Below are 176,683 nucleotides of genomic sequence, written 5' to 3' on the forward strand. Positions count from 1 at the left end.
TCGCAGACGCGCAACACCCTGGACATCTCGGCGGTGCCGGTCGCACAGCAACTGTCGCACCTGCCCGTGATCATCGACCCGTCGCACTCCGGCGGTCGCCGCGACCTGGTGCTGCCGCTGGCCAGGGCCGCCATCGCGGTGGGTGCGGACGGGATCATCGTCGACGTGCACGGCGCCCCCGACACGGCGTTGTGCGACGGCCCGCAGGCGCTGGTGCACGCCGACATCCCCCTGTTGGCCGCGGCGGTCGAAGACTTCGCCGCCGCGACCGGCCGCGAGGTGGCCCGGGCCGACCGGGTCGCGGTCTGACGGGGAGCGCGTGGACCACTTCGCCCTGGTGCTGCCCGAGGAACCGACCGCGGTCCGGCTGCTCAACACCCGGTGGTGGGACCGCGGTCGGCTCCGCGACGGCCTGGCGGAGCCCGAACACCTCCGGCGCTGGGTCGCCGCCGTCCGGCCGGAAGTGCCGGTCCAGGACGGCGACCTGGCGGCGTTCCGGAGCTTGCGCGACGCCCTGCACGCGCTCGTCGGCCACGCCCTGGGCGAGGACGTCGCCGCGGAGGAGCCGCTCGCGGTGGTCAACGCCGTGGTGGCGAACGCGCCGAGCCGGCCGGAGTACGTGCTGACCCCGGCCGGCGTCGCCCGCCGGACCGGCCGCGACGCCACCCCGGTCGAACGCCTGCTCGCCGACGTCGCCGAAGAACTGCTGGAACTGCTCCTCGCCGGCCGCCTGGCCCGGTGCCAAGCGCACGGCTGCGGCCACCTCTACACGCAAAAGCCCCGCCACCGCCAGTGGTGCTCGGCCAAGTGCGGCAATCGCGTCCGCGTCGCCCGGCACTACCAACGCCACCGCGAGGACGCGTGACCGCGTCGGCGGGTTCGACGATCGCCGCGCGGCGCCGCAGGACATCCGGGTCGTCCCGCCGCGTCGCGAACTACCCGCCCAATCCCTTTCGGGCGAAGTCGACGGCTTCGGCGAGCAGCGCCTGCCAGAGAGCCCGGTCGGGCTCGGGGATCGACACCCACTCCCGGAAGACCCGGCCGGCCGGCGCGAACGGTTCGCCGCGGCCGCTCTCGACCAGTTCGGCGACCCGTTCGCGAGGCAGCTTCACGACCAGGTGGCCGGTCTGGTCGTCGTAGGACGCCAGGAACCTCCCGGCCAGCCGCACGCACGGGTAGCCCATCATCGTGGCCCGGCCGATGGCGGGGTCGTAGAGCAGGTCGTCGGTGAGCGCGTCGTAGAGGTCGCGCGCGAGGTCCCCGTCGGATCGCTCCGACGGGGACGCGCGGTTGCGCTCGCGTGCCATCACGCCGCCGGCGGGCTGAAGATCCCGAACTGGTTGCCGGACGGGTCGCGCAGGTAGGCGAACGTCGGGGCGCCGGGTGCGGGGTCGAGGTGCTTGCTCACCACCGAGCCGCCGAGTTGTTCCGCGGCGGCGCACGTGGCTTCGACGTCGGCGACGAGGATGTAGAACACGGCGTGGCCGGGCTGCTGCCCGCCGGTGCCGAAGATGCCGCCCATCGGGCCGGCGGCGCCCGGTGCCGTGATGTTGCGGTAGTCCAGGCCGCCGGACGCCGCCGGGCCGTCGGCCTCGAAGGTCCAGTCGAAGAGGGCGCCGTAGAACTTCTCGGCGCCGTCCGGGTCGCTGGTGGCGACTTCGAACCAGGCGAGGGTGCCGGGAGCGGGAGCGGTCATGGGTGCCTCCTTGGTCGGGGTGGTTCACCCGCCGGAGCGGCGGGCGGCACCCACTTTCGCGGTGCTTCGCGACAGCCCTGTGTCGGTGTTTCGCGGAATGTCGGCGGGACGCAGCGCCGCCGCTGGCAGCTTCGTCTCGTGACCGTCCACGATGGGCTCGGGGACGGTGCCGCGCGGGCGTGGCGGCGTGGCGGTCCGCTCGGCCCGGGTGATGCGGTCGAGGCGGAACACCCGGTCTTCGGCGCGCAGGTGGCACCAGGCGGTGACGTACGAGCCGTGGGGGCCGACGACGATCTGGTGGGGTTCGACGTCGCGCTCGGTCTCGACACCGCCGACGTCGGTGTAGTGGATGCGCAGCACGTGGTTGTCGCGCACGGCCCGCCAGATCGTCTCGGCGACGTCTGAGTCGGGGCTCGGCGCCGGCAGCACGAGCAGCCTGACCTTGCCGGCGGTCGCGCGGGCCTCGTCGAGAGCCCGCTCGGGCATGGCGGCGACGATCTTCTGCAGGGCGCTGCGCGCGTCGCGGGCGAACAGGACGTTGTCGTCGCGGCTGAGCGCCACGGCGACGGCGGCGGCCTCGCGGGGCGTGAAGTTCAACGGCGGCAGGCTCATCGAGCGGTCCACTGTGTAGCCCCCGGTGCGTCCCTGCTTCGTCGCGATCGGGACGCCCGCCTGCCCCAGCGCGCTCAGGTCGCGCTCGATCGTCCGGACGCTGACCTCGAAGTGGGCGGCCAACTGCCGTGCCGTGCGCCCCCGCGAGCCGGCCGCCCGCAACTCCTCGACCAGGGCGTACAAGCGGTCGATGCGGTTCATGGCGGGAGCGTAGACGCGGGGTCCGACAGTCGCCGGACGTCTGGGCCGGGTGGCGGATCCGACGGTTCGGCGACGTCCGGCCACGGCGACGTCCGGCCACGGCGACGTCCGGCCACGGCGGCGGGTGCGGGCGGTGACGGGCGCCGGCGTCGGGCGGGTGCGTGTTCTGCTCAACGGCGGCTGGACGGTGTGGACGCGGTCTGCCACCAGGCGGTGGTCGTCGGGCACGGCCTGGACCCGCCCGACGCGCCCCGCTACGCCCACCACAACGACTTCGGCACCGCCGTCCTGCTCGCCGCGATGGCCGCCGCCGTGTCGCCCAGTTGGCGTTCCAGGTGGGTGATCTGGTGCGGTCAGCGACCGGTGCCGGAGGTCAGCGGTGGGTCGGTGAGAGCGGAGGGGTGGAGCACGTAGTGGCGTGGTGTCAGGGCCGCGGGGTAGCGGGGGAGTGCGGCCATGCAACGGTTGTGGGCGTCTTCCGGTGTGCGGACCTCGGGGGTGGCGGTCAGGTGGGCCACCAGGGGGGTGCCGTTCTCGGCGGGCAGGATTCGGCTGGTGGACGGTGCCAGGGCGTCGTCCAGCAGTGCCTGCACCTCGGTCAGGTCCACCCAGCAGTTGTCCACGAAGCGCCAGTTGTCGGGGCGGGTGATGGGCGGTAGGGCTATCGCTTCCCGCTGCCGCGCGGGGGTCAGGTCCGCGTGGGCCGCGGCGAGGAGCAGGCGCTCCACCGCCGAGAGCAGGGACTCGACCTCCTCCCGCGGGACCAGGCCGGTGTCGGCGGTCCAGACGTCCAGGACCAGGTGGGGCTCGACGCTGGTCAGGCCGAAGCGCAACGGGGTGCCGTTGCGGGGGGCCGGGCGCCAGCGGATCGTCGTCTCGTCGAGGGTGGGAGGTGCGGGGGCTCGGCGGGTGAAGGGGGTGTTGGGGCCGAACCACGACTCCGGCACCGTGCTGTTGAACAGCGGGTCGTAGCCGAACACCAGGCCGCGGTCGCGCTCGATCCGCTCGTCCGACGCCGCCCGTGCCGCGGCGTCGTACCGGCCGTGCCTGCTGGACTCCAGGACGGCCGTCCAGGTGTGCTTGACCAGGGCGTCGAAGTCGTGGTCCGCCACGTCCACGGCGGCCAGGCAGCCCTGGGCCAGGGTCCCCACGTACCCGGTCAGGGCGCGGTCGAAGCGGTTGCCCGACAGCAGGGGCAGGATCAGCTCCCGGTAGCCGGTGCGGTGGGACAGGACGGCGCTGATCGCCGCCAGGACGGTGCTGGAGCGGCTCGCCCTGGTCCGGGCGGCGATCCGGCGCAGCGCCCGACCCGCCGCCGGGGACGACATCTCCACCGCCACCGACTCGCCGGTGGCGCGGGCGCCGGGGAGCAGGTAGAGCGTGCGGGGGGTGCGGCGGGACATCGAGTCCAGGTAGGCGAGCGCCGCCCGCGCCCGGCGTCGTTCCAGCGGGGTGGCCTCGATCTCCGCCTGGTCCAGCGGTTGGCGACGCGGTGGGCCGACCTCGCGGAGGGACGGGGTGCCGGTCAGTTCCCGGAACTCGTGCTTGAGCACCTCGATCGCCGCCCGGTCCACGGCCATGTGGGAGAACTCGGCGGCGCAGGCCACCACCAGGTCGCCGCGCTCCGGGGCCACCGCCACCGCCAGGCGCACAGCGGGCCGCGTGCCGTCGGGGGTGTCCTTCAGCCACCGCAGGAGCGCCGACGCCGCCGCGGGCTGGTCGGATTCGTCCCACGTGCCTTCGCCCAGGGAGCAGACGACCACCGGGACCACCCCGGACGCCGCCACGGTCTGACGGGGGTCCTCACGGCCCGAGTACGAGGTGCGCAGGCCCTCGTGGCGGGCCACCAGGACGGCTACGGCCGCGGTCACGTCCGGAACGCGGACGCCTCGGGGCACCGGCATGTCCACGGCCAGGGTGGCGTGGAAGTGGTCCGGGGTCCGGATCAGCCAGCGCAGGATGTTGAGCTGCCCGAGGGCCAGCGGTCCTTCGCGGTGGCTCAGACCGGCGAACTCGACCGCCTCCGAGCGCACAGCGGTCAGTCGCACCCGTCGTTTCCGGGGCCGGGTGGGGGCGTTCATCGCGGTGCCGTGCGCAGTGCCGTGCGCAGTGCGGTCGTCAGGTCGCCCGCCTGGTGCCGGCGGACGGTCACGTCGTCGGGCCAGGTGTTCGCCGTCTCGCCGAAGACGTCGACCGGAGCGGTTGACGGCGACGGCCGCCACGCGGCGACGGCCCCGACCAACGCCGCACGCACTCGCGTCACCCGTGCCACGAACGCCGGTGTCGTGTCGGACGGGACCAGATCGCGTGCTTTCCAGTCCGCCAGCGCCTGCTCCGGGTCTGCGACGTCGGAGGTTCCCGCCTCGACCAGGCCGGGGTCGAGGTCGGCGATCAGGCGCACGTCCGGGAGCAGAGCGGCGACTTCGAAGGCGATCACCGCGCCCGCGCCCGCGCCGCCCAGGACGTAGGGGCCGGACGGGTGGGCGGCCCGGATCTCGTCGGCGTAGGCCCGGGCCAGGGCCGGCACCGAATCGACGGGCGCCGTGTCGCCGTACAGGCCGGGGGCCTGGAGGCCGTGCACCGCGCAGTCCTCGCCGATGTCCTGCGCGAGTCGGGCGTAGCGGGCCACTTGGCCGTCGTCGGGGTGGATCAGGAACAACGGGGTGCCGGCGCCGCTCTGGACGGGCACCAGAGGGCCCGCCAGGCGGCCGTTGTGCTCGCGCAGGGTCGCGGCGAGTGATTCGACCGTGGGGTGTTCCGCCATGACGTTCAGGGGTAGGCGGACGTCCAGTTCGGTGAGCACCGCGTTGATCACGCGGGCCGCGTCCAGCGAGTTGCCGCCTATGCCGAAGAAGTGCTCCCTGATGCCCACGCCGAAGCCGAGGACGTCCTGCCAGACGCGGGACAGCCAGAGCTCGACGGGGTCGCGGGGGCGGTGGTAGTCGGTGTCGACGGGTGTGTTCATCGGGGTGGTGCACCGCCCTCGGAGTCGGGAGACAGGCGCCAGCGCTGGATCTTTCCGGCCGCCGTGCGCGGGAGTTGGTCGACGAAGGTGAAGTGCTTGGGGATCTTGTAGCCCGCCAGCAGGCGTCCGCAGTGCGCGGCCAGCTCGGCTCGGCGGGCCGTCTTGTCCGGGCGCAGGACCACGTGCACGCCCACCACCGACCCGAGGCTTTCGTGGGGGACGGCCAGCGCCACGGCGTCGAGCACCGCGTGGTGGTGGCGCAGTGCCGCCTCCACCTCGTCGGGGTCCACCTTCTCGCCGCCCACGTTGATCGTGTCGTGCGCACGGGGTTCCAGGTACAGGTAGCCGTCCTCGTCGAGCCTGCCGCGGTCGCCCACGGTGGCGAAGCCGTCCGGGGTGGTGCGGACGGTCCTGCGGTCCAGGTAGTCGGCGCGGGTGATCGCGTTCGGGGTGCGCAGGTAGACGGTGCCGGGGGTGCCTGGCGGGGTCGGGCGTCCGGTGTCGTCTTGGATGCGGATCCGGGTGAGGACTCCGCGGCCCACGGTGCCGGGGCGGGACAGCCATTCGTCGCCGCGGGCCAGCGTCACGCCGATGCCCTCGGTCGCGCCGTACAGCTCGAAGACCCGCTTGGGGCCCAGTAGTTCGAGCCAGCCGCGTTTGGTGTCGTCGTCGCACTTGGCGGCGGTGTGGAGGATGGCGCGCAGGCTGTCGAAGTGGGCCGGGTCCGGGGTGGTCGTCAGGATCTCGCGCATGTGCGTGGGAGTCAGTTGCGCCCACTCGACGCCGTGTTCGCGGATAAGGTCGACAGTCCACTGCGGTGCGAAGAACCGTTGCAGCACAACGGTGTTGGCGTCGAGGATCGCGTCCACGAACGACGTGAACGGCGCGGCGTGGTAGAGGGGGCCGACGATCAGGTGCCGTTGGCCGGTGCGCCACCCCGTCTGCCGGATGGCCAACGACGGCGTTCTGCGCGGGTCGTAGCGCAGTGGGCCCGGTCGGGCGGCGATCTTGGGGATGCCCGTGCTCGCGCCGGTCGCCAGGAGGTAGGCGACGCCGTGGTCCTCCTGGTCGAAACGGGACTCCAGCTGCGACAGCAGGGCGTCTCGTTCGGCGGGTGGCGTCGCCGGGTTGAGCGGGAACACCGGCACCTCGGCCGCCAGGGCCGCGGCGATGGCGACGGCCGCGTCCACGGTGTTGGCGGCCTCCACGACGGAGTACGGGCCGGTTGTCCGGCCCGCGGTTTCCGTCACCCGGTCGGCGAACTCGCGCCACGACAGCGCCACCTCCGCCAGGTCGGCGTCGAAGCCGATCAGGGCGGGGCGGTCGGGCGCGTCGCGGGCGATGTCGGCGATCCGCCGGCGCACGGGGAGGTTCGTCGTCATCGGAGGACTTCCGCCAGGCGGCGCACGCTGGACGCGGTCATGAACTCGTAGACGTCGACGGGGCGGTCGAACTCGGCCTCGATGGCGGAGATGATGCCCAGGGCGGAGAGCGAGTCGCCGCCCAGCTCCAGGAAGTCGTCGGTCGCGCCCACGGCGCGCACGTCGAGCTGCTCGGCCCAGATGGCGGCGACGCGGCGTTCGACGTCGTCCCGCGGGTCCTCGAACAGGGTGCAGCGGCCGTCCGCCAGGGCCGCGGCGAGGTCGTCGGAGGTCACCGGCAGGGAGTCCACGACCAGCACGCCGACCGGACCGTCCACGTGCTGCCGGACGTGGTTGCGCAGCACCGTGCCGCTCAGGTATTCGGTGGACTCCACGGCGGCCACGACGACGTCGCGTCCTTCGTGGCGCACGACCGCCGCCTCCACCCGGCCGACGCCGGGGTGCGACTGCAACAGCTCGGTCACCCGGGACGGGGTCATGCCCGCACTCCTCTCAGGTGGGCGGTGACGTGGGCGCGCACCTGCTCGTCGCGCAGCAGCTCCCCGTGCTCCACGTCGAACACGGTCAGGTGAACGTCGCCGTCCACCGGCAGCGGGTGGTCCCGGGAGTGCACGAACTCGGGCTCGCCCGCCTTCAGCTCGAAGCGGCCCGCGGCGGCCAGGAGCAGGTAGTCCATGTAGGTGCGGAAGCCCTTGACCAGTTCGCCGCGGAAGTAGTCGTCGAGCGACAGGCGGGTGGCGACCGACCGCATCAGGTCGTCGTAGCGCGCGGCCAGGGCGTCGGCCACGAGGGGGAGGTCGTCGGGGTGCTCCTCGACCAGGGTGTCGGCGAGGGTCTGGGCGTCCTCCCGCTCCCGCTCGGTCAGGTGCTCGGCGGAGGCGTGGACGATGCCGCTGAACTCGCCCGCCAGGGAGCCCGCGCCGGTCCGCGCGGCGTCGAACAGCAGCACCCGCGGGGCGGGTTGCCGTTCGGCCACCGCGTCGGCCACGCAGGTGGCCAGCGACGCGCCGGCGCAGTAGCCCAGGACGGCGCGGACGGCGCCGCCGCGCGCCAGGGCCTCGTCCGCCCAGCGGGCGACCACCTCGTCCAGCGGGCCCGCGCCGATCCGCGCCACGTGGAGGAAGGAGGCGTCGACGGGCGAGGAGGCCGCCAGGTCGGGGAAGCCCGCCGACGCCCTCCCGCCGGGGAAGTCGAGGCACAGCACCAGGTCAGGTCCCCGGTCGGACAGTCGACGCCAACTGCTCAGCTCCACCGCCGGACCTCCCGATGACTTCGGCCAATGCCCGGTAGTCGACCTTCCCGCCGGGGGTGCGCGGGAGTCGGTCGACCTGCCGGAGGACAACGTGCCGGCTCGGCACGCCGAGCGAATCGGCCAATTGGCGTCGCTGCTGCTCGTGAACGGCGGCGTCGCCCGCGCCGACGAGGTAGACCACGTCGTCGTCGGCGATCACCGCGGTGGGGTGCTCCGGTCGTTCCACGGTGCGCTCCAGGTCGTCCAGGCTCGTGCGGACGCCGAGCACCTTGGCGATGCGCTTGGTGCGGCCGGTCAGGTACAGGTAGCCGTCACGCAGGTAGCCCAGGTCGCCGGTGTCCAGCACGTCCACTTCGGCGCCCCGGGCCAGGTCCTCCCGGCGGGACGCGTAGCCCAGCATCACGCCGGGCCCCCGGTAGCGCACCGCGCCCTCGCCGGGGACGGCCCGGGCGTGCGATGGGCCGGGGGCGATGGTGAAGACGCCGCCCGGCACGGCCCGTCCGACCGAACCGAGGCGCTCGGGCAGGTCCGCCGGGTCGAGCACGGCCATCCGGGACGTCGACTCGGTCTGCCCGTACATCGCGAAGAACCGGCCGCCGCGCCGCTGCATCATCCGCGCCAGCCGGGTGGTCAGCTCGTCGGCCAGCCGTGCGCCCGCCTGGGTCATCGTGCGGATCGCCGTGCGCTCCAAGAGGTTCACGTGCGACGGTCCGAACGCCGCGTAGGTGGTCGGCACGGCCGCCAACGACGTCACACCCGTGCGGGCCAGCCGGTCCCACGTCGCGAGCGCCAGCGGCGGGCTGTCGGAGAGCACGACGCTCGCCCCGGCGATCAGGTGGCTGTTGAGCACGGAAAGCCCGTAGGCGTGGGTGATCGGCAACGTCGTGGCGGCGCGCTCGGCCGCGGTGATGCCCAGGGCCTCCACGATGGCCCGGGAGTTGTCGGCGATCGCCGAGTAGGACAGCCTGACCGCCTTCGGGCTGCCCGTAGTCCCCGAAGTGGTGAGCAGGAGGGCCGTCTCGTCGGAGATCGGGGCGTGCGGGCCGGCGGAGGCGCGGCGGAAGACCGTTGTGCCGACCGGGGATTCGCCGGTCGGCCGGTAGCCGGCGGCGGTCAGGTCGTCGTGCCCGCCGGGCGCCGGGACGACGAAGTCCGGCCGGTAGGCGGACAGCACCTCGGCGGTCGCGGGAAGGAATGCGACCGTGTGGCCCAACCGCAGTGCGGCGAGATAGGCCAGCACCGTGGGCAGGTCGCGGTCGCCCGCGCACAACACGAGGGCCTTGTCGTTGTGCCGCAACGCTGTTCCGACCTGTCCCACCAGTGTGGACAGCTCGCCGTAGGTCAGCGCGCCACCGCCGGGCGGCACGACGGCGGCCGAGACCGACCGCGCGCCGGCGCCGGTCACCAGGTCCAGCGTGGTCGTCGCCATGCCGCACATTCTGTGGTCCCGAAGCGAGCGCGGTCCATAGCACCGGTTCGGCGAACGGTTGCTTGACGGCCACGACCCGATGGCAAAAAATCTCCCTTCACCGGCCGGGAAAGGGCGCGTGGACCATGACCGCTGAGATCCGCGACTTCCTGCTGGAGTCGCTCACCGAGATGAAGTACCCCACCGACGAGATCGACGAGGACACCGTGCTCGGCCCCGCGGGCGCCGACCTGGAGTCGCTGGCCCTGGCCGAACTCGCCCTGCGGGTGGAGGACCGCTACGGGGTGCGCTTCGAGGCCGACGAGGCCGATGCCTTCGCAGGCCTGACCGTCGGCGAGTTCTGCGCCGTCGTCGCCCAGCGGATCACCGCCTCGGCCGCGACGTGACCACGCGGGCAGCCGTCACCGGCATCGGGCTCGTCACGCCGGTCGGCACGGCGGTGGGCGAGGTGTTCGACGCCGTCTGCGCCGGCCGCTCGGGGCTGTCCGCACCACCGGAGGACCACGTGCTGCGCGGTGTCGTGGACGTCGCCGCGTTCGCCCCGCCGATCGCCGCGGACACCGTGATCCCGGCCAAGGAGGCCCGGTTCGTGGACCGGTCGATCGTGATGGCGCTGCGGGCTGCCGAAGACGCGTTGGCGGACGCGGGCCTCGAAGTGGGCCGCGACGTGGACCCCTACCGGGTCGCCGTCGTGGTGTCGGGCGTCGGCGGGCTGGACACGCTGGCCGACCAGGCGGTGCGGCGGTCGCGGCAGGGGCGGCTGGGCGTCAGCCCGTTCCTGCTGCCCGGCGTGCTGCCGAACATGGCCGCCGCGCGCACCGCGATCAAGTTCGGCATCCGCGGCTACACCTCGTCGGTCGGCACGGCCTGCGCGGCCGGCGGCCAGTCCATCGGGGAGGCGCTGCGCATCCTGCGCGCCGGCGAGGCGGACGTGGTGGTGTGCGGTTGCTCGGAGGCCCCGCTGTTCCCGACTCTCGTCGACGCTTTCGGCAACGCCTTGGCGCTGGCCAAGGGCTGGCCCGACCCGACGACAGCCAGCCGCCCGTTCGACCGCCGCCGCAACGGCCTGGTGCTCGGCGAGGCCGCGGGCGTGCTGGTGCTGGAACGGCCGGGGTTCGCGCGGGCGCGCGGCGCGTCCGTCCACGCCGACGTGCTGGGCTGGGGCGCGACGACCGACGCCTACCACCCCACCACGCCCCGCCCGGACGGCTCCAGCGCCGCGGCCGGCATGGAGATCGCGCTGCGCGACGCGGGCCTGACCGCCGCGGACGTCGACTACCTCAACGCGCACGGCACCGCCACCAAAGCCGGTGACGCCGCGGAGGCCAAGGCCATCACGAGCGTGTTCGGCGCCGCCATGCCGCCGGTGAGCTCGACCAAAGGGGTCACCGGGCACATGCTCGGCGCGTCCGGCGTGGTGGAGGCGGCCATCGGCATCGCCGCGCTGCGGCACGGGTTGCTGCCCCCGACGCACAACCTGGACGACCCGGACCCGTCGATCGACCTGAACCACATCCGGGACAAGGCCCTCGCCGCGCCCGCGCGCACCGTCATGTCCAACTCGTTCGGCTTCGGCGGCCACAACGTCAGCGTGATCCTCGGGCACGCCGATGCGTGAGCGCCGCGTCACCGTCCCGTTCTCCGGACCCGGCGCGGGCACCGCTCCCCTGACGTGGGGCCAGAAGGCGATCATGCGCGACATGCGCGCGACCGGCTGGCCGCACAACAACAGCGGCGCGCACCCGCTGCCCGAGGGCGTGACCGTCGCCGAGCTGGCGGCCCGGCTGGGCGAGATGATGTGCCGCCACCCCGCGCTGCGGATGAGGCTCGGCGTCGGCGACGACGGCGAGCCGTGCCAGGTGGTCGTGGAGTCCGGCGAGATCGACGTCGAGGTGACCGCTTTCGACGACGACGTGGACCCCGCCGAGGTCCTGAGGCACAGCCACAAGATCTGGTTCGAGTGGATGATGACCCCGTTCGACGGCCACACCCCGTGGCTGGTCCGCCTGGCGGTGCTGGAGCACCGCGGCCGGGCGGCGCACCTGGTGTTCGCGGTCAACCACCTCGTCGCCGACGGCACGGGCACGCTGCTGCTGATGACCGGCCTGGGCATCGGCGAACTGGCCGACCGCCGGCTGGACCCCGACGCCATCACCGCGCTGGACCTCGCGCGCCGCGAGCAGACCCCCGAGGCGCGGCGCATCAGCGACGGCGCGATGCGCTACTGGGCGGAACGGCTCCGGGACCTGCCGCGCGCGACCTTCGGGGAGCCGAGGTACCCGGAAGGACGGCTCGGGCACCGCTACTGGCACGGCCGGTTCAGCTCCTCCGCCGCCCACCTGGGGGTGCTGGCCATCGCCCGCCGCACCCGCACCGACACCGCGCGGGTGCTGCTGGCCGTGCTGGCCATCGCGATCGGCCGCGCCACCGGCGTCGACCCGCTCACCACCAACGTCATCGTCAGCAACCGGTTCCGGCCCGGCTTCGCCGACGTGATCGGCACGCTGAGCCAGAACTCGGTGCTGTCGCTGGACCTGCGCGGCACGGTGGACGAGGTGGTGGCGCGGACCCGGCACGCGGCGACGGCCGCGTGGATGCGCGCGTACTACGACCCCGACCAGCTCGACCGGCTGATCGCCTCCCTCGACGCCGAGCGCGGCCACCCGGCCGCGGTCACCTGCCGCATCAGCGACCTGAGGTTCAGCACCCGCCCGGACGCCGAGGAGCTGGCCGACGGCGACCCGGTCACCGAGGAGCAGGTGCGGGCCGAACTGCCCCGGACGTTCCTGTCCTGGGACGGCCACCTCGACGCGATGCCCGACCAGCTCTTCATCAGCGTCGAGGACCGCCCCGGCACGGTCCACCTCCAGATGGTGTTCGACATGGCCGTGCTCACCACCGACCAGGTGGAGACGATGCTCCACGCGGTCGAGGAGGTGGCGGTGGAAGCCGCGTTCGACCCGACGGCGCCCGCTATCGGTCCCACGTCACCGGCAGCTCCTCGAAGCTCCTGACCACCAGGCCGGGCTTGAGGCGCAGCTCCGACTCCGGCACGGCCAGGCGGAGGTTGGGCAGCCGGCGCAGCAGGCCGCCCAGCGCCTCCTGGAGTTCCATGCGGGCCAGGGGAGCGCCGATGCAGTGGTGCGGGCCGGCGCCGTACCCGATGTGCGGGTTGGGGGAGCGGGCCAGGTCGAGCCGGTCGGCGTCCGGGAACACCGACTCGTCGCGGTTGGCCGACACCACGGCGGGCAGCACGACCGAGCCCGCCGGCACCCGGACGCCGCCCAGGTCGACGTCTTCGAGGGTGACCCGGGGCATCAGGATGCCGCTCTCGCCGAGCTGGATGTAGCGGGTCAGCTCCTCCACGGCCACCGCGACGGCGTGCGGGTCGTCGCCGCGCAGGGCGGCGAGCTGGTCGAGGTGGCTGGACAGGACGGTGACGAACAGGTTGATCTGGTTGGTGGTCGACTCGTGGCCGCCGGCGAGCAGCCCGGCGGTGACGGAGACGAGTTCCCGCTCCGACAGCGAGTCCTCCCGGTCCCACGCGGCGACCAAGGCGCTCATCAGGTCGTCGCCGGGGTTCCCGCGCCGCTTCTCGATCAGCTCGCCGAACGCGGCCAGCGCGGCGCGCGGCGGGCCCGGGTCGGCCCGCCAGTCGCCGACCAGCGCGTCCGACCACTCCTTGACCCGGTCCTGGTCCTCGTCGGCCACGCCGAACAGCCCGCTGATCACGGCGATGGGCAGCGGCGCGGACACGTGCGCGCTCAGGTCCGCCCCGGGACCGGCCGCCACGAGGCGGTCGATCATGCCGTCCACGAGCCGGGCCACCATCGCGCGCATGTCCTCGACGCGGCGTGCGGTGAACGCGCTGCCGACCACGCGGCGGACCTTGGTGTGCAGCGGCGGGTCCATGCCCAGCAGCGAGTCGTCGGCCAGCGATCCCAGCTCCCACTCCGGGCCCTTCGGCCCGGTGGCCGCCGCGCGGCTGAACCTGGGGTCGCTGAAGACCTTGCGGACGTCCGCGTGCCGGGTCGCGAGGTAGGCGAGGGTGCCGTCGGGCAGTTCCACCCGCGGCACCGGGTCCTCGGCGCGCAGGCGCGCGTACTCCGGCGACGGGTGGTGCAGTGACGGCGAGGGCGGGAGCGGGAAGCGGATCACGGGCGGGCCCCTTCGGCGTAGGCGACGAGCTGGTCGACCACCTGGGCGGGGGTGGGCATGGCGTGGATGCGGTCGCGTAGCAGTTCCGCGGCCTCGCGCCACGGCCCGCCGTCCATCAGCGCGGCGACGCTGTCGCGCACCGACGCGATGTCGGGCTCCTCCAGCACCAGGCCCGCGCCGGACAGCAGCAGGCGTTCGGCGTTGAAGTGCTCGTCGCCGACCTGCGGCAGGACCAGTTGCGGCACACCGCAAACGAGCGCGGTCATCATCGTGCCCGCACCGCCGTGCTGGACGAACGCCGCGCTGCCGGGCAGCACCAGGCGCAGCGCGAGGGGCGTGTCGGCCACCCGCACGGTGTCGGGCAACGGGGGCAGCGCGTCGCGGTGGGCCTTGGCCACGGCGACGACCACGTCCGCGCCCAGGTCCGCCACGGCGCGGACGACGTCCGCGAGGTCGGCCCGCTCGGACAGTCCCGGCCCGGCGACCGTGCCGCCGGTGACGCACACGCGCGGGCGGCTCGGCGGTTCGTGCAGCCACGGCGGGAGGACGTGGGTGCCGTTGTAGGGCAGGTAGCGCATCGGCAGGCTCGGCACGGGCAGCGGCACCTGGAGCGGCGCGGGCACCGGGTCGATCATCAGGCCGCCCGCCACGCGCACGTCCGACGACGTGATCCCGAAGCGCCGTGCCAATGGACCGAAGACGCCCTCGTGGTCCCACGCGAGCGTGGAGCCGTGATCGGGTCCCCACAGGACCTGCGCGCCGGGCACGTCCAGCACCGCCGCCGCCACGGCCGCCGCGAGGTTGAACGGCTCCCACAGGACCAGGTCCGGCCGGAAGGACCGTCCGAACGCGACCAGGTCGTCCACCCAGGCGTCGGCCATGTGGACCACACCTCCGTCCGGGGTGATCGCCGGACCGTCCGGATCGGGCCTGCCGTCGCCGGTGCTGCCACCGATTTTGCCGATCCGGTCGGTGAACACGGCCTCGAAGTCCAGGTTCGGTCCGAGCGGCACGGCGACCAGGCCGGCCTCGTCCACGACCGGCGCGAGCCCCGGCTGCGTGGCCACCAGCACCTCGTGCCCGGCGGTCTGCAACGCCCACGCCACCGGCACCAGGCAGTAGAAGTGCGAACGCCAGCCCCACGTCGAGATCAGAATGCGCACCCGGCATGGTAACCCGCGCGGAGGGCGTGCGGAATCCGTTGACGCAGAGGGGTTTCGGGCGCAGTGTTATCCGCCGTGGCCGTCGTACCCGAACTGCGCCAGTACCCCTTCGAGCCGTTCACCGGCGAGCTGTCGCCGGAACTGCTCGGCATGATCGAGACCGACCCGGTGAGCCGGGTGCTGCTGCCCGACGGGGAGCCCGCGTGGCTCGTGCTGGACTACGCCGGGTGCGTCAAGGTGTTGGGCGACCCAAGGTTCAGCCGGGTGCTGCACCGGCCGCCGCCGGACCAGCCGCCGCTGCGCGACCTCAACCAGGACGGCGCGGCGCACGCGGCGGTGCGCCGGGTGGGCAGCCGCGCGTTCGGCGGTCGCCGCATGGCGCACTACCGGCCGCGCGTGCAGGTCCTGGTGGACGAGCTGGTGGACGCGATGATCGCCGGACCGCGGCCCGCCGACCTGATCAGCGGCCTCGTCGCGCCCCTGCCGCTGCTGGTGATCTGCGAGGTGATCGGTGTCCCGGCCGCCGACCGCGAGCAGTTCTACGGCTGGCTCGCGGGCCTGAACTCGGTGGTGGACTACAACTCCGCGGAGGCCGCGAAGTCGCTGTGGGTCTACCTGGCGGGGCAGTTGGCCGCCAAGCGGGTCGAGCCCGGCGACGACCTGCTGTCGGTGTGGCTGGAGGGCGGCGACGACCACGGCCTGTCCGACGAGGAGATCATCGTGCTGGCCATGGGATTGCTGCGCGGCGGCCTGGAGGTCGGCTCGACGGCCGCGGGCGTCCGGGTGCTGTTCCAGCACCCGGAGCAGATGGCGGAGCTGGTGCGGTCACCGGAGAAGATCCCCGCCGCGGTGGACGAGATACTGCGGTACACCGCAGTCAGCAGCATGTTCCGCGTGCAGGTCGTCACCGAGGACGTGACCGTCGGCGACGTCGCGATGCGCGCCGGGGACCGCGTCATGGCCGTGCCGTGGGTGGCCAACCGCGATCCCCGGATCTTCAGCGACCCCAACGTGTTCGACATCGACCGCGTGCCCCGCACGGCGCACCTGGCCTTCGGTTACGGGCCGCACTTCTGCCTGGGCACGGCCCTGGCCCGAATGGAGGTCGAACTGTCCATCGCGACGCTGCTGCGCCGCCTGCCGGGGCTCGCGCCCGCGATCCCGGTCGAGGAGCTGCCGTGGCGCCACGACCGGATCAACGGGGGCATCGCGGAGTTCCCGGTGGTGTGGCGGGAGGATCAGTAGCCTTCCACCGCGTTGACCCGATCGGGCCAGTACCGCTCGCCCGGCGCGGGCTGGTAGTGCTCCCAGCGCGGCGGGTTGCCCGTCGGCACGTCGCCCAGCACCGTGATGCGCTGCCCCCGGCGGCGTTCGCGGTAGTCGTTGACGGCGTAGTGCTGCGTCACCCGGTTGTCCCACATGGCCACGTCGCCGGGCTGCCAGCGGAAGCGGCAGGTGAACTGCGGACCCTCGGAGAACCGGAACAGGTACTCCAGCAGGGCATCGCTCTCGTTGCGCGACAACTGGGGGATGTGCGAGGTGAACAGGCGGTTGAGGTAGAGCGAGCGACGACCGGTCTCCGGGTGCACGCGCACCACCGGGTGCTCGGCGCGGCTGGAGAACTCGTCGCCCACGCGGATGGTGTGGATCGCGGTCAGGCCGTCCACCAGGTCGCGCAACGGGGCCGACAGCGACTCGTACACCAGGCACTGGTTGGTCCACATGGTGTCGCCGCCGCTGGGCGGCAGCTCGATCAGGTGCAGCACCGACGCGATCGGCGGACTCTCGTGGAAGGTCATGTCCGTGTGCCACACGTCGACCTTCGCGCCGTCCTCCGAGTCGATGACGACGATCTCCGGGTGGCCCTCCAGCCGCGGCAGGTACGGGTGCAGCTCCACCTCGCCGAAGCGGCGCCCGAAGTCGATGTGCGCCTGCGGCGTCAAGTTCTCCTGACCGCGCAGGAACACCACCTGGTGACGCAGCAGCCGATCACGGATCAGGTCGAACTGGTCGTCGGTCAACGTGTTCAGGTCGATGCCGCTGATCTCCGCGCCGAGGGCGCCGGACACCAGCCGGATTTCCGGGGCGGTCACACTCGTCATCGGGCCATTCTGTGCCACCGAAGGACATTGGTCCACGGGTTGACTGCGGTGGTGCGGTTCGGGACGCTGCGCCGATGGCGCCCGAGAACGCAGGGGAGCGCTTGGACGCGCTCACCGACCTGGTCACCCCGATGGCCGTGCGCACGGCGGTCACGCTCCGCGTGCCCGACCTGATCGCCGCCGGCACCACCGACTTGAACGAGCTGGCGCGGCGCTGCGGCGCCGACCGCGACGCGCTGGGCCGGTTGTTGCGCCACCTGGTCCACCGCGAGGTGTTCGCGGAGGTCTCCCCGGACGTGTTCGCGTTGACCGGATTGGGCGAACTGCTCCGCGACCGCGGCGACACCGGCTACGGCACGAGGTTCGACCTGGACGCCTTCCCGGCGCGGATGGACCTGGCCGCGCTGGGCCTGCCGCACGCGGTGCGCACGGGCGAACCGGGCTACGCGTCGGTGCACGGCCGCGACTTCTGGTCCGATCTGGACGCGACCCCGGAGTACCGCGCGCACTTCGACCGGCTGATGGCAGGCCTCCAGGCGTTCACCGCGCCGCAGGTGGCCAGGCTCTACCCGTGGCCGGAGGTGGGGCTGGTGGCCGACGTCGGCGGCGGGTCGGGCGCGCTGCTGGCCGAACTGCTGGCCGCGCACGGGCACCTGCGGGGGGTGCTGGTGGACCGGGCCGAGCCGGTGGCCACGGCGGCGGCGCGGTTCGCCGAGAACGGCCTGGGCGAACGAGTCGAGACGGTCGAGGGCGACTTCTTCCAGCCGCTGCCCGCGGGCGCGGACGTCTACGTCGTCTCGCGCGTGCTGACCGACTGGAACGACGCCTGCGCCGCGACGATCCTGCGCCGTTGCGCCGAAGCGGCCGGCCCGGACGGACGGGTGCTCGTGGTCGAGGTGCTGCCCACCGAGCCGCACGTGCCGCACCTGTCGCCGTTCGACCTCCGGATGCTGGTGGAGGTGGGCGGCCGGGAGCGCGACCGCGCGGCGCACGACGCGCTCGCCGCCTCGGTCGGACTGGCGCCCGCGCGGACGTTCGCGGGCTCAGATGGCTTGGCGCTCATGGAGTTCCGGGCGGTGTTGCGCTGATCGCCCTCTTGCCGGAGGGATTCTCCGCGCCTTACCGTCACGCTGAGCGTCAAACCTGTCGCCTGTCGAAGGGCGGACGCGCATGACCGTTTCCGACTCACCGCAGTATCGGACTTTCCTCGACGGTCTGGCCCGCAGCGAGTCGGGACGGCTCCTCCAGGAGGAGTTGCGCCGCCGTTGGCCGGAGACGACCGACGAACTGGCTTCCATGGCGCGGTTCGCCCTGGTGCCGGCGGGGAAGCTGCTGCGCCCGCTGATGGCGCTGCACGCCGCGCAGGCCGTCGGCGGCGACCCGCTGCGCGTCACCACGGCCGTGCTGGCGCTGGAGTACGTCCACACCGCGACCCTCGTGCACGACGACATCATCGACGGCGACGACCTGCGCCGCGGGCGGCCGTCGGTGCACGCCGCCTTCGGAGTCCCGAACGCGATCGTCACCGGTGACGGCCTGATCTTCAGCGCCTTCGAGTCCCTTGTGGACGAACCGTGGCCGGCCTCGCCCGCGCGCGTGGTGGCCGCGGTCGGCGAGCTGGCCGAGGTCGGCCGCGACCTGTGCCGCGGCCAGGTGCTGGAGTCGCGCCTCGTCGGCGACCCGGAGGAGGGCGCGCGCTGGTACGAGGAGATGGTGCGCCTCAAGACCGGCGCGCTGTTCCGGGCCGCCTGCTACATCGGGGCGACGCTGGGCGGCGCGGGCGCGGACACCGGCACGATGCTGGCCTCCTACGGCGAGCACGTCGGCATCGCCTTCCAGATCCGCGACGACCTGCTGGCCTTCGTCGCCACGCCCGAGCAGACCGGCAAGCCCGGTGACAGCGACCTGCTCAACGGACGGCCCACGCTGCCGGTGCTGCTGGCCTACGAGGCGGCCGACGAGGCCGATCGGCGGGCGCTGCGGGAGGTCCTGGGCCGCCGCGCCGCCGGGGAGGGTGACGTGCAGTGGGTCCGGGACCTGGTGGCGGCCTCCGGCGCGGTGGAGAGCGCACACCGGCGGATGGTGTCGCATGTGGAGTCGGCGCTGGCCGGGCTGGCGGGGTTGTCGCCGTCGCCGCACGCGACCGCGCTGGTCGACATCGCGCGCTGGACCACGAGCGGGGCGCGGTGAGCGCACCGCCGGACGGCCGGGGGTGAGGACGTGGGCTTCGGCGCGGCGGTCCGGGCGCACGTGGAGACGTGGCGCCCTTACACGCTCTGGTACGTCGGGCTGGTCGGGGTCGGTGGCGCGGTCCTGGCCGGCGCGGCCGGGCACCCGTGGCGGCTGCTCGCGGCGTGGGCCGCGCCCACCGCGGGCTGGCTGGGCGGGCACTACCTGGGCGACTACTTCGACCGGCACCTGGACGCCATCGGCAAACCGCACCGACCGATCCCGTCGGGACGGTTGAGCCCGCGCGTCGCCCGGGCGTGCGGTGTGCTGTGCATGCTGGTGGTGGCGGCGATCGCCGTGCTGGGCGGGTGGCCGACGCTGCTGGCCGCCGCGCTCGGCGTGTTCGGGATCGTCACCTACAGCCGGTGGGCCAAGGCGCGCGGCATCGCGGGCAACCTGGTGCGCGGCGCGCTCGGCGCGATCGCCCTGGTGTACGGGGTGTGCGTGGCCGGGACGTGGCCGTCCTCGGGGATCGCCGCGGTGGTGGCGCTGGCGGCGGTGTTCTGGCTGCACGACACGATGTCCAACCTGGTCGGCACGCTGCGCGACGTGGACGGCGACCGCGCGGGCGGCTACGACACGCTGCCGGTGCGCCGCGGCACGCCCTTCGCGGTGTGGACGGTCCTCGCGCTGTACCTGGCGGTGATCGGCGCGGCGGTGGCGGGCGGGCTGCTGGCCGCGGTCGGCGACCGGACGGCGTACCTGGCGACGCTGGCCGTCGTGGCCGCGCTGGGCGCGCTCGCGCTGGCGCCCCTGGTCCGGCGGCGCGCGGACGTGCCGGTGGTCGTCGCGTTGCGGAGCCACGAAGTGCTGGTGGTCGAACGGCTCGTGCTCGCCTCGGCGACCGTCGGCCTCGGCCTGGGCGTCGGCTGGCAACTGGGGCTGGCCCTGCCGCTGGCCGCGCTGACATGGTGGACGCAGTCGGCGATGCGCAGCAAGCACGAGCTGGGCACGTCCCGGCCGGTCGAGGTCCGCTCGCGCCGCCTGATCCCGTTGGAGGACAAGACATGACAGCCGTGTCGCGGGTGGACGTCGCGAAGGCGGTGGAGCGCGGCGCGGAGGCGCTGCTGGCCCGGCAGCGCCCGGATGGCGCGTTCACCGACGACCCGCCCGCCTCCGTGCTGGGCACCGCGGGCACGATCACGGCGCTGCACGCCGCCGACCCGGTCGCCCACGCCGACCTGGTCGCGGGCGGCGCGGCGTGGCTGCGCGACCGGCAGCGCGGCGACGGCGGCTGGGGCGGGGTGGACGGCGCGCCCAGCGAGGTCGTGCCCACCGCCATCGCCACCGCCGCCTTGCGCATCGTCTCCCCGGAGCGCAGCGCGACGGCCGTGACCGCCGGGCGTGCCGCGCTGGCCGCGCTGGGCGGCGTGGACGCGGTGACCGACCGCGCGGTGGCGCTGATGTGCCGCCAGTTCCTGACCCTGGCCGGGCTGACCCCCGAGGCGGGGGCGCTGCCGCGGCTGCCGCTGGAGATCGTGCTGGCCGACAAGGTGCGGCGGAGGCTGATCTCGTTCCGCACCGCGCCGTTCGTCGGCCTGGCGCTCGGTCAGGACGGCCTGCTGCCCACCGGGCCGGTGCGCCGGTTCACCCTGCGCCTGGCCCGTCCGGCGGCGCTGCGACTGGTCCGCGCGGTGTACGAGCACGAGGGCCGCACCGGGGCGCTCAGCGAGGACCCGTGGCCGGCCGCCCTGGTGCTGCTCGGCCTGGCGCGATCCGGCGAGGCCCCCGACATCGCCGCCGCCATCGCGGCCTGGCTGCGCGCCGCGGTCCGGCCCGAGGGCGCGTGGGACGCGGTGGCCAACCTCGACCTGACCCGCACCGGCTACGCCACCACCGGCCTGGTCGCCGCCGGGTACGCCGCGGACCCCCGGCTGCGCGCGGCCCGCGACTTCCTGCACGCCGCCCGCACCACCGAGCCGTTCACCGTCCTGGACGTCCCGGCGGGCGGCTGGAGCTTCTCCACCCGGCGCGGCTGGCCGGTGACGCTGGAGTCGGCCGAGATCCTCAGCGCGCTGGCCGGACTGCCCGGCGCCGCCGAGGACGCCCACCTGCGCGGCGGGTTGGAGTGGCTGATCGGGCGGCAGGACACGCGCGGCTCGTGGAGCCTGTGGGTGCGCGACACCAAGCTCGCCAACGACGGGCCGTGCCCGGCGATCACCAGCCAGGCCGTCCAGGCCCTGCTGGACGCGGGCCGCCCCGCCGACGACCCGGCCGTGGCCTCCGCCACCGCGTGGCTGCTCACCGCGCAGAACCCGGACGGCACGTTCGAGAACCTGTGGTACCGCGACCACACGTCCGGGACCGCCGTCGTGGTCGGCGCGCTGGCGCGGGCCGGGCACGGCGGGCACGAGGTCGTGCGCAAGGCGGTGGACTGGCTGCTGCGCACCCAACTGCCCGACGGCTCGTGGGGCCCGGGGGACGGGACCGAGGGCTCGGTCGAGGAGACGTCCTGGGCGGTCCAGGCGCTGCTGGCGGCGGGAACCGGCGCGGACGCGGTGGACCGGGGCGCGGCCTGGCTGGTGGCCGTCGCCAAACCCGACGGCGGGTGGGAGCCCACGCGGGTGTGCAACTACATCCGCCACCACATGCGCTACCCCAACGGCGTGATCACGCAGGCCGTGGCGCTCAAGGCGCTGGGCGAGTACCGGGCCGCCGTCCGATGACGCTCCCGGGGACCGTCGACGTCGTGGTGTCCGGCGCGGGAGCGGCCGGGCTGGCCGCCGCGCGGGCGCTGGGCGCGACCGGCCTGCGGGTGCTGGTGCTGGACCGCAGGCGCACCCCCGCACCGACCGCCAAGGGCGAGATCCTCCAGCCCGGCGCGGTGCGCGTGCTGGACGACTGGGGCGCGCTGGACGACCTGAGGGCCGCCGACGCGCGCCCGGTGGACCGGCTGGCCATCCGCGACGGCGACGGCGCCGCGCTGCTGGCCGTCGAGTACGGCACCCTGCCCGGCCCGCACCGGCAGGTGCTGTGCGCGGCCTACGAGGACCTGTGCGCGGCGATCACCCGCTCGCTGCCCGACACCGTGGAGATCGTCCGCGGCGTGCGCGTGGACGGGGTGCTGCGCGAGGGCGGACGGGTCGCGGGCGTGGCCGTCGACGGCGGCGGGGTCCGCGCGCGGTTGGTCGTGGCGGCCGACGGCATGTCCTCGGCGCTGCGCAAGGACGCCGGGATCAGCGTCGACCGGGCCGAGTACCCGCACCGCCTGCTGGCCTTCGACGTGGCCGACGCGGACGTGCCCGGCGAGGTGACCGCCTACCGCACCGCGCGCGGCCTGCGCCTGGTCTACCCGCTGCCCGGCCGCCGCTGCCGGCTCTACGTCCAGGTCGCGCCGGACGAGTTCCGCTCCACCGGGTTGGCCGAGCTGGGCCGCTGGGTCGACGGCGTGCTCGCCGAGGTGCCCGCGCTCGCGCCGCTGGCGCCCGCGCTGGAGGCGAGCCTGCACCGCCGGCAGCTCTTCGGCGTGTCCCGGCTGCGGGCGGGACGGCTGGCCGTGCCCGGCCTGGCGCTGGTCGGCGAGGCCGCGCACGCCGTGCACCCGATGGCGGCGCAGGGCGTCAACAGCTCGCTGGCCGATGCCGAGGCGCTGGCCGGGGCGCTGGCCGCGCGGTCCACGGTGGACGAGGCGCTGGCGGCGTACGAGGCGGCCCGGCGGCCGAGCCTGGACCACATCGCGAAGGTCAGCCACAACGCCGCCCGCATGATCACCGCGCTGTCCGGCGCGCCCCGGCTGCTGGGCGCGCGGATGATGCGCCGCACCGCGGCCAACCCCCGGCTGCTCAGGCGCACCGCGGGCAACATGTCCGGCACGGACGTCCGGCCGCTGACGTTCGTCGACCGGCTCTACCAGTTGGGCGTGCTCGCCGACCGGCGTGCCCACGACCCGCGCGCGGCCGACCCGAGGGGAAGCGAGGTCCGATGACCGCCGTCGACGCCGACCGCCTGCACGACCTGTCCATGAACGAGACGCCCCACCCGCCGCTGCCCGCGCTGCGGCAGGTGGTCGCCGAGGGCGCGGGGCTGCTCAACCGCTACCCCGACCGGCTGGCCGGGGCGCTCACCGCCGGGCTGGCCCGGCACCTGGGCGTCGCCCCGGAGACGGTGCTCGTCGGACCGGGCTCGGCGGGGCTGTTGCAGCACCTGGTGCAGTCGTTCGGGCCGAAACCGGAGGTCGTGCACGCGGCGCTGTCGTTCGAGGGCTACCCCCTGATCGTCGCCAACGCGGGCGCCAAGAGCGTGCCCGTGCCGATGGACGGCTACCGGCACGACCTGCGCGCGATGGCCGACGCCGTCACCGATGCCGTCCGGTGCGTGCTGATCTGCAACCCCAACAACCCCACCGGCTCCGCGCTGGGCCGCGCCGAGCTGGCCGAGTTCCTCGGCCGCGTGCCCGCCGACGTGCCGGTGGTGATCGACGAGGCGTACCGGCACTTCGTCACCGACCCGGACTTCCCCGACGCGCTGGACCTGTACCGCGACCACCCGAACGTGTGCGTGTTGCGCACCTTCTCCAAGGCCTACGGCCTGGCCGCGCTGCGCGTGGGCTACGCGGTGCTGCCCGCGGACCGGGTGATGGCCGCGCGGATGACCGCCATGGTGTTCTTCGCCAACTCCCTGGGCCAGGCCGCCGCGCTGCGCGCCCTCGACCCGGACGTCACCGAGGAGCTGTCGCGGCGGTGCGCCGACGTGGCCGCGCAGCGCGCCCGGCTGGTCGCCGGGCTGCGCGACGCCGGGTACACCGCGCCCGACAGCCAGGCCAACTTCGTGTGGCTGCCGCTGGGTGAGGACAGCGCCGCGTTCACCGCCGACGCCAAGGCCGCGGGCATCCTGGTGGCCTGCCTGGACGGGCGGGGCGTGCGGGTCACCGTCGGCACGGCCGAGGCCAACGACCGGTTCGTGGCCTTCGCGCGCTCCCGGAGGTGAACGCCGCGCCGGGGCCCGGCGCGGCGCGCGCCCCTACCAGCCCGCCTTGATGGTGGACACGATGTGCCCGCGCTCGTCCTCGGTCAGCCACCAGCCGACCGGGATGGACACCATCCGCGCGCTCACGCTGTCCAGGCCGGGCAGCAGCGCGGCGTACTCGCGCACCGTCGTGTAGACGTCGTTGCGCTCGTGCACCTGGCTGGCCATGATGCCCGCCTCCTCCATGCGGCGCATGAACCCGTCGCGGTTGTCGACCTTGATCGTGTAGATCCAGAACGACGACTCGCGGTCGGGCGCGCGTTCGGTCAGCTCCACGCCCGGCACGTCGGCCAGCTCCGCGTCGAAGTACGCGGCGTTGCGCCGGTGCCTGGCCACGACCTCGTCCACGTGCTCCAGGTTGCCCAGGCCGATGCTGGCGTTGATGTCGTTCATGTGGAACTTGAAGCCGAACTCGGGGATGTCGTTGAGGAACGAGAACCGCGCGTTGGTCTCGCGGTCGATGCCGTACCACCGCAGCAGCCGCGCCCGGCGGGCCAACTCCTTGTCCGGCAGCACGACCAGGCCGCCGTCACCGGTGGTGAGGTGCTTGATGGCCTGGAAGCTGAACACCGAGATGTTGCCGTGGTTGCCCAGGTGCTTGCCGTCGAACGTGGCGCCCCAGGCGTGCGCGCAGTCCTCGATCACCATGGGGCGCACGCCGTGCACCTTCTCCGCCTGATCCAGCACCTCGGCCAGCCGCCGCAGGTCCACCGGGTAGCCGGCCCAGTGCACCACGATGATCGCCTTGGTCTGCGGGGTGATCTTGCGGGCCAGGTCGTCCAGGTCCATGTTGAGGTTGGCGGGGTCGACGTCCACCCAGCGCGGGCGCAGGCCGTTGGCCAGCACCGGCCAGTTGGTGGCGCTGCACGTCATCGGCGTGGTCAGCACTTCGCCGCCCTCGCCGCGCACGCCGCCGGTGACCAGGTGCAGGGCCAGGTGCAGGCCCGAGGTGGCGCTGTTGACGGTGGCGAGCTTCGGGTTGCCGATCCGGGTGGCCAGGGCGGCCTCGAACTCGTCCACCTTGGCGCCCTGCCCGATGAAGCCGCTGGTCAGGACCTTCTCGACGAGGGCCGGTACGGTACCGGACATCGCGACCTTGAACAGGGGGATCATGCGTGCTCCTTCGTCGTGCGGCCGGTTTGCGGTCAGCGCACCTCGATCCCGACCAGGCAGAGGTAGCGCAGTTCGCGGTCGTACTCGCCGACCACCACCAACCCGCCCGGCTCGGCGAGCGCGTCGGCCAGCCGCCACCACACCCCGGTGAGCGGTTGACCGGCGGGCACGCGGTCGGGGTCTTCGGGCCACACCGCGGACAGCGCCTCGCCCAGCACGAGGCGCACCCGGTCGTGACCGGCGGACAGGTCGGCGATCGTCCGGGCCGCCAGCTCCGGCACGGCCTTTGGGGCCACGTCCGGGAACTGGCGGAGGTCGGTGACGCGGTGGCCCGCGTCGTCACCGCAGAGCAGGGCGACGCCGCGGTGCTCGCGCGGCGGCGTCGCCGTCGAGTCGTAGGGCAGCCCGCCCTGCTCGACGGCCACCACCAGCGCCCGCCGCGGCGCGCGGTCGCGGACCAGGCGCAGCGCGGTGAACGGCGCGGCACTGCCCTGGTCGCACACCGCGAAGGACAGCGGCGTGCCGGGGCAGACGTGGCTGAGGTACGTGGCCGTGGCGCGGCCCGGCCACATGTCGTGGATGGAGAACGCCAGCACCAGCAGGTCCACCGGCCCGTCCGCGGCGGCGGCCACCAGCGCGGCGGCCATCTCGCCGTAGGACTGGCCGGACAGCTCCGGCGCCCGCGCCGACCCGGTCAGGTCCGCGAAGTACTCCGTCACACCGGCCCGGCGCGCGTCGTCGCCCAGGAAGACCGCCGGGCCGGGGAAGACCCGGCGCTCGGCGCGCAGCACGTGCACTACGCGGGCCGGCAGTGCGCGGCGATGAACGTGGCCAGCAGGCCCACCGTCCGCAGCTCGTCGGTGCGCATCTTCTCCACGTCGATCTGCACGCCCAGCCGCTCCTCGACCTCCAGCAGCAGCTCCAGGCCCATCGACGAGCTCAGGCCCAGCTCGTCGGCCAGGTCCATGTCCTCGGTGACCGGTCCGTCCCGCTCGGACAGCCGCGCGATCACCTCGGTCATGACCTCGACCACGCGGGGCCGCAACGCGGCGTCGACCTGGGCTTCGGGTACGGTCATGGCGGGCCTCCTGGGCGGAACGGGACTCAGTGCTGGAACACCATCGCGGAGAACGTCGCCCCGGCGCCGGCGCCGACCGCGGCCACGAGGTAGCGGTCACCCTCGCGCAGCAGCCCGCGCTCGCGCGCCGTGGCGTAGTTGGCGAACGCGTCGGAGCAGAACAGGTGGCCGTTGACCGGCACGTTGGACAGCAGCACGCGCTCCACCGGGAAGTCCATCAGCAGGCAGAGCCGTTGCCAGGTCACGACGTTGACGTTGTGGGGCAGCACCAGGGCGATGTCGTCCAGCGCCAGGCCGGCCGCGCCCACCGCGTCGCGGATCACCTCGGCCAGGAACGGCCGGTACTCGCGCTGGAAGCGCTCGGCGCTCTCCCCGAACTCGGTGTCGAACTCGCCGCGCTGGGCGCAGGAGAACGACAGCAGTCGGTCGCGCGGGCCGTGCGTGCTGACCAGGGCGGCCGACGCGCCCTCGCCGAAGATCGACGTGCCGGGCAGCAGGCGCGCGTCACGGGTGAACGCCTTCTCGCCGGTGAGGACGAGCGCGAGCGCGTCGGGGTCCGGGTCGGCCTCCAGCAGCCGTCCCGCCGACTCCAGGGCGAGCAGCCCGCCGGCGCAGCTCTGGTGGGTGACGGTGAACGCGAGCGCGTGGCCCAGCCCGGCCTCCCGGCACACCTCGTGCAGCGGGTTGGCCGGGTACGGGACCACGACGGGCATGGCCCGCCCGTAGACTACGTACCGCACCAGGTGCTCGCGCCCGCGCAGCGAGCCGAGGCCGTCGATCGCCGCGCGCAGCAGGTCGGCCAGCGACCGCTCCGGGTCGAGGCTGATCTCGCCCAGCCCGTGGAACCGCCGGAAGAGCCGGACCTGGATGTCGGTCAACCCCAGCGGTTCTGCGAGACTCTCGATGGGAACGCGGACAGCCGGCGTGTACACCGACACCGCGTCGAGCGCGGTCACGATCGGGATCACACCACGCGTTCTGGCGAACGTCAACGTGTGCCATCATCGTCCGGTGTCGAGGTTCCTGCTCGTCGTGCTGCCGCTGCAAGGCCACCTGTTCCCGATGCTCGCCATCGGCCAGGAACTCGTCCACAGTGGACACGAGGTGGTGTGGTGCGGTCCGGAGGACACGCTGCGCCCACTGGTCGGTCCGGACGCGACGGTGCACCCCACCGGGGTACGCGCCTACCGCCGTTACGCCGAGACCGGCATGGCCGGCGTCCGGGCGCTGTGGGACGGCTACCTGCTGCCGTTCACCCGGTTCATCCTCGACGCGGTGGACGACGCGGTGGTGCGCCACCGGCCCGACGTCGTGGTCGCCGAGCAGTACGCGCTGGCCGGGGGCCTGGTGGCGCACCGCCGGGGCGTGCGGTGGGCCAGCCTGTGCACCGGCCTGCTGGAACTCGCGCCGCCGCCCGAGCTGGTCGGGTTCGACGACTTCGTGGCCGACCGGGTCGCGCGGGCCGTGGAGCTGGCCGGACTGCCCGCCGACGAGCCGCTGGATCCGCGGTTCTCACCGCACCTGGTGATCGCCCTGTCCAGTCCCGGCCTCACCCCGCCCGACGCGCTGCCGCCCCGGACGGTGCTGGTCGGCTCGGCGCTGGGACGGCGGCCCAACGCCCCGCGATTCCCCTGGCACGACTGGGACGACGACCGCCGGCACGTGCTGGTCACGGTCGGCACCATCGTCGGCCACATGATCGGCGACTTCTACGAGCGCGCCACCGCGGTGCTCGCGCCGCTGTCCGACGACGTGCAGGCGGTGTTCGTCACCTCCGGGGTGGACGCGAAGTCGTTCCCCGGCAACGCCATCGCCGTCGACCTGGTGCCGATGCTGGACTTGATGCCCCGTTTGGACGCCGTGGTCTGCCACGCGGGTGGTGCGGTCAACGAGGCGTTGAGCTACGGGGTCCCGATGGTCCTCGCCCCGGTTCGGGCCGAGCAGGTGGCGCTGTCGCACCGGGTCGCGGCGGCGGGCGCGGGCATCGAGGTGTCCATCCTGGACGTGACGGTGGCCGAGCTGGACGCGGCCGTGCGCGCCGTGTTGGACGAACCGGCCTACCGGGCCGGCGCCCGCCGGATAGGCGACGAGTTCACCGCCGCGGGGGGCGCGCCCGCCGCGGCGGCGCACCTCGTCGCGCTGGCGGCTGGCGGCTGACCGCCTCCAGCCGCGAGGATGGGCGCGTGGACGGGCTGAGTGCGAAGGCGTTGCCGACCGCCGACGAGTTCGCGTGGGCGCGGCAGCGGCGGGCCGACATCAGGGCCGCGGGCGGCATCCTGGACCTGGTGCTGCCGCTGCGCGAGGGCGGTGCGGGCGCGCCGCTGTTCTGCCTGCCGCCGCTGGTCGGCGCGAGCTGGTGCTACCTGGCCCTGCTGCCGCACCTGGACGCGGCGCACCCGGTGTACGGGCTGCAGTCGCGCGGGCTGCGGAGACCCGAACCGCTGCCGGTGGACCTGGCCGAGATCGCCCGCGACTGGGCCGACCTGATCCGCGCCACCCACCCCGGCCCCCACCACCTGTTCGGCTGGTCGCTGGGCGCGAACACCGCGCACGCCGTGGCCGAGGAGTTGCAGCGGCGGGGCGACGAGGTGGCGCTGCTGGTCGTCGGCGACGCCACGCCCGACCTGCCGCACGGCCTGGGCGTCGGCGACGACGACCTGTGGCTGCTGTGCGACTTCGTGCTGCGCGAGTTCGGCTACCAGCCGGTGGTCGAGCCGGACGACCCCGACCCGGTGGGCCGCCTGCTCCAGGTGGTGCGCGCACGCCCGGGACTGGGCCTGTCGGAGTGGCCCGACCGGCGGTTGCGGGCGCTGCCCCGCGTCATCCGCCACACCATCGCGGTGGCGCAACAGCACCGACCCGGCCTGGTGCGCTGCCCGGTGCTGTTCCTGTCGGCCACCCGGTCGCAGCGGAGCACCGAAGCGAAGGTCGCGTCATGGGAGGGCCACCTCGACGGTCCGGTGGAGGTGGTCGAAGTGGACTGCGAGCACGAGCACATGCTGTTGCCGCGCCCGGTGGCGGTGATCGGCGCCGCCATCGGCGCGCGGATGACCCCGCGCGGTGGTGCGCCGACGCGTCCGAAAGCGTGATTGTCGTTGCGCCGCAGCTAACTTAGCCTCAGCGGATGAGCACCCGCCCAACGCTGTCGGCGCGCGACCCCGTCGCGCCGGACCGGGCCGCCGCCGGCGAGCGGCGGGACCTGGTCATCGAGGCGAGCGGTTTGCGCAAGACCTATCGCAAGCGCGGGCGCAAGGCCGAGGCCGTGGAAGCGGTGCGGGGTGTGGGCTTCGCGGTGCGCGCGGGCGAGATCTTCGGGTTCCTCGGGCCCAACGGCGCGGGCAAGTCGACCACGCTGCGGATGCTGGCCACCCTGGTCCGCCCGGACGGCGGCAGCGCCCGCATCGGCGGCGTGGACCTGGTGCGCTCGCCCGCGCGCGTCCGCGACGTGATCGGGTACGTCGCGCAGTCCAGCGGCACCTACGACGACGCCTCGGCGCGGCAGGAACTCGTTGCCCAGGCCCGGATGCACGGCCGGGGCAAGGCCGAGGCCGAACGGCTGGCCGCCGCCGCGATCACGACCTTCGACCTGGCGGAGTTCGCCGACCGCCGCGTCCGCACCTACTCCGGCGGGCAGCGCCGGCGGCTGGACTTCGCGCTGGGCGTGATCCACCGGCCGTCGGTGATGTTCCTGGACGAGCCCACCGCGGGCCTGGACCCGCCCAGCCGGGCGCGCATGTGGCGCGAGGTGCGGCGGTTGCGCGACAACGGCATGACCATCTTCCTCACCACGCACTACCTCGACGAGGCGGACTCGTTGTGCGACCGCGTCTCCATCATCGACCGGGGCCTGATCGTCGCCGAGGGCACGCCCTCCGACCTCAAGCGGGAGATCTCCGGTGACGTCGTCACGGTCGGCCTGGCGGCCGCCGACGAGGCGGGCCGGCCCGACGCCGAGAAGCTGCGCCGCGCCGCCGCCGCGCTGACTCCGCTGCACCACGTGCGCGGCGTGGAGGCGGTCGACACGACCCTGCGCCTGTACGTGGACGGCGCGGCCACCGCCGTCCCGTTGATCATGGCCGCGTTGCTGCGCGCCGGGGTCGAGCCGAGCGCCATCGAGTCCCGCAGGCCCAGCCTGGACGACGTGTTCCTGGCCAAGACCGGCCGCACCTTGGACGACTGAAGGGGCCGACGGCGGTGAAAGTGCTCCGGGACACCTGGCTGATCTTCACCTTCGAGACCAGGATCATGGCGCGAAACCCCACCGTGGTCGCGCTGACGCTGGCCCAGCCGATCACGTTCCTGGTGCTGTTCGCGCCCTTCCTCAAGGTCGCGATGGCGGGCCGGGGCGTGGAGAGCTACGGCGACGCCTACGCCGTCTACGTGCCCGGCCTGTTCGTCGCGATGGGCCTGCTCGGCGGCCTGTACGCGGGCTACGGCCTGCTCAGCGCGTTGCGCGCGGGCATCATCGACCGCTGCCGGGTCACCCCGGTCAGCCGCACCGGCCTGCTGCTGGGCCGGGCGCTGATGCACGTGGCGCTGCTGGAGTTCCAGGCGACGGTGATCACCGTCGCGGCCCTGCCGTTCGGGCTGCGGGTGAACCCGCTGGACCTGGTGGTGTCCTACGCCCTGCTGTCGTTGGTGATCCTGCTCAGCATCTCCATCTCCTACGCCATCGCCCTGCTGGTGCGCAACGAGAACAGCCTGGGCGTGCTGATCAACACCGTCGGCCAGCCCGTGTCGCTGCTCGCCGGCGTGCTCATCCCGCTGACCCTGGCGCCGCTGTGGGTGCAGAACGTGGCGCTGTGGAACCCGTTCGCCTGGGCGACCGACGCCCTGCGCGCCCTGTTCACCGGCCACTTCACCGCGCCCGCGGTCTGGCAGGGCGGCGTCGTCATGCTCGCCGCCTGCGGCCTGGCCGTCGGCTGGTCCATCCGCCTGTTCAACCGGGAGGTCTCGTGAGTTCTGCCCAGCTGCGGACCGCGCTCGCGCGGGACATGCGCGTGGGCGCGGGCAACGTGCCGCTGATGCTCGTCGAGCACGGCGCGGACCTCGACGTGCCGCGCGTGAGCTTCGACGTGGACGTGGACGGCATCCCGGCGTGGACGCCGCTGTCGCTGCGCCAGTTGACCGAACGGGTCGCCGCGCGCGCCGAGTGGTTCGCCCGCCGCGGGATCGGGCGGCGCGACCCGATGGCGCTGTTCGTCACCTCGGCGGCGGACGTGTTGCTCAACTTCTTCGCCCTCAACCGGCTCGGCGCGATCCCGGCGCTGATGAACCCGAACATGCCGATCGACGTGGCGGCGGAGTTCATCCGCAAGCTGGGCGGCGTCGGCGTCGTCGTGGACGACGACCACGCGGCGCTGCGCGAGCACGACCTGGGCGTGCCGATCCTCGGCGACGCGGCGGAGATCGGCACGGGCGACCCGCGCCGGGCGCCCGAGCACTACCGCCACCACGGCGACGACCCGGTGGCCATCACGCACTCCTCGGGCACCACCCGCATGCCCACGGCGGTCGTCCACTCGCACCACAGCCTGTTCGCCGCCGTCCGCGCGGTGCGGCTCACCGAAGCCCGCCCGCACGGCCGGGTGCGCGAGCTGAGCGCGCTGCCCGCCGCCCACGCCGCCGGGATCATCGTGCTCAACCAGGCGCTGTGCAACGGCTACGAGATCCTGTGCCTGTCCAACCAGGGCGGCCCGTTCGAGCGCAGCGGTGAGGTCGTCCTCGACGCGATCGAGCGCTGGCGGCCCACGGGCGTCTACGGCTTCGCCGTGACGTGGTCGGAACTGGCCCGCTTCGACCTGTCCACCCGCGACCTGTCCTCGGTGCGCAACTGGTCGAGCACCGGCGACTGCGCGCACGAGGCGCACGTGCGGCGCCTGGTCGCGGTGGGCAGCCACCCGACGTGGACGCGCGAGGGCGTCGTCGACGTGCCCGGGTCGAAGTTCGTCGACACGCTGGGCTCCACCGAGATGGGGCACGGCGCGTTCGCCATCGCCCACCGCCCCGGCAGCGACCGCTACGACCGCTGTGTGGGAAAGCCGTACCCGTTCGCCGAAGTGGCGCTGCTGGACGTGACGACGGGGGAAGAGGTGCCGGTCGGGCAGGTCGGGCAGTGCGGCCTCAAGTCGCCGACGCTGGCCCTGGGCTACTGGAACGACTCCGCGGCCACCTACCGGACCCGCCTCAACGGCTACTACCTCACCGGTGACCTCATGTACCGCGACGAGGACGGCTACTACTACCACGTCGACCGGGTGAGCGACGCGGTCGACCTGGGCGGGGGGAACTGGATCTACACCGCCCTCACCGAGGAGCGCATCCTGGCCCGCAGCCCCGGGGTCCGCGACTGCACGGTCCTGGCGGCCAGGCAGCCGGACGGCTCGGTGGTGACCGACGTGCTGCTGATCCTGCGCGACGACGCCGACCCGGACGCCGACCACGAGGACGTCGTGCGCGGCGCGCTGGGGGAGGCGGGGGCCCGTACGCTGCGACGCGTGGAGGCCGTCTCCGACGACGGCGTCACCTTCGGCCCGACCGGCAAGGTGCGCAAGTTCCTGATGCGGCAGCGAATCCTGGCGGACGCGACGGGCGGGAGGTAGCGAGTGCGGTACCCGCTCTCGTTCGCGCAGCGACGTTCCCGGTCGCTGGACGGGCCCGCGGCGGTGGTGCGGCGCGCCCGCCGGCTCGACGGCCCGGTGGACCCCGATGTCCTGCGCCGGGCGGTGGACGCCGCGGTCGTCCGGCACGCCGCCCTCCGCACGTCGGTCGTCACGGTCGACGGCGAGCCGGAGCAGGTCGTGGCGGACACCGCCGAACTGCCCGTCGCGCACGAGGAGTCGGCCGAGCCGTTCGACCCGGCCACGCCGCCGCTGGTGCGCGTCGCGCTGGTCGGGCCGCCGGAACAGCCGTCGCTGGTCGTGTCCGCGCACCGGGTCGTCGCCGACGGTCCGGCGCTGGACCTCCTGCTGGACGAGTTGTCCGCGGCGTGCGGAGGCGGAGAGCTGCCTGAACTCTGGATGGACTACGGCGACTACGCCGTGTGGCAGCGCGAACGCCTGGCGGGGGAGGAGTTGGAGCGGCAACTGGCGCCCTGGCGCGAACCGCTGCGCGGCGCCCCCGCCGGCCTTTCCCTGCCCGCCGATCCGCCGTCCACCCCGTCCTGGGGTGACGTCACGGCCGAAGCCCCCGGCGACCCGGCCGCCGCGCTCGCCGCGTACGCGGTCGTGTTGTCCCGCTACGCCCGGCAGTGCGACCTGGTGATCGCCCTGCCCGTCAGCGGGCGCATCCGGCCGGAGCTGGAGCGGATCGTGGGGCCGTTCGCCGACATCGTGCCGCTGCGGGTGTGCGTCACCGGCACGTTCGCCGAACTGCGCGCGCGAGTGCGGGATTCCGCCGCGGAAGCGCTGTCGCACGGCGAACTGCCGTTCGACAAGCTCGCCGCCGAACTCGGTATCGCCCGTCCCGTGGTCGGCTTCTCCACCACGGGCCAGGAGTGCGCCGAATTCCAGGTGAACGCGGGGGAGGACGGCACCCTCACGTTGGCCTACCGCGCGGACGTGTACGAAACGCCGTTCGCTGAACGGTTTTTGCGATCGGTCGTGGCGGTGCTCGAACACGCCGGACAGCACCCGCACACTCCGGTCGTGGACCTTCCGCTGCCGCCGGCACCAGAGGCCGTCGCCGTGACCGTGCCGGGCCTGGATGTGGTGCGTGCCCTCCGCGAGTCGGAAGCCTCCATCACCGACCGCACCGGCACCGTGACCGTGTCCGAGGTGTGTCGACGCGCCGCCGTGCTGGCCCGTGCGATCGCCGAGCGGGACACCGATCACCGGGTCGGTGTGTGCGTCCGGCGCGGTGCGGGACTGCTCGTGGCCGTGCTGGGCACGTGGTGGGCGGGCCGGACGGCTGTGCTGCTGGACCCGGACTTCCCGTTGCCCGGCCTGGAGAAGCGCGTCCGGAACTGCGGGCTCAAGCTGGTCGTGGCCGACGAGGAGCGCGACGCGATCGGTGACGCGACCGTGATCACTTCTGCGGATGGCGAACCCATCGACCCCGTGGAGCCGAATCCGGTCGCCTACGTCGTCGATGGTCGTGACGTCACGCATCGTGCGGTGGCCGACGTGCTCGCGGTGCTCCGCCGTGATCTCCCGCTGGGCGCGGGAGATCGTTTCGCCGCGGTCGGCACCGCCGCCGACGTCGCCCTGATGGAATTGCTGCTGCCCCTGGTGTGCGGCGCGGACGTGGTGGTCACCGATGGCAAGGACCTGAACGGGATCACCGCCCTGCACGCGTCGGCGCACACGTGGCGGCACCTGCCGACCGTGCCGGACAGCGTGCGACTGCGGCTGTGCACGGGCCTCACACCGGATCTCGCCGAAGCGCTCGACACCCCGGGAGCGGAGCTGTGGCACGTCCACGGCGACGCGGAGTCGGCGCTGTGGCCGGTGGCCGGGCGCTGGCCCGCGACGAACCGTTCCAGGGCCAGAATCCTGGACGAGCGCGGTGTGCCCGTGCCGATCGGCGCCATCGGCGAAGTGCACGTCGGCGATCACGCGACCGGCGACCTGGCGCGGTGGCGGGAGGACGGACGCCTCGACCTCGTCGGGCGCACCGACGACAAGGTGGAGGTCCGAGGCACGTGGGTGGACCCCGGTGAGATCGCGGCGGAACTGCGAACCCACCGGGCCGTGCGGGACGCCGTCGTGATCGGTGCGCCGAAGGACGGCGAGACGGCGTTGGTCGCGTACGTGGTGTCCGACGAGAGCGGCGAAGCCCTGCGGCAGCACCTGCGCGCCACGCTGCCGGAGCGGATGGTCCCCGAGCTGTTCGTGGCGATGGACGAGCTGTCCGACACCCTGCCCGAGCCCGACTGGGGGCAGCCCCGGGACGACGTCGAGCGGACGATGGCGCGGATCTGGGCGGACCTGCTGCGCACCACCGACCGGATCGCCGTGCACGACAACCTGTTCCGGCGCGGCGCGGGGTCGTTGACGGTCATGCGGTTCGCCGCGAAGGTCGCCGAGGCGTACGGCGTGAACCTGCCGCTGCACCGGATCTTCGCCACGCCCACCATCGCCGCGCTCGCGGCCATCGTCACCGCGGAGCGGCGACCCGAACCCGACGACGGGTTGGCCGGGCTGTCCGACACCGAGCTGGACGACCTGCTGCGCTCGGTGCTCGCCGCGCGCGACCGCCGCCGCACCGCGCGCGGGGAGGCGACGTGAGCACCGTGGCGACCGCCGACCTGGCCACCGCGGAGCTGTTCGGCGGTCTGGAAGATCCCGCGGCCAACTCGATGAATTTCCTCAACGAGATCGCCGGGCGATATCCCGAAGCCATTTCCCTGGCCGCCGGGAGGCCCACCGAGGAGTTCTTCGACCTGGCCGACGTGCCGCGATATCTGCGATTGTTCGGCGAGCACCTGGAACGCGAACGGGGACTCACGCCGGCACAGGTGCGGCGCACCGTATTGCAGTACGGGCGCACCAAGGGGATCATTCACGAACTGGTCGCCGAGAACCTGTGGCGCGACGAGGGAACCGTTGTCGACCCGGAGTCGGTCGTCGTCACGGCGGGGTGCCAGGAGGCGATGTTCCTCGTCGCCCGCGCCTTCCGCGCCGACGACCGGGACGTGCTGCTCGCGGTGTCCCCGACCTACGTCGGGCTGACCGGCGCGGCGCGGCTGGCCGACCTGCCGGTGCGGCCGGTGGCGACCTCGGCGGCCGGCGTCGACCTGGACGACCTGGTGGCCGTGATCCGCCGCGAACGCGCCGCCGGACGCCGTCCGCGCGCGTGCTACGTGATGCCGGACTTCGCCAACCCGTCCGGCCTGAGCATGGACCTGGAGACCCGGCGGGCGCTGCTGGAGGTGGCGTGCGAGGAGGACGTCCTGCTGGTCGAGGACAACCCGTACGGGCTGTTCCACGGCGGTGCGCGGGTGCCGACGCTCAAGGCGCTGGACGAGCACCGCAGGGTGGTCTACCTGGGGTCGTTCGCCAAGGCGGTGCTGCCCGGGGCGCGCGTCGGGTACGTGGTGGCCGACCAGCGGGTGGCCTCGGCGTCCGGCGCGGTGGGACTGCTCGCCGACGAGCTGTCCAAGATCAAGAGCATGGTCACGGTGAACACCTCGCCCATCGCGCAGGCCGTGATCGGCGGCGCGCTGGTCGAGCACGGCGGGAGCCTTCTCGACGCCACCGCGCGTCAGCGCGAGCTGTACGCGGGCAACCTGCGCCGCGTCCTGGACGGCCTGGCGGCGCGGTTCCCCGACGACGGCGAAGTCACCTGGACCGCGCCCGCGGGAGGATTCTTCGTGGTGGTGGAGGTTCCCTTTCCGGTGGACGACGCGCTGCTGGAACGGTCCGCCCGCGACTACGGGCTGTTGTGGACGCCCATGGGTCATTTCTACGACGGCGCGCCGCCCGTGCGCGCGCTGCGGCTTTCGTTCAGCGCGGTTTCCCCGGCGTCGATCGACACCGGGCTGGACCGGCTGGCGGCATTGATCGACGACCGCCGCGACCGATTGGCCGATGGTGCCCCGGGCGAGCGGTGACGTACGCTCCACCAGGTTCATTTCCTTGCCGCGTATCAGTTCGGCATTCGTTCACCGCAGGCGCGATCGGGCGGGGGTGTTCGTGACACGTCATCTCGCGGAGGCCGGTTCCGCTCCGGTGGCGGGCCCCGAGTGGGTGGACGAGGTCCTGCTGCGCGGCCCGGACGCCCAGGTGTGCCTGCACGTCGACGGCCCGGTGAACCGCGCCGCGCTGCGCCGCATGGTCGCCGAGCGCCGCGCTCGGCTGGAAGCGGCGGGGCTGCGCGCGGGCGGCTCGCTGGTGCTGCGCCTGCCGCCGTCCCTGGCGTTCGTGGCGAACCTGTTGGCGGGCTGGCGGATCGGCGCGCAGGTCGCGCTGCTGGACCACCGGCTCACGCCGTTCGAGGTCGGTGCCGCGCTGGACCGGCTGGCGCCGCAGGTCGTGGTCGCGCCCGGCGCGGTGCGCGGCAACCCGTTGCGCGCCTTCGCCGACGTCGAGGAGACCACCACCCCGCACCCCGGCCGCCCCGCCGCCACACCGCACGCGGTGATCCAGCTCAGCTCCGGCTCCACCGGACCGTCCAAGGTGATCGGACGCACCGCGGCGGACCTGATCGCCGAGGTCGACCGCTACACGCGCATCGACGGTGTGCCGCTGCCCGGCGAGCGGATCGTCGTGCTGGCCTCGATGGTGCACGTGCTGGGCCTGGTCGGCGCGCTGCTCTACGGGCTGCACGCGGGCGTGCAGGTCAGGCCGCCGGAACGGCTCACCGGCGACAGCGTCCTGGACGCCGTGGCGGCCGAGACCAGCCCGGCGACGGTGCTCGGCGTCCCGTTCCACATCGGACTGCTCGCCTCGGTCGCCGAACCGCCGCGCCTGCCCCAGTTGAAGCGGATGACCACCGGCGGCGAGCTGGTGCCCGCCGCGACGGCCACCGCGTTCCTGGACAAGTACGGCGTGCCGCTGGGCAACATGTGGGGCATGACCGAGGTCGGCGTCATCGCCACCGACCTGTTCGGCGCGCACCGCCCCGCGCTGACCCCGGCCCCCGGCCTCGCGGTCGTCGAGCGGGCCGGCGAACTTCTGGTGAGCAGGCCGGAATCGCCCTACGTCGGCCTGTCCGACCCGACCCGCTGGTCCGACGGGTGGCTGCACACCCGGGACGCGGGCGTCGTCGACCCGGACACCGGCCTGGTCACCATCAAGGGACGGCTGGACTCGCAGGTCTCGGTGGGCGGGCTCAAGGTCGACCTGACCGAGGTCGAGGCGACGCTGACCGCGCTGCCGGGCGTCGAAGCCGCCGTCGTGCTGCACGACGAGGCGATCACCGGCTACGTGCAGCTCGCGCCGGGCGTGTCGGTCGACGCCGTCCGCGCCGGTCTCGCCGAGCGGCTGGCCGGCTACAAGCGACCGCGGCAGTTGCACGTGTTGGCGGCGATGCCGCGCACCACCACGGGAAAACTCGTGCGCGACCGGTCGGTGCTCCGCCAGGCCCCGCGACAAGGAAGGTGATCTGATGAGGACACCAGACCACCCCGCCGCGGATCGGGGAGCCCGCGCGAGCGGGCCGGCGCCGGGCCGCGACGAGATCGTGGCGATGCTCGCCGGCCTCGACGGCAGGTCGGTGCGGGACGTCTCCGAGAGCATCGAGTCGATGGAACTGGCCTGGCTGCTGCACCAGGTCGAGCAGCGCTACGGGGTGCGCGTGGAGCTGGACGAGGACCAGTACGGTCGGATGACCACCATCGATGACGCGGTCGACGTGCTGCGGGAAGCGATCGGGGCGGCTTGATGCGGATCTCCGGCATCGACCACATCGAACTGTACGTAGGCGACGCCAAGCAGGCGGCGTTCTACCTGTGCACCGCGTTCGGGTTCCAGGTGCGCGGCCAGGGCGGGCCCGAGACGGGCCTGGGCGGGCAGCGCTCGCTGCTGCTGCGCCAGGGCGACATCCAGGTGGTGCTGACCTCCGGGCTGCACGCCGAGCACCCGGCCACCGAGTACGTGCGCCGCCACGGCGACGGCGTGGCCGTCGTCGGCATCGGCGTGGACGACACGGCGGCGGCGTACCGGCTGCTGGTCGAGCGCGGCGCGCGACCCCTGTCACCGCCGAAGGTCTACGGCGAGGGCGAGCAGCGGGTCGTCGTCGCGGAGGTCTCCGGCTTCTCCGACGTGACCCACCGGCTGGTGGAGCGGCACGGCGCGCGGCGCGAGTTCCTGCCCGGCGCGCTGGTCGTCGACGAGCCCGACCCGTACAGCGACAGCAAGCTGCTGCGCGCCATCGACCACCTCGCGATCTGCGTGCCCGCCGGGCGGCTGGGCCCGACCGCGCGCTACTACGTCGACGTGTTCGGCTTCGAGCAGATCTTCGAGGACTACGTGGAGATCGGCGGGCAGGGCATGGACTCCAAGGTGGTGCAGAGCCCGTCCGGGCAGGTGACGTTCACGCTGATCGAACCCGACCCGGACCGCACCCCCGGCCAGATCGACGACTTCCTGTCCTGGCACGCGGGCGCGGGCGTCCAGCACGTCGCGTTCAGCACCGACGACATCGTGCGCGCGGTCGGCACGCTGTCCGAGCACGGCGTCCGCTTCCTGGGCACGCCCGGCGCCTACTACGACTCGCTGGAGGATCGCGTCGGCCACCTGGACGCGCCGCTGGACGAGCTGCGCCGCCTGGGCGTGCTGGTCGACCGCGACCACTGGGGCCAGCTGCTGCAGATCTTCACCGAGTCCGTGCACGTCCGCCGCACGCTGTTCCTGGAGATCATCGAACGCCGCGGCGCGCTGACCTTCGGCAGCGGCAACATCCGCGCCCTGTACGAGGCCAAGCGGGCGGAACTGTCCGGCACCACCGCTGGGGAGGACGAGTGATCGAGGTGAACGCGCTCGCGCTGACCGAGCGGGAACGGGAGCTGCTCCCGACCGACGACGAGGTCCGCTTCTTCGCCGAGCACGGCTGGTACCTGTCCAGGAAGCTGCTGTCCGACGACGAGGTGGACGAGCTGACCGCCGCGGTGGACCGCTACTACGAGGGCGAGCGCAGCCGCCGCCTGCCCTCCCGCCCGCCGCGCCTGGCCTACTGGGAGCCCGCGCACGGCGACGTGCAGCGGCACAACGACTACGTGCACTACGAGAGCGACGGCATCGCCAAGGCGCTGCTCAAGCCGATCATCGGCGCGGTGGCCGCGCGGCTGGCCGAGGCGTCGGAGATCCGGGTGTTCCAGTCGACCCTGATCTACAAGCCGCCGATCGCCGACGAGCCGTCCAACGTCGTGCCGTGGCACTTCGACAAGCACTACTGGTCGTCGTCGTCCTCCGACCGGATGCTGACCGCGTTCATCCCGCTCCACGACTGCGACGAGGAGCTGGGCACCATCACCATGGTGGACGGCAGCCACCGCTGGGAGGAGGTCGGGTTCGACGACAGCACCACCCGCCACTTCGCCGACCGCGACCCGAACCACCTGGAAGACCTGCTGTCCGCCAACGCCGCCCACAACGGCGTGCCGGTGTCCAAGATCCCGATGATCATCCCCAAGGGGCACATGAGCTTCCACCACTGCCGCACCTACCACGGCAGCGGCGCCAACCGGTCGACCCGGCCGCGCCAGGCGATCTCGCTGCACCTCCAGGACGGCGACAACGCCTTCCGCGACTTCCGGCTCTCCGACGGCACCTCGGCGTTCTACAACCACGACTCGCTGGTGCGCCGCACGCCCGACGGCAGGCCGGACTACGCGGACCCGGAGTTCTGCCCGCTGCTGTGGCGTTCCTGAGCGCGGCGGCGCACGCCGACCTGTACCGGGTGGTCCGGTTGATCCGCCGGTTCGAGGAACGGGCGGTCGAGCTGGTCCGCGCGGGCGACATCGTCGGCGGCATCCACCCCTACACCGGGCAGGAGGCCGTCGCCGCCGGGGCGTGCGCGGCGCTGCGGGCCGACGACGTGATCACCAGCACCCACCGCGGGCACGGGCACGTGCTGGCCAAGGGCGCCGACCCGAAGCGGGTGCTGGCCGAGCTGGCGGGCCGCGCCACCGGGCTCAACCGGGGGCGCGGCGGGTCCATGCACGCCGCGGACTTCCGGCTGGGCATCCTCGGCGCGAACGCCATCGTCGGCGCGAACGCCCCGATCACCGCGGGCGCGGCGTGGGCGGCCAAGCGGGCGGGCGACGGCCGGGTGGCGGTGAGCTTCTTCGGCGACGGCGCGGTCAACCAGGGCGTGCTGCTGGAGTCGCTGAACCTGGCCGCGCTGTGGCGGTTGCCGGTGCTGTTCGTGTGCGAGAACAACGGCTACGCCACGACGTTGGCCGTGGCGGACGCGGTCGCGGGCACGATCACCGGGCGGGGCGAGGCGTTCGGCATCCCGTCGGCGACGGTCGACGGCATGGACCCCGTGGCCGTGCTGGACGCCGCGCGCACCGCCGTCGACCGCGCCCGGTCCGGCGGCGGGCCGTCGTTGATCGAGTGCGTGACCTACCGGTTCGACGCGCACCACACGTGGGAACACCGTGCGCGGGTGCGGTATCGCCCTGACGACGAAGTGCTCAAAGGACGATCGCGGGACCCGTTGGACGTTCAGGGCTCTCGATTGTCCGATGCGGACCGCGAGCGGGTCGACGCCGAAGTCGAGTCCGTTGTGGACGAGGCGGTGGCGTTCGCGCTGAGCAGCCCGCACCCCGACCCGGAGGGCGCCTTGGACGACCTGTACGCCACCGGACTGCGCGGTCGACCCGGGGATGGCCGCTGATGCCGTGGCTGTCCTACCGCAAGGCCCTCAACCGGGCGCTGGGCGACGAGCTGGCCCGTGACCCGGCGGTGTTCGTGCTGGGCGAGGACGTCCGGGTCGCGGTGTCCAACGTGACCGCCGGGCTGCTCGGCCGGTTCGGGCCCGAGCGCGTGGTCGACACGCCCCTGTCCGAGCAGGCGTTCACCGGGTTCGCCACCGGGGCGGCGCTGGCCGGGATGCGGCCGGTCGTCGAGTTCCAGATCCCGGCGCTGCTGTTCCTGGCGTTCGAGCAGATCGTCAACCAGGCGCACAAGTTCTCGCTGATGACCGGCGGCCAGACCGCCGTGCCGGTGACCTACCTGGTGCCCGGCTCCGGGTCGCGCGCCGGCTGGGCCGGGCAGCACTCCGACCACCCCTACGGCCTGTTCGCGCACGCCGGTGTGAAGACCGTCGTGCCCGCGACGCCCGAGGACGCCTACGGGCTGGTGGTGTCCGCGATCCGCGACGACGACCCGGTGGTGGTGTTCGCCCCGGCCGGGGCGCTGGACGTGCGGGCGGACGTCGACTTCGCCACGCTGGCCCCGGTGGCCCTGGGCGCGGGGCGGGTGCACCGCCAAGGCTCGGACGTCACGGTCGTCGCCATCGGCCACCTGGTGCACGACGCGCTGGCGGTCGCCGACGAACTGGCCGGGGAGGCGTCCGTGGAGGTGTTCGACCCGCGCACCGTGTACCCGTTCGACTGGGACGGGCTGGCCGACTCCGTGCGACGCACCGGGCGGCTGGTCGTGGTGGACGACGCCAACCGCACGTGCGGCGTCGCCGCCGAGGTGCTGGCCACCGCCGCCGAGCGGTTCGACCTCACCGCCCCGCCCGCGCGGGTGACCCGGCCGGACGGCGCGGTGGTGCCGTTCGCGCCCGCGCTCGACCGGGCCGTGCAGCCCGACCGCGACCAGCTCGCGACCGCGATCCGCAAGGTGCTCCAGGACTGACCGAGGGAGGCCGCCGTGCCGCTCGACCCCCAGGCGGCGCGGCTGCGCGCCCGCCGCGTCGCCGACGCCGTGCCGCCGCTGTACACGCTGACCGTCGAGCAGGCCCGCGCCGCCGACCTGGCCGCCGTCCGGGCGGGCGCGGGCGCGGGCGAGCCGGTGCGGCACGTGGTGGACCGCCACGTCCCCGGACCGGGCGGCGACCTGCCGGTGCGCGTCTACCGGCCGACCGACGACACCGGTCCGCTGCCGACGCTGGTGTACCTGTTCGGCGGTGGGTGGGCGTTGGGCAGCGTCGAGACGTCCGACGGGATCTGCCGGTCGCTGGCCAACGCCGTGCCGTGCCAGGTGATCACCGTGGGCTACCGGCTCGCGCCCGAGCACCGGTTCCCGGCGGCCGTGCACGACAGCTACGCGGCCGTGGCGTGGCTCGCCGAGCACGCCGACGAGTTCGGGCTCGACCCCGGGCGGTTGGCCGTGGCCGGTGACAGCGCGGGCGGCAACCTCGCGGCGGCCGTGACGCTGCTGGCCCGCGAGCGGGGCGGCCCGTCGCTGGCCGCGCAGGTGCTCGTGTACCCCAACACCGACTACCGCGCGGACACGCAGTCGTTGCGCGACAGCGACGATCCGGCGTTGTTCAACCGGCACTCGGTGGCGTGGTACTGGTCGCACTACCTGGCCGACCCGGCCGACGGGCTCGACCCGCTGGCGTCGCCGTTGCGCGCCGACGACCTGTCGGGGCTGCCGCCGGCGCTGGTCGTGACCGCCGAGCACGACCCGTTGCGCGACGAGGGCGAGGAGTACGCGCGCAGGCTGGCGTCGTCGGGCGTGGACGTCGTCTCGACCCGCTACCCCGGCATGGCGCACGGGTTCTTCGCGATGACCGACGTCCTCGACGCGGCCCGCCGGGCGCACGCCGAGGTCGCCGCCTACCTGCGGGCGCGGTTCACGCCCTGACCGTGCGGAGCCGCCGCGCGTCCTCGACGTCCCGGCAGCCCGCCAGGCGCAGCGCGGTCTCGAACTCCTGCCGGATGACGTCGAGCACCGCGGTGACGCCCCGCCGCCCGGCCACCGCGAGGCCCCACAGCACCGGGCGGCCGAGCAGGACCGCGTCCGCGCCCAGCGCCAGCGCCCGCAGGACGTCGACCCCGGTGCGCACCCCGCTGTCCAGCAGCACCCGGCATCGGCCGCCCACGGCGTCCACCACGTCGGGCAGGGCGTCGACGGAGGGCACCGCGCCGTCGAGCTGGCGCCCGCCGTGGTTGGAGACCACGAGACCGTCCACACCGGACTCGGCGGCCTGGCGGGCGTCCTCGGGGTCCAGGATTCCCTTCAGCACCAGCGGCAGTCGTGTGCGCTCCCTGATCCAGTCGAGGTCGCGCCAGGTCAGGGAGGGGTCGAAGACGGCACTGGTGTGCCGGGCCACCGCTGAATCGCCGGCTCGGCGTTCACCGACGTCACCGCCGATGTTGACCGGCCGCACGCCGGGCGGCAGCGCGAACCCGTTTCGCAGGTCCCGGACGCGCCGCCCCATCACCGGCACGTCGACGGTGAGGACGACGGCGCGACACCCGACCCCCTCGGCCCGCCGCAGCAGGTCCGCGACGACCTGGCGGTCCTTGAGCCAGTACAGCTGGAGCCAGTGCGCGCCACCGGCCGCCGCCACGTCCTCGATCCGCTCGGCGCCGAGCATGCCCAGCACGTTCGGCACCCCCGCCGCCGCGGCCGCCCGCGCCACACCGCTCTCCCCGTCCGGGTGGACCAGGCGCTGGTACGCCATCGGCGCGATCGCCAGCGGCAGCGACGACCACGCGCCGAACAGGTCGCGGCCCGTGTCGCACCCGGACACGTCCACCAGCGACCTGGGCACCACGGACACCCTGTCGAACGCGGCGCGGTTGGCGGCGAGCGTGACCTCGTCGCCCGCTCCGCCGGAGACGAAGTCCCGGACATCGGGGGCCAGGCGTTCGGCCGCCAGGCGCTCGGCGTCGGCCACCGAGTGGATCGCCGGTGCGGTCATGAGGTCGTGTGGCGGCGGGCGCGGTCGACGTACGCGTCCGCGCAGCCCAGGTAGAGGAGGTCACCTGGGCGCGCGGCGTCGATCCGCGCCACCTCGGCGGTGAGCGCCTCCACCTGGGGCGCCACGGGGCTGCCGATCTCACGCGCGCCCAACGCGACGGCGGCGGGATCGATCCGCTCGACGGCTGCGTGCCACCGCGCCTCGTCGGCGGTCAGGTCGGCGGCCGGGGCTCCGGTCCGGACGGGGGCGAGCAGTCCACTGTCGCTGTTCATAGGTCCTCACGCGGGTCGGGGTGTGCTGCGGGCGGGCGGCGCGATGACGCGGGCGGCGGCCAGCACCGCCCACGCCATCGCGTCCACATCACCGAGGATGACGGAATCCACCGCGCACGGACGCCCGCCGCCGTCATCCAGTGGACGGATTAGGTCGGGATGCCGTAGCCGAACCGCGCCGGATGCGGGCGGCCGTGGGTGTCGACGACGCGGTAAGGGCGAGTGGTGACGGCCAGTCCGCCGGTTTCCAGTTCGTCGCGCGGGATGGTCAGGCGGCGGTAGCCGGTCAGCCAGTAGATGGCGCGTTCGACGACCCAGCGGTGGCGACCGAGCCGTTGGGACTGGCTGCTCGCTCCGGTGGACGCGGCGATCCTCGCGATCGTGTGGGGCGTGAAGGGCCGGTATCGCAGCCGCGTCGGCGGTGACCGGACGCGCCCGATCACGGCGTGGTGGATGGCCAGCGCAGTGATCACACTGGGGCTCGACGTGCTGGAAAGCGTCGTGTTCCGGCGCCGGGCCGGTTTCGAGGCGAGCACGCTGTGGTTCGACCTCGCAGTCGCGCCGCTCTACGTCGCAGCGCTCGCCATGGTGCTGGCCGCGACGTTCGACGCCGATCCCAGGGTGTTGACCAGCCGCCGGTTGCGTGCTCGCCGTCCGCAGGAGTGGGCACGGGTGCGGGCGGCGGTGCCGTTGTTGGCGGGCACGCTGGCAGCGTACTTCGCGACCACGTGGTGGGAGTTCCAACTGGTGGCCGGCGAGGGGATCGAGCCGGAGTTCTTCGCGCAGATGAGCCAGGTGATCGCGCTGCTGCTGGTTGCCCTGTGCATCGAAGTCGGCTTCTACCGCACCGCCGTGACCGATCCGACTCAGCGGCCCATGGCCGTCCTGGCGGTGTCGGTGTTGTGCGTCGGCGAGGTCATGGCGTTGTCGGCGCTGACGAAGAAGGGTGACGAGATCTACGGCTGGCACATGTACGGGTCGTTCATCGCGACCGTCGAGGCGTGCCTGGTCGCGTTCGCCACGCTGACCTGGGTGCTGATCATCCGCCGCCCGGCCGAGGCCGCCGTGGAGCCGGCACCAGCTCCCTTGGTGGCGGGGTCGGCACGCCCGGCCGGTCGCGCTCCGGTGGGCGAGGCGTCTCGGACCGTCGCCGTCGGGTGCGGCCTCGGCTTCGCGGCGGCGTTGCTCGTCTGGCGAACCTGCGGCGCAGGCGGTGACCGAACAAGCCGACTGGCGACGTGGTCAGTCCCGGCTACGCTCGACCGCAGGCCCACCGGTTCAACCGGACAACTGGTTCACGTGCCCGCTGAGGGACCGGCCCCCGGTAGGCGGAGCGCTGGCGGCGGCAAAAGGGGGCGAGCACGGCGTGGGTTGCGCCGAGCGGCATGACATGGAGATGGTCGAAGGGCAGTATTCGCCGCCGACGTAGGGACGCACCGCATGGAGGGTTTGCTCGTCGAGCCCCCGGACTCGGATCCGGGTGGCCGTGTCTTACCCAGCGACGTCACGCAGTGCCTCGACGGCGCCGGCAACTCCGCACACCTGGACGAACAGCTCGTCGGGTACATCCGCGAACGTGGCTTCGCCAACCCGGTCTGGGAGGCGTTCCGCACACGGCTTGTCGTGTACGGCCTCGGATTCGTTACACCGCTGATCGAGTCCGGTGCCATTTTCGCCTGGCGAGGGCCGCAGTCCGACGGATCCACCGGGGTAGGACGCGCAACTGGGCGACCCGGGTCGTTCACCGCCCGCCTCCGCCCGTCCGGAGGCCGTCATGGACGACGTGGCAACCCTGAACGTGCACGCCCACGCGGAGCGTGACGGGTGCCGCGCGGCCTACCAGTCGAAGACGGCAGACCGTCCAGATGAGGGCCGTCGGAGTCGAACAGCACGTAGGAACAGCCGGTGGCCTGGGCTGCTGGGATCTTCTCTGCACTGTGCAAGCCCGACACACCTGGTCGGTGTGGTGCAGATGCTGAAGGAGTCAGCGTCTCACGTCTTGGCGGTCCGGGTCTTTGGCAAGGCCGGCAGGCGCCTCGGGTCGCGGGCTTCGTTCTGCCGGTTCTCGTTCTGCGGCTGCTGCGAGCTGTTCAGCCAATGCCTTGAGGGCATGCCTCAGCTCGGTGGGGTGGTGGATGGTGAAGGGCCATTGCAGGGAGGCGAGGAGGTGGGCCATGCCGTCGAGGCGTTCGGCCCGTGCGCGCATGAGGACGCCCGTGGTGTCGGCGGTGAGGGTTGCCACCGAGCGGGGCAGTCGGCGGGCGATCTCGTCGACGGGGCCGTGGATGGTCACCTCGACTTGCCAGCGGTAGGGGACCTGCGCCAGGGCCGCGGTCAGGTGGGCGACGGCGTCGAAGTTCTCGGGGACGGTGAAGTCGCCGGCTTGGGGGGTGGCGGATTCGATGCGGTCGACGCGGAAGGTTCGCAGGGTGTTTCGGAGGTGGTCGTGGCCGACGAGGTACCACCGGCCGTTGTGGAAGACCACGCCGTAGGGGTCGACATCGCGTTCGGTGCTCTGCCGGCGCCACGACTGGTAGCCGATGTTGACCGTGGTGCGGCTGCGGGTGGCTTGGGCCAGGGCGAGCAGGATGCCGGTGCCTGGTGCCTGCCCGATCACAGTGTTGGCCGTGAAGGCGAGGGACTCGCGGATGGCGGCGAGCGGTTCGCGCAGCGCTTGCGGCAGCACCCGCTCGATCTTCGCCAGAGCGCCCGCGGTGGCCACCGTGGTGCCCATCCCGACACGTTCTGCGGCGACCAGGCCCAGGACAACGGCGAGTGCCTCGTCGTTGGTGAGGACCAGCGGTGGCATTCGGTAACCGCGGGCCAGTCGATAGCCGCCATAGCGGCCGCGTTCTGCCTCCACGGGGACACCGAGGTCGCGCAGGTGAGCGGTGTATCGGCGCACGGTGCGGACATCGGTGCCGAGGCGTTTGGCCAATTCGGCTCCGCTGAGCGTGGGGTGGGACTGGAGCAGCTCCAGCAGCGTCAAGACGCGGGTGAGGGGATGCGACACGGGTCACCCTACATTTCAGGGCCGATTCTGTCCTGTATTGAGTCTACGCTCCCGGCAGACACCACATCTCAGGGAGATCACATGGCTACGTTCGTACTGGTTCCTGGCGCCTGGCTCGGGGGGTGGGCGTGGGACGAGACCGCTCGCGCTCTGCAGGAGCGCGGCCACACCGCGATAGCGGTGACGCTGACCGGCCTGGCTGAGCGCGCCGCGCTGGGCGGTCCCCAGACGGATCTGGACACCCACGTTCGCGACATCACCGATCTTGTCGAAGGGCGGGCTCTGCGCGGCGTCACGTTGGTGGCCCACAGTTACGCGGCCGCTCCGGTCACCGTGGCCGCGGGACGTCTCGGTGACCGGCTGGAGCGCGTGGTCTACGTGGACAGCGCCCCGTTCGCGGAGGGGATGTGCATGCTCGACCTCATGCCGCCGCACGTCGCCGACCAGTTGCGTGAGCAGGTCACCGCCTTCGGGGACGGCTGGCGGCTCGCGATGCCGCCGATCGACGTTCTCGGCCTGTCCAGCAGCCTCGACGGGCTCGACGAGGCCCAGCGGGAACGACTGCTCGCGCATGCCACGCCTCAGCCGTTCGGCACCTACACCCAGCGCCTCGCCGAGGCTGTCGCCCCCGGACCCGGAGTGGACCGTGTCGTGATCGCCTGCCACGACTTCAAGGGCCTGCTCGACGCCGGGATTCCGATGCTGACCTACCTGAACGAGCCGCCGTGGCGACGCTTCGACCTGCCCACGGGGCACTGGCCGATGCTCTCGGCCCCTGCCGAACTCGCCGACGTTCTCGACGCGGCCGTCTCCTGAGCTGCCGAGCCGGCACAGCCATGCTGACCAAGAACGCGTACGCATGTCGCGAGCCAGCGCACAAGCTCTGGCGGGCGGGGTCAGGGAGGCCACAGCGGAGGCGGTGGTCCGGCGGGTCTTCGCCATCCAGGCCCAGGACACGACAGCGGCCGCCCTGGGCATCCGGATGGCGGCCCGGACCGCGGCGACCGAGTCGCGGTCGACGACGCCGAAGTGTCGCCGGCCCTGGGGTAGCCCGTGCCGGAGCCACCCCAGGGCCACAAGGAGATCAAGCCGACCACACCCGACAGGGCCACGCCCACACCGATCGCCCGCCGACCCCGCGGCCGAACCGCACCCTGACCGGTTGACGTCGTTCGTCCCCAAAAAGTTGTTGTGTGACAACGGTGTTCTCGACGCCTTCACCGACGGCCGACTGCTGACCCGGGAACAGGACACGGTCACGATCACCCACGAGGTGCTGCTGAAAGCGTGGCCCCGGTTGCGCGGCTGGATCGACGAGGACCGCGCCGGCCACCTCGTCCGGCAGCGCTTGGAGGACGACGCGGCCGGTTGGGACACCGCGCACCGCGATCCCGCGTTGCTCTACCGGGGAGTTCGTCTGGAGGCGATTCAGACCGTCACCTCCGGTACGACGGCGGTCGCGCAGGACTTCCGCGCGGCCTCGATCAGGCAGGCCACCCGGACCCGGCGCCGCCGCTGGGCGGATCGCGCTTCTGTGCGTACTCACCCTCACCGCGGGCACCGCCGCGGGTGACGCTTTCCGGCAACGCGGCCAAACCCGAGCTGCTGTCGAGCAACTCGTCGCCAGCGACCTGATCGGCAAAGCCCAGCGGCTGCGCAGCACGCCGGACGACCAGGAGGGCCACGCACTCGCCGCACAACTCGACGTCGTGGCATGGAACCTGCGGCAGAAGAACCCGTCGGCCGACAGCTCCGCCGCCCACACCGGCCTGGTCATCGACGCCGCCACCACACTGCCGCTGGCCGACGACCTGATCACGGACCCGCTGAACACGGCCATCACCGTGCTCCTGGGACCCGACAACGACACCCTGGCCGTGGCGGTCAACGGTCGTGAATCCGCGGTCCAGCTCTGGGCGGTCGGCGCTTTCCCTCCCCGGGCGCTCAGCGTTGCCCTGCGGCACGAGCCCCTGGTGACGTCGATGGCGTTCAGCCCGAGTGGTCGCGTGCTCGCGGTGGCTTTCACCGATGCCGTGACCCGCCTGTGGGACGTGTCGCACCCTGCCAGTCCCGTGCCGCTCGGAGTCGTTGACGACGACCGGGGCCTGTGCACTGTCTCCCACCTTCCTCCAGACCCGCCTTTGCCTCCGGCACCATGTGATCACTATGACGAGGTGGTGGCCTTCACCGACGACAACACGCTTGCCGTCGGACGCGTCGGTGACGGCCACGAGCGCACTCCGTCCGCTGGTCTGTGGGATGTGTCGAACCCGGTGAGACCTGAACCTCGCGCCACTCTCCGGTCTCCGGACGGCAAACCCGTGGGGACTCTCGCTGCGGACTCGCGACGCCGCCTCGTTCTCGCCGGTCGCGCACAGCGGTTCGGCCCGAAAGGCGAGGTGATCGATCCGGCCGTGGTGCAGCTGTGGACCGCAGCCGACCCGCGCGCACCAAGCCTGCTGGCACCGTTGCCGCTCTCGCTCGACCCCTACCTCCAGTCCGGGAACAAGATCAGGTTCAGCACCGGCGACTCGCTGGCGGCGATGACGAACCGCGAAGGCCGCGGCGTCATCGACCTGGTGGACTTGTCCCAGCCGGGCGAACCGCTGCGACGCGGGCACATCCCCACCACCACAGGGGTGATCAACTCCTATGGAGCCATCGATTACAGCCCCGACGGCCACGCGCTCGCCGTCGCCCACAACAACGACTGCTCGATCCGGCTGTGGGACGTCCGCCACCCAGGACTGCCGCGCAGCATCGGACAACCACTGACCGGGCACCGCACCAACATCATCTCGATCGACTACAGCGCAGACGGCGTGCTTCTCGTCAGCGCCGGCACCGCTGGAGCGAATCCGGTCGGCCTACCGGCCGTGAGCACGGTCCGGGTGTGGAACCTCGACCCGGACGAGAACGTTCGCCGGATCTGCGCCACCACCACGTCGATCACCCCGCAGCAATGGTGAGAACACGTCCCAGGGCTCGAGTACGCCCCACCGTGCCACAGATGATCACCAGGGTCCCGCCCGTGGTGGACGTGGCGTGCGCCGGCCTTCGCGCAAGACGCGGCGGGACGCGGCAGTGAGCCCGGTAGCCCTCGGTGTGGTTGAGGTCGGTGCGGGCCGACCGCAACCGCTCGCCTGCGCGAGGAACCGGGAGTCGGTGTCACTTCGGGAGGGTGCCGAGCCAGATTTCGAGTCGGCCCGAGACTTGCTGGGCCACCACCATCCGGCCGCCGAGCCGGCGCACCACGGCGGTGTGTCCGGGGTCGGGGAGCCTGGTCGGGTGTTCCAGGTCCGTTGGGCCGAGTCGCGCCACCCACGCGGCGGGCGGTTCGTCGGTGTCGTCCACCGTCCACGTGAGCAGGTCGTCCACCAGGCCGAGGCGTCCGATGTGCAGGCCCCGCAAGGGGATCTGGCGTCGGGTGTCGGTGTCGGGCGACCAGATCTCCAGACCCGGCGGACGCGCCGCGAGCACCGCGCCGGAGCCCAGGAACGAGCCGGACGGGAGCGTGCGCTCCATCCGCGTGCCCGGCGTGACGCGCAGGAACCGCGTGTGTGCCGATGTCTGGCACAGCAGGTCGAGGCCGTCCGGTGCGGCGGTGGCCTGGAGGCTGTGCACCTCGTCGGCGACCAGCAGTACGTGGTGTTCGGTGTCGGGCGTCGCGACCCGTACCGTCGTCGGCGCGTGTCCCGTGGCCAGCACCGCTCGCACCGGGTCGCCGTCCACCGGCACCGGCCACGCCGCCACCTCGTGGTGCACGGCCAGCACGATCTCGGTGTCGGCGAGCACCACGGCGGCGAGGTCGCCCAGCCGCGCGCCCGCCACCACCGGGCCGTCGGGTCCCGCCGCCGCGCCCGACACCGACGCCAGCGGCAGCGGCGGGCGGATCTCCCAGGAGTCGTCATCGGACACGACGACGTGCTCGACGCCGGCGCGGTCCGGGCGCGCGGCGAAGACGTGCACGCTGTCGCCGACCCGCGTCAGGTGCGGGCGGCCGGTCACCGGGACGGCGGTGAGCGGCACGTACCGCCACGCCACCGGGGTCACGGCCCCCACCTGTCGGACATCCGCCGGACCAGCCGGGTGTAGTGGTCCTTGCGCCCGGCCTCGATGAATGGCGCCGCCGACACGGCCATCCGCAGCAGCCGCTTGACCTGGTCGCGGGGCGAGAGCCCGAAGAAGCCCGAGGACAGGCGAACCGTCGCGCCGGGGCCGGCCGACCAGCGGTAGCCGCCCGTGGTGAACCGGAAGCCGCGGCCGGTGATCTTCTTGCGCAGCGTGTAGAGCCGGTCGAAGATGCCCGCGATCTTCTCCCGGTCGTCGGCCACCGGGACCGCCGGCGGCGCGGTGAGCCCGAAGTCGGCCACCAGGTAGGTCATCGTGTGATCGCGGTAGAACACACTGGCCGGCTGCCACGCGCCGGCCGCGATCGCCCGCCCGGCGTGGTCGTACAGCGAGCGCACCTCCAGCCTGCCCTGCACGAGCCACTGCTCCAGCCACGCCATCGCCTGCGCCGCCGCCGCGCCCTGGCCGCCGCCGGTGAGCGCGGACGTGTCGTCCACCTGGGAGGCTGGGGCCACGGCGGGGTTGTCCACCAGGGCCACCAACCTGGTGTAGCTGTCGGCGTTGTCCAGCGCGTCCGGCAGCGACAGCACGGCCATCAGCCGCTGCCACCGGTAAGCCTTGTCGCTGGTGATCAGCCCGGTCGCACCGTGCGAGCCCTCGTGGATGAGCACCAGCGCGCGTTCGGTGACATCCGGCTCGTTGAGGAACTTGGGGCCCAAGGTCATCCGGGCGGTGTTGCCCGACCCGTGGTTGCTGGCGAGGTAGTCGTCGCCCAGGCAGCTGTTGATGCAGCGGTGCCCGCCGGCCGTGGCGTCGTGCAACGGGATGGCGGGCAGCATGTTGCCCATGTGGGCTTCGATCTTGGCCAGCCCGCTGTCCACGGCGGCGGCGTTGGCCGGCCCGTGGAACAGGGCGGTCAGCGGGGCGACGGCCGGTGCGGCGTTGGGCGTGGCCAGGGCGTTGCGGGCGTTGGCCAGCAGCGCGACGGCGCGGGCGTGGGCGGTGTCGAAGGCGTTGGGCGAGGGCCCGCAGCTGATGTCCGGCGACGGCACGCACACCGGGGCGGTGGACTGCTGTCCCGCGACCAGGATCTCCACCCGTCGAGCGCTGCGGTAGTCCAGACCGCCGGGGGAGAGGTCGGGCTGGGGCGTCGGGTTGCCGGTGCCCGGCGAGCCGGCCGCCAACGGGCCGCTGACCGCCGCGATCCGGTCGTCCACCAGCGCGGCCCGGCCGGGGCCGCGCCGTTCCTCCTCGCTGGCCGTGCCCTTGAGCCGGACCGTGCTCATCGGCACGCCCGCGAACGCGGCGAACTTCGTGTCGTCCGGCGCGGTGACCGTGCTGGACTCGTAGTCGAAGTAGATGGACCGCTGGTCGGTTGCCGCCTTGGGCGACTTGCCGGTGACCCGGAAGTCGGCGGCCACCCGCTGCACCGGGGCGGCCTCCTTCGCTTCGCGTTCCTCGGGCGGGCAGTCACACGGCGTGGGCCCGCACCGCTGCACGACGAGACGGGCGACGGCACGGTTGCCGGCGGCGCTCTGGAGGCGCAGGAGCCCCGGGGGAGGCGTGGCCGTGGTGCGGTGGTGGCGGGGCGGTGCGGGCACTTCGGCGGACGACCGCCGGTAGACCGAGGAGACCACGCCGTACCACCTCCGAACGTCGGACCCAGTATGGGGTCGTGTCGCCCACACCGGACACGCCCGTCAGGGCACCACCCGCCGCCCGATCGGGCAATCCGGGCCGGGACCCGCCGGAACTGGGTTCCGGCGGAGCCGGCGTTCCGCCCCGCCTTTCGGTCGAGTTCGGGGGCCGGACGGTCACCCGGATGACGGTCCGTTGATCGCCTGGCCTTGAGGTGCGGGTGCGGTTGTCGCGGCTGGTGGTGGAGCCACGACGTGGTCCTGGTGCCGGCCGCTCAGGTCGTGATCGGGGTTCACCGGGTCGTTGTCCGGGCTCGGTGACCTGGTGGAGGTGCGGCTGGGGCCGGTGCGGGCGCTGGTGCCGTGCCACCCGGAGTTGCTGTGGCGGGTGTTGGCCGACGACCGGGTGTTCGAGGTCCGCAGCGTGGTTTCGACGCTGGCTTGTGCCGGCGTCACCGAGGACGGCGGCCAGGTCAAGCGCGCCCTGCGCCTGACCATCGGCGAGCGACGCCACGGCCGCCCTGCACTACGCCTCCGCGCTCGTGGGGATCGAACTGCCGACATCCGGCCATCGTGCCCGTAGCGGTGGCGATCGAGTGCCGGGCAGCCGCTGACAGGTCAGCAGCCGTCGACGATCCGGCACAGGTCGGCGTACCAGTCTTCCGGCTCCAGCGACAGGGTGCGGACCGACTCGGCCCCGGTCTCCCCGTCGGGACCCGGCTGGTGGTTCACGTAGCTCAAGGTGGAGTCGCGGATCTGCCACGCGTCCCGGAGATTGCCCTCGAAGCCGACCTGGGCCACCATCCGGTCGGACCGCCACACCTGCAAGCCGGACTCGACTTGCACAAGAAGCAGGTCGCCGTGGAACCCGATGAGGCGCTCGATGTTCTCCCCGGTGATCCGCTTGCCGTCGGACAGTTCGATCTCGCGCAGGCCGGGTCGGAGCACCGCGGTCCGTTCGCCGTCGGTTGCCACGCCGCCGGGGAAGGCTCCGCTGCTGTCGACGTCCCACCGTGACATCCGGCGCCACTGGCGGACGTCCCAGACCTCGACCGCCGAGGTGGCGTCGAGGACGACCTCGTCGGGCTTGCCGGGCCTGGGCAGGATGTGGCCCTTGGCCGCGACGAACCGCAACGCCTCGGGGTTGTCGGTCAGCTCCTGCTCGCCCAGCGGCTTGCCCGAGTCGATCCGCCATCGGCTCAGCGTGCCGCCGTACAGGACGACGACCTCGTCGTCCGACAACGGCACTGCCGACGGCTCCGAACCGGGCACCCGGATCCCGGGCAGGCTGATGGCGCGTTCCAGGCGCAGGTCGTCGTCCAGCACATAGAGGTTGTCGCCGATACCGATCAGAAGCCGCCGGCCGTCCGGGGTGAATGCGAGCGTGGTGCTGTTCGGGGGAGGCTCGAAGGGCCCCGGCAGGGCAGCACGGGCCAACTCGACGCCCTCCCTGTCGACCAGCCGGACACCGTCCCCGGTCAGACCTGCCCACGCCGACCCGTCTGGCCGGAACACCGCTCGACCCATGGCCTTGGGTACCAGCGGTGAGGTGAACGGGCGCGCCGCGCGGACGCGGAAGATGCTGTCCGAGCCGACTACCCAAGCGTGGAAGCCGTCGTCGTCGACCTGTCCCACCACCTCCGCTCCGAGGTTCGGCTTCACCCCGAACGTGACCGGGTAGAGCCGGCCGGATCGCCAGTGCAGGTACCAGTGAAACCGGCTCGACGCGCCGCCCATCGAGACATCAAGGAACTCGCCGGTCGCCTCAACGCCCGGGTAGCCGCGCAGGCACCCGAAGGGTCCGGTCCGGTCCTCGTCGGGCGTGTGGCCGTAGAACAGCAGGTGCCGGTCGGTTCCACACCCGCCGACCGCCTCGCCGTAGCCCAGGATCGCGGCGCCGGCGGGGTAGTCGCGGACAACCGACCAGCCCGCGACCTCCAGCAGAACAACATGGTTGTCCTTGATGGCCAACACCCGGTCGCCGGGCACGCTCACGGCCCGCTCCAACCGCAGGGTGGTCGTGGCCACGACGCGCGCACGCGCCACATCCCAGACTGTCACGGCCTCGCCGAGGCCGGCCACCCTGTCGGGGGAGCCCGTCAGCCTTCCGCCCTCGACGTCGAACCGGAGGCCGGCCGCGGTGCCGGGCAGGGACACCGGTCCCTGGCGGTCCCGCCACACCAGTACCTCGCGGGTGGTGGCGACGGCGACCTGACGGCCGTCCCGGCTCACCGCGACCGCCTGTGCGCCCTCGACCGGGGGCTGCCACCGATCGGCGCCCTGCCACACCGTGACGTGCCCTTCCGCATGGATGAAGGCGATCACGGCGCCGTCGGCGCTCGCGGCGGTGCGCACCGCGGTGCCCGGCTCGACCCGCTCGGCGTCCCACCACTCGAACCGGTGCTCCAGCAGCGCGGCGTAGGCATCGGAGTTCCCGGGGGAGCCCCGCCACGCCCTGAGCGCGAGGCGAAGCGACGCCAGCGGCTCGTCCGACACCTGCTGGAGTGATGTCCGCGCGTCGAGCGCGGCTTCTGTCTCGACGAGTTGCCGCGCGATCCGGTCCCGCTGGACCTGGGTCACCGCGAAAAGCGCGGCGGCGACGAGCGCGACGACGGCGAGCACAGCCGTCACCGCCCGCCACCTCCGCGTCTCGCGCCGCTGCCGCGCCACGCTGCGAGCCACGTAGTCGCGTTCCGCTTCGGACAACTCGTCGCCCCGGCGTGCCACCCAGTCCTGCGCACGGGCCAGAACTCCGCCGCCGAGCAGGCTTTTGGGATCGCGGCCGGAGGACGCCCACTGCTCGCGCCGCTGGTCCAGCTCCGTGCGCCACGTGACGAACTCGCGGTCCGCGTCAAGCCAGTCCCGCAGTCGCGGCCACTGGGCAGCCAGCGCCTGGTGCGTCAGCTCCACGAACTCGCCGACCACGACCAGCCGGGAGTCCGCGAGCGTCGCGAGGAGGCCGTGGTCGTCCACATCGGACAGCGGGATGCGCCTGCGAGTGTAGCCGCCCGCGCCGTCGGGTCGGGCGAGCCTGGTCAGCACCCGACGCACACGGTCCTTGTCGTCCACCCGGAACCACAGCGTGCGCTCGGCGTAGCGGGCCAGCGCGCCGGACACGCCGCCGATCTCGTCGTAGGCGGCGTGCGTGAGCCTGCCCTCGTGCCGCGACCGCCACAGCTCCGTGAGCGCGAACTCCACCAACGGCAGGCGTCCCGGCTCGGTGCCCGCGTCGCTCAGGACGCGGTCGACCAGCCCGTCCTCGAACACGACCCCGCCTACGGACTTGACCGGCTCGGTGATGGCGGCGCGCAATCCGTCCCGGTCCAGCGGGCCGACGAACACCACGGCGTGGTCCAACGCCTCGGCCGTCTCGGAAGTGAGCAGCGCGTCCAGTGAATCCGAGCGTGCGGTCAGCACGGCGCGCAGGCGTGGTTTGCGCTGCGCGCCGACGAGGTCGGTGATTCTGCCCAGCAGGGCCGCCGCCCGTGCCGGGTCCGTGTCGACCACTTCCTCGAACTGGTCGACGAACAGCACCGCGTCCCCTTCGTCGGCCTCGAAGTCGGTCAGCGCCGCCTCGACGTCCGCACCGGCCGCGTGGATGTGCGTGTCCGGCCGCAGCAGGGGCAGCAGGCCGGCCTTGACCAGCGAGGACTTGCCGCTCCCGGACGGGCCGACGACCAGCGTGAGGCTCCGGTTGCGGACGTAGCCCAGCAGTCGCTCGATGTCGGCGTCACGGCCGTGGAAGAGCGGCGCGTCGGCCTCGGCGAACGACTCCAGGCCGCGGTAGGGATCGGGCAGGACGGCCCGCCACAAGGAACCAAGCGCACTGCCGGGCAACAGGAACGCCGTGCCGGCGCCCGCCCGCGCCACCAGCATTCCGACGACACCACCGGCGGCCTCGTCCCATACCGGTGCGCCGCTGAAGCCGAACTCGACCCGCCCTGCGACCTCCAACTGGATCCAGCCCGTGGCTTGGCGGCCCCGGACCACCCCGGTCACCCAGAAGCCGTCGTCGAAGCGCTTGGGAAAGCCGCAGGCGCGGAACGGGTGGCCCCAGACACCGTCCTCGGGTGCGATCGGGACCGGCGTTGCGCCGTCGGGTGGGCTGACGCGCAGGACCGCGACGTCCCCGGTGCCGTCCGCCGCGACCGGCGTCCAGGACACGACCTCGCCCTGCGCCGTCGCCGCTCCGGGGATCAGCGGGAACTCGACGGTGATCGGCCCGGCGGGCGGGTCGGCGGCGGTCGCGTCGGCGGCGATCACATGCGCGCAGGTCACGACGAGATCCGCGGCGATGAGGAACCCCGCACCCGCCACCTGCCCGTCCGCGTCGCGAAACCGGGCCAACGCCGGGCCGATCCTTTCGGTCACGATCACGACTTCACCGTATAGCGGCATCCCGGACGGAGGAATACGGACCAAGTCTGCCGAACACGTGGGACACGTTGAGCGGATGGCGGGTTGCGACGGCGGATCTGCATCGTGCGGACGACACGCGGGGCTCGGGACTGACCGTGCTGCGGACCACCGCTCAGACATGATCCGCCGACGATGACGCACAGGACTGACGACAACCACCCGACCGTGACGGTTACCGGCGGCTCGTCACGAGGCCCCTCGACCCGTGGCCAACACCGCCCGTGAGGCCGTGGTCTCCGGCAGCGCATTCCTCGCGGGTGGCTCGCAATGACACGGCGGCGAGTTGTGGGTGATTTCGCGATCGGGGTCGCTTCTCCGCGATACCTCGTCTTCGCCGCCGTCGGCCTTCGGCACCACGCGTCAGCGGGCGTTGTCCGCGTAGTCGTGCCAGCTCGGTTCGCGCTGGGCCAGTTCGCGCCACGTCGGCCACGGCTGCCCGGTGGTCTGCCGCACCAGTTCGCCGGGCAGGCTGAACGGCGGGGCCTTGTGCGGCTTGGCCAGCGCCTGGGTGACGACCGCTTCGGCCAGCGCGGCCGTCCCGCCGAGCCTGGGGTAGGTGGCGTGGACGCGGTCGGCGTAGCCCTCGGGTAGCGGGTGCGCCGCGTCGGGGGTCAGGTCGTAGCCCGCGCCGAGGGTGACCAGGGCGATCTCCGGTCGTTTCCGGGTGGCGACGCTGAAGCTGAGGTGCAGGGCGATGGCGTCCCACACGACCTCGACCCGGTCGGCCGGCACACCCCGGTCGGTGAGGAAGGTCGCGGCGAGGTCCGCGCCGTCGACCTCGAAGGTCTGGTCGCCGTTGCCCTGCTCGCTCAGGCCGACGTCGTGCAGGACGCAGCCGAGGAACAGCAGTTCGTCGTCGTAGTCGGCGTCGGGGCGCAGGCCGTTGCGCTCGCCGAGGAAACGCCCGTACAGGTAGGTGCGGACGCTGTGGTTGAAGATCGCCGGTGTTTCCGCGGTCCGCGCGAAGCGGATCGCGGCTTGGGCGACGTCGGTCGTGGGGAGTTCGAGGTCCATCACACACCTGTTCCGAGTCGGAGGATCGCGCACAACCTTCAAGCTGCCTGAAGCTTAGCGCAGCCTTCAGGCAGCTTGAAGGTGGGGTTCCGAAGCGGGGACCTCCGCGCTTCAGCCGGTTCCGGAGTCCCGGTCCGGATCACCGCGCCAGATCCGGCTGCGCAGGTCCGCGCCGCGGATGACCTGGACGCGCCACGGCGTCAGCCGCAGCACGTGCAGCCGCGGGTCGGAGGGCGCGGTCCAGAAGTTGCCGAGGTGGTAGCCCGCGCCGCGCGGGCTGGTCCGCCGGTACAGCTCCCACACGTGCTCCTTGGTCGGCAACGCGTTGTCCCACCGGGCCTCGGCCTCGATGGCGACGGAGTTGTTGCCCGGCGCCCAGTACGAGAAGCTGGTGTGCGGGTTGCGGGCCAGGTGCGCGGCCTTGACCGGCGTGCGGTACGTGGCCAGCCACCCGAGCGGTTCGCCGTCCACGTCCTCCCACACCGGGATCAGCACCCTGGTCCGCGGGCGGTTCCGCGCGTCGACGGTCACCATCGTGGCGTACCTGATCGCCCCGACGTAGGCGTCGAACTCGGCCCGCAGGTCGGCGAAGCGCGGGACGACCTCGGTCATGCGCCACCGCCGAACGACTCGACCACGCGGGCGAGGCTCGCGGCGCCGTGGCCCTCGGCGACCTGCCGGTCGACCAGGTCCTTCAACGGCCGCAGGGTGGGCGCGGCGACGCCCAGCGACTGGCAGGCGCGCAGGATCGTGGCCAGGCCGGCCCGGTTCATGTCCAAAGAGGACTCTTCGGTCGCAAAGTCACCGCGGTCGATCTCGTCGGCGAACCCGGACAGCGCCGGGAACACGCCGGTCAGCCACGACACCAGCGCGGGCGTCAGCTCGGCCGCGTCGATCCCGGCGGCCCGGCCCATCGCCGCCGCGTGCAGGAACCCGCCCAGCGTCCCGTACATCCCCGCGAGGACGGCCACGTCGAACGCCGACGCCCGCCCCGCGTCCGCGCCCAGGAACGTCCCCTTGGCCAACAGGTCCAGCACGGCGCGCCAGTCCTCGTGGACCCGCGCGGAACCGCTGTAGCTCACCGACGCGTCGTCCGTGCCGAGCGTCTGCGGCACGGCGTAGACGGCTGCGTGCAGGTAGTCCGCGCCGTGCTCGGCCGCCCAGTGGGCATGCGCCCGCGCGTCCTCGGGGCCGCCCGAGGTCAGGTTCACCACCGCGCGGCCCCGTGCCGCCTCGCCCACGTCCGCCAGCACGTCGCGCACGACCGAGGGGTCCAGCAGGGCGACGACCACCAGTGGGCTCGCGGCGAACGCGTCGGCCGCCGTGCCCGCCTGAGTCGCACCGGCGGAGACCAGGTCCGCCGCCTTGCCCGCGGACCTGTTCCACACCGTCGTCGGGTGGCCGCCGCGCAGGAAGAGCCGGGCCGCCGCACGGCCCAGGTTGCCGAGCCCGATCACGCTCACCGGGGCGTTCACGCCGCCACCTGCGCGCGCAGGACCTCGATGACGCCCGCGAAGCTGGACGAGCCGTTCCCGGCGGCCCGCGCGCGTTCCATCGTGGACTTGAGCAGTTCGGGCAGCGCGTTGTCCAGGCCGCGTTCGGCCGCCGCGTGGAGGAGGTGCCCGATGGCGGCGATCTGCACGTCGATGGTGGCGTCGTCGCCGGGGTAGTGGCCGGCGTCCACCTGGGACGCGTACCGGGTGAGGAAGCTGTTCACGGTGGTCAGCCACCGGATCGCCACCGGCGTGAACGCCGTCGCCGCCGTCCCGTCCGCGCCGACGAGCGCGGCGCCGTGCAGCCAGCCGGTCATGGTCGACCACATCAGGCCGAGGAGCGCGGAGTCGTAGAGCGCGGCCAGACCGGGGTCGTCGCCCAGGTGCACGGGGTCGCCCAACGCCTCCAGCGCGGCGTGGTGGGCGTCGAACGCGGTGCGCGGGCCGCTGTAGAGGACCATCACCTCGCGGCTGCCGACACCCGGCGGTGTGGTCATGATCGCGCCGTCGAGGTAGTCCGCGCCGTGCCCGTCGAACCGGTCCCGAGCCGCCCGCGCCTGCTCGGCGCTGCCGGAGGTGAGGTTGACGAAAGCCTTGCCCGCCAGCAGGTCCGTGCACCCGTCGAGCGCGCCGTAGAGGGCGTCGTAGTCGAGGACGCAGGCGATGACGAGCGGGCTCGCCGCGATCGCCGCGCTGGGCGTCGGCGCGAGGAGCGCGCCCCGCTCGACCAGTGGCTGCGCCTTGGCCGGGGTGCGGTTCCACACCGTCGTCCGGTGGCCGCGGTCGAGCAGGGCGCCGGCCAGCGCCGTGCCCATCGCCCCGGTCCCGAGGACGGTCACGGGCTGGGGAACAGAGGTCATGTCGGTCTCTCCCGGATGAGTCCCGCGTCGAGGCGGGGTGATCAACTCCCCTCCACCCTCGCAACGCGGGTCCGCCTCGACCAGTGGCACTGATGACGGCCTTCACCAAATTCTTGCCATAGGATCGGTGGTATGAGCGTGGGAACCGTCGCCCTGGTCGTGCCCGACGAGATCGACCTCGTCTCCTGGGACCTGTACGAGCTGAGCATCCCCGCCACGGTGTTCGGCAAGCCCCAGCCCGACCTGGCCGACCCGTGGTACGAGCTGCGGCTGTGCGGGACCGGTGAGCGCTCCGGCCACGCGGGACCCGGCTTCGGGCTGCGCACCCCGTACGGCCTGGACGACCTCGTCGGCGCGGACACCGTCATCGTGGCGTCGGTGCCGGAGCTGTGCGTGGACGCGGCCGCCCCGGTGCCGGAACGGCTCGTCACCGCGTTGCGCCGGGCGCACGACGCCGGCGCGCGGATGGTGTCGCTGTGCACCGGCGCGTTCGCGCTCGCCGAGGCGGGGCTGCTCGACGGCCGCCGCGCGACCGCGCACTGGATGCACACCGCCGCGCTGGCCGAGCGGTACCCGAAGGTGGAAGTGGACGACTCGGTGCTGTACGTGGACGACGGCGACGTGCTCACCAGCGCGGGCATGACCGCGGGCCTCGACCTGTGCCTGCACCTCGTCCGCCGCGACCTCGGCCCGCACGTGGCCAACCAGCTGGCGCGCCGCATGGTCGTGCCGGCCCACCGGCCGGGCGGCCAGGCGCAGTTCATCGACCTGTCGGTGCCGGCCAGCGACGAACGCGGACTGGCGCCCGTGCTGGAGTGGGCGCGGGCCAACCTGGACCGGCCGCTGACCATCGAGGACCTGGCCCGCCGCGCGGCCGTGAGCCCGCGCACGTTCTACCGGCGGCTGCACGAGACCACCGGCACCACGCCCCTGCAGTGGCTGCTCAACCAGCGCCTCGGCCGGGCGCAGACGCTGCTGGAGTCCACCGACCTCCCGGTGGAGAAGGTGGCGGAGCTCAGCGGCCTCGGCACCGCGAACAACCTGCGCCACCACTTCGTCAAGCAGATCGGCGTCTCGCCCAGCGACTACCGCCGCGCCTTCCCCCGTGCCGCGGTGACACGCTGACCGCGCCGCCCGGCCGCTACCAGAAGTACACCCGCCGGCCAGTCCTCCTCCGACGGCGTATTTTGTCGCCTCCACTGTCGCTTAGATCTTCTCGGAGAAGATCCGCTGGCACCCGACGGCGGGCAGGGCGGTGATCTGGATGTCGAGGTCCTCCTGGACGCCCAATTCCAATGGTCCTCGACCAACCCTGCTTCCATGGTCGCTGTCCCGCGGATGGTCCAGCACCCCGCCCCGATGGCGGATAGCTCACGGCCGAGGCCGGGCGGGGTGCGGCGTTCCAGGGTGTGCACGCTGTCGCGGCAGACGTCGCTTGTGCAGTGGCGGCTCGGTGGTGAAGCCGAACGCGCCGATGAATCGACAGGGGTCGCAGCCCTTTGACGACGGGGCCTCGCCTGCATCGAGAACTACTCGACTTCGGCTTTCACCCAATTCCCCGACGCATAGACCGCCACCGTCCTACGCCCCGACAGCTCCTTCACGCCCACGAGAAGATGCCCGTCCTTGACCTCGACGAACTCGCCCTGCGCATGCTCATTCTCATCGATGTTGTCCGTGCCCGGCTTGAGGTACTGCACTTTCACTGCCATGCGTCGCATCCTGTCGCCAATACCGCCACAACGCCTTGCGAAACCCCTCGACACGACCCCACCGCAGGCATGTGCGGCGAACCGGTCGTGGCCCGGATGCGGCGGTGGCACGCTGCCATGACCGGCCCGCGAAGCCGGCCCCGCACCGGAGTTGAACGCCGGCCCGCTTCCGCCGGCGCAAGTCCGAGCGTGGGTCCAAGACCGGCTTCACCGGTCTTGGACCGGATGTTCGAGGTCGGGTTCAGATGGATGACCGTTGTTCCCAGCCCGGCGGCGCGCCCGCGATACCCAAGCGGTACCCGCCCGGGTCCACAGATCCGCTGATCGCCCGGTCGACCCCGGACCTCAGCGCGCGTCTTCCGCCTCGGCTTTCCACTGCCCGTTGTCGGGAATCGACTTGTCGGGTATCACGACCTGGATGATGGACGGCTTGCCCGAGCCGGCCAGTGCGCCGGTCACGGCATCCTCCAACTCCCCGTACGTGCCGGCCTTCCACCCGTGACAGTCGAACACCTCGGCCAGCTTGCTGTAGTCCCACCGGTGCAGGACGCACGACGGGTAGAACGGGGTGTTGTCGGTGAAGACAGTCGCGTCGGCGAGCCACTGCTCGACCCCGTAGACCCCGTTGTCGATCACGAAGATGATCGGGTCCAGGTGGAACCGGGTTTGCGTCGAGAGGCATTGGGCGGTCATCTGGAAACCGCCGTCACCCGAGAAGACGATCACCCTCTGGTCGCTCCCCTTGGCCAGGCAGATGCCCGTCGCGGCGGGTCCCGCGTAGCCGATGGCCGAGTACGACGACTGGGCCACGAACGCGCCCTGAGCGGGCACGTGGAGCAGCAGGCTTCCGAGGTAGTTCATGCTCGCGTCGCAGCCGACGATGGTGTTCTCGTCGACGAACTTCTGGATGAAGTCGTAGAACCCCTGGTACGTGATCTGGCCGGCCGAGTCCACGGTCGGCACGCGTTGGACCGGCTTCTCCGGCAGGTGCGGTGTCCTGGGGGCGACCTGTTGTGCCAGCAGCCCTTCGATCAGGTGCTCCAGCGCGACCTGACCACCGAAGAAGGTGCCGAACTTCACCGCGTCGAACGACGCGAACGCCGTCGTGGCGAAGTCGTGCTGCCAGCCCAGCGAGTTGATGTCGGTCAACCACACGCCGAGGGCCAGGGTGAAGTCGGAGTTCCCGACCAGGTCCGTGACGGCGGTCGAGGACGCCTTGCCGTCGAACACGCCGACGAACAGCTCGTCGTCCTCGGGAAGCACGGCTTTGCTCAGCAGTTGCGTGACGAACGGGACGTTCAGCTGGTGGATCAGCTCCAGCGCCTTGTCCTGCAGGCCGAAGCGGTCGATCTCCGGGCCGATCCAGATGAGGGGGTTCTTCGCGTTCCTGAGCTCCGCGCCGATCCGCGCGACCGACTGCTTGAGGCTTTCCGGGTCCGACAGGGTCCTGGCCCGCTTCAGCTCGCCCCGCGGTGGCTCGCACTCCAGGTCGACCATGTCCTGGAGCAGCTCGATGTAGACCGGGCGTCGTTCGCTGACGCACCGGGTCAGCGCCTGGTCGATCAGAGCCGGCGCCAGGTCCGGGTTGTCGATCCTCGCGGTCGCGACCGTGACGTGCTCGAACGACTGGAGGTCCGTTTCACTGCCGCTGATGAAGTGGTGCGCGCTGAAGCCGGTCTGTTGGAAGGTGATGGTCTTCTCGGTGCTCGGGGCCCCGTTGATCAGCACGAGCGGTACCTTTTCGACATAGGCGCCGGCGAGGGCGTTCACGGCGCACAACGCGCCCGCGGAGTAGGTGACGCACAGGGCTCCGATGCCCTTGAACCTCGCGTACCCGTCCGCCGCGTAGCCGGCGTTGACCTCGTTGACCTCCTCGATGATCTCGATGCGGCTCGGTGTGACGTACTCGTTCAACCAGTCGATCGAGTAGTCGCCCGCGATGGAGAACAGGTGTCGCAGGCCCAGCTGCTCCAGCCGGTCGACCAGGTACTGCCCGACGGTGTATCGCTCGTCCATGACTTGACCACCTCCGGGGTCAGTAGTCGCTCGCGCCGCCGAACAGGCGCGGCAGGTAGATGTCGAAGATCCCCGGGCACTTGCGCTCGGGATACCGGCGGATCAGGAAGTCCTTGAAGGCGTCGTCGGTGAGCCCGTCGCCGGCGGCCTGTCGAGCGGCCGAGAGGTACTCGATGTTGCGGGCGACCTCGTTCTTGTCGGCCGGCAGGCCGTGGCCGGGCAGGAACAGCTCGTAGTCCTCGGCCAGCAGATCCCGCAGGACCTCGATCCAGTGGCCCATGTGCTGGGTGAGGTAGAGGTGGGTGCCGCTGTAGAGCAGGTCCTGGGCGAAGCAGACGCCCAGGTCCGGGAGCTTGACGGTGAGGTGGAAGTCGATCTCGGTTTCGACCACCCGGTCGAAGGTGTACCTGACCCCGTCGATCGTCTCGTCGCCGGGGACGGCGACCTTCTGCGGGACGACCACCCGGTCCGGGAGGAGGTCGCCGAGCTTCCAGTGGTCGCTCCTGGAGTCCTCGCCGTGGTCCTGGATGAAGCCGATGGTTTCCGGCAACGCGTAGATCGTGGTGTCGGCGAACGCGGCGCCCAGGCCGAACCAGTGGTCGGGGTGCCGGTGGGAGAGGTACACCCGGTCGATCGGCTTGCCCAGGCCGTCCGCGTAGGCCCGGAAGGCCCGCGCGTACGGGGCGAGGAACTGCCCGTCGATGAGGACCAGTTGGTTCCGGGTCTCGACGATGTGCGTGGCGTTGGCGATGTTGTCGTCGGTGAAGGAGGCGACGAAGGTGTGGATGCGGACGTCGCCCGTCTGCTTCACGACCATGCTGATGGGGTCGGACAGTTGAGCGGGCATTCGGGAACTCCCTGACGTGGTGGAGGGGTGTGGCTGCCCTCGTCACGCACCTCCGCCGTGGGCGGCGGCCAGCGACGGTGCACCGGCCGGGACCTGCGCGGTGCGTGCGATCCGCTCCCGCAGCTCGGCCAGCGCGGCGAGGGCGATGTCGTAGGCGCCGGCGACGCCGGGCACCGGTCGGTCCTCGTCGCGCCGCCAGAACCGGCGGCGTGTCATGCGCATCGAGCTGTCGAACGGTGGGATCGCGTTGAACACCTCGACCAGGTACGGCCCGCGGTAGACGGGTTCGACCTCGGGCAGGATGGCGTCCCACGGGATCCAGCTGTCGTGCACCGCGCCCCGGTCGGGTGCGGAGATGTGGACGTAGTGCAGCCGATCCCGCTGCACGGCTCGGGCGACGTCGTCCTTGAAGACCGAGGGCCCCCGACTCTCCATCACGACCTGCGCCGTGTCGATCGTCACCCCGCACTGCGCGTCGCCGAGGTCGTCGAGGAAGTCCAACACCTCGGAGACCGTGTTGGGTCCGGGGGTCTCCCAGTTCTTGACGGGCTCGATGGCGAGCTTCACCCCGCGCGCCGCCGCGTACGCCGACAGCTCCTCCAGGACGGGACGCGCCGCGCGGTAGCGCGGTTCCATCCAGTCCTGGAGGGCGTCGCTCCAGATCGGCTCGCCGGCGTCGGTGACCGGGAAGGCGCCGTAGGGGTAGAGGAACGGCCCGGACATGATCGAGTCGCCGCTCAGCACCCGGGTGATGTCCACGCGGGACTTGAGGTAGGCCAGGGCTTGATCGCGCTGTTGTTCGTACGGTGATGTCGGGTCGAAGGTCTTGGTGGTCCCGACGTTGGTGGTGAACTTGACGCCGGTGAGCCCTGCCTCGTCGAACGCCTTCTTGAGGCGGGCGTAACTCTCGATCTCGGCCTGGTGCTCGACGGTCGGGGGGCGGCCGGCGATGTGCAGGTCGAAGCCGTCGTAGCCCATCTCGGTGAGGGTCTGCAGGTGGCGGACCAGGACCTTGGTGTACTCGGTGTCCTCCGGCCTCAGGTCGGCCGTGAACATGAAGAAGCTGAAGAACACGTCTCGCTTGCCTGTCGCGTTCATGCCTGGTGTCCTCTGCGTGCGGTGATCCGGTGTCGGCGGTGCTGCCGAGCCCCGCTACCAGCCCAGGAGTTCGGTGAGGTGGGCGCGGGCACTCTTGGCGTACTGGAGCGGGTCGGCCGTGCGGGGGTCCTGCTCGGCTTCCACGACCAGCCATCCCTCGTAGCCGGCGTCGGCCAGCACCTCGAGGACGGGCTTGAACTTGATCGCGCCGTCGCCGGGCACGGTGAAGACGCCGAGTTCGATGCCGTCCTGGAACGAGAGCCCGTCCGCGCGGACGCGGTCGGTGAACTCCGGCCGGATGCTCTTCATGTGGACGTGGCCGATGCGGTCGGCGTGGGCCTTGGCCACTTCCAGGGGCGCCAGCGGGTCGCCGGTGGCGAAGGCGATGTGACCGGTGTCGAGCAGCAGGTGGACCAGGGTCGGATCGGTCGAGGCCATGAGCCGGTCGACCTCGTCGGGGTACATCACGCCGGTGCCCATGTGGTGGTGGTAGCTCAGCCGCATCCCGGCCGAGTTGGCGATCTTGCCCAGCTCCTGCAAGCCCGACGTCAGGTCGTCCCACTGGGCGTCGGTGAACACGGGGCGGTTGGCGAACAGGTCGACGGGCTGCAGGTGCGACGACCCGCCGAACTCGGCCACCACCACCTCGGTCCCGCCCAGCGCCTTGATGCGGGTCAGCGTGTCCTCGAAGGCGTCGATCGTCTTCTGCCGCATGTCGTTGATCGTGAAGTACGTGCTCGTCCAGGGCTCGGACACGCGCAGGCCGCGGAGGTCGAGCGCGGCCTTGAGCACGGTGTTGTCCGTGGGGAACTTGTGCCCGATGCTGGTGCCCTGGAAGCCCGCCAGCGCGGCCTCGCTGACGGCCTGCCCGAAGGGGATGCCCGCGTCGATCGTGGGGAAGTCGTCGTTCCACCACAGGGTGCAGCAGACGCCCAGCATCACCTTGTCCGGGCTGAGGCGATCACCCAGTTCTGTCATGGCTTCGGCCTTTCAGGTACCGGTCTTCGATGGCGGGTGGTCGTGCCCAGGCGCCGTAGCCGGGGGCCTTGGCGCCCGGGGGGTTGGCCGCGATGGCACGCCACAGCAGCCCTTCCTGGTAGGAGGCTGCGGTGACGGTGGAGGTCTCGGCCGCCGGTTGGGCCCCGTAGCTGTCGGTCCACTCGGGTGGCAGGCCGTACCACGTCCCGGCGTACCAGAGCTTGATCACGTTGCGCGCCACCGGCCCGAGGCGCTCCTCGCTGAAGATCCGATGGCGCAGCGCCCGGTCGAGCCGCTGCGGGTCGGGGCGTGCGCCGTCCTCGGCCGCCTCGGTCCTGGCCGCCCGGTGGGCCTCCAGCAAAGCGGTGACGACGTCCTCGCCGCAGGCGTCCCGCACCTTGGCCAGGTACTGGCGGGCCAGGCCGGTGCCGAGCAGGTCGGTCCGCTCGAAGGCGGTGAGGTCGACCGAGAGGGAGAGGAAGTCCTCGAGCGCGTCGGGGGTCATCGCGCCACCGCCCGCGCCGCCTCGTCGGTGCCCCGAGAGGCGCCCGGGGCGGAGTCGACCGCGGTCGGCATCTCGAAGGTGGGAGCGGCGTGGAGGCCGCCGCTGCCCGGCAGGGGGTTGCGGATGATCCGGTTGATCCCGTCACGCAGCCGGAACATGTACCAGATGGCGTCCAGCAGGAGGCTGGGCTTGCCGTTGAACGCGGTGTCGAGGAGGCCGAGGAAGGCGAAGTACTCGGCGTTGAAGTCCCGGGCCACCTGGGCGAGCTCCGAGTCCACCGGGTAGTCGGCCAGCTTGGCGTTGACCTTCACCGGGTAGACGGCGTCCCAGTCGATGTCGAGCCGCGGTCCCGACGGTGCGTCGTGGGGGGAGTCGCCCTTCTGGTAGTACCTGCCGAAGTGCAGCTGACGGAACCGGTAGTAGTGGGCCAGCTCTTCCTCTTTGTCGTAGATCCCGCCATCGAGGCCCTCGCCCTGTTCGGCGATGAACTCCAGCGCCCGCAGAGCGGAGTTCAAATCGGAGACGACGATCACCTGCCCGCCGCCGGAGTAGAAGTACTCGGGCCTCACCTGCCGGGCCGGGTCACCGCAGAACAGGTCGGGTTCCTGGGCCGCCACCACCTGCAACCCCTCGATGATCTCCGCGTAGAACTCGCCGATGCTGTAGAAGCGCATCTCCTCGCGGGTCGGGCTGGTGACCAACGACGGCGTGGCGGTGCTCGACGCGGGCATCAGCCGTGCGCCGTCGGGAGCCAGGGCCGGCCGCTCGATCTTGCAGAACGTCTCCACCGCCTCGGGCGAGAAGGGCCGCAGGTCGACGACGAAGTCCCGCTCCCCGTCGGGCAGGTAGGTCGGGTAGGACGGCACGAAGTCGGGCCGGGTCAGGTCGGGCGTCCCGCCGATGGCGTTCAGGACGTTGGCGACGAGGGTCAGGTGCAGCATCTCCTCCACCGCGACGACTCGGATGATGTGGGCGGCGTCGGAGTTGGTGGTGGGGTGGATCGAGTAGTACGCGGTCAGGTAAGGGGGGATGGTCGCGTGCTCGAGCACCATCGCCTTGTGCAGGTACTTGATCAGGTCGTCGCGGTCGTTGATGGTCGTCTCGATCACAGGGTCACCTCCCGCGGCAGGCCCTGGGCACGCGCCTCCGAGGTGACGCGGATGGGCGCGGACTCCTTGGCGAGCTGGTCCAGCATCGCGCGGACGCTGCGCAGGCTCAGGGCGGCGATGGTGAGCGTCACGTTCGACGTGCTCACGGTGGGCATGCTCCCCCCACCGACCAGGTAGAGGTTCTCGTGGTCCCAGGACCGCTGGTCCTTGTCGACCACCGACATCGACCGGTCGTGGCCCATCATGTGGGTGCCCGCGAGGTGGTTGCCCCCTCGGATCTCGTAGCCTTCGCCGCCGTAGACGGCGTAACCCCAGAAGCTCGGGTCGTACTGGGTGTGGTCCTCGGCTCCGAGGCGGGCGAAGATCCGCTTCGACAGCTGCCGGGCGTACGCCACGCCGCGCATCGTGTAGTCGGGGATGTCGTAGGTCAGGATGGGCCGCATGTTCCCGAGGTGGTCGGTGTAGGCCGGGTCCACGGTGACGCGGTTGCTCGGGTTGGCGGGCACCTCGACCATGAACGCCAGCAGCAGCTGGGTCGACACCCGGTCCACCAGGCCCTGCCGGAGGGACTCGCCGTACCGGCCACCCGCGTCCACCAGGTCGGCCAGGTCGCTCATCGGCGCGCCCCTGGCCCAGCCCCAGCCGTCGTTGTGGATGTCGACGCTGAACGCCGCCTGGCGCCGGCGGAAGCGGCCACCGCGCAGCTCGGTGATGCCGCCGGTGCAGTTCGTGCCGCGGAAGGTGCCCGCGGGCTCGGGCAGCCGCGCCCACGCCAGCAGGTAGGCGTGGTCCATGAAGTTGCGCCCCATCAGGCCGTTGGAGCCGCGCAGCCCGGAGGCCAGCATCAGCCGCGGGTTCTCCACCGCGTTGGCGGCCAGGACGAACAACCTGCTGCGGGCCCGCTCGGTGGTGAAATGAGCGCTGTCGGGCTTGTCGTAACGGCGGTACTCGATCTCGGTCACCCGGCCCGTGTGCTCGTCGACGTGCACCTTGTAGGCCACCGCCTGGCCCACCAGGTGCACTTGGGGGTTCTGGAGGGCCCGGGCGAGCGTCTTGCCGGCGTGGTACTTGGCCTGCACCGGGCAGATGGGCACGCAGTTGTTGTTGCCCTGGCACCGTTCGCCGACCTCGACCTGGTAGGTGCTCACCGCACCCTCCGGCACGTAGCCCTCACCGCCGTTGTACGCCGGGTTCGGCACCCCGTTGCGGCCCTGCGGCCACGGTCGGACCCGCAGCTCCCGCTGCACCCCGTCCAACTCGACCGGCATCCCGTCGACGTCCCGGGCGACGACCTGGTCCAGGTACGACAGAGGCAGCCCCTGCATCGGGAACACGTAGTCGTCGTCGAACGTGATCCCCAGGTAGGACTGGTCGTCCACGTCGGCGGAGACGCCGATCTCGTATTCGGCCTCGTTGTAGTACGGCGCGAGGTCCTCGTAGGTGAGCGGCCAGTCCGCACCCTCGCCGTAGAGCGAGCGCATCTGGAAATCCTCGGGAAGCATCCGCGGCGTCTTGGCCTCCCAGTGCATGGTGGTGCCGCCGAGGACCCTCGTGTACGTCGTGTCGGTCGCGAACGGCCCGCTCTGGACGATGTAGGCCGACGAGTCGGGCACGCCCGGGAAGATGCGCCGCGCGTCGGTGCCGCGCGGCATCGGGGCGTTGGGGTTGACCGGGTAGGGGGATTGGTTGTCCTTGTTGGTGGCGGAGTAGAAGCGGTCGAGGTAGCTCTCGTAGCCCCTCAGCGTGAGGTCTTCGGCCGGACCCGCGTCGAGGATCAGCACGCTCTTGCCCGCAGCGCCCAGCCGTGCGGCGATCAGGGCCCCGGCGATCCCGCCGCCGACGATGACGGCGTCGTAGACGACGCCGCCCGCTGTCGTGGGGTCGGTGCGCTTCGCCTCGCCTTCGGGGAATTTCACGAACATCAGGCATTCACTCCTCCGCCGGGCCGCGGGCGCGGCCGGGCCGGTGTGGTGGTCGTTCGGGATCGGTGGGGTCGGCCACGCCGTCACACGGCCTGGGCACGGGCCCGCATGGCGGACAGGTACGCGGAGTAGCTCCACGTCAGGTTGCGCACGCTGCGCTCGTAGCCGGTGGTGCCGTCGAACTGCTCGGACAGCTCCAGGTGGTCGCTGTGGTAGACGACGGCACGCACCATGCCGTCACCGGTCGCCACGAGGGCGTCCGCCGCGTCCGCCGGGGACGTCGACGCGTCGATGCCGGACTGGACGAAGAACGGGGCGGACAACTCGTCCACGGGCACCTTGCCGCTCGACTTGATCTCGGCGGCGAGCTTGTAGTGCAGCTCGGCGACGTTGCACGTGGACAGGGCCCAGGGGTGGCCGCCGAGCATCGGGTCCGACGTGTCGCCGTCGTAGACGTCACCGGGGTAGCGGCCGAACAGCGGCCCGATGCCGAACCGCTCCCGGTCGGACTTGTTGATCGGGTAGAAGGCGATGCCGCCCTCCTCCCACTGCGCGCGCAGCTGGGCCGCGGTGGCCAGCAGCTTGGTGTCCGTGACGGGAACGGCGCCGTAGACCGCCGCCTGGACGATGTCGACGTTCGGGTCGTACCCGCTCACGACCGGGTCGTGCGGCGACGGCTGGACGCCGTTGCCCCGGTCGGCCATCACGCTGACGTACATGCTGCCGTCCCAGTGGTCCGCGAGCGCCTGGCGCAGCCAGTCGGTGGCGGGCCGCAGCCCGGCGGGCTTGTCGATGCCGGGGATGGTCGAGGCCAGGACCTCCTGGAAGCAGCGCAGCTGGGCGGACCGGGCGAAGAAGCTGTAGCCGGCGTGCTCCTCCCACAAGTTCGTGGTGGGGTTCTGGTAGACGCCGAGGAGGTAGGCCACGTTCGCGTTCACCAGGCCGACCGCCCGCTTCCGGGAGTCGGTGTCGAGCTGGTCGTAGGCGGCCAGGATGGTGATCGACTGCAGGGCCGGGCCGTCGTTCTGCTCGCTCCACGGTCGGACGTCGCCCGCGATCGTGAAGCAGGCGTGGCCCTTGGTCCACGGCGGCTGGGCGTTGGCGTGGCAGAGGTCGGCGAACGCCACGTAGTCGTTGAGCGCCTCCACGGACCCGCCCAGTCCGGTGGGCATGACGGCCTTGGCCACTTCCATGGCCGTGATGGCGCCGTCGCGCACCCAGTTGAAGACGTAGTCCTGGTCGATGCCCGGGGTCTGCGCAGGGAAGGACGGCGCGGCGATGACGCAACCCGGCTTCGAATCCCGGGAGCGGTCGCCCGGCGACTGCGGATCGCTGAAGACGAAACCGTTGCTGGCGATGTTGCGGAACATGAGGGTGTACATGATCGGCACGAGCGACGGCAGGTCGACCGCACTGGAGTTCTGGACGCTCTCCCGCGCTGGAGAAGTGCTGGCGGGTCGATTCGTGCGCGCGGGCAGGTCGAGCGGGGCAGCGGACGTGAGCATGGCTGACTCCGTATATTTGTCGAGCGTGTTCGCGCGATCGAAAAGCGGTGATACCCGCTATTCGTCCACGTTGGGCACAGGCGTGCGAAAACGAGCACGAGACTGGCGGCCGTCGCGCCGTCAGTGATCTGACCAGCGGTTATCTGCCCTGTTGACGCCTGTGGCCAACCCCGGTGGCACCGCTGTCCGCAATAATGTGGCGAATTAGGTTTCGCCGATCATGGGACCTCCACCCTCCGCCGGAATGGCGTGCCGGAACGGCCGGCGGAAGCCGTTCCCGTGTTCGCCGCAGGTATCGCCAGTGCGTCGAACATAGGGTTCGGGCGGCTACCCGGGGAAGACAATGGCGAAACGAGCACCTTCGAGTGTGGCGCGATTTCCACGAACAGCCTAAGGGCGTCACTTGCTGTGCGTTCTTCCGCGCCGGCGCCACGGGCAGTCCGTCACCGGTTGTGTGAGCCGTGGCGACGTGCCCCGCGACACCCCGTCGGACAAGGGTGTCGCACCTCGCCATCGCCGGCGGTCTGTGGTGCTGATGACGACGTGGCCGAGGTGTCGTCTGATCTGGCGGAGCGCGTGACCCGATCATGCGCAACCGAAGACCGCGGCTGCCGGCTGTGCATGTCCGGTCGAGGGACCGAGTGCTCTGGCCGGCCGTGCGCTCCCGACGTGCACGGTCCTGCGGGGGAGGTGGTGTGGAAAGGTTTCGCCGCGCGTCCAGGGTCGTTGGTGCGCTCGCCGGCACCGGGGCGTGGCTGCGGCGCCGGCCGGTCAGTCGTAGCCGCCGAACATGAACAGCGAGATCCGGTGGTCCGACGGGTTGGCCAGGCCGTGCAGGTTGCCGCCCTTCAGCAGCGCCAGGTGCCCCGCCCGCAGCAGCCGCACCTCGAAGCACCGGGTCCGCAGGTCGGTCTCGGCCCAGTCGCCGATCACCATCCAGCCCTCGCCGTCGAGCATCAGGAACGCCTCGGAGTTGTCCCGGTGCCGGTGCAGGCCGATGCCGCACCCGGCGTCCAGCACGTGCAGGTCCATGTAGTCCACGGCCAGGAAGGGCTCACGTGCGCCCGCGGCCGCCTTGCGGCCGAACGCGTCCAGGTTGTGCGGCTCCAGCGTGCGGCCCAGCTCGCCGGACCCGGTGAACCGGAAGTAGTTCGACAGCAGGTTGCGGTACTCCAGGAACCCGATGCCGCCGTGCGGGTTCGGGCTGCGGCCGACCTCCAGGAACGCGTCCCAGCCGCGGACCACCATGCCGAACGCGAGGGTCACCGGCCCGACCTCGGTGGCGCGGTCCGCGCTGCGCCACCGCAGCACGACCCGCAGCGGCCGCACCGGGTGCAGCAGGTGGTCCGGCGCGATGTCGCGGACGTCCCGGCCGTCCAGCCCCGCGCGGGCGAACGCGTCCGGCGCGCCGCGCGCCAGGTCGGGCCGCGCCTGGAGGATGCCGAGCTTGAGCGACTGCCGCCCGCGCGCGCCGACCCGGGACTCCAGGTCGGCGCCGCCGTAGCCCCACAGCTCGGCGACGTAACGGCCGCTGTCGGGGTCGTAGGGCGCCTCCACCTCGGCCTGCCCGCCGCCCTCGACCCGCACGTCCACCAGCAGCCGGTCGCCGAGCGATCCCCGGTGCGCCCGCGCGAGCGCGCTGTCCGGGCCCGCGCGGTGGGACAGGTGCAGGAACGGGCCGGTCCAGTCGCCCGCCAACGCCCAGCCGCGCACCGCCCTGGTGTCGCCGAGCCGGAAGTCGGCGACGTTCTGCTTCTGGAAGTCGGTCTTGAAATCCTGCGCGGCCGGGTCGAGGACGTCGGTGTTCGGGCTGCTCGGCCCGTACAGCGCCAGCCACTCGTGCGGCAGCAGGTACTGCAGCGACGGCGTCGCGTAGCACTCCAGCTCGGCCGCGAGCCGGGTCTCCTGCACCACCGTGAGCAAGCGCTCCAGCGGGTTGTCGGACGAGTAGTTCGGCACGGCGCCGGGCTCGACCCGGTGCACGGTGTCGCCTTGGGGTAGCCGCACGGCCCCTCCTCTCGGGCTGGTACGCCGGATCACGGCTGGTACAGGAACGCGACGAACTTCAGCGGCTCGTCGCCGTCGGCGCGGATGCCGTGGATGCCGCCGCTCTTGGTGAACAGGGTGCTGCCGGGGCCCACGGCGACCTCGCGGCACGGCTTGGGCCCGATGCCGTACACGTGGCGCTCCACGACCGGCTCGTCCGCGGCGTCCGGGTCGTCGTCCACGCCCAGGTAGGCTCGTCCGCGGCCGGACACCACGTAGTACAGCTCCTCGGAGCCGATGTGGCGGTGCGTGCCCTCCACGACACCGGGCGGGATGGTCACCTCGTGGAAGAACACCAGGTCGCCGCCCAGTTCGCGCTGCACGAGCCAGCGCATCTCCAGCACGTTGCCCTCGCCCGCGTCCGGGTTGCCCGGGTCCATCATGGCGTTGCGGTAGCGCACCGGCGGCACCCGCGCCGCGTCCGCGACGAACCACCCGCGCCGGTAGTCCAGCAGGTAGTTCAGGTCGCGCACGGTGTTGTTGTCCGAGGACGGCGCCGGGTCGCGCGGCTCCTGGTGCGAGCGCAGGAAGTTGTTGTCCCACTGGACGTCGGCCACCGGGTGGCCGGTCGGCGTGGTCATCGCCACCTCGCTGAACGCGACCTCCAGCCGCCGCAGCGCCCTGATGTCGACCAGTGCGGGCGCGAGGGCCGGCGGGCGCGTGATCGGGGCGTTCGCGCCCATCAGCGGCAGCACGCGGTAGTCGTGGTGGGTGGGCTCGGGTGGTTCCAGGGTGTCCCACATCTCCACCGCGTAGGCGTCGACGGCCTTGTCGTAGCGCAACGTCACCGTCGCGTCGGCGGTCAGCGAGCCGTCGGCGGGCAGCAGCCGCACCCAGGCGTTCAGCGAGTCGCCCAGCCGCCGGCCGCGTTCGCGGACCAGCTCGGTGAGGCGGCCCGCGCGGTACTCCAGGCGCAGCACGCTGCACAGCCGCGCGCCGTCGAGGTACACGCTGCCCTTCATCGCGGTGATGTCCGGGCCGTTGCGCACCTCGTCCACGTCGTAGCGGTAGCGGGGGCTGCGCGCGGCGTGCAGGTAGCGCGAGTGGTAGATGCGGTCCGGGTAGAACACGACCCGGAAGATCTCGTTCTCCGGCTGGGTGAAGATGTCGTCGAAGGCGGGGTCCACGGCGGTCACACCCTCGTGGTGAGCAGGTCGCCGACGCGGAAGGCGTTGGCCTGGATGGTCAGGGTCGGGTTGGCGCCGCCCGAGGTCGGCATGAACGACCCGTCGGTGACGTAGAGGTTGTCGAACCGCCACGCGCGGCAGTCCGGGTCGAGGACCGAGTCGTCCGGGTCGGTGCCGAAGCGCGCGCCGCCGAGGACGTGGTTGGCGATGCGCCGCACGTCGTTGCCGACGTGGCCGTGGCCGATCACCTGCACGCCGTCACCGCCCGCGGCGAGGATGCGGCGGCACTGCTCGGCCAGCACGTCCATGACCGCGCGGTCGTGACCGTGCCAGCCCTTGTCGATGTTGGCGACCGGGCGGTTCCACTTGTCCCGCACCGCCGGGTGCAGGGTGATCCGGTTGGTGGGCAACGGGACCTGGTTGGCCATGAACGCCACCGACAGCTGCCGGCCGAAGTTCTCGGTCAGGTAGCCGTCGAACCCGTCGCCGCGCATGTCCAGGTCGTACAGGTAGCCCTTCCACATGGTGTCCATGTCGTTGGCGGCCCACGTGCGCGCCATGCTGATCGGCAGCGCCGAGTCCGACGTGTTGTTGTAGATCGCGCCGCCCGCCCACAGGTTGTTGGCGCGCACGAACTCCGGCGCGGCGCACGCGTCGGTGGCCCAGTCGGAGTCGAGCGTGCGCGACTTGTCGTGCCGGCCGGGCACGCGCGCCGACGCGCCGCCGAAGCAGTGCGTGAGGAAGTAGCGGCCGAGCAGGTCGTTGCCGTTGATCCGGTCCGCGAAGGCCGCGTCGCGCTCGGCGGACAGCTGCAACAGCCGCACCGACTCGATCGCGCTGCACGCCACCACGACGACCGTGCCCGACACCGTCCGCTCGCGGCCGAGCGGGTCGCGGTAGTGCACGGCGGTCACGCGCGGGCCGGTCGCGGACAGGTGCGTCACGGAGCAGTTGGCGCGCAACGAGAAACCCGGCTCGGCGGAGACCGGGTGCAGCAGCGACACCCACGTGTTCGACTTCCACCCCAGCGGGTCGCCGTAGCGGTTGACGAACGCCGTCTTGATCGACTCGCGGTCGGCGGGCACCGTGCGGCCGCTGGGCGCGTGGTCCTCGGTGATGACCGCCAGCGGCGTGCGGTAGCGGCGGTAGCCCAGCGCGTCCATCCCGGCCGCGACGTGCGCGCTGATGCTGTTGGGCGCCAGCGGTTGCTGGTAGTTGTCCACGCTCGCGGGCTTGAGCTGGCCGTCGCGCGTGCCGTTGATGCCGATCAGCTCCTCGGCGCGGCAGTACCACGGCTCCAGGTCGTCGTAGCCGAACGGCCAGTCGCGGGCCTCGCGGGCGACGTCGCCGTTGGGGTCGGCGCGCAGGTCGTCCCGGTCCCGGTTCACCGTGCGCAGCCGGAAGTCGTCGGGCGCGAACCGCAGCGACACCCCGCCGTAGAGCTGCGTGCCGCCGCCGACGACCTGGGCCGTGTAGCCCTCGATGGTCGCCTTGTCGCGGCCGTCGCTGTCGCGGTAGACGTGCGGCTCGTCGTTGAGGTCGGGCTCGACGTGGCTGGAGTAGAACGACACGCCGGTGTTGGCCACGCCCTGGACCCGCAGCACCTTCTCCGCGCCGGTGGCGAACTCCTCGTCGCGCTTGAAGTCCGACAGGCCGTCGGCGCTGGTGTGCTGGGCGTGGAACAGCGGCCCCTTCTCCAGCACCAGCACGCGCTTGCCCGCACGCACCAGCGCGTGCGCGACGGGTGCCCCGCCCGCGCCGCTGCCGATGATCACCGCGTCGAACGCCTCGTCGGCCATGGTCTCTACCCCCGGTAGTCGGTGTTGCGGCCCAGCGGCGCCTCGATCGCCGCGCGCCAGTCGAACGCGAAGCGCTCGGCGAGGTAGGCCCACGCCGCCGCGCCCTGGTTGCCGCCGTGCTTGGGGTGCGCGAACGCGCCGGTCATGGCGTGGCGGCGGAGCAGGACCAGGAAGTGGCGCGGCTCGCCGTACCGGCCGGTGTCCCAGCCCGGGACGTTGTTAGCGGCCAGTTCGTCGTAGAGGTCCATGAAGGCCTGCCTGCCCAGCTCGGCGGGCTCCCGGCCGGGGAAGCGGGCGCGCAGGACGCCGTCGATCAGCAGCAGGCACGTCTTGTAGTCGTCGAGGTTGTGCCGCTCCTCGCGGGCCACCAGCTTGTCGATGAAGTTGACCACGCCGACCGACTCGTCCATGAGGAACGCCAGCGGGAACCGCCGGTCCCGCTCGGCGCGGCTCAGGCCGTGGTAGAAGTCGGCGAGGAACCGCCGATTCTCGGCGAGCTGGAACGGCAGCACCTGCGTCACCAGCCGCTCCAGCAGCCGCAGCTCCCAGCGGTCGAAGCTGATCGGCACGGCGCACCCGTGGGTGAAGAACCGCGACCACTCCTGCCCGTTGTCCGACCGGAGCCGTTGGGGGTTCACCGGGTCGAGGACGGACCGGCCGTCCACGGTGAACCGGTAGCGGTGGACCTGGCCCTTGCCGACCCGCACGGTGAGCGCCCACAGGCCGGTCGGCTCGTCCAGGAACCGGACCCGGCGCAGCGGGACCGGGGTGTGCAGGTCGCCGAACGTGCCCACCACGCCCACCTCGCCCGCCTGGTCGTCGCGGTGCACGAAGGTGACGTCGTTGAAGCGGTAGGACGTCTCCGCCGAGGTGCCGTCCCAGTGGGTGTCGACCACCGGCAGGTGGAACGGCTCGGACACCTCGCCGGTGTCGCGGGCGAGGAAGCGGGTGGTGTGGTTGAGCACGTACTGGTCGTCTCGGGCTACCTGCACGACGGGCATGGCCTTCACCCACCTGGACGGGCAGGGCGGCGGCGCCCGGCCCGGTCGTGATCGGACGGTGCGGTACACCGGGGAAGTCGCGGCCCGCCGGCACCTGGTTAGCCACCCGCCGCCGGATTCAACGCTCCGGGTGAAATCCGCCGTTCGGCGTAACGAAACTCTTTCACGTCGGAGCGGCGCGGGCGAACGCCTTCCGAGCGGTGCTCGCGTTCACCGGACTCCGCGACACCTTCCACACCGTCTGGGTGAGGCGCCTCCGACGGCGATCGGCCCAGGTCGGGACCGGTCCCTCCGCGTGGCCGGCACCGTGGCCCGGACACACGTCCGACCAGGAGGTCCACTTGAGACGAATGCAGTGCGCGGCCCTGGTGGTGGTCCTCACCGCCGGGATTGCCAGCGGGTTCCACGCGGTGGCGGCCGCGGCGGGTTCCCCGTTGACGGTCGCGGAAGTCACGGCGCTCTCCGACGACGGCAACGTGCCAGCCAACACCCTCGACAACGACCCGACGACGCGCTGGTCCGCCGAGGGTGACGGGGTGTGGATCCGGTACGACCTCGGTTCGGCGCAGACCGTGGGCTCGGTGTCGATCGCGTGGCACAAGGGGGACACCCGGCGGGCCACCTTCGACGTCGAGCTGTCCGACGACCGCACCACCTGGACCACCGTGCTGGCGCGCAAGTCCAGCAGCGGCACCACGCTCCAACCGGAGGTCTACGACTTCCCCGACCGCTCCGCCCGGTACGTCCGCGTCGTCGGCCACGGCAACACGTCCAACGACTGGACCAGCATCACCGAGACCAAGATCCTCGGGGCCGACGGCGGCGGTGGCACCTGCTCCTACCCGGCCGACGTGCTGGACCTGTCGAACTGGTACATCGGCCTGCCGATCGGCGCGGAGGAGAGCCCCACCAACGTCTACCAGCCGGCGCTGGACACCTACAAGATCGACCCGTGGTTCACCACGACCCCGGCGTGCGACGCGGTCCAGTTCCGCTCCGCCGTCAACGGGGTCACCACGAGCGGTTCCAGCTACCCGCGCTCGGAGTTGCGTGAGATGAACGGCTCCGCCAAGGCGAGCTGGTCGTCCACCTCGGGGACGCACACGATGGTGGTCGACCAGGCCATCACCGCGCTGCCCGCGGACAAGCCGCACGTCGTGGCAGGCCAGATCCACGACTCGTCCGACGACGTGTCGGTGTTCCGGCTCGAAGGCGGCAACCTCTACATCACCAACGGCGACACCAGCCGCCACAAGCTCGTGACGAGCAACTACGTGCTGGGCACCAGGTTCCAGGCCAAGTTCGTGGTGAGTGGTGGCCAGATCAAGGCCTACTACAACGGTGTGCTGCAGACGACGATCTCGAAGAGCTTCACCGGCGGCTACTTCAAGGCGGGCGCGTACACGCAGGCCAACTGCACCAACTCCTCGCCGTGCAGCGACAGCAACTACGGCGAGGTGAAGATCTACGGGCTGACGGTCAGCCACGGCCAGGCGGACTCCGACCAGACGCAGGCCGCCGTCCGGTACGGCTGGGGCACGCCGCAGCCGATCTCCGACGAGTTCGACTACACCGGTCCGGTCGACCCCGCGAAGTGGGCGGTGCCGTCCGGTGACGTCGGCGGCACGGCGGGGTGCTGGGCGGGCCACGCCGGCAACGGCCGCCGGTGCGCGAAGAACAGCACCGTCGCCAACGGCATCATGACCATGACCGGCGAGGCCAACGGCGACACCGGGTGGCTCCGGCAGAAGCTCGACACCCAGTACGGCCGCTGGGAGATCAGGTCGCGCTCCCGCAACACGGGCGCGAGCGGCGGGCCCTACCACCCGCTGCACCTGATCTGGCCCACCGCGGGCAACCGGCTGGAGAACGGCGAGTACGACTGGGTCGAGTACTCCGACCCCGACGCCCAGTGCCTGACCGCGTTCCTGCACTACCCGAAGAGCCCGACGGACAAGAAGGAACGCCGGGACCTCTGCCCGGTGGACATGACGCAGTGGCACAACTTCGCCTTCGAGTGGACGGCGCAGGGGCTGGTCGGCTACGTCGACGGTGTCGAGTGGTTCCGCCTGTCCGGCGGCGCGAACGCCGACCGCGGCGACATCCAGGCCATGCCGTCCGGACACCTCAACATCCAGCTCGACAACTTCACCGGCGCGGGTGGCCTGCGCCCGGCCGTGTTCGAGGTCGACTGGGTCCGGTTCTACCGATAACCGCACTTTCCGCGAGAAGCGCGCTCCACGCCGCCGGCGCGCTTCTCGCGGCAGGCGCGCTTCTAGTGGCAAAGCCGCAAAGCCAATGTCAGCAGTAATCCACGACCACCACAGTCCGGCGACGAAGTACGTGTCATAGGCGGTCGCGCCAGGGTGACAGGTCGAGGTTCGGGTACCGCAGTGCCATGCCGGCCAGTGTGTCCGCTGTCCAGAACCGGTGTCCGGGTGGTGGGAACCCGAACAGCGCGAGTTGGGCGGGTGTGGCGCGTTCGACGAATCGGTACCAGGCGGGTTCGTGGCTGCGGTCGGCCCACGCCTGGCGCTGCGCCCACTCGGCCTCCGCGCGCCGGTAGTTGAGGTGCATCGTGTAGCGCGCCCCGCCGGGGCGGGTCATGCCGGTGCCGCGGTGGAACGTGCTCGTCTCGAAAGCCACGACCGTGCCCGCGGGTCCCGCGGCGGAAACCTCGCGTTCGTACAACTCCGCATGACCGGACGCGCCGAACCCGCCGTCCTCCGGCGCCGTGCCGGTCGCAGCCCGGCGGGACAACCAGTTCGGCTTCGCCGCGATGTGTGCGGTGTGCTCCTTGGGGACCAGGTGCGGAGGGCCGAGGTCTTCGGGCACGTCGACCAGGTAGACGAACATCTCCAACTGTTGGAAGTCGGCCGCCTCGCTGGGCACGAGGACGGTGTGGTTGAGGTAGTCGCGGTGCAGGTCTTGGTCGTAGTCGGCGGCGCCGGTGTACTTCGCCCAGGCCTCGGCCGAGTAGATCCGGAGGTCGTCGTCGCCCAGCAGCGTCCGGGCCAGGCGGATCAGCAGGTCGTGCACGGCCAGCAGGGAGATTTCGGGGCTGGCGAAGGGAAAGCTGTCGATCCCGGCGAACTCGTCGCCGAGGTACCGCTGCCGGCGGGGGTCGCTGCCGTCGTGGAATCCCGAAGGTGACGGGAACATCGTGCCCAGTTCGGCGACCGCGGGGCGCAGCACCTCGCCGGGCAGGTAGCCGGGCAGGACGACGAACCCGTTCGTCTGCCAGTCACGCGCGGCGTCCGCGAGGTCCATCCCGGCAGTATCGGCCACGTGACGGCGCAGCCGCCAACGATTTCCCATCCGCACGTCGGCATGAGCGTATTGGCTCCGTGGTGTTCGGCTGCGGTTCGTGCTTCGGGCGCTGAACCAGTTCAGCTCTATCGGCAAGGATCGGCACTCCGGCACGCTTGGGCGGCCTCGCGCGAGGACGCCGGTGCCAGTAGCCGTTGGGCGGGGTCATGGTTGACCGGGGCACCGTCGGCGCGACGCTTGGGTCAACCGACCTGACCGCCGCAGCACGATCGGATGACCGCCGGCGTCAGGTCGACCGGCGCACTCTGGAGGAACTTGCGTACGGCGGCTGGCGGACCAGTTTCCGGAAAGTTTCGGCAGGTCGTCGACCGGGTAGCTTTTTCGTCCGCTTTGATTTTCTCGATCAGGTCGGGGTCGTGTTGGAGGTGGTCTGCGAGCAGGGGCCACCGGATGCGGATCGCGGTCCACATCGCCAGGGCGTCCAATGGCACTGTGGCACCCTCCAGTGTGCGCAGGATTCGCAGTACGCTGTAGGCGTTGACGAAGCGCTTCATGCTGCGGGGGTTGGCCAGGAGCATTGGTGCGAACCTTTGGGGGGCGTGCTCGGTGGCGGTGGTGATTTCCGGTGCGGACATCCGGGCGATGGCGTCCGTGACGACGGCTTGCCGGGCGACCGGATCCGCGTCGTTCAACGCCTCTAGGACGTCCAGCTCACTGTGTCCGCTCATGACCCGCGCGCGCAGTTCTTGGATCTCGTCGGTGGTCTTCGGCGACGAACAACTCGCCGCGCTCGAGCGCCGGCCCACCCCATTCCTCGAAGAACAGGTCAACGACCTCGCCGAACGTCGAGCCGTCCACTCACCTGGCACTGCCTACGCCGCCTTCGCCGAAGCGGCCAACGTTCTCCCGCCGGACAAGTCACCCTCAACCAGGCCCTAGCGGTCAAACGCGAAATCAGAGTCGCCTGCCACCTGATTCGCCGGCTCAGGGCCGATGGCAGCAGCCTGGCCAACTGCGACCAAGGCGATGTCGACCAATGGTTGGCAACGGGCAGCACCTACCGCTACGAAGCACGCACCTTCATCCTCTGGGCCATCCGCTGCGGCCACGCCAGCGACATCACCATCCCCTCACGCCCCCAGCAAAACCTGCGTTCGGACTTCATCGACGCCGACGAACGCTGGGACCTGGCCCGCAGACCTCCTCCACGACACCACGCTGAACACCGTCGACCGCGTCGCCGGCCTCCTGCTGCTGCTCCACGCCCAGTCCCTCAGCCGCATCGCCCGCCTCACCCTCGACCGCGTCACCCAACGGGTCACCGACAGGACCGTCGAGCTCCACCTGGGCCGTACGCCACTGGAACTGCCCACTCCTTTGGACCAACTGGTGCTCGACCTGGTCGATCGACGGCACGGCAGCGCCGTTGTCGGCCGCACCCACGACCTCACCTGGCTCCTGCCCGGAGGGGCACCCGGCCACCCCATCAGCGCAAGACAACTCATGCGCCGCTTGCAGAAACTCGGCATCCGCGCCCGCCACGTCCGCAACACCACACTCATGGACCTCGCCGCTCAACTACCCGCATCCGTGCTCGCCGACCTTCTAGGCCTGCGACCACCGCCACACGCTGGACCCAACTCGCAGGCAACACCCCGCCCACCTACGCCGCCGAGATCGTTCGTCGGAAGACTTGACCACCTCGAACCATCGTCAAGAATCAAGGGCTGTCGTCAGGGGCACCCAGTAGGGCCACCTGCTTGGCCGAATGAGGATTGGGAGCGGTCTCACTAACGTCGAGGTCATGCTGCTGGAGAACGTAACGCGGGGGCCGTGGCACCTGCGAGTCGACGGCGGCTACCTCGCCGCGCCGAGGTTGGCCGATGACCGATCCTGGCCGCTGACCACCGTGGACGCCCGGCCAGGGGTGCTGTTCGACTTCAGCGTGGAGTCGTCCCGTGGCTCGGAGGTCGACGCCTACCTGACCGACACCGCCACGCAGCGGCCCTTGCTGGTGGACTCCGATGCGCTGGCGCTCGCCCCGCCCGGCAAGACCGGCACCCTGTTCACGCTCTTCCAGCGTCGGGCCACGGCGCTGTCCATCAAGGGCGGCCATCCCGACGCGCGGTGGACGGTGGTCCACGACGAGGTGAACAAGAAACTCGTCGTGAGTCGGACGAGCGGTGTGCGGCCCGCGCTGCTGACTCTCGTCGGTGGGGTGCTGAACCGGACGCAATTCCCCGTGCCGCCGTTCTGGCGGCGCCGACTGGGCGGCGCGGCGTTCGGGGCGCCGGCGATGTTCGGCGGCTACCGGATCAGCAGCGGTCGGGACCCGTTCCTGACCTGCCTGGACGGGCTGACCGGGCATGTGGTGTGGACCTTTGACGGCGATCCGGCGACGAGTCCGGTCGCGGTGAGCTGGGTGACCCGCACCGCCGTCGCCGCGGCCGGCAAGAAGGTGCACGCGGTGTCGCTGGACTCGGCGAAGGCCATGTGGACGTTCGAGGCGGCGACCACGATCACGGCCCGGCCCCGAGCCTTCGCCGACGACGTCTACGTCACGACCACCGGCGGCGTGCTACACGCCCTGGCGGCGCGCGACGGCACGCAGCGCTGGAAGTTCGAGGCCACCGGACTGCATGGCAGTCCGGCGATCAGCGGCCGCACGGTCGTCGTGGGGTCCACCGCCGGATCGGTGTACGGCGTGGACGACCGCACCGGGACGCAGCGGTGGGTTCATGACGCGGGCTCGTCGATCAGCGAGATCCTGACCGACGAGTCGGGCATCTACTTCGGAACCACGAGCGGAAAGGTGTTCGCGCTCCATCCCGAATCGGGGCAGCACCGGTGGACCGCAGCACAGTCGGAGAACGCGACGATCACCGCGCGGCCCGTGCGGCACAACGGGATGGTCATCGCGGCCGCGGTGGGCAGCATGGTAGAGGCGTTCGACGAGCGGACCGGCGACCGGCTCTGGACGGCGCCGACCCGGTCCACGCGGCCGGTTGGTCTCGCGGTCGCCGACGACATCCTTTACCAGACCGACGATGATGTGCTCTGGGCTTCGGAAGTCACCCGGACCGGGATGTCGAGTGTCCAGGACGGCCGCCGAGTCGGCACACCGGTGAGCGTACCCACCGTGTTCTCCGGTTCGGTGCACGTCAACACGTACATGGGCTCCGGGTTCGCCTTCCCCGGCAAGTCGACCACCGCGCTGATGTCCCCGTTGGACATGGTGGTCGCGCTCGTCGCCGCCACAGCGGCCGAGCACGTCGAGAAGGACCGGCGACCACCGCTGCCGCCCGACTGGAAGGTGTTGGGCTACTGGAGCGGTGGCACCACGTTCTCCTCTGTCGTCGTCGTCCGGCTGCGGCTGCCGTCCGACGACCGCGAGGTCGGACTGGTCGCGTTCGGCACTCGGCCCGGCGCCGCGCCCGTCACGTACGACCCGGCCACGGCGAAGCTCGTCGAGCTGCCCGACACCATCCTCGGTCCGGGGCACGTCAACCGGTCCAAGGTCACCGACCACGTCCTGGCGGACTACCAGAGCAACCGGATGACGCTGCTCACGATGGTGCCCCGCGACAACACCGAACTGCTGATCACCGGGTACGGCCACGGCGGTGCGCTGGCCGCGCTCGCGGCGCTGGACTTCCGGCTCGACAAGCGGCCCGACACGGATGGGATTCGCGACGTCACGTGCGTGACCTTCGGCGCGCCGCCCACCGGGGACGCGGTGTTCGCGTCGGTGCACCGGCGCGTGGTGCTCACGTCGTACCGGGTCGTGCTGCCCGGTGACCCGGTGGTGAGCGGCTTCGGGAAGGGGTGGGCGCACGCGGGGGACCAGGTCACCGTGGGCCAACACCTGCCCACGAGTGCGGTGACCGATCCGCTCGAGCAGTACCGCTACGCCCTCACGGGGGTGGTGTGATGGCGATCGACTGGACCAAGGCCGTGGAGATGGCCCTGTACGCGAGCGAGGCGTACAAGTCGTACTACGAAGACGCTTTGTTCGTCACGGGATACCAACGGCTCGACGGCGCGTTCCGGCAGGCCGCCGACCGGGAGACATGGCTGAAGGGCAACGCGTACAAGGCCATCGAGAATCCCGCCGGGACGTCCCTGGACACCCGTTTCATGGGCATCGTCACCACGGCCGCGGACGGCTCGCTGGTGGTCGCGTTCCGGGGCTCGGCAACGCGCGGCGACTGGGCCACCAACATGAGCGGCTTGTGGCCGTTCTGGACCGACAAGGACTGGGTCGACGCCTCGGTCGCGTTCGCGGCCTGGCAGCCGATGCTCGGCAACCCGAACACGTTGTTGGTGCACAACGGGTTCCTGGCGAGGTACCTGCTGTTCCGGGACTCCGTGCGGCGCCACGTGGAGGCCGCGTTCGGGCCAGGGCCCAAGCCACCGAACCTGTACGTGACGGGGCATAGCCTCGGGGGCGCGCTGGCCACGATCTGCGCCCTGGACCTCGCGGCGTCGCCGGGTGTCCTGCTGCCGAGACCGATCCTCCACACCTTCGGCGCGCCCAGGGTGGGCGACCACGCGTTCGCGGGGGCGGTCCAGGACCGGGTGACCGGCTACCGGATCTGGAACCGGCAGGACGTGGTGACCCGCCTGCCGGCTCGTGGCTACCTGCCGGCACCGGATGCCACCAGGTGGGCGAGCTACGAGCACGCGGGGACCGAAGGGGTGCTGGGGTCCGATGGCGTCGAAGCCGGGGCGCACTACCTGGACACCTACTACGCGGAGTGCGTCCTACGCGGCCCGGAGTACCAAGTGCGGGCGGGCGTGCGGCTGGCACCGGACGACCGGATCACCAGCCTCACAGTGCGGATCAAGACGGCGAACTCGTGGGGCGCGGGGACGAACAACGACGTCTTCATCGACCTGCTCGGCACGCGGTGGGGGCCGCTGGACCGGTGGGGCAACGACTTCGAGGCCGGAGCGACGGGCGAATACGACCTGTTCGCCATGTTCCCGGACAAGGTCGCGGGGAACTCGTGGACCGGCCGCGACCTCAAGGACGTCGGTCTCTTCCTGGGCAGTGGCCCCGGTGACCACTACAACGTCTTTACCCATGCCTGGACGCCGAGTTGGATCGAGATCGAGGTGAACGGCAGGAGCCTGCCCAAGGCGTTCGTGAACGGATCTCTGAGCATCGGAAACAGGTACGCGTTCGCATCGCTCGCCGGCGACGCACCCTGAGCGGAGCACGAGCAAATTTCGTGTAAGAGCTGTGGTGAAACGACGTGTGGGCAATTCGATCGAGGCGATCATGGGCCACGCGAGCGCGTTGGCGGGGAGTACGGCGTCAGTCACCGCCTGGGCGCCCCCCAGTACCACGAGGTGGGGCAGTGGGCGGACGGCCTGGCGGGCCCGGCGGGCGGGTGCCGACTCGAATGATGCTCCTGGTCCGCTTGCGCGCGGACGTGCCACCGTACGACCAGGCAGAAGATCAGCGCCGACAGCCAGTACGCGCCCCAGGTGAAGGGCTTGTGCGTCCGGTCGGTGGCCCGCGCGGTGACGGTGGTGCGTGTGTCCGGGCGCAGTTCGGCGGACACGACCCGGTAGTCCGGTGGCGCCGTCGCGGGAGGCGGCTGGAACGGATCGCGGGCACTGTAGCTCCGACCCATCCAGCTTGGCCGACTGCCCACGGTTGCGGTGCGGACAGCCACCCGTCCGGGGCGAGCAGCGAGACCTCCCAGGCGGCGAACCGCAAGCCGAGGCGTCAACAGCCAGCCGCCACGGTCGACCGGTCGTGTCGATCTTCTCGATGCTGGTGAAGTCGGCCCAGGCGGTGGATTGGTGCTCGATGTCTGTGGTTGCCCGGTGGGCGACGTCTGTGGTCGATCGGTGGGTGACGACCACGACCCCGTCGCGCAGGACGACACCGGACGGCGAGTCCCGCACCTCGAACGGCGACCGTTCACGTCCCAGCAGGCACGCGAACGCGGTGCGGCCGTGCGCGCCCGCGGAGCCGGCGAGCAGGCTCTCCGCCCCCGGTACCGCGCGCGGCATCGTGATCCGCACGTCGCTGGTGATCCGCGGGTAGTCCAACCCGGCCACCGCCACCTGTACCCGCAGGTCCACCTCGGCCGCCCGGAACTTGCGGGGATCGCACGTCGAAGGCAATCCCTTGTCCGGACTGTGCGGTGCCGTGAACCATCCCGCGCCCACCACTGCGACCGCCGCCATGGTCAGGACGTACAGAACGGTAGGTACCCAGCGGCGCAGCCACCTCAAGGAGCGTCGCCATCGTGACAGGCAGAGGGCGACCAACACGCGCTGACGGTCCGGGACGCCGTAGATGGTGACATGACTACGGCCTGCGCCGTGTAAGGGCGACGCAGTGGAGCCAGTCTAAGCGTGGGTGGTCGTGGTGGTCAGCGAAGGACCCGTGGTGCGGTGGTGTGTTGCTTCGGGTTCCCGGCTGGCCGCTGTCACTCGTTCGTGGGATAGCGGCTTGCTCGGGCATGGGCGGTGCTGAAGATGGGGGAGTTGACGAGCAAACGGAGTGCTGGTCGTGTGAAGACTCGGGCGTGTCGTCCTGGCAGCAGGCCGTCCCGACCACCGACGGCGGGTTCGAGTTCGTCGATGTGACCTACCCATGCCTTTGTGTGCGTTCGCGTTGGTGGCGATTGCCCGCTGCCGAGCAGGGCACAGTGGTGGGTGTGGCGGCTGATGAGCAGCCGGTGGGAAACGTCGCCCAGGCGAATCTCATACACCGCACCGACTGGTCGCAGCCCTGGCGCACTGCCAGCTGATTCGTTCGCGTCGCGCAGCTGCCCGGGAGGTCCGCAGCCCGGCAGGTTGATGGCGGCAGCGGCCCGCGGAGGGCACACCCGACCTCGTCGTGCTCGACCTCGGCCTGCCCGACATGGACGGCCTCGACGTCATCGCCGGCGTCCGCGGCTGGACCACCATCCGATCATCGTCCTGTCCGCCCGCTTCGGCACGGCCGTCAAGGTCCACGCCCTCGACGCTGGTGCCGACGACTACATCACCAAGCCGTTCGCCATGGACGAGTTCCTCACGAGGCTGCGCTGTGCCTGCCGAAAACGTCGTCCGTGCAGGTCAGGTGGCGTGGTGGTACTCGTTGAGGATGCCGCCAACCGCTGTCGTTTGCGGATGTCGAGGCCGGTGAGCGCTGCTTGATTCGTGATGGGTTGCGGCAGAGCGTGTAGTGGTCGGGCGTTGGTGATGCCTTGGTGGGGTTGGTGGGTGTCGTAAAAGTGCTCGTACTCGCGTAGGGCGTGGAGTAGGTGCTTCTGGTTCCAGATTCAGGCATTCCCGCTCGGGTCGCCAGGCCGTCACGACCGTCCCGTCGGTAGGCACACGCCACCAGGTGACCACCGAACGTTCGGAGACCCCGAACACCTCCGCGGCCTTCCGATAGCCCTCGACCGTCCCAGACTTCAACGCCGCCACCACCCGCAACCGCAGCACCTCCCGCTCGGCAGGCGACAACCGGTGCGCACCCTCGACCTCGATCATGAGCGATGAACAGCAGGACGACGATCACTTTCGACTCGATACCTGACACGGAGGAGATCCTTCCCCCAGAGCGCTGTCTGGGATCAAGGCGTCCGGTTCAGAAGGACAACCTCGAACCCAGGACGGTTCATGGTCCTGTCACCTCGGTGTCCACCACTCGGAGTGAACGTCCAAAACTCAGGCTACGCCAGGTAAGCGACGTCGCTCACAAGGTTGATCTGTCGAGTGACGACGCGAGATAGCCCTGTCGGCCGAGACCAGCTGTGCGCAACGCTGCTCCGGGATGTCGCCAACAGGCCCTGGCCACGGCGCATGTTCGTTCCGAAACTCGACAACAAGCATCCCCCGCTGGATAGGAGATCCACATGCCCGAGACCACGATTCGGACCCCGGCTGCCGACGTCAAGCACCTGCGTGAGCAGGTGCAGGAGCTCATGCCGCACCTGCGCGATGTGCTCAAGATGCTCGTCGGTATCCCGTCGATCGCGACGGTGCCCCCATCATCCGACATGGACGCGTGCAGCAACGCCATCGTCTCCCAGTTCCAGCGCGCCGGACTCAACTCGGCGCGCGCCGATCGGATCCGCTACAACGGCCAGGAGACCGCACCGATCGTCTTTGTCGACGAGCCCGGCCCACCTGAGGCGCCAAGCGTGCTGTTCTTCTCGCACTACGACGTGGCCCCGGTCAAGGGTCAGCAATGGTCAAGTGATCCGTTCAAACCGACCGAGAAGAACATCAGCAACGACGTTCGGCTCGTCGGCCGCGGCGCGTGCGACGACAAGGCCAGCATCTGTGCTCACCTCGGCATGGCTCAGCTGTTCGAAGGCAAGCCGCCAGTGCACCTGAAGATGGTCATCGAAGGTGAGGAGAAGCTGGGCCGCAGGGTGCTTTCGGACTACCTAAGCGACCCCACGACCCAAGACAACCGATTCTCCGCCGACGTCATCGTCGTGGCCAACAGCGGAAAACCGAACAGCAGTTCGCCGGCCATCACTTCGACGGTCCGTGGATTCGCCGTGTACGACCTGGAAGTCGCCACCCTCGAGCGACCGATCCACAGTGGCGCGTTCGGCGGACCGGTGCCGGATGCATTCATGGCGCTGGCGCAGTTGCTCGCGACGCTGCACGATCGCAACGGTGACGTGGCTGTGCCCGGTCTTACCCAGGACCAGCACGACTGGAACGCTGTCGATGAGAGCCGCATGCGCGCCGATGCCGGCCTACTGCCCGGCGTGTCGCTGATCGGCACTGGCCCGCTGGAGCAGCGCCTCTACGGCAAGCCGTCGATCAACGTGGTCGGCCTGGACACCGCCGGAGTGCAGCCAATAGACCATGCCGCACATGTGCTTTGTGCCCGCGCAAAAGCCCGCATCAGCGTGCGGCTGGCCCCCGGCCAAGACGTTCGCGCAGTGCAGTCGGCGCTGGAGCAGCACCTGAAAGGCGCGCGTCCGTGGGGCATCGACTTCACTCTGACGCCTGTGACCAACAGTTACGGTTTCAACGCCGCACCAGGGGGGCAGTACCGTCTGCTGGCCGGGATGGCCATGGCCGAGGCACACGGCGCCGAGAGCGCTGAGGATATCGGGCAGGGTGGTGCAGGCTGGGCACCGCACGTTCTCCAGCAGCTCAACCCTGGCTCTGATGTCGTGCTGTGGGGTGTGCAGGACTCGCTGTCGAACAACCACAGCACCGATGAAAGCATCAGCTACACCGAGCTGGAACGGCTGACACTGGCCGAGGCACTGTTGGTGCGCAAGGTCTCTGAAGCTGCGGCGGCCCCCGTCCCCCAGGCCAGGAAGAGCTGACCACCACAGACTCACGTTACGGAGAGGAGTCCTTCAGCCATGCGGCCTAGGGTGGTCCTTGTCGGCCAACTGTCCTACTTTCCTCCGGTGTTCGACAGTGCATGCCGGGCTGGCATCGACCTGATCCTCGTGCCCAGATCCGACGATCCGATCACGCCGGCCCGGTTGCCCGCCCCGGTCGTGGAGTTGCTCCCGTTGCCAATCGCCACCGACCCGGATGCGGCGTTGGACCTCCTGGCCCAGCGCCACAACCGGGAGCCGTTCGACGGCGTCATGGCCGGCAACGAGAAGGTCGTGCAGTTCGTGGCTCGTGCGGCCGCTAGGCTCGGTCTGGTAGGACTCACTGATGAGGCCGCAGCCGTCGTGCGAGACAAGGCGCTCATGCGGGCACGGCTGCTGGCTGCCGGTCTGACCATTCCGGACTTCGTCGTGCTGGCCGGGCCGGACCGCTGGCGGGATGCGTTGCGGCTCCGGTTCCCGCTGGTCGTAAAGCCGACCAACGGGTACTCCAGCCTCGGTGTGGTCAGGATCGACCGTCCTGACCAGCTCGCCGCCGCGGTTGCCAGGGTGCACGCGCTGGCAACGGCGCGTCTCGCCGAAGGACGTCCGGTAGAGGTGCTCGTCGAGGAGTACCTGGACGGCGTTGAGTTGACCGCCGAATCCATAGCCCACCAAGGAACTGTGCGAGTCTGCGGGGTCAGCTACAAAAGCGATATGCCCGGCCCGTACTTCGAGGAGACGATGATGCGCGCGCCGACCCGGCTGCCAGCGGACGTGGTCACCGCCGTCGAGCACGAGGTGGTGGCCGCACACGTGGCGTTCGGGGTCACCGACGGCACAACGCACACAGAACTGCGCCTGCTAGCCGACGGGACGCCGGTCCTGCTTGAGATGGCGGCCCGTCTCGGCGGTGCTGGCGTCATGCATCACGTCATCCACGCCGCGACAGGAATCGACGTCGCCGCGGAGGCACTGCGGGTCCACATGGGGCATTCACCTGAGTACTGGACGAAGCCGCCTGCACGACGCGGGCACGGCGCGGCGTTCAGCGTTCCGGTCGGTCCCGGCGGGCGGGTCGCGCGAGTCCGCGGGCTCGACGGGCTGCGCGACGACCCCAGGGTGGACTACGTTATCGGGAACATGGTCCATCCAGGAGACGTCCTGGAGCCCTACCCGAACTGGTCTGCCTACCCCGGTATCGTGCTGTCCCACCACGACAGCGACGCCGACGCGACCGCCTTCCACCACTACCTCGCCCGCAACGTCCGCGTCGAGTATGAGCCTGCCTAGAGTCGGCCGGAGCGAACCAGACGGCACCGACTGCCTCCAGTGGGCAGAGCGGCCGTGCCTGACGGTGTTCGGCCCCATGTCGGTGATGGTGGATGGGGAGCTCGTACAGCCGGGGCCGCCCCGCCAGCGGGCGGTGTTGGCGCTGCTGCTGGTCAACGCACGTCAGGTGGTTCCTGTATCCACCCTGATCGAGTCGATCTGGGAAGGCCATCCGCCAGAGCGGGTGACGGCGACATTGCAGTCCTACGTGTCCCGACTGCGCGTGCTGCTGACCCGCTCCGGATCTGCACCTGCGCTGCACTGGCGGGCGCCTGGCTATCTGCTGGCCGTTCGGCCCGACCAAGCCGATGTCGGTCGGTTCGAGCTGGCAGTAGCGCACGGCAGAGAGTCCCTGCGCTGTGGTCGTGCGGCAGCGGCGCAGCGGTCTCTGTCGCTGGCGCTGCGGTTGTGGTCGGGCCAACCGTACGCCGAGTTGGCCGGCTACGGGTTTGCCAAGCAAGAGGCGACCCGGTTGGATCAGATACGGCTGGCGGCCGTGGAGGGCCGAGCTGACGCCTGCTTCCAACTCAGGCAGGACGACGAAGTGCTTGAGGTGCTCGGCCGGGAGGTAGAGCAGAACCCGTTGCGCGAGAGTCTGGTGCTGCGGCTGATGCGCGCGCAATACCGGGTCGGGCGGCAGGCCGACGCGTTGCAGGTGTACGAACAGGTGAGGACACGCCTGGCCGATGAACTGGGCGCCGATCCCGGCCGAGACCTACAGCACCTTCACCGGGCCATCCTCCGCCAAGACCCCTCGCTCGACCCAGCCACACGGCCGGGTCGAGCGGTGTCTCGACGGGAGTTCACGCCCGCTCCGGGCGGTCCGCTTATATCCGCAACCGGGCCGCCCGCGCCGCAGCATCCGCTTAGGCTGCCGTTCGTCGGACGGAGTCACCTGATCGAACAGCTGGCTGGCAGGCCGATAGGCGCGTCCGGCCAGCGGGGTCGTGTGGTGCTGGTGACCGGGACCGCCGGAACCGGCAAGAGCCGGCTGCTACTCGAACTGGCCGACCGGCTGACAGCCGACGGTACGGACGTGCTGTGGGCCTTCTGCCCGCCCGAGGACGCACCGCCGCTGTGGCCGTGGCGGCAGGTACTGCGCCGGCTACTCGGAGGATGGTCGCCCGCCGGACTACCAGCACCGGCGGAGCGGATCGTGCGGGCGGTGGCTGGCGGCGACGAGCACGCCCCGGCTAGCGCGCCAGCTTTCGACGTGGCCGACGCGGTGTGCCAAGCGGTGCTGGCCGCGGCCGTCGAACGGCGGCGGGCGGTGCTCGTCGAGGATGTCCAGTGGGCCGATGCCCGGTCGCTTGCCGTGCTGCGGCTGCTCACTCAGCAAGCGCACCAAGCGCCGTTGCTGCTGGTGGCCACCGCCCGTGGCTACGAAACCACCGATCCCACCGCTCACCCGGACATGCCACGGACACTGTCCGCCCTCGACGGCTCGCCCGCCGCGACCGTGATCCGGCTCTCCGAGCTACACCTGCAGAACACCGCAGCGCTGGTGCGCGCGGTAATTGGTGAGCCAGCCAGCGCCGGCATCGCAGCGGACCTGCACGAGCGGACCGGGGGGAACCCGTTGCTGCTGACGCAGTTGCTCGCCTCGCTGGAGAGTGCCCGAGGTGCTGGCGCCGCACTGGAGCGGATACCCGACGCGGTGCGTTCGACCGTCCGGCAGTGGCTGGCGCGGCTGCCTCGGTGTGTGCGGGACGAACTTGAGATGTGCGCTGTGCTGGATCGGGACGCCGACCGGGCGCTGCCACCCGATGTACCGTTGATAGGTCGGGACGGGCGCGATCCGACTCGGGTGGCGATCGGCGCGGGGCTGCTGGCGCCGTCCGGACGGCGCCTGGCGCATCCGCTGGTCGGCGAAGTGATCATGTCGGATCTGCCGCGTGTCCGGCTATCGTGGGTGCACGCCGCAGCGGCCAAGGCGTTGGTCGCGCGGGGGGCGGACGCGCAGACCACCGACGCCGAGCCGATCCTACGGCATGCAGGCGCGGTGGCCGGGCTGGCCGGTGCCGTACGGGCGGTTCGGCCGCTGCTGTACGCGGCGCACCTGGCCGAACGCGCCAGGGACACCCCGCAGGCGCTGGCCTGGGTGCGCCACGCGGTGAGCCTTATCGGCCGAAGTCACGACCGCCGAGCCGACGCCGAGATCGAGGTGGTGTTGCAATTGCACCGGGCGCGGCTCGGAGCCGCTGTGCACGGCTTCCGCAGCCAGGATGTGGATGCGGCCCACGCCAGGGCCGAGGAACTGTGCCGACGAGTGCGCCTGCCGCTGCGTGCCACGGTGCTGCGGGCCCGCTGCCTGACCCGGCTGGTGACCGGTCAGTACGAGGAAGTGAACGTGCTGGCCGCGGAGCTGGACGAAGTGGGAGTGCAGGGCGACCGGGAGGCGGCCGTCACCGCGTGCCTGAGCCGGGGTGCCGCCCGCCACGAGCAGGGTCGGCTGGACGAGGCGCTGGCCGAGTTCGACCGAGGCGCGGCGCTCGCCAGCGCCGCAGGATCACGGCCGGGCGACCCCGCCGCGGTCGCGGTCGGCTGCTACATCACTCTCACCCACTGGTTCCAAGGGGCCCGCGAGGCCGCGTCCGCGCGCAGCCGTGCCCTGCTGTCGGCGACTGCCGTGGTCGGGGTGCGGCCCGTCGCCAGAGTGTTCGCGCTCTACGTCGACAGCGTGCTCGCCGCACTGGATGGCAACGTTGAGCAGGCCTCGCGCAGCGGGCAGGCCGGAACCGTGCTGGCCTCCCGGAGCGGGCTGAGCTACTGGCGCGACATGACGGCCGTGCCGTACGGCTGGGCGCTGGTCCACCGCGGCCAGGCTGACGCAGGGCTCGGGCTCATCCGGACGGCGCTGGCCTCGGCGGCGCGGTCCGAGGTGTGGTTGCGGCGGGCGCTGCACCTGCGGCTGCTGGCCGACGCCGAGCACCGCGCTGGCCACAACCTCGACGCCTGCCGGACGCTGCGCACGATGGTTGTACACGCCAGGTGCCGCCGCGAAGAACTCTACCTGCGGCCGGGCACCCAGTTCACGTTGCCACCGCTGTAGAGCCGGGGTCAGCGGCCCACGAACGGCACTACGTCTGCCGGTCTGATCTGGGCGTCCAGCAGATGCGGATCCCGGGTGTACATCCGGTGGAGCCAGCGGTCGCGGCCGTCCCACCTGGGGTGAAACGGCGTCCGGGCGTGCGTAGTCCGGCGGTTGTCCACGACGAGCAAGTCTCCTGACCTCAACCGCACCGGCTCGGCCACCTCGGTCAAAGCGGTTGACAACGCGCCAAGCGCCCGCCGTCCCGCCGGATCGTCCGGGCACATCAGCTCGCGGTCGTAGCTCATCATCGGATCGTCCGGGTCTCCGTACAGCACTCGCACCGCCGTCACCGGCTCCGGTTGGCCCGGCGGCCGGAATGCCATGTCCACGTGGCAGGCGACGGGCTCGCCGAGCAGCCGATCGCGGTCGGAGGCAGGCAGGAGCGGCAGGGCGTTCCGCACCGAGGCCACCAGTGTCCGGGCTTTGCCGTCATGGTCAGCCCGTGAACATGCCAGCAGCACGTGGTGCGGCTGGTGGCGGTGATAGGCCATCTCGGTGTGGAACTCGAGCAGCGTCTCGGAGGTCTCGGCGGACAGGTGGTGGGCGTCGGGCGACGGGTAGATGTCTTGGAACACGCTGCCCGCGCGCAGCTCCCGATAGCCGGTTGGCTCTCCCAGCCGCAGCGCGATGATTGCCAGCCACGCCTCCATGGCCAGCAGCGGTCGCTGTTCCGGGGCGGGCGTCGTGGTCGGCGTGGCCGGCAGCTTGGCGGCGTCAACAGGGAGCCCGGTCAACAGCAGGTAGCCGTGCCGGTTACCCGCCTGGCGAAACGCACGCAAGGGCTCCAACAGCTCGCCAGGTAGGCGCTCAGCCGCGGCGCGGGCCGCGCTGAAGAACGCAGGCAGGTCGCCCCGCGGTTGCACCGGCAACGTGTCGCGCAGTGCGCCGAGCAGGTCGCGGTGTGCGTCGCAACGCAGCACCGGCTGGTCGGTGATCGCTGTGGGAGAAGTTGTCACGGTGACTCCCTGAATAGTCGTCGCGGTCGCGGCGCAGACGCCAGCTCGGCTGGTCGATACGAGGCTGGCAGGGCCTCCTTGCAGGGGACTGGACGAGTGCCTTGCAGGCGACTCTGGCCGGGATGCCAGAGCCGGATCGCACACCTAAGCTGCCCTACATGGATGTCTCGCTGCCCAATCGCACACTCGGCGATCTGACGGTGGCGGCACAGGGTTTGGGTTGTCTGAGCATGACCGGCTTCTACGGTCCCGCGGACGCCACCGAGTCGATTGCCACCATCCGACAGGGGATCGACCTCGGGGTGACCTTGTTGGACACCGCGGATGTGCAGGGCATGGGTACCGCGGAATGTTTGCTCGGCCGCGCACTGCGCGGACGGCGCGAGCAGGTCGTGGTGGCCACGAAGTTCGGGATGTTGCGCGCGGCGGACGGAACCTTCATTGGGCTGCGTGGCGACCCGGCTTATGTCCGGGAGGCCTGCACGGCATCGCTCCGCCGGTTGGGCATCGACCACATCGACCTGTATTACCAGCACTGGATGGATCCGGTCGTGCCGGTCCAGGAGACCGTCGGTGCACTGGCCGAACTAGTGGCCGAGGGCAAAGTCATCCACATCGGCCTGTCCGAGCCAGGCCCGAACAGCGTCCGGCGCGCCCACACCGTGCACCCGATCACCGCAGTGCAGAGCGAGTGGAGTGTGTGGACCCGTGAACTAGAGACCGGCGTATTGCCTGTGTGCAGGGAACTGGGCATCGGACTGGTCGCCTACGCCCCACTCGGCCGCGGCTTCCTCGCTGGCCGCATCACTTCGGTCGCGCACCTGCGCCACGACGACTTCCGTCGCACCATCCCACGGTTCAGCGCCGACAACCTGCCGCGCAACCTCGCCATCGTCCGCGTGCTGTCCACCGTCGCGACGCGGGCCGGCTGCACGCCGGCACAAGCAGCGCTGGCCTGGATAGCGCGGCGCGGGCCGGACGTGGTCGCCATCCCCGGCACTGCACGGCACGCGCACCTTCGGGAGAACCTAGCCGCTCTCGCCGTCGAGTTGTCCGAGGCGGACCTCGCGGAGCTGGATGCGGTCGGGCCAGCGCACGGCGCACGGTACGGTCCAGACATGTTGGCCATGACCGGACGGTGAGCTGATCAGGCCCGGACGAGGCTGCCGTCGGGCCGCGCCCGGCTCAGCACCGCGTGGATCCCGTCGGCCAGTTCGTCGGCCTCGGCACGGGTCAACACCAGCGGCGGATTGATCAGCAAGGCGTGTGCGTTGGTGCGCAGAAGGATTCCGGCGTCGGTGCGCAACGCGTCGGCGATGTGGCCCGTGCCGCCGGGCAGTGGATCACGGGAGTCCTTGTCCGCCACCAGTTCCACCGCCAGCATCATGCCGAGTCCTCGTACGTCGCCGACCACTGGGAGGTCGATACAGTCGCGCAGCCGGGTGGCGAGGTGGGCACCAGTGTCGACGGCGTTGGCAAGCAGGTGTTCCCGTTCGATAAGGTCCAGGTTGGCCAGTGCCACGGCGCAGGCGGTCGGGTGGCCGGTGTAGGTGAAGCCAACTGGAAACCCGCGATCACGGCACAGCGCATCAGCGACCTCACTGGTGGTGAGCACCGCCCCGTGGGGCACGTATCCCGACGTGATGCCCTTGGCCGTGACCAGGATGTCCGGGGCCATGCCGAAGTGCTCAGTGGCGAACCACCGACCAGTGCGGCCGAACGCGCTAACCACTTCGTCGAAGATCAGCAGAATGCCGTGCGAACGCAGCAGTTCAGCCATTCTCGGCCAGTAGTCCGGCGGTGGCACCACCGCTCCACCACCACTCATCACCGGCTCGCCGATCATGGCCGCGATCCGGTCACCGCCAATTCGTTCGATGACCGTTGCCAGCTCGCGCAGGCAGAACCCGGTGACATCCGTGCCGGTGTAGCGGTTGTACTGGTACGGGTGTGGTGGGCTGAGATGGTGCACGTGCGGCATTTTCGGGCCGAAACCCTCGTGGTAGAGCGGAAATCCGGAGACACTGCCGCTGCCGTATCCGATCCCGTGGTAACCAAGGCGGCGAGCCAGTACCCAGGTGCGGTTCGGTTCGCCGTTACGATGGTGGACGAACCTGGCCATCCGTAGCGCGATCTCATTGCCCTCCGCGCCGCCGCTGGTGAAGTACACATGATCCAGTCCGGTTGGTGCCAGCGCGACCAGCCGCCGCGCCAGCTCGACGGCACGGTCGTTGGTAATCGTGCCCCAGGTGTGGAAGCAGTCCAGGGTGGACATTTGAGCGGACGCCGCCTCTGCGAGCTCCCGCCGGCCATGCCCGACCTGCGACAGGCCCAGCACCGCCGAGCCATCCAGGTATCCGCGCCCGTCGCTGTCCCACACCCGGCAACCCGCGCCGCGCACCAGGACCGTGCGGTCCGATCGGTGGCCGGGCAGCGTCGGATGGATCAGCAAGGCGCGGTCGGCCGCGACGAGCACGGCGGTCGTCTCGCCGGACGCGGCGACGGGTGTCGGTGCGGTGGAGGGCGTTGCGGTGGACACAGTAGACACGGCGGGCTCCCTCGACACGTGAGGCGTCCAGGATCGCCGCGCCGGCTTGGCACCGGCTGGAGGACGGTGGGAGAACGCAGCCAGCGAATCATCCAACCGACGCCAAGGTCACCCTGGCACAGTCAGCGGCGGGTACGAGGAGGTGGTGCCGGTGAAATCGATTCTGTTCTACCTGCCCAGCGTGGGCAGCCACGGTCAGATCACCAGGGGCATGTCGGGGAGGAACCACCAAAACTACCAGAACATGCTTTGGCAGCTCGGGCATCAGGCGCAGGCCGCCGACGAGATGGGCTACTGGGGACTGTGCTTCACCGAGCACCACTTTCATATCGAGGGGTTCGAGGTCTCCAACAACCCGATCATGCTCGGGCTCTACCTCGCCATGCGTACCCGCCACATACGGGTCGGACAAATGGCGAATGTACTGCCCGTGCACAATCCGCTGCGGCTGGCCGAGGACCTCGCGATGCTCGACCACATGACCCGAGGTCGCGTCTTCGTCGGCGTGGCGCGGGGATCCCAGAAGCGCTGGGCCGAGGTGATGGGTCAGGTCTACGGCATCGGCTCGGCACTGTCGGATGCAAGTGCGGCAGACCAGCGAAACCGGGAACTGTTCGAGGAACACTGGGAGATCATCAAGAAGGCGTGGACCAGGGATACGTTCAGCCATCATGGGCCTACTTGGACGATTCCGCCAGCCGGGGTGAACTTCCCGTACGACGCAGCACGCCGGTATGGCCGGGGGCTGGCCGCCGACGGCAGCGTGACTGAGATCGGCATCGCGCCACAGCCGTACCAGAAGCCGTACCCACCGGTGTTCCAGCCGTTCAGTTTCAGTGAGGAGACGTTCCGGTTCTGCGCCCGCGAGGGCATCGTGCCGGTGGTACTCAATACCGACGACCAGATCATCGCGCGGCTCCTCGACGTGTACCAGCAGGAGGCTGAGGCGGCTGGTCACGGCCAGCTCAAGCGAGGTCAGCGCGTCGGTGTGATGCGCGATGTGCTCGTCTCGCGCGACGCTGACACTGCACATCGCTGGGCACGGTGTGGCGGTGGGTTCATCTTCGAGCACTGGTTCGGCCCGATGGGCTATAGCGAATGTCTGCGCAGGATCGGGGAGACTGGTCGGATCGAGGCGGACTACGACACGCTCGTCGAGCGCGGCCTGGAATGGGTCGGCACGCCGGACGATATCAACCGCATGATCGAGCAAATGGTAACCCTGCACGAGCCGGAATACCTGTTGCAGTGCCAGTACTCCGGACTCATTCCCCACGATGTCCAGATGCGCAGCCTTGAACTGTGGGCGACGGAAATCGCGCCCAACTGGTTGTGACCACGTCATGATGACCGACGAGGAACGCGTGGCGCTGGTAACGGCGTACCTGATGGCATTCGACAACGGCGGAACCGGGCATGATGGAATTGGCGTGTTGGACTACTTCGCCGACGATGCGCGATTCTGGTTTCCCAAGTGGGGCTTGGCCATCGGCCGGTCCAGGATCGGCGATCTGTTTGCCGATCTCAGCTCTACCGTCCACGCCGTCACCCACCACTTCTCGTCGTTCACCTGGATTCTGTCTGGCGGTGATCTGCTCGCGGTCGAGGGCACCACTCACGGCGAGCACCGCGACGGTCGGTGGCAGGTCGGCCAGCCGGAGTGGGGCGCCGGGCACTGGTGCGGCGTGTTCGAGGTACGCGACTGGCTGATCCAACGGGCATTCATCTACCTCGACCCCGACTACGCCGGCCAGGACGTGGACCGCTACCCGTGGCTGAGCCGCCGATGACGAATTGTCGTCGACCCGACTCTGAGGAGCCCCAAGTGGATGTTATGGCAACGTTGGGCGAGACCTGCAGCCTCAACCTGTTCCCGATCGAGAACCGCATGTCACCGCGGGCATTGGCGGCGCTGTCGTGCGACGCGGTGAACCGCTATCCGTACTCCGAGACCCCGGATACCGTCTACGGCGACGTAAGTGGGTTGGCAGCGGTATACGAATACTGCGCGGAACTGGGGAAGACGTACTTCGGGGCACGGCACGCCTTCGTGCAGTTCCTGTCCGGGCTCCACACGATGCACACCGTGCTGACCGCGCTGGCCGCTCCCGGAGACCGTGTCATGATCATGGATCCGTCCTGCGGCGGCCACTACGCCACCGCCGTGATCTGCCGCGGCTACGGCTACCAGTACCGTTACGTACCGTTCGACCGCACCAGCTGCCAGCTCGACATCGAGGCCCTGGCCGCCAGTTGCGCCGACGTCGACCTGATCTACCTGGATATGTCCACGCTGCTGCGGTTGCCCGACGCGCGGGCATTGCGCTGGGCCGCCCCGCACGCACGGATCTGTCTGGACGCGTCACACATCTTCGGCCTGCTGCCGGCTACCGGCCGCACCCTCGTCCTCGATGGCGGATTCGATAGCATCTCCGGCAGCACACACAAGACTCTGCCGGGCCCGCAGAAGGGGATGCTCGTCACCAACCAGGACTCAGTCGCCGACCGGCTGGCCGCACGGATTCCCTACACCGCGTCGAGCCCACACTCGGCGAGTATTGGGGCTCTGGCGATCACCCTCGAGGAGCTCATGCCGCACCGCGTCGAATACGCCACGCAGATTGTCGCCAACGCGCGTGCCTTGGCCGCGAGTCTGGTCGACCAGGGCTTCGACGTGGCTGGGTCTGCGTTCGGCTACACCGACACGCACCAGGTCTGGGTGCACCCGCCAGCCAGCGTCGGGACGCATACCTGGAGCCGGTGCCTGACCGCGGCGCGCATTCGCTCGACCACCGTAGTTCTGCCCAGTTCTGGTTTGACCGGGCTACGCATTGGGGTGCAGGAGTTGACCAGGACGGGGATGTGCGAGGAGGACATGTTGGCAGTCGCCGACCTACTCGGCCGACTGCTGTTGCGGCACGAGTCACCGGATGAAGTCATTCCGGACGTGGTCGATCTGGTCCGATCGTTCCCCGATGTGCACTTCGCAACCCAGCCCACAGCCGTCGTAGCCCACTGAGTGGTTCCGTAGCCTCCGCCTCGCCGCGGCACTGACCTGCTTCAAACGACTCACCAAACTCACCACGTGAGACGACGTCTAAGCAACCTGCCCACCATTCGGGGTGAACCTCAACTCGTCCGGGTGAGACGAGAAGCGGAGTCCGCCGATCTGGTGTGGACTTGGTTCTGGTTCGCCGATGCGGAGGAACGCGTAAGGAGCGAAACGGGCACATGACTGCACCCACTACGGCCGATCTGCTGCTGTCGCGGCTGCGGAGCCACGGCGTCGAGTACGTGTTCGGCATTGTCGGACGGGAAGCGGAGGCCATCCTGTTCGACGAGGTCGACGGAATCGAGTTCGTTCTGACGCGGCACGAGTTTACCGCCGGGGTGATGGCAGATGTGCTGGCTCGTATAACGAACCGGCCACAGGCATGCTTCGCTACGCTCGGGCCCGGTGCCACGAACCTGTCCACCGGCGTGGCCACGGCCGCGTTGGATCGGGGCGCAGTCATCGCCCTCGCCGCGCAGTCGGAGTCCTACGACCGCTTTCACAACCACACGCACCAGTGCGTGGACACCGTGGGCATGATGCGGCCGCTGACGAAGTTCGCGGAGGAATTGGCCCGGCCGGAAGACGTGGTTGACCTGATCGACTCGGCGGTGTCGGCCGCCACGGTCGAGCCGCCTGGCCCCAGCTTCCTGAGCATTCCGGTGGACCTGCTCGGTGCCCGAGTCGGGCATCAGACCTCACCCCCGGTCGATCACACGTCCGGCCTTGGCATTGTCGACCCGCACTGGCCACAGCAGGTCGCCGTCGTCGCGGACCTGCTTGCCGCTGCTGAGCAGCCGGTGCTTGTGGTGGGTAGCGCGGCGATCCGGGCCGGGGCCGTCGACACGTTGCGGTCGTTCGCGCGGCGCACCGGGACGCCGGTGATCACGACCTACACGGCCAAGGGCGTACTGCCCACGGACGACCCGCTGTGCTATGGCGCGATGAGCGGCTACATGGACGGCATCCTCGAGTTTCCCGCGTTGGACACGTTGTTCGGTCCGGTTGACCTGATCATCGCGCTGGGCTATGACTACGTTGAGGACCTACGACCGTCGATGTGGCAGCGAGGCCGTGACAAACGACTGGTCCGGGTGTCGGCAACGGTCAACCCGGTACCTCGAGTGCTGCGGCCGGACATGGACGTCGTGGTGGATCCAGCCACGTTCCTCGCCAGTCTTGATCGGGCGACAGCCGGGATGCCGGCCAAGATCCCTCACGACATCACGCCGTTGCGCGCTCGGGTCGCCGAACTGCTGTCCGACCAGACCGACTATGCCGACGGCATGCGAATGCACCAGGTCATCGACGCGATGAACTCGGTGCTGCCACGCAACGGCACCTTCGTCAGCGACATCGGCTACTTTCGTCACTACGGGGTCCTGTTCGCTAATTCGGCACGCCCGTATGGGTTTCTGACCTCCGCTGGCTGCTCCAGCTTTGGCTACGGGCTCCCGGCGGCACTTGCCGCGCAGCTCGCCAGACCGGGGGAGCCCGTCGTCTTGTTGGCTGGTGACGGTGGATTCCATTCCAACAGCGCCGAGCTGGAGACCGCCGCACGGCTGAAACTTCCCGTGGTAACAGTCGTCGTGAACAACAACAGCAACGGGCTCATTGAGCTGTACCAGCACAAGGGACATGGTCGCACCCATCGCCCGGCGACCGGGTTCACCAAGGTTGACTTCGTCCAACTGGCGCAGGCCAACGGAGTAGAGGCCGTACGCGCTACCGACCGCAAGAGCCTGGGCGGAGCCCTGAGTAAAGGGCTGGAGCTGCGTCGGCCGTTCCTGATCGAAGTACCAATCAGCTACGAGTTCGCTACGGGCGACTTCTCGGCCCTCGCGATTTGACCAATATGTTCACTGGAGACGCATCAGTTCCACCTGTGCTCGGATTCCGAGTCCGGGTAGGAACGCGCGGTGAGCCGGGGCCGATACCGCGCTGGCTCGCCGCTGGCACGGCTGTCCCGGTCGTCGACGAACGGTATGCGGGCTGGCTGCTGGCCGGGGTTGGTCCGGCGAGCCCGCGTACGGCCGATGGCGTCACCGTGCTGCTCGCTGGCGAGCTGTACCACCGCGACGCGCTGCGGGCCGCGCTCGGCGAGTCGACTGGCGTGGTCACCGATGACGCCGAACTCCTGTTGGCCTGCTGGTTGAAGTACGGTCACGCCGGGCTCCGGCTGTGCAACGGTCGGTTCGCCGCAGTCGTTGTCGACGCCGACTCGGTTGTGATCGCGACGGACCATGCCGGCAGCGTCCCGGTCTACCTGCGCCGGGAGGCTGGCGCAGTGCACGTAGCCACGGAGGCCAAGGCGCTGGCCGGGGGGCGCCCTGGCAACGCCTTGCCAGGCACGGAGCCGGTGCCCGCGACACCGGGCGTACTACGGATGCGGGCTGGTTCGGCCCTGACACTGCGACCATCGGGGCCGATCGGAGTGGCCGGGTGGGTGCGAACCTGGACGCCTCCTGTGCACCGGTTGGCGATCCTGCCCGGACAGGCCGTGCGGCAGGTGGCGGATGTGCTGGAGGCGGCGGTCCACACGCGGATGGCAGGCTCAGTCACGGTGGTGCTGTCCGGCGGAATCGACTCCAGCTCTGTGGCAGCGCTGGCGAGTCGGGCCGGTAGCCGGCTCACCACCGTCTCACTGGGCACCGACGTTGGTGACGAGTTCGCCGCCGCCCGTGTGGTCGCGGAGCATGTCGGAAGCGACCACAGAGAGTTCCGGTGCCGGGGCGAGGAACTGGTCCGGCAGTTGCCATGGGCGGTGGCAGCGGCCGAGATCGCCGATGCCAAGGTGCTGGAGTACCTGCTGCCGTTGGTGGTGCTGTACCGGATGCTGCCGCCGGAGGGGCGGTTGCTGACCGGCTACGGTGCAGATATCCCACTGGGTGGAATGCACCGGGACACGACCAGGTTGGCTTCGCTGGACGGCACCATCGCCGCCGACATGTCCGGCTTCGATGGGCTCAACGAGCTGTCCCCGGTGCTGTCCACCCTGGCCGGGCACTGGACGACGCACCCGTTCTGGGATCGCGACGTACTCGATCTGCTCACCGCACTGGAGCCGGGGCTCAAGCGGCGCGACGGGCGGGACAAGTGGGTGCTGCGCGAGGCGATACGGGACCTGCTGCCCGAGGCGACCGTGCGCCGGCCCAAGCTCGGCGTGCACGAGGGCTCGGGCACGACCGGTATCTGGACGCGGCTGCTGCTGGCGCACGGCGTGTTGGCGGCTGACGTGGCTGCTGTCAAGAGCGCGATGGTGGCCGCGATCCACCGCAGGGTCGTCGGTGCCGGGGAACATCCCGACTCAGTGTCGTTCGATGAGGTGCTGGCTGCGGTGCTCGGGTCCGTTCGTCGCTGCCGACACCGGCCATTCCAGGCATGTCTCACTAGTGTGCAAAGGGGGGAGTCGTGACCACCGAGCAGCGGATCTCAACCGGCAGCTCGCCGCGCTATGCACAAGTCGCCACGTTCATGCGGCTACCGTTGGTGCCCAACCCTCGCCAGCGCGATTTGGTCGTGGTCGGCGCACCCTATGACGGCGGGACCAGCTACCGGCCAGGTGCGCGGCTGGCGCCACGGGCGATCCGGCACGAGTCGTGCCTGATCCACGGCACCGGTATCGATCGGGGGCCCAACGTTTTCGACGTGCTGAACGTCGTTGACGCCGGTGACATCGATCTGAGTCCGTTTGCGATGGAACAGGCCATCGAGACCGCCACCGCCGCACTGACCGAGTTGGCCAACGACAACGATGCGTTCCTTCTGCTGGGTGGTGATCATTCACTGTCCCTGCCGGGTATGCGGGCCGCTCACTCACGGCACGGGCCGCTGGCGGTCTTGCACCTCGACGCGCACAGTGACACGTTCCCTCCGGTCTACGGCGGGCTGCACCACCACGGTACGCCCTTTCGGTGGGGTATCTACGAAGGGCTGATCGACCCGACCGGCATGATCCAGATCGGGATCCGCGGCCACAACCCGAGTCCGGACTCGCTGGACTACCCGCGTGATCGTGGGGTCACTGTCGTGCTGGCGCGGGACTGCATGGGCGGGGCTGCAGTCGAGCGACTGGTGGATCAGATCCGACGGGTCGTGGGGACCCGGCCGCTGTACGTGTCGGTCGATGTCGATGTGGTCGATCCGGCGTTTGCGCCGGGCACCGGAACGCCTGCGCCGGGAGGGTTGTCCTCCCGCGAACTGCTGAGCCTGCTCACGGCGGTCGGCGACCTCAAGCCGGTGGCGTTCGACGTGATGGAGGTCTGCCCGCCATACGACCCGTCCGGCATTACCGCGCTGCTGGCCGCCGAAGTCGGCGCAGAGCTCATCTACCAGTACCTGCGGGCGCATCGGCAGGCTAGTGCAGCGGTCCCAGCCGTCGAGCGTCAAGCCGACCCGCCTGAAACCCGCCGCAGGTAGCGGTGTGGCCGTCCAAGCTTCCGCAAGGGTTTTCGAGGAAGGTCGTCGATGTTCGAGCACGTTCCTGCGGGATTTCGGGTGCACACCGACAGCGCACGCATACTCGACGATGATCGGCACGACTTGACGATCATCATCTCCGAGACGCCTGCGATTGCCAGCGCGGTGTTTACCCGGTCTCGATTCGCCGGACCCAGCGTGTTGGTGAGTCGTGAGGCCATGCGCGACCAGGTGGTGCGTGGCGTGGTGGTGCTTGCCCGCAACGCCAATGTGGCAACCGGCTCGCAAGGGCTCGCCAACGCCGTCGAGGTACGCCGACTGGCCGCCGTCGCTGTGGGCGTGCCACAGGAGGAACTGCTGATAGCGTCCACCGGGGTGATTGGTGTGCAGTACCCGATGGCTAGTGTGACCGCCGCGCTAGGTAGGGTGCCGCGGCCCCTGGGCGGCTCCGACTTTGGCGCCGCGGCACGCGCGATCATGACGACCGACATCCGACCGAAGGTCTTCAGCCGCCGATGCGGCACTGCCTCGCTCGTCGGCATCGCCAAGGGGATCGGCATGATCGAACCGGATATGGCGACGATGCTGGCGTTCTTCTGCACCGACGCAGCCATTCCGGCCCCAGACCTGGATCGGATGTTCCGTGCGACGATCGCCACGACGTTCAACGCGGTGAGCATCGACACCGACACCTCGACCAGTGACACCGCCGCCATCTTCGCCAACGGCCAGGCCGGTCCTGTCGACTTCGACGACTTCGAGGCGCAACTGCATGCCGTAGCGCTGCATTTGACCCGCGAGATCGCCAGGGACGGCGAGGGCGCCAGCAAACTTATCGAGGTTCAGGTCACCGGAGCTCGCGACGACCAACAGGCCAAGCGCGTAGGCAAGGCCGTCGTCAACTCACCACTGGTGAAGACTGCCGTCCACGGCAGCGATCCCAACTGGGGCCGGATCGTCATGGCCATCGGAAAATGCCAGGACGACGAGGACATCGACCCGGACAAAGTGAGCATCGCCTTGGGCGACCTGGAAGTCTATCCTGCAACCCCTACCGCTGACGACCTCGCCGTGCTGGCCGACGAAATGCGCGGAGATACTGTCCACATCAACATCGCGCTTGGCGTAGCCACCGGCCGTTTCACCGTCTACGGCTGTGACCTGACCGAGGGCTACGTCCGTCTTAACTCCGCTTACACCACGTGATCTAAGGTCGACTCTGTCGGTGATCTTGGAATGGCTGGCGTGTCGTGGAGGGTGACTGATCGGTAACAGCGAACCTTTTCATCCTGCGGTGGTCTCGTAGTTCTGGAGGACGTGGATGGCTTTGGCAAGGCGGCTGGCGCGGTAGGGGCAGATCCGTAGTTTGCGCAGGACGCGCCAGGTCTTGAGTTGGGAGTTGGCGCGTTCGCCGGGTCTGCGGAGTCGGGCGTGGGCTCGGTTGGCGCGGTCGCGGAGTCGTTTTTCGCCACCATCAAGACCGAGCTGCTCGACCGACAGCCCTGGCCCACCAGGACCATGGCGCACAAGGCGATCTTCGAGTACATCGAGGGCTGGTTCAATACCCGTCGCCTGCACTCCAGCCTCGGCTACCTCAGCCCCGCCGCCTACGAAGCAACCCGCCACCACCAGCTGGAACAGGTAGCCTGACCACACCTCATCGACCCTGTCCGTCAAAACGGGTCTCGCCAGAGCCGGGTGCCGGTCAACTTGCCGTCGTGATCGATGTCGGGCAGCGGGCGGAAGCCTGCGGCGTGGAGGCGTCGGCTCAGCTCTTGGGCTGCTTGCGCGGGCATGGCGCTCACGGCTGGTGGGTGTGCGGGGGCCGCACACCCGCAGAGCTGATCGGCGGTTCGCGGGCGTGCGGACGCGGTGGACGGGTGGCGATGGTCAGAAGCGCAGTTCGGGGATGGTGTTGAGGTCGATGCCGTAGCGGGCGTAGATCTTGATGGTGTTTTCTCCGGTCAGGTCGGCTTCGGTGTGGCCGAGCAGTCCGGCGACCCTGATCACCTCGTCCTTGGACCCGGCTTCGATCTCCAGGTACGGGGGGATCTGGGGCCAGGTGTCGATCTCGACCTGTGCGCCGTCGAGGATGAAGCTGGTGCGCTTGGTTTCCTGGTAGGACTTCGCGGTGAAGCCGAGCACGTTCAGCAGGGCGTTGGTGGCGGTGAAGTCGTCGACGCCCACTTCGATCTCGTGGGTGCCGTCGATGGCGTCGCTGGTGATCTGCTTGACGGTCAGCGTGGTCTCGTCGCCGGTGTCGCGGAGCCTGATCCACTTGGACTGGTCGCCGGGGGTGATGTCGTAGACGTAGCGGCGCATGAACCGTTCGCCGAGCTTCTGTCCGCCCTTGTCCAGGATCAGCCGTTGCATGGTGTCGGGGTCGATGTCGAGGATCTTGGCTTCGTGCTCGATGGGCACCGCGGGGCTCCTTCCGATGGTGATCAGTGGTGGACGTTATCCGGCGAGGCGGGCGGTGAGCCGCTGGTAGTCGGCTTCGCGGAGGGCGAGGATCTCGGAGCGTTTCGGGCTGGTCACGAACTCGCCCAGCGGCATGCACGGGTCCATGCGTTGGATGCACACGCCGACCTGGTGGCGGCCGGTGCGGTCGTAGTGGAGCCGCACGCCGTAGAAGCCTTCCTGGCAGTCGGTGTCGTTGTTGAGCTGGCACCCGGCGCACGTGTCGGGCAGCCGCACGGGCCGGATCTGCTTGAAGAACACCCGCCGTCCGTCCGGCAGCCGGTAGGCGGTGCGTGCGCCGGACACACCAGCGGTGATGTAGTGGGATTCGGCGACCGCGCCGCGCTCGGAGAGGATGCGTTCGATGGCCTCGATCGAGACCGCGCCGTGGTCCAGCGAGTTGAGCAGCCGAACCGACAGGTAGGGCGAGTATTCGTCCAGCAGGCGGTGCACGCGCGGGGCGTGGCTGTGGTCGAGTACCACGATGTTGGCGCTCGCCTTGATCCCGTGGGCCTCGCATTCGGCGATCGAGCGTTTCAGGGCGTCGATCTTGCGCTGTGCGCGGTCGGGGTCGCGGTAGCGGGCGTGCTGGACCTCGGCGAGTTCGGCGGCTGTGGTGCCGAAGACGGAGAAGTTCACCCCTGTCGAGCCCGGGCGGCGGCGCAGTCGGCGAGTACCCGTTCGCCGCGCTCACCGTTGGAGGTCATCCCGACCCGGAACCCGGCGTCCACCGCGATCTTGGTCAGCCGCGCCGCGGCGGGATGGAACGTCGGCTCGCCACCGGTCAGATGTAGCCCGGCGAGGTCCAGGGCGTTGCCCAACTTGGTCAGCGCCTCGCCGAACTGCTCGTTGTCGGGGACTGCGGCGGGCAGGAATGCCGCGCCGTTGGTGGCCGCGTAGATCGACACGCGCCCGCTGGGGCCGGCGGTGGTGAAGTCGCCGAGCGGCCGGCGGCGGTTGTCCACGGGCAGCAGCCGACACAGGCGAACACCTGGGAACCGGTCACCGACCGGCCCACCGGCACATGCGGGACACGGACACGCAGGAAGTTAGCTCCACATGCCACGCAGGCCAGCCCATGGGCCTGCGACAGCGACAACCCGATGCCGAAAGTCTGCTCGTCGACATGAGCGGATGTTGGGCTACTTGCGCGCGTCGCGTCAGAGCCGGGGACGGATGCGCCTGGGCGCGTCCGTCCCCGGCGCTCGTGCGATGCCGGTTACCCCTGGGAATTCAGCGGATCGCCATCCCGACACCTGAGGTTGGCCGGATCCACTCGAACCGCACTCGGTTCAGCCAACCCGGGAGGTCGCTGAGCACGTAGAGTTCGCCGTGCACGTCGGTGCCGATCGCGGTCGGCTGGGTGGGGAAGTTGCCGATCACGGCGGAGTCGTAGCCGCCGCCGGTCTTGGGGCGCACGGCGAACACGCGGGTGGAGCAGTAGTCGCTCGCGACGTAGGTCCCCCACGCTTGGGGAGTCCGGAACCCCCGGTACACGACGCCGCCGGTCACCGAGCAGTTGCCGTTGTAGTGGTCGTACTCGAAGACCGGGTCGGTGTAGCGCCCGTCCGGTCGGCACTGCTGCGGGTCGAAGACCGGGGTGCCCTCGCGGCAGGACCAGCCGAGGTTCGCCCCGCCCTGCCACGGGCGGATGTGGTTGATCTCCTCGACCAGGCCCTGGCCGACGTCGCCGATCCACAGCGAGCCGTCGACCGGGTCGACGGAGAACCGCCACGGGTTGCGCAGTCCGTAGAGCCAGATCTCCGGCCGCGCGCCCGGCACGTTGACGAACGGGTTGGTGGAGGGCACGCAGTAGGGCTTGGGCCCGCAGGTGCGGTTGACGTCGATCCGCACGATCTTGCCGAGCAGGGTGCCGAGGTTCTGGCCGGACTTGAACGGGTCGAACGCGCCGCCGCCGTCGCCGAGGGACCAGTAGAGGTAGCCGTCGCGGCCGAACGCCACCTGCCCGCCGTTGTGGTTGCCGTACTCGGCGTGTTCCTGGGTGAGCAGCACCTGCAACCGCCCGGGAGCGCCGATGGGCACCCGCGCCAGGGTCAGCTCGCCCGCCGGCAGGCTCGTGTAGGCCACGTAGAGGATCCCGGTCCGGGCGAAGTTCGGCGCGGGCGTGATGCCGAGCAGGCCGCGCTCGTTGTCCGACGTGTCGACCCGGTCGGTCAGGTCGAGCACCGGCTCGGCCGCCAGGCCGGTGTCGGGGCGGTAGGCGCGGACGGTGCCGTCCTTCTCCGCGATCAGCATCCGGCCGTCGGGCAGCCCGGTGATCGCGACCGGACGCCGCAGACCGGACGCCACCTGTTCGGACACCACGGTCAGCTCGGTGAGCGGCACCGCGCGGGTGTGGGACGTGCCGGCCGGGGCGGCGCTGCTCGCCGATAACGGCGGTAGCAGCAACGCGGTTAAGGCCGGGACAAGCAAGCAGGCCAGCAGGGCGGCCGGGCGACTACGTCGTCGCAACATGTGTGGGCTCCTCGAGCAGGGTGTGGGGGACACGTTCTGGGAGCGCTCCCAACCTACCGCGACGCCTCAGCGACATCCAGCCGCAGTCTCGCCTCGCCCGATCACGAGCAACGTCGATCACAGACCCGGAGGCTCAGTGGGCACCCACCCCGTCCCGCTGGTCGTGAATCCCATCGCCTGGTAAGCCGTTCCACCGTCAGCAGCCTGCGGGTTGACGACACTGATCACGCTGTGCCACGCCACGACCTCCGTCAATCGCCGGAAGTCGCCTCCGGTCCTGGGCTTGCCCTCCACCCAACCCGTGAAGTTCTGCACCGCGTGGATCCAGGTGTGCCCGAGATGGCCGAGCACCGACGGACCGGGGCTGTCGTCGTAGACGACCGCGGTGTCCGTCACCCGCTGGCTCTCGGGCTGGGGGTCGTCAGGCCCGGCTCCGTTCCCGCGGGAACGCGTCTGCCACGGCGAACCCAGCGGCGGACCGGTCTTGAAGTAGACGGCTTCGGGTCCGGACCACTGCCGGGGGCGGAGGACCGAGTACCGCGACCTGGCGCCGGGTTCGAGGTCGAAAACGATCTCCACCCCGTTCACGTAGTACGGTCCTGAACTCCGAAAACCCAGGGCTCGCCCCAACAGGCTGGTTCCGGAGTTCAGGAAGCGGCCCGCCCCGACCCCGGTGCCCCGGGACGACGAACCCGCGTCCCGGTTCTGCCGCTGCACCGACGCGACGACCGCCGAATTGCCGGCCATCCGCTGGAGGCGGAGGAATCCGCTCTCCACCGGGGCAAGACGGGTGGGTGCCGGCGGGCGGTTCCTTCCCGCGTCGGCCTGAGGTGGGGTTTTGTCACGGAACATGAGCGCACACCGGATTCGCTGATCTGCTGGACGATCGGGCGGCGATCGGCCACTGCCGTCGCAGCGTACGTCGACCGGGAATCGATCGTGAACGTCCACAGGTGCTGCCGGGATTGCCCGCGTATCCGCACGCAGGGGCAAAGTGGCTGCACCGGATCTGCATCGCCGTCGCACCGGCCGGTGTGAGGGTGCTCGCCGCAGGAATCCCTCGACCTGAAGCGAGCAACCACATGGAGCACGATCCGGGGACGAAGTCATGACCGGCAAGCGGGCGACGATGCGGAAGGCAGCGCTGTACGCCGCGTCGGGCGGTTTGCTGACGTTGGCCTTCGGCGCGCTCGGGGCTCAGGAGGCGGAAGCGGCGCCGAAGTCCAAGCCCCACGGCACCTCACGTCCCGCCGCCGCGAAACCCAAACCGAACGCGAAACCCAAGCCGGCCCCGAGGAAAGCCGCCCCGAAGAAGGCTGCCCCGAAAAAGGCGGTTCCGAAGAAGGCGGTTCCGAAGAAGGCCGGGCCGAAGAAGGCGGTGGCACCGAAGAAGGCACCGGCCAAGGCGACGAAGCCCGCCGCCAAGCCGAAGCCGCGGCCGGTCGCCAAGCCCAAACCCGCGCCCAAGCCGAGGGCTGTGCCGAAGCCCGCGCCCAAGCCGAGGGCCGTCCCCAAGCCCGCGCCCAAGCCGAAAGCCGTGCCCAAGCCCAAGCTCGCGCCCACACCGAGGCCTGCGCCCAAACCGAAGGCCGGCCCCAAGGCGAAGGCCGCACCGACACCAAGGCTGGCGCCGAAGCCGAAGGCCGTGCCCAAGCCCGCACCCGGCGCCAAGCCGAGGCCGGCACCCAGGCCCAAGATGGTTCCGAAGCCGCCCGCGCCACCCCCGCGCACCGCGCACAAGCCGCCGAACACCGCCGCACTCCCCACGGGAGGCCCGCGTGACGAAGCCGTCCGTCGCCGAACGCTCAAAACCAACCCCAAACCCCTAGCGGCACAGCGACCACAGCCACCCGCGAACCCGAAGACACGCACGCCGCAGAAGCTGCCGAACACCACCGCACTCCCCACCGGCGGCCCGCGCGACGAAGCCATGCGTCGCCGAGCACTCAAAACCACACCCAAACCCCCAGCGGCACAACAAGTACCGCCTCCGCCCACCCACCCGAAGCCGCGCGCCATGCCCCAGTCGCTGAGGCTGGCGGAAGCGGCGGCGCAGAAGGAGTCGCAGACCGCTCGCGAGTACGCCAAGCGCCGCGAGGCCATGGAGGAACTCGTCCGGACCGCACCCGCCCGCCAGGCCTATGCCGAGGCACAACGCGGTGGCGCGCCGGGCACGGCCGCCCGACGGGCCGAGCGGGACCTGCAGTTGCGGATCGCCCAGGGCCAGGTCGACTACCACGACGCCATCATGGGCAAGAAGGTGGGCGAGCGGGACGCCCAGGTCGTCGAGAAGGTGGACGACAAGCGCACCCGCGTCACCAACGCGCGCACCGGCCAGTCGGCCGTCCTGGACATGCCGCTCAGCGGCTACCTGCACCCGACGTCCAAGTCGGTCGAGGCCGACATGAACACGGTGGTCAACGGCGAGCCCACCAAGGTGCGCCAGACGGTGAAGGTCGACGAGTGGCGCAAGCCCAAGGACCCCCGGTACGCCAACATGTCGGTCGGCGCGACCGCGGACGGCCGGACCGTCACCGTGTCACCCGGGAACCTCCCCAAGGAGGTCAAGGAACGCCTGCGCGACAGCCGCATGCTCGGCCCTGAGGAGGGCAAGGCGACCGGGGACGGCCGGACGGTCACCGTCTTCCAGCCCAAGCAGCGGATCGAGCACAACGCCGAAGACCTCGGCAAGCAGTGGAAGGAGTCGGTCAAGGACGGCAAGGTGCGGCCGGGTGAACTCGGCCAGGCGCTCGCCGGCACGGCCGCCATCGGCACCGACTTCTTCGTCGGGATGGGGCAGTCCAACGTCTACGGCACCGGCAAGGACTGCCTGGGCGGCGGCAAGAACTGCGGCGACTTCGCGACCGAGGCCGGGCTCGCGGCGGTCAGCGCCACGCCCCTGAAGGGAGCGGGCCTGGCGCGCAACGCCGTCTCCGGCGCGGCCCGCGGCGGGTCCGCCGTCGCCCGCGCCGAGCAGGCCGCGGAGAAGGCCGCGCGGGTGGGCAGGTCCTCCTCGCCACGACCCCGGGAAGCAGCCGGCACACCCACCCGGGCGACGGCGGAGGCCCCACGGCCGCCGGTCCGGGAAACGGCCGAAGCACCACGCGTCCCGGCGTTGGTCGGGGCACCGGCACGAGCATCGGTCGCAACGCCACGACCACCCACACGGCCGACAGTCGAAACACCGCGTCCAACGGTGGAAACACCGCGGCCGACGGTCGGATCGCCGCGGCCGACAGTCGGAACACCGCGACCGCCGGTGCGGGAGGCGCCACAAGCGTCGCGTCCCTCCGGCGGGCACCGCCCGGTCGTCCGCCGGGCCCCGGAAATCGCCGCCCTCGGAATCGCCGGCGCCACCCAGCTGCCGGGCCAACCGGAAGCCCCCCGAGCGCCCGGCGCAACCCCGGACGGGGAACCGCCCACCACCCGCGAGGGCGAGCCGAGGTTCGTCGACCCGGCCAACCCCGACACCCTGGCCGACCCCGAGGGCCCCGAAGCACCACGCCAACCACCCGCCACCGGCGACAGCCCGATCATCCCCGAACACCCCACCGGACCGGACCGGCCGGGCACCTCCCACGACTCGGCGGACGGACAACCGGACCCCGAAGCGCAACCGACGCTGGACGAGGTGATCCCCGACGGCGCGCTGGACAAGATCCCCGACCACTGGCCACCCCCGACCGACACGAGGAAGGAGGGCGAGGGGATACGGTTCTTCGGGCCCAACAGGAACCGTGAGGGAGTCAGGATCGACAACGCCGTGCCCAATTCGCCCTACCCGTCGCAGCGGGTGCCCCACGTCGTCGTCCGCGACGGTGGGCGGGTCATCGGCCGGGACGGCAAGCCGATCTCGGGTTCGATCAAGGACGACTACTGGAACGCACACATTCCCCTGAGCGAGTGGATCACGTGGTCGCAATGGAACAAGCCATGAGCGGTGTGGAGTACCCGGAGATGCGTGCCGAGGTCATCGAGGCGGTCCGGGCGCTGTCGGACCTGGAGCACCAGCGACGCGTGTGGGTGCGCCGGGAACTGCCGCACCCGGACTACCACGACGACTTCGCCCTCAACCTCAACGTCCTCTACGACGACACGAGCGTCCTGGAGGACCCGGCTGCCGCGATCGGCGACGTCCTGCGGGACGACCGCGAAGCCCGTGCGCTCGCTCCCCTCCGGGACAGCCTGGAGGACCTGCTCGCCAAGCACCCCCACCTGACCGACGAGCAGTACCTGGACACACCGGAGTGGCCGACCGTCCTGGCCACGGCCGCCGCGGCACTGGCGGTGCTCACCCGACCCGACGAAGCCTGAGCAACGCCGGCCGCCTCCTGCCGGAGGAGGCGGCCGGCGTGGTCGGCCGCGCAGCAGCTGCCCTTGCACATCGCCGCCCGCGCCGTCGTCCTCATGTCTCGGGTGCTGTATCCGCGTCCCGTCTGCGTCAGTAGGGGTTGCCGGGCACGTTGAGGCGCACCTGGTAGAGCCCGAACGCGCCGGGGGTGCCGGAGGTGATGTACAGGGTTCGCCCGTCCGGGCCGCCGAACGCCGCGTTGGTCGTGTTGCGGCCGGCGGAAATGGTGCCCAGTGGGGTGCCTGAGGGGGAGAAGACGCGGATCAACCCCTCGTCGTAGGAGGCCCAGTACACGTTGCCCGCGCAGTCGACGGTCGCACCGTCGGGTGTCCGCATGGTCGCGAACGTGGTGCGGTTGCCGGTGCTGCCGTCCGGGTTGACGGGGTACTTCATGATCGCGTTGTTGCCGGTGGCGCCGACGTACAGCGTGGTGCCGTCCGGGGAGAGGACGATGCCGTTGGGCTGGGAAAGCCCGTAGTCGACGAGGCTCACAACGCCGTCGCGGACCCGGAAGACGCCGGTTCGGCCGCCTTGTTCGTCGGCGCGGTTGCCGCGCTGGTAGGTGGGGTCGGTGAAGTAGGTGGTGCCGTCGGCGCGGATGGTGAGGTCGTTGGGGGAGTTGAACGCCCGGCCGAGGTGGTTGGCGGCGATGGTGGTGCGGCTGCGGTCGGTCGTGGAGTAGGACGAGACGGTGCGGTTGTCGTGGGTCGCGGCGAGCAGCCGGGTGCCGTCCGGGGTGATCGCGAGGCCGTTGCTGCCCGAGTTGGGGATGAACGTGTCGAATGTGGACGGTGGCGTGAACCGGACCACTGTGGACGGTTGCACGCCCTGCGGGCCGGTGGGGCTCTGCATGTTCGACAGCAGCAGGGTGCCCGTTCGCTGGTCCCAGGTCGGACCTTCGAGGAAGTTGAAGCCGCCTCGGACGAGCTGGGCGGTGACGGTGGGGGATGGCAGCGGTGGGCCGTAGGTTGCTCCTGGTGTGCACGCCGAGGCCGTCGTGGCGGCGGTGGCCGTCGGTGAGAGCGTGCCGGCGATGGCGATCGCGACGGCCGTGAGCGCCCGTGTCCTGCGGTGAGTCATGGAGACTTCCTTCCTGATCGGGACGGCCGACTCCCCGACCTTGAGGATGCGTTTCGCCATTCGACGGCGCGCAGCCGCCCGTAGGTGCCGGGGAGGTACTGCTGCACGTTCGTCAGGCTGTCACCGGACATCTCGGCCGGGTGCAGGAGTGTGCCGCGCAGGCAGACGATGTGGAGGACGTCGCGGACCACAACGACGCCGCTGCACGAGCCCCTCGGCGATGGGGAAGATGCGCTCGGGTGCGACGAAACCGCCGCAGGTCCCGGTGGTGCCCTCGCGGAGCGACCGGCCGTGGTCGCGGCCGATCAGGTTCGGTCGTCTGCTGCGCACGTGGTGCCATGCTTCGCCTCCTTGCGAGCAGGGTGCGTGGCGGCGCGGTCTCGACGACGTGGGAGCGGTCCCAGAACGGACCGTAGCGCAACCGGTTCGACCCCGACAAGGGACAACCAGCGGGACCGGCCCCACGGCCTGACCGGTGGACCGGGAGCGTCCTCTGCCTAGAGGGTGGTGTGGCGACCCGGTGCCGGTGTGGTGCGGATGCCTAAGCGAGCGGCCAGTTCGTCGTGGATCGGCGTGGTGCAGGAGGGTTCCGTCGTCGCGGTGCCGAGCGCCGAGGTCTTGGCGTCGGTGTCGTCGACGATCTCGACAGCCGCGCGTGCTTCGGCGTCCGCAGGCTGATCTGCGGAGCGGGAGTTGCCTGCCATCGTGTCGCGGTGCCCTCCGTCTGGACGATCGGATCTGGTCGGTCCGTGTCGCCGGCCATGGTGGCACTGCGGATGCGGCGTCACGTCCGCCTGCTCGGCAGCTGGTCCCGCGCTTGACTCGAAAGTGTGAACACTTCGTGGTTCGATTAGGTGATGGCCGGTCGAGGTTGGCCTGGGGCAGCGGGAACACGGTGGGCTGCTCGGCGGCTGGGCGGCGTGCTCCGGCGGTAACAGACGGCTTGCTGCGCTCGAATGACGTGACACGTCATGTCCCGTGCCGGTGCCCATGGCGGCGATCCTCGGGGTCGTCTGGGTCGTGAAGGGTCGGTATCGCAGCCGTGTCGGCGGTGACCGGACGCGCCGGACCACGACGTGGTGGATGGTTGGCGCGGTGATCAGGTTGGGGCTCGACGTGCTGGAAAGCGTCGTGTTCCGGCGCCGGTCCGGTTTCGAGGCGAGCACGCTGTGGTTCGACCTCGCTGTCGCGCCGTTCTACGTCGCGGCGCTCGCCATGGTGTTCTGCGGTCCGGTGCCGACGTCGGCCGGGGTGGCGCACCTCAAGGCGGGCCGGTCCTCATGCCTTCGAGCCTTCCGGGACAACCATCGATCTGCGGACGACGCGGCCGGCTCGCACAATGTCGTCGTGCGTGTGAACGCAGCCGTCCGCGACTCGCGACATCACGGCCGCCGATTCCCCTGGATGATCGAATCCTGCGAAGACGGCCGTTCCTGGGCCCAGCCACGCCACCCCGTTGCCCGGCTGGCGCGCAGCGGCGGGATCGAGTACGCGGCCACGGCCGAGTGCCTCGCTGTCGACGTGCTGGTCAGGTACATCGCCGCCGAACACCGCGAGAACCCCGAGCACCTGCTCCGCCGTTGGCTGCGCGCGACCGTCTGGGACCTCGACCTGGCCACCTCCACCAACCCGGCCCAGCCACCGTACGACCCGCCGGACCGGGCCGGCATCGCGCCCCACCGCTACGGCCAGTACCTCGCCGTCCACCACGCCGAACCGGTCGCCGTCGTGATCCGCACCCCGCACCAGGTCCGCGCCGTGGTTCGGCATATCGCCGAACACCCTGGTGCCACGCTGACGATCCGCGAACGGCCTGGCTAGGCGACGGCGTCTTCCAGGCCCCGGTGGATGGTGATCACCTGGTCCACCTGGGTGATTTGGAGCGGCCGCAGGACGGCGCGGTGGTCGGCGACGACGGCGAACTCGACGCCGCGGCGCTGTGCTTCGAGGTGGATCTCCAGAAGTGCCGCGATGCCCAGGGAACCCAGCAGCCGTACCCTGGTGAGGTCGGCGACGAGGACGGCCGGGCGCTCGTCCAGCCGAGCCGTCAGCTCCGCGCGCAGGGTCTCCACGCTGGTGACGTCCAGGTCGCCGGCGACGTGGGCGACCGTCGCGCCGGGCAGGTCGGTGCTCACGACCACGACGCTGGTACGGGGATCGTGGTCGGTCACGATGCGTTCCTCCTCCCGCCGGCCACCTCGCCCTGCCGCACGCACGTCGACGGGCGGTGGTGTGTGGGGTGGATCGCGTGGAATCGATTTGGCGTTACTCCGGCCGGATGTCACGGAGAACGTCGGCCGAGCCGAGCAGGTCATGGGGGAGCATCACCGGTTCGCCGTCCAGAGGGGTGTCCCGTAGCGGACCGCGTCGGCGGTGGGGACGCCCAGGTGGATCTCGACCGGTCCCTCGGCGGTCACCGGTTGCGGCGGGATCGCCATGGACGGGGTGGCGGCCCGGGTCGCGGCGGCGGTGTCGGGACCAGGGGCGCCTGGCCCCAACCGTGGTCCATGGCAACCACCTCCTGGTTTGACGGTGCAGGGGGATCCGCAGTGGGTGTCGCAGAAGTCCCACCGGACCCGGGACCCGCCGTTGCGCTAGTACGAAGTGGACAGTCCATTGAGGTCGATGGCGACGGTCGTGTCGGTGGAGGTGCCGGTTCGGCCATATCCATCTCCCGAAGACCAGGGAAGACCAGAGTCCCCACCAAAGCCAGGCCGGTTCAGCAACTGAACGTGACGCCGCCGGCCTCGTATTGATGACGTCCACTCCCCGAACAGGGATTCATGCGGCAGGCGGCCACAACGGCGGTGTAGAAGAGGTTGGGCCGGTCCTGCTCGGGGGAACCGGTGGCGCTCCGCTGGGGAAGGTGGTTGCGAAGATGGGCAGTACGGACGATCAACGTGACGGTGACCATGACGGGATGTCGGCGGAACAGGCGGCGCTGTTCCTGACCGGAGGGCCGGTGGGTCGGGAACTGCGGGAGGGGAGCCACGAGGCGGGTGGCCCGCGGGAGGGTCTGACCACGACCGCGACCGCGCCGGTGCTCGAGTTGCACGTGTGCCGGGGGTTGAACTCCTGCAAGGCGCATGACGAGTCCGGGAAGGCGAAGCTGCCCGGAGAGGGCACCTGTGCCACGGCGCTGCACGTCTGCCACGGCGACAACCAGTGCCGGGGGCAGGGCGGGTGCGGTTACGCCGGCAGTGAGTTCGAGCAGACCAAGCCGGGCGAGCAGTCGTGCAGCGCCAACGGCAGTTGCGCGAGCCCGATCAACGAGTGCCGGGTGGCGTCGGCGGGTCCGTTCAAGGGCACGAGCGTGTGGAAGTTGGCGCGCACGCGGTTCGAGGCGCGGATGTGGGATGCCGGCATCGCGTTCGGCCCGGCGCCCGGCGAGGGCTATCCGAACGACAAGGTGCCGCCGTACGAGACGGATCGCGCGCAGCTCTTCGCCCTGCTGAACGCGAGGCCGATCGTGACCCCGCGGGTCGAGGAGGGGCAGCGGGCCGAGGAGCCCGAGCAGGTGGTCGAGCTGCCGCGTTACGTGGGCCGCGTCTGATGTCGGCACTCGACCGGCTCGGCCCGCGGGACCTGGGCTTCGGCGTCGGCCTGCGCTCGCAGCACGCCGACCAGGTGCTCCGGGGGCCGTCCGGGGTGGACTGGTTCGAGGTCGTCACGGAGAACGTCCTGGACAACGGCGGTTACGCCCGGTACCTGCTCGACCAGGTCGCCGAGCGGTTTCCCGTGGTGTTGCACGGTGTGTCGCTGTCGATCGGGAGCACCGATCCGCTCGACCTGGACTACCTGCGACGGGTAAGGCGGCTGGCCACCGGTGTGGGCGCCGTGTGGGTGTCGGACCACCTGTGCTGGACCGGGGTTCTCGGGTTGAACACGCACGAGCTGCTGCCCCTGCCGCTGACCGAGGAGTCGTTGCGCCACGTCGTGCGCAGGGTCCGGGTCGCGCAGGACGTGCTGGAGCGTCCGCTGGTCCTCGAGAACCCCAGCACGTACCTCGGCTTCACGGAGTCGACCGTGCCGGAGTGCGAGTTCCTCGCCCGGTTGGCGGAGGAGGCCGGCTGCGGGTTGCTGCTGGACGTGAACAACGTCTACGTGTCGGCGGTCAACCACGAGTTCGACCCGTACGACTACGTCCGGGCGCTGCCGCCCGACCGGATCGCGTACCTGCACCTCGCTGGGCACACCGACCGCGGCACGCACCTGATCGACACGCACGACCAGCCGGTGGCCGATCCGGTGTGGGACCTGTACGAGTTCACGACCGGCCTGCTGCCGTCGGTGTCGGTGCTGATCGAGTGGGACGACCGGATTCCGCCGTTCCCGGTCCTGACCGCCGAGCTGGACAAGGCGCGGGAGCGGACGGCCCGTGTCGGCTGAGCGGTTGCGCCGGCTCCAGAGCTGGTTGCAGGGCGCGATCCTGGGCCCGCCGGACGCCGGTGAGCCGGCGGACGTGGTGGTGGGGACGGCACGGCTGTCCGCGGCGCGGCGGCTGGCGATCTACCAGCACGGTTACCGCTCCAGGCTGGTCAACTGCCTGAACGCGCAGTACCCGGTCGCCCGGCACCTGCTCGGCGCGGAGTTGTTCGAGGAGTTCGCCCGGGAGTACCTGCGGGCCCGCCCTTCGCGCAGCTACACGTTGGAGGCGCTCGGCGCGGGGTTCGCCGACCACTTGGCCGCCGGTCGTCCGGACCTGGCCTCGGGGGAGCGGGAGCCGTGGATCGACCTGCTGCTCGACGTCGTCCGGTTCGAGCGGGCCTTCACCGAGGCGCACGCCGCGGCCGGCGCGGAGTTCGGCGAACCGCCACCGGTCGCGCCGGAGTTCGGTGACCCGAGGTGGGCGGACACCGCGGTGTCCACTGTGGAGTGCCTGCGGCTGGTTCGGGCGGGTTTCCCGGTGCACACCTTCGCGGTCGCGGTGCGTGCCGGTCAGGATCCGCCGCTGCCCCGGCCGGGTGAGGTCCGGTTGGCGTTGGCGCGCACCGACTTCGTGGTGACGGTGGCCGAACTGGACGAACCCCGCTACCGGCTGCTGGCGGCGCTGCGGGCCGGCACGCCCCTGGGCCGGGCCGGTCGCGACGCCGGGTTGACCCCGCAGGAGGCCGACGCGTGCCTGCGCACCTGGATCGCCGATCGACTGATCGTCGGAATCAACGGAAGGACTCCCCACCGATGACCACCACCCACACCGCCGTGCCCAGGGGGTACCGGTCCCCCACGGCCGACAAACCGATCGACTCCGTCGACTCGCTGTTTTCGCACCTCTACGACGCGGCCCGGCTGGAGCTGTCGACCATCCCGCTGTACCTGTACGCCGCGTACTCGATCAAGACGGACAACGTGTCGCAGTGGTCGGCGGGACCGGGCGCCTTCCGGCTGATCAAGAGCATCGTGGTCGAGGAGATGCTGCACCTGTCCCTGGTGCGCAACCTGATCGTGGCCATCGGGCGCGGCGACGACATCAAGTTCCAGAACGCGGATTTCGTTCCGAAGTTCCCTTCACCGATGTTGCACCGGGTGCCGAAGCTCGAGCTCAAGTTGTCCCGGCTGACCACGGACCTGGTTCGGGACGTCTTCATGCCGCTGGAACTCCCGGCGAAGGTGGGCGCGCCGGAGGAGCCGGGCAAGCACTACCAGACGATCGGCCAGTTCTACAAGGCGATCTTCGACGGTTTCCAGCGGCTGTGCGGTATCGATCCCGTGGTGCCCTCCCGACGGGATCCGCGGCGGGAGCGAGAGCTGGAGCTGGAGCTGTTCAAGCACAACCGGCTGGACCTGCAGTACACCAACACGTACTGGAACGAGGGCGGCGGGGGCGCGCCGATCATCGTGAACGACCTGTATTCGGCGCTCACCGCGATCAACGTGATCGTGGAGCAGGGCGAGGGCATGGACCCGGACCAGCAGGTGGTGCCGATCGACCCGGCGGATCCGAAGGAGGGCATGACGACGGGTCTGTTCGAGGCTCCGCACTACGTGAAGTTCAAGCGCATCGCCGACGGCTGGGAACCGATCGGCGAGGTCTACCACGTGCCGGAGAACCCGCGCGTGGCCGATTACCCCGAGGGGCCCGTCCGCGACCTCGGACAGTTGGCGTGCGCCGCCTACACCTACGTGCTCGCGCTTTTGGACGAGCTCTACAACACCTCGGGGATGGACGTGAAGCCGGGCGCGAGGAGCCCGCGTTACGGGTTGGAGCGCGTGTTCGTCGCGGCGATGCAGGGTCTGCTGTTCGGGGTGGTCAAGGAGTTGGTCCGCACGCCGATCACCGAGGGGCCGCACCGCACGTTGCACGCCGCGCCGACGTTCGAGTACTACGAATTCCCTGAGGACGTGCCGATGACCCAGCACCTGAAGGAGCTGTGCGAGCTCGTGCTGCCGCACTACCCGGCGCTCGGCGGGGACAACGGCGTCCTGTGGCTGATCAGCGAGCAGATGCCGAAGGACCTCGGCACCCGCCATTAGGAACGGGGTGACCCGGCCGGCCCGCGGTGGGGCGTTCCCACCGCGGCCGGCCGGGTCGAGGTCGGTCCACAGCGGCGTCACATCGTCTTCACCCTGGTGAGCACGTTGGAGGTCGGGTGCTGGAAGGTGTAGTGCTCGTCGCCGATCAGGATGTCGAGCACGATGCGCTGCGTGTAGGCGAGGATGTCGTAGTTGGCGCCGCCGTCGAGTGACATGAGCCAGTAGTCCGCGCCGTAGCCGGTGAGTGCCGCCTTCCGCTGTTCGAAGGGGATGTTCATCACCTGGCCACCGTTGGCGGTGTCGACCTGGCAGTGGATGTGGTTGGAGACGGGGTGGCCGGCCGCGAACAGGTCCAGGATCGCGACTTGGAGCGGCAGGTTGATCTGTTCGGTCAGCTCGGGTTGAGGGTTTTGGTAGTCGTCCGGAGCGGTGAGGGTGTCTTGGTACGGTGAGGTGTCGAGACCTTCGGGGGTCGGCTCCGGAGAGCTCGCTTTCGGGATCAGCGGTGCGAGGAGATGTTCCGTGTAGTTGCCCATGGCCAGGACCGAGACGCCGTGTGGCACCGAGATCTGCTTGCAGATCGTTTGTGTCGAGGGCTGTGGTTCGGGATCGCCCGGCTCATAGGCTTGGGGGTCCGTCGGATAGGGGCCGATCGGCTGGTTTTCCGTCTGGAGGTACAGCCACGCCCCGTTCTCCTCGTGGACGATGGTGTCGATGCCGGGGCCTTCGGCGAAACGAATCTGCTGGTCGTAGAACAGCGCGTACGGCGACTGCTGGTAGTCGCCGCCCCGGTTCGGCGCCTCCACCGGGCCGACCACGTCGCCCATGCCTTTGAACACGATCTTCTCGTAGTAGGTGAAGTTCTTCAGGATGTACCCCGAGTTCTTCCCGTTCTGGGGTGACTGCTGCGGTAGGGGCATGACGTTGTACGAGTACGGGCTGTCCGGGCCGCCCTTGCCGGTGCCGGGCAGGTCCTGATTCGTCCACGTGCCGATCAGCAGTTGCTGGAAGTGTGACAGGTCCGCGATTTGTGCCTTGAGTGGCATCAGGCGCTCCATTGTTCCTCCCCAGCCCCCCTGAAACATGGTCGATCGTCGCCGGCACGCACATCAAGGGAACCCCGGAGGCGTCACCCCTCGTGGCATCTCCGTCACACGTTCGGAGACGAGTTCGTCGCGTGACGCGACCGCCGGGACCAAGCGCTGTCTCGTGAGTCGGTGACGGCTCGGCTGGGTCGATCGGCGATCAGGGTCGGGTGCGGGTGATCTCGGCGTCCCGGTCGGAGTGGATGAACCACCGGTACTCCACCGATCTCCGGGTCGCCGTCGACGCCGGCACCCGCCTGGTGATCGCGGGCGGTGATCCCGCGGGCGGTGATCCCGCGTCCGGGCAGCCGCAACGACCGCACCGTCCACCACGACTCCGGCATCGCCGACGCGCTCGCCGGGCGTCCACCCGCGACGCTGGCGGGCGTCGCATCGGTCAGCGGTAGCAGCACCGCGGACTGCCGAGATGAGGTTCCGACGAAGCCGGCCGCGCCGCGGGGACCGGGCTCCGAAGGGGCAGCGGTGTTGGACCAGGTCGCCGTGTCCGGTCCGGAGCACCCGGAACAGCACCGCGGCCTCCCGAGAAGGAGTTCTCCGGGTGCCGGTGCCCGCCGTCCGGGCGTTCGGTCGTCATCCGGCGTCCGAGCGCTACCGCAGGATCCCCTCGTGCAGCGCCCGCAGGACCGCGTTGGTCCGGTCCCGGGCGCCGAGTTTGAGCAGGATGGTCGAGACGTGATTCTTCACCGTGCCTTCGGCGAGGAACAGGGCCGCGGAGATCTCCCGGTTGTTGTAGCCCTCGGCCACCAGCCGCAGCACCTCCCGCTCGCGCTCGGTGAGCTCCTTCACGGACGCTGCGCCGGCCCCCACCGGCGACCGGCCGGAGCGGATCGCCCGCAGCAGCCGGTCGGTGATGGACGGGGCGATCAGGGTCCCGCCGCCGGCCAGGGTGTGCACCGCACGGGTCAGCTGCTCGAGCGTCACGTCCTTGAGCAGGTACCCGCGCGCGCCGGCGTGGAGCGCGTCGAGCACCAGCGAGTCGTCGTCGAAGGTCGTCAGGACGAGCACCGGGACCTCGACACCACGCTCGCGCAACCGGTGCAGGGTCCAAATGCCGTCGTACCGGGGCATCCGCAGGTCGAGCAGGACCACGTCCGGCGCCGTCTCGGCGATGACGTCCAGCGCGGACTGCCCGTCGTCGGCCTCGCCGGCCACCTCGACCTCGGCGACCTCCAGCAGGGTGCGGATCCCCTGCCGAACCAGGGTCTGGTCGTCGACCACCACGACCCGGGTCACGACACCGGCACCCGCGCCGTCACCCGGAACCCGCCGCTGCCGTCGAACGCCACGGCGCCGCCGAGCGCCTCGAACCGCTCGACGAGCCCGCGCAGCCCGTTGCCGAGCACCGGCTCACGCGCCCCGCGCCCGTCGTCCACGGCGGTCAGGATCGCGGACGGCCCGTCGGAGGAGACCTGGATCCACAGCTCGCGGGCGTCGGCATGGCGGATCGCGTTCGTCACCAGTTCCTGCACGGCCCGCACGAACGCGGCGGTCTGCTCCTCACCCACCCGGACGTCGGCGTCGACGTCGATCGACACCTCCAGACCCGGCAGGTCCTGCACCACCTGACGCAGCGCCTCGGTGAGATCCGACGGCTCGGTCCGCAACTCGCCCACCGTCGCGCGCACGTCCGCCAGCAGGTCCCGGGCGACCCGGTTCGCCCGGTCGACGTGGGTCCGCGCCTGCTCGGGTTCGCGGTGCCGCGCCGCCTCCAGCTCCAGCGTGAGGACGGTCAGCTGGTGGCCGATGAGATCGTGCAGGTCACGCGAGATCCGCAGGCGCTCCGCCGTGCGGGTCGACTCCGACAGCAGGACCGCGGTCGCCCGCAGGTCGACGTGTGCCTCGGTCAGCTCACGGCGCATCCGCTGCTCGCGAACGAACGCCACGGAACTCAGCACCACCGCCAACTGGATCAGCAGGTAGAAGCCCAAGGTGGTCGTCGTCTCGGCGACCCCTCCGCCGCGCTGCACCGCGACCAGCGCGAGGACACCCGTGTTGAGCCCCACGACGACGAACGCGACGTACACCGGCGCGACGTAGACGCTCAACGCCGCGACGAGGACCAGCAGGATCGACAGCAGCCCGAGGTTCGGCGCGGTGAGCACGACCGCCCAGCACGACCCGACCGCCGCGGCGAACGCCACGTGCCTGAACGTGGACGGCCGGTCGCCGACCGCGGTGACCAGCAGGACGGCGATGTGCGCGGCGAACAGCGCGATCCACCAGCCTCGGGCGATCGTCGGCTCGGCGACTCCGAACAGGACCGGCCCGCCCACCGCTACCGACACGACGAGCATCGCCAGCCCGGACCACACCTCCACCCCCACTCGACGCATGACACCACCTTAGGTTCCGGGCGCCGCGCCGCGCCGGTGCCGAAAGTCATGGTGTGGGCTCCTGACCATCGGCACAGGCGCACCGCCGCCCGCGCCACCTAGCGTCCCGGCCCATGAGCAGCACCACGGCCGCGATCGAGGCCGAGAACCTCCACAAGCGGTACGGCGACACGGTCGCGGTCGACGATCTGAGCCTGCGGGTCGCCACGGGCGAAGTGCTCGGCATCCTCGGCACCAACGGCGCCGGCAAGACCACCGCCGTCGAGATGATCGCCGGGTTGCGCAACCCGGACCGCGGCCGGGTCCGCGTGCTCGGCCTGGACCCGGTTCGCGACCGCGCGAAGGTCCGGCAGGTGCTCGGCGTCCAGCTGCAAGAGGCCACCCTGCACAGCGCGTTGACCGTCGCCGAGCTCCTCGCCCTCCACCGCAGCTTCTACCCCGACCCCAGGCCCGCCGAGGAGCTGCTGGAGCTGGTCGGTCTGGCCGGCCGGCGCGACATCCGCTTCGACGATCTCTCCGGTGGACAGCGGCAACGCCTGTCCGTCGCCCTCGCACTCGCCGGACGGCCCCGCGCGGTGATCCTCGACGAGCTGACGACGGGCCTCGATCCGCGGGCCAGACGCCGGATGTGGACGACGATCGAGGGCCTTCGCGACGAGCGGGTCACCGTCGTCCTGGTCAGTCACGCGATGGACGAGGTAGAACGCCTCTGCGACCGCGTGGCCCTGATCGACGCGGGTCGCGTCGTCGCGCTCGACACCCCCGCCGGCCTCGTCGCGCTCGCCGGCGCCGGGAACCTCGACGAGGCGATCGTCACGCTCACCGGCAAGGAACTGGTGGACACCGAATGAGCACGGCGATCAAGGCAGGCCGGCCCGGTCCGCGGGCCTGGCTGATCATGATCGGTTGCGAGGCCAGGATGGTCGCCCGGGACACCGCCGGCCTCGTCGTCCCCATCGGGCTGCCACTGCTGATCCTGGTGATGAGCGCGTCGTCGGCGGGCGACCAGGTCGTGGCCGACGGGCGAACCGCCCTCGACGTCTTCGTCCTGCCGCTGGTGCTCACCATGGTGATCGCGACCATCGGCATCATCAACATGCCGAGCTTCCTGGCCTACTACCGCCGCAGCGGAATCCTGCGCCGGCTCGCGGTCACCCCGGCGTCACCGGTCATGGTCCTGCTGGCCCAGGTGGTGGTGAGCGTGATCCAGGCGGTCATCGGAATCACGGCCGCGCTCACCGTGGCGATGTCGGCGTTCGACGCCGGTCCCCCGACCCGCCTCGCGACCGCGCTCGGCGTGTTCGTTCTCGCGATGGCGGCGATGTACGGCGTCGGCATGATCGTCGCCGCGGTCGCGCCGACGCCCAACTCCGCGGTGGCGATCGGGCTCGTCGCGTTCTTCGCCCTCGGCGCCCTCGGCGGCATGTTCGGCGGGCGCGACGCCCTCCCGGACGCGGTCGCGACGGTCGGCGAGTGGCTCCCGTTCGGCGCCTCGGTCGAGGCGCTGGGCGCGGCGTGGGCCGGAGCCCCGGTCGAACCGGCACACCTGGTCAGCCTGGGCGCGACGACGGTCGTCGGCGGCACCGTCGCGGGCCTGCTCTTCCGCTGGGAGTGACGCCGTGACCCCGATCGGTGGGTCGCCTCAGTGGCCTGCGCGGTGTCACCCCGCCGACGTGGGTGCCGAGCTGACCGGCATGAGGTAGACCAGCATGTCGTTCACGCCGTCCAACCCGAGCACGTCGTGGGCCATGTCGTCGTAGAACCCGCCGATCATCCCCAGCGACAACCCGGCCGACTGGGCCACGAGCGCGAGGTTCTGGGCCAGGTGCCCCGCCTCGACCAAGGTCAGCCGCAGCGCCCGCAGGCCGTAGAACCGGCGCAGCTCGCCTGCCCGCACGTACAGGGCGAGCAGCGCGGGTGTCGTGGCGAGCACGACGCCGTCATCCCGCGGGCCGAACCACATCGACGTCAGCGTGACCTCCGATGTGGACGGTGCGGGTGCGATCCGCACGAGGACCCGCCTCGCCTCGTCCACGTCGTACACACCCGGCGCGAGGTCGGACACCTCCCACGCGATCAACCTCAGCCGAGCGGTGTGCAGCGCGCCCGCGCTCGGGTACGGCCTGCGCCCGCCGGGCAGCGCGCCCTGCGCGGTCCACAGCAGGGTGGCCAGTTGCCCCGCTGACAGCGGCCCGGTCAACTGCTCGCCACGCGAGGTGTGGCGGTCGGACAGCGCGTCCGCCAGCGAACCGGACGGGGCCTGGGCCGGCGGCAGCGTCACGACCTCGTGCCACGGCAGCACCGGCGGCCAGGACGGGACCACGCCCTTGCGCGGTCCCTGTTCCTCCACGCCGGACAGGAACTTGCTCGCCTCCAGGTACCGGCGGTCGGGCGCCGACGCGCCGTCCTCGTGGAACGGCGTGACGCCGTCCGGGGAGCCCGCGGTCTGCGCGACCAGCCAGCACACCGTGCGCTCCTCCTCGGGGCCGATGCCGAGCCGGTTCAGCAGCATGTGCAACTGCGACGCCCACACGTACGACGGCAGGTCCGGCCGCACCTGGTCCATCCAGAACGCGACCGCGCCGGTCGCGTGGGACTCCAGCCGGTCCCAGCGGGCGCTGAGATCCGCCGCCCGTTGCTCGTGCAGCTTCCGCGCGGCCACGTGCGAGCGGAGCGTCGGCGGCGCGGACGGCTCGTGGCCCTGCCGCCACCCGGACGCGAGCGTGCGCAGCCACGACGCCGCGGCCAGGCGGTCCATCTTGAGCGCGATGGTCGTGGCCATCACCAGCTCCACGGCGGCGCTGACCTTCGCGCCCGGTGTCCTCGCGGCGCGCAGCACGGCCACCGCGACCTCCGTGCCGCGGCAGAACACCTCCTCCGCCACCGGCAGCGCCCGCGGTCCGCCGTACCGGTGCACTTCGGGCTCGTACGGCACCTCGCGCACGTCGCCGTGCGGCAGCCAGTCGTCCCCCGAGGTGCCGAGGGAGGCGTAGAACCGCTCGGGGTCGACCGACAGCTCGGGGAAGCCCGCGCCGGAGACCAGGTCGCGCAACTGCGCGGTGAGGTCCGTGGTCGCGTCGCGGAGCCGGATGCGCAGGTGCGGGCCGGTCGACCAGTACCGGAGGTAGAACCAGTCGGCGATCCGGCCCGCCGCGCGGTGCTCGGCCAGCGCCGGTGCGAGCGTGTCGGCGATGAACGCGTCCACGTGCTCGGTCGCCCACGACAGCCGGACGTGCAGGCTGGTCCAGGTCATCACGCCTCCAGCGGACTCAGGTCGTAGGTGAAACCCGTGCCGCGCGGGCGGCCTGCCACGAGCAGGTACAGCAGCGAGTGCGACGCCGGCGCCCGGACGAGCGCTTCCAGCGGGCTGTCGAACACGCTGCGGGCGGGCCTGCAGAACATCCCCGCGCCCGCCGCCGCCGTGCACGCGTGCTGCGCCGTCGCGCCGGCCGCGCGCAGGAGTGCGCGATAGCCGTCCGGGCCGTCCGAGGCCACGGCCGCGGCCGGGTCGCCCGTGGTGACCAGCGCCAGGTTCATCCGGGCCACGTCGATGGTGTTGGGCGGGTGCCCGAACACCTCGCGCACGTCCTCCAGGGCCTGGCCGGGTTCGACGAGCCGCAGCCCGTCCACCGCGTACCAGCCGTCGACCAGGCCCTCGACGTTGCGCACCGCCAGCCTGTGCCGCAGGTCGTCGCGCACCGGTGAGCCCGCCGGGGGACGGGTGATCGCCGCCACGAAGGCGCGCACGGCGCTCGCGGGCAGCGGCCTGGGGTCGGCGGAGATGCCGCACGGCCCGAAACCCGAGCTTCGCGGCGGCATCGGCGGCAACGGCTCACCGGTCTCCCGGTCCGGGGCCACCGTCACGGTGAGCCCCGAGGTCCACGCCTCCAGCCCGTGCCGGGGAGCGTGTTCGACCAGGGCCGCGGCCAGGTGGCCGACCTCCAGCTCGGTGAGCACGTCGCCGAACTCCCGGTAACCCTCGGACAGGCGTTCCCGCCGCCGCACGAGCTCCAGCCGCACCGGCCCGTCCAGGACGGGCGGTTCGGCGCCGATCGTGGCCCGCCGCACCGGGTCCAGCGGCCACCGCCGCGACCCGATCACCAGCACCAGGTCCACCGTGAACGCGGCCCGCGCCGACGGGTAGCCGCGGTGGTCGTTGTACTGGTTCCACGTCTCCCAGCGCAGCGGCGTCGCCACTTCCGTCAGCAGCCGGCCCAGCGCCGCGCCGAAACGGCCCTGGGCGGCCAGGGCGGTGAACGGCACCCGCGGTCCCGCCGAGGGCCGGAACGGCGCGGGTCGCCCTCGCTCCACCACCCGGCCCGGGCCGTGCGCGTAGGCGGTGGCGAGCGCGTCGGCGGCGGTCACGGGAACGGGTGGGGCAGCGGGGGACCGACCGGGCGCAGCCGGGGTATGCCGCGCGTGCGGCGGTTGCGCTCGCCGAACGACATCGGCACGGTTCCGGGCACGATGACCTTCGCCGAGTGCAGTCCCAGCCGGGTGCGCCACACCGGGTCCGTCTGGTCGACCGCGATCACCTCCAGGTCCAGTGCGGCCCACTTGCGCACGTAGTGCTCCAGCAGCGCGTCCAGGTCGTCCCGCGGCACGTCCGGGACCACCGGGTCGACCGGTGTCCCGGGCACGAGGAAGTCGTACCGGTCGGCGGCCTCCGGGAGCCCGTTGACGGCCACGTGGTCCTCCATCGTGCGGATCAGCTCCGGTGCCGCGAGCATCTTCCGCAGCCGTTCCGGGTCGTGGTCGCCGGGACGGGCGCGGTACTGCTTGGCCGCCGACTCGACGTCCACCGCCACTTCGGCCGCCGCCGAGCGCATCGCCGCGTCCGGGTCCAAGCTCGCGCCGGCGGCGAAGAACGCCCTCGGTGGCAGCTCTCCGCGGCCGGTGTAGCGGGCCAGGGACAACACGGAGGGCACGCCCAGGTCGTTGGTGGCGTCGTAGAACTCCAGGTCGTAGCCCAGCTGCGCCATCCGGTCGACCAGGTGCAGGCAGAACCCGTCCCGGACGACCAGGTGCGGCAGGCGTTTGCGCTCGTACCAGGCGGTCAGGAACGCGTCCCGCTCGGCGATCTCGAACATCCCGTGCAGCACGGCTTCGGTGGGGCTGTTGCCCGTGCCGCAGCCGTTGGAGGTCTCGTCCACGAACCGCGGGCCCGCGTCGTGCCCCATGGCCCAGTACGCCACGTGCTCGGGCACCGCGATCGGCTTGGCGTGCGTGTACGACCAGCCGTGCACCCACCGCGTCCGGACATCGGGGTGGTACTCGACGGTGTGCGGTGACTCGTTGTCGGGCAGGCCCAGCCGGGTCGGGTCCAGCGCCGTCTCCCCGAGTTCGGCGTAGGACGCCACCAGGACCGTGGTGACGCGGCGGGGCCGCATCCCGGCGTGCCGCTCCACGGCCTCGAACAGCGCCACCCGCTCGGCTCCGGCGTAGTCGCCCGTGCGGCCGAAACCGACTTGCCCGGCCTGGTTGTCCGGCACGATCTCCGCGGTGACCGCCGCCAGGGGCAGGTCCCCGACCCGGAAGAGCCCGCCGACCGGGCCGTGCCGCAGGTCGAACAGCGCTTCCCGCACCGCGTCGCCGTCGGTGCGCGGGTTGGCACCCCGCAGCGTGCCCGGGACCACCGGGACCGGCGTGCGGACGACCGTCGCGGCGTCGGGGGAGTCCTCCGGCAGCGGCCCGCACACCGGGCAGCCGCCGGACCGGGGCCGCACCCGGTGTTCGGCGACTGTCGCGAGATCCGTCCGCACGGCCAGCACGACGTCGCGGTACGCGTCCGGATCCGCCAGCACCCGCTCGACGAGCACGTCCACCAGGGGCCCCAGCGCGGGGGAACACAGGCCGCCCAAGCGCATGCCCTCGTCGCGGCGCGGTACGGACCTGCCCAGCGTGGCGAGCCGCGCGTCCTCGGCGCAGCGCAGGCACACACCGCCACCGCCGCCGAACACCGGCCCGAGCAGCACCAGACCACCGTCGTGGCGCATCGGCAGCACGGGCGCGTCCGCGCCGTCCGCGCTGATCCGGTCGAGATCGCCGATCGTGTACCGGGACAGCTCCAGCACGTTCAGGTCCAGCACGGTCACCGGCTCACCTCCGGCACCGCGAACGCCACCACGCCGGCGGCGTCCAACACCGGGCCGAGGCTCACCGGTTTCACCTCGGCCGGCGCGAGCAGCGCCCGCAGGTCGTGCTGCAACGCCTCTTCGCCGTCCCGGACCCCGAAGGGCCAGAACCAGTCCCGGTTCGTCCACGGCGCGTCGGCGCCCTCCGGGGCGGCGACCGGCGTCGCTCCACAAAGGACGACGGTGTCGTCGTGCCCGGCCTGCGCCCGTCCGGCGGCGGCCAGCGCGGCGAACGCCACGGCGTCGGCGGCGCTCGCCTCCACCGCCCAGGACAGCACCTGTCCGCGCAGCCGCACGACGGCGCGGACCACGCGGTGGTCCAGCCTCGTCACCTCGACCTGTGCGGGCAGGCCGAACCGCAGCGTGACGGCCTTCCACCAGCGCCGCGCGGTCGGGTCGGTGAGCCACTCGTCCTCACCGACCGGCGTGCCCGGCACGTCCCGCGCGGCCGTGCGCAGCGCCAGGCCCAAGGCGTGGGTCCGGTCCGCGCCGAGTACCGCGCCCTCGGGCGCGAGTTCCCGCGCGGCGCGGATCAGCGCGTCGAGCCGCGCCGAGTGCTCGGTCGTGCCGAACCCGACCACGTCACCGGACGCGGCGAGCTTGACCGGCAGTTGTGGCAGGTCGCCGGGCACCGGTTTCGCCACCGGGCCGAGTTCGGCGTCCCCCAGCACGTCCAGCAGCGTCCCGTTCGGCTCGCACGGCCGGACCTCGGACAGCCACGGGTGGTACTCGGCGCGCAGCGGATCGACCCTGGCGACGAGCACCGCCTGGTGCGGCGGGCCGGGCGGCGGCACGTCCTGCCACATGTTCACGACCTCCACCGACGGGTCGGGCAGACCGCCCACCGCGCACACCAGCCGGTGCGCGGCGGCCGAGCCGACCAGCGCGGCCAGCACCTCGGGCGGCGCACCCGCGGTGCCCGCGAGCCGGTCGGCGACCGCTGACGCGTCCGCGAGCACGTCGGCCCGCGAGCCCGGCGCGACCACGAAACCCACGTCCTCGGCGCACCCGGCGGCAACCGCGTGACCGCCGGCGGTGAGCAGGAGCCCTGCGCCGGACTCGACCGCGGTCGCCAGCCCGGACGCGGTGAGCGCGCGGACCGCCGCTTTCGCCAACGGGCCTTCGCCCGTCACGGTGACCGTCGCGGCCTTCAGCCGCCGCCACGACTCCAGCGGTGCCGCGGCGACGGACTCCAGCCAACTCGCGATCTCCCCGGGAGGCGCCTCGTCGCCCCAGGACGCGGGCACCTCCACCAGCAGGTCGTGCTCCCACAACTGGGTGATGATCAGCTCCAGGGCCTTGGCCACGGCCGGCGACGCGTTCTCCGGAACGGCCAACCGGCCTGGCGGCACGCCGTCGGCCAGCGGACCGGCGAGGCGTTCCCAGATGGCCCACAGGCCCTTGCCGCCGTCCAAGGTGAAGCTGGACTTCCAACCGCGCACGTGCAGGCCGGTCGCCGTGGGGGTGGCGTGCGCGATGGGGCGCAGGCGCAGCAGCACGTCGTTCACCGCGTCACCTCGGCCATCCGCGCGATGTGCTCGGACCAGCCGACCCCGGTGATCCGCTGGGCGGCCTTCGCGACGAGGTTCGCCGCCAGGTAGCGCTCGACCGGCGTCACGTCGCACACCGCGAGCAGTTGGTAGAGCATGTTGGTCCCGAATCGGTAGACGGTGACGGGTCGCTGGTAGAGCGGGTGGTCGAGGTCGACGGCCTGGAGCTGCCGGTGGTACTCGCTCTGGTAGTCGCGGTGGTCGGGGTGCCAGCGGCGGATCGCCTTCTCCTCGCCCAGCTCCACGGCCCGCTCGCCGTGCAGCGACGGCCGCTCGGTGGGCAGCTCGCCCCGGTCGAAGACCTCCTCGATCACCCCGCGGGTGTCGACCGTCCACGTCGTCCACGGCGTCGGGGTCCGGCCCTCGGCGATGTCGCGCACGGTCTCCGTGGCCTGGTCGGCGTTGCGCTCCCACACCTGGTCGAACCGGGCGCGCAGCACACCTTCCGGATCGCTGTGCAGCAGGAAGTCCTCCAGGTGGGACAGGAACGAGTGGTAGCCGTTGAGCAGCCCGGCCGGGTAGCGGCTCGCGTGCGCGGCCATCGCGGTCAGGGCGAGGTGGACGCGGGACGCGGAGGTGCCGTCGGTGGCCACCGCGTCCCGCACGGCCGGCATCCCCAGGCGCAGGCACCGCGTTCGCAGGCGCACCAGCACGTCGGAGCCGAGCAACCCCCGGATGTCGGTCAGGTCCGTCGGCTCGACCATTACCGTGTTGTCGGGGTGGATCGGCTCGTAGGGTGGCCGGATCAGCTCGGCCACGCCGTTGTGCCGGGCCTGCGCCAGCAGCTCCTCGTCCGACATGTCCACCGTGGAGGGATGGGCGGACAGGTACGAGCGCAGCCGGTCCGCGACGAACTCGGCCGCCTCCTCGGAGCCGTCCAACCTGATGCGCAGGTGGGGGCCGTGCAGCCAGTGCCGTTCCACGTGGCCGGTGGCGCCGGCGCGCCCCACCGCCGCGAGTGCGGGCAGCACCGCCTCCCGGAGCAGTGGCGCCTTCACCGGGTCACGGTAGTAGCAGACGACATCGGTCACACTGCCCTCCAGTACGTTTCCGCGATCATCTCGACCACCCGCCCGTTCGGTGACCCGGCGCCGGGCACGGGCAGTGCCTCGGTCAGCCGGACGCCCTCGGGGAACCGGGAGAGCAGGCGGGGCAGGCAGCGCAGGTGCAGCGCGTCGCCGAGGTCGGCGTACTGCGGTTTGCCCGCGGCGAGCGTGCGCTCGTAGACGTCGGCCGACATCGGACCGAGGTCCGGCCCGACGAAGACGTGCTCGGGCAGGCCGTGTCGGGCGCGCAGCCTCGCGGTGTCCACGGCGGCCTGTTCCTCGGCGCCGATGTCCGGTGGCACGGGGAAGTCCCACGACCGGCGGGCCAGCACCACGTCCCCGTAGGTGAGCCGACCCCTGACCGTGACACCTCCGTCCACCGCGGACGTGCGGAGCGGGTCCAGGTCGACCCAGCCGCAGGCCAGGTCGGAGTACAGCGGGATCTGCCGGTCGGGGAGCGCCAGCGGGATCAGGAATCCCAGGTACAGCACGTCGAGCGGGGCGCCGCAGTGGGTCACCCGGATCTCGTCGGCGTCCGGGTCGTGCCGGACGTCGATCTCGTCGGCGGGCAGGTCCGCCCAGCGGCCGTCCTCACCGATCTCACGGGCGTCCAGCAGCGGGTGCAGGTTGGCGTTGAAGCCCCGGACCGGGCGGAACTGGGCCCGGTCGGGCAGGTAGCGGCCGACCTGGGCGGTGACCGCGTCGCGCGCGCCGGGCAGCCGGTCGAGGAAGCGGCTGGTGAACTTGCCGAACCCGGCGTAGACGCGGTTGACCACGAGGCGGGCGTCGGCGGTGGGCTGGACGAAGAAGCCGTAGGAACCGGGCCGGCGGGTCGCCCAGGACGGCAGCAGGTCGGCGGCGGTGGCGAGGACGTGGTCGGTGACCGTGCCGTCGTGGACCTGGTCGGCGAGCTTGGCGCGGGCGTCGAGCACGGCGACGACCTCGGGGTCGCGCACGTCGCCGATCCGCGTGGCGTCCTGCCAGGCCAGACCGAGCGGGACCGCGCAGTCGGCGAGCGATGCCGTGCCGCCCGCACCGAACCACTCGACGAAGCGGGTCCTGGCCAGCCTGCGGAGGAGGACCTGCTGGTCGAACGCCATGAGCAGCGGGGTCAGCCGGGCCAGGGCGGCGGACGCGCCGGGCGGGACGGGGATCGGTTCGGGCAGCAGCACGTCCTCCACGACCGGGGGTATGCCGGACAGGTCCGCGCCGAGGCGCTCGCCGACCGCGAGCCAGCCTTCGGCGAGGTGGGCGAGGGTGGCCGCCCGGGTCGGCGGGTCGGCCGTGCCGAACGCGGCGGTCGCCTCGGCCAGGCGCGTCACCTCGGCGGCGGCGGTCTCGTCGTGCGACCGCAGCCAGCCGGCGAGCGGTCCGATCGCGTCCGGGGCCTGCGGGTCGATCGGGGACACCGGCACCAGCAGGCCGATGTCCCGCATCTTCGCCACGTAGTCCACGGCCTTGGCGGCGTCCGCCGCCGACAGCCTGGCCGCCAACGCCTCCGCGACCGCCTCCGGCCGCACCCCTCCAGGTCCGGCGGCCCGCACGGTCGCGATGACGAACCGCAGCGGTCCGGTCGCGGCCACGTCGACTTCCTCTTCCTTGGTCACCAGCGCCCGCCAGCCGCCGGCGACCGGGATGTCGCGGCGGAACAGCACGCGGCCGTCACGTTCCCGCAGGCCGGGCGCGAGGCGGTGCGGCAACACCGGGCCCAGCGCCGCGACGATCCGGTCCGGCAGCAGCCGGTTCACCGCCGGGTGCGACACGGGCTCGACCGAGGGCCACGGCCCGTCCGCCCACGTGCCCCACCCGACGTGCGTGTACCAGGACAGGGGGCTCGTCTTGGCGGTGGCGCGCAGCGCGTACCGGAGCACGGTCGCCTCCGCCTTGCGCGCCTTGCGATCCGGCTCACCGCGACCGGCCGCGGTCCGGTCGACGCCGTGCAACAGGTCCACGCCGGTCAGCACGCTCGCCCGGCGCAGCTCACCGGTCGAGCACACCTGCGCCAGCCACGCCCGTGACGCGGCGAGATCGACGGGCCAGGCCCTGCGCACCGCGTCGACCGCTGTCGCCAGTGCGGTGCGGGCGTCGAGCCAGCGCGCCAGCAGCGGAACCCGGTCGGACAACGTGCCCAGCTCCGCCAGCAGCGCGGGCCGGGGCGCGCGTCCATTGTGGACCGCCCGCCGCAACGGCAGCACGACGCGTCGGTGGAACCCGGGGGAGTGGGTGTGGGCACTGTCGTGCAACGCGTCCGCGAGGTCGGCCGCCATCGCCGAGATCCGGGCCTCCGCCGCGACCACCGCGTCCAGCGCGGCCCGCAAGTCCGACGGCGCCGGCGCGGGGTGCGGCAGCGCCGCCACGCGGATCAGCGCGTAGGGCGCGAGTTCCGCGGTGAGGCGGGTCGGTGCACTGGTCATCCGGTGGTCCCCCGTGTGTTTCGCCCGTGTTTCGCCGTGTTTCGCCCGTGGACGTGCTCTCGACTGCCGGCCCGGTTCGTGCGAGTCCCTTGGTGCGGGGGCCGGGAGCGCCCGCGAACGGGTGCTCCCGGCGTACTGATCGGCTCAGCCCATCGCGGGCGGTAACGTCGGGTCCTGCTGGCAGCAGCAACACGAACCGCAGGAGCAGGAGTTCGACGCGCCGGTCTCCGGCAGCGCGACGCCGTCACGCATGGTGGTGACGGCCAGGTCGTCCAGGACCAGGTCGTCGACCTCGAAGCTCAGCTCGTTCACGACAAGCCCTCCAGGTGAGTCGTGGCGACCCGCGGCGCCCGCGAGCGGGTGCACCGGGCCGTTGCGGGAGCAGGACTGCGACGCGCAGTCCCGGTGGTCACATCGGCTGGCTCGGGTCCGGGCAGCAGCAGCACGAACTGCCACCCGAGCACGACCCGCCCGACGCCCCGGTCTCCGGGAGCGCCACGGCGTCGCGCATCGCGACGACCGCGAGGTCGTCGAGCGCCAACTCCTCGACGTCGAAAGTCAAGTCGAACATAGTGATTCACCCCCTTTCGCAAGCGCGGACTCTAAGGCAGTGGATCACTGGGCGGCAAGGCTTCGGGCTTATTCCGCATTGCCTGAAATCCGCTTGCGGGGTGAATTCGAGAACTCGTGTCAACAACCCCGAAGCGAGTGCCGTCCGGCGGTCGAGCGTGGTCGCCGCACGTGTTGTGTGCAGCGCAAACGGCGTAGTCGGCTTTCCGGGGTCGCGCTTCTGCGCGCCGGGTGGGCAAGGGTCGACCGATCGGCGCCTCCGCGCAGGCACGGCACGTCGGGTCCAATTCGGTATGCGTCACGCGTCCGCATTCGGTGTACTTCCGCTTGGCCCGGTCGAGGTATTTCCCGGTCGTGTCGGGCGGCACTCCCGCCCGGCACGCGGCCGAAGCCGGCGCATACCCGAGACCCGGCCCGCGACCATGGCGGCTGCCCGATGGACCCGCCTCGGCTCCTGTGCCCCGGAGCCTGCCGACCACATCGGACGGTGCGTGGTGCGGGCCGCAACGGTGCGTACTGCCGAACCCCTGGGGACGTCGAAACTCCGCACCACCACCAACCGCGTCCCCGCCGAGAACCTCATCGCCGGCGAAGACGACCGCGACGGCCCCCGGGCCTCGACGACCACGCCACGGCGCAGTAAATCGATCATCGGCTGGAACATCGGCCGCACCGCCGTGGGGCACCGGTGCCTCCCGGGCCGCAATGGGGGTCGGGACCTGCGCCACAACTCGGCCGCCGTCGCGGGCGCGATCGGGGTCGGCGGCGCCGCCGTCGCGGACGAAACCCTTGTGCAGGACAAGGAAGCCGTGCTCAACGGTGTCCTCCATGCCTTGGGGCCGGCCTGGCCGATCAGGCCCCGAAGACCGTGCGTGACGTTCTCGCCCTCCCGATCACCCACCTGCGCGAGTCGGCGACGCACGCCACGTCGGCGGCCACCTGTACCACTCGGATCAGAGCCGAGGGGGCGACCTGCCGGCCGGCCGGCCTTCGCGGGTTTCCCGGGAGTTCCCGCCGGCGTCGCCTGATAACCGCTGGTCACCGGCGCGGTGTGCCGACTTCGAACGTCCGGGTCCTGCGCGCGGCCCCCGCGCCACCTTTTCCGGGAACCAATCACAAAGGCCCAAGGTGAATTCGGACGAACGGACTAGAACGATCCAGCACATGCCTGCGGACTTCACACCTGCGTGAATTCGCCGGGCATTCATTTGAGACGCCGGCATACAGCCTTCTGACGGTTTCCAAAGGACCCGGAAACCCACCATCCTGGTCGAACCGCACATCCTTGCCGCCCTGCACGTTCCACGTCGGAAGGACCACACTGTGCACGACGAGACCCTCGACTACCTGGTGGTCGGTGGCGGCCCCGCGGGCCTGCAACTCGGTCAGCTGCTCCGGGCGGCGGGCCACCGCTACCGGATTCTCGAAGGCGGACCCACCCCGGGCACCTTCTTCCGCACCTTTCCGCGCCACCGCAAGCTGATCTCCATCAACAAGGTGCACAACGGCACGTCCGACCCGGAGCTGAACCTCCGGATGGACTGGAACTCGCTGCTGTCCCCGGATCCGGAACTGCTGTTCCGCCGGTACAGCGAGCGGTACTTCCCGCACGCCGACGACCTCGTCCGCTACCTGGCCGACTTCGCCGAGGCGTTCGAACTCGACATCGCCTACGACACCCGGGTCGTGCGGATCCGGCGCGGCGACAACGGCTTCACCGCCACCGACCAGCACGGGCGGGAGCACCGCGGCGCGCGGCTGGTCGTGGCCACCGGGGTCAGCCTGCCCAACATCCCGGACATCCCCGGCGTCGAGAGCGCCGAGGACTACTCCACGGTGTCGGTGGACCCGCAGGACTTCGTCGACCAGCGCGTCCTGATCATCGGCAAGGGCAACTCGGCGCTGGAGACCGCGGACAACCTGATCGAGACCGCGGCGGTGATCCACGTGGCCGGGCCGCACGCCATCAAGATGGCCTGGAACAGCCACTACGTCGGTCACCTGCGCGCGGTCAACAACAACTTCCTCGACACCTACCAGCTCAAGTCGCAGAACGCCCTGCTGGACGGCCACGTGCTGTCGATCGAGAAGGACCAGGGCGGGTACCGCGTCCGGTTCAGCTTCTCCCGCGCCGACGAGTTCGTGAAGGAACTGCGCTACGACCGGGTCATCCTGTGCACCGGGTTCCGGTTCGACGCCTCGCCGTTCGGCGCCGGGTGCCGGCCCGAACTCGTGATCGACGACCGGTTCGCCGCGCTCACCCCGGCCTACGAGTCGGTCAACGTGCCGGGGCTGTACTTCGCGGGCACCCTGATGCAGCAGCGCGACTTCAAGAAGTCCACCGGCGGCTTCATCCACGGCTTCCGCTACGCGGTGCGCGCGCTGAGCCGCATCCTCGACGAGCGCCACCACGACCGGCCGTGGCCGCACCGGCCGGTCGCCCCGGAACCGGCCGCGCTCGCCGACGCCGTCGTGGCGCGGGTCAACCGGAGTTCGGCGCTGTGGCAGCAGTTCGGCGTCCTCGGGGACCTGCTCGTGGTGCCGCCCGGCGAGCCCGCCCGCTACCACGAGGAGGTGCCGGTCGAGTACGCCCACGGCAGCCCGATCACCCGGCAGGGCGACTACTTCACCGTCACCCTGGAGTACGGCCCCGACCACGACAAGGTCGACCCGTTCGACATCACCGTGCGCCGGACGGCGCAGAACTCGGTCGAGGACGCCTTCGACGCCGCCTACCTGCACCCGGTGATCCGCCACCACCGCGGCGGCGAACTGCTGGGCGCGCACCACCTGGCGGAGAACCTGGAGAACGAGTGGGACCACCCCGAGGTCCACCACGCCCCGCTCGCCGAGTTCTTCGCCCGCGCGCTGGACCGCCTGCCGAGCACCGCGGGGCGGTGACGGCCGTGGTGCTGTCCGTGCGGGACTTCGAGAAAGCCGCCCGCGCCACGCTGGACCCGGTGTACGCCGACTTCATCGCCGGCGGGGCGCGGGACGAGATCACCGTGCGCGCCAACGAGGAGGCGTTCGGCAGGCTGCAACTGCTGCCGCGGGTGTTGCGCGGCAACACGGTCCGGGCGCTGGGCATCACCCTGTTCGGCGGCCGGGCGAGCACGCCGGTGCTGCTGTCGCCGACCGCGTTCCACAAACTGGTCACCCCCGAGGGGGAACTGGCCACCGCTCGGGCCGCCGCGGCGGCGGGCGCGATCATGGTCGTGAGCATGGCGTCCACCGTGGCGGTGGGCGAGATCGCCGAGGCCGCGCGGCGGGCCTGCGAGGGCGCGGACCCGCCGCCGCTGTGGTTCCAGCTCTACCTCCAACCCGACCTGGAGATCACCGAGACGCTGGTGCGGCGGGCCACCGACGCCGGGTGCAGCGCCCTGGTGGTCACCGTGGACTCGGCCGTGCTGGGCGCCGGCGAGCGCAACCGGCGCAACGGCTTCCACGACCTGCCGCCGGGGCTGCGCTGCGAGAACCTGGTCGACCTGCGCGACGGGGAGATCGGGCACGTGCGGCAGATCGCCATGTCCGCGGAGTTCACCTGGGAGCACGTCGACTGGCTGCGCCGGATCACCGACCTGCCGATCCTGCTCAAGGGCGTGCTGCACCCCGACGACGTGCGGCTGGCCGTGCGCCACGGCGTGGACGGGCTGGTGCTGTCCAACCACGGCGGCCGGCAACTGGACACCGTGCCGGCCACGCTGGAGCTGCTGCCGGAGATCGCCGCCGCGGTCGAGGGCCGGATCCCCATCGTGCTGGACGGCGGGGTGCGGCGCGGCACCGACGTGGTCAAGGCGCTGGCGCTCGGCGCCGCCGCCGTGGGGATCGGCCGCCCCGTCATGTGGGCGCTGGCGGAGAGCGGGGAGAAGGGCGTGCGGCGGCTGCTGGAGCTGTTGCGCGACGAACTCGACGACGCGCTGGCGCTGTGCGGTGCGTCCGGTGTCGCCGACCTGACGCCGGAACTGGTCCGGTTCCCGTCGTGGGGACCGCCGCCCGGGCTCGGCGAGGTGGTCCCGTGAGCCTCACCGGGTGGTCGGTCGTCGGGGTGGTCGCGGTGCTGGTGGTCAGCCTGCCGCATTGGCTGCCGCGCGTGGTGGTCGCGCTGCGGGTGCGGATCTTCACGTGGGTCAACGGGGAGGAGGGGGTCGCCGCACCGGGGCCGGAAGTGCCCGTCGAGGAGTTCCGGCAGGTGTACGGGCACCCGTCCGCGAACGGCCGCAGCCGGGGCGCCGCGCTGTCCGACCTGTTCTGGTACTGGCTCTCGCCCGGCGCCGAGGTGCACCAGGAGCACCTGGAACCCGGCCCCCGCTACGAGGACGTGGCCAGGACGACCCGCCGGATCCTCGCCGGACTGAGTCGTCCACAGTGGACGGAACTGGTCGCCGCGAGCACCCGGCGGGTGCTCGACGAACTCGACGACCGGCCCGGCGGGTCCCGCGTGCGCAAGGTCAGGCTGCGCGACCTGATGATGCCGATCTGGGCCGAGGTCTACCACGAGGTGGTCTTCCGCGAGCGGTGTCCGCGGCACGTCCGGGACCTGATCACCGGCAACGCCGACGACGTGGTCAACTCGCTGAAGTGCACCAGCCTGCGGCACATGGACCGGCGCGACCGCCTCACCGCCCACCTGCGGGACCGGGTGGCGAACGACCCGCCGCCCGTGCCGCTGCCGGCCACGCTCACCGAGCGGGAGCAGGCCTACTACCTGCAAGGCACGTTCTTCAACACCGCCGTGGTGCAGATGTCGGAGGCGATGGCCCACCTGCTGCTGGCCGTCGCCACGCACCGGCCGGTGCGGGAACACCTGCTCGCGCACCCGGAGGACACCGACTACCTGGAGCGCGTCATCGACGAGACGCTGCTGCACTTCCCGCTGTTCGGCGTGGCCCACCGGATCACCACCGGGGAGATCGCCCGCGCGGGGCGGACCCCCGTCCCGCCGGGTTCGGTGCTGCTGTTCCACTACCCCGAGTACCAGCGGTCGGGGGCCGTCGACCATCGGCGGTTCGACCCGGACCGGTGGCGGTCGCCGGACACCAGGCCCACCACGTTCATCCCGTTCGGGGTGACCGCCAACCGGCCCTGCCCCGCCCGCGGCTTCGCCGTGCTGACCATGCGGGTCGTGGCGCAGGAGGTGCTGCGGCGCTACCGGCCGGAGTCCACGGCCGAGCACACCCGGTCGCTGCCCAGCCGCGGACCCTGCCTGCTGGTCCCGCGCGCCGGCGCGAACGCCCGGGGCCTGCGCGCCAGGCTGGCGTTGCTGCGGCTGGGCGACCTGTGGGCCGGCATCCCGCGCAGCCTGGTGCAACTCGCCCTGGGCACCTACATGGTGTGGGACGCCCGGCGGCTGGGCCTGTGCCGCAACCACTTCGCCTCGACGGGCGGCGCCGAGCCGTCCGTCGTCGGCGGCCGGTGAGAGGGGCGGGACGATGACTCCGGTGCAACTGGCCCCCGCGTTCTTCCTCGCCGTCGTGGTGATCCTGCTGACGTGCCGGGTGGTCGTGCTGGTGACCGGCCGCTTCGGCCAGCCGCCGGTGGTCGGCGAGATGATCGCGGGCGTGCTGCTCGGCCCGTCGCTGTTCGGGCTGCTCGCGCCCGGCGTGTCGGCGGCGGTGTTCCCGCCGCAGCTCAAGCCCGTGCTGTACGTGGCGAGCCAGATCGGCCTGGTGGTCCTGATGTTCCGGGCCGGGTACGAGTTCCGGGCGCACGCCGGCCGGAAGCTGATCGGCACCGCGGCGGTGGTCTCCGCGGCCGGGGCGCTGGTCCCGCTGGTGCTGGGCGTCGCCCTGACCTTCGTGGCGCACGGCCGTGTCGACGTGTTCGTCGACGGCGTCTCGGTGTGGGTGACCGCGGCGTTCGTGGGCGTGACGCTGGCGGTCACCGCCTTCCCGATGCTGGTCCGCATCATCACCGAACGCGGGCTGACCGGGTCCAGGTACGGGTCGCTGGCCCTGGCGTCGGGAGCGGTCGACGACGCCGTGGCCTGGATCCTGCTCGCCGGCGTGCTGAGCGCGGCCTCGGGGGAGCCGGGGCCGATCCTCACCGCGGTGGGCGGTTCCGTGCTGTTCCTGGCGGTGCTGGCCCTGCCGGGGCGCCGGGTCCTCGCGTGGATCGTGACGCGGCCCGGCTTCACCGACGAGACGAGGCTGCTGCTGACCGTCGCCGTGCTGTTCTCCGGCGCGTGGTTCACCGACGTCATCGAGCTGTACGCGGTGTTCGGGGCGTTCTGCGTCGGCATGGCCATGCCGCGCCACGAGGCGTCCGAACGCGTGGTGCGCACCACGCAGGCGATGACGCAGGTGGTGCTGGTGCCGCTGTTCTTCGCCTACTCCGGCCTCAACACCCGCTTCGACGTGTTCGCGGACCCGGCGGTGATGGCGTTCGCCGCGGCGGCCGTCGTGCTCGCCGTGATCGGCAAGTTCGGCGGCTGCTGGGCGGCGGCCCGGCTGTGCCGGGAACCGGCGTCGGTGGCGGTCCGGGTCGGCACGCTGATGAACGCGCGCGGCCTCATGCAGCTCATCGCGCTCAACATCGGGTTGCAGGCCGGGATCGTCGGCCCGGAGATGTTCACCGCGTTGGTGCTGGTGGCGCTGGTGACCACGGTGATGACGGTGCCGGTGCTCGACTGGCTGGACCGCCGGGAGGCCCGCGCGGCCGAGGTCGGGAGCGCTCCGGAGGTCGTGGCGAAGTGGCCGTGAGTGGCGCGGAAGCCCTTGTCGCGCAACTGGAACGGGAAGGGGTCCGGCACGTCTTCGGCGTGCCGGGCGTCCAACTCGACCACGTGCTGGACGCGCTGGCCCGGTCGCGCGGGCGGATCGAGTACATCGCCGCCCGGCACGAGCAGGGGGCGGCGCACATGGCGGAGGCGTACGCCCGGACGACGGGACGCCCCGGTGTCTGCCTGGTGGTCCCCGGACCCGGTGTGCTCAACGCGCTGCCCGCCGTGGCCACCGGCTACGCCTGCTCGTCGCCGATGCTGTTGGTGGCGGCCGACCTGCCGTCCACACTGGCCGGTCGGGGGTTGGGCATGTTGCACGAACTGCCCGACCAGGGCGGCGTGCTGGCCGCGGTCACCAAGTGGTCGGGGCGGGCCGAGGCGCCGGAGCGCGTCCCGGACCTGGTGCGCGAGGCGGTGCGGCGGTCGCGGTCGGGCCGGCCGCGACCGGTGGCCCTGACGATCCCGGCGGACGTCCTGGCCGCCAGGGCCGCGGCTCGGCCCTTGGTCACCGATGTCCCGGACATGCACGCATCCCCGGGCACGTCCACTGTGGACGACATCGCCGCCGTGCTGCGCGCCGCCCGGCGTCCGCTGATCTACGCGGGCGGTGGCGTGCAGGCGGCACGGGCCGCCGCCGCGCTGACCGCGCTGGCCGAGGCGTTGTCCGCGCCGGTGGTGACCAGCCGCAACGCGGGCGGCGTGATCCCCGCCCGCCACCCGCTGGCCTTCACCAGCCTCGCCGCGCCGAGGCTGCTGCCGAACGCGGACGCGGTGCTGGTGGTGGGCAGCCGCTTCGTCACCCCGCGCGGCACCGCGCCGCCCACCGCGCCGGGCGCGACCGTCATCCTGGTCAACGCGGACCCGGCCGACCTGGGGCCGCCCCGCCCGGCCGGGCTCACCCTGTGCGCCGACGCCCGCACGGCGCTGGAGGACATCCGGGCCGCCCTGCCGGGTCCCGGCGAACCGGCGTGGGATCCCGGCGAGTTGGCCGAGGTGCGGGCGTGGTGCGACCGCCGGGTCCGGGCCGTGGAGCCCCAGTGGTCGTACGTGCGGGCGCTGCGCGAGGCGATCCCCGAGGACGGGATCCTGGTCAACGAGCTGACCCAGGTCGGCTACCTGGCCGCCGTCGGCTACCCCGTCCACCGGCCGGGCACGTTCCTCACCCCCGGCTACCAGGGCACCCTCGGCTACGGCTACCCGTCGGCGCTGGGGGTGAAGGTGGGCAACCCGGACCGCGAGGTCGTCTCGATCAACGGCGACGGCGGTTTCTGCTGGAACGTCCAGGAGTTGGCGACGGCGCGGAAGTACGGCATCGGCGTCACCGCCGTGGTCTTCAACGACAACGCCTACGGCAACGTCAAGCGCATCCAGGCGGACGAGTTCGAGGGCCGCTTCATCGGCAGCGACCTGGCCAGCCCGGACTTCGTGCGCCTGGCGGAGTCGTTCGGCGTGCCCGCCGTGCGGGCCACGACCCCGGACGCGCTCGCGGGAGCGCTCAAGGAGTCGTTCAGCGAACCGGGTCCGTCGCTGATCGAGGTCCCCGTGGGCGAGATGCCCAGCGTGTGGCCGCTGCTGCTGGGCGGAACCCCCGGCTCGGTCCGCGCCTGAGTCCGCCCGGCGCGCCGGCGCATTACCAACTCCTTACCGGATCGGAAAATCAGTCACAGGGGGCGCTACGTTCGCGTCGCATGATCGTCACCCAGGCGGAAGGAGTCGGTGTGTTACGGCGCGCGATGTGTGTGGTGTCGGCGGTGCTCGTGGTCGGCGGGCTGGGAATCGGCGGGTCGGCCGCGGCGGCCACGACACCGGGCGGGGTGGCCGCCTGGGGGAGTGGCGGGTACGGCGAGCTCGGCGACGGGTCCACCGCCGAGCGCCTTCTCGCGGCACCGGTGCCGGGGTTGACCGATGTCGTCGCGATCGACTCCGGGCGCGGGCACGTGCTGGCGCTCAAGTCCGACGGGACGGTCGTCACGTGGGGCTACAACGGATTCGGTCAGCTCGGCGACGGCACGAGGACCAACCGGGGCACGCCCGCGCCGGTGGCCGGCGTGACCGACGTCGTGGCGATCGCGGCCGGCAGCGACCACAGCCTGGCGGTGCGGTCGGACGGGACCGTGCTCGCGTGGGGGTGGAACGGCTCGGGCGAGCTGGGCGACGGCTCGACCGCGACCGTGCAGACCCGGCCGGTGCGCGTGCGGGGTCTGACCGGCGCGAGGTCGGTGTCGGCCAACAACCGGCACAGCCTCGCGGTCACCGCGGACGGCGGGGTCGTGGGGTGGGGCTCCAACAACGGCGGGCAACTGGGCGGCAAGGACACCACCGAGGTGCGCCGCGTCCCCGCGCCGGTGGCGGGCCTGGCGAACGTCGCCGCCGTGGCCGCGGGCAGCGAGTTCAGCATGGCGCGGCACACCGACGGGACGGTCAGCGCGTGGGGCCGGAACACCAACGGCCAACTGGGCGACGGCACCGACCTCACCCGCTCCGACCCGCGACCGGTCAGCGGGCTGGGCAAGGTCGTCGACATCGCGGCGGGCAGCAACCACGGCCTGGCGGTTCTGAGCGACGGCACCGCGATGGCCTGGGGCTTCAACCGCTACGGCCAACTGGGCGACGGCACGACCACCAACCAGCACCGACCCGTGCGCGTCCGCGGACTGGCTTCCGTGACCGACATCGACGGCAGCCTGAACCACAGCATCGCCGCCACCGCACAGGGCTTCGCGCTGGCGTGGGGCCTCAACCACCGCGGCCAGTTGGGCAACGGCACGTTCGCCAACAGCAGCACACCGGTGCTGGTGGTCGGTCTCTCCGGAGTCCGGGCGGTGTCGGCGGGTTCGGCGCTGAGCGCGTTCAGCATCGCGCTGACCACCACCACGTGACCGGGCGGGTGCCGAGACCCGGGGGCCGGTGGCGAAAGCTTTGAGCGCCTTCAGTTTCCCCGGCTCGGCACCCTGCTCCGAGCCAACCTCGCGGGTGCGACGCGGCATCGCCACGCGGACGGAATGTCGAATCCTCACGTCGTGCGGGCTCACGCCGGCTCGCCGGCACCGTGGGCCGGGGATGTGGATCGCGCCCGCATTAGGCATGTGAAGATCGAGTTCGGTCAGGCGGCGAAGACGGTGCGGACGACGGACTCGTCGCCGTCGATCTCGACCAGTCCGAGGGCGAGGGCATCGTTGAGCGTGAGGGCGCCCGAAGCGAGGCCGAGGACGCAGGCGGGTTCGGCGCGGACGGTGGCGTCGAGGTCGCGGCCGTCGTGCGGGCCGACCTCGAAGCCGGAGGGCGTCGCCTGGAGCTGGAGGGCGGCGACGCCGATGTCGAGGCCGACCGTCGCCGGGGCGCGGACCTCGACCCGGGTGCCGAGCAGAGCGGGGACGGCGAGGGAGAGCCACTCGGGGCGGAAGGAGTCGCCACCGGGTCCGCGGACCATCAGCGGGGCGGACCAGCGGATCAGGCTCTCGACCGGTTGGCGCAGCTCGGCGCCCCACGGCGTGAGGGCGTACTCGACCACGCTGCCCGCGCCGGCCAGTCGCCGCTCGACCACGCCCGCGGCTTCGAGGTCGCGGAGCCGGTCGGTGAGCAGGTTGGTCGCGATGCCGGGAAGGCCGTCGATCAGATCGCGGTAGCGGGCGGGGGCGACGAGGAGCTGGCGGACGATGAGCAGGTTCCACCGGTCGCCGACGATCTCCAGGGACCGGGCCAGTCCGCAGTACTGCCCGTAGCTGCGCATCGGACCCCTCTACTTGAGAATTTCAAGTGTGCATGACAGTCTCAAGCCTACCGCAGTGCCGAGCCGAGAGGGGCCGCCATGGCCGATGCTTCGAAGGGCGTGCGGCCCGCCTGGGTCGACGACGACCTGTTCCCGTTCGAGAGCCGCTTCATCGACGTAGACGGGCACACCGTGCACTACGTCGACGAGGGGGCGGGTCCCGCACTGCTGTTCCTGCACGGCAACCCGACCTGGTCGTTCCTCTGGCGCGACGTGATCCGCGCGCTGCGCGAGGACTTCCGGTGCGTCGCCCTCGACTACCCGGGCTTCGGGCTGTCGACGCCGAAGCCCGGGTACCGCTACCTGCCCGAGGAGCACGCGGACGTGGTCACCGGGTTCGTCGACGCGCTCGGCCTCGACGGGGTCACTCTGGTCGGGCAGGACTGGGGCGGCCCGATCGGCCTGGCCGCCGTGCAGCGGCGGCCGGGCGTCTTCGACCGGCTGGTGCTGGCCAACACGTGGGCCTGGCCGGTCAACGGCGACCTGCACTTCGAGGCCTTTTCCCGCATCGTCGGCGGTCCCCTGACCCGCTTCCTGGTCCGGCGGCTCAACCTCCTCGTCACCGCGTTCATCCCCACGGCTCACCGGAGGCGGAAGCCGACCGAGGCCGAGATGACCCACTACCGCCGGGCGCTGGACACGCCCGAGCGGCGGCAGGCCTCCGCCGTGCTTCCCGCCCGGGTCCGTGCCAGCCGGGCTTTCTTCGCCGGGGTCGAGGCCGGCCTCGCGGACATCGCCCACCTGCCGGCGCTGATCGTGTGGGGTGACGCCGACATCGCCTTCCGCCCCCGGGAGCGCGAACGCCTGGAAGCGACCTTCCCCGACCACGAGACCGCGATCGTCGAGGGCGCCGGCACCTACGTGGAGTCCGACGCACCCGAGGAATTCACCGCCGCGATCCGCACCTGGGCGGCGATGCGGCTCGGAGACGCGAGCCGTGCGAGTGAGCGGGACCTGTAGACCACCCCACCGCTTGTCGAACACGAGGTTGCCGCGGTCCTGGCGCGACCGTCTTACGTGACATCTGCGCTGGTCAGCGGTAGTCCTCGTCGTCAATGCCGAGTTCGCGGTGCTGTTCCACCACGTCGGCCGGATCGGCGTCCAGCGGGATCTCGCCGGGCGGCGCTTCGGGCTGCTCGTCCTGCGCCGCCCGGGCCTGCTCGACGGCGTCGGCGTCGGGCTCCTCGAGGTCGACCTCGACGGGCGGAAGCGCGCCCGTGTCCACGACCTCGTCCGGCTGCCGCGCCGGGTCGAACTCGGTCATGTGCTGCCCTCTCGTCGGTGTCGGTGTCCCCGTCTGCCCTGTGGGGTTACCCCGAGAACCCGGTCGTGTCGCGCTCGTCCCCGTATCAGGCGTTGCCCGACCCGCGGTACGGGTAGCCCATCGGCGGGAGGTGGGCGTGATGACCGCACTGGAGTCGGCCGGGGTGGTGGTGGGGTTCGACGGTTCGTCGCCGTCGCGCGAGGCGGTGCTCTGGGCCGCGGCGGAGGCGGTGCGGCGTGACCGGCCGCTGCTGGTGGTGGACGTGTTGCGGGGTCCGTTCCCCGAGTTGGTGTTCACCCCGATGGCCGTGCCGTTGCCGGAGGTGGTGGGGGAGGAGGCGGTGCGCGGCTACCACGAGAGCCGGCTGTCCGAGATCGCCGAGCACTGCCGGAACGTGTCGGGTGTCGAGGTCTCGACCCACCTCGCGTACGGCCACCCGGCGGACGTGCTGGCCGGGATCGCGCGGACCGCGGAGTTGCTGGTGGTCGGCTGGTCCGGGCGCACCGGCCTGGCCCGGGCGCTGCTCGGTTCGACCGCCGCGCACCTGGTCCACCACTGCGAACGGCCCACCGTGGTCGTGCGCGGCCGTGTGCACGAGGCGGGGAAGGTGGTCGTGGGCGTGGACGGTTCGAACGCGGGCAGCGGGGCGATCGCCTTCGCGTTCGACTTCGCCGCCCGGCACGACGCCCGGATCGTGGCGGTGCACGCGTGGGCCGACACGCCGATGGAGACGATCGCCCCGCTGGACGCCTGGCACTACGACTGGCACGCCGTGGAACGGGACGCGGACACCCTGCTCGCCGATTGCCTGTCCGCGACCCGGGACCGGTACCCGCGGGTGCGGGTGGACCGGGTCGTGACCTTCGACGCCCCCGCGCACGCCCTGATCGAGCAGTCCGGGGACGCGGACCTGCTGGTCGTGGGCAGCCACGGGCGCGGTGCGCTGAAGCGGGCGGTGCTGGGTTCGGTCGGGCACGCCGTGCTCTACCACGGCACGTCCACGCTCGCGGTCGTGCCACCGAGCGGCGCGGCCGCCTGACCACGAGGACCCCGACGCCCCGCCGCCCCGGGTCGTGGCCGCCGGCGTCGGTCCGCGAGTTCCTGCGGACTTGATCACGTGACGTAGCCGGGGCGGGTGGGCTGAACTAGGCTGCGGCCATGCCCGAGATCCAGTCGCCGACCCCCGCCGAAGCCTTCGAACTGCTGCTCGCCGGTAACGGGCGCTTCGTGGCCGGTACCCCGGAGCACCCCAACCAGGACGCGGCACGCCGCGCCGAGATCGCGCCGGGGCAGCGCCCGTTCGCGGTGCTGTTCGGCTGCTCCGACTCCCGGCTCGCCGCGGAGATCATCTTCGACCGCGGCCTGGGCGACCTGTTCGTGGTGCGCACTGCGGGTCACGTGATCGGCTCGGAGGTGCTCGGCAGCGTCGAGTACGGGGCGGAGGTGCTGGGCGCTCCGCTGGTGGTCGTCCTCGGCCACGACTCGTGCGGCGCGGTGGCGGCCGCCTCTGCCGTGGTCGATGGCGGGACGGCGCCGTCCGGGTTCATCCGGGACGTGGTCGAGCGGGTGACGCCGAGCGTGCTGGCCGCGCGGGCGGCGGGTCGGGTGGAGGCCGACGAGGTCGTGGCCGAGCACGTCCGGCACACCGTGGACCTGCTGCTGGACCGTTCCCGCGTGCTCGCCGAACGGGTCGACGGGGGCCGCACGGCGGTCGTGGGCCTGTCCTACCGGCTGGCCGACGGCCGTGCGGACGTGGTCGCGGCGCGCGGGCTGGACGTCACCGCGACCACCGCGTCCTGACCGGTCCGGTCACCGCGACCTCGGCGTCCTGGCCGGTGTGCCGGTGATCGCGAACTCCGCGTCCTGACCGGTCCGGTCCGGTCACCGCGGGCCGGCGGCGCGGCGGAGCCGGTTGGCGATCGCCAGGCCCAGCCCCCGCTCGGCCGGGAGGGACGCCACGATGAGGTCGCATCCCCGCTGGTCGAGCTCGCGCAGGTACCCGTAGAGGCCGCGGGCGTAGGCGGCCATCGAGTCGGGGAGCGCCACCACGGCGTGCGCCTTCACCGGCGCGTCGGCGAGGGTGGGCGGGAGGAAGACGCCCACCCGGTGGCCCTGGTCCTGCGCGAGTTCGGCTTCGACGACGATCTTCTCGGGTTCGACCAGGACGACCTTCGCGGCGGGCGCGTAGTGCGACGGGTGCTGGCCCGGGACCCGAACGCGGCTGGTCGAGCCGTCCGCGACCGGCATGCCCAGCACCGCTTCGAGGTCTTCGCGGGTCACCCCGCCGGGCCGCAGGATGCTCGGGGCCTCGCCGGTGGCGTCGACGATGGTCGACTCGACGCCCACCGTGCAGGGGCCGCCGTCCAGGACGAAGTCGACGGCGTCACCGAGTTCCGCGCGGACGTGGTCGGCCGTGGTCGGGCTGACCGAGCCGAAGCGGTTGGCCGACGGGGCCGCGACCGCGCCGCCGAACTCGGACAGCAGCGCGAGGGCGACGGGGTGGTCGGGCACGCGCACGGCCACCGTCTCCAGCCCGCCGGTCGCCTCCAGCGGCACCCGGTGGCCGCGCCGCAGGACCAGGGTGAGCGGCCCGGGCCAGAAGCGCTCGGCCAGCAGGCGTGCGGTCGCGGGCACGTCGGCGACCCAGTCGCCCAGGCGCTCCGCGCCGCTGATGTGGATGATCAGCGGGTGGGTTGGCGGCCGTCCCTTGACCTGGAAGACGCGGGCGACGGCGGCGGGGTCTTCGGCGTTGGCGCCCAGCCCGTACACGGTCTCGGTGGGCAGCGCCACCAACCCGCCGGCGCGCAGCACACCGGCCGCCTTCACGATGTCGCTGCTCGTCACCCTGGGCCCTCTCGTCTTTGCCGTTCTCGGGGCACAGGGTAGAGCGGTCGCCGAACCGCCCGGACGCCGGCTCGGGACCTGGTCACCCGCGACGACCGGAGCCGTCGAACGGAATCTGGTTGCACGGCACAACCAGATGGTTGTACGGTCGAACCATGGCGGGTGAGCGTGAGTTGCAGGAGGCCGTGGGTCGGTTCGTCCGCGCCTTCGGTCTCCACCAGCCGGACAAGACCCCCTGCGGGCGACCGGTCCCGGTGTCCGAGGCGCACGCGCTGGGCGAACTGGCCAGGGACGGCGCGCTGCGGCAGAGCGAGCTGGCACACCGGCTGCGCCTGGAGAAGAGCAGCACCAGCCGCCTGGTCGGCCAGCTCATCAACCGGGGTTGGGCCGAACGCGCCCCCGCTCCCGACGACGGGCGCGGCGTGCTGGTGCGGCTCACCCCGGCCGGCGTCGACGCCGCCGGGCAACTGGCCGAAGCCAGGGCGACGCGCTTTTCCTCGATCCTGGAACGGGTTCCGGAGGACGAACGCGCCGGCGTCCTGCACGCCCTGGAAATCCTCACGGAGGCGATGGATGAACCTTAGGAAGAGACGCATCCGGCTGCTGCTGGCCGGTCTGGCGGTGATAACCGCGGTCTCGGGCGGGTACGTGCTGGTCGGACAGAACGGCCAGGCGTCGCCGGCCGCGCGCCAGGAGGAGGTCGCGGCCAAGGGTCGGGAGGTGATGCCGTTCGACCTGGAGCGCACCACGCACCGCTTCACCAAGACGCCCACCGGCGGCCTGCAAACCGTCACCGCCGACGACCCGGCCGACGACCGGCAGGCCGCGCTCATCCGCGGGCACCTGGCCGAGGAGGCCGCCGGCTTCGACCGGGGCGACTACGGCGACCCCGCCTCGATCCACGGTGGCGAGATGCCCGGCCTGCGTGAACTCGAAGCCGGTCACGACCGGATCGACATCCGTTACGCGGACGCCCCGGCCGGAGCCCGGATCACCTACACCACCTCCGACCCGGCGCTCATCAAGGCGCTGCACGCCTGGTTCGACGCCCAGGTCACCGATCACGGACAGCACGCCGAACACGGATGAGCCCGGCCCGCAGCACACCACCGACCCACGTCCCTGAAACTCCCGAGAGGACCACTGTGACCTTGATCCGCCGTGCCACGCCCGATGACGCCTCCGTGGTGCACCGCCTGATCCGGGAGCTGGCCGAGCACCAGGACGAGGGATGGGCCGTCACCGTCAGCGTCGCCGACCTCGAACGGATGCTGGCGCGCCCGGAGATCACCTATTTGATCGCCGAACGGGACGGCCGGGCCGTCGGGTACGTCTCCTGGCTGGAGCGGATCAGCTTCTGGTCCGGTGAGGACTACCTCGCGCTGGACGACCTGTACGTGTCCGGCACCGAACGCGGTCGCGGCGTGGGGGAGCTGCTGATGCGCGCCGCCGCCGAAGCCGCCCAGGGCAAGGTGATCCGCTGGGAAGTGGCCGAGAGCAACGAGGCGGCGCAACGGTTCTACACGCGCATCGGCGCCACTCTCGTGTCCAAGAAGATCGGTCGCTTGCGGCAGGCCCTGCGGTAAGCGGTGGCGGAACCCGCGTCGACGGACCGGATTCGCGCGTCGAGTCCACTATGGATAGAGGTTGGCGCGCCGACGTCCGGCCCGGAACTCCGGAAGTGAACCCGTGTTTCACGTACGGCGGGCATTGAGAACGGCCAGCGCGGCTGCGGCGCAGATGGCCATGGTGGTGCCCATGGCGACTGGGGTGACCTGGCCGGGCAGGCTCATGGCGGAGGCGGCGAGGCCGCCGACGAGGAATTGCAGCAGTCCTTGCAGGGAGGAGGCGGCTCCGGCGGCGGAGCCGTGGCCGCTCAGTGCCAGGGATGTGGCGCTGGCCAGCACGATGCCGAGCACGGACACCACCAGGAAGAGGCAGGTCAGCAGCAGCGGTAGCGGGAGGCCCAGCACGGCGCAGGTCAGGACGCCGGCGGAGCCGAGGGTTGCCGCGGTCAGGCTGACGCGCAGCAGGGTGTGTTCGTCGGCGGCGCGGCGGACGAGCCGGCCGCCGACCTGCCCGAGCAGCACGATGCCCTGGCCGTTGAGGCCGAAGACGAGGCTGAACTGCTGGGCCGTGAGCCCGTGGGCGTCTTGCAGGACGAACGACGATCCGGAGATGTAGGCGAACACGGCGGCGAACATCAGTGCCGCGGCGAGCACGTACCGCAGGTAATGGAGGTCGGTGACCAGCGTCCGGAAGGTCCGCAGCGTCGCGCGCGGGTGGGCCGGCGCCCGCTTGGCGCCCGGCAGCGACTCGGGCAGCGCGAAGGCGACCGCGAGCAGCAGGGCGGCGCCGACGGCGGCGAGCACCAGGAACACCGCGCGCCAGGTGGTGAGCGCCAGCAGTTGGCCGCCGATGACGGGCGCCACGACCGGGGCGACGCCGTTGACGACCATGAGGGTGGCGAAGAACCGGGTCATGGCGGTGCCGGAGAACAGGTCCCGCACGATGGCCCGCGCCAGGACCGTGCCCGCGGCCGCACCCAGCGACCGCGGTACCCGGCCGGCGATCAGGTGGCCGACGGTGGGCACCAGCGCGCACCACAGCGACCCCGCCAGGTACACCGCCACACCGGCGAGCAGCGGGCGGCGCCTGCCCCATGCGTCCGACAGTGGACCGACGATCACTTGGAAGAGGGCCAGGCCGACGACGAACGCCGTGAGGGTCGTCTGAACCAGCGGCGCGCTGGTGTGCAGCTGGTGGGCCATGCTCGGCATGGCGGGCAGGTACATGTCGATCGTGAGCGCACCGAAGGCGCTCAGCGAGCCGAGCAGCAGGGCCGGCCGCGCCCGGCGTCCCGGGCTCACCGGCTGCGGGACGTCGGTGCTCTCCGCCGTGGCGACCGTCTGGCGATCTTGCGCACCTGGTGGAGGTGATCGCCCGAGCGGAACGGACCGGCACGGCGCTGGTGGTCTCGGCCGCTCACCGGGCCGTCCTGCGTCCGATGACGTTGACCGGGTTGGACCATGCGGTCGCCGTGCGCGGCTCGGTGGACGACGCCGTCAGCACCGTTCTGGCGCGCTGAGGTCGGGACCCGTTCTCGGGGTTCGGCTCTTTCTTACCGGAGAGTGTCCTCCGGCCGGGTCCTCGGCTTCGTCCGGGTGTAGTCGCGGTGCGGACCGCGCTGGCCGTGGTAGTGATTCTCTCGGCCGTCGAAGTGGCGTGTGACGATCGGCGGCGGCAGTCGCTTCAACAAAGATCCCGACGGTGTGATTCCGTGCCACGGCGGAGTGAATCGGCAGACGCCTCCGTGGCGTGGGTCGTGCGCCCGGTTAGTGTTTCGCGCACGGTTGAACGGGTCACGGTCTGTTGAACGGGCCCGAATTGCGAAAGCAGCGCAATCGGTTCACGACCGCCTGCGTATCGGAGTCGGGCGAACGGCCCTTCACCGCGGCCGGCTCTCGGTTCCGGACCACATGATCCGCAACTTGCCCGTAGTCCCAACGAAAGACGAGCAGATGCCCAATATTCACATCTTGCGCACCGAGCTCGGCCGGACGCTCGACAGCGTGCGTACCTCCGTCCGCACGAATGGGTTGGCGGCGACCGCGAGCCGGATCGCGGCGGTCGCCGGGGGCCACGTGGCCCTGCCGCTGATCCGCGCGGGACGGAGTTTCGAGCGGTTCGAGTTCCTCGGTCATCGGCTGCCGTACACGCTGGCCCGCTACAACAACTCGTTCCTGAACGAGCGCGCGGTCGAGATCTCGATTGCCCGGTGGTTCTTGGCGCAGAAGCCGGGTCGGGTTCTGGAGGTCGGCAACGTGCTGTCCCACTACGGGTTCCGTGCGGACACCGTGGTCGACAAGTACGAGGTCATCCCCGGCGTCCTGAACCACGACATCGTGGACTTCTCGCCGGAGGAGCCCTTCGACACCGTGGTGGCGATCTCGACCCTGGAACACGTCGGCTGGGACGAGCACCCGCGCCGGCCGGAGAAGGTGCTCCGTGCCGTCGAGAACCTGAGGAAGGTCGTTCGACAGGACGGCAGGATCCTCGTGACCACCCCTGTCGGGCACAACCGAACGCTGGACCTCGCCCTGCGTTCGGGGGAGATCAGCTTTCCTCGGGAGAGTTGGCTGGTGCGCAACCGCCGCAACGAGTGGCGCGAGACCGACCGGGAGGAAGCGCTGGGCAAGAGGTACGGCTCGCCCTACACCGGCGCGAACGGACTGTTCGTCGGCATGGCCCTGTGACATGGTCAGCCCGAACCCCTGTTCCTGCCGAGTCCACTATGGACAGCAGGTCGAGGGCAGTGTTACGGCCAGGACGTGGTCGTCAGGATGCCGGTGGGTCTGCCGTGCAGGACGAAAGCGCCCCACACGGCGATGTCCAGTCCGCTGTCCCGCATCGTGCGTTGGGCCGTGCGCAACGCCTCCGGCGCCGGGTCGCCGGCCAGCAGCCGCCGGTAGAACAGGACCATCAGCTCCCGGGTGGACTCGTCGGGCACCTTCCACAGCGCGGTGACGACGGTGCGTGCGCCCGCCACGCGCAGCGCCCACCGCAGTCCCAGGACGCCCTCGCCGGGACTGTGGTCGCCGAGGCCGGTTTCGCACGCCGACAGCACCACCAGCCGGGTGCCGCGCAGGTCCATCGCGCACACCTCTTGCGCCGTCAGCGCTCCGGTGTCCACTTCGGGCGGGGTCGGGCGCCCCGTCATCCATGCGTTGAACCCCGCCAGGGCGACGGCGGAGGACAGCAGCGGTTCGACGTCGGGGCGGCGGGAGCGGTGGCGGCGCGCGTCCACGACGAAGGTGCCCTCGCCGGGGACCTCCAGCAGGTTGATCGTCTCGTAGACGTCGTCGCGCTCGGGCGGTCCGGCGGGTGGCAGGAACAGGCCGTGGGTGGCCAGGTGCAGGACGGTGGGGGAGCGCACCGCCAGCACGGCCGCCTTCGTGGCCGCGCGGTCCAGCAGGGGTTCGACGGCCAGCAGGTCGCCGATCTCCGCGCACTCGGTCCGGGTGGCCGCCAGCCGGTCGAGCCGGCCCGGCGGCGCGCCCAGGTCGAAGTCCGGGTCGCCGACGACCAGCGGCGCGGTGGTCGGGCCGTCCGGGCGCCACCGCAGGACCTCGCGCGGGGTGGACAGGTAGCTGACGGTGTGGTCGTCGAGGAGCAGGCGGTCGGGGCGGGCGGGCAGGACCTGCCACGGCACTTGGGCGAGCGGGCCTTCGGCGGTCACCAGGAGGCGTTCGGTGGTGACGTGGTCCAGCACCGGCGCCAGCGCGGCACGCAGCGCTTCGGCGGCGGCGGTGTCGGGTGAGCGCCGGTAGATCCCACGGCGGACCGCCTTGACCAGGTCGTCCACTGGGCCGGTGGGGCCGAGGTCGACCATCCGGACGTCCCGCCCGCCGGAGACGACGAACGCCAGGTAGCGGGTGGGGTGTCGCCGCCACGTCCGGTCCAGGTCGACGCGGGGATCGGCCGGGGGCGCACCCAGGGTCGAGTTGGCGTAGTCCACCGACTCCGCGCGGACGACGTCGACCAGGGTGGTGTCCGGGGGCAGTGCGGCGAGGACGGCGTCCGCGTCGACCGAGCCGATGCGGGCGGCGAGCGCGGCGCCGGGCACGCGGGCGGCCAGCAGCCGTTCCAACTCGTCGTGCCGGGCGCGCAGCCGGGGCAGGTCGTCGCCGTGCCCCACCAGCACGGCCCGGCTGATGTCGGCGGCCACGCGGGCCAGTTCGCGGCGCGCGTCGGCGGATTTCGGCGCGGTGGCGCGCAGTTCCAGGTACTCGGCGTCCAGCCCGCGCCGGCGCACGCTCAGCTCCCAGGCCCGCCGGACCAGCCGGGGGTCGTTCCCGCCGAGCAGGACCAGGTTCAGGTAGTTGGTGACCGTGCGGTGCAGCCGCGTGAAGTGCGCCGTCCGCAACGTCCCCGTGGCGTCGGACAGCACACCGGGCAGGTCGGCGTCTTCCAGGGCGACCAGGCGTTCCAGCGTCGTGAAGGCCTCGTCGTGGGCGCCGGTGGCGATCAGGAGTTCGGCCAGGCCGACCAGGTGGGCGCGTGACCGCGGGACGAGGTCCAGCGCTTCCCGGTACAGCCGCTGCGCCTCGTCCGGGGCACCGGTGGCCGCCCGGCACCTGGCCAGGTGGGACAGGCTCGGCGCGAGCTGCGGGTTGTCCGGGCCGTAGCGCGCCCGTGCGGCGCTCTCGGCGGCGACGGCGAACGACAGGGCGGTCTCGGTCGCGCCGATGGTGAGGTACAGCTCGGCGAGGTTGCCCCGGGCGGTGATGAGGGTCCGGGCGTCCGCGCCGGGAGCGGTGTCCAGGATTCGGCACGCGGCGACCAGGTGGTCGGCGGCCGCGACCAGGTCCAGGTCGGCGAGGGCGATCTGGCCCTGGACCGCGAGCGCCGCGCCGTAGCGGGCGTGGTCGGGGCCCCGGTCGGCCAGGACGCGGGCGGCGGCGTCGGCGGCGAGGGCGCGTGCGGAGGCGAAGTCGCCGAGGTCGGCCAGCGCCATGGCGAGGTTCTGCGCGACGGCGACCTGGACCCGGCCGCCGGCGACGGCCAAGGCGCGGCGGAACCACGGCACCGCGCGGTGCGGTTCGCCTTGGTGCAGCAGGCAGTGGGCGAGGTCGTTGAACGCCGACACCAGCGCGGGGTCGTCCGGGCGCAGGCGGCGTTCGAGTGCGGCGACCGCGCGGCGGATCACCGGTTCTGCCTCGGTGTGGCGGCCGTCCTCGCTCAGCACCCGCGCGTGGGTCAGTTCGGCGGTGGCGGTCAGCGGGGCGTCCGGGCCGAAGGCGCCCAATGCCAGGGTGACGGCCTGCTTGGCGGTCGCGTAGGCCTGGTCGAGGTCGTTGGCGCGCACCAGGGACAGGGCCAGGGACTGGCGGCCGCTGACCTGGTTCTCGACGGACCCGCTCCGGTCGGCCAGGGCGACGGCTTCGCTCAGGAGTGTGATCGCCTGCGGCAGGTCGCCTTCGAGTCGGGCCACCGCGGCCAGGCCGGCCAGGGCTCGGCCGCGCAGCTGCTGGTCGCCCCGGTCGAGGACGTCCGCGAGCAGTTCGGTGGCCTCGCCCGCGTCCTCGTCGAGCAGGGCTTCGGCGAGTTCGAGGCGGATCTCGTCGGTGTCCGGGCTCAGGTCCAGCGCTTCGCGCAGCAGCCGGACGACGCCGGTGCGCGTGCCGCCTTGGAGGCGGGCGCGGGCCCTCGCCAACCGGTCGGCGGCGTCGTCCGCGCTGGTTGTCCCGGCGTCGTCCGCCGGGTCTTCGGGCGCGGCTTGCCGGTCGTCGGGGGTCGACCGGCGCAGGGTGTTGGCCACGTTGTGGCGCAACGAGAACAGGGCCTCCGTGTGGTCGGGGTCGGTGGTCTCGACGATGTCCAGCGCCTCCCGGTAGAGCGCCAGCGCCTCGTCGTCGCGGCCGGCCCGGTAGTGGGCGTGGGCCAGCGTGTTGAGGGTCGCGGCCAACGGGACGTCCGGGTCGGCTTCCCGCGCGCGCACGATGGCCGCGTGCGCCTCGTCGGTCGACTCCGCCTCCGCGTACAGCACCGCCAAGTCGGCTTCCGCGAGCGCCACCTCGCTGCCGTGACCGGGCAACCGGCGCCAGACCGCCGCCGCGCGCCGCGCCCACGACTCGGCGGAACCCGGGTCGCCGGCCGCCCGGTACACCCGACCGAGGTCGCGCATCGCCGCCGCGACCAGGGCGTGCGTCTCCCCGTGCTCGGCGCGGCGCAGGGCCAGCGCGCGTTCGCACCACGGGACGGCGCCGGCGGGCCGCTCCTGGTGGAACACCGCCTCGCCGATCGCCGTGCACAGGTCCGCGAGCTGGTCACCCGCCACGCCGGGCAGGTCGACGACCTCGCGCAGGACGTCCTCGGCTTCGGCGTGCCGTCCGGCGTCGGACAGCCGCCGGGCCTGGGCCCGGTGGACGCGCACCACGTCCTCGGCGTCGACCGCCGCGGCGGGATCGCGGACCACGGCCAGCGCGTCGTCCAACGCCCGGTCGGCCTCCGGGCGCATCGCGGCGAGGCTCACCAACAGCCGCACCAGCCCGGAAGGATCGACCCGGGACAGGTGTCCGCGCGCGGCTTCGACCAGGTCGTCGGCCTCCGGCGCACCCACCCGCAGGGCGAGCACGGCCCAACTCCCCAGTTGACGGGCGTGCTGCACGGACCCGGTGCCGTGCTCCTCCTCGGCCAGGCGCGTCGCGCGCGGTGCCAGTGCGTAGGCCGCCTCGTACTCGCCGCGCGCGTGCAATTCGGCCACCCGGTCGAGGAGGTGGCCGGGCTGGGACACTTCGCCGGGCGTGTCGTCGGCCAACAGCCGCAGGTCCTCCACGCGCCGCCAGGCGTCGGGGGACAGCGGCAGGCGGGAGTCGCCCGCGACCTGGTCGACCAGGTCGACGAACGCCTCCGCCAGCACGAACGGGTGAAATTCCGCGTAGGCGGCGACGACGTTGGCGGACCCGGCGTCCAGGATCGTGCCGACCGCGCGCTCCAGGTCGTCTTCGCTCGCCCACGCCAGCAACGTCCGCCGGACCTCGTCGCGGACCTCCGCCGCGTCGGGGCTGCCCAGCCGCGCGGCGTGCGCCAGGTGGTGGTGGGCCTGCACGAGCCGCCCGGAGTCCACCAGCACCAGGCCCAGGTTGAACCGGGCGATGACTTCGTCCGGGGCCAACCGCACCGCCTCGGTCAGGTCGCGCAGGGCGGTGTCCAGGTCGCCTTCGCGGGCGTGCAGCCCGCCGCGGTCCGACCACAGGTACCAGACGTCCGGGTGGTCGGAGACCAACCGGTCCAGGTCGGCGACGGCCTCCCGGTCCCGGTCGAGCGCGGCCAGGGCCAGCGCGCGCTGGTAGCGCGCCGGGAACCGGTCGGGGTCGGCCGCGAGGACCCGGTCGAACTCGGCCACCGCCCCCTCGGTGTCGGCCACGGCGCGCAGGGCGATCCCCAGGCCCGTCCGGGCGGCGAGGTCGTCGGGGTGCGCGGCGAGGTGCCGCCGGTACTCGGCCACGGCCTCGGGCCACCGCCCCAGGCCGCTGAGTTCCTCCGCCCTGCCACTCACCCGTGCGCCGTCGTCAGCACCGCCGCGACCCCCAGCACCACCAGGGCGACCACCTGGACGATCAGGCCCACCGCGACCCAGCGCGCCTTGAAGTCGTTGGCGCGCCGCAAGGTCGCCAGGGTGCGGACCATCAGCGAGGCGACGTTGTTGCGGGCGTCCACCTCGTCGTCGGTCCAGTGGTCGGCGACCATCCGGCCCAGCGTGCGGGGCGCGGCCACGGCGTAGTGCCGGTTCCACCCGGCGACGACCCCGCACGCCGCCGCCGCGGCGAACAGCAGCACCGCGGCCCCGGTCGTGACCGTCACCGCCGGCGGGAACCGGGGCGTGGCGGCCGTCTTGACCACGGCGGCCACCCCCGTGAGCAGGGTGACCAAGACCCCGGAGGTCGTGATCAACGCCTGCCCGCGCGCGTCGAACGCCGCCCGCCGCTCCCGCTCGGCCTTGACCTCCGCCTCGACGAACGCGGCGTAGGTCTTGCCCTGCTCACTCACCACGCGTCTCGAACGGCCAGGACCCCTCCTCGAATGGGTCCTCCCCACGCACGTTCTCGACCTCCAGCCACTCCTGGTCGGAGGGCGGCGGCTTGGGCGGCTCGGCGGCCGCGGGATCGGTGGTCATATCCCGATTATCGCGCCGAGACGATCAGCGTTTCGGGGTCGAGCCTGGTCGCGCACGTCTCACGATTCCGCGCGTCATGAGGACGGGTGATCGGCCGGTTGAGGCCTCCTGCGCGGAGGAGGTCGCAGCGTGCGAGTGGTTCCTGGAAGGATCGGGCCGAGCCGCAAGGCGGATCGGATCGTCTGGTGGTGTCCATGGCCCGTCCACCACCCGCTGGCGCCTCCCAGGCCCAGAACGCCACCGGCTGACCGTCGCGCTGTGCTGCCGGCGGGGACTGGTCCCAGCGCTGCTCACCTACCCTCCACCACGTGATCGGGTTTCCTCGTCGTGCGGCCTTGTCGGTGCTCGTCGCGGCCTTGTTGGCGGGTTGCTCGGGCGGGGACGGGCAACCTCCGCCGGCGCCGTGGCCGCCCGATTTCGGCCTGCGCCCCGTCACCATGCCCTACGGGGACGGAATCGCTTACGTCCAAGAGGAAACGAGCGCCCAACTGTTGTGCCAGGCGCTGGATCCCGCGCGGTGGCGGGACGTGGTGGGCGCGCCGGTGAGCCGGACGGTCCAGAACTCGCTCTACAGCTCGCAATGCGTCCTCGACAACGCCGCGCTGGCGATGGAGGTGAGCACCGAACGGTTCCCGCTGGAGGAGATCGGTCCTCGGCTGGAGACCGTCCACGGCCGTCCGGCGCGCATCGGCGCCGACAGCGAGACGTCCATGCACGGGGCGGTCGAGTTGCTTCCGGCAGCGGACCCCGAGTCGCGTGAAGGGATGAACCTCTACGTCCGAGCCGTCGCCAAGCAGGGCGCCGCGCCCGGACTGCCCGGCGTGGTCCGCAGGACGCTCGACGCCCTGGTCCCCGCGATCCTCACGGACAAGCCGAAAACGCCCGGCCGGCCGGTGACGTTCGAACACACCGAACCGGTAGAGGGTGTCGCGCTGCTCGACCTGCCCACTCCGGTGCAGGCACGGGTGCTGTGTTCGGCACTGCACGACGAGTCCGGGACCGGGCCGACCGCCCACGAGACCCGCCTCGGCGTGACCAGCGACTGCCTGGTGGTGAAGTCCGGTGAGACGCGTCAGGCCCGACTCGACATCGAGTACGAGCTTCGGGACAGCATGGGCGGCGAGTTCACGATCGCCGGGCTCCCGGCGCGCGTGAACGACGACGAGGCGCGCATCGTCCTGCGCACGGTGCCGGGAGAACCCTCCGGCACCATCTACCACGTGCTCGTGCTGTGGCGGCAGGGGCTTGGTGTGGCCGCGCTGCGCGACTGGGCCGGCGCCGTCGCGTCGCTGTTGCGGATCGGTCCGGAGACCCCGGTCCCGGCCGGGACCGATCGGCCGAAACGGCCCACCGCGTTCGCGTGCGGCCCCCGCTTCGACACCGACCCGGCCCTGCTGAAGCCGGGGCCGGTCATCCCGGTCGACGGCGGGGAGTTCGTCCTCGCGACGTCGCCGTCCGGGGAGATCGTCACGTGCGACACCGGCAACGGCTCGTCCGGCGCGAACGGCCCGTACCAGTTCCCGCCCGGCGTCAAGACCTCGCCCGCCGCGAGGCAGGGCGTCTCGAACAAGCCGGGCCACCTCGGCTGGGGCTGGGCCGCGCCCGACGTGGCCAAGGTCGAGATCGTGCTGTCCGACGGCCAGGTCGTCCCGGCTCAGGTGGTGGGTGGCGCGTACGCCTACTACACCCCGAACTTGGACTTCATGGCGGAAGCGACCGTGCGCGCGTATGACGCGGCCGGCAACCGGATCGGTTGACCTGGCAGCCATTCGCCGAGCGCTCGACGACGCGGGGCGCGCGGAGCTGTCGGCGTCCTGGGTGAAGTGGGAGTACGTCTCGTCGCGGATCGACCCGAAGATCGGTGACCGCCCGCGACCCGCCGACCGCGGCGGGGAAGCGGATGCGGCCGAGAGCGGCCGGTCGGCTGTGATCTGGGTCTCACCGGCGGCTGGCGTGTATCAGGAGCCGCACAACGCGCTCCGCTGCCAGTGTGCGCGATTCCTGGTGAGGCGGCATGGCGATCGGCGTCCGGTTCGACCTTCCGGCGTCCGTTCGAGCGCCGCGGTGCGGATTCCCGAAGGTGTCCGACGAGCGGGCGAGCGGTGTCGTCCGCGGGGCGTCCGCGCGTGGTGCGGCCTACCCGGCGATCCGGATGGTCCATGTGGACGATCTTGGGCAATGGCGGTCAAGTGGCCGCCGACCCACCGGGGTGAGCCTGGTCGACGCGATCCGCCGGCACTTCGTTGACGACCGGGGAGGCGTCGTCAAAGATGCACAAACGGATGACCCGGCGGTGCCGCGAAAAGTGGTGCGACCATCGCGTCGGTGGTCGTCTCAGTCGGTTCGACTTGGGGGGTGGATGTCCGCACGGCGTCCCGTGCTGTCCGCACGAACGGCAGCGCGGCCGCCATTGTCCGGTCCACGTCGGACCGGGCGGCGCGGGAAGTGGAAATTGTCCCTCATCGCCTGAAGGTTCGCAGGCAGCCGTCCAGGAATCCGCTTACCCCGAATGGAGGCAGGCGGGTGTTCCGCAACCTCTCCGCCGCGTGTTGCTGAAGATGGAAGGCCTGACGTGAGTAACGAATTGCACTACGCCGAGTCCGGCGCCGTGTCGGTCTCGGTGCTGCCGTTCCGACCCCGGTCCGCCGGGCGGGGGGTGATCTCCACCCTGCCCTCCGAGTCGGGCCTGGCGGGCGACCGCACGACCTGGCGCACGCTGCTGGACCGGGTCGACCTGCTGTCCGTGCGCGAGCGGGAGGTGCTCCTGCTGCTCGGGGCGGGCGCCTCCAACCGCACGATCGCGAGCCGGTTGAACGTCGCCGAGCGCACGGTGAAGGCCCATGTCGCCCAGGTGATGGCCAAGCTGGTCGTGGAGTCGCGACTGCAGGCCGGACTCGTCTCGCTGGTGTTCCAGTGGACCCGCGACGGGTCCGCGCCGGCCGGTCCGCACATTCCCGGCGAGTCGCCGACCGGGCGCGGAGAGCCCGCCTGAGCGGTGGCGTTAATTGTTTCCCGAGTAGGTTGGACCCTCGTTGCAATGTCGCACCGGGGGTTCGCCGCGGACCGCTCCCGCGCGGTGGCGGCGCATTGCGAAACCGCGGTCACCTGTATTGGACCAAAGTTCCATTGATCCGGCGCCGGTCGACCGGCAGGCTGGTTTCACGTTTGTGGAGTGGCGCGACCGGATGGGGGTCTCTTCGTCATGCGTTCCTACGGGTCCTATATCGCCGGTTCAGATGTTCCCTCCGAATCCTGGGTCTACACCGTCAGGGCGTCCGCGCTCTTGGCCGACTTCATGCCGAACCTCAAGGTGAAGCGGGAACTCGAACGGGGCAAGCGCGACGACGGGGATTCGCTGCCCGACGTCGTGGCCCGCTGCGCGTTGACGAGCGAGGACCACCTGCGGGAAGCCCTCGAGCGCGCCCGGGAGGCGGCTCCCGCGTGGGGCGCGTTCCCGTTGGAGACCCGCATGCGGCTCGCGGAGCGCGTGCACGAAGAGGTGTTGCGGCGGCGCGAGGAGTTCGTCGACGTCCTGGTCGCCGAGGGGCACCCGCGCCGGTTGGCGGAGTGGGAGATCGCCGGCGTCCTCCAGGGCACCGCGCCCGAGACGCTGCGCCTGTGGCGCAGGCAGATGCGCGAGGAGCACCGGATCGGCCCGCGCACGCTCGTGCTGGTGCGCAAGCCCGACGGCGTCGTGGTGCTCAGCCCGCCGCAGAACGCCGCCGCGTCCAACTCCGTCCTCGGCGTCCCGGCGCTGGTCGCGGGCAACGCGCTGGTGGTCAAGGCGCCGCGCAGCTCGCCCTACGGCGTGATGTTCGTGTGGCGCGAGATCGTCGCGCCCATCCTGGAGGAGGTGGGCGCGCCGGCCGGCACGCTCAGCCTGGTCTGCGGCCAGCCCAACAAGATCATGAACCAGTGGCTGGAGAGCCCGCTGGTCGACGACATCTTCTTCTTCGGCGGCAGCGAGCGCGGCATCCAGATCGGCCGGGAGGCGGTGGCGCGCGGCAAGAAGCCCGTGCTGGAGCTGGCCGGCAACGACGGCTGCGTCGTGTGGAAGGACGCCGACCTGGACCTGGCCGCGGAGGCGCTGACCGAGAGCTTCTTCGGCTCCGGCCAGATCTGCATGGTGCCCAAGTACGCGGTGGTGCACCCCGACGTGGCCGACCGGCTGCTGGAGCGGCTGGCGAGCCTGGCCGCGAAGATCCGCCCCGGCTACCCGGAGGACCCGGAGGTGCTGCTGTCGCCGGTGATGCGCACCGACGACTACTTCAACCACCTCAACGAGGCGACCGCGGCGGGCGCGCGGGTGATGACCGGCGGGCACCGCGTCGAGCTGGACGGCACGGTGTCGGACACCGGGCCGTTCATCGCGCCGACCGTGCTGCGCGTCGACGGCCTCGATGGGGCGCGGGAGCTGTCGGCGGTGCGCGAGGAGACGTTCTTCCCGCTGCTGCCCGTGGTCGTGCCCGCCGCGGACGACGGCACGCTGCTCGACCAGGTCATCGCGTTCCTCAACGGCAACCGGTACGGCCTGCGCAACTCCCTGTGGACGACCGACCCGGAGGTGATCGAGGCGGTGGCGACCAGGGTGACCAACGGCGGCCTGCTCAAGGTCAACGACTCGCACATCGGTTTCGTGCCGTGCCTGTCGACGCACGGCGGCACCGGCCTGACCGGCGGGCCGTTCGGCGAGCTGAACTACCCGCTGCTGCGCACGTCGCACCTGCAGGGGATCAGCATCGCCGAGGGCGTCCAGCCCCGCACCGCGGTGTTCGAGTCCGCGGCGTCGGCGGAGGTCGTGCGATGAGGCTGCTGTCGAGGGAGCGCGAGGCGTGCGAACGCCACCTGCCCGGCCTGGACGGCAAGCTCGCGTCCATCCCGTTGATGGAGCTGGAGTCGCCGGACAGCCCGGGGATCGGCCTGTACCGGTCCGCGGGCGGGGCGGGGCTGCTCATCCCCACCGTGCACGGCGGCGGCGGGGCGTCCGCGGTGGACGCCGTCCGGGTCACCCGCGCCGTGGCCGCGCGCTCGCCGTCGCTGGCGGTCGCCACGACCATGCACCAGTTCTCGGTGGCGAGCCTGGTCGCGCTGGCCGAGTCCAGCACCGGCCTGGAGTGGATGCTGCTCGACGGGGTCGCCCGCGACCAGCGGCTCATGGCGTCCGGCTTCGCCGAGGGCCGCACGGGAAGCGGCATCCTGACGCCGACCATGAAGGGCGTCTGGGACGGCGCGAACTGGCGGGTCAGCGGGCGCAAGCAGCCGTGCAGCCTGTCCCGCTCGATGGACCTGCTCACCGCGAGCGTCGCGCTGGAGCACCCGGAGCAGGGCACCCGGACGGGCATCGCGCTGATCCCGGCCGCCGCGCCGGGCATCTCCGTCACGCCGTTCTGGGGCTCCCCGGTGCTGGCGGGCGCGGAGTCCGACAGCGTCGTCCTGGCGGACGTGGAGGTCCACCCGGACCTCATCGTCGAGCTGACCACCGGCCTGGACGGCGAGCTGGACGACCTGCAGACGCTCGGCTTCGTCTGGTTCGAGCTGCTCGTGACGGCCTGCTACCTCGGCGTCGCGATGAACCTGGTGGAGCGGGTCCTGACCGCCGGGCGCGGTCCGGCGCACGAACGGCTCGGCCTCGGCATGGCGGTCGAGGGCGCGGCCCTGGCGCTCGACGGCGCGGCCCGCAACCTCGACGAGGGCGACGGCGGCAACGACGGCCTGGCCCGCGCCCTGATCACCCGGTTCACCGTCGCCGACACCGTCCGCGCCACCACCGCCAAGGCGGTGGAACTGCTGGGCGGCATGGCGTTCGCGGGCTCGCCCGAGGTCGGCTACCTGGCGGCCGCGTCCCACGCCATCGGCTTCCACCCACCGTCCCGGCACAGCTCGGCGGACGCCCTCCTCGGGTGGTTCTCCGGGCGTCCCGTCGTCATCGACTGACCGCGCCCACCCGGGACACCCCGAGGAGAACACGTGACAACGACAGTCGGGCAGGCGCTCGACCACCGGGAAGTGCTCGACCTCTACCGCCGCCACCTCTCCCGCGGCCGCGCCAAGATCTCCGAGGTCTTCGGCACGCGGATGGAGGTGGCCTCGCGGGGCGCGTGGATCGAGACCTCCGACGGCGGGCGCTACCTCAACGCCGGCGGCTACGGCGTCCTCATCCACGGCGCCCGCCACCCGCACGTGGAAGCGGCCGTGATCCGCCAGATCAGGACCAACCCCGTCGCGAGCCGCATCCTGCTGGAGCCGGAGGCGGCGCGGGCCGCGGCGGCGCTCGGCCGGGTCGTGCCGGACGGCCTCGCGCACGTGCACTTCGCCGGCTCCGGCGCCGAGGCCACCGAGGCGGCCATCAAGCTCGCCCGCACGCTGGGCCACACCCGCCTGGTGTCCACCACCGGCGGGTACCACGGCAAGACGCTCGGCGCGCTCTCCGTCACCGCCAACGGCCTGTACCAGGACCCGTTCCGCCCGCTGCTGCCCGAGGTGAGCCACGTGCCGTTCGGCGACGCCGACGCGCTCGCCGCCGAGCTGGCCACCGGTCCGCGGGCGTGCGTGGTGCTGGAGCCGATCCAGGGCGAGGGCGGCGTGGTCATCCCGCCCGAGGGCTACCTGCGCGACGTCCGGGCGATCTGCGACCAGCACGGCGCGCTGATGGTCCTCGACGAGATCCAGACCGGCATGGGCCGGCTCGGCACGTGGTGGGGCGCGGACCGGGAGGGCGTCACCCCGGACGTCATGCTGGTGGGCAAGGGCCTGTCCGGCGGGATCGTCCCGGTGTCCGCGATGGTCGCGACGCCCGCCGTGTTCAAGGCGTTCGCCAAGGACCCGTTCATCCACACCTCGACGTTCTCCGGCGCGCCGATCGCGATGGCCGCCGCCCGCGCCGCCGTGGAGGCCGTCGAGCAGGACGGCCTCGTCGCCCGCGCGGCCGTGCTCGGCGAGACCCTGCTGACCGGGATGCGGGAGGTCGTCGACCGGCGCTGCCCGCAGCTCGTGCGGGAGGTCCGCGGCGTCGGCCTGCTCATCGGCGTCGACATGGCGGGCCCCGGCCTGGCCGGGGCGCTGCTGGCCGAGCTGGTCGACCGCCACCTGATCGTGAACTACTCGCTCAACGCCGGGGCCGTGCTCCGGTTCACGCCGCCGGCCGTGCTGACCGACGACGACGTCGACTTCCTGCTCTCCGCGTTCGACGGCGCCTGTGCCGAGCTCTCGGCGCGCTACCCGACCGCCGATTCGACAGGAGCCAGCTGAAGTGCGCCACGTAGAGGTCCACGCGTTCATCCGGGGTGTCGACGCCGGGACGGTCTTCGACACCCTCGCCGACTTCCGCCACTACGCCGAGCTGGTGGACATCGTCCGCTCGGTCGAGATGGAGACCGCGCCCGACGGCACCACCGTCAGCCACTGGGTGGTCGAGTTCCGCAACGGCCTGCTCCGGTGGACCGAGGAGGACTGGTTCCGCCGCGACGAACTGCGGCTGGACTTCGACCAGACCGACGGGGACTTCGACGAGTTCTCCGGCGGCTGGGTGCTCGAACCCACGCCCGAAGGCGTCCGGACCGCGTTCATCACCGACTTCGACTTCGGCGTGCCCTCGCTGGCGAGCATCGTCGAACCGGTCGCCGAGCGCGTGCTGAGCGACGTCATCCAGCTGATCCTGATCGGCCTGTTCGGCGACGCCGCCGAGTTCCCGGCGGGAGCCGTCGTCCCCGAGCGCCAAGCCGCCGCCGTCAGCGCCTGATCGACCAACCGCAGGAGGAGAAGACCATGGGCAACGCCCGCAGCGCCCTGTACCGGGCCCACGCCGCCGCGAACACCGTGCCGGAGGGCAGGCTGCTCACCGACCTCGCGCCGAAGCAGCTGCTCCGCGCCACCCAGATCGCCCTCGCCAAGTCCACCCTGTCGCGCAAGCGGCTGCCGGTGAAGCTCGACCTGGACGAGTACCGCTCCGCCGAGTTCCACTACGACACCGACTCCGCGGAGCGCTGGCAGAAGCTGCTGGAGGACGTGCCGCTCAACAGCGACGGCGTCCGGTGGATCCACGAGGACGACGCCGTGCTGTTCTACGGCATCCGCCACGTCGAGATGGACTACGACGAGTTCGTGTCCCGGGTCGACATCAGCCGCGTCGGCGACGCGTTCCGCGACGTGCTGGGCATCAACACCCAGGTGCTGCGGCGGGACTCGGCGGGCCGCCCGACGCTGCAGGTCGAGCGGATCGCCGCGCTGGCGCAGCCGAACTACACGGCGTTCCTCGGCAAGGACGAGCTGGACGTCTACAAGCTCGAGCACATGACCTACGAGCAGGACGAGGTCCGCAACTGGATGCGGACCGTGTGCAGCCCCAACGCCTCCACCTCCGCGGACGACGGCTACCTCGGGTTCCGCCGCGCCGCGGGCGGCGGCACGGACATCGTGTTCGTGGCCCGCCAGGCGTTCCCCAGGCCCCGGATCATGGTCGCGCTGCGGCTGGACCGCTGGGTGTGGCTGCGCACCAAGCTCACCGAGGCCGCGTACATGGACTTCTGGAACGACACCGTCGACAACATCATCGCCCGCTACGAGGGCCAGGACATCGGCATCGGCCGCCCCAACCGCGGCAAGGGGTCCGCCAAGCGCGTCGTGGCCGCGGCGGGCCTCGTCGGCGCCGCCCTCTACGCGCACAACCGCCGCCGGGCCGCGAAGCGCCGCTAGCGACCCACCGGTGAGGAAGGGAGGAGGTCTGATGGAGTACCCGTACGCGTTCCACATCGCCCTCGACGGCAACGGCCTCAACGGGCTGGAGGGACGGGCCGGTGTCTGCATCTTCCGGTACGACCCGCGGACGGGCCGGTACGCCTACGACGTCGAGTACTACGACGGGATGGCGGGCGGCCACGCGGTCAGCGTGAGCCCGGACCGGCGGGTCGGCTTCCTCGGCAGCACCGGCCAGCACCTGATGTTCTACGACGCGGCGAACGGCGAGGAGATCCAGCGGATCTCCACGCTGCGGTTCGAGCCGACCGACTCGTCGATCAAGGGCAGCACGCACGTCGCGTGGATCAACGACACGCAGGCCGTCGCCGCGATGGGCGACGGCCTGTGGTTGACCGACCTGCAGCGGCTGGACAAGGCCGAGCGGCTGGGCGACCACGGCGTGAAGCTGCCCCACGCGATGAAGACCACGGCGTCGGGGCGCTACCTGGTCTACGGCGGCATGGACCACCCGGGGCGCGGCGAGGCGTGCGAGGTCGGCATCTTCGACCTGCACACCCGCACCGCGCGCCGGGTGGCGCTGCCCGCGACCTGCTGGCACGTCGTGGCGCACCCGGTGGAGGACCGCTTCTACGCCCTGTCGTTCCGGGTCAACCCGCAGGACGGCCGGGACTGGCACGAGTGGAGCATCGCCCAGTTCAAGGAGTACGCGTTCGAGATCGACGCGGAGACCGGCCAGGTGCTGCGGCACTGGTCCGCCGGGCACGACACGCCCGCGCACATCAACTCCGACGTGTGCATCTCCGACCGCGAGCTGATCTACTGCAACGGGGCCAGCGGGACGATCGTGATGATCGACCTGGCGAGCTTCACGACGTTCCGGGTGCTCGACGAGCGGCCGAGCCTGCGCGCCCAGCTCAGGGCCGGCCGCCAGGTCGCGCGCACGCTGCTGGACACGTTCAGCCGCGGGTCGGCCGTCACCCAGGGACACCACTACCTGCGGGCGCTGCGGGTGGCCCGGGGCGCGATGGTCGACTCGGTGTACGCCTGCCAGCTCTCCGCCGACCAGTCGCTGCTGTTCACCGCGAACCGCGGGCTGAACCAGATCACCGTCTACGACTACCCGGAGAACACGGTCCGGCTCCGGGTGCGGATGCCGGAGCTGCAGGAGTTCGACGGCGGTCTGCGGTGGTGGAGCGATCCCCGGCTCGGCTTCCACCACAGCACCCTCATCAGCCCGCCGAGGGTCGCGGTGGACCCCCGTGATCGGGCACTGTCGACCACGCGGCCGCCGGTGGCGACGCCGGAGCAGACCCCGGCGAAGCCCCCGCGCGCGCCGCGGCAACCGCGGGCCAGGCAGCGGCCCGGCGCGCCGCGCTAGCGGCCGGCCCACCTCCAGCGACCCACCAGGAGCCCACCCCGATGGACCGCCTCACCGACTTCCTCTTCCGCAACAGCAAACCCGTGCTGGCCGCCTGGGTGCTGCTGGCCGTCGTCGGCGGCTTCTTCGCCCTCGGGCTGGAGGGCCGCGCGGTGCCCGGCGGCGAGGCGTCGGAGTCGAGCCAAGCCGAGGCGGTCGCGCGGGAGTTGAGCGCCAACGGCGTGCCGTCGCTGTTCGTCGTCGTCACGGGCCGGGCGGCGGGCGGCGACGCGGACGGGCGGCGGGCGCTGGAGCCGATCACCGCGGCCATCGCGGGCACGGAAGGGGTCCGCGAGGTCCAGCCGCTGCCGCTGCCCCCGCCCGACCCCGGTTCCGGGCCGATCGTGGTCCTCGGGGTCTCCGCCACGGGCGGCGTCGACGGCTCCATCGACGTGGCGAACAAGCTGCTCGACGACGAGGACCGGCTGACCGCCGAGGGCAGCGAGGTGTTCCTCGGCGGTTACGGCGCCCACCGGGAGGAGCTGGTCCAGCTCTCCCGCAGCGACCTGCTGCGGGCCGAGCAGGTGGGCCTGCCCATCGTCCTGGTGGTCCTGCTGCTCACCTTCGGCGCGCTGTGGGCGACCGTCGTCCCGCTCGTCATCGGCCTGTCCGCGCTGGTCGGCGGCCTGGGCGCGGCGGGCGCGCTGGCGTACGGCATCCCGTTCTCGGAGTACGTGACGAACGCGGCGTCCATGGTCGGCCTCGCGCTCGCCGTCGACTACGCGATGTTCCTGGTCCAGCGGGTGCGCGAGTCGCTGCTGCGCGGGATGGGCGTGGACGACTCGGTCCGGCACGCCATGCGCACCACCGGCACGGCCATCGCGTGGTCGGGGATCACCGTCGTGGTCGCCGAGGCGACCATGTTCCTGGTCGACTCGCGCGCCATCCGCACCGCCGGGCTCGGCATGATCCTGGTGACGGTGGCGGCGATCGTGGCCGCGCTCGTCGGGGCGCCGATCGTGCTGCGGATGCTGGGCCTGCGCATCCTGCGCAAGAAGGACCGGCAGCGGCTCCTCGCCGCGGGCGGCGCGGTGGTGGTGGACGCCGAGGTGTCCGGTTTCTGGGCGCGCTGGGGCAAGCGGGTGACCGACCGGCCCGGCCGCTGGCTGGTCGGCGCGACCGTGCTGATGGCGTTGTTCTGCGTGCCCGCGCTGGACCTCGCCGACCGGGTGGACCTGCCGTCGGCGAGCGCGATGCCGTCCGACTCGCAGGTGCGGCAGGCCACCGAGGCCGCCGCGGCCGCCTACGGGCCGGGGGTGATCTCGCCCGTCGAGGTCGTCGTGCGGGCGACCGCGGACACCGCCCGGACGCAGGCCGAACGCGTGGCGCGGGTGGTGTCCGGCGATCCGGAGGTGCGTGCGGCGACACCCGTGCCGCTGGACCGGCCGGACGTCTACCGGGTCAGCGTCGCGACGGTGCACAGCCCGTCCGACGACCGCACCCACGACCTGGTGCGCAGCCTGCGGGACGGCGACCTGCGCGGGCAGCTCGACGGCGTGGTGTACGAGGTGGGCGGCGAGACCGCCATGCGCATCGACGCCACCGACGCCCTGTTCGCGAGCCTGCCGCTGATGCTGGCCGTGCTGCTCGGCCTGGTGCTGCTCCTGCTCGTGGTGGCGATGCGGTCGATCGTGCTGCCGATCAAGGCCGTGCTGCTCGTGGTGGTGTCGCTGGGCGCGAGCACCGGCGGCCTGCTGCTGCTGTCCACCACCGAGGTGGGCGCGGCGCTGATCGGCTGGTCGGACCCCGCCGACCTGCACCCGATCGTGCCGATCACGATCGTCGCCATCGTCATCGCGCTGTCGACCGACTACGAGGTCATCCTGATCTCCCGCATCGCCGAGCTGTTCCGGGGCAGCGGGGACAACACCGGGTCGATCATCGACGGCGTGGCGCGCACCGGGCGGGTGATCAGCAGCGCCGCGGCGATCATGATCGCGGTGTTCTTCGGGTTCGCGCTGTCGGACGTGACGCCGCTCAAGCAGCTCGGCGTGGGTCTCGCGTTCGCCGTGCTGATCGACGCCACGGTGGTCCGCGGCGTGCTGGTGCCCGCGAGCATGCAGCTCATGGGTCGCTGGAACTGGTGGTTCCCGTCCTCCACCCGGCGGCCGGCCCCGGGGCGGGAGCGCCGACCCGAGGTCGTGAGCGGGCGCGCGCCGTCGTCCGACCACCCGGCCTGACCCCTACCCGTACTCGACGAAAGGTTCCGCCGACCGTGCCCCCAATCCTCTCGGCCGTCGCCCGCGCGACGCGGATCGTCTTCGCCAAGCCCACGGTGGACCGGGTGGAGCCGTCCTTCGACATCGACCTGGGCCTCTACCACGAGGCCGACTACGAGAAGATCATCCCGCAGTTGGAGGACGTGGAGCGGCAGCTCGCGGCGGTGCCGCTCGACCGCCGGGGCATGCGCTGGGTGCACCTGGCCGACACCGTGCTGTTCTACGGCGAGCGGACGTTCGACGTGCCGTTCGACGACTTCGTGTCCAGAGTGGACATCAGCCACATCGGGGAGTTCTACCGCGACTCGCTCGGCGTCACGACGCGGGTGGTGAAGCGCGACGAGCAGGACCGGTCCGTGCACCAGGGCGTGCGCGTCGTCGCCCTGCCCCAGCCGAACTACGCGGCGTACTTCGGCAAGGACAACCTCGACGTCTACAAGCTGGAGAAGGTCGAGTACGGGCCGGACGAGCAGCGGGTGTGGATGCTGACCGTGCACAGCCCGAACGGCTCGGCCGTGTGCGACGACGGGTACACGTCGTTCCGGCGCACCCCGGACGGCCAGGGCACGGTCGCGGCCTTCCTGGCGTGCCAGAACTTCCCGATCCCGCCGCTGATGGCACTGACCCGCATGGACCGGTGGACCTGGTTCAAGACCGCGGTCACCGAGAGCGCCTACCGGCGTTTCTTCAACACCATGATGGACAGCCTGCTGGCCCGCTACCACGGCAACGACTTCCGCGTGGGGCGCGTGCGGTAGGAACACCGGGCAGTCAGGCGCGGCTCCAACCGGTTGTCGTGGCCGACGCCACCTCCGTGGTGTCCCATATCGGGGATAGCATCCCGGATATGGGACACCAGGATGTGCTGCCGGGAACGCCGGCCGTGCTCGCGTTGACGATCGAACCCGACGACCTCACCCGCCGGCCGGTCCGGGACCTGATCGCCGAGCACCTCGCCGACATGTACGCGACCTCGCCCGCCGAGAGCGTGCACGCACTCGACCACGCCGGACTGCGCGAGGACGGGGTGTCGTTCTGGACGTCGTGGAGC

153 protein-coding genes and 6 pseudogenes (1 of these 159 running past the window's edge) are annotated in these 176,683 nt (G+C 71.6%); 84 read left to right on the forward strand and 75 right to left on the reverse strand.

Features of this window, described 5'->3' with window-relative positions; all coding sequences use genetic code 11:
- Both aroF and RIN75_RS08785 read left to right on the forward strand, forming a co-directional pair.
- Window positions 1-309, forward strand: partial view of a 3-deoxy-7-phosphoheptulonate synthase gene (aroF, locus tag RIN75_RS08780; RefSeq protein WP_309111311.1) — the end only. Its footprint begins 729 nt before the window's first position; the window shows 309 of its 1,038 coding nt (coding positions 730-1,038); its start codon lies off the left edge, out of view; it ends in the stop codon at window positions 307-309.
- 10 nt (window positions 310-319) lie between these two features.
- Complete coding sequence (locus RIN75_RS08785; RefSeq protein ID WP_309111312.1) at window positions 320-865, forward strand: ABATE domain-containing protein; 546 nt, start codon at window positions 320-322, stop codon at window positions 863-865.
- 70 nt (window positions 866-935) lie between these two features.
- Here RIN75_RS08785 and RIN75_RS08790 read toward each other — a convergent pair whose 3' ends face one another.
- Genes RIN75_RS08790 through RIN75_RS08800 form a run of 3 tightly spaced genes read right to left on the reverse strand, consistent with a single transcriptional unit; the run spans window position 936 to window position 2,509 of the window.
- A complete protein-coding gene (locus RIN75_RS08790) occupies window positions 936-1,307 on the reverse strand; it encodes a hypothetical protein (RefSeq protein WP_309111313.1) in 372 nt (123 codons plus the stop codon).
- On the reverse strand, window positions 1,307-1,696 hold the full coding sequence (locus RIN75_RS08795; RefSeq protein ID WP_309111314.1) for a VOC family protein: 390 nt from the start codon (window positions 1,694-1,696) through the stop codon (window positions 1,307-1,309). Before RIN75_RS08795 ends, RIN75_RS08790 begins: the two co-directional genes overlap by 1 nt.
- Window positions 1,697-1,720: 24 nt before the next feature.
- Window positions 1,721-2,509, reverse strand: coding sequence for a YafY family protein (locus RIN75_RS08800; protein WP_309111315.1), 789 nt, complete (start codon window positions 2,507-2,509; stop codon window positions 1,721-1,723).
- Window positions 2,510-2,689: 180 nt separating this feature from the next.
- On the opposite strand from RIN75_RS08800, the pseudogene RIN75_RS08805 reads away from it, so the two are divergent.
- Window positions 2,690-2,821, forward strand: a pseudogene (locus RIN75_RS08805) (NAD-dependent dehydratase); the annotation flags it as partial.
- A gap of 41 nt (window positions 2,822-2,862) precedes the next feature.
- Here the strand turns inward: RIN75_RS08805 and RIN75_RS08810 are convergent.
- Genes RIN75_RS08810 through RIN75_RS08835 form a run of 6 tightly spaced genes read right to left on the reverse strand, consistent with a single transcriptional unit; the run spans window position 2,863 to window position 9,537 of the window.
- Window positions 2,863-4,557, reverse strand: a complete 1,695-nt coding sequence (locus tag RIN75_RS08810; RefSeq protein WP_309111316.1) for a hypothetical protein — start codon at window positions 4,555-4,557, stop codon at window positions 2,863-2,865.
- Window positions 4,558-4,586: 29 nt separating this feature from the next.
- Entirely contained in the window at window positions 4,587-5,474 is an 888-nt protein-coding gene (locus tag RIN75_RS08815; RefSeq protein ID WP_309111317.1) for a thioesterase domain-containing protein, read from the reverse strand.
- Window positions 5,471-6,856, reverse strand: a complete 1,386-nt coding sequence (locus tag RIN75_RS08820; protein ID WP_309111318.1) for an AMP-binding protein — start codon at window positions 6,854-6,856, stop codon at window positions 5,471-5,473. Before RIN75_RS08820 ends, RIN75_RS08815 begins: the two co-directional genes overlap by 4 nt.
- Window positions 6,853-7,335 (reverse strand): phosphopantetheine-binding protein, encoded by a 483-nt coding sequence (locus RIN75_RS08825; RefSeq protein ID WP_309111319.1) that lies wholly within the window; start codon window positions 7,333-7,335, stop codon window positions 6,853-6,855. The genes RIN75_RS08820 and RIN75_RS08825 overlap by 4 nt, the downstream gene beginning before the upstream one ends.
- Window positions 7,332-8,108, reverse strand: a complete 777-nt coding sequence (locus RIN75_RS08830) for a hypothetical protein (RefSeq protein ID WP_309111320.1) — start codon at window positions 8,106-8,108, stop codon at window positions 7,332-7,334. The genes RIN75_RS08825 and RIN75_RS08830 overlap by 4 nt, the downstream gene beginning before the upstream one ends.
- Window positions 8,065-9,537 (reverse strand): AMP-binding protein, encoded by a 1,473-nt coding sequence (locus RIN75_RS08835; RefSeq protein WP_309111321.1) that lies wholly within the window; start codon window positions 9,535-9,537, stop codon window positions 8,065-8,067. The genes RIN75_RS08830 and RIN75_RS08835 overlap by 44 nt, the downstream gene beginning before the upstream one ends.
- Before the next feature lie 125 nt (window positions 9,538-9,662).
- On the opposite strand from RIN75_RS08835, the gene RIN75_RS08840 reads away from it, so the two are divergent.
- Genes RIN75_RS08840 through RIN75_RS08850 form a run of 3 tightly spaced genes read left to right on the forward strand, consistent with a single transcriptional unit; the run spans window position 9,663 to window position 12,551 of the window.
- Window positions 9,663-9,923 (forward strand): acyl carrier protein, encoded by a 261-nt coding sequence (locus tag RIN75_RS08840; protein ID WP_309111322.1) that lies wholly within the window; start codon window positions 9,663-9,665, stop codon window positions 9,921-9,923.
- On the forward strand, window positions 9,920-11,155 hold the full coding sequence (locus tag RIN75_RS08845; RefSeq protein WP_309111323.1) for a beta-ketoacyl-[acyl-carrier-protein] synthase family protein: 1,236 nt from the start codon (window positions 9,920-9,922) through the stop codon (window positions 11,153-11,155). Before RIN75_RS08840 ends, RIN75_RS08845 begins: the two co-directional genes overlap by 4 nt.
- On the forward strand, window positions 11,148-12,551 hold the full coding sequence (locus RIN75_RS08850; protein ID WP_309111324.1) for a condensation domain-containing protein: 1,404 nt from the start codon (window positions 11,148-11,150) through the stop codon (window positions 12,549-12,551). The genes RIN75_RS08845 and RIN75_RS08850 overlap by 8 nt, the downstream gene beginning before the upstream one ends.
- On the opposite strand, the gene RIN75_RS08855 is transcribed toward RIN75_RS08850, so the two are convergent.
- Together RIN75_RS08855 and RIN75_RS08860 are read right to left on the reverse strand one after the other, a co-directional pair.
- Window positions 12,511-13,695, reverse strand: coding sequence for a cytochrome P450 (locus tag RIN75_RS08855; RefSeq protein WP_309111325.1), 1,185 nt, complete (start codon window positions 13,693-13,695; stop codon window positions 12,511-12,513). The two genes, RIN75_RS08850 and RIN75_RS08855, sit on opposite strands and share 41 nt — an antisense overlap.
- Window positions 13,692-14,858, reverse strand: a complete 1,167-nt coding sequence (locus RIN75_RS08860) for a nucleotide disphospho-sugar-binding domain-containing protein (RefSeq protein WP_309111326.1) — start codon at window positions 14,856-14,858, stop codon at window positions 13,692-13,694. The genes RIN75_RS08855 and RIN75_RS08860 overlap by 4 nt, the downstream gene beginning before the upstream one ends.
- A gap of 75 nt (window positions 14,859-14,933) precedes the next feature.
- On the opposite strand from RIN75_RS08860, the gene RIN75_RS08865 reads away from it, so the two are divergent.
- Window positions 14,934-16,103, forward strand: coding sequence for a cytochrome P450 (locus RIN75_RS08865; RefSeq protein WP_309111327.1), 1,170 nt, complete (start codon window positions 14,934-14,936; stop codon window positions 16,101-16,103).
- Here the strand turns inward: RIN75_RS08865 and RIN75_RS08870 are convergent.
- Window positions 16,097-16,960, reverse strand: coding sequence for a TauD/TfdA family dioxygenase (locus RIN75_RS08870; RefSeq protein ID WP_309111328.1), 864 nt, complete (start codon window positions 16,958-16,960; stop codon window positions 16,097-16,099). The two genes, RIN75_RS08865 and RIN75_RS08870, sit on opposite strands and share 7 nt — an antisense overlap.
- Window positions 16,961-17,034: 74 nt before the next feature.
- Between RIN75_RS08870 and RIN75_RS08875 the strand changes: the two genes are divergently transcribed.
- The 6 genes from RIN75_RS08875 (at window position 17,035) to RIN75_RS08900 (ending at window position 24,115) form a co-directional block, all read left to right on the forward strand.
- The gene (locus tag RIN75_RS08875) at window positions 17,035-18,048 is read left to right on the forward strand and encodes a methyltransferase (RefSeq protein ID WP_309111329.1); all 1,014 of its coding nucleotides are present in this window, start codon (window positions 17,035-17,037) and stop codon (window positions 18,046-18,048) included.
- A gap of 82 nt (window positions 18,049-18,130) precedes the next feature.
- Window positions 18,131-19,150 (forward strand): polyprenyl synthetase family protein, encoded by a 1,020-nt coding sequence (locus tag RIN75_RS08880; protein WP_309111330.1) that lies wholly within the window; start codon window positions 18,131-18,133, stop codon window positions 19,148-19,150.
- 30 nt (window positions 19,151-19,180) lie between these two features.
- Window positions 19,181-20,200 (forward strand): UbiA family prenyltransferase, encoded by a 1,020-nt coding sequence (locus tag RIN75_RS08885; protein ID WP_309111331.1) that lies wholly within the window; start codon window positions 19,181-19,183, stop codon window positions 20,198-20,200.
- Complete coding sequence (locus RIN75_RS08890; RefSeq protein ID WP_309111332.1) at window positions 20,197-21,855, forward strand: prenyltransferase/squalene oxidase repeat-containing protein; 1,659 nt, start codon at window positions 20,197-20,199, stop codon at window positions 21,853-21,855. The genes RIN75_RS08885 and RIN75_RS08890 overlap by 4 nt, the downstream gene beginning before the upstream one ends.
- On the forward strand, window positions 21,852-23,114 hold the full coding sequence (locus tag RIN75_RS08895; RefSeq protein WP_309111333.1) for an NAD(P)/FAD-dependent oxidoreductase: 1,263 nt from the start codon (window positions 21,852-21,854) through the stop codon (window positions 23,112-23,114). The genes RIN75_RS08890 and RIN75_RS08895 overlap by 4 nt, the downstream gene beginning before the upstream one ends.
- Window positions 23,111-24,115 carry a histidinol-phosphate transaminase gene (locus RIN75_RS08900; RefSeq protein WP_309111334.1) on the forward strand — a complete coding sequence of 335 codons (1,005 nt, stop codon included), beginning with the start codon at window positions 23,111-23,113 and terminating at the stop codon, window positions 24,113-24,115. The genes RIN75_RS08895 and RIN75_RS08900 overlap by 4 nt, the downstream gene beginning before the upstream one ends.
- A 33-nt stretch (window positions 24,116-24,148) precedes the next feature.
- Here the strand turns inward: RIN75_RS08900 and RIN75_RS08905 are convergent, their stop codons facing one another.
- The 4 genes from RIN75_RS08905 to RIN75_RS08920 are packed head-to-tail and all read right to left on the reverse strand — an operon-like array spanning window position 24,149 to window position 27,313.
- A complete protein-coding gene (locus tag RIN75_RS08905; protein WP_309111335.1) occupies window positions 24,149-25,267 on the reverse strand; it encodes a DegT/DnrJ/EryC1/StrS family aminotransferase in 1,119 nt (372 codons plus the stop codon).
- Window positions 25,268-25,299: 32 nt separating this feature from the next.
- Window positions 25,300-26,058, reverse strand: coding sequence for a hypothetical protein (locus RIN75_RS08910; RefSeq protein ID WP_309111336.1), 759 nt, complete (start codon window positions 26,056-26,058; stop codon window positions 25,300-25,302).
- 5 nt (window positions 26,059-26,063) lie between these two features.
- Complete coding sequence (locus RIN75_RS08915; RefSeq protein ID WP_309111337.1) at window positions 26,064-26,345, reverse strand: phosphopantetheine-binding protein; 282 nt, start codon at window positions 26,343-26,345, stop codon at window positions 26,064-26,066.
- Between the two features lie 26 nt (window positions 26,346-26,371).
- Entirely contained in the window at window positions 26,372-27,313 is a 942-nt protein-coding gene (locus RIN75_RS08920) for a 3-oxoacyl-[acyl-carrier-protein] synthase III C-terminal domain-containing protein (protein WP_309111338.1), read from the reverse strand.
- A gap of 43 nt (window positions 27,314-27,356) precedes the next feature.
- Here RIN75_RS08920 and RIN75_RS08925 point away from each other — a divergent pair, with 43 nt between their 5' ends.
- The 14 genes from RIN75_RS08925 to RIN75_RS08990 all read left to right on the forward strand — a co-directional run bounded on the left by RIN75_RS08925 (window position 27,357) and on the right by RIN75_RS08990 (window position 43,549).
- Window positions 27,357-28,502: a glycosyltransferase gene (locus RIN75_RS08925; protein WP_309111339.1), complete on the forward strand. Its 1,146-nt coding sequence runs from the start codon at window positions 27,357-27,359 to the stop codon at window positions 28,500-28,502.
- Window positions 28,503-28,528: 26 nt separating this feature from the next.
- Complete coding sequence (locus RIN75_RS08930) at window positions 28,529-29,434, forward strand: thioesterase domain-containing protein (RefSeq protein WP_309111340.1); 906 nt, start codon at window positions 28,529-28,531, stop codon at window positions 29,432-29,434.
- Window positions 29,435-29,469: 35 nt separating this feature from the next.
- Window positions 29,470-30,525 (forward strand): ATP-binding cassette domain-containing protein, encoded by a 1,056-nt coding sequence (locus tag RIN75_RS08935; RefSeq protein ID WP_309111341.1) that lies wholly within the window; start codon window positions 29,470-29,472, stop codon window positions 30,523-30,525.
- 14 nt (window positions 30,526-30,539) lie between these two features.
- Entirely contained in the window at window positions 30,540-31,304 is a 765-nt protein-coding gene (locus RIN75_RS08940; RefSeq protein ID WP_309111342.1) for an ABC transporter permease, read from the forward strand.
- Window positions 31,301-32,947, forward strand: a complete 1,647-nt coding sequence (locus RIN75_RS08945) for a class I adenylate-forming enzyme family protein (RefSeq protein ID WP_309111343.1) — start codon at window positions 31,301-31,303, stop codon at window positions 32,945-32,947. Before RIN75_RS08940 ends, RIN75_RS08945 begins: the two co-directional genes overlap by 4 nt.
- A gap of 3 nt (window positions 32,948-32,950) precedes the next feature.
- Window positions 32,951-35,572 (forward strand): condensation domain-containing protein, encoded by a 2,622-nt coding sequence (locus tag RIN75_RS08950; RefSeq protein ID WP_309111344.1) that lies wholly within the window; start codon window positions 32,951-32,953, stop codon window positions 35,570-35,572.
- Entirely contained in the window at window positions 35,569-36,897 is a 1,329-nt protein-coding gene (locus tag RIN75_RS08955) for a PLP-dependent aminotransferase family protein (RefSeq protein ID WP_309111345.1), read from the forward strand. The genes RIN75_RS08950 and RIN75_RS08955 overlap by 4 nt, the downstream gene beginning before the upstream one ends.
- Window positions 36,898-36,979: 82 nt before the next feature.
- A complete protein-coding gene (locus RIN75_RS08960) occupies window positions 36,980-38,389 on the forward strand; it encodes an AMP-binding protein (RefSeq protein ID WP_309111346.1) in 1,410 nt (469 codons plus the stop codon).
- 4 nt (window positions 38,390-38,393) lie between these two features.
- Window positions 38,394-38,669: a hypothetical protein gene (locus RIN75_RS08965; RefSeq protein WP_309111347.1), complete on the forward strand. Its 276-nt coding sequence runs from the start codon at window positions 38,394-38,396 to the stop codon at window positions 38,667-38,669.
- Window positions 38,669-39,751, forward strand: coding sequence for a 4-hydroxyphenylpyruvate dioxygenase (gene hppD, locus RIN75_RS08970; protein WP_309111348.1), 1,083 nt, complete (start codon window positions 38,669-38,671; stop codon window positions 39,749-39,751). Before RIN75_RS08965 ends, hppD begins: the two co-directional genes overlap by 1 nt.
- Window positions 39,748-40,656, forward strand: coding sequence for a phytanoyl-CoA dioxygenase family protein (locus RIN75_RS08975; RefSeq protein WP_309111349.1), 909 nt, complete (start codon window positions 39,748-39,750; stop codon window positions 40,654-40,656). Before hppD ends, RIN75_RS08975 begins: the two co-directional genes overlap by 4 nt.
- Window positions 40,644-41,627, forward strand: coding sequence for a thiamine pyrophosphate-dependent dehydrogenase E1 component subunit alpha (locus tag RIN75_RS08980; protein WP_309111350.1), 984 nt, complete (start codon window positions 40,644-40,646; stop codon window positions 41,625-41,627). Before RIN75_RS08975 ends, RIN75_RS08980 begins: the two co-directional genes overlap by 13 nt.
- Window positions 41,627-42,595: a transketolase C-terminal domain-containing protein gene (locus RIN75_RS08985; RefSeq protein WP_309111351.1), complete on the forward strand. Its 969-nt coding sequence runs from the start codon at window positions 41,627-41,629 to the stop codon at window positions 42,593-42,595. The genes RIN75_RS08980 and RIN75_RS08985 overlap by 1 nt, the downstream gene beginning before the upstream one ends.
- Window positions 42,596-42,610: 15 nt before the next feature.
- Window positions 42,611-43,549: an alpha/beta hydrolase gene (locus RIN75_RS08990; RefSeq protein ID WP_309111352.1), complete on the forward strand. Its 939-nt coding sequence runs from the start codon at window positions 42,611-42,613 to the stop codon at window positions 43,547-43,549.
- Here RIN75_RS08990 and RIN75_RS08995 read toward each other — a convergent pair.
- The 3 genes from RIN75_RS08995 to RIN75_RS44010 all read right to left on the reverse strand — a co-directional run bounded on the left by RIN75_RS08995 (window position 43,539) and on the right by RIN75_RS44010 (window position 45,357).
- Window positions 43,539-44,612: an alpha-hydroxy acid oxidase gene (locus RIN75_RS08995; RefSeq protein WP_309111353.1), complete on the reverse strand. Its 1,074-nt coding sequence runs from the start codon at window positions 44,610-44,612 to the stop codon at window positions 43,539-43,541. The genes RIN75_RS08990 and RIN75_RS08995 overlap by 11 nt on opposite strands.
- A complete protein-coding gene (locus tag RIN75_RS09000; RefSeq protein ID WP_309111354.1) occupies window positions 44,609-44,884 on the reverse strand; it encodes a hypothetical protein in 276 nt (91 codons plus the stop codon). The genes RIN75_RS08995 and RIN75_RS09000 overlap by 4 nt, the downstream gene beginning before the upstream one ends.
- A gap of 149 nt (window positions 44,885-45,033) precedes the next feature.
- Entirely contained in the window at window positions 45,034-45,357 is a 324-nt protein-coding gene (locus RIN75_RS44010) for a hypothetical protein (protein ID WP_375295931.1), read from the reverse strand.
- Here RIN75_RS44010 and RIN75_RS09010 point away from each other — a divergent pair.
- On the forward strand, window positions 45,350-46,273 hold the full coding sequence (locus RIN75_RS09010; protein WP_309111355.1) for a hypothetical protein: 924 nt from the start codon (window positions 45,350-45,352) through the stop codon (window positions 46,271-46,273). The two genes, RIN75_RS44010 and RIN75_RS09010, sit on opposite strands and share 8 nt — an antisense overlap.
- 595 nt (window positions 46,274-46,868) lie before the next feature.
- On the opposite strand, the gene RIN75_RS09015 is transcribed toward RIN75_RS09010, so the two are convergent.
- Window positions 46,869-47,897, reverse strand: coding sequence for a transcriptional regulator (locus RIN75_RS09015; RefSeq protein ID WP_309111356.1), 1,029 nt, complete (start codon window positions 47,895-47,897; stop codon window positions 46,869-46,871).
- An 81-nt stretch (window positions 47,898-47,978) separates the two neighbouring features.
- On the opposite strand from RIN75_RS09015, the gene RIN75_RS09020 reads away from it, so the two are divergent.
- From RIN75_RS09020 to RIN75_RS09030, 3 genes are all read left to right on the forward strand, one after another.
- On the forward strand, window positions 47,979-48,713 hold the full coding sequence (locus RIN75_RS09020) for an alpha/beta fold hydrolase (RefSeq protein WP_375295928.1): 735 nt from the start codon (window positions 47,979-47,981) through the stop codon (window positions 48,711-48,713).
- A gap of 346 nt (window positions 48,714-49,059) precedes the next feature.
- A complete protein-coding gene (locus RIN75_RS09025) occupies window positions 49,060-49,470 on the forward strand; it encodes a hypothetical protein (protein WP_309111358.1) in 411 nt (136 codons plus the stop codon).
- A 271-nt stretch (window positions 49,471-49,741) separates the two neighbouring features.
- Window positions 49,742-50,866 (forward strand): hypothetical protein, encoded by a 1,125-nt coding sequence (locus RIN75_RS09030; protein ID WP_309111359.1) that lies wholly within the window; start codon window positions 49,742-49,744, stop codon window positions 50,864-50,866.
- A gap of 199 nt (window positions 50,867-51,065) precedes the next feature.
- Here the strand turns inward: RIN75_RS09030 and RIN75_RS09035 are convergent, their stop codons facing one another.
- Both RIN75_RS09035 and RIN75_RS09040 read right to left on the reverse strand, forming a co-directional pair.
- Window positions 51,066-51,950, reverse strand: coding sequence for a hypothetical protein (locus RIN75_RS09035; protein WP_309111360.1), 885 nt, complete (start codon window positions 51,948-51,950; stop codon window positions 51,066-51,068).
- Window positions 51,947-53,605 carry a hypothetical protein gene (locus RIN75_RS09040; RefSeq protein WP_309111361.1) on the reverse strand — a complete coding sequence of 553 codons (1,659 nt, stop codon included), beginning with the start codon at window positions 53,603-53,605 and terminating at the stop codon, window positions 51,947-51,949. Before RIN75_RS09040 ends, RIN75_RS09035 begins: the two co-directional genes overlap by 4 nt.
- 304 nt (window positions 53,606-53,909) lie before the next feature.
- Here RIN75_RS09040 and RIN75_RS09045 point away from each other — a divergent pair, with 304 nt between their 5' ends.
- Complete coding sequence (locus RIN75_RS09045) at window positions 53,910-54,188, forward strand: hypothetical protein (RefSeq protein WP_309111362.1); 279 nt, start codon at window positions 53,910-53,912, stop codon at window positions 54,186-54,188.
- A 35-nt stretch (window positions 54,189-54,223) separates the two neighbouring features.
- Here RIN75_RS09045 and RIN75_RS09050 read toward each other — a convergent pair whose 3' ends face one another.
- The 5 genes from RIN75_RS09050 to RIN75_RS09070 all read right to left on the reverse strand — a co-directional run bounded on the left by RIN75_RS09050 (window position 54,224) and on the right by RIN75_RS09070 (window position 61,391).
- On the reverse strand, window positions 54,224-57,982 hold the full coding sequence (locus RIN75_RS09050) for a serine protease (RefSeq protein ID WP_309111363.1): 3,759 nt from the start codon (window positions 57,980-57,982) through the stop codon (window positions 54,224-54,226).
- Between the two features lie 402 nt (window positions 57,983-58,384).
- Complete coding sequence (locus RIN75_RS09055; protein WP_309111364.1) at window positions 58,385-59,038, reverse strand: HD domain-containing protein; 654 nt, start codon at window positions 59,036-59,038, stop codon at window positions 58,385-58,387.
- 111 nt (window positions 59,039-59,149) lie between these two features.
- On the reverse strand, window positions 59,150-59,650 hold the full coding sequence (locus tag RIN75_RS09060) for a pyridoxamine 5'-phosphate oxidase family protein (RefSeq protein ID WP_309111365.1): 501 nt from the start codon (window positions 59,648-59,650) through the stop codon (window positions 59,150-59,152).
- The gene (locus RIN75_RS09065; RefSeq protein ID WP_309111366.1) at window positions 59,647-60,513 is read right to left on the reverse strand and encodes an NAD(P)-binding domain-containing protein; all 867 of its coding nucleotides are present in this window, start codon (window positions 60,511-60,513) and stop codon (window positions 59,647-59,649) included. The genes RIN75_RS09060 and RIN75_RS09065 overlap by 4 nt, the downstream gene beginning before the upstream one ends.
- The gene (locus RIN75_RS09070) at window positions 60,510-61,391 is read right to left on the reverse strand and encodes an NAD(P)-binding domain-containing protein (protein WP_309111367.1); all 882 of its coding nucleotides are present in this window, start codon (window positions 61,389-61,391) and stop codon (window positions 60,510-60,512) included. The genes RIN75_RS09065 and RIN75_RS09070 overlap by 4 nt, the downstream gene beginning before the upstream one ends.
- Before the next feature lie 132 nt (window positions 61,392-61,523).
- On the opposite strand from RIN75_RS09070, the gene RIN75_RS09075 reads away from it, so the two are divergent.
- Entirely contained in the window at window positions 61,524-62,516 is a 993-nt protein-coding gene (locus RIN75_RS09075) for a helix-turn-helix domain-containing protein (RefSeq protein ID WP_309111368.1), read from the forward strand.
- Window positions 62,517-62,920: 404 nt separating this feature from the next.
- On the opposite strand, the gene RIN75_RS09080 is transcribed toward RIN75_RS09075, so the two are convergent.
- The 13 genes from RIN75_RS09080 to RIN75_RS09140 all read right to left on the reverse strand — a co-directional run bounded on the left by RIN75_RS09080 (window position 62,921) and on the right by RIN75_RS09140 (window position 79,056).
- Window positions 62,921-63,103 carry a hypothetical protein gene (locus RIN75_RS09080; RefSeq protein ID WP_309111369.1) on the reverse strand — a complete coding sequence of 61 codons (183 nt, stop codon included), beginning with the start codon at window positions 63,101-63,103 and terminating at the stop codon, window positions 62,921-62,923.
- 345 nt (window positions 63,104-63,448) lie between these two features.
- Window positions 63,449-65,119, reverse strand: a complete 1,671-nt coding sequence (locus RIN75_RS09085) for a thiamine pyrophosphate-dependent enzyme (RefSeq protein WP_309111370.1) — start codon at window positions 65,117-65,119, stop codon at window positions 63,449-63,451.
- A gap of 19 nt (window positions 65,120-65,138) precedes the next feature.
- Window positions 65,139-65,966: an MBL fold metallo-hydrolase gene (locus RIN75_RS09090; RefSeq protein WP_309111371.1), complete on the reverse strand. Its 828-nt coding sequence runs from the start codon at window positions 65,964-65,966 to the stop codon at window positions 65,139-65,141.
- A gap of 42 nt (window positions 65,967-66,008) precedes the next feature.
- Window positions 66,009-67,064: a sugar phosphate isomerase/epimerase family protein gene (locus RIN75_RS09095; protein ID WP_309111372.1), complete on the reverse strand. Its 1,056-nt coding sequence runs from the start codon at window positions 67,062-67,064 to the stop codon at window positions 66,009-66,011.
- Between the two features lie 54 nt (window positions 67,065-67,118).
- Window positions 67,119-68,042, reverse strand: a complete 924-nt coding sequence (iolE, locus tag RIN75_RS09100; protein ID WP_309111373.1) for a myo-inosose-2 dehydratase — start codon at window positions 68,040-68,042, stop codon at window positions 67,119-67,121.
- Window positions 68,026-68,547 carry a hypothetical protein gene (locus RIN75_RS09105; RefSeq protein WP_309111374.1) on the reverse strand — a complete coding sequence of 174 codons (522 nt, stop codon included), beginning with the start codon at window positions 68,545-68,547 and terminating at the stop codon, window positions 68,026-68,028. The genes iolE and RIN75_RS09105 overlap by 17 nt, the downstream gene beginning before the upstream one ends.
- A complete protein-coding gene (locus tag RIN75_RS09110) occupies window positions 68,544-69,656 on the reverse strand; it encodes a ferritin-like protein (protein ID WP_309111375.1) in 1,113 nt (370 codons plus the stop codon). The genes RIN75_RS09105 and RIN75_RS09110 overlap by 4 nt, the downstream gene beginning before the upstream one ends.
- Entirely contained in the window at window positions 69,653-71,578 is a 1,926-nt protein-coding gene (locus RIN75_RS09115; RefSeq protein WP_309111376.1) for a GMC family oxidoreductase, read from the reverse strand. Before RIN75_RS09115 ends, RIN75_RS09110 begins: the two co-directional genes overlap by 4 nt.
- An 83-nt stretch (window positions 71,579-71,661) precedes the next feature.
- Window positions 71,662-73,083 carry a glycoside hydrolase family 15 protein gene (locus RIN75_RS09120; protein ID WP_309111377.1) on the reverse strand — a complete coding sequence of 474 codons (1,422 nt, stop codon included), beginning with the start codon at window positions 73,081-73,083 and terminating at the stop codon, window positions 71,662-71,664.
- Between the two features lie 771 nt (window positions 73,084-73,854).
- Window positions 73,855-75,090, reverse strand: coding sequence for a hypothetical protein (locus RIN75_RS09125; protein ID WP_309111378.1), 1,236 nt, complete (start codon window positions 75,088-75,090; stop codon window positions 73,855-73,857).
- 29 nt (window positions 75,091-75,119) lie between these two features.
- Window positions 75,120-76,265 carry a hypothetical protein gene (locus tag RIN75_RS09130; RefSeq protein WP_309111379.1) on the reverse strand — a complete coding sequence of 382 codons (1,146 nt, stop codon included), beginning with the start codon at window positions 76,263-76,265 and terminating at the stop codon, window positions 75,120-75,122.
- The gene (locus RIN75_RS09135; protein WP_309111380.1) at window positions 76,262-78,055 is read right to left on the reverse strand and encodes a GMC family oxidoreductase; all 1,794 of its coding nucleotides are present in this window, start codon (window positions 78,053-78,055) and stop codon (window positions 76,262-76,264) included. The genes RIN75_RS09130 and RIN75_RS09135 overlap by 4 nt, the downstream gene beginning before the upstream one ends.
- A gap of 5 nt (window positions 78,056-78,060) precedes the next feature.
- Window positions 78,061-79,056: a gluconate 2-dehydrogenase subunit 3 family protein gene (locus RIN75_RS09140; RefSeq protein WP_309111381.1), complete on the reverse strand. Its 996-nt coding sequence runs from the start codon at window positions 79,054-79,056 to the stop codon at window positions 78,061-78,063.
- Between the two features lie 350 nt (window positions 79,057-79,406).
- On the opposite strand from RIN75_RS09140, the gene RIN75_RS09145 reads away from it, so the two are divergent.
- Window positions 79,407-81,269, forward strand: a complete 1,863-nt coding sequence (locus RIN75_RS09145; RefSeq protein WP_309111467.1) for a polysaccharide lyase family 7 protein — start codon at window positions 79,407-79,409, stop codon at window positions 81,267-81,269.
- A gap of 133 nt (window positions 81,270-81,402) precedes the next feature.
- On the opposite strand, the gene RIN75_RS09150 is transcribed toward RIN75_RS09145, so the two are convergent.
- The 3 genes from RIN75_RS09150 to RIN75_RS09160 all read right to left on the reverse strand — a co-directional run bounded on the left by RIN75_RS09150 (window position 81,403) and on the right by RIN75_RS09160 (window position 83,769).
- Window positions 81,403-82,326 (reverse strand): phytanoyl-CoA dioxygenase family protein, encoded by a 924-nt coding sequence (locus tag RIN75_RS09150; protein ID WP_309111382.1) that lies wholly within the window; start codon window positions 82,324-82,326, stop codon window positions 81,403-81,405.
- Window positions 82,327-82,568: 242 nt separating this feature from the next.
- Complete coding sequence (locus RIN75_RS09155; protein ID WP_309111383.1) at window positions 82,569-83,132, reverse strand: hypothetical protein; 564 nt, start codon at window positions 83,130-83,132, stop codon at window positions 82,569-82,571.
- A gap of 355 nt (window positions 83,133-83,487) precedes the next feature.
- Window positions 83,488-83,769 carry a hypothetical protein gene (locus tag RIN75_RS09160; protein ID WP_309111384.1) on the reverse strand — a complete coding sequence of 94 codons (282 nt, stop codon included), beginning with the start codon at window positions 83,767-83,769 and terminating at the stop codon, window positions 83,488-83,490.
- A 361-nt stretch (window positions 83,770-84,130) separates the two neighbouring features.
- Between RIN75_RS09160 and RIN75_RS09165 the strand changes: the two genes are divergently transcribed.
- Both RIN75_RS09165 and RIN75_RS09170 read left to right on the forward strand, forming a co-directional pair.
- Window positions 84,131-86,257 (forward strand): PQQ-binding-like beta-propeller repeat protein, encoded by a 2,127-nt coding sequence (locus tag RIN75_RS09165; RefSeq protein WP_309111385.1) that lies wholly within the window; start codon window positions 84,131-84,133, stop codon window positions 86,255-86,257.
- Window positions 86,257-87,540, forward strand: a complete 1,284-nt coding sequence (locus RIN75_RS09170) for a PLAT/LH2 domain-containing protein (protein WP_309111386.1) — start codon at window positions 86,257-86,259, stop codon at window positions 87,538-87,540. The genes RIN75_RS09165 and RIN75_RS09170 overlap by 1 nt, the downstream gene beginning before the upstream one ends.
- Before the next feature lie 651 nt (window positions 87,541-88,191).
- Here RIN75_RS09170 and RIN75_RS44015 read toward each other — a convergent pair.
- Window positions 88,192-88,530, reverse strand: a pseudogene (locus RIN75_RS44015) (DUF6185 family protein); the annotation flags it as partial.
- Between the two features lie 634 nt (window positions 88,531-89,164).
- On the opposite strand from RIN75_RS44015, the pseudogene RIN75_RS09180 reads away from it, so the two are divergent.
- The 4 genes and pseudogenes from RIN75_RS09180 to RIN75_RS09195 form a co-directional block, all read left to right on the forward strand.
- Window positions 89,165-89,415 (forward strand): annotated as a pseudogene (locus tag RIN75_RS09180) (response regulator); the annotation flags it as partial.
- Window positions 89,416-90,194: 779 nt separating this feature from the next.
- A complete protein-coding gene (locus tag RIN75_RS09185; RefSeq protein ID WP_309111388.1) occupies window positions 90,195-91,637 on the forward strand; it encodes a M20/M25/M40 family metallo-hydrolase in 1,443 nt (480 codons plus the stop codon).
- Between the two features lie 87 nt (window positions 91,638-91,724).
- Window positions 91,725-92,927, forward strand: coding sequence for an ATP-grasp domain-containing protein (locus RIN75_RS09190; RefSeq protein WP_309111389.1), 1,203 nt, complete (start codon window positions 91,725-91,727; stop codon window positions 92,925-92,927).
- A gap of 76 nt (window positions 92,928-93,003) precedes the next feature.
- The gene (locus tag RIN75_RS09195; protein ID WP_309111390.1) at window positions 93,004-96,018 is read left to right on the forward strand and encodes a BTAD domain-containing putative transcriptional regulator; all 3,015 of its coding nucleotides are present in this window, start codon (window positions 93,004-93,006) and stop codon (window positions 96,016-96,018) included.
- Window positions 96,019-96,026: 8 nt separating this feature from the next.
- On the opposite strand, the gene cs1 is transcribed toward RIN75_RS09195, so the two are convergent.
- Window positions 96,027-97,016, reverse strand: coding sequence for a clavaminate synthase Cs1 (gene cs1 / locus RIN75_RS09200; RefSeq protein WP_309111391.1), 990 nt, complete (start codon window positions 97,014-97,016; stop codon window positions 96,027-96,029).
- Between the two features lie 158 nt (window positions 97,017-97,174).
- Here cs1 and RIN75_RS09205 point away from each other — a divergent pair, with 158 nt between their 5' ends.
- Window positions 97,175-98,158, forward strand: a complete 984-nt coding sequence (locus RIN75_RS09205; protein WP_309111392.1) for an aldo/keto reductase — start codon at window positions 97,175-97,177, stop codon at window positions 98,156-98,158.
- Window positions 98,159-98,163: 5 nt separating this feature from the next.
- On the opposite strand, the gene RIN75_RS09210 is transcribed toward RIN75_RS09205, so the two are convergent.
- On the reverse strand, window positions 98,164-99,564 hold the full coding sequence (locus RIN75_RS09210) for an aspartate aminotransferase family protein (RefSeq protein ID WP_309111393.1): 1,401 nt from the start codon (window positions 99,562-99,564) through the stop codon (window positions 98,164-98,166).
- A gap of 151 nt (window positions 99,565-99,715) precedes the next feature.
- Here RIN75_RS09210 and RIN75_RS09215 point away from each other — a divergent pair, with 151 nt between their 5' ends.
- The 7 genes from RIN75_RS09215 to argJ all read left to right on the forward strand — a co-directional run bounded on the left by RIN75_RS09215 (window position 99,716) and on the right by argJ (window position 108,241).
- Window positions 99,716-100,900: an LLM class flavin-dependent oxidoreductase gene (locus tag RIN75_RS09215; protein WP_309111394.1), complete on the forward strand. Its 1,185-nt coding sequence runs from the start codon at window positions 99,716-99,718 to the stop codon at window positions 100,898-100,900.
- Between the two features lie 10 nt (window positions 100,901-100,910).
- Entirely contained in the window at window positions 100,911-101,354 is a 444-nt protein-coding gene (locus RIN75_RS09220) for a nuclear transport factor 2 family protein (protein WP_309111395.1), read from the forward strand.
- Between the two features lie 44 nt (window positions 101,355-101,398).
- Window positions 101,399-102,583 carry an aminotransferase class I/II-fold pyridoxal phosphate-dependent enzyme gene (locus tag RIN75_RS09225; RefSeq protein ID WP_309111396.1) on the forward strand — a complete coding sequence of 395 codons (1,185 nt, stop codon included), beginning with the start codon at window positions 101,399-101,401 and terminating at the stop codon, window positions 102,581-102,583.
- Window positions 102,584-102,795: 212 nt separating this feature from the next.
- A complete protein-coding gene (locus tag RIN75_RS09230) occupies window positions 102,796-104,466 on the forward strand; it encodes a thiamine pyrophosphate-binding protein (RefSeq protein WP_309111397.1) in 1,671 nt (556 codons plus the stop codon).
- 35 nt (window positions 104,467-104,501) lie between these two features.
- Window positions 104,502-106,031: an asparagine synthase-related protein gene (locus RIN75_RS09235; RefSeq protein WP_309111398.1), complete on the forward strand. Its 1,530-nt coding sequence runs from the start codon at window positions 104,502-104,504 to the stop codon at window positions 106,029-106,031.
- Window positions 106,028-107,035: an agmatinase gene (gene speB / locus RIN75_RS09240; RefSeq protein ID WP_309111399.1), complete on the forward strand. Its 1,008-nt coding sequence runs from the start codon at window positions 106,028-106,030 to the stop codon at window positions 107,033-107,035. Before RIN75_RS09235 ends, speB begins: the two co-directional genes overlap by 4 nt.
- Window positions 107,036-107,083: 48 nt before the next feature.
- Entirely contained in the window at window positions 107,084-108,241 is a 1,158-nt protein-coding gene (gene argJ / locus RIN75_RS09245; RefSeq protein ID WP_309111400.1) for a bifunctional glutamate N-acetyltransferase/amino-acid acetyltransferase ArgJ, read from the forward strand.
- A 78-nt stretch (window positions 108,242-108,319) separates the two neighbouring features.
- On the opposite strand, the pseudogene RIN75_RS09250 reads toward argJ, so the two are convergent.
- Window positions 108,320-108,481 (reverse strand): annotated as a pseudogene (locus tag RIN75_RS09250) (IS5/IS1182 family transposase); the annotation flags it as partial.
- On the opposite strand from RIN75_RS09250, the gene RIN75_RS09255 reads away from it, so the two are divergent.
- Entirely contained in the window at window positions 108,467-108,685 is a 219-nt protein-coding gene (locus RIN75_RS09255; protein WP_375295929.1) for an IS3 family transposase, read from the forward strand. The pseudogene RIN75_RS09250 and the gene RIN75_RS09255 overlap by 15 nt on opposite strands.
- A 240-nt stretch (window positions 108,686-108,925) precedes the next feature.
- On the opposite strand, the gene RIN75_RS09260 is transcribed toward RIN75_RS09255, so the two are convergent.
- From RIN75_RS09260 to RIN75_RS09285, 6 genes are all read right to left on the reverse strand, one after another.
- Window positions 108,926-109,456: a CYTH domain-containing protein gene (locus RIN75_RS09260; protein WP_309111401.1), complete on the reverse strand. Its 531-nt coding sequence runs from the start codon at window positions 109,454-109,456 to the stop codon at window positions 108,926-108,928.
- A 36-nt stretch (window positions 109,457-109,492) separates the two neighbouring features.
- Complete coding sequence (locus RIN75_RS09265; protein ID WP_309111402.1) at window positions 109,493-110,134, reverse strand: hypothetical protein; 642 nt, start codon at window positions 110,132-110,134, stop codon at window positions 109,493-109,495.
- Window positions 110,131-110,460: a hypothetical protein gene (locus RIN75_RS09270; protein ID WP_309111403.1), complete on the reverse strand. Its 330-nt coding sequence runs from the start codon at window positions 110,458-110,460 to the stop codon at window positions 110,131-110,133. Before RIN75_RS09270 ends, RIN75_RS09265 begins: the two co-directional genes overlap by 4 nt.
- A 268-nt stretch (window positions 110,461-110,728) precedes the next feature.
- Complete coding sequence (locus RIN75_RS09275) at window positions 110,729-111,970, reverse strand: PQQ-dependent sugar dehydrogenase (protein ID WP_309111404.1); 1,242 nt, start codon at window positions 111,968-111,970, stop codon at window positions 110,729-110,731.
- A 117-nt stretch (window positions 111,971-112,087) separates the two neighbouring features.
- Entirely contained in the window at window positions 112,088-112,747 is a 660-nt protein-coding gene (locus RIN75_RS09280) for a hypothetical protein (RefSeq protein ID WP_309111405.1), read from the reverse strand.
- Between the two features lie 420 nt (window positions 112,748-113,167).
- Window positions 113,168-113,722 (reverse strand): hypothetical protein, encoded by a 555-nt coding sequence (locus RIN75_RS09285; protein WP_309111406.1) that lies wholly within the window; start codon window positions 113,720-113,722, stop codon window positions 113,168-113,170.
- Window positions 113,723-113,987: 265 nt separating this feature from the next.
- On the opposite strand from RIN75_RS09285, the gene RIN75_RS09290 reads away from it, so the two are divergent.
- Both RIN75_RS09290 and RIN75_RS09295 read left to right on the forward strand, forming a co-directional pair.
- A complete protein-coding gene (locus RIN75_RS09290; protein WP_309111407.1) occupies window positions 113,988-115,907 on the forward strand; it encodes a hypothetical protein in 1,920 nt (639 codons plus the stop codon).
- On the forward strand, window positions 115,904-116,284 hold the full coding sequence (locus RIN75_RS09295; protein ID WP_309111408.1) for a hypothetical protein: 381 nt from the start codon (window positions 115,904-115,906) through the stop codon (window positions 116,282-116,284). Before RIN75_RS09290 ends, RIN75_RS09295 begins: the two co-directional genes overlap by 4 nt.
- Before the next feature lie 127 nt (window positions 116,285-116,411).
- Here RIN75_RS09295 and RIN75_RS09300 read toward each other — a convergent pair whose 3' ends face one another.
- Both RIN75_RS09300 and RIN75_RS09305 read right to left on the reverse strand, forming a co-directional pair.
- Window positions 116,412-117,401: an SMP-30/gluconolactonase/LRE family protein gene (locus tag RIN75_RS09300; RefSeq protein ID WP_309111409.1), complete on the reverse strand. Its 990-nt coding sequence runs from the start codon at window positions 117,399-117,401 to the stop codon at window positions 116,412-116,414.
- Window positions 117,402-117,898: 497 nt separating this feature from the next.
- The gene (locus tag RIN75_RS09305) at window positions 117,899-118,105 is read right to left on the reverse strand and encodes a hypothetical protein (RefSeq protein WP_309111410.1); all 207 of its coding nucleotides are present in this window, start codon (window positions 118,103-118,105) and stop codon (window positions 117,899-117,901) included.
- Between the two features lie 391 nt (window positions 118,106-118,496).
- Between RIN75_RS09305 and RIN75_RS09310 the strand changes: the two genes are divergently transcribed.
- Window positions 118,497-119,222 (forward strand): hypothetical protein, encoded by a 726-nt coding sequence (locus RIN75_RS09310; protein WP_309111411.1) that lies wholly within the window; start codon window positions 118,497-118,499, stop codon window positions 119,220-119,222.
- Here the strand turns inward: RIN75_RS09310 and RIN75_RS09315 are convergent.
- Both RIN75_RS09315 and RIN75_RS09320 read right to left on the reverse strand, forming a co-directional pair.
- Complete coding sequence (locus RIN75_RS09315; RefSeq protein ID WP_309111412.1) at window positions 119,219-119,572, reverse strand: STAS domain-containing protein; 354 nt, start codon at window positions 119,570-119,572, stop codon at window positions 119,219-119,221. The genes RIN75_RS09310 and RIN75_RS09315 overlap by 4 nt on opposite strands.
- Before the next feature lie 153 nt (window positions 119,573-119,725).
- The gene (locus tag RIN75_RS09320; protein ID WP_309111413.1) at window positions 119,726-119,899 is read right to left on the reverse strand and encodes a hypothetical protein; all 174 of its coding nucleotides are present in this window, start codon (window positions 119,897-119,899) and stop codon (window positions 119,726-119,728) included.
- 422 nt (window positions 119,900-120,321) lie between these two features.
- Between RIN75_RS09320 and RIN75_RS09325 the strand changes: the two genes are divergently transcribed.
- From RIN75_RS09325 to RIN75_RS09340, 4 genes are read left to right on the forward strand one after another with little or no spacing between them, the layout of a single operon-like run.
- Window positions 120,322-120,954 carry a hypothetical protein gene (locus RIN75_RS09325; protein ID WP_309111414.1) on the forward strand — a complete coding sequence of 211 codons (633 nt, stop codon included), beginning with the start codon at window positions 120,322-120,324 and terminating at the stop codon, window positions 120,952-120,954.
- Window positions 120,954-121,790: a DUF692 domain-containing protein gene (locus RIN75_RS09330; protein WP_309111415.1), complete on the forward strand. Its 837-nt coding sequence runs from the start codon at window positions 120,954-120,956 to the stop codon at window positions 121,788-121,790. Before RIN75_RS09325 ends, RIN75_RS09330 begins: the two co-directional genes overlap by 1 nt.
- A complete protein-coding gene (locus RIN75_RS09335; protein WP_309111416.1) occupies window positions 121,780-122,586 on the forward strand; it encodes a putative DNA-binding domain-containing protein in 807 nt (268 codons plus the stop codon). Before RIN75_RS09330 ends, RIN75_RS09335 begins: the two co-directional genes overlap by 11 nt.
- A complete protein-coding gene (locus RIN75_RS09340; RefSeq protein WP_309111417.1) occupies window positions 122,583-123,875 on the forward strand; it encodes a ferritin-like protein in 1,293 nt (430 codons plus the stop codon). The genes RIN75_RS09335 and RIN75_RS09340 overlap by 4 nt, the downstream gene beginning before the upstream one ends.
- A 77-nt stretch (window positions 123,876-123,952) precedes the next feature.
- On the opposite strand, the gene RIN75_RS09345 is transcribed toward RIN75_RS09340, so the two are convergent.
- Window positions 123,953-124,933 carry a heme-binding protein gene (locus RIN75_RS09345; protein ID WP_309111418.1) on the reverse strand — a complete coding sequence of 327 codons (981 nt, stop codon included), beginning with the start codon at window positions 124,931-124,933 and terminating at the stop codon, window positions 123,953-123,955.
- 212 nt (window positions 124,934-125,145) lie between these two features.
- Between RIN75_RS09345 and RIN75_RS09350 the strand changes: the two are divergent.
- Window positions 125,146-125,365: pseudogene (locus RIN75_RS09350) on the forward strand (IS5/IS1182 family transposase); the annotation flags it as partial.
- A gap of 204 nt (window positions 125,366-125,569) precedes the next feature.
- Here RIN75_RS09350 and RIN75_RS09355 read toward each other — a convergent pair.
- Window positions 125,570-126,214, reverse strand: coding sequence for a response regulator transcription factor (locus RIN75_RS09355; protein ID WP_309111419.1), 645 nt, complete (start codon window positions 126,212-126,214; stop codon window positions 125,570-125,572).
- On the reverse strand, window positions 126,211-127,314 hold the full coding sequence (locus RIN75_RS09360) for a sensor histidine kinase (protein WP_309111420.1): 1,104 nt from the start codon (window positions 127,312-127,314) through the stop codon (window positions 126,211-126,213). The genes RIN75_RS09355 and RIN75_RS09360 overlap by 4 nt, the downstream gene beginning before the upstream one ends.
- A gap of 113 nt (window positions 127,315-127,427) precedes the next feature.
- Between RIN75_RS09360 and RIN75_RS09365 the strand changes: the two genes are divergently transcribed.
- Entirely contained in the window at window positions 127,428-128,165 is a 738-nt protein-coding gene (locus tag RIN75_RS09365; RefSeq protein WP_309111421.1) for an ABC transporter ATP-binding protein, read from the forward strand.
- A complete protein-coding gene (locus RIN75_RS09370; RefSeq protein WP_309111422.1) occupies window positions 128,162-128,929 on the forward strand; it encodes an ABC transporter permease in 768 nt (255 codons plus the stop codon). The genes RIN75_RS09365 and RIN75_RS09370 overlap by 4 nt, the downstream gene beginning before the upstream one ends.
- A gap of 45 nt (window positions 128,930-128,974) precedes the next feature.
- Here the strand turns inward: RIN75_RS09370 and RIN75_RS09375 are convergent, their stop codons facing one another.
- From RIN75_RS09375 to RIN75_RS09410, 8 genes are all read right to left on the reverse strand, one after another.
- On the reverse strand, window positions 128,975-130,567 hold the full coding sequence (locus RIN75_RS09375) for a thiopeptide-type bacteriocin biosynthesis protein (RefSeq protein ID WP_309111423.1): 1,593 nt from the start codon (window positions 130,565-130,567) through the stop codon (window positions 128,975-128,977).
- On the reverse strand, window positions 130,567-131,679 hold the full coding sequence (locus RIN75_RS09380) for a hypothetical protein (RefSeq protein WP_309111424.1): 1,113 nt from the start codon (window positions 131,677-131,679) through the stop codon (window positions 130,567-130,569). Before RIN75_RS09380 ends, RIN75_RS09375 begins: the two co-directional genes overlap by 1 nt.
- Complete coding sequence (locus RIN75_RS09385) at window positions 131,676-133,409, reverse strand: TOMM precursor leader peptide-binding protein (RefSeq protein ID WP_309111425.1); 1,734 nt, start codon at window positions 133,407-133,409, stop codon at window positions 131,676-131,678. Before RIN75_RS09385 ends, RIN75_RS09380 begins: the two co-directional genes overlap by 4 nt.
- Entirely contained in the window at window positions 133,406-134,956 is a 1,551-nt protein-coding gene (locus RIN75_RS09390) for a hypothetical protein (protein ID WP_309111426.1), read from the reverse strand. The genes RIN75_RS09385 and RIN75_RS09390 overlap by 4 nt, the downstream gene beginning before the upstream one ends.
- On the reverse strand, window positions 134,953-136,029 hold the full coding sequence (locus RIN75_RS09395; RefSeq protein WP_309111427.1) for a lantibiotic dehydratase C-terminal domain-containing protein: 1,077 nt from the start codon (window positions 136,027-136,029) through the stop codon (window positions 134,953-134,955). Before RIN75_RS09395 ends, RIN75_RS09390 begins: the two co-directional genes overlap by 4 nt.
- Window positions 136,026-138,458 (reverse strand): lantibiotic dehydratase, encoded by a 2,433-nt coding sequence (locus tag RIN75_RS09400; protein WP_309111428.1) that lies wholly within the window; start codon window positions 138,456-138,458, stop codon window positions 136,026-136,028. The genes RIN75_RS09395 and RIN75_RS09400 overlap by 4 nt, the downstream gene beginning before the upstream one ends.
- Before the next feature lie 144 nt (window positions 138,459-138,602).
- Window positions 138,603-138,770, reverse strand: a complete 168-nt coding sequence (locus tag RIN75_RS09405) for a thiazolylpeptide-type bacteriocin (RefSeq protein ID WP_309111429.1) — start codon at window positions 138,768-138,770, stop codon at window positions 138,603-138,605.
- A 97-nt stretch (window positions 138,771-138,867) separates the two neighbouring features.
- Window positions 138,868-139,029 carry a thiazolylpeptide-type bacteriocin gene (locus RIN75_RS09410; protein ID WP_309111430.1) on the reverse strand — a complete coding sequence of 54 codons (162 nt, stop codon included), beginning with the start codon at window positions 139,027-139,029 and terminating at the stop codon, window positions 138,868-138,870.
- A gap of 1,322 nt (window positions 139,030-140,351) precedes the next feature.
- Here RIN75_RS09410 and RIN75_RS09415 point away from each other — a divergent pair.
- From RIN75_RS09415 to RIN75_RS09440, 6 genes are all read left to right on the forward strand, one after another.
- Window positions 140,352-141,929, forward strand: coding sequence for an NAD(P)-binding domain-containing protein (locus tag RIN75_RS09415; protein ID WP_309111431.1), 1,578 nt, complete (start codon window positions 140,352-140,354; stop codon window positions 141,927-141,929).
- Entirely contained in the window at window positions 141,926-143,047 is a 1,122-nt protein-coding gene (locus RIN75_RS09420; protein ID WP_309111432.1) for an alpha-hydroxy acid oxidase, read from the forward strand. The genes RIN75_RS09415 and RIN75_RS09420 overlap by 4 nt, the downstream gene beginning before the upstream one ends.
- Entirely contained in the window at window positions 143,044-144,444 is a 1,401-nt protein-coding gene (locus RIN75_RS09425) for a cytochrome P450 (protein ID WP_309111433.1), read from the forward strand. The genes RIN75_RS09420 and RIN75_RS09425 overlap by 4 nt, the downstream gene beginning before the upstream one ends.
- 13 nt (window positions 144,445-144,457) lie before the next feature.
- Window positions 144,458-145,726, forward strand: coding sequence for a cation:proton antiporter (locus RIN75_RS09430; RefSeq protein WP_309111434.1), 1,269 nt, complete (start codon window positions 144,458-144,460; stop codon window positions 145,724-145,726).
- Window positions 145,717-147,354: a thiamine pyrophosphate-dependent enzyme gene (locus RIN75_RS09435; protein WP_309111435.1), complete on the forward strand. Its 1,638-nt coding sequence runs from the start codon at window positions 145,717-145,719 to the stop codon at window positions 147,352-147,354. The genes RIN75_RS09430 and RIN75_RS09435 overlap by 10 nt, the downstream gene beginning before the upstream one ends.
- Window positions 147,355-147,434: 80 nt before the next feature.
- Complete coding sequence (locus RIN75_RS09440) at window positions 147,435-148,625, forward strand: hypothetical protein (RefSeq protein WP_309111436.1); 1,191 nt, start codon at window positions 147,435-147,437, stop codon at window positions 148,623-148,625.
- A 224-nt stretch (window positions 148,626-148,849) separates the two neighbouring features.
- On the opposite strand, the gene RIN75_RS09445 is transcribed toward RIN75_RS09440, so the two are convergent.
- Window positions 148,850-149,476 (reverse strand): helix-turn-helix domain-containing protein, encoded by a 627-nt coding sequence (locus tag RIN75_RS09445; RefSeq protein ID WP_309111437.1) that lies wholly within the window; start codon window positions 149,474-149,476, stop codon window positions 148,850-148,852.
- Window positions 149,477-149,554: 78 nt separating this feature from the next.
- Between RIN75_RS09445 and RIN75_RS09450 the strand changes: the two genes are divergently transcribed.
- Window positions 149,555-150,475 carry an alpha/beta fold hydrolase gene (locus RIN75_RS09450; RefSeq protein WP_309111438.1) on the forward strand — a complete coding sequence of 307 codons (921 nt, stop codon included), beginning with the start codon at window positions 149,555-149,557 and terminating at the stop codon, window positions 150,473-150,475.
- Window positions 150,476-150,548: 73 nt separating this feature from the next.
- Here the strand turns inward: RIN75_RS09450 and RIN75_RS09455 are convergent, their stop codons facing one another.
- Window positions 150,549-150,779, reverse strand: a complete 231-nt coding sequence (locus RIN75_RS09455; protein ID WP_309111439.1) for a hypothetical protein — start codon at window positions 150,777-150,779, stop codon at window positions 150,549-150,551.
- 139 nt (window positions 150,780-150,918) lie between these two features.
- Here RIN75_RS09455 and RIN75_RS09460 point away from each other — a divergent pair, with 139 nt between their 5' ends.
- Both RIN75_RS09460 and RIN75_RS09465 read left to right on the forward strand, forming a co-directional pair.
- Entirely contained in the window at window positions 150,919-151,818 is a 900-nt protein-coding gene (locus RIN75_RS09460) for a universal stress protein (protein ID WP_309111440.1), read from the forward strand.
- 119 nt (window positions 151,819-151,937) lie between these two features.
- Window positions 151,938-152,579, forward strand: a complete 642-nt coding sequence (locus RIN75_RS09465; protein WP_309111441.1) for a carbonic anhydrase — start codon at window positions 151,938-151,940, stop codon at window positions 152,577-152,579.
- Window positions 152,580-152,660: 81 nt separating this feature from the next.
- Here RIN75_RS09465 and RIN75_RS09470 read toward each other — a convergent pair whose 3' ends face one another.
- On the reverse strand, window positions 152,661-153,623 hold the full coding sequence (locus RIN75_RS09470; protein ID WP_309111442.1) for an L-threonylcarbamoyladenylate synthase: 963 nt from the start codon (window positions 153,621-153,623) through the stop codon (window positions 152,661-152,663).
- A 155-nt stretch (window positions 153,624-153,778) separates the two neighbouring features.
- Here RIN75_RS09470 and RIN75_RS09475 point away from each other — a divergent pair, with 155 nt between their 5' ends.
- The 3 genes from RIN75_RS09475 to RIN75_RS09485 are packed head-to-tail and all read left to right on the forward strand — an operon-like array spanning window position 153,779 to window position 155,209.
- A complete protein-coding gene (locus tag RIN75_RS09475; protein WP_309111443.1) occupies window positions 153,779-154,207 on the forward strand; it encodes a MarR family transcriptional regulator in 429 nt (142 codons plus the stop codon).
- Entirely contained in the window at window positions 154,197-154,712 is a 516-nt protein-coding gene (locus RIN75_RS09480) for a hypothetical protein (protein ID WP_309111444.1), read from the forward strand. Before RIN75_RS09475 ends, RIN75_RS09480 begins: the two co-directional genes overlap by 11 nt.
- Before the next feature lie 56 nt (window positions 154,713-154,768).
- Window positions 154,769-155,209 carry a GNAT family N-acetyltransferase gene (locus RIN75_RS09485; protein WP_309111445.1) on the forward strand — a complete coding sequence of 147 codons (441 nt, stop codon included), beginning with the start codon at window positions 154,769-154,771 and terminating at the stop codon, window positions 155,207-155,209.
- A gap of 108 nt (window positions 155,210-155,317) precedes the next feature.
- Here the strand turns inward: RIN75_RS09485 and RIN75_RS09490 are convergent, their stop codons facing one another.
- Window positions 155,318-156,493: a multidrug effflux MFS transporter gene (locus RIN75_RS09490; RefSeq protein ID WP_309111446.1), complete on the reverse strand. Its 1,176-nt coding sequence runs from the start codon at window positions 156,491-156,493 to the stop codon at window positions 155,318-155,320.
- Window positions 156,494-156,558: 65 nt separating this feature from the next.
- On the opposite strand from RIN75_RS09490, the gene RIN75_RS09495 reads away from it, so the two are divergent.
- Together RIN75_RS09495 and RIN75_RS09500 are read left to right on the forward strand one after the other, a co-directional pair.
- Complete coding sequence (locus RIN75_RS09495) at window positions 156,559-156,711, forward strand: hypothetical protein (RefSeq protein ID WP_309111447.1); 153 nt, start codon at window positions 156,559-156,561, stop codon at window positions 156,709-156,711.
- A gap of 484 nt (window positions 156,712-157,195) precedes the next feature.
- On the forward strand, window positions 157,196-157,879 hold the full coding sequence (locus RIN75_RS09500; RefSeq protein ID WP_309111448.1) for a hypothetical protein: 684 nt from the start codon (window positions 157,196-157,198) through the stop codon (window positions 157,877-157,879).
- A 62-nt stretch (window positions 157,880-157,941) separates the two neighbouring features.
- Here the strand turns inward: RIN75_RS09500 and RIN75_RS09505 are convergent, their stop codons facing one another.
- From RIN75_RS09505 to RIN75_RS09515, 3 genes are read right to left on the reverse strand one after another with little or no spacing between them, the layout of a single operon-like run.
- Window positions 157,942-162,684, reverse strand: a complete 4,743-nt coding sequence (locus RIN75_RS09505; protein ID WP_309111449.1) for a tetratricopeptide repeat protein — start codon at window positions 162,682-162,684, stop codon at window positions 157,942-157,944.
- Window positions 162,681-163,175, reverse strand: a complete 495-nt coding sequence (locus tag RIN75_RS09510) for a hypothetical protein (protein WP_309111450.1) — start codon at window positions 163,173-163,175, stop codon at window positions 162,681-162,683. The genes RIN75_RS09505 and RIN75_RS09510 overlap by 4 nt, the downstream gene beginning before the upstream one ends.
- Window positions 163,168-163,302 (reverse strand): hypothetical protein, encoded by a 135-nt coding sequence (locus tag RIN75_RS09515; protein WP_309111451.1) that lies wholly within the window; start codon window positions 163,300-163,302, stop codon window positions 163,168-163,170. Before RIN75_RS09515 ends, RIN75_RS09510 begins: the two co-directional genes overlap by 8 nt.
- Window positions 163,303-163,610: 308 nt before the next feature.
- Here RIN75_RS09515 and RIN75_RS09520 point away from each other — a divergent pair, with 308 nt between their 5' ends.
- From RIN75_RS09520 to RIN75_RS09570, 11 genes and pseudogenes are all read left to right on the forward strand, one after another.
- Window positions 163,611-165,059 (forward strand): hypothetical protein, encoded by a 1,449-nt coding sequence (locus RIN75_RS09520; protein WP_309111452.1) that lies wholly within the window; start codon window positions 163,611-163,613, stop codon window positions 165,057-165,059.
- A gap of 815 nt (window positions 165,060-165,874) precedes the next feature.
- Window positions 165,875-166,294, forward strand: coding sequence for a helix-turn-helix transcriptional regulator (locus RIN75_RS09525; protein WP_309111454.1), 420 nt, complete (start codon window positions 165,875-165,877; stop codon window positions 166,292-166,294).
- Between the two features lie 210 nt (window positions 166,295-166,504).
- Complete coding sequence (locus RIN75_RS09530; protein ID WP_309111455.1) at window positions 166,505-168,109, forward strand: aldehyde dehydrogenase; 1,605 nt, start codon at window positions 166,505-166,507, stop codon at window positions 168,107-168,109.
- The gene (locus RIN75_RS09535) at window positions 168,106-169,236 is read left to right on the forward strand and encodes an acyl-CoA dehydrogenase family protein (RefSeq protein ID WP_309111456.1); all 1,131 of its coding nucleotides are present in this window, start codon (window positions 168,106-168,108) and stop codon (window positions 169,234-169,236) included. Before RIN75_RS09530 ends, RIN75_RS09535 begins: the two co-directional genes overlap by 4 nt.
- Window positions 169,237-169,269: 33 nt before the next feature.
- Complete coding sequence (locus RIN75_RS09540; RefSeq protein ID WP_309111457.1) at window positions 169,270-170,550, forward strand: aminotransferase class III-fold pyridoxal phosphate-dependent enzyme; 1,281 nt, start codon at window positions 169,270-169,272, stop codon at window positions 170,548-170,550.
- Between the two features lies 1 nt (window position 170,551).
- A complete protein-coding gene (locus RIN75_RS09545; protein WP_309111458.1) occupies window positions 170,552-171,040 on the forward strand; it encodes an SRPBCC family protein in 489 nt (162 codons plus the stop codon).
- Between the two features lie 26 nt (window positions 171,041-171,066).
- On the forward strand, window positions 171,067-171,993 hold the full coding sequence (locus RIN75_RS09550) for a hypothetical protein (protein ID WP_309111459.1): 927 nt from the start codon (window positions 171,067-171,069) through the stop codon (window positions 171,991-171,993).
- A 31-nt stretch (window positions 171,994-172,024) separates the two neighbouring features.
- A complete protein-coding gene (locus RIN75_RS09555) occupies window positions 172,025-173,374 on the forward strand; it encodes a hypothetical protein (RefSeq protein WP_309111460.1) in 1,350 nt (449 codons plus the stop codon).
- A 41-nt stretch (window positions 173,375-173,415) separates the two neighbouring features.
- On the forward strand, window positions 173,416-175,593 hold the full coding sequence (locus tag RIN75_RS09560; RefSeq protein WP_309111461.1) for an MMPL family transporter: 2,178 nt from the start codon (window positions 173,416-173,418) through the stop codon (window positions 175,591-175,593).
- A gap of 35 nt (window positions 175,594-175,628) precedes the next feature.
- A complete protein-coding gene (locus RIN75_RS09565) occupies window positions 175,629-176,390 on the forward strand; it encodes a hypothetical protein (protein ID WP_309111462.1) in 762 nt (253 codons plus the stop codon).
- 89 nt (window positions 176,391-176,479) lie between these two features.
- Window positions 176,480-176,683 (forward strand): annotated as a pseudogene (locus RIN75_RS09570) (hypothetical protein); the annotation flags it as partial.

Origin of the sequence: Saccharothrix sp., from assembly GCF_031180885.1 — a bacterium.
Classification (GTDB): Bacteria; Actinomycetota; Actinomycetes; order Mycobacteriales; family Pseudonocardiaceae; genus Actinosynnema.

What these genes read in the sequence shown, in the direction of transcription:
- RIN75_RS08790 (WP_309111313.1), bottom strand. Translation starts at nt 1,307, where the DNA reads ATGGCACGCGAGCGCAACCGCGCGTCCCCGTCGGAGCGATCCGACGGG.
- RIN75_RS08795 (WP_309111314.1), bottom strand. Translation starts at nt 1,696, where the DNA reads ATGACCGCTCCCGCTCCCGGCACCCTCGCCTGGTTCGAAGTCGCCACC.
- RIN75_RS08800 (WP_309111315.1), bottom strand. Translation starts at nt 2,509, where the DNA reads ATGAACCGCATCGACCGCTTGTACGCCCTGGTCGAGGAGTTGCGGGCG.
- RIN75_RS08815 (WP_309111317.1), bottom strand. Translation starts at nt 5,474, where the DNA reads ATGAACACACCCGTCGACACCGACTACCACCGCCCCCGCGACCCCGTC.
- RIN75_RS08820 (WP_309111318.1), bottom strand. Translation starts at nt 6,856, where the DNA reads ATGACGACGAACCTCCCCGTGCGCCGGCGGATCGCCGACATCGCCCGC.
- RIN75_RS08825 (WP_309111319.1), bottom strand. Translation starts at nt 7,335, where the DNA reads ATGACCCCGTCCCGGGTGACCGAGCTGTTGCAGTCGCACCCCGGCGTC.
- RIN75_RS08835 (WP_309111321.1), bottom strand. Translation starts at nt 9,537, where the DNA reads ATGGCGACGACCACGCTGGACCTGGTGACCGGCGCCGGCGCGCGGTCG.
- RIN75_RS08840 (WP_309111322.1), top strand. Translation starts at nt 9,663, where the DNA reads ATGACCGCTGAGATCCGCGACTTCCTGCTGGAGTCGCTCACCGAGATG.
- RIN75_RS08850 (WP_309111324.1), top strand. Translation starts at nt 11,148, where the DNA reads ATGCGTGAGCGCCGCGTCACCGTCCCGTTCTCCGGACCCGGCGCGGGC.
- RIN75_RS08870 (WP_309111328.1), bottom strand. Translation starts at nt 16,960, where the DNA reads ATGACGAGTGTGACCGCCCCGGAAATCCGGCTGGTGTCCGGCGCCCTC.
- RIN75_RS08875 (WP_309111329.1), top strand. Translation starts at nt 17,035, where the DNA reads ATGGCGCCCGAGAACGCAGGGGAGCGCTTGGACGCGCTCACCGACCTG.
- RIN75_RS08880 (WP_309111330.1), top strand. Translation starts at nt 18,131, where the DNA reads ATGACCGTTTCCGACTCACCGCAGTATCGGACTTTCCTCGACGGTCTG.
- RIN75_RS08890 (WP_309111332.1), top strand. Translation starts at nt 20,197, where the DNA reads ATGACAGCCGTGTCGCGGGTGGACGTCGCGAAGGCGGTGGAGCGCGGC.
- RIN75_RS08895 (WP_309111333.1), top strand. Translation starts at nt 21,852, where the DNA reads ATGACGCTCCCGGGGACCGTCGACGTCGTGGTGTCCGGCGCGGGAGCG.
- RIN75_RS08900 (WP_309111334.1), top strand. Translation starts at nt 23,111, where the DNA reads ATGACCGCCGTCGACGCCGACCGCCTGCACGACCTGTCCATGAACGAG.
- RIN75_RS08905 (WP_309111335.1), bottom strand. Translation starts at nt 25,267, where the DNA reads ATGATCCCCCTGTTCAAGGTCGCGATGTCCGGTACCGTACCGGCCCTC.
- RIN75_RS08915 (WP_309111337.1), bottom strand. Translation starts at nt 26,345, where the DNA reads ATGACCGTACCCGAAGCCCAGGTCGACGCCGCGTTGCGGCCCCGCGTG.
- RIN75_RS08935 (WP_309111341.1), top strand. Translation starts at nt 29,470, where the DNA reads ATGAGCACCCGCCCAACGCTGTCGGCGCGCGACCCCGTCGCGCCGGAC.
- RIN75_RS08965 (WP_309111347.1), top strand. Translation starts at nt 38,394, where the DNA reads ATGAGGACACCAGACCACCCCGCCGCGGATCGGGGAGCCCGCGCGAGC.
- hppD (WP_309111348.1), top strand. Translation starts at nt 38,669, where the DNA reads ATGCGGATCTCCGGCATCGACCACATCGAACTGTACGTAGGCGACGCC.
- RIN75_RS08985 (WP_309111351.1), top strand. Translation starts at nt 41,627, where the DNA reads ATGCCGTGGCTGTCCTACCGCAAGGCCCTCAACCGGGCGCTGGGCGAC.
- RIN75_RS08995 (WP_309111353.1), bottom strand. Translation starts at nt 44,612, where the DNA reads ATGACCGCACCGGCGATCCACTCGGTGGCCGACGCCGAGCGCCTGGCG.
- RIN75_RS09000 (WP_309111354.1), bottom strand. Translation starts at nt 44,884, where the DNA reads ATGAACAGCGACAGTGGACTGCTCGCCCCCGTCCGGACCGGAGCCCCG.
- RIN75_RS09020 (WP_375295928.1), top strand. Translation starts at nt 47,979, where the DNA reads ATGGCTACGTTCGTACTGGTTCCTGGCGCCTGGCTCGGGGGGTGGGCG.
- RIN75_RS09055 (WP_309111364.1), bottom strand. Translation starts at nt 59,038, where the DNA reads ATGGACCTCGAACTCCCCACGACCGACGTCGCCCAAGCCGCGATCCGC.
- RIN75_RS09060 (WP_309111365.1), bottom strand. Translation starts at nt 59,650, where the DNA reads ATGACCGAGGTCGTCCCGCGCTTCGCCGACCTGCGGGCCGAGTTCGAC.
- RIN75_RS09070 (WP_309111367.1), bottom strand. Translation starts at nt 61,391, where the DNA reads ATGACCTCTGTTCCCCAGCCCGTGACCGTCCTCGGGACCGGGGCGATG.
- RIN75_RS09075 (WP_309111368.1), top strand. Translation starts at nt 61,524, where the DNA reads ATGAGCGTGGGAACCGTCGCCCTGGTCGTGCCCGACGAGATCGACCTC.
- RIN75_RS09080 (WP_309111369.1), bottom strand. Translation starts at nt 63,103, where the DNA reads ATGGCAGTGAAAGTGCAGTACCTCAAGCCGGGCACGGACAACATCGAT.
- RIN75_RS09085 (WP_309111370.1), bottom strand. Translation starts at nt 65,119, where the DNA reads ATGGACGAGCGATACACCGTCGGGCAGTACCTGGTCGACCGGCTGGAG.
- RIN75_RS09090 (WP_309111371.1), bottom strand. Translation starts at nt 65,966, where the DNA reads ATGCCCGCTCAACTGTCCGACCCCATCAGCATGGTCGTGAAGCAGACG.
- RIN75_RS09095 (WP_309111372.1), bottom strand. Translation starts at nt 67,064, where the DNA reads ATGAACGCGACAGGCAAGCGAGACGTGTTCTTCAGCTTCTTCATGTTC.
- iolE (WP_309111373.1), bottom strand. Translation starts at nt 68,042, where the DNA reads ATGACAGAACTGGGTGATCGCCTCAGCCCGGACAAGGTGATGCTGGGC.
- RIN75_RS09105 (WP_309111374.1), bottom strand. Translation starts at nt 68,547, where the DNA reads ATGACCCCCGACGCGCTCGAGGACTTCCTCTCCCTCTCGGTCGACCTC.
- RIN75_RS09115 (WP_309111376.1), bottom strand. Translation starts at nt 71,578, where the DNA reads ATGTTCGTGAAATTCCCCGAAGGCGAGGCGAAGCGCACCGACCCCACG.
- RIN75_RS09120 (WP_309111377.1), bottom strand. Translation starts at nt 73,083, where the DNA reads ATGCTCACGTCCGCTGCCCCGCTCGACCTGCCCGCGCGCACGAATCGA.
- RIN75_RS09135 (WP_309111380.1), bottom strand. Translation starts at nt 78,055, where the DNA reads ATGGCCGACGAGGCGTTCGACGCGGTGATCATCGGCAGCGGCGCGGGC.
- RIN75_RS09140 (WP_309111381.1), bottom strand. Translation starts at nt 79,056, where the DNA reads ATGCCCGTCGTGCAGGTAGCCCGAGACGACCAGTACGTGCTCAACCAC.
- RIN75_RS09145 (WP_309111467.1), top strand. Translation starts at nt 79,407, where the DNA reads ATGCAGTGCGCGGCCCTGGTGGTGGTCCTCACCGCCGGGATTGCCAGC.
- RIN75_RS09150 (WP_309111382.1), bottom strand. Translation starts at nt 82,326, where the DNA reads ATGGACCTCGCGGACGCCGCGCGTGACTGGCAGACGAACGGGTTCGTC.
- RIN75_RS09165 (WP_309111385.1), top strand. Translation starts at nt 84,131, where the DNA reads ATGCTGCTGGAGAACGTAACGCGGGGGCCGTGGCACCTGCGAGTCGAC.
- RIN75_RS09170 (WP_309111386.1), top strand. Translation starts at nt 86,257, where the DNA reads ATGGCGATCGACTGGACCAAGGCCGTGGAGATGGCCCTGTACGCGAGC.
- RIN75_RS09185 (WP_309111388.1), top strand. Translation starts at nt 90,195, where the DNA reads ATGCCCGAGACCACGATTCGGACCCCGGCTGCCGACGTCAAGCACCTG.
- RIN75_RS09195 (WP_309111390.1), top strand. Translation starts at nt 93,004, where the DNA reads ATGTCGGTGATGGTGGATGGGGAGCTCGTACAGCCGGGGCCGCCCCGC.
- RIN75_RS09205 (WP_309111392.1), top strand. Translation starts at nt 97,175, where the DNA reads ATGGATGTCTCGCTGCCCAATCGCACACTCGGCGATCTGACGGTGGCG.
- RIN75_RS09220 (WP_309111395.1), top strand. Translation starts at nt 100,911, where the DNA reads ATGACCGACGAGGAACGCGTGGCGCTGGTAACGGCGTACCTGATGGCA.
- RIN75_RS09225 (WP_309111396.1), top strand. Translation starts at nt 101,399, where the DNA reads ATGGCAACGTTGGGCGAGACCTGCAGCCTCAACCTGTTCCCGATCGAG.
- RIN75_RS09230 (WP_309111397.1), top strand. Translation starts at nt 102,796, where the DNA reads ATGACTGCACCCACTACGGCCGATCTGCTGCTGTCGCGGCTGCGGAGC.
- argJ (WP_309111400.1), top strand. Translation starts at nt 107,084, where the DNA reads ATGTTCGAGCACGTTCCTGCGGGATTTCGGGTGCACACCGACAGCGCA.
- RIN75_RS09275 (WP_309111404.1), bottom strand. Translation starts at nt 111,970, where the DNA reads ATGTTGCGACGACGTAGTCGCCCGGCCGCCCTGCTGGCCTGCTTGCTT.
- RIN75_RS09290 (WP_309111407.1), top strand. Translation starts at nt 113,988, where the DNA reads ATGCCCCAGTCGCTGAGGCTGGCGGAAGCGGCGGCGCAGAAGGAGTCG.
- RIN75_RS09295 (WP_309111408.1), top strand. Translation starts at nt 115,904, where the DNA reads ATGAGCGGTGTGGAGTACCCGGAGATGCGTGCCGAGGTCATCGAGGCG.
- RIN75_RS09300 (WP_309111409.1), bottom strand. Translation starts at nt 117,401, where the DNA reads ATGACTCACCGCAGGACACGGGCGCTCACGGCCGTCGCGATCGCCATC.
- RIN75_RS09305 (WP_309111410.1), bottom strand. Translation starts at nt 118,105, where the DNA reads ATGGCAGGCAACTCCCGCTCCGCAGATCAGCCTGCGGACGCCGAAGCA.
- RIN75_RS09325 (WP_309111414.1), top strand. Translation starts at nt 120,322, where the DNA reads ATGTCGGCGGAACAGGCGGCGCTGTTCCTGACCGGAGGGCCGGTGGGT.
- RIN75_RS09330 (WP_309111415.1), top strand. Translation starts at nt 120,954, where the DNA reads ATGTCGGCACTCGACCGGCTCGGCCCGCGGGACCTGGGCTTCGGCGTC.
- RIN75_RS09340 (WP_309111417.1), top strand. Translation starts at nt 122,583, where the DNA reads ATGACCACCACCCACACCGCCGTGCCCAGGGGGTACCGGTCCCCCACG.
- RIN75_RS09345 (WP_309111418.1), bottom strand. Translation starts at nt 124,933, where the DNA reads ATGGAGCGCCTGATGCCACTCAAGGCACAAATCGCGGACCTGTCACAC.
- RIN75_RS09360 (WP_309111420.1), bottom strand. Translation starts at nt 127,314, where the DNA reads ATGCGTCGAGTGGGGGTGGAGGTGTGGTCCGGGCTGGCGATGCTCGTC.
- RIN75_RS09365 (WP_309111421.1), top strand. Translation starts at nt 127,428, where the DNA reads ATGAGCAGCACCACGGCCGCGATCGAGGCCGAGAACCTCCACAAGCGG.
- RIN75_RS09370 (WP_309111422.1), top strand. Translation starts at nt 128,162, where the DNA reads ATGAGCACGGCGATCAAGGCAGGCCGGCCCGGTCCGCGGGCCTGGCTG.
- RIN75_RS09375 (WP_309111423.1), bottom strand. Translation starts at nt 130,567, where the DNA reads ATGACCTGGACCAGCCTGCACGTCCGGCTGTCGTGGGCGACCGAGCAC.
- RIN75_RS09400 (WP_309111428.1), bottom strand. Translation starts at nt 138,458, where the DNA reads ATGACCAGTGCACCGACCCGCCTCACCGCGGAACTCGCGCCCTACGCG.
- RIN75_RS09410 (WP_309111430.1), bottom strand. Translation starts at nt 139,029, where the DNA reads ATGTTCGACTTGACTTTCGACGTCGAGGAGTTGGCGCTCGACGACCTC.
- RIN75_RS09430 (WP_309111434.1), top strand. Translation starts at nt 144,458, where the DNA reads ATGACTCCGGTGCAACTGGCCCCCGCGTTCTTCCTCGCCGTCGTGGTG.
- RIN75_RS09440 (WP_309111436.1), top strand. Translation starts at nt 147,435, where the DNA reads ATGATCGTCACCCAGGCGGAAGGAGTCGGTGTGTTACGGCGCGCGATG.
- RIN75_RS09445 (WP_309111437.1), bottom strand. Translation starts at nt 149,476, where the DNA reads ATGCGCAGCTACGGGCAGTACTGCGGACTGGCCCGGTCCCTGGAGATC.
- RIN75_RS09450 (WP_309111438.1), top strand. Translation starts at nt 149,555, where the DNA reads ATGGCCGATGCTTCGAAGGGCGTGCGGCCCGCCTGGGTCGACGACGAC.
- RIN75_RS09455 (WP_309111439.1), bottom strand. Translation starts at nt 150,779, where the DNA reads ATGACCGAGTTCGACCCGGCGCGGCAGCCGGACGAGGTCGTGGACACG.
- RIN75_RS09460 (WP_309111440.1), top strand. Translation starts at nt 150,919, where the DNA reads ATGACCGCACTGGAGTCGGCCGGGGTGGTGGTGGGGTTCGACGGTTCG.
- RIN75_RS09465 (WP_309111441.1), top strand. Translation starts at nt 151,938, where the DNA reads ATGCCCGAGATCCAGTCGCCGACCCCCGCCGAAGCCTTCGAACTGCTG.
- RIN75_RS09475 (WP_309111443.1), top strand. Translation starts at nt 153,779, where the DNA reads ATGGCGGGTGAGCGTGAGTTGCAGGAGGCCGTGGGTCGGTTCGTCCGC.
- RIN75_RS09480 (WP_309111444.1), top strand. Translation starts at nt 154,197, where the DNA reads ATGAACCTTAGGAAGAGACGCATCCGGCTGCTGCTGGCCGGTCTGGCG.
- RIN75_RS09515 (WP_309111451.1), bottom strand. Translation starts at nt 163,302, where the DNA reads ATGACCACCGATCCCGCGGCCGCCGAGCCGCCCAAGCCGCCGCCCTCC.
- RIN75_RS09530 (WP_309111455.1), top strand. Translation starts at nt 166,505, where the DNA reads ATGCGTTCCTACGGGTCCTATATCGCCGGTTCAGATGTTCCCTCCGAA.
- RIN75_RS09535 (WP_309111456.1), top strand. Translation starts at nt 168,106, where the DNA reads ATGAGGCTGCTGTCGAGGGAGCGCGAGGCGTGCGAACGCCACCTGCCC.
- RIN75_RS09550 (WP_309111459.1), top strand. Translation starts at nt 171,067, where the DNA reads ATGGGCAACGCCCGCAGCGCCCTGTACCGGGCCCACGCCGCCGCGAAC.
- RIN75_RS09555 (WP_309111460.1), top strand. Translation starts at nt 172,025, where the DNA reads ATGGAGTACCCGTACGCGTTCCACATCGCCCTCGACGGCAACGGCCTC.
- RIN75_RS09560 (WP_309111461.1), top strand. Translation starts at nt 173,416, where the DNA reads ATGGACCGCCTCACCGACTTCCTCTTCCGCAACAGCAAACCCGTGCTG.